Origin of the sequence: Thalassotalea sediminis, assembly GCF_030295915.1 — a bacterium.
GTDB classification, from domain to species: Bacteria; Pseudomonadota; Gammaproteobacteria; order Enterobacterales; family Alteromonadaceae; genus Thalassotalea_C; species Thalassotalea_C sediminis.
This window is the reverse complement of sequence record NZ_AP027361.1, coordinates 3,460,293-3,690,978: the sequence shown is the minus strand read 5'-3', so window position 1 is coordinate 3,690,978 and position 230,686 is coordinate 3,460,293. Positions and strand designations below refer to the sequence as shown.

Sequence of the window (230,686 nt, the reverse complement as noted above, 5' to 3'; positions counted from 1 at the left end):
TGACGACAACGATCGGCACCTCAACTAATTTGTTAGTGGTGAGTGTTGCCAGTGATATGGGCTTACCGCGTATTGGTATGTTCGATTTTAGTGCACCCGCGATTATCGCTGCTTTTATTGCGATTGCCTATTTATGGTTAGTGGCTCCCAAATTACTACCACAACGTGCCGCGTCTTTACCTGATACATCGCCACGACTTTTTAGCGCTTATTTAAATATTAATGAAGATAGCATTGCGAATGGTAAAACAGTCGCAGAAATACTCAAGTTAACCGACGATCAAATGAGTATAGAATCAATACAACGTAGCCCAGATTATCGTAGTATTCGCCCTTTTCCTGATACGGTGCTTAAAGAAGGTGACAGGCTTCATATTCAGGAACACCCAGAACAACTTAAAGAGTTTGAAGCTGTTTTACAGGCTACCTTGTTTTCTGGTGCTCACAAAGTTGATGAAGATCATCCTCTGAATGCTGAAAAGCAAAAGTTGGTGGAAATTGTAGTGATTCAAGCGTCTAATTTAGTCGGCAGAACGCTTAAAGATGTTCAATTTGCGAAACGTTATGGCATATCGGTTCTGGCGCTGCACCGGAACGGTAAAGCAATGGATATAGGTCGAAGAAGTATTGGCAACGTTATTATCCATGCTGGTGATGTATTACTCGTGCAAGGAGACGCCGACCAAGTCGCAGAATTAAAGCGTTCGCAGGGCTTTTTAATTATAGATGGGGCATCAGATTTACCTTATTCGAAAAAAGCGCCTATCGCATTATTCGTGCTATTTCTTGTTGTTGCGGTTGCTGCCGTGGGTATTTTGCCTATCGCTATCAGTTCACTGTGCGGCATATTAGTTTTGTTGATTACTAAGTGTATTGATTGGAGTGAGGTGTCATCAGCATTGAGTACGCAAGTGATTCTTATTGTTGTTGCATCATTAGCATTAGGTTCCGCGATGATGCAAACAGGTGGCGCTGAATATATTGCACAAGTGTTTGTTGCCTTTGCGGTTGATTTGCCGCCTTGGGGTATTATTGCGTCGTTAATGTTAATGCTCGCTATTTTAACAAACATCGTGTCAAATAATGCCGCAGCGGTCATCGGTACACCAATAGCGATATCCGTTGCAAATCAGTTATCGTTACCCGTTGAACCATTCATACTTGCTGTTTTGTTTGGTGCCAATCTTAGTTATGCGACGCCGATGGCTTACAAAACAAACTTACTTGTGATGAATGCCGGTGGTTATCAGTTTTCTGATTTTATTCGCGCCGGTATTCCACTTATTATTTTAATGTGGCTGTCATTGTCTTTTCTATTATATATGTTCTATTTTTAGTGGTCGTGTTGAGTCTTAAGACGCCCCCTTTTTGTGTAAAAATATCTACCGATCGATAATTAGCAATGCTGATGTAACATTGGAATGAGTCGATATTTTCCAATCTAGCGTAAATGTTAAGTAGTTTTTAACCAAACTTAATGATTATCCTTTTTAGTCGAAATGGCTTAGCAACATGAGAAATTATTGCCAATAAAGCATGGAATACAGCTTTAACTAATGCGTCATTCTTATTAATAATTGTCGTAAATTTAACTTGATCTAGATCAAAAATCATTCTAATATTTTAAACGTTCAGAAATTATTGAAAGTTTAAAATATGAAGTTGTCACCTAAAATAGAAAGTTTTGTTATGCATTGTGGTGAAATGGGCAGTCGATGGGGGTTTAATCGTACGATCGGCCAAATTATGGGCTTATTAGTGATGAGTGAGCAAGCATTGTCTGCAAATGAAATTGGTGAAACGCTAAGTATCTCGCGCGGTAATGTCAGTATGGGCATTAAAGAGTTGCAGTCTTGGCGGCTAGTCAATGTTCAGCATATTGCTGGGGATCGTAAAGATTACTATATGCCGTCTGGGAGTATTTGGGCGCTAGCAAATCGCATTTTTGAGGAGCGTAGCAAACGAGAGGTTGATCCAACACTGTCGTTATTACGGGATTCATTACTTGATGAACCGGCTAATCAGCAAGAGGCTTACGCATTAAAACAAATGGACGAAATACACGACTTGCTTGAAACCATAACTAAATGGGCGCGAGAACTACAAAGCGTTAGCCCAGAGAAACTAACCACGTTAATGAAGCTTGGCTCCGGTGTTGTGAAAATGCTCGACTTTAAAGATAAGATTGTAAAGTCTAAGTAAGCACTAAAATTTTATTAAATAAGATTATTTTTTAGACGCAATACGTTTATTGCGCCTTAGGCTAACTCACGCCAAATTCGGCAGAGGTACGTTATGTTAGACACAGAAATGTTATCGCGTATACAGTTCGCGTTAAATATTAGTTTTCATATTCTCTTCCCAACCATCACAATTGCAATGTGTTGGTTCTTAGTGTTTTTTAAAGTACGATTTGACCAGACACAGCACCCCGTTTATATGCGCGCTTATCGATTTTGGGTTAAGGTGTTTGCGCTAACTTTTGCGCTTGGTGTGGTTAGTGGTATCACAATGTCTTTCCAATTTGGCACAAACTGGCCAGGGTTTATGGAAAAAGTTGGCAATATTGCTGGGCCGCTACTGGGCTACGAAGTACTTACGGCTTTTTTCTTAGAAGCGACTTTTCTTGGCATAATGCTCTTTGGCATAAAAAAAGTACCACCGAAAATTCATACGCTTGCGACGATAGTTGTCGCATTAGGTACCACGTTGTCAGCCTTTTGGATCTTAAGTTTAAATTCATGGATGCAAACACCTACAGGGTTTGAAATACGAGACGGTATTGTTTATCCGGTAGATTGGTTTGCTGTGATCTTTAATCCGTCTTTTCCTTATCGCTTTTTTCATATGTTGTTGGCATCAGGTTTAACAGCTTCTTTCTTAATTGCCGGGTTAAGTGCTTATCGTTTATTAAAAGGTGACAATAAAAAAGCGCCCAAACTCACTTTGAAAGTCGCGGTAACTGTGGCAGCGATACTTGCACCATTACAAGCGTTGGTTGGTGACTTTCATGGCTTAAATACGCTTGCGCATCAGCCACAAAAAGTGGCTGCAATGGAAGGCGTGTGGGAAACAGAAAAAGGTGCACCGTTATTATTGTTTGCTATTCCAGATGAAGAATCTCGCAGTAACCACTTTGAAGTTGGTATACCAAACCTCGCAAGCCTAATTTTAACTCACCAAGCTGACGGTGAAATAAAAGGTTTAAATGAATTTGTAGGTCAACATCCACCCGTTAAACCCGTGTTTTTTGGCTTTCGTATTATGGTGGGGTTAGGACTACTGATGATACTTATTGCTTGGATCGCAAGGTTTCAGTTATTTCGTCATGATAGCGTATCACCATTATTTCTTAAGGTTCTATTATGGATGACTTTTTCAGGGTGGTTGGCAACATTGGCAGGTTGGTATGTCACAGAGATCGGTCGTCAACCTTATTTAGTGAGTGGCGTATTAACCATTAAAGAAGCCGTCACTGATATTGCACCAAGCAATGTTGTCACGAGTTTAATGATGTATTGCACTGTCTATATAGGTTTATTGGTTGCCTATATTCATACGATCTTTTTAATGGCTAGACGTGCTGTAAAAGTTGAAGAATATGAAAATGAGGAGTTAACAAATGTTACCTCTCCTTATCGTTCAGACTCATTGGAGAATAGTCATGTTTGATCAAGAATCACTTGCGGTAATATTTGTTGGCTTAATGGCGTTAGCAACATTGCTATACGTTGTCTTAGATGGCTACGACTTAGGCGTTGGTATGTTACTACCAATGAACAATCAAAATAACGCCAATACCATGATTGCTTCTATTGGCCCTTTTTGGGATGCTAACGAAACTTGGCTCGTATTAGCCATAGGCTTATTACTGATTGCTTTTCCAACGGCTCACAGTATGGTGCTAAAAGCGTTGTATTTGCCATGCGCGGTTATGCTGATTGGCTTAATCTTGCGAGGAGTCGCTTTTGACTTTAGAGCTAAAGCAGCTGTTTCTCATCGCAAAACATGGGACAGGTTATTTAAAGCCGGTTCTTATATTGCAGCACTTTCTCAAGGATACATGCTTGGACTTTACGTTACTGGGTTTGAACAATCGATAATGGCAACCAGTTTTGCCCTCTTCAGTGCATTGGGTGTAGCCAGTGCATATATGCTGATTGGTGCAACTTGGTTAGTAATGAAAACTAGCGGTGAATTACAGCAAAAAGCGATTAATTATGCTCGCCGCAGTGTACTCATTACCTTTATTGGCATTGTTTTAGTGTCGGCACTAAATCTCTGGCTAAATCCTGAAGTGTATTTGAAATGGTTTACTTGGCCATATGGAGTGTTTCTATTACCAATTCCGATGGTATGTTGTATCGCTTTTATACTTTGCTTTAATGTACTGAAACATTTAAGAAAGGCACCTGAACATGGCTCTGGCTTACCTTTTTTTATTACCGTCTTTATCTTTGCTTTAAGTTTCTTCGGTTTGAGTTTTAGTTTTTTCCCTTATATTGTGCCTAACAAGTTAACGATATGGGAGTCGGTAGCTGCACCCGAAGCGTTGAACTTTCTGTTATGGGGGGCAATACTCGTTGTGCCTACGATACTTGCTTATACTGCATATTCTTACCGTGTTTTTTGGGGGAAAGCCGATGAACTTAATTATTATTAAGATGAATGGCATTGCCTGAAAAGGCTATTATACGGTTTAATAATATGGTTATTGTTTATTTAGTTGAATCAATAAATTTTGTTTGTTCTATTAGATAAATCAGATCTGTTATTTCTCTTAATTTATACAGAGCATTTTCATGCTCTGTTTTTTTATCTGCTATCAACCATTAATTTATTTATCCGTTTGGATTAATATTATTTACTAAATTACTTTTGATCTCGAAAGAGTCTAAGCCCACAGCTATACTGTTTCGAATGCGAATATAAAAATAGGAAAAACTATGTCACTTAAATTAACACCCGGACAAACTTCAATAAAGTCTAAAGCTGCCGTTGCTTGGGCGGCAGGCGAACCTCTTAAAGTGGAAGAGGTTGACGTTGAGCTACCAAAGGCTGGTGAAGTTTTAGTGCGCATTATTGCTTCAGGCGTTTGCCATACTGATGCTTTTACATTATCAGGCGAAGATCCAGAGGGCGTTTTTCCGTCAATTCTCGGCCATGAAGGTGGTGGTATTGTTGAAATGGTTGGTGAAGGCGTTACAAGTGTTGAAGTGGGAGATCATGTTATTCCACTCTATACTGCAGAATGTGGCAAATGTAAGTTTTGTACCTCGGGCAAAACAAATTTATGTCAAGCTGTGCGTGAAACCCAAGGTAAAGGTGTGATGCCTGATGGTACATCAAGATTTTCTATTAATGGTGAGCCTATTTATCATTATATGGGATGTTCTACTTTTTCTGAATACACAGTATTACCAGAGATATCATTAGCCAAAGTTAATAAAGCTGCACCACTTGAAGAAGTATGCTTGCTTGGTTGTGGTGTTACTACCGGCATGGGAGCGGTGTTAAATACTGCTAAAGTACAACCAGGTGATACCGTGGCTATTTTTGGTTTAGGCGGTATCGGTTTATCAGCAATAATAGGTGCGCGAATGGCTGGCGCAGGTCGTATTATTGGTATAGATATTAATGAATCAAAATTTGGACTTGCGCAACAACTGGGTGCTACAGATGTCATCAATCCGCAAAATATCGATAAACCCATTCAAGAGTATATAGTTGATATTACTGACGGTGGCGTAGACTTCTCTTTTGAATGTATCGGCAATGTAAACGTAATGCGTCAAGCGTTAGAGTGTTGTCATAAGGGTTGGGGTGAGTCTGTTATTATTGGTGTTGCAGGTGCAGGGCAGGAAATATCTACACGTCCTTTCCAGCTTGTCACGGGACGTGTATGGCGCGGTTCAGCTTTTGGTGGCGTTAAAGGCCGCTCAGAGTTACCTGAAATTGTTAACAAATATCTTGCCGGTGAATTTGGTTTACAAGAATTCATCACCCATACAATGGGACTTGATGATATCAATCATGCGTTCGATTTAATGCATGAAGGAAAAAGTATTCGTTCCGTAATACATATGGATAAATAAGGGCGGTCAATGGAAAAAGTTAGTCATGTAAAAGTGTTCGGTGGTTACCATCAGCAGTTTACGCATTATTCAAATACATTAAACTGTACGATGCGTTTTGCCATATTTTTGCCACCTAATGCCAGTGCGAGTAAACCTGTGCCTGTTATTTATTGGTTATCAGGTTTAACCTGTACCGATGAAAACTTTATGCAAAAAGCAGGTGCCTTAAGAAAAGCCGCTGAGTTGGGTGTCGCTATTGTTGCTCCTGATACAAGTCCTAGAGGAGATGATGTTGCCAATGACGACGGATACGATTTAGGGCAAGGCGCAGGGTTTTATGTCAATGCTACGCAGGCTCCGTGGTCATCGCATTATCAAATGTATGATTATGTTGTGAAAGAATTGCCACAGCTGATAGAAAGTAACTTTCCTGTAAATGATAAACGCGCTATTACAGGGCATAGCATGGGGGGCCATGGTGCCCTTACGATAGGGTTAAATAATCAATCACGTTATCAGTCAATTTCTGCTTTTAGTCCGATAAGTAACCCTAGTGAATGCCCATGGGGAGTCAAAGCGTTTAGTCATTATTTAGGTGGTGATAAAGCGGCGTGGTTAACGTATGATGCTTGCCACTTACTGGCACGAGAAAAAGCAACGTTGCCTATTCTTGTTGATCAAGGAGATGCCGATAATTTCTTGGCAGAACAGTTAATGCCGGAGCGCCTGCAACGTGCAGCACAACAACATGGTTCTGCGCTAGAATTGAGAATGCGAGAAGGTTATGACCATAGCTATTATTTCATTGCCAGTTTTATTGATGAACATATAAGCTTTCATTACAAATGTTTGCAAAAATAAACTCAGACGCACCAAAAAGGTGCGTCTTTTGCGTTAAAAGTAGTCATTTAATCTCAACAGAAAATTAATGATACGCTTATAAACTTAAATATATACTTAAATAACAGTTATATAGCGTAAATCAATCGTGGTTTTTCGATCTGGCATAAGAGTTGTACTTAACTAAAGTAACTTTGGTTATATGTGTATGTATCAAATGCTCAGCGAATTTATTGAAAAACATCAACTACCCGATGCGTTTCGTGAAACGGCACTCCAGTATTATGTGCCGCTAGCTGACACGTTAGCAGCACAACAAAAACATTACACAAGCCCTTTCTTTGTTGGCATTAATGGTTGCCAGGGTAGTGGAAAGTCGACCATGTCTGCTTTTATTGCGGCTTACTTGGCGCAAGAATATCAACTTAATGTCATCAACCTGTCTTTAGACGATTTCTATTTATCGAAAAAAGCGCGAAAAATTTTGGCGGAACAAACTCATCCGCTTTTAGCTACGCGTGGTGTACCAGGTACGCATGACATAAAAAAACTGAAACATACGCTTGTCGCATTAAAGCATGGTGAAACAGGGATTTATTTACCAGCTTTTGATAAGGCGATGGATGATCTCAAGCATGTACTTGATTGGCCTTATGTAGAAGCTCGACCGAATATTGTATTACTTGAAGGTTGGTGCTGGGGCGTAACAGGGCAATCGAAAGCTGAATTATCGATAGACGCAAACCCGCTAGAGCAACAAAAAGATGCAGATGGCGTATGGCGAAACTATGTTAACGACCAGCTTGAAACTTATTATCAACCACTTTATGTGTTTTTTGATTATTGGGTGATGTTAGCTGCGCCATCATTTGATGCTGTGTATCAATGGCGACTAGAACAAGAAGAAAAACTTGCTGTAAACCAAGATAGTAAACAAACAAATATTATGTCTGCTCAGCAAATAAAAGACTTTATCGCGTACTTTCAGCGGCTAACGGAGCATGGATTATCTACATTACCGAGCCGTATGAATTATCAATTAGTACTCGATGATAATCGCAGCATAAAGCAAGTCATAGTAGGTGATTGATATGACAGATAAATACCTCATATTCAGTGATTTAGATGGAACGCTTCTTGATCATAATACCTATAGTTGGCAGCCAGCTCAGTCGACTATTGACGCCTTAAAAGCTGAAAGTATTCCGATTATATTTAATACCAGTAAAACTTTCGTTGAATTAATTAAACTGCAAAACGCGCTTAAACTCGATACGCCTTTTATTGTTGAAAATGGCGCGGCAATTTATATTCCTAAAGGACATTTTGATCAAAAGCCAAACGATGTTTATGACCAAGGCGATTATTGGGTTAAAACGTTTTGCCAACCGAGAGCATATTGGCTGGCATTATTACTACAGGTTGGTAAGAGCTACCAAGCATATTATACCGGTTTTTCACAACTAACCATTGACGGGCTAATGGACCTTTCAGGGTTAAATGAGCAGCAGGCAAGTGATGCATTACAGCGCGAGTATAGTGAACCGTTGCATTGGCATGGCACGCTAGAGCAGCGTAATACTTTTGCTGAACTTATGTCTGACTATGGAGCCAACGTATTGTTAGGAGGCCGTTTTTTACATATCAGTGGCGCCTGTGATAAAGGGCTTGCACAGTACTGGTTAGCAGAAAAATACCGAGATCAATACCCTACCACTGATATAACGACAATAGCGATGGGTGATAGTGATAATGATATTGCTATGTTAGAAGCGGCTGATATTGCGATTCAAATTCGTTCGCCAAAACATGATTTTCCCAAGTTACAACGACAGGCGAAAGCGATTCAAAGTGACGAATTTGGTCCGAAAGGCTGGGCTGAAACCTTAACGCAACTACTCCCTTTTATTCATCAACACGAGGTGCAAGATGGCTGATTTTTATCAAAATGGTACAGTAACAACATTACATAATTTAGGCCAACGTGACCAAGACAGCTTAGAACAAGAGTTGCTGACGTTTGCGAAAAAACGACCTCTAGGTTTAATTTTACCCTCATTATATTCTGAGCTTGAAGGTAAAGCGTTGCCAGACATTATCGAAAATATCGCTCAGGTGCCTTACTTATCAGAAATTGTTATTGGTTTAGACCGCGCTGATGAAGCGCAATATCGAGCTGCATTGAAATTTTTTGGCGCCTTACCACAACACCATAAAGTACTTTGGAATGACGGACCAAGGTTGCGGGCGCTTGATGCTAAATTAGAAGCGTTAGGTTTAGCACCGAAAGAAATGGGTAAAGGTCGAAATGTTTGGTATTGCATGGGGTATGTACTAGCGTCTGGAAGGTCTGAATCTGTGGCTTTGCATGACTGCGATATATTGACCTACGATCGTCAGTTATTAGCAAGGCTACTTTACCCCGTAGCTAATCCTTTGTTTAATTATGAATTCTGTAAAGGTTTTTATGCTCGTGTTGCCGATGGAAAAATAAATGGCCGGGTATCACGTCTATTGGTTACGCCGTTACTAAAAGCATTGAAAAAGACCGTTGGTCATCATGAATATCTAGAGTACATGGATAGCTTTTTGTATCCGCTTGCTGGGGAATTTTCTTTCCGTCGTGATGTACTTAATGATTTACGTATACCCAGTGATTGGGGCTTAGAAATTGGTGTGTTATCTGAAATGCATCGCAACTTTGCGCCTAACCGTTTGTGTCAGGTTGATATTGCACAAACTTATGATCATAAACATCAAGATTTGTCCTTAGATAATGCCAATGCTGGCTTGTCAAAAATGTCGGTAGATATCAGTAAAGCGCTTATTCGTAAGTTAGCAACGCAAGGTGAAACGTTCACTGCTGAAACCATTAGAACTCTAAAAGCGACATACTATCGCATAGCATTAGACTACGTTGAAACATACCGTAATGATGCCGTAATGAATGGATTAACACTTGATATTCATACTGAAGAGAAGGCGGTAGAAATGTTTGCCATGAACATTATGACTGCTGGGCAAGCATTTTTAGAAAACCCCATGGATACACCGTTTATTCCTTCATGGAATCGTGTTGTTAGTGCGATGCCTGACGTATTAGATCAGCTTAAGACAGCTATTGAACTTGATAACGAAGAATTTTCTCAGGGGTCGTTGCATGGTAAATGCGCTTGATAGCTTAACGCAGAAAGTATGTCAGCAGCTGGCTTTTATTTATCGAGACGTTGCACACGTTGATAACTATCAACAATTAGCGGAACAACTCATGGAAATCATGCGTTTTCCTGAAGAATTGCACGCTGTGGAGCCGTATAAAAATTTGTGGTCAGAACGAGATGTGATCATGATCACATATGGCGATAGTGTTATCGAAGAAGGAGAAAAACCGCTAAAAACACTACAGAATTTTATCAACGACTACATTGAAGACACCATTAATGGCGTTCACATATTACCATTTTTTCCGTTTAGCTCTGATGATGGTTTTTCAGTGATCGATTATTCATCAGTAAATGAGGGGTTAGGCGATTGGTGTGATATTGCCGCTATTGCAGAAAAGAAACGACTAATGTCTGACTTAGTGATCAACCATTGCTCAAGTCGAAGTTTGTGGTTTACAAGCTTTTTGAATAACGAAGGTACGGGTAAAGACTTCTTCTTTACTGCTTCGCCAGAAGATGATTTGTCTGCCGTTGTTCGTCCTCGAACATCATCACTTTTGAAGGAGGTAGACACCGTTAAAGGTAAACAATTTGTTTGGTGTACTTTTAGTCATGATCAGATAGATTTTGACTTTAGAAACCCCGAAGTATTGAAAGCGTTTGTTAGTATTATTCGACAATACTTAGATACGGGGATTGAAATATTTCGCTTAGACGCTGTGGCATTTCTATGGAAAATAGTGGGCACTAAATCTATTAACTTACCGCAAACACACGAAGTGGTGCGCTTATTACGCACATTAATAGAACATGCTAAACCCAGTGCAATAGTGATCACTGAAACCAATATTCCTAATACTCAGAATTTAACTTATTTTGGTAATGCTAACGAAGCACATGCTATTTATAATTTTTCATTACCACCATTACTCTTAAATACCTTAGTTACTGGTGATTGTTTATATTTGAAGCGTTGGTTAATGAGTATGCCGCCGGCACAAAATGGCACGACATATTTTAATTTTATTGCCTCTCATGACGGTATTGGTTTGCGCCCTGCTGAAGGATTATTGAGTGATCAAGAGCTTAATGTGCTCATTAATACCATGAAGCAATTTGGCGGCAGAATATCGTGGCGAACAAGTGATGATGGTCAGCAAAAAGCCTATGAAATAAATATCGCACTATATGACGCACTGCAGGGGACAACTGCCGGACCTGACAAATGGGGAAATGCGCGATTTATTTGTGCACATGCGATAATGTTAGCGCTAGAAGGTATACCGGGTATTTATATTCACAGCTTGTTAGCGACGAGAAATGACGAGGAAAGATTAGCGCATACCCATCATAATCGCTCTATCAACCGTCATCGATGGCAGTATGATCAGCTAAAGCAGTTATTGAACGACAATCAAAGTCATCACCATCAAGTATTTCAAGCAATGCAGGAACTTATTGCAATTCGCACTAATCAACCAGCATTTCACCCTAATGCCGTGCAGTTTACCTTGCATTTAGGGTTGCAGTTATTTGGCTTTTGGCGCCAAAGTGTCGACCGTAAACAAAGCATATTTTGTATAAGTAACATAAGTTGTGAACCACAACCATTGATGTTAAGTGAGTTAAATTTAGTCATAACAGAATCTTGGTTTGACTTGATCGCAAAACAAAAAGTGAGTGATACGCTTGAACGTATTACCTTGCAACCTTATCAAACGGTTTGGATTTGTAATCAACCAAACACGCTAGCGTAGTGAAAACTTATTATTGTTTGAGCTGTTATAAACTTGGCGATGCGGTTATGGCTATAGGCCAGCGCTGAAAAACACCGTCACTGGTTATAGATGCCATACTGTTTGACGAAATAATTTCTACAGCGATCACTGAAGAGCGATAGCGTTGCTCATGCTTATACGCTTGCCATTGTGCGAGCAGTTCTCCATCAGCAACGCGCCAAAGTTGAATCGTTTGTTTTGGTGAAGCAGATAACAACCATTTATTTTGATTGCCAAATGTACTGTCATTAAATTCGATAAACTTAATACGCGTAGCTAACGTTGCTATAGGTTTTGTATCACTTAATTGCCAGAAAAAACGATCTTTAATTGCATCAAGAGTAAACGCAAGTTTAGCGTCTTGAGAAAGTGCTACGTGGTTCACACGGGTTTGGTGAGTGTAAGTTTGTATTACCTTTCCAGTTTTGCTATGCCAAAGCGTTGCCTGTTTATCACTTGATCCTGTAAGCGCTTTCATCCCATCGCTAGAAATCGCAACAGTATTAATGTCTAAGCGATGTGGCGTAAAGGTGTTTATTCTCTTGTCATGAACTGAAACTATGCTAGCTTGACCGCTGCGAAAAGCCAGTATAATAGCGCTTTCATTCTTTGCCATCGCGATATCATTAATAATATTATCACCAGCAGACCACACACTCATTAACCTGCCGGTGGCGAGTTCATAGAGGTGAACGTTAATTCTATTTGAGGTATAAAAATAACGCTTACTATGAGAAATGCCTAATAATTCGATGAGCTTAGCATCCAGTCCTTGCAAGCAATATCGCTTAGTGTTTAAGTTATTATCCCAAAGGCAAATTTGATCATTATCGCTGAAGAGCGTTAGTTCTCCGTCATGACTAATATCTGCAGCCTTCAATACCTTGTCGCTATAAGCTTGAGTAACACTGGCCGTCGACGTATAGACTTGTTCACCAAAGCAACCACTGAGGGAAAGTGATAGTAATATCGCTATTATTGCGGTGAGCTTTAAATGTTCGCTTCGCATTAAATCCATCGCCTTACTTGTTGGCAGTAGTCAAGATAAGGTTGTCCAAAAAGATGTTTTAATATGCGCTCTTCTGGCTTTATTTGAAAGTATGTGATGTACAAGATGAATAATACAACAAATAGCAATAACAGTAGATTTGCGGTATATAAACATAACGCTATTAACCAACAACTAAAACCGAGGTACATCGGGTTTCGTGTGTATTGATATACGCCTGAGTTAACTAACCTAGCACTCGTTTCTGGCTTTGTAGGATCTACGGTTGTGTTGGCTTTCCTAAAAGCAATGACACCGGCGATACACACAAATGTACCGCTTATGAGAAAAAAAGAAGTCAATACTAGTTTAAACCATAGAGGTATTTCTATTGGTGTAGTTGCATCTTTACTTAACCATATTGCAATCATAAATATGCACATAAGTAATAATGGCGGAATGCGTAATTCAAGAAATTTCATAGTATAAATTGATTGCGTACACGTATATTAATTGACGAGTAGAAATTATTTTCTTTAAGCATACTCAATTTCTTGTATAAAGTTTAGTAATTGTAAGGTTAAACTTTGTTTAGCGATATTGGCAGGCCATAAAGCATAAAGCGGTATGCTTTCAATTTGCCAATCAGGTAACACGTGAATTAATTTACCTGATTCAATGTGATGCTTTACTAGATAACTGGGGGGCGTTGCTAAACCTGCGCCAAGTAATGCTAACTCTGTCATAGCATCGACACTGTTTACGGCGATTTTGTGACGATATTTTACCACGGCATTTGCATGTTTATGGTGAGTAAACGTACGTTCATTCTTGAGCATCGACAGCTTAATCCAACGCCAAGTCATCAGGTTTTGAGGCGCAATGGGCTTATTATGTTTGGCAAAATAATCTTCAGAGCAGACTAAGCAGCGCTCTATTTCGCCAATGCGTTTCGCTTTTAGTCCACTATCTTCAAGACGTCCAGCACGAATAGCGAGATCAATGCCTTGGGCAATAATGTTTTGTTGCTCATCTGTATAATGTAAAGAAAGATCTACTTGCGGGTGTTTGTTAGAGAAAGCGACAATTTTTTCGGTTAAAGGTGCTCGAATAAGTGCTGTGGGTAATGAAATTGTCAAACGTCCACTTAATCCGCCGAGTTCAGTGTGAATTTGATCCAATCCCATTTGCGCGGAAGATAGCATCGTCTGTACATGCTGAAAGAATTCTTCGCCTTGACTCGTTAACGATAATGAGCGTGTTGAACGATACAATAAAGCGGTATTTAATTTAGTCTCAAGTTGGCTAATATGATAACTAATTACTGAAGGCGACAATGCTAGTGATTTTGCTGCAGAACGAAAAGAGCCAAATCTAACGACTTCCGCGAAAACAGCCATACTTTTTAAGTCATCAATCATACAATTGTTCTATTTATTGGAATTATTAAATCTAACTATAGTATCTAATAAAACAAAAGCGAACGAATTATAGTAGCTATTGATAAAACAAGGAACGGATATGGCACTATATTTCACAATGATTTTATACACACTTTCGATGTCGGCTTCACCAGGGCCAGTTAATATCGTTGCACTTTCTTGCGGACTATCTGTTGGTGTTCGCAAGTCACTCGCTTTTGTTAGCGGCGCAACACTTGGGTTTATATTGTTACTCTTTACCGTAGCAAAAGGGCTCGCAAGTTTATTTAGTATTATGCCAGCATTACCTTTTTTCATTACGATATTAGCTAGTTTGCTATTGATAGCATTAAGTCTTTCAATGATTAAAACACGTGATATCGGGCTAATATTTTGTCAGGGAAAAGGTAGCAGTTTTTACTTAGGGGTTGCAATGCAATGGCTTAATCCAAAGGCATGGCTCGCGAGTGGTGTTGCGGTGACCTCTTTTCAGCTAACGCTTGATTCATCATTACTCTATATTTTCTTAATTATTTATTTTGTTGTCTGTTTTTTTTCAATATTAGCATGGTCTTATCTCGGAAGTAGGTTTGCGAAATACTTAACCGAACACCGAGTGGTGTTACTTACTAAGTTTCTTGGTTTCGCCTTATTCATTATTGCCTTTTATTTGTTGTATTCTGCAGTAACAGGCTATTAATTAAAGTAAATAAATATTTTTACCTCGCTTTATAATGTAATTATTCAAGAGTTTCGCATCAACTAAGTCTGGTATGATTCGCCAAACGACCATGTAATAAAGAGCATCATTTCTTGGCAGTTGAAGATTATAAGCATCCGCTAAAATAAACAGGGCTAACGCTAACTGCTTTTTGTTAATTATTGCTAGTTGGTTTTCGGCAATTGTTGATAACAGAAAGGTTTGTAAAATAGATTTTAGTGCGACGTAACCATATTGTTTTTTTGCAAGATCTTTTATCGATGCAGTATAAAACGCTTTTTCGTTTATCGTCCGCTCGAATTGTGTGTCTGTAGAAAATTGAAGATCTAGAATTTTATACGCGGTTTTGATTAGTGTGCCAGTGGTAGCGGCTAAGTTTTCGGCTTGTTCACTGCTAATGCTACTTTCGCGTTTGTCGATTGTTTTAATATCAAAATCATTATTAGGCCTTACTTTAGCAGGAATAATTGATAGTAGTTGGTTACGTAATTTAAAATATTGATGGAAAGTATAACTATTACATTGGGGAGAAATTGTTTGTAGTTTTCGGTCAATTGCTATTTTTACTGGGTGTTTGTTGTCGATTGTTACCGCACCACGTAAATAATGTAGCAATGTAATAGACATAGGATTATTACATATTTCTTGCTTTGTAAACGCAGTTACGTGTGAGCCTGCAATGTCAAGTAAAGACGGATTTTGATTTATTGGATACAGCTTTGCTATACGATAAACATTTGAATAATGATCTTTGTTGGATTCTACTATTAGTTTAGGTATATGCGAATTGTTTGTATATTCAAAAGACGCAAATATATTATTTGCATAACAGGGAATTGTTAATGCTACTAGATACAATGTTACAGATAATAGTTCTTTAATCATTAGCGTTCCCTGCTGTTATTTATTTTTTGATTACTTTTTCACTATATATTGTTTAAAAAGTGATTTCTACGAAAAGCTTAGTAGGTTTATTGAAAACTTTAACGTTGAGGGGATTTGTACGTGATTGAGACTATTGATCGCTGTTATTGAGAGGTGGTTACGTTCTAACGAAACATAGAGAATAGAGCGTGTAGAAAAGAGTGGGGTGGCATATGGGACTTGAACGCGCGGTAACTAAAATAACGGAATCACGATGTGATGACGTTTCAGCAAGCAAAGAAATAATAAGAAGGTAAAGAAAAGAGTGGGGTGGCATATGGGACTTGAACCCACGACAACTGGAATCACAATCCAGGGCTCTACCAACTGAGCTAATGCCACCACAGAATAGCAAGCGATTAACAATCAAGCCTTGATGTTAATCGAAGTGCGCGAATTCTATAGCACCTCGTAAACCCTGACAAGTACAAATAAGAAAATATTTGAAAATTTGTTAGAATTAAGGGCGTCTTAAATAATATTTGTATCGTTATGTCATTAGAAAAACTCGTCGAACAACTTAAGCAGCAGGAGCAAGGTTACCCGCCTGTTGAAAAGTGGGATCCACCCTATTGTGGTGAGATGGATTTAACCATAAAAGCTAATGGTGATTGGTTTTATGGTGGTGGTATTTTTAAACGTATGGCATTAGTTAAATTACTTGCTTCTGTGTTGAAGAAAGAACAGCAGCAATACTTTCTAGTGACGCCGGTCGAGAAAATAAAAATTCATGTGGAAAAACATCCTTTGGTGATCACCCAGTGGTGTTGGCTTGATGAGCATTGTACGGCGATGCAGTTAACGACTAATGTCGGTGATTCGTTTATTCTTGATGCAAATCATCCTGTAACACTAGAAGAAGATGGCAGTTTGTCTGTGATAGTTAGGCGAAATATACCTGCTACTATTCACCGTAATGTTTACTATCAATGGGTTGAATTGGCTCACGAAGCCAAAGTAAATAACAAAACGGCGATGGTATTTCACAGTGCTGATCAACGTATTAATCTCGGTTTTATTGACGAATAGGTACCAACAAATATTATGAAGTAACGCTGGGCTTTTTAGCCAACATATGTAGTTTCTTTCGCCCATTTAGTACCGTACCGATAATTGTAGAACGCACAAATAATTCATAAAGTACAAGCGAAAAAGCGATTGTTAATGTGCAAATACTTATGAGTTTTAAGAACCAGTGTAGCTCAATTTCTGAAAACGCAATTTGCAGCCAAATAACCACAGGTAAGTGAATGAGGTATAGCCAATAAGAAGCACTAGCAAGGTAACGCATAAAGCCTCGAACCTCACGGAATACTCGGCAACATAAACCGATAAAGAGCGATGTTAATAACCACATTGTTAAGGCGTACGTTAACGTGAAGCATACATGCAGTAACTCATGTTGTGGGTGTCCAGTTTGTCCTTGAAAACTCGACAACATTACCGTTAAAACAACAGCAACGAAACATAACACTATCTTAGGCCATGTAAGCTTTGCATATACTTCCATTAAACCTTCTTGTTTATTGATTAACCACCCTAAACTAAAGAAACCTAAGTATATAAACAATACAGGAAAATTAGGTATAAGACTCTTATCAGGTGTATCCATACCCCAATGAGACATAAACCATAAACTAACCGCTATTGGTACAACGACGATGCAAAGAGCGATTGGCGAATAACATATCCATGCGATTACCTTATTGATAAGTGCTGTCACTTTATGTTTAACGCTAGGGCTTATACTTATTAAACTACGTAGTATGAGAATGATCGCAGTGATGATTATTAAGTAGTATAAAAACCACAAATGGGTGCCAACAAAAAGTCCGTTAGGTAAGTCTTTTAAACTCATAATGCCTTGTATCAATCCGTCACTAACATCAGCTTCTCCTCGCATACTTTCAGCCCCGATTACCCAGCCCGATACCAACATGGGGCGTAATAGAAACCAACCGATGATAAAAGGAATAACGATTCTTATCCCTCTTGTTGCTAAAAAGGCATGAAGACCGTTTTTTTGTATTGCCATATGGCTAAAAAAGCCGGCGATAAGAAAAAACAACTCCATGCGAAATGAATGACTGATCAGCACAAAAATAGAGACTACGTTGCTCGTTGAAATATCCATTACTGCCCAACCAATGAACATAGGCAAAAAGGATAAACTCGCGTGGAATACAATACCCAATAATAATGCCAATGCTCGCGCAGCATCTAGATAGTCTAATCGCCCCTTTGTTTGCGTTGAAACAGTCATTTATATGTTCCTTAAATATTTGAGTATTGACGAGCTTAGTAAAAACTTACTTCGTCAATTTCGACATCATAAGCTGCTTTTTGCATGGCAAACGCCACGATACTGAGGCTATTAACGGTTTTCGGATTTAATGACGTTTGCTCTGACCAAGCTCTATTCATCATCTTAAAAGGCAGCTTTACTTCGTGGAATTCCCCATCGGTTGGAGTAGTAACCGGCATTGCATGGTAATCAAAATTCGTTACTTCTGTGCTATTCGCCGAAACGGAAATACTGCCTTTATCAATTTTCAGTCGTAATCGCACACCCGTATATTGGCTTAAATCTTTCGGCATTCCTTTGGGATCAAGTAATAAAACGGTACTTGCCCAACCAGGTTGTCCTCTTGGAGGAATGATATCGCCAGCTAGATGCATAACACCATCGACGATTTCGACGTTTGCTGTTGTGTTACCGCCGGCAGTTTTATCGGTGATAAATGTTCTCGTTAAGCCTAACGTGTTTTCTTTGTCATGATTAAAGTCGTCAACAAGCTTGCCTAACGTATTGCTATGAGCGGCACTTGAAAACAACAGTATTGCTGCTAGAGCTAAAGTACTGGTACTTTTATTTCTGCGCTTATTAAAATCAGTCATATTTTTTCCTATATATTGTAAAATGAGTCTTATGCGTTAAATCGTTTTAGTAACGTCAACGTCGTCTTAGCCAATAAGTACCAAAGACACCGGAAAAGGTGACAAAGAAAATGAAAATAAATTTTTAAAAAAAATACAAAAATATTAGCGTTTATTGTCACTTTTAATTTTTAGTAGGCACTTATTGGTATTAAGACGGGAAATAGACATGATGAATCTTTTTAAAAAACGCCCCCCTTTACTTGATACGAGCGATGCACATTTAGTGCTGAATTCATTGGGTGGTGACAGATATGCTTTTTGTGAAATCGTTTCACGCTATCAGAATCTACTCTGCTCATTGGCTTTTTCTTCGATTGGCGATATCAAGCAAAGCGAAGATCTTGCCCAAGAAGCCTTTATTGAAGCTTGGAAAAAACTTGATACGTTAAGAGAGCCAGAAAAGCTTAAATCATGGTTGTGTGGTATTTTGCGGTTTAAGGTCAGCCACTTTCGTCGTAAAGAAGATAATCAACCGGTAAAAAATGCGGATGAGCTTGGTGAACAGCATGACAATGCGCACCAAAATTCTGAGCTAGACGAAGCGATAATTGCTCAACAGGAGCAAGCTTTATTGTGGAAAACTTTAAACACATTGGATGAAACCTACCGAGAGCCCTTAGTCTTATTTTATCGAGAGCAACAATCTGTAGAACGTGTTGCGATAGAGCTCGACCTTACCGAAAGTACAGTAAAACAACGGTTATCTCGTGGGCGTAAACTATTGCAAAGCACTATGAATACGTTTGTTGAAGAAGCGTTAGAAAAAAGCAAACCAGGCGTTGCATTTACCACAACTATTTTCACGCTTATTAGTGATATTGCGCCGCCAGCAAAAGCCGCGGTATATAGTGCCGGTGTTGTTAAATCGGGCAGTTTATTTAAGCTCACAACCGTTTTATCATTTATTGCTATTTTCTCAGGCTTTATAAGCTCATTTTTTGGGCTAAAAGCCGGTTTAGATCAGTCACGGACAAAAAATGAGCGTCGATTAGTGATTAAGTCTGTGGTGTTATTTATTACGCTAGCACTTATATTCGTTGTGACTATGCTTGGTTTGAAACATTATGCATATGTCTCTCCAAAAAACGCTTATTTAGTAACTATGCTGTCTCAACTTGTGGTTTTCGCCTTTATTGCGAGCTATTTATTTCTTACTTTTGCGATGAATACTGCACAAAAAGCATTGCGTCAACGAGAGCGTATTTTTCACCCGGAATACTTTACTGATGAAAGTGAAAAAGTTTCAGCTAAAAAACGTGAATATATAAGTAAGTTACATTTGTTTGGCGTACCACTTGTGCATATTCAATTTGGTATACCAGAAAAAAGCGATAAAGCGGTTTTTGCATGGATTGCAGGAGGAAGCGTTGCAAAAGGTCTTTTATTTGCTTGGGGAGGTATCGCGATTGCACCTATTAGTGTTGGCATTGTTTCTGTGGGGGTATTTACCATTGGTGCTATTGGTTTTGGTTTATTAAGCATGGGGACAGTGGCAATAGGGGTTGTTGCATTCGGTGCTTCCGCCATTGGTGTTAAAGCATATTCATCGCTATCTTCTTTGGGGTGGGAAAGTGCGTTAAGTGGTGGCTTTGCTATCGCTCATGAAGGTGCGATCGGTGGATTAGCTTACGCAGAGCATGCCAATACAGAACTAGCCGCTGAAATTGTTAAACTTACATTGTTTGAGCAAAACTATCATTGGGCGTTAGGTATACTTGCTATTTTGGTGATTATACCGGCGGCATTATATGCGAAAAGTGTTAGACAACGGATGAAAGTCTAAACACACTTAACTGTATGATCTATAATAGAACGGCGGATTAGTTCCGTGTACCAAAATCTAAATGATTTCGTCTATGGGCGGTGAATGAGAGCTCTTTCATCTATATTGCTTGATGTTTATAATCATGATTTGGTAGTAAAAGGAATTCTTCCATATTTAACGTAGAGTACAGTGAGCACATTTCATGGATAAAGTCGTTAGTTCGGCCGTTCGGATCGCCTTCTATTACGCCATCTTTGCTGGCCTTTGGATTTTATTCTCAGATTTAGCGGTTGAAACCTTCATAGATAGTGCAAATTTACGCGCACTTGCACAAACTTATAAAGGGCTTGCCTTTGTTGTTGTTACCGCTATGTTATTGCTTATTCTGGTATACCAAAATAATAGAACATTGGAAAAGTCCAATGATTTAGATAGCCTTACCGGGCTTCATAGCATCAACATGTTTATTCGTACCCTCGACAAATCCATTAGAAAATTAAAGCCAAATGAACAGATTATCCTCGGTTTTCTCGATATTGATGATTTTAAAACCTTGAATGACACCATAGGGTTTGAACGTGCCGACTTATTTCTTCAAGAACTAGCCGTAGATATTACTGAAATAACACTTTCTGGTTCTGTTACTGCGCGATTACAGGCTGATCAGTTTGCTAGTTTTGCAATAATAGACACTAATGATGAATTTGATATGGACGACCATGTATTAGGTTTTCAGCGACTTTTTGCTCATCGGGCAAAGAAGCAAAACATTGATGCAACATGTTGCATTGGCGTTGCTTTATTTCCAAATGATGGCGTTACGGCGAAAGAATTGATGGTTTCAGCAACAGAAGCATTGGGTGTAGCAAAGCAGCAGAAAAATGCTATTCAATACCATGATCAAGCGCTAACTAATAAAGCCATGCAGCGACGTCAAATGGTATTAGATTTGCGGCAAGCGATACAGGAAGATAAGTTGACTATTGTTTATCAGCCTAAATATGATTTAAATACATTAACCGTCAGTGGTGTAGAAGTATTGGTGCGTTGGGTACATGATAAACACGGCTTTATTTCTCCGGCTGAGTTTATTCCTTTAGCTGAAGATAACCATTTAACAAGTGCTATTTCAATGCTTGTGGTGAGAAAAGCTGCGGAACAATTACATAATGCAAATTTATTAGGCTCAGGTTTAAAACATGTTGCTATTAACGTGTCGGCGACGGAATTTAATAACCTTGAAGAAATGCGGGCGTTAACACAGTTTATTCAAAAGCTTGATTACTTTTCACCCTATGTGCGCATTGAAATTACAGAAACAGCGACATTAACTGATATTAAAAAAAGTGTTGGTGTTATTGCGGATCTTCAAGAGAGTGGTATTACCTTCTCAATAGATGATTTCGGCACTGGCTATACATCGTTGACCATGCTGAAAGATTTGACTGTGGATGAAATTAAGATTGATCGGTCTTTTGTGTCTGAAATTGAGCATGATGAGCGTTCGAAAACCATCGTAAATGCCATCATAGCCATGGCTCAGAGTTTTGGTGTTAATATTGTTGCTGAGGGGATAGAAACAGCGAAGCAAATGAGTTTATTACAAACCATGGGCTGTCAAGAAGCACAGGGCTTTTACTTAGCTAAACCTATGCCCATTAATGAATTGGTCACCCATTTAAAAGAGAATAGAAAGCTACATTAACGTTGTGTAAAAAGAGTCCCCTCAACGGTATTGCTAAGGGGAGTTTGATGGGCTGTGCTGTTACCAAATGCGTAACGGCAATTTTATTTCACTATCGTTATACCACTTAATGGTCAGTGGTTTGCCAGCATCAGCGATAGTTTCACTACTAACATCTTTACCTGACCCCATATTTACTTGCGCATTGCGGTTTTTATTGACATTGAGCACAAGCGCTAAACGACTTCCTTTATCGAATAGTTTAGCGGTCATTCGAGCATTTATGATAGGGATAGTTGTTTTTTCATTAGGGATTAATAAGTTGCGTTTACTCATGTCAGCGGCATAACTCGCTCTACTTATATAAGTTTGTAGATGCATGCTCTTACCTGCGCTATCGATAGCAAATAAATTGTAACCAATATCTACATCTTTCTTATTAACGGCAATTGAAAATGTGCCGGTAATTTGTCCTGACAATTCCATGGCATGTTCAAATGGGTCGGTCATTAATACTATGCCATTATTAACGTCGAAAGTGTCTGACATAATTGGCCATGGAGAAACGTTATGCTCTGTTGTTCTGTCGGTCATATCGACTGTTTGCTGTATAAAGCTTAGGCTTTGCTCTTTGATTGTAGTAAATGAGTAGTGACCTTGCTCACTGGCTTTAGTGCTAAAGTAAAAAGGCTGAGCATCTTGATTCATCTGTGCAAGCGAAGGCTTATGTCGCCATTGATTGCTTCCCATCAATTGATAGTTGACTTTATCTTGTAGGAGTTTCGGTTTTGGCTTGTTTTTCAACAAATAGTCAAACCATTGAAAAACGACCTCTTCAGTGTCTTTTTCTAATGCAACGTCATCTAGCTTATAGTTACTATGGTGTGACCTGACTTTATTTTGTGCCGTATAATGATTATACGGGCCAATAAGTAAGGTGTGGTCAGCATCTGGGTTATAGGTGTAATGACGTGTTAAATAATCAATTGCTGAAATTTGTCCGCCATCGAAATAGCCTGTAATGGTTAATACTGGAATATTGATGTTTTTGTATTCTTGCTTTACAGGCACCATTGATTGGTAGTATTGATCAAAGCTTGGGTGTTTTATCCATTTTTGAAACCATGGGTTACTTTTTCCATCTATTTTGTCAATTGCTGAAATTGACTTTCCACTTTTAAATAGCTTTTCTACTAAAGAGCTTCGCTTTTCCCAGTCGGCGTAAACGCTATCGTCAAGTGTGTTATTGTTGGTAACATGAAAAGCCCATTCATAATTTGCCGTCAGCATAATGTTGTTTTCGTAAGGTAAACCTGTAATTAAGCTTGCGGCAGTATAGGGAGCGATTGCTTTAAGCGCTTTTGGCATATATTTTGTCGTTGCCCATTGTGTAAAGCCGTTATAGCTTCCTCCGTACATAACGACATCACCATCACTCCAAGGTTGTTTGCTAATCCAGTTGATGATCGCAGCAGCATCTTTACCCTCGTTTTCAAAAGGAGTGATTTCATGGCTACTCGAACGTTTTCCTCTTGAATTGGCAACAACGCCTATATAACCATGTGCAGCAGCATGCATTGCGGTTTTGATATGGCTTGCTTCATCAGCATATATGGTAAATTGCATTGCCGTTGGCATGCGTTCTAGTCTTTCCTTTGGCATAACAATGGTTGTTGCGATTTCAATGCCATCATCTGTTGTGATCAGTAGCTCTGGTTGAATGTTGAATCGCTTGTTCTGTTCTGCGGCAAGCATAGGTTGAACTACAGGTATCACGTCTGTTAATACGCGGTATAGGTGAGTATTTGTAATTAAATTAACCGCTTGGCTTATTGAAAGTGATTTGTTTTGTTGTAGATCTTTAAATATGTTGTGGGCATAGTCTTGCGCATTATCGATTGACCAACCAAGTGCTAAAGTTAGGTTGACTAATTTATCATCATCCACTGTGTTAAGCTGAGCAGCAAAAGCTTTTTTTATTTCGCGAGTAAGTGATAATGATGTATCTTTTGAAGATGCTAAGACATTAGCGCGCAACAGGTAGTGTGTATAATTAATGCCATTTGGATGTGACTTGATAAGCTCAATCGCTTTTTTGTGGTGCCCAAGCATTGACAGTAATGCAATTTTGCTAAACATACCTTGTTCATCTATAGCGGCTTTTGGAAGCTGTTTTGCTAACGAAAGTAACTGCAGATGGAAGTCGTTATTGGTTAATAATTGCAATGCTTCTTTACGTGACTTTAACGACGCTTTTTGAAGTAAACTAGGCGTAACTAGCGTTGTTGTTGCATCTGCTGCCTTTACTTGCGTGCTGACAATTGTCGTTAGCAAAAGCGAGTTTATTAATAGCCTTAAAATAGTGCTCTGTGTCGATTGAACTATGGAAGAAATAGTAGCCATCTCTTTTCCTTGTAAACGTAATGTATGGTGCACTTGTTTCTTTAAGTCGTAACAAGTAAATCTTTGTCTGTAAGTTAGTGGTTATGTACAAGGAAGTCGTGACTTATAGCTGACTTAGTAGGATTTTTTGATGACTTTTGATGACTTATCGTGACCAAATTAGTGAATTATGATAGTTTACAAATACTTAAAAAGGCGTAGAAAAAAACATGCGTTGGCAAATAGCACAATTCATTTTTTGTGATCAACAACAATCACTTACAGATAATAAGCATAGACAACAGTTAGAACCGATGACGGTTGAACTGTTACGTTACTTTTGTCAGCACCCCGATGTAATTATTAGCAAAGATGAATTAATCACTAATGTGTGGCTCGGAAGAATTGTTAGTGATAATGCTGTCAGTAAGTTGATCACAAAACTTAGAAAAGCTTTTGTTGATGATGCTAGGCGACCAAAGTTTATCGCAACGTTTCCCAAAAAAGGATACAAGTTTATTGCCTCAGTAAAGCTGCTTGACGAGAAAATTGAAGACGAAAAAGCATGCACTGAAAATCTTCAACCTGCGTCAAATGAAACTGAACTGACGATAACACCAGAGACTTCAACCTCCGTTAAACAACTATCTGAAAAAGAGAATGAAACAACAGTTACTAGGGTGGGCAACCAAAGTGTTAAATCGTCGCGAAAGTTAATTATTATTATCTGTATGATGATACTGAGCATGGTTGTTTTTAGTTGGCAGCAAAGCAATAATCAACAAATAACCACTTCAGCACAAGCACTAACGACCGATGCCGGAAACGAACTCTTTGCTGAATTTTCCCCTGATGGTACACGTGTCGCCTATTTGTCTTCGGTCGACAACAATATATACCTAAAAATAAAACGTTTAGCAGACGAGAAAGTGATCACTGTTGATGATCACAATGGTCTAGGGGTTGGACCTGCAAGCTGGAATAAAGATGGCTCTAAGTTAGCGTATTTAGTGGCTAACCCTGAACAGTGCCAATACTTTATCCGAGAGGTAGAAGGCTTAACGTTAAAAGAACCTCAATTAATACATAATTGCACAGCCGGTAGTTTCGGCAAAATTTTATTCACTCATGATGATAATCTTCTTGTGTACGCTGAAAATAATGGTGCAGGAACACCGTATACAATGTTTTCCATTGATCTCAAAACGGGTAAACAAAAGCGTTTATCTCAACCAGATATTTATTTAGGCGGTAACTATCAATTTGATTTACACCCATCAAAAAATATCTTACTGATATCCTCACCAGATCAACAACAATGGGAAGGCTTTTATCGGTTAGATCTTGATAGCGATAAACTAACCTTGCTGTTTAAGCTTAATGCTTATGTTTGTTGTGCGATATGGAGCCATGACGGAAAGCATGTCGTTATGATGGGTGAACACCCAGCTCATGATTTACTCCGTTATGATTTAACGGGTAAAAAAGCAGCGGTTATCTTTGCAGGTACAAGAGTTATTCGGGCACCTAAAAGGCATAGTAATGGACGAGATTACCTGTTTTCTGCCGGTAATAAAAATACAGATCTAGCAGTATTGTCACTGGATAGTGCACAACAATCAATGATTGCTGATAGTTCTGTAAATGAGAGTTTGGCTCGCTTTGCTAACACCTCTGACGTTATCGCATATATCTCATTAGCAACAGGCCATGAAGAGGTTTGGTTAACCTCATCGGCTAATCAGTCTCGTACTAAATTAACTCAGTTTAACGATGATAGGCATTATATAGACTTAAGGTGGTCACCGAATGATGACTATTTAATGGCATTAACATTAAATGAGATTCACCTTATTTCTGTGAAAGATGGACGTTATCAGCGCCTTAAAATACCGCAAAATGAGATGAAAGGTGTGTCATTTAAAAGTGATAATATCATTGCCTACAGTGTAAAGGTGGCCGAACGTTGGCAAGTACATTTCTATAATTTACAGACTAATTCGGTAACTAAAGCTGAACCAAAATGGCAATTTGTCCATTTTAGCGCTAGTGAAAAAGACACCCTATGGCTTGATCAACAACAACAACTGTTTGTCGGTAATACCGAACAACAGCAGGTGAAACATCACAATCTTGCACCATATTTCTTGGATGGTCGTCAATTTAATTTACACAAACAAGGCGGTCAGTGGTATTGGTTTGATTATCAAACGCGAGAAATATTAACACTTGCCGATGGGCAAAAGCAGAGTGATGCTAAACCGCTCGTTAGTTCGCGTGTAAGCGACTTTGACATTACGACCAAGCGCTTGCTCTACGGACAAGTAAAACAAGCCAATTTAGACATTTACCAAACGTTACAAGTGACTAAATAACGCGAGAAAATCGTTGCTGATTTAAATGTTGCTTCATATAGGCGTCAAAACTCATCGCGATAATGCGGATCAGTAATCGTGCGCGTTGATCAACATAAATATGCTGATCACTTAATACGACTAAACCATCATTAATAAAACATGTAAGTGATTGTAAATCTTCAGTAAAGTAATGATCAAAATCAATAGAAAATTTATTCTCAATCGCACGTTTATCGACATGCATATTGCACATCAGAGACTTAATAACCTCGCCACGAATTAGATCATCCTCAGTCAAATTCAGCCCTTTAGAGATTGCTTGTCCTTGCACGTCAATGGCACGGTAGTACTGCTTTAGATCTTTCTCGTTTTGACTGTAGCTATCGCCAATGGCGCTGATGGAAGAAACGCCTAAGCCGAGTAAATCATAATTTCCTTTGGTGGTATAACCTTGAAAGTTACGGTGCAAATGACCTTCTCGTTGTGCAATAGCGAGCTCATCGCTAGGTTTAGCGAAATGATCCATGCCTATAAATTCATAGCCATACTGACAAAACCGTTCAATGGCTAATTTCATTAACGCAAATTTCTCCTCGGTGTTTGGTAACCATTCATCACGTAACTTACGTTGAGCAGCAAAGCGACTTGGTAAATGAGCGTAGCTAAATAACGATATGCGATCTACGTCCATTTCATAGACCTTATCGATGGTCTTACTAAAGGTGGTGAGAGTTTGATGGGGTAAGCCGTAAATTAAATCAACATTTACTGAGCTAAATCCTAATTGTTTTGCGCGCGTAATGATACTGGCAATAAAGGCTGTTGATTGTTTGCGATTTATGGCTTCCTGCACCTTGCTATCAATGTCTTGCACACCAATACTTAAACGGTTAAATCCTAGGTCGTGTAGATGATCAATAAGCGATAAATCTATTTCACGCGGGTCGATTTCAATGCTCATTTCTAACTGAGGATCAAAAGAGAATGCTTGCTTTAATTGATATACGAGAAAGCTTATTTGAAGTTTAGTTAAAAAGCTCGGTGTACCTCCTCCCCAATGAAGTTGTTTAACGGTATACCCGTCAAATAATGACGCTTTTTGTTTAATTTCTTTTACTAAATAATCAAGGTAAATATCTGCTTTATCTCGATGGCGAGTGACAACTTTATTGCAGCCACAGTAGTAACATAATGAATGGCAAAACGGGATATGAACGTAGAGTGATAACTCGTTGTTTTTAGAGTTACTAACAGCACTAGCAAAGTCGGTCGCTTTGAATTGGTCATGAAATTCAAGTGCCGTTGGGTAAGAAGTGTAGCGAGGACCACTGGTGTTGTATTTAGCCAGAAGTGTTTGGTCAAAAAATAGATCAGTTTGCATTACGTTACCCTCAACGACTTATATTAACAAAGACGTGCAGAATTTAGGTTGCACGAATGAGAATATTTTAGTCGATTACGTAACGACAGTGTTTGATCAAGCGCAAGCTTTTAGAAAAACAGCATTAGGCGCTTGCTTTTACTAAGTGTTTGAGGCTGATACTCGTATACTCAGGGTAGAAATACGTTCGTTTGCATATTGGTGTAATCGTTCAATATCTTGATGAATATCACTTTGTAGCCTTGTTTCGGCTTTCATACGTTCAAGATCGAGCTTCATGCGCGCACGTTTTTCTAGCTTTTTTCGTTCTTCAAGAATTGGCATGTGCTTTATCGCATTATATAGTTCAAAAACACTCGGAAACTCCGACGCGAGTTCGCTTGACGTTTTGAGTGATTCAAGCAGTACGCTTATTCGCCAACAACCTTCTGAAAGATCGCACTGCTCTTCTTTCAATGCACGTACAATAATAACGACGCTGTCGAGTATTTTTTTATCGTGTTCCGCTAAGTGTTGTTGCTGTATTAACTGCGCTTGTGCTTGCTGTTTTTTCTGTGTGTTAAGTTGTTTTAATAACATGCCGGCATAAAAGGCAAGCGCGGCAATGATAAGTCCACCCGTTACAATTAACTCGAGCCAATATTGTTCAAACATAGTTGTCCTGTGTTATTGATAATCTGAAAAGTCTTGTTTATCAAGCGAATCCCATAATGCATCATCATCTTTGGCTTCGTTATTATCTTCTGTTACTTCATCAGATAAGCCTAGTTGTTCACTGATAACGTGATGTCTATCCATTAAACGATTAAAGTACTCTATTTCTTGCTCGCTTAACGGTAACGCCTGATCTTGTTTAACAAGAATTGCTTGTAACATTTCATCTTCTTCAATACTGATCAACTCGTCATTCAGATCAGCGGTATTATCAATGACATGGACCGGCGCTACACGAGGCGCAGAAGGCGGCTTTTGCTGAACCTTTTTGGTGGGCGCAGTCGTTGTTGTTTTACCAAGCGGGATGGGTTTTTTACTACCTAAGCGTGGATCATTATTTTTCACTGGTTGCTGTGTTGAAGTATTTTCACGCGCCACTTGCTGTCTATTACCAGGCTTTTTGCCTTTTTGCTTTTTAGGCTTTTTGTCTTTTAGCTCGGCAAGTTTTTGTTTTTCTTGCTTAGATAACCTTACTGGCGCTGCTGAGGAGGTTCTGGATTTCTTTTTACGTGTCATAAGGCTTACATTAACAATGAATTATGAAATCTATTTTACTGTAGATTTGTGTTTGAGGGTAATTATTCCGTCACTGGAAAGAAAAAACGATGGCAAAGCCATCGTTTTAGGAGAATTATTGTCAACTATTGCGACAAAATGCATGTTCCAATTTAGTGTATTCCATCACTTTGGTAACAATCCCTGTGCATTCTCTAACAGTGTTCCCGTTTATTATTACTAGCTTCCCTTGATGTTTCTACTTATCGGTCATCCTGACACTTTCTTAGGCTTTCCCTAATATCCTCCTGGACATAATTGTCATCCATCCTGATGAGGAGTAAACCATCCCTATTCTCAATATTACATACTACTTATTATTAGTATTATTAGTTTCCGTACCGTTTTATTGTTTCCGTATTCTGTCGCTATCCTCGATAGCTGCACTTACTTTACCGAATTTAAACTGTTAAGCAAGTGTTAAAATGGTTAAAAATACATCATTTTGGTGAAAAATTAGTTAAATGTATGTTTTGCATGAAGAATAAAAAAGACAATAAATTTAGGTTAAAAATTAATAGCCAATGTCTTACAAAAGGTGAGGAAATAGTATTACAGCGAGCTGTGGAGGAGTAGGTAAATCGTTCTTCATCTACTATTCAAAAAAGTAAAGGCGAGCAATGTATATAACTCGCCTTTGCCTTATCGTGAAACGATATACACTTTCAATAACGATCTATTTAGTCATGTTCGTGCAACCAAGCGGCATGTTTTGGCGCGCGCTTGGTAACTGCCCACTCATCTATCATGGCGTGAGCAACTTCATTTAACTGCTTGTATTGTTCTGGTGTGCCGATATCAGCAGCAAGTTCCAAACGATGACCACTTGGATCGAAAAAGTAAATAGATTTAAAAACACCGTGATGAACTGGTCCTAATACGTCTACGCCTTTACTTTCTAAACTCTCTTTAGCTTCCACGAGTGCATCAACATCTGCTACTTTCAATGCCAAGTGCTGTACCCACGCTGGCGTGTTTTCATCTCTGCCCATATCGTCACTATTAGGCAGCTCGAAAAACGCCAATACGTTACCCATGCCGGCGTCTAAAAATATATGCATGTAAGGATCCGGTGCTTTCGTTGAAGGTACTTCATTTTCAGCAATAGCTAAAACCAGATCCATATTAAGCTTATCTTTGTACCACTCTACAGTTTCTTTGGCATCTATACAGCGGTATGCAACGTGATGCACTTTCTCAATGTTAATCATGCTATTTGAACTCTTATTTATGAATAAGATCATCATAAACTAAAAGTAACAAATGTTACTAACTTGGTTGCAGATCTATCTATAAACGTGGTGTTCTTTTTTATTTACACATATATTGCCATCAGCGCAGAATATGCCGCCATTGTTGGCTTAGTGCTTCATTGTCAACGCTTAAACTAACACCCGTTGTAGGTGATTCAATGAAACTGATGTCTGTTTGTAACAGTTGATCATCTCTAAAAAAGTGGCAAGAAAGTGCATTGTTCGTGGGCAAATAGCTAGCAAGTTGCTGTATGCTTTTTTCATTCATTTTTAGGCCATCTATAGCGATTAATACGTCATTCACTGCTATTCCGGCTTTGGCTGCGGGGGAGTTTTCTAACACTTGTGTTATCTGTAAGCCAAGCGACAGTGTTTTATAGTGTGCTCCTAAATAAGGCGCCGACATTTGATTTTCGCTAGTATCAACACTATTAAGCTTAGTAAACTTACTATTTGTATAATTAATGCCAACTTTCTTTAACAAGGGCGCTAAATCAACGGGTGCTTTGGCATCTAGCAGGTGTGTAAATGCATCGGTGATATCTTCACCACATAATATGTTGGCAATGTTGATAAAATCTTCTTGCTCGGTACCAATACCGGGGCGACCGAAGTGTATCCATAATTCTCGCATCAACTGATCAAGTGAATAGCGACCTTTAGATTTTTCTCTGATGGTTAAATCTAGCCATAAAGCAATCAACGCACCTTTTGTGTAGTAACTGACAATATTATTAACGGCGTCTGGTCCTTGCTTATAAAATTTGGTCCAAGTAAAGAAGCTAGACTCCTTCACACTTTGTTTTAGCTGTCCATTGCCTCGGCTAACACGGGTGATCGCTTTACTGAGAATTTTTAGGTAATCTTCAAATGAAATAATGTTGGCGCGGTATAACGAAAAATCATCATAATATGAGGTGATACCCTCGTATGCCCAAAGTTGTTCAGTGTAGCTTTCCTGATTTAACTGATAAGGTACAAAGGCTTTAGGCTTAATACGACATACGTTCCAAGCATGAAAATATTCGTGCGAGCATAACGAAAGAAAGGTTTTATACTCTTCGCTGAGCTCGTCTTTTTGTTGAGGGTTTGGCAGATCAAAGCGGCTCGCCTGTAAAATAGTTGAGTTTTTATGCTCTAAACCACCAAAGCCACTTTCGAGTAAATGGGTAATAAACCAATATTCATTGAAGGGTGCTTCGCCAAATAAATCAATATGATGTTGACAAAGTTTAGCTACATCGTCTGCAATGCGCTTTCTGTCACCATAATGTTTACTGGTAAACACCATGTGATGTGTTACACCTTCTACTTGAAATTCAAAACTGTCGAAGTCACCTATGGCAACAGGGCAGTCAATGAGTTCAGCATAGTTGTCAGCAATGTAATCACCAAATTGGTATTTATCGGTATGCTTTGCTCTTCGCATGCCTGTGGCAACACGCCAATGCTCGTGAGCAGCAGGACATTCAATGAATAGTTGGCATGGACTCTCTTGTAAATTATCAACGGCTAAAAAAGTGGAGCTACCATTAAAAAATCCACGCTGAGAATCGAGATAGGCCGTTCTCACTGATAAATCGAATGCGAATACTTGATAGCTGACCGTTATTTCACCCGAACAAGCACCGAGTTGCCAACGTTGTTTATCTAACGCTGTTAACGCTATCTCTTGGTTTTGTTGATTTTGTGCAGTCAGAGAAATAAGATTTTTGGCAAAGTCTCTGATCATGTAACTGCCTGGAAGCCAAGCAGGTAAAGATAACGTGTAATTTTGGTGTTTATCTGCTGAGAAAGTTAACGAAACATCGAATAAGTGATGATTTACATCATTAGCTGCAATACGGTATTTAATAGTCATGAGAAAAATTAGCTATAAGGTTTTAGCACCGTTATACCTAAAACCTTTAAAAGATCAATAAAACCGAGGCTAATTTAAAATAACCGTTTTATCTTTGTTAAGACAAATACGCTCTTCAGCATGCATTTTTACCGCGTGGCTAAGTGCGGTTGCTTCAATATCGTGACCCGCATATACCATTTGTTCGATGGTGTAAGTGTGGTTTATCGCTTTAACTTCTTGAACAATGATAGGCCCTTCGTCAAGATCTGCAGTCACATAATGCGCTGTTGCCCCAATCACTTTTACGCCTCGCGCATGGGCTTGATGGTAAGGTCTTGCGCCTTTAAAGCTTGGTAAAAATGAGTGATGAATATTAATGGCTTTTCCACGTAACTGCGCACACATATTATCAGATAAAATTTGCATGTAACGGGCTAGTATAAGCAAATCACCTTGATACTGTTCAAACAATGCCATGAAGTTAGCTTCTTGTTGTTGTTTCTGTCCTGGCGCCATTGGCAAATAATGGAAATCTACACCATGCCAATCAACTAATGATTTGCAATCTAAATGGTTCGATATCACAGCAACGATGTTAACGGGTAAAGCGCCTGCTTTCCATTTGGTGAGCAACGAGACTAAACAATGATCATCTTTGGATACGGCGATAACGACATTGGGTATATTATGTTTTTCGCGCAGTCGATACTGTAAGTGTAATGGCTCTGCTAATTCTTCAATACCTTGTCTGAATTCATCTATACCGCCCGTCATATGTCGATCGTCAAAAGCAATTCGAGAGAAAAAAGTTTCAGTATAAGGATCACTGTACTGGGAAGTTTCAGTAATAAACGCACCATGTTCAAATAAATTTTGCGCTACTTGCGCCAGTACCCCCGTTGTATCAGGGCATTGCCATGTCAGTATGTATTCGTTAGCGTTGCTCATAAGTACCTCCTTGCCGCGTTAATTAAGCAGTTTGCCAGTTTTTAAACCGCTTGTATCAGAACTTTTTGTTGTTTCGCTAGTAAGACTCGGAATAAGAAAAGAAAATTTACTGGGCAGTTATTTATAATTATGAGTGGATTAATTTGTTTACAAATTTTAGGTTTAGCCATCTATATCAACAACCTATGTGTTGTCAAATGAAAAAAATCACATTGGACATTTGTTTAGCCAATGGTAAGGTAGAGTAGTGCTTAATAATAATAACAAGAGAGTTATTCGTGTTTCCTTTGAAATTCGCCCATAAAATTATTGCTGTTACCGTACTTTTATTAATTTTAGCGTTAGCAGTGTCTACTTCAATAAATTATTTTTCGATCAAACAGGATACTGAAGACAATTTAAATCGAGCAATCGATGAAATTGGCCATTCTGTTTCAAGTAATATTTCTAATTGGTTAAATGGTAAGTTGCGTATTGTCGAATCAATTGCGCAAACAACGCCTGCAAATCCTGAAAAAGCATTAGTGTTATCAGCGGTACAGCAAGCAGCTAAATCCGGTGAGTTCAAGAGTGCTTATGTTGGTGTTGAGAGTACCGGAGAATTTATATTAGATGATCAAACGCTAGCATTACCTGCTGGTTATGATGCAAGAAAACGTCCTTGGTATACACAAACAAAACAATCGAGAAGCCCATCTTTTACTGAACCTTATATGGATGTAACCATAGATAAGCTTGTAATTTCGCCTGTCGCACCTGTTGAGGTTAATGGCACTTTTATTGGTGTTGCCGGCGGTGATATTTTATTGGATGATATTTCAGACATTCTCAATGCGATTGATTTCTTGGATATAGGCTACGCCTATTTAGTTACCGCTAAAGGCAAAATTTTAAGTCATCCTCAGGCAAGTTTTGTTGAGAAGGACATTGCTGAACTTTTAGGCTCAAAACCAAGTTTTGATATCGCACTGAATGAAATTAACGATGAAAAGATAGTGTCATTTATTCCCATTAAAGGCATTAACTCAGTTAATTGGTATGTTGGTGTTGTGCTTGATAAAGAAAAAGCCTATCAACCGCTTATTGATGCCCGCAATAGTGCTATTGTTGTAGCATTGGTAAGCCTATTTGCAACCGTCCTATTATTGCATTTTCTCTTTAATCACTTAATGAAGCCGATATATCGCTTAAACGATGCCATTAAAGATATTTCAGAAGGGGATGGTGATTTAACACAGCGATTGTCAGTAGACAGTAGTGATGAAATTGGTGAATTATCTGCCAACTTTAATAATTTTATTGCCACCGTCCATGAGTCAATGAAGCAAGTCCAAGCGTCGGCGAGCACGTTAGAAGAACATATTGACCAAGTAAGAAAAAGTGCACACTTTGGTATAGATATGGCGCAACAGCAATTAAGTCGTGGTACTAATGTTTCTAGCGCAATTACAGAGCTAAATAGCTCAGCAGACGAAATATCTGTGAATGCAGGCAATGCATCAGAACTGGCAACAGCCATGCGTCAACAATCTCAACAAGGTATGGAAGCACTTAATGAAAATATCCGTTCCATTGAGGCGCTTTCAAGTACGATGGAAAGCTCGAGTAGCGACGTTGAAAAACTGCGTGTAGAAGCGCAGAACATTGCCAGCATTCTCGATGTTATTATGGGAGTAAGCTCGCAAACTAATTTACTGGCATTAAATGCCGCTATTGAAGCTGCGCGTGCTGGTGAAGCAGGTAGAGGTTTTGCCGTTGTGGCTGATGAGGTTAGACAGCTAGCTCAAAGAACTCAAGAAGCAGCAACGGAAATAGAAAACATGATTGAAATGTTGCAACAAGGTACCGTTTCTGTTGTAAGTTCTATGGAACAAAGTCAACAAAACAGTAGTGCAAGTGTTGAAAAGGCAAACCTTGCTGACGAAAGAATGCAAGCCATTGTCAATTCTCTTCAAAATGTAGATAACGAGAACCATGCTGTCGCTGAAGCAACTAAGCAGCAAAGCGATGTTATTAAATCTATTGATGAGGACATTTTGCAGCTCATGGACCTGAATCAACAGGGTGTTGAGAACTTATCGCAAACACATCAAGCGTGCGATAGTTTGCAGGCTGAATTTAGCAGCCTGACACAATTGGTTGGTAAATTTAAAGTTAAATAGTCGTATTGTCTTTAAGAAGGTTGAATTGTGGCTTGCCACAATTCAACCTCAACAAACAATAAATCAAGTTGACTACAAAGCGTTAATAAGGTGTCTTGAATCTCATCAACAGGACTACTTTTTATGTGTAGTTGGCCGTCAACTAATGATTGGCTAACGCTATCATGTTGTAAGTAGGCAATCTGGCTAGCGATATATTTTAAATGATGGAGCAGTGCTTTCTTATCCTTGGCATCAAATGTTGCTAATAACTGGTTTTTCTCTTGTTGCCAACAACGAGTGAAGTGCTGGCTAGCACTTAATGCTTGATAAGCATCCTGTTGAAAAGCGTTCATTAGTATATCTGGGTTAAATAATGCTCGATGATTATTGTTTTGAGACTTAATTGCTTGAAAATATCGCTGCTTTTTTTGAAGTGCGCGATATGCATGGTTCATTTTATTGGTGATTTCTTCTTGCGGGCAAGGTTTAGCCATATAGTCATCAAAGCCAGCGTTTAAACACTTTTCAGCGGCACCACTTAGTGCATCTGCTGTAACGGCGATTAACCAAACAGGCGTTGTTGCTTGCTGGTTAATTTCTTTGACTAGTTCAAAACCATCCATATTCGGCATATGACAATCTGATATGATAATGTCGTATGGATTATCAAGATGTTTTTCTAATGCTTGTTGGCCATCGTAGGCGATATCCGCTTCAACACCAAGACGCGCCAGTTGGGCACTCAATACCTTTACGTTGACTAGGTTGTCTTCTGCAATTAGCACTCGCAAAGTATTAAACCTGCCATCTGATGGCGCATTCAATCTACGGTTATTTTTACGTCTATCTTCTGTTTTACGCTCAAACTCTGCTTGTTTAAGTACTAAGGTAAAAAAGAACTCACTCCCTTCTCCTGGTACAGATTTTACTTGAATGTCTCCGTCCATTGACGTGACAATTTCTTTACAAATACTTAAGCCTAGCCCTGTACCACCAAATTTACGGGTTATATCAGTATCGGCCTGTGTAAACGGAGAAAACAAAAATTGCTGATTTTGTTCTGATATACCAATGCCGGTATCTTTAACGGATATACGTAAGGTATCATAAATATCTAACTTGTCTGCATAGTGATCGATATGCTCGATGGTAACGCTAATACTACCTTTTTCCGTAAACTTAATGGCGTTACTGATCAAGTTGTTTAACACTTGATTTAGCCGTGTTGGGTCGGTGTAATAACTGTGGGTGATTTTTTCATCAACCTTGAGCTTTAGTGATAAGTTTCGCTCTATCTCGATATGTTGGAAGCTTTTTAGCAGATTCTTCGTTAATAAATGCAAGTTAACAGGCACTGACTCAAGGGTAAGCTTTCCAGCATCCATTTTTGAAAAATCGAGTACATCGTTTAACAACGCAAGTAAATGTCTTGCAGAGCCTTCTAATGTGTCGAGCAGTTCATTTTGCTCCTTGTTAAGATGACTAAACGATAATGCTTCTGCCATGCCTAAAACACCATTCATAGGGGTGCGGATCTCATGACTCATGCGGGCGAGAAAATTAATTTTTGCTTGCGCTGAACGTTCTGCTTCTGAACGAGCGGCTTCAGCTATTGCGAGGGCATGCTCAATTTTCTTTTGTGCAATTTTACGTACTTGAAGTTGTCGGTAATAAACCCAAAATATAATGAGTGCAATTAATAAAATCGCGAAAAAAACGTAACTGGCCTGACGGTACGCGTCTGCAACCTTGCCTTGAACATCAGCGTTTGGAAAGGCTGAACGACTCCATTTATTATAAAGGGCATCTAATTCATCAGCAGATATGTTGTTTAATGCTTTGTTGAGTAAGGTTATCAAGGTTTCAAATGCTGGTGTTGTTGCAAAAGCGAGTTTGGCATTAGGATGAAAATCATGTAATGGAATTGACGTAAGATTTGCTAAACCATGTTGCTTTACTGTCGCTGCAGCGAGCAAGGAGCGACCAATAAACAGACTCGCTTCACCTCTAGCAACCGCAGCAATTGCAGCGTCTATGGTGTCATATTGAATAAAGGTTGCTTGTGGAAACTGTTTTTGTATTGCTTCTGATACTGCAAAGACTCTAACCACAGCAATCGTATGATTATTAGCATCGGATAGTTGTGTAAACTCCGAAATATTAGGGTTATAAATGCCACTATAATGTGCATCTAAAAAGTGTTGGCTGAAAATATAACGGTCTGAAAGTTTTGAATTCACCTCAAAAAATGGAAAGAGTTGTGTGTCATTGTTGTCAACGCTATTTACCACCTCACTATAAGTATCATACCTGACTGGTCTAAAGGAGATCCCTAATCGAGTAGAAATCATATTGAGTAGATCAACAGAATAACCGCGATCAGTAATATTGGTATGGTTACGTGTAATAATGAAAGGTGAAAGCCCTGTTTTAGGCACAGGCACTTTAATTACATTGTGATCAATGACAAACTGCTTTTCTGCTTCAGAAAGCTCTGCAATGTAATGCCCAAGCATCAACGAAAAATTACTATATTCAAAACTTAAATATTTCTCTTCCCATAAATGCGCTTGCGCGTGACTGACTTGTCGCATACTTTCGTTGATTATATACATTAATTCACGATCGGATTTTCGTGTTGAGAAATGTAAGGTCATTTCTGGCACTTCATTTTGATTGACGTAAAATGACTCTTGAATTTGATTATCTTTCAAGGCCTGTTGCAATAGCCAAGGGTGAATAGAATAGAGTACGTCGAAATCATTATAATCGTTGATCAGCGCGTCAACGCTATCAAAATAGGTACGTTTGACATGTTTAGGTAAGTAATCAAGCGCAGCATGGTTTGGATCGTGAATAGCGATATGTACTTTACGACCTTGCTTTTTATATTGGTTACGAAAAACACGTTGCTTAAAAGTAGCGTAAGGAATGCTGTAAAGAAATTCGGGCAGCTTAGGGGCGAGAATATTGATGGCAATAACATCGACTTCATTATTTTTCAGTTTTTTTACGGCTTCTTTACCATCAAGCATTAAAAAACGCACTTCTTGCTGATGATCTAGTGCCCAAATTTGCCAATACTCTTTAAGAAAAGAAATGAGTGCCTGCATACGTTCTTGCGCGGCGTAGTCAATACTTTCTTGTGCTGGTAATGCAATGCGAATGATCTGTTTTTCGTGGCTATTTTCTGGTGATGTTTGCGCTGTTGATTGTTGTGCTTGTGCTGAAAATATTAACAATATTAAGGTCAAAAAAAGGTTGATACGAATATTTCTCGAATATATATCCTTAATTTTGTTCACGCGGATCCTTAAAAAATATAACTAAATGATAAGTCTTGGAAAGAGTATGTTCATTAACCATATTGGATAAGCCAAATTCTAGCAAATAAAATTTTCCCTCCAGTTTTGCCGTTTGATGCATTTATAGCCATCGACGTTTAGACATTAGTCGTAAATTATAGCAATTACAGCGAATTTACCATGACTGTTGCAATTAAAGGGCTACAATACCGTTATGTATATTGAGTGAGAGATATTATGGCAACTTTTCGTATTTCAGCTGTCTTGTTTTGTTGTGTTTTATTTTTATTTTCTTGTCAACAAGACAGTAAAACAGCCAAGTTAAGTTTATCAGTAGACAGCTTAGAAAACGTTAGGTGGCAACTGCATTCTGCACAAGCCTTTACTATTCCAACCAAGGGGGAGCTCGTACCCTATATTGAATTTATAGCGCCAGATAAAGTATCAGGCTTTACTGGCTGTAATCGTTTTCAAAGTAATGTGAATATAGATAACTCAACAATACATTTTACACCGTTGGCCATGAGCAAACGTTATTGTATGGAAACGGCAGAAGTGGAGTCCGCATTTGTTAAGGCGCTAACAACTGTCGAACAGGGGCATATAACCGATAATACGTTAACGTTGTTAAATGAAAATGGCGATATGGTGTTATCGTTTAAAGGTAAACTACGGTAAAGGGTTGCGTAATCAATTATCGTAAAAGCCAGCACATGAAGCTGGCTTTTTTAATTGTCAATCTTAAACCACCTTATAAGTAGGTGGATTATTTGCTAGGCGATTAACTTACGGTTAAATACCGTATTGTGTTCGATATGCTTTAATTGCTGCCAAGCTCGTTTGTTGATCAGCTTGCTCTTCAAGGTACTGAATAAGATCACCGAGTGTAACGATTGAAACAACTTTTGTCGCAAAGTCACGTTCTACCTCTTGAATGGCGGATAACTCACCTTTACCTTTCTCTTGTCTATCTAAAGCAATTAACACGCCTGATAGCTCCGCTCCATTGGCTTTAATGATTTCCATAGATTCGCGAATAGCTGTGCCAGCAGTGATAACATCATCAACCAGCATTATCTTACCTTCCAATGGAGAGCCAACTAAGTTACCGCCCTCACCGTGGGTTTTTGCTTCTTTACGATTAAAACAATAAGGGACATCCTGATCGTGATGATCGGCCAGTGCAACCGCGGTAGTGGTGGCAATTGGAATACCTTTATAGGCGGGGCCAAACAGAACGTCGTAAGCGATATTTGCATCGACGAGTGCCGCGGCATAAAAACGGCCTAAACGTGCTAGGTCTCGACCCGTATTAAACAAGCCAGCATTAAAAAAATAAGGGCTAGTACGGCCAGACTTTAAGGTAAATTCACCAAAGCGTAACACTTTTTTTTCTAAGGCAAATTCAATAAATTCGCGTTGGTAAGCTTTCATTACAAGGCTCCTTAACTTAAAGCTGCTTTTTGTGCGTCAAATAACTCACTTGTTGCATGTTTAGCTAAGGTCATCATTTGTTGCATTTCTTCAAAAGAAAATGGCTCTTCTTCTGCAGTACCTTGCACTTCAATAAGCTTACCAGTATCAGTCATAACAACGTTCATATCAGTTTCAGCTGCAGAATCTTCAGGATAGTCAAGGTCTGCTACAGGTTCGCCTTTATAAATACCTACTGAAATAGCGGCAATCATATGTTTCAACGGGTTGGTACTGATGATTTCTTTAGCGCGCATGTAATTTAATGCATCAACTAGTGCTACACAAGCACCGGTAATTGAGGCAGTACGCGTACCACCATCGGCTTGAATTACATCACAATCAACCGTGATTGTATTTTCACCTAGGGCTTGTAGGTCAACTGCAGCACGTAATGAACGGGCAATTAAACGTGATATTTCTAACGTTCTACCACTTTGTTTACCACTTGCAGCCTCACGGCGCATGCGAGTATGTGTAGAGCGCGGTAACATGCCATATTCAGCAGTAACCCAACCTTTACCTTGGCCTTTAAGGAAACGAGGAACACCTTCATCAACAGAAGCGGTACAAATTACTTTCGTATCGCCAAACTCAATTAAAATTGAGCCTTCAGCGTGAGCAGTAAACTGGCGTGTAATCGTGACCGGTCGAATTTGGCCGAGAGTTCTTCCACTAGGGCGCATAGGTTATTTCCTGTTTGATCAAATGACGGCGCAATTATAAGCGTTACAAATGTATTTTGACACCGCTATTAGGGTAATTTTGCTAAATTTAGTCTTAAAATTGAAGTCATCGCGATATTGTTTTGCGAAAGCAAAGTTATCAAGCTAGCATCAGAGATGAAAGAAAGATAATCAAGAGAAGGTCTTAGTTGTTATTCCCGTTAACGTACAGGTCATTATGAAAACATTAATGTTCGCTATCGCTTTGATGACGGTATCGTCGTCACTTGCTATAGCCTTTGCTAAGAGCTTGAATAATTTACCCGCCTATAGTCAAGGCTATGATGAGGCAAGAAATCCGTTTGATGATGCAAGAGCTGCGATAAAGTTAGCCACTGACACTGAACGAAATATTCTGATTGAAATAGGCGGAAATTGGTGTGTATGGTGTCAGAAAATGGATGTGTTTTTAATTAAAAACCCTGATGTTTATCGTGCCTTGCACCAACAGTTTGTATTATTAAAAATAAATGTTAGTGAACACAACGATAATAACGATTTTCTGAAATCGTTGCCGCCAGTAGTAGGCTATCCTCATATCTTTGTCTCAACAGGTAAAGGTAAAGTTATGTTATCTAAAGATACTGGCGAGTTCATTGATACTAACGGTGAACATTCAAGAGCCGCTTGGTTAACGTTTATTGATAATTGGAACGTGAGCAAAAACATGGAAAACTTGAAAAGGATCACAGCCGAGTGAAGCAAAACTTTGAACAGTGTTACCGTAAAACACCTGCTTGGTTATCCAAGAAATTACATCGACGTAAATTACTGAAATCTGCCGCAGGTGCTAGTGCGGTTGTTGCATCTTTCCCTATCTCAGCAGTCAGTGAAGACTTACTTCATAAGTTTAAACGAGATCTAGTACAACGAGAATGGCAAACCTTAGATGCCGTACAACAACACTTATTGCCGAGTTCGGCGTCAGGGCCAGGTGCAAAAGAAATTAACGCTTGCTTGTATTTATATTTACTTGTCTATGAACAACCGACAGATAAAGAAGAGGTTTCGTTTATTTTTCAAGGCGTAGAATGGCTTAACGGTTATACTGAAAAACGTTTTTCTCGGACATTTGTTGCTTTAAATAACGAGGAAAAGCAGCAAGTGTTAATCGGTATTAGTCGCTCAACTGCGGGCAAGAGTTGGCTTAATATGATGATTCTCAATATCTATGAAGCGATGTTGTCTCCGCCTTCCTATGGGGGTAACCCTGAAGGAATCGGTTGGCAATGGTTGGAACATCAAATGGGTTTTCCTCTGCCAGAAAAAGGAAAGCGCTACTATGAACTGCCTGCTAGAAGTACTGTGGCGAAAACAGCGTCTGTCATTCCGACGAAAGATATTACTGCAGGCGCTAAAAAGCACAAGCCTTATTCTGGAACCGATAAAGCATGAAGTATGACATTTGTATTGTTGGCAGTGGCGCTGGCGCATCGCCGGTTGCCTACACATTAGCTAAGGCTGGCGCTAAGGTTGTTGTATTGGAAAAAGGTCCTTGGTTAACTGAGCAAGAGTTTTACAAAGATGAACTTGCTGCAAATGTGCGAGACAGTTATAACCCTGCACTGATTGATGAGCAGCATGTTATTGAAGAAGGCCACGAAGAAGATGGCGAAATGCACTGGCACAAAGAAGCTACAAGTGAATCAGGTTGGACGTTTTGGAATGGCAATGTCGTTGGTGGGTCTTCAAATTTTATGAGTGGTTATTTTCACCGCTTAAAACCGATGGACTTTACCTTAAAAACAATATTTGGCGAAATTGCAGGTGCCAATATTGTTGACTGGCCAATGAGTTATCAAGAGCTTGAGCCTTTCTATCGTCAGGTGGATAAAACCGTTGGTGTGTCGGGTAAAGTGGTTGAACATCCTTATTTAGAGCCCCATAAAAGTGACTACCCTTACCCTCCATTGACCGATCATCCGGTGGCAAAGTGGATAGATAAAGCGTCTGCATTATTAGGCTATCATGCTTTCCCGATCCCTCGCGCGATATTGTCGCAACCCGCGATGGGGAGACAAAGTTGTGAATACTCCGGCTATTGTAGCCGTTATGGTTGTTCTACTGGTGCCAAAGGAAGTGGTCGAGCTGCATTACTTAATCATGCAGTGGCGACAGGTAATTTAACCATCGTGCCCAATGCTAAAGTTTATTATCTTGAAAATGATGAGCACCATAACGTTAGTGCTGTTCATTACTATGATACTAAGGGAAAGACTAAAAAGATAACTGCAAATACCTATGTGGTTGCGTGTCAGGCAATAGAGACGAGTCGATTACTGTTAAGTTCTAAAAGTAAGCAGTTTCCACAAGGTCTAGCAAACAATAATGGTCAAGTCGGTAAAAACTTAATTTTTAGTGGCGGCGGCGGCGGCCGAGGTGATTTCTATTTTGATGATTTAACCGATGAGCAAGCACGAGAATTAAAAACGGAAGGTCCTTTTATTAATCGAGCAATACAAGATTGGTATCAGATTAATGATGCTGATTTCTCGGGCGTTAATAAGGGCGGTAAAGCGAAAGGGGGCACGTTAGATTTTCTTTTTTATCACAATCCGATAGCGCGAGCGTATGACAATGAATACGATGAAGCGGGTGATCTGATTTGGGGTGAGCAGCTAAAATCAAAGTTATACAGTGAATTTACGTCATATAAAACATTACGATTTGAAGTGTTTACTGACTGGTTGCCGAACGACGATTGTTTTGTTGCCTTGGATGAAGAGGTTACAGACCAGTGGGGAGACCCTGTCGCTAAGGTACGCATAGGTGCTCATCCGCAAGATGTTACCGTAGCAGAATATTTAGTTGAAAAAGGGGCAAAAGTGCTTGAAAAGCTCGGTGCAAAAAACATTACTACATCTGTTAGTAGTGCCCCACCAACGAATTTAATGGCTGGGGGCTGCCGTTTTGGTCACGATCCCAAAACGTCTGTTCTTAATAAATACTGCCGTGCTCATGAGGTGAAAAACCTTTACGTTACCGATGGTTCATTTATGCCAACAGGTGGCAGTGTGCCATACACCTACACGATTTATGCAAATGCATTTAGAGTTGCTGAATATATCAAGCAACAATGGCAGCAGTCGCTAAAGCTATAAGTGACAAAAAATAATGAATATGCCAGATGTTTAAAAATACCATACAATATGTTTTCAACGGCGCGATAATACTACATTAGGTAATATTGCAGTAAACGAAATCTGTGCAATTTAGCCTCTAGCAAGCCCAATAAACAGAAAATAAATAAACCCGATAGGAAGTCATGTGGAAAATGATATAAATACAAATAAAGCGAACCTTTATATTGGCATTATGTCAGGCACTAGTGTTGATGGTATAGATGTGGTGTTGGCAAAAATCGCAAATAATAAATCAGCACTTATTGGCGGATTTTCCTGCGATTTTGATGAAAGTATTAGATCGGAAGTACTGGCACTGTGTCAAAATACGCAGTGCAATTTAGAAGCGCTAGGCCAGCTTGAAGTGAAGCTTGCCAAAAGTTACGCGAAAGCCGTTCAACAGCTTTTAACCAACTACCAAATTGAACGTTCTCAAGTGAGGGCAATTGGTTGCCATGGTCAAACGGTGTTGCATAATCCGTTTGGTGATAATCCTTTTTCAATGCAATTGGTCAATGCTAATGTACTTGCAGCAGAAACAGGCATTACCTGTGTGACCGACTTTAGGGGAATGGATATTGCCTTTAAAGGACAAGGTGCACCGCTAGTACCTATGTTTCACCAAAGCTTATTTGAGTCATCTACTCACTCATCGGAATTTACAGCAAACACTGCTTTACTTAACTTAGGCGGTATCGCCAACTTAACGCTTATTAATCAAGATACCTTGACGGGCTTTGATACGGGGCCAAGTAATATTTTACTTGATAGTTGGATGCAAACTAAGTTTTCACAACCTTATGATGAAGATGGAAAAGTTTCACTTTCAGGCCAAGTAAACAAACCTTTATTGGCGACGCTGTTAGCCGATAACTATTTTTCATTACCGCACCCCAAAAGTACCGGCCGAGAATATTTTAATTTAGCTTGGCTTACTCAAAAACTTGAACAGTATTCACACTCAAGCAACATTTCAGATGCCGATATTATGGCTACTTTAGTTGAACTTACAGCGACAAGTGTTACAAATGAACTAAATAAAGCGCTAAATGTTAAGTCAAACCCAGACTTTCAGCCTTCGGGTAACCTTTTGGTCTTTGGCGGAGGCACAAAAAATACAGCTTTAATGAATGCTATAAGCCGTTTGTTACCTTTATGGCATATAAAAACGACGGATAGTATTGGCATAGAGAGCCAGTATATGGAAGCGCTTGCATTTGCATGGCTCGGTTACCGCTGTATTACTGGTCAAGTGGCAAACGCGCCCAGTGTTACCGGTGCAGAGCAAGCAACTATTTTAGGGCAAATTACGCAAGTAAGTTGCCATCAGTTAGTCTTGGGTGAATAAACGCTAAAATGGCGGCGACCTTTTAATACCATAGCGCTCCATAAAAGGGGCGCTAGTTATCTTCATTCATCCTTATCAGAAATTCAATGCGCGCAGTTTTGCATTGATATTGCGTCGTGATTAACGCGTGTTAGTACTGATATTTATATTGAGAAAATAGTGTTTGGGCTTCTAACCATACATCGCCAACCTTTCCAGAAGCGATAATGTTGTCATCTATTTTGATAACAGGAGCGATTTCTTTCGTCGAACTGGTAAGCCAAACTTCATCTGCATTTAAGACTTCATCGTATGAAATGGCTCTTTCTTCTATCGTGAATTTGCTATGTTCTTTTAACAGCGCCAATACAATATGTCGCGTAACACCAGGTAAAATTTGATTATCTAATGGCGGTGTCATAATAGTATTGTTTTTTACAATAAAGACATTACTCGCACTTGCTTCTGTCAGTTGATTTTGGTCGTTAAATAAAATTGTTTCTTTGTTGCCTTCATTAATACTATGTTGAAAGTGCATAACATTGCCTAATAACGACGTGGATTTAATTTGGCATCTTTTCCATCTTAAATCTTGTTGGCTCGAAACATTATATACTGTTGCATTTTGTTTTTCGGGCACAGGTTGCGCGGGAATGTCAAAAGTAAATGCAAAAACGGTCGGTGTTGTATTTGTTGGATATGCGTGGTTGCGCGTTGGTGAGTCACCACGGGTTACGTGAAGATAAACAGCTAAATTTTCCCCTTCGTTACGTGCAATTAATTCTTGGCATAGTTCAATCCATTTCTCGTTACTTAATGGTGATGAGATACCTAAAGATTCTAAACCATTATAAAGCCGATTTAGGTGAACTTGTAAGCCAATAAACTTACCTTCATAGCTAGGGATTACTTCATAAATACCTTCGCCAAATAAAAAGCCTCGATCCATCGGTGAAATTTTTGCTTCATTGCTGGGGATAAATTGATTGTTTAAATAAACTATATTCATGTTGTTCTCTAAAATAATCGATAAAGCTTACAAGTTCAGTCATTAGATGTTTGTTAGACTAATGCATAAATTCTTGTTCATTTATTCACAAGGGATACACTTCTAAGGCTTGGTTAAACCTTTTTCATTAACTTTCTTACTACAAACAGTACACTTGATTATCTATCGCTAGCGTGTGGTTACTCTTGAACGATAAACTACGATTGATAATAAGAGGTTATTGCTTTATCAACATGTCTTGTGCTAATACATCAGCATGAGTCGTGTAATATCAATGACGTTGTTCGCTGAACTTCGCAATTATACTTAACATAGTTGGTAGAAATACAATACGTCACTATGATAAATATACTATTCTTAATTATCAATACAATAATGATAATATATTCCGTTGTTTTTAGAGTGACTGATGTTAATCAAAATGCATTTATAGTGAGTTTAACATCTCCTTTAATATGCTTAAAACCTCTGAATGCTATGTTTAACACGGTATAGTTAAAGTAAGTTTAAGTGTGTTAATGGATAATATCATCAGTTGCGTCACTTTAATTTTCTAAGTTACAGCGGCTGGAATACTATATTCTTGATATCTTTACTTTTGAGAATAAAAGCGTTATTTTGGTGCTATCTTCAACGTAGGTTTTTTGCTATGAATCAATCCATATTTGTTCTTTTAGCGGTGTTAACGTTGTTCAACGCTCACGCCTTGCCTAATGATACAGAAAATTTCTACTTATGCGCAGGAAAAACAACAGAGAATACCTCTTGGAATTTTGGCACTGCCCCTGCTTACTGTGATATTAACCCTTTTGGTGATCCTAAGTTTGTTGATGACTATCTCGGTCAAATTATTTTTGACAGTGGACGTAACGTCACAGTAGAGCGCCGTCGTTATATGAACGAGCTCAATGCGGTAATTCAAGCTGCTGCTAAATACTATTTATCGGTACGAAAACCAGAAGCCTCTAGTGAAGAAGTTTCAGCGTGGACGTATGCGATAAAGGCTGTTGCTAATCAGGAGACATTTTGGAGTCATTACTTTCGGTCAATACTCGATAGCAAAACTAAAATGATGCGTGGTGATAGTGGCCACGGCCACGGTATGATGCAAATTGATGATCGTTGGCACTTTACGCAAATTAATGAAGGTAAAGGCTGGCAGATATTTGAAAACATGGTTTATGCCATGGAAATCTACTACGCTGAATGGCAGAACGCATCAGAAGCCTCATGCGTGTCGTCAGCCAATAATTGGCGCGAACGAACACGTGCCGCCTATTCTGCATATAACGGTGGCCCCACAAAAATTTGTCGTTGGCTAGACAACCCCGCATGGCAAGATGATGGCTTCTTAGGAAAGTTTGACGCTGAGAATTGGCAACTATACATAACGGATAACGCAATAGTGTCAGAAATAGACGTTGAGTGTTTGATGGAAGGCGTTGAGTTTTGTTTACCAAATTATCAACCGCCAGCGCCAGATAATGATTCTGATGAGCAAATCTGGCGTTATAACTTTTTAACCTTAGCCACTGGTGAAACGTGTTTATTAGCGCAAGGTGAGTATCAATGTGTAGAGCAAGAGCAAGATGCTGTTTGTTTAAGTGCGATGTTTGATCGTATCGCAAGTGCGAGTGCAATAGCGTTAACCGCTCAACAAAGCCAGCGTTACCAAAAGAAGCTTTATGATCGTCATCAATGTACAGCAAAGTTACAACATGGTTTTTCGGTTGGCGATATTATCGTTACGGCTAAGGATATTAATATTCGCCACACTGCAGCAGGTGCCGATACAAATGTTGATAGTGAAACCGGCAGTGCCTATCAGATTTTAGACGTAGTGGTGTCTTTAGCTCCCGTGCAAGAGCGCTATTATAAAATTAAACATAATTCGACGTTCGGTTACGTATTCGCTGGCGATTACGATACCTGGCAAGACTGGGCATATGAAGGTGATGCGAATGCGCTAGACGCTAACAATAAAATCATCGCAATGTCTGGTGATACGGTATATGTAACAGCTGATAATGGCTTGCCATTGCTTTCATCGACTCAAGATGATGCTGATATGCTAGCAACGATTACTAATGAGACCGAACTAACCGTTAACGATGTTACCGTGCAAGGGATTAATAATGATGTGTATTATCATGTTACTGTTAATGAACAATCTGGCGTTGTTCATGTTGGCACTTTGTTATCAGATGCCAACACATTAGCACATGTTTCTTTTACGGCACCAAACGATAGCGGCACCAACCAACCAAATAAACCAAATAATGATCAACCTTCATCGGAAAGTGGTGGCAGTTGGCATGGACTGTTGTTGGTGTTATTAGCCATTGTTATTCGTTGTAGATGGCAGTTGAAGGGGGTAAATAAGTATGCATAAGCAGCTCATTTTAGGTGTTGCATTAGTCTGTGTAGTTTTGGCTATTTACTTTCAAACACTTGAATCAAAGCAAGATACAGAAATAGCCTCAGTTTCAAGTAAAGCAACATCTATTGATAAAAATAATGCGAACACATTAGCTAGCGTTGACCAGAATATTCCCGAAACGCATCAAACGCCTGCCACAATGCAATCCGATGTAATAAAAACGTTTGTTCAACAACGACAGCAATTATTACATCAACTCAAAGACATTGAAGATTGTGAAAACAATGGTTTATGTTCAGTGAACGAACAAGATCCAAAGCAAGTTATGTTTGAGCAAGAAGCCATGTTAGTAAAAACGTTGCAACAATTACAGGCGATGCACCAAACAAAGCAGGTATTTGATACCACCTATGCAGATATTACCGGTAAGTATTTGACTAGCCCTTTAGGGCGAGTGCAAATGCAGGCCATTGATATGTTGGCACAACAACCAAAGAATGAAGCAAATGCAGAGATTCTCATTTCCGCACTTCGCGATAGTTACGATAGTAAAGTGATGACCAAAGCAATGTCAGTACTGGCGGAATATCCAGCGCAGCAACAACAATATGAAAATATGCTTATGCAAACGTTAAAGACAGGAAGCTTTTACGTCTCAAGAACGGTTGCGAAAGAAGTTCGCCATATTCTTAATGGGCAAAATATTGCTAAGTTCGAAGCTTTAGCAGCATCTCTTCCAGAAAAAACGGCAAAAGCGAAATTATTGAAAGCGTCGATAGCAGACTTTAAGCGTAGTCAAGAGTAATCAACTATGGATTTTGTTAAACGGCAAATAAAACAGTTAACATTTTTGTTGGTTAACTACCCTACGCGAAGCTTGATAATCTGCGCGGCTTTGATACTGATGATATGGGTATTATGGTCTAAAAATTATGTCTCTGCGCCAATAGAAGTTCGGCGAGAATTCAGAGCTGCTTGGATTGCTACGGTAGCAAATATCAACTGGCCGAGCGCGCCAGGACTATCTCAAACGCAGCAAAAAGAAGAAGCGATTCGTCTACTAGATGCCTTGCAAGCACATAACTTTAATGCTGTTATTCTACAAATACGCCCACAAGGAGATGCTTTATATCCTAGTGAGCTTGAGCCATGGTCATATTATTTAACAGGAAAACAGGGTTGGGCACCTAACAATTTTTACGATCCATTAGCCTTTTGGATTGAACAAGCACATGCTCGTGGCCTTGAGTTACACGCTTGGCTAAACCCTTATCGCGTCCATCATATTAATGGTGGCGATATTTCAGATCAGTCGTTAGTGAAAAAGCTGGAAGAAGCCGTCATTAAATTAGATAGCGGTTACTATTGGTTAGACCCTAGTGATGCTAATGCGGTTAATCATACCTTAAACGTTGTTGCCGATATTGTTCATCGCTACGATATTGATGGTATTCATATGGATGACTATTTCTATCCATACCCCTCCTATCATAGCGATAAAGAGTTTCCCGATAACGAGAACTATCAGCGATATCTTGCTAATGACGGTCAGTTATCACTTGGTGATTGGCGTCGTCAACACGTGAATGAATTTGTTCACGCCTTGTATCAACAGGTCAAAACGATAAAACCTCGCGTAAAACTTGGCATTAGCCCTTTTGGTATTTGGCGTCCTGGGCAACCTAAGTGGATCACTGGCTTTGATCAGTTTGATAAGTTATATGCAGATGCTCGGCTTTGGCTACAAAAAGGATGGGTTGATTACTTTTCTCCACAGCTTTATTGGAACATCAGTAAAGAAGGCCAAAGCTATCCTATGTTGCTAAATTGGTGGCAGAAACAGAATGATTTACAACGTCATATATGGCCAGGCATTCGTACGCACAATGCAAAAACAGCGAGAATGGTTGATGAAGTACAAAACCAAATTATGATAAACAGGGCGTTACTTGAAGATAATACTGGGCAAATATTCTGGCATATTGGCGGGATTATCGATAATCAGGAGATGACAGAAAGACTGAATAATTTTAGTTTTAAGCAAAATGCGTTAATTCCTGCATCTCGTTGGTTAGATGAAAAACAACCCGACGCCGCCGAAATAGACGTAAACGTTAAGCAGCAGGTAGAGATCGACATACATCATGACTCACCTGATAGTATTGGAAATTATGTGCTTTACAGCCAATATGGTGATAAATGGCAGTATCAAGTGTTGCCACGAACGTCACGTAAAGCAACGCTACCATTATTATCTATCGTTGCGCCTAACAATGATAACGATAATGTTACAACATCGATGTTGCAAAAGGTTGCGGTGTCGGCAGTCAGTAAAACGGGGATTGAAAGCTTAGTTTATATAACCGCGTTAGCGGACTAATGAATAACAGAAAACGCAATATTATCCGTTATATTTTAAAACGCTTGAACACATTCACATAACAAAAATACGTAGGAAAACAGTTTGATTCATTTCTTTTCCCGTCATGCAGACGCTGTGTTAGCTCGTTATGCTCAAAATAGATTAATAGCGCTTGATGTTTTGAGGGGCATCACAATAACGGCAATGGTGTTAGTTAATAACCCGGGAAGCTGGTCAAATATTTATCCGCCTTTAAAACATGCACAATGGCATGGGTTAACACCTACTGATCTTATCTTTCCTTTGTTTGTCTTTATGATGGGAATTTCGATTGGTATTGTCATAAATCGGGCAAAATCAACGCCTTTACAACATTCAAAAATATGGCTGCGTACCTTAAAGCTGTTTGGCTTAGGTTTATGCTTATTTCTCTTTTATATTAACTTTCAAGATCCAGGGTTTAGTTGGCTTGAAGATAGGCTTTATAACATAAGAATTTTCGGAGTGCTTCAACGGCTTGCTATTGTCTTTATTGTGACTTATTACCTTGCTTTTTATACCAGTGCAAAAGTACAGAAAGCGATATTTGTTGCGATATTAATTGCTTATTGGCTACTAAATGCATTGATGCCTTATCAAGATAACGTAGGCAATATATATGTGGGGGAATTAGCATTTGGCAATAGTTTAGTGGCATGGGTTGATGATTTTATCATTGGTAGTCAGCATTTATATTATAAAAGTGCACAACCGTTTGCGTTTGATCCAGAGGGGCTGTTAAGTACTATTCCTGCAATAGCATCTGCGCTTATTGGTGTGATTATTTCAAATACGCTAACTAACAATTTTCTCAAGAACATAGATAAAGCTAAGATCCTTGTTAAGCTTGGAATAATCATGCTGCTAGTCGGTTATGGGTTTAGTCTGATTGTGCCGATTAATAAGCAGCTGTGGACCTCGTCTTTTGTGATAGTTTCTTCAGGATGGGCATGCGCACTCCTTGCTGTTTTGATTTGGATAATTGATATTAAAGGTTATAAAAAGTGGAGTGCACCTTTTATTGTCTTTGGGGTTAATGCCATTGGATTCTTTGTTCTTTCTGGTATATTTGCGCGTATATTGATCATGGTACCTGTTGGTGAAACTAGCCTTAAGACCTTTTTATATGATCGTTATTTTAGCCAACTATTTTCACCTACCTTTGGTTCACTTAGTTTTGCACTAAGCTTTTGCGCTATTTGCTACTTAATCTTTTATAAACTGTATCAAAAACAAGTCATCTTCAAAGTATAGTGCCGACCAAGTAGATAACGCCTCAAATCATAATACTGAGGCGAGCGAGGAGTTTCGTGGCCTGTAATGTTTTACAAGTACTTATGTGTTTACGCAATTGTAGGCTTGCCACCTTATTAGCTTTTTTAATGCCTTGCATCGAGTTGTATGTAAGTTTATTGCTTTTAGGCGTCCACGCTGTAACTTGATTAACGATTTTTTATCATGACGTTATGGTGCACTCAAATAATATGCTTGTTTATTTACGTTATTCGCTACTGTTTCGTTTGACTTCTTGATTTGCATTCTCAGTATTTTTGATTTTTGTGTGATAGCAATAAACAAGGTGTCAATAATTAATGCTTGAGACGTTCTCGCCAATATAGATGATAAGCGCAGGGACGAGGGTTCGGAGACTGTGTATAGGCAAGTTTCTGAGAGTTTACGCAATTTAGATTTGCCGACACCAGTAATGGCTAACACAGCAGCTCCCTGCTTTCTCGCTTGTTGTGCCACCGCAATAACATCTGCTGTTTTGCCTGATTCACTTAAACATATCACTAAGTCGTTTTTATTAAGTGTTGCTGAGCACGCTATTTGGTTGTGGCCACTCCATTCGTACACCGCAGCAAAACCAATTTTTTGAAGCTTAAAGCACAAATCTTTACCTACTAAGCCTGATGCGCCGATACCGCTAATTAAAATTTTTTCTGCATTGAGAATCATGGATACAGCATCGGTTAATTGCGCATTATCATTGAGAAATTGCGTGTTTCTTAGCATTTCTATTTTACTTGCGAGAAGCTTGCTACTGACTTTTTCGAGGTTATCTTGTAGTGATATATCGCCGTGTAAATTGTGCTTTGATGGTTTTAGCTCAATTAAGGCAAGTTTCAAAGCAGGGTACCCTTTATAACCGAGTTTTTGCGCAAATTTTATAATGCTAGACTGACTTACGTTAACAGCTTGAGCTAATGTTTTAGAGGAGTAATTTTTGACTTCGTTGGGGTTGTTTAAAATATGATCAGCTATTCGTTTTTCAATGGCTGTCAGCATACTCGCATGCATTTTTATCTTAATTAGTACTGACATGAGAACTTACTCCTAAATATCAACAAAACGTGTGTTTTAAAAATAAGGCCAATACTGAAGACAGTATTGGCCTTTTTTAACCAACAGTGTGTAAGGGGTTATTGGTTAAAACCTGACGGAAACTCCAGCAAATATGCGTCGACCATAGTTATATTCAGCTAAACGAGCCGTATCACCTGTTTCAGATTTCACATAACTTTCTGCGTTTTCATCTGTTAAGTTGATTACTTGAAGATTCAAAGAAACATTGTCATTAATATGGTAATTCATGTTGGCATCCCACTGTCCATAGTCATCTGTATATCGGTCTATGTTTCTTGCGATGCCTGAATAATAAGCACTACGGAAGGTATAAGATAACCGAATTGAGTAATCTTCAACTTCGTAATAGCCGCTCATATTAAAGGTATCTTTAGAGTTATTAGGTAATACCGCGCCTTCTTCATCCATGTCAGCATCTTGATACGTGTAATTAGCTAACGCGCCAAAACCGTTGCTAAAATCATGCTGTAGGTTGATTTCAAAGCCCTTATTTGTACCACCACTTCCATTAACAGGAGTTCTAAGTTCCATTTCAGTAACTTCATAGGTTGCGCCATCTATGCCGAATTCATTAACTGAGTCATCAACGGGCAATAGTACTTTTGCTAAAACATTCTCTGTATCTACGTATGTTTCGATATTTTTAATGAAATATGCAAACGATAAGATAGAGGAGTCAGTAAAGTAATATTCAGCTGAAATATCGTACTGTGTTGCTTTGGTTGGGTCTAACATTGGATTACCTTGAACACCACCTGCTCGAGAATAAATTTTTCTCTGCGCAAGTAAGTCATAGTCAGGGCGTGATATCACTTTAGCAGCGGCAAAGCGTAAGATAATATCGTCTTCAAGGCTGTATGATAAATTAAGGCTTGGTAACACATCTGTATAATCGCGTTCTACGCTCACAGGAACTGCAGTATCAAATAAAACATCAGGCTTATACCAACCTGCTGGGGTAAGAATATCAACCCCAATACTTGTTTGATCCGTTTTAGCTATACGTATACCTGCGTTACCTTTTAATTTACCAGACTCAAAATTTACCTGAGCATAACCACTGGTAATTTTTTCCTCAAGCGCTAGAGAATAACCTAAATGATTGTACTCTCGTAATGTATCAACTTGATTAAATGCACTGTCTAGTTTTGAAAAGTCATAGTTAAATAAGTGAGGGTGTGTACCACCACCCATAAAGTTTTTCGCTAAACCGTTAGTCATACCACCCATATTGATAGATTGCACACCAAACCCCGGGTAGATACTTTCTAACCACGCAGAGCCACTGTATTCCTCATTATATGAAAGCCAAGGGTATTTAATTTCTAAGAAAATCTGAGAACTTTTAGTGTGGTCAATATACTTAACACCAACGTCGATTGAGGTTACAAAGTCATGATCAAATTGATAGTTCAAGTCGGTTTGGAAGTAGGTCTCTTCTTGTTCATTCTCAAACAGTTTGTCTGCCATGTAGGTACCGAAATAATCTTCCGGCTGAGGATTTGAAAGCAATTCATAAGACGGTCGACTAGCGCCTACATCATAATGAGCATCTGTTTGTGCTTCATAATCTAACGCTTGTATCGCAATATTGCCTTCAGCTTTAGTGATACCTACTTGTACCGCGAGATCAAAATTAGTGCCTTGCCAATCTAGACGTAAATCATGAACTTTGGTTTCATATTCACCCACTTCACGCGATAACGCATAACGGGATTCAAAGTAATCTTGTTTATGCTGATATTTCGGATCTGTGCCTAAATCTAACGGATCTAACACAATAGAGCCTGATGTTAAAATATCGCCAGTAAGCGTGCCTGTTAGGCCTGACTTTGCTGGATCGTTATAACCGATGTAAGCGCCATTTGATGTGCTTTTATTGGTTTTATCGACACCTGAAATCAAATTGTTAAACGTTAAAATAACGCCTTCTGTTAGCTCTAATTGCAACGCAGATGACAATGTAGTCAGCTCTTTATCTGACCTGTAACGAGACGATGTTACATCAAGTGGTGTGTATACGGCTTGTTCATTAATCATATGTGATTTTTCAAAGCCTGAAGAACTATAACCATCACGTTGAGTCGTAGTTTCTTTTACAACGGCACCAATGTTAAAACCAAATTTTTCGTCGTCATTTTTCCACGTGTAGTAACCCGAGTAGGTTGGTGAGTGCTCGCCACTTGTTTCTTGATATGAATCTTTTAATGAAAATACCGCAGTGTTAGATTTTTCTTTCAGTGGTTGGCGAGTTTTTACTATCACCGTGCCACCAACAGAGCCTTCTTGTACTTTTGCTTGTGCAGATTTGTGTACTTCCAAGGTATCAATAATTTCTGTAGGTAATAATGAATAATTAAAACCACGAGATGCTTTTAGAATTGAATGAGAAGCGGTTGCTGAAGCAACATTCTGACCGTTAAGTAGCGTTAAATTTAAATGAGGTGCTGTTCCACGAATACTGACGCGATTACTCTCACCTTCAGATTTCTCAACCTGAACACCCGTAATACGCTGTAAGGCATCTGCAACGGTTTGATCAGGAAACTTACCAATATCTTCAGCAGAAATAGCATCAACAATATTATCTGCAAACCTTTTGATGTTTAAACTTTTTTGTATTGAACCACGAAACCCTTTTACTTCAATAACTTCTGTTTCATCTTTTTTGCGTTCTTTATCACTTGCTTCTTCCGCAAATGAATTGACAGATAAAGTTGCTGTTGCAAGCAAAGCAAATTTGATTGCAAGTGCTGTTTTTTTTAGTGTTAGCGTTTCCATATACCCTCATTCTTTTTTATATATTATCAACTGGATACTAGTGCAATTTTTTATTCCTTTGTATTTATTTTTAAAGAATAAATATTTCCAATAATTAAACCTAGATAAAATATTCTTAAATGTCAAGCCTTACAGAAATAAAATATTCTGCTCGTGTAAAAAGATAAAATGATTAACTTATATCTAGTAGAGGAGGGATGTAAAAGAGATGTTATGTTTATCTAAGCTCCGTGTAATGATATGAGTAAATAATACCCTTTTAAAACAAATTTATAGTACAAACCTAGTTGTTCATTTACAGCCACTAAGCAAATAAAACTGATATTTTTTCTTCCAAGCAGGTTGTCATACTTTCGGTAGTGTTACATGAAACGTATGCCAAGTCGTATATAATTAAATACCTATAAATAAATGAATAATTAATTTTTTATGTTTTTATGTTTTAGAATAAAACTTTACTTTTTAGCAGAGGTGATGGTAATTTAACCGCATTTCTTTTTGTAAATTAATGACTTTATTATGATCACTTCCGCATTTGCTTTTTTTACTGTCTTACTTGCTGTTGCAGGGGGGTTGAAGTGTATTGAATATAAAAGTGACAGCAAGTTATTTAAAACGTTACCCGTAATCGTGATTCTATACTTTGTTATCATCCTGCTATCGACGCTAGGCTTGTGGAGTAAATCTGCGGAAATAACGAGCGCTTATAGTAGTCTAAAAACGAATATCCTACCTGCGATGATCTTTTTAATGCTACTTAAAGCGGACTTAAGACAAATTAAGAAACTTGGCGGGAAAATCGTGTTAGCGTTCTTTAGCGCCTCAGTAAGTATTGGTGTTGCATTTGTCGTTGCTTTTATGATTTTTTTACCGTCTCTAGAGCCTGACTCTTGGAAAACGTTTGCGGCGCTTAGTGGCAGTTGGATGGGAGGGATGGGCAATATGGCGGCTATTCAACTCGCATTAGATGTACCCGACAGCCGAATGGGCTACACGCTTATTATTGATTCAATTGATTACGCCTTATGGGTGATGCTTTTACTGGCATTAGTACCGCACGCCAAGTTATTTGATCGATGGGTAGGAACAAACAGTGAAAAACTCGACACGGTTGCGCAAAGTTTGTCGGAAGAACAAACTACAGAGAGTTCGAGTGAACTTACGACAGCCTTATTAATTTTACTTTCATTGTCGCTGTTGGTTTCGGTAGTTACGCAATCTATTGCGTCGATGTTACCGGCATCAACCTTCTTTAGCGAAACGACGTGGACTGTGTTGATCGTAACCGTACTTGGTGTGCTTGCGGCAATGACGCCAATAAGTAAATTGCAAGGTTCTGAAGCGATTTCAACGATCATGCTTTATATAATTATTGCCCTTATCGCATCTAGAGCAAATTTCTATGAATTAACCGAAGCACCGCTTTATATTTTCATGGGGATGGTCATTTTGTTTATTCACGGCCTATTAATGGTACTGTTTGCAAAGCTATTTAAGTTTGATTTATTCACTTGTGGTATTGCATCACTCGCCAATATTGGTGGCGTAGCATCAGCACCTATACTGGCTGCTGCCTATTCGAGAGCATTAATTCCCGTAGGCGTTTTAATGGCTCTGATTGGTTATATTGTTGGCACTGCTGGCGGGCTTTTGGTGGGAAAGATACTGTCAATGCTCGCGTAACACTGAAAATGTATTGTTGAGATATTATTTATGAAAACTCTTTGTTATTTAATCATGTTGTGTTTGTTGTCTTCTTGTTCAATAGAAAATAAAGACGACGCTTTTGTAGATGTTAAGCAAAAAATACATGATTTAGTGAATCAAACCAATAACAACACTACCGAAATATCTGGTTTGCAACTGGTGTTAATTAAAAATGGCAATATTGTTTTTGAACATGCGGAAGGCATTGCAACGATTAGTCCTACTGGCGAAAAACAACCGTTAACGCTAGACCATAAAGTACGTATTGCGTCTATTTCGAAATTCATTCTTACCATGTCGTTGATGACGTTAGTTGATGAAGGCTTAGTAAATTTAGACGAAGACATTTCTCAATACTTAGGTTTTACGCTGCGTAATCCTCATTTTCCCGACAGTAAAATTACCGTTAGGCAGGTATTAGCGCACATCTCTTCAATTCGTGATAACGGTCAGTATTTTTTGCCGCTCGGTGAAAATTACCAGCGCTTTTTTAATACAAACGAAGACGAGCATGATAAAGGTCATTTTGCTAGCCAAAAAAATCAACAACCTGGTCAGTATTTCATGTATGCAAACCTAAATTTTGGCTTGATTGCTGGCGTTATTGAAAATGTGAGTGGTTTACGTATGGATCACTTTGCCAAGCAAAGATTATTTGAGCCACTCAATTTAGATGTAAGCTTTAATGTATGTGACTTTTATTCAACACAGTATTCAAATCTTGCAACGCTGTATCGAAGAGGTAAGGGCGGCTATGTTTGGGATGCTGAAGGGCCGTGGATCCCGCAAGTTGATGGTAATAATATTTCCTGCTTTTATGGTGGCGAAAAGTACAGTCGTACTGAAAAGCCAGATCAATCAATGCTGGCTGATTACCAGCTTGGTAGTAACCCAACATTATTTTCACCGCAAGGTGGATTAAGAGCATCAGCAAAAGATTTAGCAGCCTTGATGAAACTGTTTATTGGCGAAAATAAGGCACAAGTTATTTCGAAAAAAACCTTATCTTTAATGCTCGAACCAGTATGGCAGTACGATAAAACGCTTAACAATGGTCATACTGGTGGAGAAGGTGCGTTAGATGACGCAAGCATGTTTAATCTTAAAACCAGTTATGGACTCTCGACACATATTATCGATTTAAAAGACTGGGGACTCACTCAACAGAGCCAAAAATACTACGGCCACATGGGTGAAGCGTATGGTTTGCTTGGGCAGTTTTGGTTTAATCCAGAAACAAAAGATGGTGTGATTGCCCTTATTACAGGTTTAGGGGATGACCCTGCTAAACCAAAAAGTAAAACCCCGTTATATGCGATTGAAGAAGAAGTGCTAATTATGAGCTTAAAAGCACTAGATCATTGATGAACTAGTGCTAATAAGCCTAACTGATAGCTGATTAAAGCCAATGTGGGATAATATCTTGCTCGATGACTTCTTCGTAGCTTGGTCGAGATTTAATAACCGAGTACTGGTTTTCTTTAACCATTATTTCAGGCGCACTCAGCCGAGTATTATAAGTTGAAGACATAACGCTGCCATAGGCGCCACAACTCAGGATAGCGATCAGATCGCCTGCTTGTGCTGTTGGCAGTTCTCGTTGTTTAGTAAAGGTATCGCCAGTTTCACAAACAGGGCCAACAACATCGTAAAAAGTGCTTGTGTTAGTTGTATGTTCAACGGGTTTTATTTGGTGATAGGCGTCGTACATGCTAGGTCGAATTAAATCATTCATGCCGGCATCGATAATTAAAAATTGACGCGCTTCACCTTTTTTTATGTAGACGACACTAGACACTAAAATACCTGCGTTTCCTAAAATTGAGCGCCCAGGCTCGACAATAATTTTACACCCTAAATGCCCGAGTAGCTCTTGTGCTATTTGAGCGTATTCCTCTTTGTTTGGTGGGGTTTCATTTTCGTGGTAATCGATTCCTAAACCACCGCCAATATCAATAATTGATATGTTGTGTCCGTCAGATCTCAATACCGCAACAAATTCTGCAACTTTACTAAAGGCTTGTTTGTATGGCTCGAGGTCGGTGAGTTGCGAGCCAATATGTACGTCGACTCCTTGAACTTTTATTCCCGGTAATGAGGCGGCGTATTGGTACACACTTTGTGCTTTCGCGATAGGTATACCAAACTTATTTTCTGATTTGCCTGTGGTAATTTTTGCATGAGTATTGGCGCAAACGTTGGGATTTATTCTTATTGAAATGCCGGCAACTTTATTCTGGGCAGATGCTATTTCACTAATTAATGCTAATTCAGGCTCAGACTCAACATTAAATTGTAGAATGTTGTGCACTAAGGCATAGGCTATTTCGTCGCGTGTTTTTGCAACCCCTGAAAAAACAATTTTATTGGCTGGTATACCAGCTTGTAATGCGCGTCTTATTTCGCCTTCAGAAACGACATCAGCCCCCGCGCCTAAGTTCGCTAGCGACTTTAATATGGCTTGGTTAGCATTTGCTTTTACGGCATAGCAAATTAATGTGTCTTGCTGACTAAACGTACGCTTATACGCTAAATAGTTTTCTTTGATAGCAGAATAAGAATAGCAATAAAAAGGTGTGGGAATGTCTTTGGCAATAGATGCAATGGAAACGTTTTCTACATGCATTGTATTCTCTTTATAAGAGATATGAGGTTGTATTTTCATTACTAAATAATTACTATCGTATTTGAATTTAGGAATAATATATTTGCATATTTACTTGCTTTCAAGCTTTATTCAATATTGAGTCGTTACTTTACTGTTTAACATGTAATGTAAGATAAGCTTTTGAAGGTGAAATGCCCGATACTAAAAAAGGAAAATTAATGTTGTTATCTGTTAGAAATATTTGTACGACCTTGTCGTTACTGTGGTTGATGGCATGTTCTTCTAGTGTCGAACAGCAAGCTGCTAAAAAGAATGAAAGTGCAGCGTTGGAGGTTGTTCAATGGCCTATCATCTACAATGATAAACGAGAGCAATTATCACTCGAATACTTGGATAAACGCTATGGTATCAAAGCTGAAAAAGCACATATAACGCCAAAAATGGTGGTAGTGCATTGGACGGCTATACCAACGTTGAAGGCTTCTTTTAACGCCTTTAATTCTCCTATGTTGCCTAGTGCTAGAAGTAAAATAAGTAGCGCGAGCCAATTAAATGTTTCAGCACATTATTTGATTGACCGTGATGGGACTATCTATCAACTACTGCCGAATACTACATTTGCGCGTCATGTTATTGGCTTAAATCATAGTGCTATAGGTATTGAGAATGTAGGTAACGGCAGCACGTTACCGTTAACGAGTGAACAGTTAAAGGCTAATATCGCGCTGATTAAGCAACTCAGTGAAGAATTTCCGATTGATTACGTGATTGGGCATTATGAATATAAAAATTTTGCTAATCATCCGCTTTGGAAAGAAGTTAATCCGAATTATTTAACGACAAAAACCGATCCGGGTGAAACATTTATCAATCAAATACGCGCTTCATTAACCAATTTAAACCTTAAAAAGGTGCCAGACTTGCCTCAATAAAAGCTGAAAAGAGAAAGCAAACACAAAAAGGGGCCAGTGACCCCTTTCATTCTCAATATTAAAGCGGCAGGTTTTTACATCCTGCTGATTACTTAAATTCTGTTTATTCTTGAGGCAAAGTTAATACGCCGCTGACAAAATCATATGCGCTTAGCTTATCAAAGTATCTGGCCAGCTTAGGCGTGTTTTGGTGGATAGAAAATGGTTCAGGTATAACAAACACGTAGGCAAGGATGGGTAACAATAAGGCGTCACAAAGGGTAAAGGTATCGCCGATAAAGAAACCTTGATCACCGATTTGTGCTTCGAGCTTTTGCAAGGTTTTTTGCGCAATAGGTTTATGTTCATTAACTACATCGATGCGGATATTGCCATTTTCTCCTTTTGGCATATGTATTTCTAGAAGATAGTGACGAATTAAGTCTTGATAGACATACTCGGCAATTATGTGCGCCCATGCATTTACGATTGCTTTGTCTTTTACGGACGCTGAAAAAATATCTGGCCCGCTTATATCGTTTAAATAAGCCGCAATCGCATATGATTCCGGTAAGATTAAATCACCATCAATTAACACAGGTACCTTAGTAAAAGGATGTAATTGTTGATGCAGTGTGTCTCGAAACTCGATAACTTTGCCTTCATGCTCCATTGATACTTGATAGGGAATGTTTTTAAAACGGCAAATTAATTCTATTGTTCGTACAAAGGTTGAAAATTGCGGACCTATAATGGTTATCGTTGACATGTTTGTTCCTCTTTGTTGGTGAATGAATAAATGAGTTGTATTCGATGCTATTAGAAATCAAAATATGTTCAAGAACATATTTTGGAGAGTGTAAAATGCCTTGGGATAGTAATCATAAAAACATCACTAAACAGCGGATCTTAATCGCTGCCGCTAAGTTATTTACGCAACAAAGTTTTGATGACATATCTATTGATGACGTGATGAAAGAAGCAGCATTAACGCGAGGTGCTTTTTATTCACACTTTAAGTCTAAAGCAGATTTATATCAGCAATCTATCGCAGTGGCAGCACAGCAAGCCTATCAAAATATAATGAGTGGCTGCGGCGATTCTGCAACTGAAATTCGTAATCGTTATTTACAACAAACGTTTCTTGAGAATAACGATGTTCTTTGTCCAATAGCATCGTTGGTTTCCGACATTCGTCACCGTGATCCAAAAATTCGTGATACTTACACGCAAGTATTTGGCGGGTTTGTACAAAACATGATCGGGTTTACCCAAGATGAACAAAAAGCGTTTCAACAAGCGGCTATGCTGATTGGCGCAGTAGCGCTCTCGCAAACACTTAATGACGAACAGCTAAAACAAAAGTTACTTGATGCCTGTATGCAAGAGAATACGTTAAGTGATTAAGACTATAGGCCTTTAGCACTTGGAAAAAGGTCACCGACCTCTTGACGTTACTTTGAATCAGCTTGCTCTAACAGTGAAAAGGTAAAATCGACCATCTTCTTTTGTGTTGCTAGATGATCTTCACCAAACCCGTCGGTAACACGTTCAGCTTCAACATTAATATAGCGATAGCCTTTCATTTCCGCATAGACAGAAAGTGAGCCATCGTCTTCGTTTGGATCATGAGCCACGTTAGGATTCTGCAATACAGCATTCCAACCGTTAGTTTTCATGCTGCTAAAGTCGGTTTTATCGGTAACAAAGTACAGGTCGTCTTCATCATATGTGCCACTTGCTACATCAATTAAGTATTGTGCACCAGAGGCTAGTTTGGTTTGATAACGTTCAATGGAAACATTACCTATGCCTTTTTTGCCGTCACCCATATAACCATTACTATTATTATGCATGGCAACAAATGTTTTTGGTGGCGTTTTACCACTAAGCGTTTCGAGGACAAATTCACTTAACTGTTCAGCACGTTTTTCAGCTTTGTTAAGTAATAACGATTGCTTAGCGAGGGTTGGATTTAACTTGGTTATACTGGAAATTCTGCCTACTTTGGTAAACATTCTATTGGGATCGATGACGATTTCTTTATCATCAATCTCTAAGGTAACAAGTCGATCGCCATGTTGTCGAAGTACAACAAATACCCCACCCTTTTCAACGATTTTCTTCGCGACGTAATCATTTGCTACGTTTTCATTTTCATGGGGGGCAAAAAAGGCCCAATCTTTGTCGTCATTATTATCGCCAATAACGTCGAGATAGATATTCGTTTGTTGGGGAAAGGTAAGTGCACTAGAGAGCGCTAAAGCTAAACTGAGCATATTAATCATTCCTAACTTACAGCCGTTTCGGTTAACACTAAACGTTTGTTTGTTGCATCAAGCGTTGCCATAGCACCTACGGGGATCGTAGACATGTCTTTAATGTGACCGATCATCACACCTTTTAGCACAGGAATATTTAAATCCCCTAAGCGATCTTTTATCACTTCTTCAATACTTAAAGAATCACCACTAGCGGTACAGTCGGTACATTTACCAAAAACAATGCCTGCAAGCTGGTTCAATCTTCCCGATATTTTTAAATGCGTTAACATGCCGTCAACGCGATAAGGGGCTTCTTCAACATCTTCGAGAAATAAAATTTTACCGCGATAATCGGGTTCAAAGGGGGTGCCGACAAGTTTTACCATTAATGAAAGGTTGCCACCTATCAATCGACCTTGTGCGCTGCCGCCCGTGACGAGTGTTAACCTATTTTTTTTCTCAGCTTGCCCTTCTCTTGCCTCAAATAAAGGAGGTGTGCCTAAGTCTATATTGGCTTTAGGCGTGAAAAGTATGTCTTTAAAGCCTTGTAAGGTGTATTCACTAAAATTTTGCTTGGCAATAGGGCCGTGAAAGGTTACCAAACCAGTACGCGCATAAATGGCATTTAATAACGCAGTAATATCACTATAACCAATAAATGCTTTAGGGTTAGCGGCGATCGCATCATAGTCTAGATACGGTAGTATGCGAGGAGAACCGTAGCCACCACGTAAACAAAAAATACCATCAACGTCTTTATCTTGGAACATATTATTGATGTCCCATGCACGATCTTTGTCATTCCCAGCAAGATAGCCTCTACGTTGGAAAATATACTTGCCTTGTTTCACTTTGAAGCCAAAAGATTTTAATACGTCGATAGCGAAGTGAATTTCTTCGTCTTCCCAAGTATTACTGCTCGGCGCAATTAAACCGATAGTGTCACCTGCTTTTAATCGCTTTGGCTTTATGGGTGTGTTAGCTTTTGTTGTCTTTGTTTCATCTGCATTTGCAATGTTAGGTAAAATGCTTGTGGCAATTGCAGTAGTAACTAATGCTTTAAAAAATGTGCGTCTGTCACTCATAATTATTCCTACTTTTTGTTTTAACATAACAAAATAAGGTGTTTGGGGGAACAAAAATTATTACTGTAATTTGTTTTGTTAAGAATTTAATAGTATTTTGTGCGTAATTGATGAACAAAAATTTACTTGTAGTAAACGTTTCTTTTTAACATAAAGGCTAGTCATAGATGTCAAATTTAACTGCTATTCCGCGAGTCGTTATTTCTCATGCGCCAACCGCATTGGAGCATATGCCTCAATTATCTAAAGTACTGAACAGAAACTTATATGTAAAGCGTGATGATTGTACGGGTTTAGCAGGAGGCGGGAATAAAACAAGAAAGCTAGAATACCTCGTTGCCGCCGCAATCGCGGCAAACGCCGACACTCTCATTACTGTTGGTGGCTTACAATCAAATCATGCACGACAAACTGCCGCTGCAGCCGCTAAATTCGGCTTACATTGTGAATTAGTATTGGAAGATGTAAAAGGTACACCCAAGTTAGATTATTATCAAAATGGCAATATGTTACTCGATAATATCTTAGGCGCGAAAATCCACCAAGTGCCTGATGATCTAGATAGCAACCAATATACAGATACGCTAATAAAGCAATTAATAAGCGAGGGGAAAAAGCCTTATTTAATACCTGTTGGCGGGTCAAATGAAATTGGCAGCTTAGGTTATGTGCAATGTGCACAAGAAATTGTCAGTCAAATTAAACAACAAGCTGTTGAACTAGATCATATTGTACTTGCAACCGGCAGCGCTGGAACCCAAGCGGGACTATTAGCGGGCTTAATTTTAGCTGGTATAGATATTCCCGTGCTCGGAATATGTGTCAGTAGACCTGCCGCAGAACAGGTGGCATTAGTAACAGCGTTGTTAGAGCGCACGCTAGTATTGCTAGGACTTGATAAAAACTTAGCGAAAGGAAAGGTATTCGCGAATGGTGATTATTATGGTGAAGGCTATGGCATCGCGACTCAGGCCATGATTGAGGCCGTTACGCTCTGTGCTCAACACGAAGGGCTTATTTTAGACCCCGTTTATACAGGCAAGGGCATGGCAGGAATGATAGACTTATGCCGTAATAACACTTTCCCTGAAGGCAGTAATTTACTTTTTGTTCATACTGGGGGAAGTCAGGGGTTATTTGCATATCAAGAAATATTTAACCCAAGTTAAGCTGATCTCGCATTATTTTAACTGAAACAAATAATAAAAAATTACATTTATTTTTTATTTCTTGAATATTATATTTTTATTTGTAAGTATATTTACGTTAATCTTGTTCGTACTAAGGATTGAATATGGAATGGTACTCACTGTTACCGCCAATTGTTGCTGTCATTATTGTTTTATGGAAAAAGGAAGTTATTTTAGCGTTATTGCTAGCTATTTTTACCTCTGAACTTTTACTGGCAGATAGTGGTGCAGGTGTCGTTTTTCATGGTGCTATTGCCACGCTAGAACGCATTATTGCTATTTTAGGATCACCAGGTAACACGCGTATTCTGATGTTTAGTTTGATCATCGGTGCCGTATTAGCCTTCATGCGCCATTCAGGCGGTGTAACGGCGATGGTTGAATATGTTATTTCGAAGGGCTTGGGGAAAAATAAACGCCAAGTCGCATTTATGGCCAATTTCACTGGCATGGCAATTTTTATTGAAAGTAACTTATCGGTATTAACAGCAGGTATCGTATCTAGAGGCTTGTTTGATCGCTATAAAATGAGCCGAGCAAAGTTAGCCTATATCATCGATAGTAGTGCCGCACCTATATGTATTTTAGTGCTATTGAATGGCTGGGGCGCTTTTGTACTAGGGTTACTTAGTAACTACGAATTTGAACAGAGCGCCGCTGAAATAATGTGGGGGACAATACTGTTAAATTTCTATCCTATTATCGCACTGATGATGGTTTGGTATACCGCGTTTACTGGCAACTTACATGGGCCATTAGCGCGCGCCGAATCAAGAGTAGCGCATGAGTTAGAACATAAACATGAATTTGAACCAACAAAAGCACGTTTTATGTTTGTCCCTTTGCTAACGATGGTACTAGGTATGATCGGCTTTATGCTCTGGACAGGAAACGGTAACTTGGCTGATGGAAGTGGCTCTAAGTCGGTATTATATGCCACGGTGTGTGCGTGTATCGTTGCTTATACAATGATGTTGTCAACGAAAAAATTCACGCATGGCCAGTTAGTTAAAATTGGGTTTGGCGGTATGGGCGAGTTATTGCCACTGGTTACAATTGTACTATTATCGCTAACTTTAGGTGCGAGCTTAAAAATTCTCGGTACCGGTGTTTATGTCGCTCAAATTGTTGGTGACTCACTGCCAGTATTTATGATCGCGCCAATGTTATTTTTAGCAGGTGCGTTTATTGCGTTTTCTACGGGGACTTCTTGGGGAACTTTCGCCATTTTAATCCCTATCGGTGTGCCGTTAATTCAAGCACTAGGACTTCCTCCGTCATTTATTATCGCGGCCATACTTGGGGGCGGCGTCTTTGGCGACCATTGTTCACCGATATCAGATACCACAGCAGTGTCGGCAATCGCTTCGGGATGTGAATTATTAGAACATGTTAAAACACAGCTACCTTACGCGTTATTTGGCGGTGCGTTAACACTCATTCTTTATACGTTATATGGTATCGCATTTTTATAAACGTTAATGATCTAACGCATAAATCTGTAAAGTAATTTAAGGGCTATTTTATATGAAAATTCTACCACTCATTTTTACTGTTGCTTTTTTGCCGCTAACGCACATGTCATATGCGCAAAAAACACAGTTTAATGTAGATAAAGTAGACAGATTAGTTCAAAAAACATTATCGACATTTAAAGTGCCCGGCGCAGCGGTAGGCGTTATAAAAGACGGCAAAGTTCTACTAAATAAGGGCTATGGCGTGCAAGAGGTAAATAAGCCCGAGCGCGTAGATCAGCACACACTATTTAAAATTGCTTCTACCACCAAGGCGTTCAATAGCGCAGCCCTCGCAATATTGATTGATCAAGGTAAGCTCAGTTGGGAGAGTAAAGTAGTCGATATTTTACCTAATTTTGCGCTTTATGATGACTGGGTTACCAAGGAATTTACCATTGCAGACCTTTTAACACATCGTAGTGGTTTAGCCCGTTTTGCTGGTGATTTAATGCTTTGGCCTGAACCTGCTGGCTTTAGTAGAACTGAAATTATTAATAATTTGAAGTTCTTAAAGCCTGCTTCTGGGTTTAGAAGTGAATATGCATACGATAACTTGCTTTATATCGTTGCTGGTGAAGTTGTCGCCAAAATTACCGGCATGTCATGGGAACAGTTTGTTGAACAAAACATTATGGCCCCTTTGGGGATGGAGCGTTGTTTTGCTGGCGCTGTTCCTCAGCAACAGATGACAAACATTGCGCAACCACATGGGTTGATCAATGAATCCGTTGAAGTGATTAAACGTAATCAAACCTATCATAAACAAAGTGTAATGGCTGCAGCTGGTGGAATTAAGTGCAGTGTTAACGATTTATTGACGTGGGTTGATACGCAATTGAATAGAGGTGTTTCCGCTGAGGGAGTTAAACTCTTTAGCGCCGAGCAAAGCGAAATAATGTGGACGCCTCATACAATTTTGTCTGTGTCTGAAAATGAAAAGAAATATGACAATACAAACTTTAAATCTTACGGTTTAGGTTGGGGCCTAGCTGATATGCATGGCTACAAACGTGTATCTCATACCGGCACATTATCGGGTAATTTAGCTTACATCACGTTAATTCCTGAGTTAGATCTTGGTGTTATCGTTTTGATTAATCAAAGTTCATATTATGCGCGTAGCACCCTAATGAACAGTATTGTTCAAATGTTTATGGATATAGAACAACAAGATTGGTTAGCGATTCAGGTGGCAAGGCAACAAAAAAGACGCGAAAAATTGCAGGCTGAAAATGCTTTTACTTCTGAGCCAAATACCAAGCCACAAAGAAAAAGTGTGTCCCTACCTTTAGCGTCCTATGCAGGTATTTATCAAGATCCATGGTTTGGGCAAGTAAAAATTTCCCTTGAAAATGAACAGTTGAAGTTTCAATCCTTAAAGTCAAAGAAATTGGTGGGTGAAATGCTAGAGCACAAAGATCATCAGTTCATTGTCTGGTATGACGATAGAAGTTTAGAAGGTGATGCGATGGCGCGCTTTGTGATCGATAGCAATGGCAAGGTCACAGGGTTAATGATGGAACGTTTGCATAATAACATCGACGCTAGTTTTGACTATGACGATTTGAACTTTCGTCGTATTACCGAGTAGTTAGCTATCACAATGAAATAAAATAAGTACGTTGGTCGTACTTATCATCTCGAGAGAATTCGTGAGGAAATATGTTAAATCGATTGAACAGTAAGGTATTATTAGGGCTTATTTTTGGCGTGTTTGTGGCAGTGATTGTCTGGTTTATAGGGCAAATAGAGCGAGAGGCTATTGCACAAAAAGTTGCGCAAAAAATCATGCTAGATATTCGTTATTATTGTGCCGATTTAACGGAACATGTTGAATTTACACTTGAGAACCAGTGTACAACGCCAGTAACCGAATTACCTGACGATTTAAAACACCTGATTAAAGATACCTCATTAGGTTCAATCATTTTATTTGCTGAGAACTTTACGGGTATAAAACAGACGATTCAGTTAACGGAAGATTTACAGCAAGCAGCGTTAGCCTCAAAAAGTGCGAAACCGTTATTAATATCCATTGATCAGGAAGGTGGCAGAGTTGTGCGCTTACCACGAGAAATTGCGACTTCCTTTACCGGTAATATGGCCATTGGTGCGACCTATGAAAACCATGGCAATAAATATGCAACGATTGTTGGCGAGGTTATTGGTTCAGAGTTAGCAGCGTTAGGAGTAAATGTTAATCATTCGCCGAATGTCGACGTAAATATTAATCCTAATAACCCCGTGATAAATGTGCGTTCATTTGGTGAAGCGCCAGAAGTGGTTGCTGAGTTAGGTGTAGCAATGCTTGAAGGTCTGCAAACCAAAGGTGTTATCGGCACGTTAAAGCATTTTCCAGGACATGGCGATACTGCTATTGATAGCCATACAGGTTTACCTAAAGTGAGTCATTCTTTCGAAACAGTAAAGTCAGTTGATTTATTACCGTTTCAATATGCCATTGATAATAGTGACGTTAAAATGATCATGACTGCACATATTCAATACCCAGCGTTAGATGATAGTGAGTTAATCAATCGTCATGGGGAAAGCATGTTAAAACCCGCTACTTTGTCTAAAAAAATATTAACGGATCTGTTAAGAGAACGTATGGGGTTTGATGGCATTATTATCACTGATGCCTTGGACATGGCAGGCATTGCTAACTTTTTTACTGAAGAAGAAGCTGTTATTCATACCTTTAATGCTGGCGCGGATATCGCCATGATGCCGATGAAGATCAGACAGCCATCAGATATTCCGAGGTTTAAAGCATTGATTGACCGCTTAGTCGACAAAGTGTTGTCTGAAGAAATATCGCTCGCGGAATTGGAAGATTCAGTAACAAGAATTGATCAATTAAAAGAAGAAATAACGCTTTCTAAGCAATCAGTAGCAGAAAGGTTGTTGCAAGCAAAGACTATTTTATCGTCAAAAGAACATCGAGCTAAAGAGCGCGCATTGGCGCAACAATCTATCGTCGAAATAAAAACGAACCATGTGATCCCGCAACAAATTAAATTGGCTAAAAAGATACATTTGGTGTTCCCAAAACACAGACAAGCTAATGCAATGACGTTTGCTTTGAATAATATTGCGCAACAACTCGGTCAAGCGCCATGGGAAATCACTACTTCTAGCTTAGAGGATATGGATCTCCCCGCGACTTTCGAACAAATCAATAACAGTGACTTATTGATTGTTGCGAGTGATAGCCAAGAAACTGCAGTAGAGCTTGGGCAAGCCATCGACGTTATTGCCAGCAGTGATAAGGCTAAAAACAGCAATGCTGATTTCTCACTCAACATATTAAAATATGCAGAAGAAAAACACGTCGATAGTATTTTTGTTTCGCTTAAAGCACCTTATCAATTAGATAAATTTAATCAAATTTCTGACTGGGTATTAGCAAGTTTTGATGGCAAGGTGTTTCAAGTTGCAGATACCGAAGATTACACGGGCCCAGCGTTTAATAGCTTAGCTGAAATTATTACTGGGCAAATTAAAGCGGCAGGAAAACTGCCAATATCCATTTAACTTTATTCAGGTGTAATGAGGAACGATAATGAAAATTAGCTTCTCTGCTTCAGTATTTGCTGCGCTTACGATAATAGGTATTACAGCATGTAGCGGTGTTAATGATGTAAATCAAACGAGCAAGCCATTAGCGTCTGACGTGATTGGTATTCACCAAGGGCATTTGCATTCATCGTACTGGAAAAAACCGCAAGCACAGCAATCGATAATAATGGCGCAGGCAGCGATTAAGCAATTCAATCAAAAGTTGTTTGATAACAACCCTTATGTTGTTGACCCATTATCTATGGATAATGTTTTAACTAAACAGCACGTTATAGCGCTAATCAATAAAATCAGTTCAGTGCCAACAAGCAAACGTTTTTATGCCGATGGTACATTATTAGAAAAGTCACATTTTGATCGTTATCTTAGCAACGTTAATTTGAAAAACGTTAAAGAGACACAAACAACGAAATGGGGCTTGGCGGTAAAGCGCAGCTCGTTGAGAACTTTTCCTACTCATGACCGAGTGTTTAATAGTGCCATGGATACAGATCTAGATCGCTTTCAAGAAACCGGTATTTTTCCGGGTGAAGCGGTTGCGATTATCCATGAAAGTGCCGATCAACAATGGCTATTAGTAAGAAGCTATAATTATCTTGCGTGGGTGCCTAAAGAGGCTATTGCCATTGGCTCTAAAAATGAGATTACTCGCTTTATGCAAGCCGAAGATTTTATCGTTGTTACCGGCGATAAGGTATTTACCAACTTTGTGCCAAATAATAATCGCATCTCTCAAGTACAATTAGATATGGGCGTTAAACTGCCACTTGTTAACGCTGATGATTTAGGCGGCGAATTGCACGGCCAAAACCCATTCGCTTCTCATGTTGTGCGTATGCCAGTGCGAAATGAAAAAGGAACACTAGCGTTTTCACTCGCGTTAATCGCAAAAAGTCAGGATATTAGTATTGGCTACTTACCTTTTACGAAAGAAAATATTATTAACCAAGCATTTAAGTTTTTAGGTGAACGATATGGCTGGGGTCATGATTATAATGCGCGAGATTGTACAGGCTTTGTCGGCGAAGTTTATAAAACGTTTGGCATAGTAATGCCACGTAATTCAACGTGGCAAGGAAAAAGCCAGTACGGAATTAATGTAAATTTCAATAAAGCGTCAACAATTGAAGAAAAACTATCTGCAATTAATAGTTTAGAGGTTGGCGATTTACTATATATTCCTGGACATGTTGTGATGTTTCTCGGCTACGATCAAGGTAAGCCATACGTAATTCATGATGTAAAAGGTATGTCGTATTTTGATCAAAATAACCAATACTATCGTGGCACCTTAAACGGTGTGTCTGTGACACCATTACTGCCATTACAACTGTCAAAAAACACTAGTTATATCGATAGAATATACAATATTAAGCGAATAAGAAGTCATTAAATGCCGTTAATGTGTCTATTTTGTTCAACAAGGAAGCCTAATGAAAATTACTAATATTCGTTTTGCAAAATTAGTTGTTCCATTGATTACACCCTTTAAAACGTCAATGAGAACGGTTGAAAACATCGAAGATTTAGTCGTGATTATTGAAACAGATACCGGTGACGTCGGTTACGGTTCTGCGCCATCAACGCCTGTAATAACAGGTGATACGCATGGCTCCATTATTGCGGCAATTGAGTTGGTATTTTTGCCTAAATTACGGGGAATGGACATTGAAAACCTTAATGGAATTATCTCGGTTATTCAATCTAGCATGGTGAACAATACCAGTGCCAAAGCGGCCCTAGAAATTGCCATTTATGATCTGTGGGGAAAATTGTACAAGGCACCCTTGAGCAAGTTATTGGGTGGTAGTGCCGATACATTAAAAACGGATGTTACGATTAGTGTTGATCAAATCGATAAAATGATAAACGACTCACTTGAAGCGATTGATAATGGTTTTGATATTCTAAAAATAAAAATTGGACATGATATTTTAGAAGACGTTGAGCGTGTAAAAGCGATTCATCAGGCCGTTGGCGATAAAGTGTTATTGCGCTTAGATGTAAACCAAGGGTGGAGCGCGAAACAAACCGTTTATGCTGCTAATCTTTTTGAACGTGCAGACATACAACTTGAGTTAATTGAGCAACCCGTTAAAGCAGATGATTTTGCAGGTTTAAAATACATTAGTGATCGCGTTAATACGCCGATAATGGCAGATGAGAGTGCATTTTCACCAAAGCAAGTTATTGAACTTATCACTAACCAGTGTGTTGATATTATTAATATAAAGTTAATGAAAACCGGCGGTATATCTAACGCGATAGCGATTGCAGATATCGCTAAAACATACCAAGTAGATTGCATGATCGGCTGTATGCTTGAAGGGAGTATAGCTGTAGCTGCTGCTGCTCATCTTGCTGTCGCAAAATCAGCGGTTATTACCAAGATCGATCTTGATGGTCCTGCTTTAGGACGCTTTGATCCTGTTAAGGGTGGTGTGCTATTTGATAAGTCTCTTATTAAGTTGAACAACCTACCTGGGTTAGGTATCGAATCAATTGACGGGTTGATAAACCTTAAATAGTTTAAAAAGAAGTATTTCAATCATTAAATAATTATATTTAATTACATCATTGTGCTAAGATAAGAATAAATTATTCTAATCTTGTTTTTATATTTGAATAGAGGGCTTATGACTTCTGTATACTCCGAATTAGACTGGATTGTTTTTGGTCTTTACGGCACATTGTTAATTGGCTCTGGCCTTTATTTTAATCGTAAGAAATCTATCAATACGCAAGACTACTTTCTTGGTGGTAACACGATCCCAACCTGGATGGTTGCTATCTCCGTGTTAGCAACATCACAGTCAGCAGCAACCTTTTTAGGTGGGCCCGATCAGGGCTACCAAGGTGACCTATCTTATTTAGCAACCAATATTGGTGCTGTGGTTGCGGCAGTGCTAGTTAGTATCATTTTGATCCCCAAGTTTTATCAAAATAAAGTGTTTACTGTTTATGAGTTGCTAGAAAAACGAATGGGCAGTGCAGCCAAAAAACAAGCCGGCATGATGTATTTGTTTGGCCGAATTTTTGCCAGTGGTGCTCGTTTATATATGGCCGCTTTAGCAGTATCGATGATTTTATTCGGTAATATTGATGCTAATAGCGTAATTATTTCAACAATGGTATTAACTGCAGCAGGTTTGTTATATACCGTGTTTGGCGGTATTCGTTCAGTTATCTACGGCGATGTGATTCAATGTGCCGTTTATGTCAGTGCTGCGTTTTTTGTCATTTATTTTTTATATCAAGCGATTCCAGCAAACTTTACACAAATAATTGGTGCTCTTCAGTATCCAGCGCCTGGCGCCGATTCAAAATTAACCTTGCTTAAATTTGATTGGGATTTTTCCTCTTCTGGTGTGTTTAACTTTTGGTCGGCCATTACAGGCTTTGTTTTACTTAACTTCGCTGCATTTGGTTTGGATCAAGATATGACACAGCGAATACTCACCTGTAAAAATGTAAAAGAAGCCAACAAAGCGATGTTGCTATCTGTTGCGTTAGTGATACCTGTCATGCTGTTGTTTATCATCATTGGCTTGTTGCTATTTATCTTATATCAGCGCCCTGACATTATGCATACCGCAGCAGCGAGCGATTTAGTACAAAGCTTTCAAGGTGAAAAAATCACTATTTTTATGTACTACGTATTAAATGAGATTCCTGCAGGGGTTCGAGGATTAGTAACAATAGGCATCATTGCGGCAGCACTCTCAACATTGAATTCTGGCTTGAATTCAATGTCATCGGTATTGGTTAATGACATATATCGACCTTTTAAAGAAAAGAACAAAGCAAATTTGCCTGAATCGCATTTTGTTAAAGCTGGACAGGTGGGCATGGCGTTAGTTGCCATTACCTTATGCTTGATGGCAATCCTTTGTTTTTATTGGCAACGTTACACTGATATGCCGTTATTGAAGTTTGCATTAAGTGTGATGGTTTTCTCATATAGTGGTTTATTAGGTGTGTTTTTTACTGCGCTGTTTACTCAACGTGGTAATTCAACATCGGTACTTGCTGCCTTAGTTATTGGTTTCTTGATTACTCTATGTTTTCAGCCTTATGTAATGTCCCTACTTTTACCTGAATCACTCATCTTTGATTTAGGCTTTACATGGCAATTATGTATTGGCGCTTTTGTTTCATTTTTGGTCTGTTCTTTTGGCACTAAAAAAGAGATGCCTATACCCGTTGATGCTTGTGTGGAGCGATGAGCATGAACCTCATAAAGAATGATCCAGATTATATTTTAGGTATCGACGGTGGCGGTACTAAAACGATTGCTAGATTACAACGTTTAGGCACCGAACAACAATGGCAAGTAAGGGGTGGGGCTTCGTCTTTAACAAATGATTTTGAGCTAGCCCTTAGAACTTGCGAAAGCTTAATTGAACAGCTACTAACGCTTTCTGGTGCCCGTAGAGAACAAATTTCCATTGTGATAGGTCTCGCTGGCGCAGGTAATAAAGATAAGTCAGATAAGTTTACTCATCAGTTAGCTAAAGACTTTCGCTGTTTTGAACTTTGTACTGATGCTAAAACCTCTTTGTATGGTGCTAATGCCGGCCAACCAGTGGCAATGATCTCGCTTGGTACAGGCTCTGTAGGGGCGACACTTACTGATAATGGTCATAGCGCTTTAAAAGGTGGTTGGGGGTTTACTATTGGCGATGAAGGAAGTGGCGCTAAATTGGGTGTGCTAATTATTCAGTCCATACTGGCAGAGCTTGAAGCAAATAACGAAATAGTCAGCTCATTAGGTAAAGCACTTTGCCATAAAATATCGGCGGGCAGAGATAAACTCATTCAATGGTCGACAACGGCAAAGCCTATCGACTTTGCCAGTATCGCGCCATTAGCATTTGAGTTAAATGATGAATGTCCTACTGCTAAAGCGGTATTAGCTCAACATGTAAAGAATGTTGAAAGATTAATAACAAAAACCAGAGGTGATCTTCAATTGCCTGTGGTGTTACTCGGTGGGCTTGCAGAACCTACCAAACCATACTTAACCCCTTCAATTTTAGCATTATTAATACCCCCCAAAGGCAACGCCTTGGATGGCGCCTGCTTTTTAGCGGAACAACTGATAAATAAAAAAAACAAGGAGAATACGTAGTTATGAATGGCGACGTAAATAAAGACCAGTCAAAATTGATTGAAGAGCTACAATTCATGGCTTCGGAAGGCCGTAACCCTGACACCATGGATTTGGATTTATTAGATACAACAAGTTTGTTGGTCTCTTTGAATAAAGAAGATCATAAGGTAGCTTCGATTGTAGAGCAGGCAATTCCAGAGATAACGTTAGCGGTTGAAGAAATTGTTAAGACTTTTAATAAAGGTGGTCGATTAATTTATGTCGGTGCAGGCACAAGTGGACGATTAGGCGTTTTAGATGCTGTTGAGTGTCCACCCACCTTTAGTGTTACTGATCAGCAAGTAACGGCGTTAATTGCTGGTGGAGAACGTGCGATGTATAAAGCAGTTGAAGGCGCTGAAGATGACCCAGAACTTGCGATAACTGAACTCAAACAAAAGCAATTAATGAAAGATGATATTGTTGTTGGCATAGCGGCAAGTGGTAGAACGCCTTACACCATATCAGCTTTAAAATATGCGAAAGAAGTAGGAGCGAAAGCGATAGGTGTAGCGTGTAACGCTGACTCTGACTTACTCAAAGAAGCGGATATTGCTATTTGCGCTGAAGTAGGCCCTGAAGCGTTAACTGGCTCTACCCGCCTTAAGTCTGGTACAGCACAAAAACTCATTCTCAACATGTTAACCACCGCAAGTATGATTAAAACTGGCAAAATCTATGAAAACTTAATGGTTGATGTATATGCGAGCAATGAAAAATTAAAAGCGAGAGCCATTCGAATTGTTATGCAAGCAAGTGCTTGTGATGTAAAAACGGCAACTCATGCCCTATCAAATGCAGGTAATAACGCGAAGTTAGCTATTTTACTCGTATTAACAGGTTTATCTGTCGAAGATGCCAAGTTATTGTTGAATAACAACAATGGCTTTTTAAGAAAAGCCGTTGATCAATCAGTTAACGAGTAAAAATAAAATGCAGTATTTAAAATATGCGATAAATCACCTGCTTTGTCTTACTTTATTGTTAAGTGTTAACAGTCATGCACAATCAATCGTGGTTGGTGCAGAGCAGTGGGCGTTATATCAACCCTTATTAAAAGATAAGAAAGTAGGCTTAGTGGTTAACCAAACATCAATGGTGAATGGGCAACATTTGGTTGATTTTTTACTGAGTAAAAAGGTAAAAGTAAAAGCTATTTTTGCGCCAGAACATGGCTTTAGAGGTAACCATGATGCCGGAGCGGTTGTTGATAACAACATTGATGCAAAAACGAACCTTCCTATTATTTCTATTTACGGTAAAAATAAAAAACCTTCACAAGAGGTGTTAACTGATTTAGACGTTATTCTTTTTGATATTCAAGATGTTGGCTTAAGGTTTTATACCTATCTAAGCTCTATGCACTATATGATGGAGGCGTCAGCTGACGCGAATAAAGCGTTTATCGTACTTGACCGACCTAACCCGAATATCGCGTATGTTGATGGTCCAATTTTAGAAGATAAATTTAGCTCTTTTGTTGGCATGCATCCTATTCCTATATTACACGGTATGACGTTAGCTGAATTAGCGTTGATGATTGATGGCGAAGGATGGCTAAACACGAAAAATACACTTAATTTAAACGTGATACCTGTTAAGCACTATACGCGAAGTGATCATTACTCATTACCTATAAAGCCTAGTCCTAATTTACCTAATGATCAGGCAATTCAGCTTTATCCGTCACTAACGTTTTTTGAATCAACCTACGTTAGTTTAGGCCGAGGAACCCCCTTTCCATTTCAAGTGCTAGGTCACGACAAGTACTTTATCGGTGATTTTAACTTTACACCGATTTCAATGCCCGGAAGCGCAATGAAGCCGAAATTAATGGATAAAGCCTTAACAGGTCAGGATTTGAGAACGGTGGACATTAAGGGCTTAGATTTAAGTTTGCTTATACAGTGGTATCAGAAATTCAAACAGAATGACGCCGAATTTTTCAAGTCTCCAAACTTTATGGATAAACTTGCGGGCACAGATAAAATAAGAAAAATGATAATTGCGGATAAAAGTGCCAAACAAATTAGCGAAACATGGCAAAAAGACGTAGCCGAATTTAAACGTCAAAGAAAGCCTTACCTCCTCTATCAATAATAAAACCTGTAAAGAGCTTTAGTTGAGTTAATGCCTTAACTTTCTCTAAAGCTCTTTACTGCATTATTACTTTTTTCAAGCAGCTTACGTCCTTGACTTGATGATTGTGTGATAGCAATAAATAAGATATCGATAACAAACTCTTGCGATGTTCTGGCTAGAATTGACGAAAGTCTCAACGACTCTTGTTCTGCAATTGAATAAAGTTTTACATCGGCATTTTCTGAAACCGGTGTTGAACCGTATTTTGTTAAAGAAATGACAGAACTGTTGTTGGCTTTGGCTTGTTCTGTTACCGACTTAATCTCTCTTGTTTGCCCCGATTCACTGATCGCAAACACAAGATCACCCTTTTTAAAGGTTGAAACGAAGGCTAATTGTGCGTGACCATCGGGCTCCGCATATGCTGAATAACCAAGCTTTTGTAACTTATATGAAAAGTCTTTACCTACCAGTGCAGAGCCACCTAGTCCACAAATGAGAATACGATTAGCAGAGGTAATTAATTTAACCGCTTGCTCTAAAGATTCTTGCTCTATGAGTACTTTAGTTTCAGTTAAGACCGATACTTTACTATTAAGCAGCACGTCAGATATTTGCGGCAAACTTGACTTGAGCGTAATCTCTCCGTGAAGCTTAGGATCATTCGTTTCGCTATTAAGCGCATCTATTATGGCTAACTTAAATGCGGGGTAACCCTTATAACCTAATTTTTGTGTAAATTTAATCACGCTTGACTGGCTTATGCCGATAACACTGGATAATTCCTGTGAAGACAAGTCTCTTATTGCATTAGAAGACTTTAATACGAACGACGCTATTTTAGCTTCACTTGCAGACAACGAATTTTGTATTGCTTTAATTTTTATAAGAGCTGACATCGATTAAATATTCACTTAGTAATAAATTATTTTTGGATTTATATCATGACTGCTAATAAAGATTCCAGAAAAAATATTGTGAAATACTATTTAATTTCGCTAGATATTGATTAACGAGCTCATTTTCATAAAGTTTTCGTTTGAATAAATTATTCTATTTTTAATTGATGTTTTAAATAATAACGTTAACCTATAGATTTTTACTATTCCAATACTCGTGATTGATGGAATAAAAACTAAATTATGCAACAGTGGGCTAGAAACACATGCGCGAATCAATAAAAGTAAACACATTCTCAACTTTTTTAACAGCATTAAAAGGCACACTGGACGATAGTCAAATTATTACAGATAAACTTCAACGTTATGCTTTTGGTACAGATGCAAGCTTTTATCGTTTGGTGCCCAAACTCATCATTAAAATAGATAATGAGCAACAGCTTGTTGATGTGATGAAACTGTCATATCAGCATGCAGTTCCGGTGACTTTTAGAGCAGCTGGTACAAGTTTATCTGGTCAAGCAATCACAGATTCTGTGTTGATTATTTTGTCTCATAAGTGGAATAACGTAGATATTTTAGAAAAAGGCAAAAAAATAACACTTCAGCCCGGTGTTATTGGTGCTCATGCTAATCGAGCGTTGTTAAGTTATGGTCGTAAAATTGGCCCTGATCCAGCGTCGATAAATAGTTGTAAAATTGGTGGCATAGCGGCTAATAATTCATCGGGTATGTGCTGTGGTGTCAAAAATAACAGCTACCATACAATGGCTGATATGCGTATTGTTATGGCAGATGGGACAGTATTAGACACGGCAAATTTATTATCGCGAGAACGATTTTGTCGCCAAAACCCTAAGCTAATTGGTGAAATAACCGATTTAGCCAATAAGATTAAAAATACCCCAGCGCTTGCCGCGAAAATTGCCCATAAATATCGCTTAAAAAATACCATGGGCTATGGTGTTAATGCTTTGTTGGAATACACAGACCCCATCGATATTATTAGTCACTTAATGATCGGGTCTGAGGGGACCTTAGGTTTCATCTCTAACATTACCTACAATACTATTGCTGTGGATCCGTTCTCGGCGGTAGGTTTATTTGTTTTTGACGATATCCAAGTCGCTTGCGAACTGGTGCAAAAATTAACGTCAATGTCAGTCTCCGCCATTGAGTTAATGGATGGTACGGCATTAAATTCAGTAACCGACAAATTGAAAGCGTTTATTTCAGTGCAGACGTTGTCTCCTCGCCATGCAGGATTACTGATCGAATTATCTGCTTCAACCTCAGACGGTTTAACACATAAATTAGCGCTTGTTGAGCAACATATCAAAGATTGCGATTCCCATTTGGTCGCGGCAAAAACCTTTACGCAAGATAAGCTTGATATTGAAAAGCTGTGGGCGATTCGCAAAGGCATGTTTCCAGCTGTGGGCGCAGCAAGAGCAGTAGGTACAACCGTTATTATAGAAGATGTCGCGTTACCGATAGAAGATTTGGCTAACGGCGTAAATAAATTACATCAACTCTTTGATCGTTACGGTTACCATGATGCGATAATTTTTGGTCATGCCTTAGATGGCAACTTACATTTTGTGTTTAGTCAGTCCTTTGAAGATAACGAAGAAGTAGAACGATATAGTCAATTTATGCGTGCTGTTTCAAACCTTATTGCGATTGATTTTCAAGGGTCCTTAAAAGCAGAGCATGGTACTGGCAGAAATATGGCGCCATTTGTGGAAATGGAGTGGGGAGAAGATATTTATCAGGTGATGAAGTTAATAAAAACGAGCTTTGATCCACTAAATATTCTAAACCCTGGTGTCATCATTAATGACAATGAAAATGCGCATTTATTAGATCTGAAATCACTTCCGCAATCAGACGACATTATTGATAAATGCATTGAATGTGGCTTCTGTGAACCTGTATGTCCTTCAAAAAACTATACGATAACGCCGAGACAGCGTATTGCCGTTTGGCGGCGCATAAGTGAATTAAACGCTCGAAAACAACGTGGGGTACTAACAGACTCACAACAACTAGAATACAAAGCCTTAACTCAACAGTATCAGTTTTATGGTATTGATAGCTGCGCTGCAACAGGTCTTTGTGCTCATCACTGCCCTGTGGGTATAGATACTGGCCAGTTTATACATACGCTTCGAGAAAAAAACAATCAATCTCAGCGGGTTCAGCAATTCAGTGCAAAGCATTTTGATAAAGTACTATGGGGGGCGAATAAAGCGGTTAAGTTAATTGCCAATACGTCAAAAGTGATTGGAGAAAAAAATACTAAACGGATATTTAAGTGTTTAAACACCCTAACCTTTAATAAAATACCGCTTTGGCAAAGCAGTTGGCCTAATGGCGTAGAAAGTCGTGATGAAGAACAGAAGTTACCTTCGTTAATCGATCCAACAACGCGTGAACAAAAGCCCAAAGTTGTTTTTATCTCTTCGTGTACAAACCGCGTTTTTGCAACAGACGAAAAAGCCAAAGATCAACGCTCGATAACAACCGTTTTAGCGGCTATTTTAGCCAAGGCAAACATAGAATTAATTATTCCAGAATCAATTGATAATTTGTGTTGTGGAAAGCCATGGTTGTCTAAAGGCAATAAAAACGTGGCCGAACAAAAAGCACAACAACTTATTGATACAGTTGAGGCTGCTTCTGACAATGGCCGTTGGCCGATCGTGATTGACGCTAGCCCCTGTGCTTTGACGTTAAACCAACTAAAGCACGCAAACATTTTAGAGCTTTCAGAGTACTTGCTGATGTCGGTCGTTCCTCGCCTTGCGATCTCAAAAACGTCTGAGCCTATAATGCTGCATAAAACCTGTAGCAGTATCCAACATGATGGTGCGAAGGCACTCACTACACTAGCTGGCTTGTGCAGTGATAACGTTATTATTCCAAACGATATTAATTGTTGTGGCTTTGCGGGCGATAAAGGTTTTTTCTTACCCGCATTAAACAAAAGCGCGTTAGCGCCTTTGTCAGCACAAATCCCTAAAAATTGTCAACGAGGTTTTAGTAATAGTAGAACCTGTGAAATAGGCTTGAGCCAGCACAGCGGCGTACCTTACCAATCTATTCTTTATCTATTAGATGAAGTAAGTAAATCTGCACAAGCGTAAATAAATTAATGACGTTAAATGGTCGATATTTTGGTGTAAACATAATGTTTGTTTTTTATTAACAGAATATCAACATTTTTCGTACTAAAATATTTTAATTAAATAAAATATTAATAATAAATTATTTCACATTGTCGTTTTGTGTGCTAAGTTGATTATGCTGGATAATTAATAATCACTTATGGATAACATAGCTAATAACATTTTACGGTCCAGGGTCAGATGTTCGCTAACCAAGTGGTTTATTAAATAATAATAAATTAGGAGAAGCCAAACATGAAACTTAAAAAAGTAGCCTTGTGTATAGGGTTGGGACTGGGTGCTATTTCCAGTGCTAATGCAGCTACAGATATTCGAGGTAAAGTATTGAGTGAAGCGACAGGATCTTCAGTAGAAGGTGTTGTTGTAACCGCTAAGAGTAATGTAATGCCTAAAGCTCGAACGGCTGTTACTCGCGCTGATGGTAGTTATAGCTTGCCGGCACTATTGCCTGGTAATTATGAACTTTCATTTAAAACCCAAGACGGTAAGGTGCAGACTGCACAAGTTCAAGTATTTTTAGATCAAACCTCTAAACTGAACATGGTGCTAGTAGACCCTTCTCAACCTATCGAAGTGATTTCAGTTTCTGGCTCTTATATTGTGCGTGAAGGTGACTCGGCATTAACAAATTCAATTGGCGCAAAAGCGATTGAATCGTTACCGGTAGGTCAAGATTTTCGTGACATGATGAAACTTATTCCAGGTGTGCAATACAGCGAAAATTCAACACTTGGTGTAAACGCGGGTGGTTCAGGCCGCGATAATAAATATGGTTTTGATGGTGTAGATGTATCACTACCTATGTTCGGTAACTTATCTGCCGAGCCTTCTACACATGATATTGCTCATGTATCTATGGATCGTGGTGGTGCGAAAGCTATAGGTTTTAACCGTTCTGGCGGTGTAGCGGTTAACTCTAAATCTAAATCGGGTACCAATGAATTTCACGCCAACCTAGAGTATAAAATTCAAAATAAAAACTTTGTAGCCGACAGAGATATTGAAGATAAAGAATTGGCGCAATATACCACAGATAAGTCTTGGATATCAGGTAACGTCAGTGGCCCAATTATTGAAGATGAACTGTTTTTCTACGGTTCTTTTTATCGCCCAGAAGTTACGCGAGATAATAAAGAAACCGCATACGGTCCTGCAAAAGATTATAAAAGTGTTCGTGAAGAGTATTTTGGTAAATTTACTTGGGCGCCAACGGAAGATTTACTTCTCGACTTAAGCTATCGTACTTCAGATAGAAATGGTCGAGGTCTATCTGTTGGTTCATTGGATCAAGACAGCACCTCTAACGGTGATGATGCAACGCAAGATATCTTGTTATTTGAAGGTTCATACTTAATTAATGATTCAACTACATTATCCTTTAAATACAGTGAATTTGATTATGAAACCGTTGGCGCGCCAGATACTACATTTGATGACGTAAATCCACGTATTGGTGATTCATTACCATTGGGGCAACTTGATCAAATTGGCTTGTTCAGAGTACCGGAACTTGATGAAGATTCAGATGTTTATGACAATGCCACTGCACAGATGTTGATTGACCAATACGGTTATGTTGGTGACGATGGCGCTAAACGTGGTGGCGGCTCAATTGGTGGTGATAATGAGTTTAATAACCAGAACTTCTACCGAGACAGTTTTGAAATTGCACTTGATCACACATTAGAAGTGGGTGAAGCATACCATAACTTACACTTTGGTTTTCAATTTAAAGAAAATACCGAAGTATTAAGTCGATTATCAAATGGCTGGGGCTATATAGAGTATGTTGGCGGTGAGCAATTTGATAACTACGAAGGTGACACACCTGTTTATTACGCGGCTAGCGTGCAACAAATGAGTTTGGAAACTGAAACGGGTGATGTTGTCGCGCCAATCACTTCTTCTAGTAAGTCTTATAACATTGAAGTAAATGACACTATAGAACATGGCGACTTTATTTATAATGTTGGTTTTGTCATCAGTAAAGATGTGCTTTACGGACAAGATTTAAAAGCTAACTCTTCAAATGTGTCAGGATACGAAATTGCATTGGGTCATAAATACAAAATGCATACCATTGACTTTAAAGACACTTTTCAGCCGCGTTTAGGTATTACCTGGAACTATGCTGAAGATGCAACCGTGTTTGCAAATTATGCAAGTTATAACCCAGAAGCATCGTCTTTGGCGCGTGCGGCATCTTGGGCACGTAATTCACAAAAATCGATGGATGTACTCTTTGATAAAAACGGTGATTATATTGCTGACCAACCAGCGAGTGGCTCGTCAGGTAAGTTCTTCCAAAAAGGCATTAAGCCTAAGCGTATTGATGAAATTACCATTGGTGCGACAAAGTCGGTGACTGATAGATTATATGTAAAAGGCCATGTAAGACATCGTGAACTAACACACCCTTGGGAAGATACTTGGAATGGCTCTCGCCTTTACGGCGAATATGGTCCATTTGGCGGTGTTCCAGCGCATATTGCTGAAAAAGGCCTATACATTGAGAACCTAGATGAAATGCGTGCTGAAGTGGGCGGTTCGTCTTATGTTATTGCTGAACTTGATGACGCTAAAAATACTTACTATGAAGTGAGTTTAGAAGCTGAGTATAGCGCAGACAGATACTTTGCCAGTGTTTCATATACGTGGAGTCATTACTACGGTAACTATGACCAAGATATTACCAGTGGTGCCAGTGATGGTAATTTATTTATCGGTTCATCTAACTTAGCGGATGGTATTGGTCGTCAACTTTGGGATGGTAAGTACGGTAAATTAAATGGTGATAAACCCCATGTTTTAAAAGCGTATGGTTATTACACCACTGATTGGGAAGCTAATATTGGTGCTTATTTAGTGTATCAATCAGGTGACGTATGGGAAAAATGGGATGGTGATTTGTACGGTTCTTCAAATGACACTATTAAATATGCTGAGCATGCAGGTAGTCGCCGTGAAGCGAGCCATTGGCAAATGGACTTAAACTACACGCAAAACTTTACCGTGTTTGATAACTACACCGTAAAATTCCGTGCAGATTTATTTAATGTCTTTGATAATCAAACTGGTTATAACTATAACCCATACGCCGATAGTGAAACTTTCGGTAAACCGCGTAGTTTGATCAATGCTCGCCGCTTACAGTTATCAGTAAATATTGGTTTTTAAACTACGTTTAGCCAAATTTAATTGATAAATGGATTAGAAATAAATCCCCGTACTTACGGGGATTTTTCTTAATTTTATTGTTTGGTCAATGTTCATCATGATTGACTAAACAATAACATTAAACAGGAATTTCGAACGTTACATCATGCTAGTGTCTTTTATTAAAACTAAACTATCTTCACCCACTAAAAAACCAATAACCATTACAACCTTGATGGCAACGTGTTTGCTTTTTCTTTCAAGTTGTAGCTCGCTTTCCATCGAAGAGTTACCCTCTGAAAACTATAGTAAACGTATTAAGTTTTTAGTCATGCATTACACTGCGATCAATTATGAGCGCTCGGTAACAGCATTGGTGGAAAAAGGAGGGGTGAGCTCTCATTATTTATTACCAGAAAGGTTAGATAGTACTTATGACCATAGTGATTTAAATATTTATCGACTTGTTGATGAACAAGATCGTGCTTGGCACGCTGGCTCAAGCTATTGGCAGGGAAGGCGAGATTTAAATGACCACTCTATTGGCATAGAAATAGTCAACATACCAGAATGTAAACGCACCGAAAATATGGCGCTTATTAGTAGAAGTAGTGATAGTCGAAATTGTCTATTTCCTGATTTTGACCCCGAACAAATTCAATTATTAATTGCGTTATCAAAAGACATTTTAGCTAGAAACCCTGATATTGGCCCGACGCAAGTGGTTGGTCATGCCGATATCGCGCCAACCAGAAAAACCGATCCAGGGCCAAGATTCCCATGGTACCAATTGTACAAAGCTGGAATTGGCGCTTGGTATGAAAAGTCAGATATGGATGAATACTGGCAAATTTTCCAGCGTGATTTACCTAATGTTGGTCTCGTGCAAAAAGCGCTTAACAGTTATGGCTATGGCATTACTGAAACAGGCATATTGGATAACAATACCATCGATACACTTACCGCTTTTCAAATGCACTTTATTCCTTGGCATATAAACGGTAAAGCTGATGCTAAAACCGTGGCGACACTGTTTGCGTTATTAAAAAAATATAAGGCTAATAAGCTTGAGGCGTTATGGCAACGTTATCAACTTGAACTACAACCTAAGATAGAGCCTGTATATCGCGTAAAACGCGGACAAATAGACAGAGTATTTCCTGATGCCGAGGAAATACGTAGTAAAAGAGAATTGGTAAATGACCGTGCAATATTCAAAGCGTATAAAGGGCGCGGTGAAATTATTATTGATAGCATTGACGCAACATCGGCTGATATTTTCATTAATGGTCAAAAAATTTCCATTGCTTCGACAATGACCGCAGGTAACCGTTATAAATACAGCTTAGCGCGACGTACTAAAAATGGTAATAACACCCTTAGAGTTGAAAATGTAATGCCTGAAGGTGCCTCAATTAATATTGTTATTCCTTATCCTAAGCTCGTTGATAAATCTATGGATAAAAGTGCTACAGCCCTTAAAAGCTTTTCAGCAGTAGATAAACAAATTACTGACGATATTGAGCAAGGATTTCCTGGTGCAGCTTTATTAGTGATAAAAGATGGCAACATTATTAAACATCAGGCATATGGTTATGCCAGAAAATTTGCAGATGGTGGTGAGCTTTTAGCGCAGCCGGTAAAAATGCAGAAAAATACCATTTTTGATATTGCTTCAAATACGAAAATGTTTGCGACTAATTTTGCCCTAATGACGTTGGTAGAAGAAGGACGACTCGATGTGACTAAGCCGCTTTCTTATTATTTACCTGATTATGATGGTGGCGGGCGTGAAAGCCGTTTAGTGAAAGACTTTTTAACGCATACGGCGGGTTATGCACCGCAAGTTCGATTCTTTACTAAAGAGAATAAGTTGGGGGCGAGCTTCTATTCGCAAAATCATAAAAAGACCAAGCAACTGATCTTAAATAATGTGCCCTTTGTTGTTGGACGTAACGCTAAGCACATGTACAGTGATACCGACTTTATGTTGCTTGGCATGTTAATAGAAAGAATAACGGGGCAGGCATTAGATGCTTATGTTGAGCAACATATATACCAACAACTTGGGCTAACCGACACATTATTTAACCCTTTAGATAAAGGTAAATATAAACAACAGTTTGCAGCAACCGAAGTTCATGGCACAACCAGAGGTGGTCGCGTTGATTTTAATAATGTGCGTGAATATGTGCTGCAAGGTGAAGTACACGATGAAAAGGCTTATCACTCTTTTAGTGGCGTAGCTGGGCATGCCGGTTTATTTTCAACAACGTTGGAAATTGGTGTGTTGATGCAAACGCTTCTTAATGGTGGTGGTTATGGCGATAAACATTTTTTTGATCGACGTATTTTAGATCAATTTACCAAACCAGCTGATGGTAATGGTAGCTTTGGTTTAGGTTGGCGTCGAAGTAATAACGGTGCATTGAAGTGGCATTTTGGTCCTTATGCCAGTGCCTATGCTTATGGTCACACAGGATGGACAGGAACCGTTACAGTGATAGATCCAGAGCATGATTTAGCAATAGTTTTGCTAACGAACGCACGTCATACATTAATTGAAGGTGATGATAAGCATTACAGTTTCAAAGGAAAGGAATTTGAAACTGGAAAATACGGCAGTATTATTTCATTAATTTATGAAGAAATTTTAAACACAATGTAATTAAAACTATTAAAGTTTTAGCTACATTATTTCACAATGACGCTTTTCGGTGGGCTTATTATTTAGCCCACTTTCTAATAAAACATGGCTGAATAACATCATGTCAGGCATAATCTTCCCGTTCATTCTTATAAAAGAAACTTAATAAAGTAAATAATAGGAAAGATTATGATCCACAGTATGACAGCATTTGCTCGCGTTGAAGTTAAAGAGGTGTGGGGTAACGCCATTTGGGAAATTCGCAGTGTTAACCAACGATTTTTAGAAAACTATTTTCGTTTACCTGAACAATTTCGCAGTATTGAGCCCGTATTACGAGAGCGTTTTCGTAAAGCATTAGCACGCGGTAAAGTAGAGTGTGCTTTACGTTTTAATCCAAACCCTTCAGCGAAAGGTAAACTATCACTCAATAAAGAACTTGCAGCGCAGTTGTTAGAACATGCAGGTTGGATAAACGAGCAAACACTTAATAGCCAAGTAAACCCTGTAGAAATTATGCGTTGGCCGGGCGTAATGGAAACTGAAGAAGCAGATTTAGATGTTATCCAAACCGATATATTAAAAGGTTTTGACCAAGCACTGAAAGACTTTATTGCTGCTCGTGCAAGCGAAGGCGAGAATATGAAAGAACTCATCGAACAACGCCTTGATGGCATTGTAGTGCAGGCAGAGAACGTAAAAGCGCATATGCCAGAAGTTGTACAATGGCAACGCGACCGCATTTTAGAAAAATTTAATGATGCAAACATAGAACTTGATTCACAGCGTGTAGAACAAGAGTTGGTATTACTCGCTCAAAAAATGGATGTTGACGAAGAAATTGATCGTCTGTTTAGCCATGTAAAAGAAACTAAAAATATTCTTAAAAAGGGTGGACCACAAGGCCGCCGCCTCGACTTTATGATGCAAGAGTTCAATCGAGAAGCGAATACATTAGGCTCAAAATCAATTAACGCTGATATCACCAATTCAGCTGTCGAATTAAAGGTATTGATTGAACAAATGCGTGAGCAGATCCAGAATATAGAATAATTAAAACATTCAAAGCCAGTGTAAGCTGGCTTTGAATGTTTTGGTCCTCATTATTTGTTAAATACTTTTATTCTTTATTTAATTCATCTTTAATTTCTTCGAGTAATGTTAAGGCGTTTGGGAAGTCAAAGCCGTTTACTTTGTCTGCCAGCGCGTTTAATTTGGCTAATTGCTGTGTGTCAGTGAACATTGTTGTTAGTTCTTCTACTAAGTCGATTGCGTCAGTATCGAAAGAGGAGAGTGCATCGCTAAGCTTTATTATTATTTCGTTGGCTTTTTCTGGATCATAGTTGTTAGTCGTAGCACTAGTTTGCCATGCTGCATTTTCAATACCTGTTAATAATTGTGTTAAATTCGCGATCAGTGATGCTTGTCGAGACTCAAAATCATCAGCCTGTTGCTCGAAAGCTTGTTCAAGCTCCATAGCTTCTTGATAAATCTCTTGAGCACCAATATTACCAGCGGTACCTTTAAGGGTATGAATAAGTCGCTGGGCTAATTCAGTGTCTTTGTCTTGTAAAGCTTGAGCGAGTTGTTCTGCGAAATTTTTATGGCTTTCATGAAAGCGTTTAACTAACCTTGCAAAGAGCTTTTTGTTGCCTTGCATGGTCTGCAAGCCACGTGCCTGGTCAATACCTGGTAGTTGCGGTATAAAAGTATCATCCTGTGCCGTTGGTATATCTGTAGCGTTTGTCGTTGTTACATCGCCAGTGATATATTTAGACATAACAATAAACATATCATTAACGTTAATAGGTTTAGCGATGTGGTCGTTCATGCCAGCATCAAGCACTTTTTCCTTGTCGCCAACCATAGCATTAGCCGTCATTGCGATAATAGGTAGCGACTTAAATTGTTCCATTTTACGCAGTGCCTTAGTGGCAGCGTAGCCATCCATAACCGGCATTTGGCAATCCATTAGTACCAAATCAAACTCTTCTTGTTGAATTTTTTCAATGGCTTCTTTGCCATTAACCGCTAAGGCCACGTTTATATTGTTCAGTGTTAGCAGTTCTATCGCTAGTTCTTGGTTTATTTCATTGTCTTCTACAAGTAACACTCGTGTACCTTCTAGCTTTTCTATTGCTTTTTTCGCTAGCTCTTCTGAGGTATCTATATGTTTTATCTTGGTTACTTCTTTACCCATTGCCATGAGTATGCAATCAAGCATACTTGAAGGGGTCACGGGTTTGGTTAGAAAACCACTGATCGACAAGCCATCTGCCGCATTTGCTGCTTCATCTTTACCGTATGCGGTAGCCATAATGATTGATGGTACGTTTTTTAGTTCTACGGATTGTAAAATATGCTGTGCAACCTCCACACCGTCCATTTCGTGCATTTTCCAATCTACTAGCACGAGTTGATAAGGGTCACTATTATCTGCGGCTTTTAAGGCGTTTAAGGCCTGTTGGCCTGTAGCCGCTTGATCAACTCTAAAGCCAAATTGCGTGAGCATGTTAGAAAAAATATCACGTGCAGACGCATTATCGTCAACGATTAACACATGTAACGTTCCTAGTTCTGAAATTGCAGGTTTAGGCTGTGATGTTTCCCCTTTTTGAAGGCCTACTTTAACGGTAAAACAGAACGTACTACCCTCACCAGGTTGGCTATCTACCCAAATTTTGCCATCCATCATATTGGCAAGTTTACGACAAATAGTCAGGCCTAGTCCTGTACCGCCATATTTTCGTGTAGTGGAGCTATCCGCTTGAGAAAACGGCTGAAACAGTTTATTGCGTTGCGCTTCATTCATGCCAATGCCACTATCTTTTACTGAAAATTGTAAAATGGCGTGCTCATTTGTGCTGTGTTTTTTACGCACCCGTACGACAATTTCACCACCTTCGTCGGTAAATTTAACGGCATTGTTACCTAGGTTGACCAGTATTTGTCCTAATCTAAGTGGGTCGCCAACTAGCGCTAATGGTAAGTCAGTTGCCATGTCATAATGCAATTCAATGCCTTTTTCTTCGGCTTTAATACCGACAAGATTGGTAAGATTATCCATGACATCTTCTAAACGAAATGGCACGTTTTCCATATCCATTTTACCGGCTTCAATTTTTGAAAAGTCGAGAATGTCATTTATTATGCCAAGCAATGACTCAGCACTTCGACGTACCTTTTCAATGTAATTTCGCTGTTTACGATCGAGTTCTGTTTGTAGGGCGAGATGGCTCATACCTATTACGGCATTCATCGGTGTACGTATTTCATGTGACATATTGGCGAGGAAATCTGATTTTGCCTGATTGGCGGCGTCAGCTTCTAGTTTTGATTCTTGCAATTTTTCTTCGAATTCTTTTCTTTCAGTAATATCACGAGAAATGCCTAAAATACCTGAAATTTTGTTGTGTGCTGCACGTAAAGGAATTTTATAGGTGTCTAGCAATACTTGGTGTCCATCTGGGTAGGTAACCCATTCTTCGCTTCGATAAATATCGCCTGTTTCAACCATCGCTTGATCCATTTTGCGGAAGCGTTCGGCATCTTCTTTAGGATAGATGTCAAAGTCAGTTTTACCGATAAAATACTGTTTTTTCACATCAGCGAATTTTTCGTAGGCCTTATTAGCATCGATATAGTGACCTTTAAGATCTTTTGCCGAGATTAAGTCAGGAATATTGTCAAACAGTGATTGCAATAGCGCTTGTTTTTCCTCTATTTGCGCTTTGGCATTCAGCACTGCTTGTTCCGCTGCTCGTTGACTAGTGACATCGCGAATACCAGCAATAATCAGCATTTCATTGTTTATTTCAATGGGGTTTAAATTTATTTCGACAATCAGTTCATCACCGTTTTTAGTGAGCGCCACAATATCTTTTCGTGTTGTGATATTCATTTGTTTAGGGGATTGAATATAGCGCGTAAAATGTTTAGTACTGAGTTGGTTTAATCTTTCTGGTATCAGTAATGTGATATGTTTATTAACAACATCTTGCTTTTCGTAGCCAAACACGCGACTCACTGCGTCGTTAGTTTCTATAATATTGGCGTCTTCATTTAATACAAATAATGGCTCTGGCGTTGCGTCAAGTAAGCTGCTAATACGTTTTTGACTTTTTTGTAGTTCTTGCTGGCTTGCTTTTAATTCTGAAATCTCTATCGCTGCCCCACCAATACCAACTATGTCACCTTTACTGTTATACATTGGAAACTTATGACATAAATATGATCGGCCAGCACCTTTGTCGCCTTGACCTTCATCTTCGTATACGAGTACTTCACCATTTTCAACAACCTCTTTGTCGTGAGCAATGAAGTGTTCGGATGTTTGTGCGCCAAATAATTCAGTGTCGCATTTGCCCAATACTTCAGATTCTTTTAATCCTGTTACTTCCTGCCACAGTGCGTTAACCAGTAGATATTTACCATCTATTCCCTTCAAAAAGGCAACCGCTGGTAAGTTATCAAGAAAGTCTTTCGTTTGTTTTTGTGCGTTGGTCAAGTCTTCAAGCGCTTGACGGCGTTCGGTTATGTCACGTATTGCACTTGCAACTAGCAATTTACCCTCTGATTCGATGGGACTTAAACTAATCTCTACGGGAATACTTTCTCCATGTTTTGTTAAAGCTTCAAGGGTCATATTTTGCCCCATTGCTCGGGATTCTGGAGCTTTAATATAGGATTTACGGTATTCACGATGACCTTTTCGGAGGTTATGCGGCAATAAAATTTCGATAGGTTGGCCAATAATTTCATCTGATTCGTAGCCAAAAAGCTCAATTGCACGGGTATTTATGAGTGTAATAAGCCCATCTGCATCTGAAATTATCATCGGATCGGGGGCCGATTTTATTAAATGATAAAATTGCGATTGGCTTTTACTTAGCTCAGCTGTGCGTTCACGCACTTTATCTTCTAACTCATCTTTTGCGTTAAGTAATGAGCGATTGGCTCGCTCACCAATCCACGCACCGATAGCCGTTAAGCTTAGTGAAAGGAATAAGGTGACACCGAGTACCGACGTCAGTGTATTACGTGAAATATCATAGGCTTCAAGTGCTTCTGATTTTGAAATTTCAGTAATGATGCCAATACCAAGCTGATCATCCCAAAGCCAAGCACCTAACACTGGTGTTCCTTGATAGTCATTGTAAGCGATCGTTCGAATGCCTTGCTTACCGGCTAAAACGGATCTTGCTGCAAGTGTAAGCATGCTGTCGGTTTCTACAGCATTATTTGCCACACTTACATTTAAAATACTTGTTTGCTTGTCTGCAGATAATTTTTCATGGGTGAGCGAAGGTGTGTAGCGACTCTCAGAGATCATTAAACCTTGCTGATTAATTGCATAAGTATCGCCTGAAGATCCAACGCGGCCTTTATGTAAAATACGCGAAAAGGTTTCTCGTGGGTCAACAGCAGCGACGATAATTGCAATAGCCTTACCTTGGTAATCGAGCACTGGTGCAGCAAAATATAACATCGGCATTTTTGTAACTGGGTCATTAACCGGCGGAATAAAGATGGTTTTACGATTGAGTATGGATGTTTTAAGTAATGGAAAAATGTGTGCTAACGATGGTGTGTTTTCGAAAACAGGGGTGCCGTCTGCGAGTAACATATGTAATTGCCAGTCTTCGTTGTTTAAGTCGTTTTCTCCGAGCAGGTTTTCTAGGCTTTTCTTTTGATTTTTTGGTTGTGCGCTCGTTGTTTGTTGAGTTTTTGCCATTAAGGTATTTAAGCCAGATTCATTGGCAATAATGGTTAATAATTGCTTGCGTCCTGCAATCCAATAATTGACAGAATCATGAGTTGCATCAAGTACCGTATTCAATGCTTGTCCAACTCGATGTTGGTAAACGCTTTGTTCTCGATTCAGTGAATTCCAAGCAAGTGTAAGTACAACAATGAGTACCGCTGAAATTGCTAGCATTGCGAAAACGCGAAGCCTACCCGATTGATAGAAAGTTAAAACATCACCACTTGTGCGGCTTAAATACATCACCAACAGTAGTAAAATTAGCGCGATACTTAATGTAATGACAACTAGCCTGAAAACTGGAATATCATCTTCAATTTGAATAGATTCTTGGCTTTGATTATCAAGTTCAATATCAATCCATTTGTTACGAATTTCGTTATGTTGCGCGGGTGTTATCGTTGCTAAAATTTTATTTAATATACTAACGAGCTCAGGCCAATCTTTACGCACACCTATTGTCATTTCGAAGGTAAAGTCAGTGCTAAAGTTGACTTTTAAATTGTTGAGTGAAAGCGAATTTATTCTTTCTATTGTTGAAAGTTGATTGGCAAGCATGGCATCCAATAAGCCATTTGATACCAGTTCTACGCCTTCACTAATAGAATTTACATAAACAAAGTGAACATCAGGGAATTTTTTCTGTGCCCATTCAGCATTCGCATAGCCTTGAATAACACCCAAGGTTCTAGTACCAAAATTTGCTAAACTTTCTAAGTCTTGCTCATCTTTTTGCGTCACCACAACGGTTGGTACGACTAAATAGGGATCGGTAAACAAATATAGCTTACTACGCTCAGGTGTTTTATTAATAGCTGAAATCAGGTCGATTTTGCGCTGCTCACCAAGTTTCAATACCTCCGACCATGATGGTGAAGGCTGGTAGACTAAATCGGTGGGTAATTGCGTTTCTATAAGCGCAAGGTAATCCGCAATCATACCTGATTGATTACCATCGTTATCTACAAACTCAAATGGTCTCCAGTTCGGATCGCCACTATAACGGGCTACTGAATTGTTACTTAACCATGCTTTTTCTTGAGCCGTTAATGTTAACGTTGTCTCTATTTGGTCTTTAAGATTGGTTGTTCTATTATCGGCGAATATGACGAAGCTTAAACTGACAAAAAGCGTAATCAACGCCATTTTGGTATAGGGGCTAAACAATGGGTGTTTCATTACTTAACCTCCGCTACTTTTGATATAAAACCATAAGAGTTAAGAATTTCCTGATATTTTTCTGTTTGAATAAACTCTTGTAAAGCTTGTTCAAAAACATTTACTAACGCTTTTGCTTCGGGGTATTTGTGGGAAATAGCGATATTTACTGGCAATTTGTATACAACCGGCGATATCACTTTAAACGCATTGGCTACGCCTAATTTTTGCGCATAATATAGAAAAAACTGTTGGTTGTTGATAGCGATATCATACTTTCCAGACAGCAGGCCTCTCAGCTGTTCATCTGGGTCGTTTACTAACACTTTTTGTAAATAAGGTGAGCTGTCAAAGTCATTGCCATAAGTCCAACCACTGATAGTGCCAATATAGTAATCGCTTAAGCTTGACAATTCTCCGTTGTAAGTAATGTTGCTGTCTGCTCGTACGATGAGATCTTGCGTTTCATAGACATGCGCTGTGCGTGTAAAGAATGCGAGTTTGCGTCGTTGTGGAGTTCCCGTAAGATTAATGACCATATCAACTCTGCCATGCTTTACTTCTTCAAGTAATTTTTGCATGTTGGGGTAATGATGAACCTCTATGTCGTAGTTTAAGGTTTTCGCGAGGTGTTGAGCAATTTCGTATGATGCACCTCGAATAACATTGTTTTCATCAATAAAATAAAAAGGAGGGAATTCACCAGGAAAGCCAATCTTTATGACGTTTTTACTATCTGAATCCACAGAGTACGCAGAAATTGGTATACACAGTAATAATAGCGCAATCATCGGCGCGAATAGTTTTTTAAATGTCCACATCTTAATGACAATCTACATCTTTATAGTGTTGTTGGATTTCTCTTACTTTCGCAATACATTCAATAAAAATTGGTACTAGGTTTGGATCAAAATGTTCACCGGCTTCGTCCAGTAGTAGTTGAATTGCTTTTTCTTCTGACCATGCTTTCTTATAAGGGCGTTCGCTAGTAAGCGCATCAAATACGTCAGCAATAGCAACAATACGACCTGATAAAGGAATTTCCTCACCTTTAAGACCATGTGGGTAGCCAGTACCGTTCCATTTTTCGTGATGGGTGATGGCGACTTCTTTCGCAAGTTGTAGTAAGGGGGAAGGGTGTTCGCCAATAATATCTGCACCATATTGTGCGTGTTGTTTCATGATCGCCCATTCTTCAGCATCAAGTTTGCCAGGCTTTAGTAAAACCCGATCAGGAATGCCAATTTTGCCAATATCGTGCATTGGCGCGGCGTTGTATAATAGTTCACACCATTCTTCTGGTTGGCCCATTGCTTGTGCTAAATAACGCGAGAACCAGCTCATTCGTATAACGTGCATACCGGTTTCATTATCTTTGTATTCAGCTGCTCGACCCAAACGACGGATAATTTCAACACGTGTATCGTTGAGTTCTTTAGTGCGTTCTTGTACTAAGTTTTCTAAATGCTGTGCTTGGCTATAAAGTGAGAGTTGTGACTTAACGCGTGCAAGCACCAAAGGAGGGCTTATGGGTTTAGTGATATAATCTACGGCGCCAATTTCGAAACCATGCTCTTCGTCATGCGTATCAGATTTTGCGGTAATAAATATTACTGGTATTTTAGCTGTATCTGGGTCTGATTTGAGGCGTTTACACACTTCATAACCGTCCATATCAGGCATCATTATATCGAGTAATATTATGCTGGGTTTCTCAGTACCATTAGCGATGCCTAATGCTGTTTCTCCATTTAATGCTGCCTTGACACGATAATCTTTTTTTAGAATACCCGTAAGTAATGAGATGTTGTCTGGCGTATCATCTACGACTAATATTGTTGCCTTATCGTGCTCTGTCATACTTCCCCTCGATACGTTCCCGTCAATATTAATGCGAGAGTGGGGCTAGTACCTCTCCCTGATAAATAATATAGCTAGAAACAAAATTCCATCTGTTATTGATAAAAAATTAGCCTACTAATTTAGAGATTAGCAGACTTTTAAAAATTGGTAAATTTTGCCAAGGCTGTATAAAAAGAATGTATTACGAAATTTTTCACTGCTGTACACTCACTTAGTAAGCGCTTTCTTTTTATTTATTACTGTACATTTGTCTTAATCTTGGTAGTATCGCCGCCAAACCAAGGGGTGCAATACATTTTATGTTGTCATTGCTGAGAAATATTACCCTTATTACCTGATGCGGATAATGCCGATGTAGGGATGGTTAATTGCTGATTCTTATACTGCTCGCTTTGTAGTTAATCTCAATTGCTCGTTCCTGCGTTGCCAAGTTGAGAGTGAAATGAAGTTAACACAAATATCTATTGCGATTGCCTCGCTAATCTTTGCCCCAAATGGCTACACTGCCGATGACGTAACAAACGACTCTTCTGATCTTATAATTGATGATGTTGAAGTGATCACGGTACAAGGTGATTATCGCGCAACAAATTTACAGCAAGCACCAGCCTCTCTTTCTGTGTTATCTAGCCAAGATATTGATAATCGTCATGCCCAAAACTTAGAAGATATCATTGGCGCTGTGGCGAATGTAAATTTCGCCAGTGGTTCACAACGCGCACGTTATTATCAAATTCGCGGTATTGGTGAGCGTAGTCAGTTTAAAGAGCCGATTAATCAATCTGTTGGTGTTTTAGTAGACGATATTGATCTTGCGGGAATTGCGAGTATTTCATCAACATTCGACATGGAACAAGTGGAGTTTTTTCGAGGACCACAAGGCACTAGGTTTGGTGCAAACGCACTTGCGGGCCTTATTTATATGACGTCTAAAGCGCCAAGCGACAGCTTTGAAGGTGCCGTACGCGCAAGTATTGGTAATTACGGTACCTACGGCACATCTTTCATGCTATCAGGTCCGGCAACAGACTCGGTTAATTACCGAATTGTTGCTGAAAAAAATATGAGTGATGGTTATATGGAAAACCAATACTTAAACGCCGATGATACAAATAACCGTGATGAGTTAACTTTACGTGGTAAGTTGGCGATTACTGCAACAGAAGACTTACAAATTGATTTAACATTACTATATGCAGACTTTGACAATGGCTACGATGCCTTTTCTTTAGACAATAACCGTACAACCTTGTCTGATCAACCAGGCTTTGATCAACAACAAACACGCGCGTTAAGCAGTAAATTTACCTACAGTGGCTTCGATAACACGGAGATACTAGCAATTGTTACTCATGCTGATTCTGATTTGGCTTACGGGTTTGATGAGGATTGGAGTTATGCGGATATTCATCCTTGGTCGTATGCTTCGACGGATTATTATTATCGTGAACGTCAAAATACTACCGCCGAAGTGCGTTTTGTGTCGAAAACTAATCATAAAATTTTAAAGAATACCACCGATTGGGTTATTGGTTTCTACGCTAAGAATGACCAAGAAGCATTAACCCGAGAATACACTTACTTAACGGGTGATTTTACTTCAAGTTTTGACGCCGATAATTATGCGGTATATGGACAATTAGATAGCCAATTAAATGAGCAATGGTCACTGACCTCAGGTTTACGTCTTGAACAACGCAAAACCCAATATGACAATAGTGATAACGTCTCTTTTTCTCCCAGTGACTCTATTTTAGGTGGTAAGTTAGTACTTGCTTATCAAATTGATTCGGCATCAATGGCGTATGCTTCTATTAACCGTGGCTTTAAAGCAGGTAGCGTCAACAGCGATGGTAGTTTAGCTGAACACTTGCGTAAATTTGAGCCTGAGTTTTTATGGAACTACGAACTTGGCTATAAAACGTCTTTTTTAAACGATAAGGCTTTTTTACGCACTGCTGTGTTTTATATGGATCGCGATGATATTCAAATAAGTAGTTATCATCTCGATGAGCGTAGCGATGGTAGTGCTGAATTTATTAGTTATTGGACGAACGCAGCGCAAGGAAAAAACTACGGTATTGAAACCGAGCTTTCTTGGGACGTAGCAGATACGGTAAATCTTTATGGTAGCCTTGGTTTACTTGACACTGAATACCAAGGTTTTTCATACGAAGATGGTAGCGTCGAAACTGGCAGAAAACAGGCGCATGCACCTAATTATCAGTTTAGTTTTGGCGTGAACTATTATCCAAGTGAACAGTGGCATGTAAATGTGGGTGTTGACGGCAAAGACAGTTTTTACTTTTCAGACAGCCATGATCAGCAATCAGACAGTGTTGCATTAGTGCATGGTTCAGTGAGTTATCAACAGCCTAACTGGCAAGCAAAAATTTGGGTACGTAACATGTTCGATAAAGATTATGAGACGCGTGGCTTTTATTTTGGTAATGATCCACGCGATGGTTACACGCCTAAAGCCTATTATCAACTCGGTGAACCTGCAGTATTTGGTGTAACCTTGGATTACCAATTTTAACCTAGCTAAAGCTGAGGAGTTTGCATGAACATTTCAATTGAAATTAGCCTATATCCGCTAGCACAAGAAAAGTTTAAACCTGAGATCTGGGCTTTTATTCATAAATTACGTGCCGTTGATGGTTTGAAAGTTGTTACTAATGGTATGAGTACGCAAGTGTTTGGCGAGTATGACTTAACTATGCAAGCCGTCATGCGTGAAATAAAGCATGTACACCAAACAGTCGATTCTGCGGTGTTTGTTTGTAAGTTTATTGGCGGCGATCGCTCACAAGTAGAAGCAGAGCATTAATGCAAACAACGTTCGAATACTACATGTCTTTACCTTTATGGGAAATTGTAGCGGTTATTGCTTCATTGATGTATGTCGTTTTAGCCGCACGGGAAAGTATTTGGTGTTGGCCTGCTGCATTAGTGAGTACTATCATATATGCAGTAATATTTTATGATGTTTACCTGTGGATGGACGGATTGCTGCAGGTTTATTATTTTGGTATGGCAATATATGGCTGGATGTGTTGGCGACAATCTGTAAATAAAGACACATTGGTTATTCAGCAATGGTCTTCAGTGTGGCATGTTAAAGCATTGTTTTTATTGTCGTTGGTATCTCTAGCCATTGGTTGGTTAATGGCTAATTACACGCCAACACATTTTCCATACATAGATGCAGCAACAACTGTATTCTCTGTGTTTGCAACCTATTTAGTGGCCCAAAAAGTACTCGAAAACTGGCTTTATTGGATCGTGATTGATGCGGTATCAATTTATCTATATCTTGCTAAAGACTTAACACCTACGGCGATGCTATTTGTTTTGTATGTTTTTATGGCAAGTTATGGATACTATCAATGGTTAAAACGCTATAAAGCGGATGGTAAAAACCTTATGAACGACTCGTTGCCATCTTCACGTTAATGATATTTTCCTTATGCAGCTAAGTAACTTAACTATTGTTAAAAAGATTAAACAACTTCCTTGTTTTGCGGAACAGATTTGTGAAGTTAAAACCATTGAACAAGGGTTAAGTGGACATAACTTTAAGGTAACGACCTACCAAGAAGATAAGCAAGCACCAGTAGACTATTTTGTGAAATGGTTTAATAGCCCAAGTGAACAGTCTCAAGTAGAAGTATCAACGACCCGGTTTTTTGCTCAACAAGGGTTATCTCCTCAAGTATTATATAGTTCACAAGATTGTTTGGTTTCCAGGTTTGTAGCAGGCGGTACTTTACAAACCCATTGGGAACAAGGAACATTATCTAAAGACATTTGCCTTAAGCAGACCGCACGTTTATTAGCGACATTACATAAGGTTGTTGTGGGTTCCTCACTGGAAACTTTTGATATGTCCTCGCTGCTGAACACCTTGCTTAATAATGCGACTTTACTATCAAGTGAACATGAATTACTGATACGAACGATTAATCAGCTACCTAAGCTTCAATCTGAAAAATCTCCGGTTGTATGCCATGGAGATGCTAACTTTAGTAATGTACTTAAAGAGACTCAACACCAGTTTTGGCTGATTGATTTTGAATGTTCGATATTAACGGATGCTGAATTTGATATCGCCATGAGTATTGCTATTAACTTGCTTGATGAAAGTGCCAAAGGTGTTCTTATGCAAGAGTATCAAAAGTTGTCAGCAGGATCGCTTGATGTTGATCTTGTTGATGCATATTTACCATATTGTTACTTGATCAACGCACTTTGGTTTATTGCGAAAGCTAAATGTGCTCCTCACGCAACTGGCCTTGGCTACAAAGCTAAGGAACAGTTGCTGTATTTTGATAAATGTGCAAACCTTCCCGTCTCTTTACAGCAAGCGCTTAATGCTTATCTAATATCATAAACATGTGTACTGAGTGATCCTACTCTATACTTAATGTTAATGGCTTTTTTGAGTCGTTTATTTGAGTAGTAAGATGACTAAAGTATCATTTTTCGTCAGTGTAATGTTTTTGGTATTCCACGGTACTGTGGTTAATGCCAACGGCATAGGTCAGTATGATCGAAAAGTAGAAGTGAACTACACCTTTGACGGAAAAACGTATCATTTTATTGGTGAATCACGTCTAAATGGCTTTATCTTTAATCAAAACGGAAATCAAACGGTCACTATTGCAACACTTGATTGGCCGCCCTATGTAGGTCGAGAGCTCTGTAATTTGGGATGGAGTTTACAACTTGCCGTCGCCATATTAACCGCGAAAGACTACCGTGTTGAAGTGTATTTTTATCCTTGGGTTCGCGCTGTAAAGCTCGTTGAAACAGGTAAGATTGATATCTTATTCCCTGAATACTTTATCGAAGACCATGCACCTTCTGATATTTTCTTGGATAAAAAAAGGCGTGAATTACTGGTTCAGTCTAATCAATTTATCGGGGGGAATATTTCACTGTTTAAACGTAAGAGTGACCCTTTTACGTTAGACAATGGGTTAGAATCTTTAACTGGCAAAGTAATTGGTGTGGTTAGAGGATATCAGAATACCCCCGAATTCGATGCCATGATGGATCAGGGGTTAATTTCTACTGTTGAAGCGATTGATGATGCCCAATTATTAAGGTTATTACTCGCTGGCCGTGTCGATCTTATTATTGGTGATGGTAAGGTTTTTAATTACGTTATTGATCATTCTGGTTTCGATGAGAAAACAAAGCAAGCTATCAATCAAACACTTATGCCTCTTAAACCTGTGCTTAAATATAATGCACTTTATTTTGCTATTTCGTTAAATTACCAAGGTTGGAAACCGTTATTAACGGATATTAATTTGGCCCTTATTGCGTTCGATTTATCAGGTGAAATGACCCGTATTTACGAACAGGGTAGCCAATGTGCAGGATCGAATAATAGCCATTAGCAATGACTAATAATGGCTATTATTCAGTTTGTATTTACTTACTTACCGGGGATAACTCAGCTGCCACTTTCGGCTCCCTCGCTTTACCCATTTGTAAAAGGCTTGGTAAGAAAATTAGCGTAAATACCGTACTTACACTCATCCCTCCGACAATAACTGCTGCAATGCCGCGATAAAGCTCTGCTCCAGCTCCTGGGATCATTAACAGAGGTAACATGCCACATATACTGGTCAATGTGCTCATAAGAATAGGGCGTAAACGTAACCTTACTGCTTGTTGAACGGCATCATGTCGTGTTAATCCTTCTCTTTCACCGATGCGTGTTTGATAAACGAGTAAGATCGCGTTGTTAACAACAAGCCCGAGCAAAATAACAAAGCCAATCATGGTTAATAAATCTAATGGTTGAAAAATTATCATATTGGTTATTTGTAGTAAGGCAATACCACCGACGGTTGCTAATGGAATGGTTAACACCACGAGTAAGCTATCTTTAAAAGAACGGAATAAAGCTGACATTAACAAGTACAGTATTGCTAATGCTAATAAGAAACTTTCACTCATGCTGGTTAAAGCTTCGGTCAGTGCTTCTGCAGAACCACGGTAACTTACTGCACCATTTTCAGGTAACTGTGCCATGATTGCTGGTTCAGCGTTTTCCTTAATTAAGGCGATTGCTTCTTCAAGACTAATGTTATCTGGCGGTGTTACTTGTAAGGTTATTGTACGCTTTCTATCTACACGTCTTATTGAACTTGGGCCTGCAGTACGAACAATATCAACCAACTCACCTACCGGCTGAATGCCTGCTTCTGGCGTGTATAATGGAATTGCCGCGAGCTCTTCTGGCGATTCCCAGTCAGTAGAGCGTAAAAAAACATCAAGCCGTTTTTGACCATTAAAGTAGTCGCCAACGTAAAGTCCAGTGCCTAACGCACGAGAAATGGAGGCAACCTGTTGTCGGGTCCATCCGGCTTCGGCAACACGTCGTTCATTAGGTATCATGCGTAATTCGGGTTCGGCAAGTGATAGCCCTGGAGATGGCTGCACTTGTGCACCTTGCAATGCCTGGCTAACTGCGCCGAAACCTATTCGTGCTGCCATTAACAATTGATCAACGTCGTTACCTTGAATGTCGATATCGATGCGTCGACCACCACCTAAATTGCCAAACAGCTCCTCTTGTGACGCAAAAGCTATGGTATCTGGAAAGCCTGCGAGTACTTCACCGTTTATGACATTAATGATGTCTTTAATTGTGTCAGCGTCTGCTGCGCGTCCACCCATGAAGCCAAAGTTGCCAAAGAACCCTAGCCAAGAGTGTTCGATTCTAGGTTCTTTTTCACCGGTTAAATAAGGCATTAATCGGCGGTTAATTTCATCGCTCATTTCTACACGCGCAGCAGGGTAACTTTGCCCAGGAGGCGGGAGTAAAAAAGCATTGAAGGAGTTTTGATTCCCTTTTGGTAGATAATCTACTTTTGGAAATAAAAAGTAACTGCCAGCAAAAGAAAACAACATTAGCCCGAATACCCATGCATAGCGCTTTTGTGGCGTAGAAGTAATGCTCATGATTTTCTGGGTGATGTTGTGCCACCAATGTTCATGTGGATCTTCGTTGTTTACTTCTTTTAATAATCTACGTGCCGCCGTTGGTAATACAGTAACGGCGATAAGTAAAGAGGCGACGATGGCTACCGCAATGGTAATAGCCAAATCAGCAAATAACTGTCCCGACACTTCTTCTAAAAATACGATCGGTAAGAATATGGCAACAGTCGTTGCCGTTGAAGACATTAAAGCGCCCCAAACTTGCGAGGTTCCTTTTAAAGAAGCTTTATGGGGATCTTCGCCTTTTTCTCGTAAACGTACGATGTTTTCTAACACAACTATTGCAGCATCTAACACCATACCTACGGCAAAGGCTAAACCTGCCATTGAAATGATATTGAGCGTACGGCCGGCACTATACATGATCACTAAGGTAACAATAAGTGAAATTGGAATAGAGACAGCAACAATGAGTGTTGCTCTAAACTTACGTAAAAACCACCACAAAACGATAACGGCTAAGAAAATACCAAGTAATAAGTTGTTTTTAACTAGACTCATTGAGCGACCAATATAGATGGTTTCATCGTACATTTGGATCAACTCTAAATTAGCGCGTTTTAATGGACCTTCATTAAGCTCTTTCATGGCGGCCTGTAGCCCTTCCATGACTTGAATTACGTTTACGCCTTGTTCAACTTGCGCATTCATCGCGATCGCAGGTTCACCGTCAAGCGTTAGAATACCGGTTCTATCAGCAAGGGTGAGTTCTACATGAGCGACATCTTTTAACAAAATAGGTTGGCCATCACGCCAATCGAGTATCATGTTTTGTAGTTGTTCAACGCCATATTTACCGGAAAAACGTAAGGTATACTTGCGTCGTCCTACTTCATTAAAACCACCTGAGGTGTCACTGTTGTCGGTTAAGGTTGCTGCGACGGCTGGCACATTAAGCCCTAGATTTGCAGCTTTATATGGATCAAAAGTGATACGTAGTTCAGTAGGTAAACCGCCAAAAGCGTTCGTTTGAGATATCCCTTCAACGCGCTCTAAGCGTGTTTGTATAACTTCTTCGACGTAGTCTTGGTATGAAACTATGTCTCGATTATTACCTTCAGTAGGTTTTAAAGCAAACCAAGCAATCGCCTCGAATGTACTCGCGCCACCTACAGCAATTGTCGGTTCATTGGCATCTGGTGGGTAGAACGGTACTTGGTTCAACGCATTCATAACGTCAATCAATGCGCGTTCTAGATTAACACCGGTTTTATACCTGAGTGTTATTGAACCTTGGCTTTGATTAGAACTCGATTCTAGCAATTCTAAGCCTTGCAAACCTTTTAATACATCTTCCTGGCGTTCAATAATCTCTGCTTCAATTTCTTCAGGAGCAGCAGCTCGCCAACTTGTAGAAATGACTATTTGCGGCTGGCTAATTTCAGGTGTTAGTTGAATGGGAAGTTTAAATAAACTGATTGCACCAAAAAGCGCAATCAGTAAAACAGCTACAACGACAGCGGTAGGGTTTTTAAGTGAGGCGGACGTTAAAGTCATGACTACTTCTCCGCTGCTACGTTGCCAGATACTAGCGCATGATTATTTTTCTTAATGTTTACTGCCTGCCCAGGTTGCAAACGCTCTGCACCACGTATTACCACTAAATCACCTTCGTTGATATCGCCAATAACCTCTAATAGTTCATGCTGGCTAATACCAATTTCTACATTGACTTGTTGTGCTGTATTGGTGTCGTCGACAATAAAAATAGAGGTTTGATTTCGTCTAAGTACTAACGAATCTCTTGGTACGGCTAATGTTTCTTTACTTGCCCCCGTTGCAACCGCTGCTTTGATATCCAGTCCTATTGGCCAATCTAAGTTCCTCATATCTAAACGCACTTCCATTAAATGGGAGCGTGAATCTGCAACTGGAATTATCGATTTTATCGGGGCAACGCCTTCACCTAATGGTGATTTTATTGCGAGATCAGTACTTTGCTTTAAAAAGCGGTAGGCCGTTAGCGGGGCGAATAATGACGCTTCAACATTGGCTGTCTCGACCAATCGAATAATCGCATTGCCGTTATTAACGAATTCACCTTGATTACGAAGCCTTTTGGCAACAATACCATCGAATGGTGCGCGAAGTTTAGTATAGGCTAAGTCTTGTTCAGTTTGCGCGAGCCTTGCTTGCTCTGCCGCTAAATAGGCTTTTGCTTTATTGTAATTAGCCGTTGTTTCTTCCAACAACTGTTGAGCAATTAGCTTCTGTTTTACCAGGGCTTGCTTTCTTCTAACTTCTGCTTTCTCAAATGCCAATGCTGCCTTAGCATTTTCGACATTGGCCGTTAATTCTTGTAATTGAAGCTTTAATGGTTTGTCATCAAGCTGGGCAATGATGTCTCCTTGCTTTACTTCTACGCCTAAGTCAGCAAGTTGCAACAGCCGGCCAGAAACATTGGCAGCAATTTCTGAGTTATTGCGGCTGACAACTGAGCCTGAAACCCAAGCAACGGGTGAAAGTGTTGTTTTTATCACTTCAGTAACGTTAACATTAGCGGCGCGCCCTTGGAATGCCTCGCTCGTGGCTGAAAGAAACGTTAATGGCAGTAAAAGGCCATAGGCGAAAGTTTTGGAAAAGTGAAGTATATTCATTGTAACTGGCAACTCTTACGTTATTGTGACTCACTTATTGTAAGTCAACTTCTTTAAAATTCATGTCCCTATTGAAGAAACTAGCGTTCATTTTAGTGTTACTAACGCTTTTACTTAACATTAAAAATCGGTAACGACTAGTTCCACGTATAGCGTGCTTAATCTTATCAATAATAGCAACGGCGATACGTTGGCGCACTTGATAATTAGGATAAGTGGTTGAACACTTAAATTATTTAAACAAGTATAACTCAGGCTTATTTAATAATTCGGTTAAAACCGTAACATTCTGTGTTAATTGACGAGCTAATCGCCCTGGAAAGAGCGTATTTATTTTATCTAGCTGATCAAATTTGGTATGCCACATTTTACCCCATTGTTTTTCTTCATCACGTTGGCATGCGGTTTTGTTTGTTTTGTCAAAACAGTCCCATGTTTCCTCATGCGTTGTTTGTGAATAGCCATCAAACCCGTCTTCTCCATTAATCGTGAAGTTTGTCGACTCAACATAGGCGATTGGAATGCCTGCACAAGCAAATGGTGCGTGATCAGACCATGCACCGGTGACACCTTCAGGATAACCCGGATAAGCAGGGTGTATTGTATAGTGATGTTCTTTACTTAATGTTGCCTGAGAGGCTGACAATAGCGCATCTCTCGCCAATGTGTCACTGTTAAAAGGCAAGTCGTTATCTGCGCATTTATATGGCGTTGTATGTGCGCTATGAACATAAGTAATATCTCCACCTGCAATGGTGTCGAAATTGATCATCGCTATTATGTTTTTAAGTGCTTTTGGTTGGTTGACCAATTGGGAAACATAATACTTTGAGCCCTTTAGCCCGTTTTCTTCAGCACCAAAAGCAATAAAACGAATATTTATTTTTGACGGTTTTTGGCGTTGAGCAATATTTTTTGCAATAGCAAGCATTGCGGCGACACCAGCGCCATTATCAATCGCTCCTAAAGAGCCTTTATTTGCCGCTGTAGAATCGTAATGTGCACCTAAAATAACCGTTAATGCAGCGTTTGGATTTGAATCGACAATAATATTGGCAGAGTCTTGTAGTACACCAAAGTTAAATGCTTGTGTTTTTGGTTGGTAGCCAAGAGCTTTAAAAGCGTTAACAATAAACGTAGCAGTTTGTTTTTCTTCAATAGTGCCAGCTTCTCTTGCACCAATACCATTTTGACCAACTAGCTGTTCAAGGTACTGATAAGCTGCGTCTTTTTCCATTTCCTTGGCAGTTATATTTAGTGAGGTTGTCAATATTATTGTTGTTAAAATGAGTCGAATTACCACAGTAAATTTCCATAAATAATTGAAGATACATTGATTGTACTTGATCTTTTAATGAAAAAGCATCGTAATCTACCACATTAGTTTGCAAGGTGATGTGTCATGAAAAAATTATTTGGATTATTAATTGTACTTGTATTTCATACCAATGTTTGGGCAAAAGCTGATGATGCGCCCAGTTGTCCTAATTATTTACAAACAACAAAACAAAAATTACACTCTTCTCAAACGGTTAATCTGTGTGAGTTGACACAAGGTAAACCTGTGTTGATTGTTAATACCGCGAGTAATTGTGGTTATACACCGCACTTTAAACAGCTTGAGGCGATTCACAAGAAATACCAAAAACAGGGACTTGTTGTGATAGGTTTTCCATCGGATGATTTCTTCCAAGAAGAAGATGATGAACAAGAAACCGCTAAAATCTGTTATATAAATTACGGTGTCACTTTTACTATGCTTTCAACGAGCGCAGTAAGAGGGAGTGATGCCAACGATGTTTTTCAGTATTTGTCAGATAAAGCAACGTCTCCTAAATGGAATTTTTATAAGTATTTAGTTGATGGTAAAGGCAAAACAGTACAAGCATTTAGCCCCAGAGTTTCGCCAGATAGCGACGAATTTATTCAAGCACTTGAAGCGACATTAGCAGAATCAACGTTAAGTAACGGGTAAGTTTGTTCATTGAAGAAGTACGGGTTTATTGTTCTGTTATGCACTTTTTCGGTCAATGCGCAGTTTGTGTTAGATGCACGACCTGCCATTGATAAAAAGAGTAAGGTATCAGCTAAGTCGCTTTGTCAGGTTGCAAGGAATACCCTTGCCTACATGCGACAGCATCCTGAAGATTCATTTGCCGTTCATGCAGGTGAAGCATTATTACCGCAAGCTAACTTATCGCGTGTTAAAGCGACGTTAGCGTTTGTTTGTCAGTTACAAGACAAACAACTAGATGTGGCGTTTTTAAAACAACACTTTGATTTTTATCACTGGTTACCTGATAAGAAAACGGCTAACTTGCGCGCCAAGAAAAGTACAAGCGATGTTAAAAAGCGGCTATTAATGGGTATGCCTGAACATCAGATCTTGTTGACAAAGTATTACATCAAATTACTTCATGCGAGTGAACAACCATCTAAACACTATTCACAAGCAATATACGCCTTACCATTTGATGAACAAGGCATGACAAAAAAAGAGGCACAACAACAAAAAAATACGCTCACACGATTCCGTTACACACGACAAGAAATAATTGATGGTGTATTACTTGAAAATGACCTTGCAAAGCCATTAGTTTGGCTTACTGAAGATGCCTTACACGATGTACTGTTGCAAGGTACAGGTGTAGTCGATGTTGACGGTGTAACACGCTATTTTAATGTTCACCGTAATAATGGTATTGGTTATGATTATACCTTGGGTAAACGCCAACAAGCACGATATTGGTATTTCGCTGAAGTACCCAATGTGCTGGGTTATGGTACGGAAATTACGAATAAAATTGTTATCGAAAAGGATGTTGCATTTGCCGGTAATGTTAAGCAACTCGGGTTAGGAAAACTATTTCTAATCCAAATTGAAAAAGAAAATGCTAAGGTCTTGCAACTCGGTGTGTTAGCTGATCAGGGAGGCGCTTTTGATAATAACCTCTTTCAGCTCGATTGGCTAAAAGGCAGTTATGTTGGTTGGCAAGATTATTATCAAGAAAACAAAGTGTATGCAGATTATGCTACAGCGTGGTTGTTATTGAAAAAGCAGTAAAGACCTAAGTGACGTTTCTAAACTGTGTACGGCAATTATGGTTAAAGATATGGTGACGCTGATCTTTTATGCTGATATTCGACGGTAGACATTTCAATTAAACGACTTTTAGCACGTTCAAATTCAAACAATAAAGTACCGCTGTTATACAACTTAGCTTGCGCAACGTGTGCGGTTATAACCACAGTAATATGGCGATCATAACATTCATCTATTAGGGCGATAAATCTTCTCGCAGCATCATCTAAGGGGGCTAACATGACTTCACGTTGGCCTGTCTCACTTGCTGCAATGTTAATGTTTGAGCCGTTGTCTTCAGTACCTCTGGCTTTAATCGTTTCGTTAGCAGCACCGCTCATATTCGGGACATTGAACAACAAAATAGTGTCAAATATGTTAGCGAGTTCCACGTAATCGAAGTGGCTACGTGGTCCTTGGCAAAGTGTTGAAAATTCAAAACAAATGATATTCTTTTTTCCATCTCGTAATTGAGCAATATAGTGAATATCTCGCCCCAAAATTGTGATCTTATTATTTCGATTCTCACGTTGAGGAACAGTGTTTTGCGGGGCAGTGTGCAAACCAAATTGCTTCAGCAGTGCGTTGTGAATATTGTGTTGTTGTGCTTGGTCGCAGGGTAACTCAATGTAGTTCTTAGCGTAAGTTAGCACTCGCTTTCTGTGATCTTTTTCTCCGTCTAAATGTAATATGTCAGTGTGCTGCTCTATGGCAGTAATAGCCGGTAAAAAACGCGCTCGTTGCAAGCCGTTTCGGTACAGAGCTTGTGGCGCACAATTACTCGTGCAAACGACAACTACTCCAAACTCGAAAAGGTATTTAAGTAAGTTACCTAAAAGCATGGCGTCACCAATATCGGTAACAAAAAACTCATCAAAACATAACACTCGATGTTGTTTGCTAAACTGTTGAGCGACATATTTCAGCGGTTCAGTGCGCCCTACGCAGTAATTAAGTTGCTGATGAACATCTTGCATAAAATGGTGGAAATGTTGCCGTTTACATACTTTTTTTGGCAAACTCGCAACAAATAAATCCATCAAAAATGTTTTGCCGCGACCTACTTTCCCCCATAAATAAAGCCCTTTTAGTGACCTTCTCTTGTGTTGAAACCATGCGGATTTGGCGGTAAGGGCAACATACAGTTTTTGTAGGTATTCAACCGCTTCATGCTGAGACTTGTCGACGTCAATTTCATGTGAATCGATTAATAGCTGGTATTGATTGTTTGGAGAGCGTTGAGACATTACGACAGGGGGCTATTAGTATTGTATTATTCTATCATTAACTGGCGATAGAAGATGGGTTACTCGTTGATACTTTTTCATTAGTTTCATTTTCTAATGATTCTTGCTCGGGTCTGTATTCTAGCGGGGCATTCAGGAGAATGTTGCGCAGCGCGTCAGTATCTTCTGCACGCATGGCATCATTGATTTGATTTAATAAGCGATTTACATCGGGCCAACACAAGGAGCGTTCGTTTGCTGTTAGTATCCTTTCGTGGCGTGTCGGCTGCGCATGATCATCAATTAATAGCTCTTCATACAACTTTTCACCAGGTCTAAGGCCACTGTATTTTATTTCGATGTCTCCTTGAGGATTTTGCGCATCTTTAATGGTGAGCCCCATTAGGTGGGTAATATTATAAGCCAAATCAACGATTTTAACTGGCTCACCCATATCAAGGACAAAAACATCTCCGCCTGTACCCATAGCGCCTGCTTGAATCACTAATTGTGCCGCCTCTGGAATGGTCATAAAGTAGCGAATAATATCTGGGTGAGTGATCGTGATTGGACCGCCGGCACGTATTTGCTTTTTAAACAGTGGCACGACAGAGCCAGAGGAGCCTAGTACATTGCCAAACCGAACCATGACAAAGCGCGTATTATGATCTCTAGGTGCTAACGACTGGAGTATGAGCTCAGCTAAACGTTTTGTAGCGCCCATTACATTAGCAGGACGCACAGCTTTGTCTGTTGAAATCAAAACAAATGTTTCTACCTCACAGAAAATTGCTGCCTGAGCAATTTCATAAGTGCCTAACACATTATTAGAGATACCCGCCATGACATTGTGCTCAACAAGTGGCACATGTTTATAAGCGGCGGCATGATAGATTGTTTGGACTTGTTCGCTATGGAATATGCTGCTCATCAGCATACCGTTTTGCACATTGCCGATTAAGGGCACGAGTGGAATTGTCGCATTAACTTCTTGAAGGTATTCACTCAACTCTTGATTAATTTCATATAAGAAGGCCTCACTAACATCTAACAGAACAAGCTTTTTTGGATCTTGATGAATGATTTGTCGACATAATTCTTTACCGATTGAGCCACCTGCGCCAGATACCATGACCACCTTATTTTTGATGTTAGCACTGAGTAATTCAGGGATTGGTTCGACAGGCTCTCTACCTAATAATTCGGTTATAGAAACTTCACGTAATTCATCAATTTTTTGCTTTCCTGACAGAATATCCGCCATCGGGGGAATTGCGAGTAACTCAAGCGCATGAGGCTCTATTGCGGCAACAATTTCCTGCATGCGTGTTTGACGTACTTTTGATACCGCAATGAGCACTTTAAATTGCCCATAACTTTTGAGTAATTTTTCAATATGCGTCAATGCATATATTTTAAGGCCTAGTACTTCTCTACCATGATATCGACTTTTCTCGTCGATAAACGCAATAGGTTGGTATTGGTTACCTGCTAATAGCGTATTCGCCAATTGACGACCCGTACTACCTGCACCGTAAATGATCACGGCTTCGCGTTCATCAAAGAGTTTATGATTAGTTATTAGTCCAATTACCGCGCGCGCACCGGCAATTAAACTAGCGGCTAAAACAAAAAAAACAATCGGGACTGAGCGCGGTACAAAGGCGTCAAAAAATAAACCGGATAGATAAAATATTAGCGTTGAAAGCCCTAGTATTCCGATAACCTTAAGTGTTGCACGTGAGTTAAAGTATCTAACGACGGAGCGGTAGATACCGAGAAAATAAAAGATGAGCATTGTGCCTAAACATACATGCAGAAATACCGCCCATTCCGGCCAGTCAAAGGAAATATTGGTTGCGCCTAAACGCATCAAATAGGCAAGAAAAAATGCCGCGCCTAGCGCGGTAACATCATAGGTTAATGCGAGTAGTAACTTTGCAGAGCTTGGAATTAAATCAATTTTTCTTATCATCGGGAAAACCCTGTATACCAAACATTATTAAGCTAACATTTCAGTGCAAGTTAACACGTGATGCTAATCTTAAAATGTTAACTTTTTGTTATATTAACAGGTTAAATGTTGCTGTCTGCAATTTTGTTGCAAATTTGTTCAATAACGTGGCAAGTTTTTTCTATTTCTTGTTGTGTAAGTGTTGGGTGCACTAAGAACATGAGTGTTGTTTCACCTAATTGGTGAGCATTAGCTAACGGTTTTTCTGGTCTAAAAGGCGTGTTATCAAACGCTTTTTCAAGATAAACTTCTGAGCAACTTCCAGAAAAACAAGGTATGCCTTGTTCTGATATTGCTTGGCTAATAGCGTCGCGCGACCAATTTGAGGGTAATAACGTTGGACGGACAAATACACAACATTTATAAAAAGCATGCTCAATATTGTCAGGCAATTCTGGCACACGTAAAAATGGATATTTCTGACAAGTGTTAAATATTCGTTTTGCGTATTCACTTCGAAGGGCATGCCAAGCAGGCATTCTTTTTAATTGAATGCGGCCAATGACTGATTGCATTTCGGTTAGGCGCCAATTGGTGCCAAATGACTCGTGTAGCCAGCGATAACCAGGGGGATGTGATTTTTCGTAAACCGCTGCATAAGATTTTCCATGATCTTTAAATGCCCACGCTTTTCGCCAAATAGCTTCACTATTGGTGGTTAACATGCCGCCTTCACCACCCGTGGTCATAATTTTGTCTTGGCAAAATGACCACGCACCAATATGACCTATGCTGCCAACGCTTTGGCCCTTGTATGTTGCACCGTGTGCTTGTGCACAATCTTCAATGACGAAGAGGTCATGCTCATTGGCTAAAGCCATAATAGCGTCCATATCGCATGGCCAACCAGCTAAATGCACACAGATAATGGCTTTTGTTTTTTGTGATAATACGGCACTAATTGTTTGGGCGGTAATGTTTTGTGAGTCAATATCGATATCGGCAAATACGGGCGTTGCACCGGCATTTATAATGCTGCTTACAGAAGCAATAAAGGTTCTAGACGTGACAATAACTTCATCACCTGCACCGATATTTAAACTATGCATGGCTAAATCGAGCGCTAAGGTACCATTTGCAACGGCTACAGCATATTTACTGTGTGTATACTGGGCAAACTCTTTTTCAAACGCTCGGCCTTCGTTGCCCGTCCAGTAATTAACTTTGTTAGATAATAAAACACCTGATACGGCGTCAGCTTCTTCTTGGCTGTAATGAGGCCAAGGTGATATTACGGTGTTTTGCACAAAAGTTCCTTAATCGATATCTTTAATACGTTTAGCAGGCACGCCAACATATAGACCATTTGCTTCGGTCGATTGAGTTACAGCAGCACCAGCACCAATTTGAGTATTTTCTGCTATGTCTACACATTGAACTGAGCAACTACCAACACCAAAGCAGGAGTATGTGTTGATTTTAATCCCTCCTGCTAAGTTTGCGCCCGGCGAAATGTGTACTGCATTAGCGAGATGGCAATCATGATCGACGGTTGCGCCTGTATTGATGATACAAACGTTTTCCAATGTTGTACCTGGGTTGATAACCGCATTAGCAAAAATCACATTACCTGCGCCTAACGTAACATGTTTACTGACTACAGCGCGTGGGTGAATAATATTAGGTAATCGTGCGCTTGATTTGGCTAAGGCGTGATATAGGGCTAAACGTGACTTATTATTGCCGATGGCTAATGCGAAATCATAGTCATCTTGATAACACTTCCATTGAGAAGATTTATCAATAATAGGCCAGTTTAAGTTTGTTTCTCGCTCAGGGTATGTATCGTCTAAAAATGCAATTTCCGAGTATTGTCGGCTCGCTTCTGCACAATCGGCAATGACCCTGCCATGTCCACCAGCGCCGATAATTAGTAATTTACTCATGTTGATTCCCCTTAAATTTACTCATGGTTACTTGCCCCTCAGCATGAATATCTGCTTTGGTAATAACCTTTTTTACGGTCATTAATAATATCTTTATGTCTAACCACAATGATTGATGATCCACATACCAAACATCAAGTAAAAATTTATCTTCCCATGTGATCGCGTTACGACCATTAACTTGAGCCCATCCTGTGATCCCTGGTTTTACGTTATGTCGTCTTGCTTGCTCATTGGAATATAAAGGTAAATATTCAACAAGTAGTGGCCTTGGCCCGACTAAGCTCATGTTACCTATTAAGACATTCCACAGCCCTGGCAGTTCATCTAAACTGCTCGCTCGCAGCGATTTTCCAAAAGCGGTTAAACGATCTTCATCAGCAAGCGGTACGCCATTAGTATCTGTGGCATCACGCATGGTTCTGAATTTAAGCATATTAAATACGTTACCATTTAACCCTGGTCTCGGTTGTTTAAAAAAGACTGGTCTTCCAAGGTTTTTTGCAACTCGCCACGCAATGAATAGTAGAAGTGGAGACAACAATATGAGAGCAGTCGCTGAAACGACAATATCAAAGAAGCGTTTAATCATTGTTGGCGTGCACCTGTTCAATATAGTCAACAAATTGCTGAGCGAGTTGTTGACGAGAAAACTGCTGCTTTGCTAACTTACGGGCATTTTTCCCCATTTGTTTGCATAAGGACTCTTGTGTTGATAGCTTTATTAAAGCATCGACTAACGCAGGTGTATTATCAGGCTCGACCGCTATTCCGCATTGATGTTCAGTAATAGCTTCCGCAAGCCAACCAGGGTAGTTGTTGATTACGGGAAGGCCCGCAGCGATATAGTCAAAAAATTTATTGGGCGAAGTACCATGATAAAAGGCTGGAATGTTCGCTAACACTTGTAAACCAACATCAGCACGATTGAATAGTTTCGCTAATAATGCCTTGTTAATTGGCGCTAAAAAAATGATATTAGACAGCTTTTTGTCGTTGGCAAGTCTCATTAATTCGGGCTTTAACTTTCCTTGGCCAACCAATAGAAACTTAATTTGTGGTGCCTGTTTAAGTGTCATTTCTGCGGCGTTTATGATGGCATGCAAGCCATTTGCTTGGCCGTGCGTTCCTGAAAACACTGCGACAAAATCATCGCTATTAATGCCCTCAGGTTGCCACTCATCTAGACTCTGTGCAAAGATATCGAGATCACAACCGTTTGGAATTAATGCGATATTTTTGTCCTGAGCAATATGTTGTTTTATACCCGTTACAATACCTGGCGATAACCCTATATGGCCATGTGCGGATCGATAGGCTAAACGTTCTAAACTGGACATGGCAAACAAAACTAAAGGGTTAGTGATCACTCCCATGGCTTTGGGTAATTCCGGCCAGAGATCACGCACTTCGAAAATGAAGGTTTTACGTTTTAGCCAACGCGCCGCAAGCCCAGGCAACGCTGCGGTGAGCGGTGTGGTGGTGGCAAATGCTAAATCATAATCATGCTTTAACGCTATTTTTATTGATTTGTAGGCAAATTTAGCAAACACCAACGTCCGCTTTAGCAATGATTGCGCGTTAGCATAGTCAATTTCAAATTCGATAATATCGATATTATCAACGGTTCCTCGTCGCTGACCATTAACAAATGGCATGGTCAGCCCAGTATTGCCGCCACTGTATGACCCACAAACCATGGTAACTTGATGGCCTTGTGCTGTCAGTTTTCTAGCCATTTCATAGGAGCGAATTCCCGTAGCGCCTTTTGGAGTAGAAAAGTGTTGATGAAAGTAGAGGATTCTCATACAACTTTGCTTACGGTGGTAGTGATTATTCCCGGTCTATCGATGATCAATTCAATAACAGTAATGGGTTCTTTTTTTAAATAGTAACGTGAGTACCACCCTTCAACAAGTGATAGTTTGTTAATTTTAACGGTGCTGCTTAGCGTTATTTTATAGTATTTGTTTGAAATTGTTTGGCCGCTTAACTGCCAATTGCTTGGTGAGAGGTGCCAACGTAGGCAAGCTTGCTTGGTAAAACTGTTTACGGTATCAATGATGATAGCTTGTTTGTCTTTTAGACTGACTTGTCGACAATGTTGGTGTGCTTTACTATTATATTTTGCTGATAGGGTATGACTTTGTCGTTCTATAACATAAACTTTGATCCAATCAGCGTATAAAAACCGTGAGATTTTTTTCATTTGCTCATCTTCGTCGAACATCACGGTATTTTGTGCGCGTGTGCTTGGAAAATAGTCCTGCCATTTTGGATGACAGTTGTAACTATAGGTGCCGGTTCCAATAAAAATATTGTCAGAGCCACACCATAAATCGATATGCAATGCGTCACATTGAGTCGGACGAAATTTTGCTGTTGGTGTTGATAAAAATGCCCGCCAATGCCCTCTCTTCAAGTGTTGATAGTCACTGTTGAGCGCATGGAGTGTTGGCTCATTAACTTTTAGGGGCTCGCTATTATGGAACAGTTGAGCAAGCTGCTGAAAGTCACCTTGTTGATAACGCGTTTTTTTTAAAAACAGCTGATACGCCCATTGCACACTGGGTCTAAAGTCGAGATAGTCACATGGTGTTACTGGTAGCAGTTGGGCACCATCATTAAGACCTAAAATGGGTGTTTGCCCTGTACTAGGATCTGTAATGCTGTCTAGCCATAGCGTTGCATGTTTTAATGCTTGATACCAAGCATCAGAGAATGCGGATAGTTGATATTTATCCCTAAAAAACTCAGTGAGCGAGGCGCAATCTAACATTAACCGATGGTAATTGCTGGAATGTTGACTAAAACAGCCGTCTTCTTCAATTAGCTTTTTGCAGCGATTTTCAAATGTTTTCCGCCCCAAGTTCAACCACGTTAATAATTGCGCTTTGTTATCACAAGCGGGTTGTTGCAGCAGTACTGCACTGCCAATGTAAAGCGCGGCAGCTTCACTGGTGCCGTGGTTATTATCTTGTGCAATTGCGTAGCTAACCGTTGGCGCGATGCGCTGTAAATGTGCGGTGAGTAAAAGCTTAAGCGACGAGCTCAGTTCTTTATCTTGGTGCAAAAGGTGCGCGGTGGCGGCTAAATGCATAACGCGAATAGATGCTTCTTGGCCACATTTCCAGTTAACGCCTTGATTGACCGGATTACTTTCTAACCATTGATTTAAGTGTAAGTTTAGCCGCTGCAGGTAAGCTTGTTTGCCTGTTTTTAGGTATTGCAAGGTTAACGAAAACAACCACGTAAACCTTGAAAGTTCCCAGACACCTTTAATATCACCTATGGCTAATGCAAAATCACTTATACGACTCCAATGTCGACGATTATTAGTAATATGGTGGTGATTAATTATCGAGGTTAGCCAATCGATATCTTGTTTAACGTCAACAGGCATCCAACCAAATGCTTTAGTGTCAACCGTACGTATGTTCTCGTTACCGTTATCGTTATTCATTGTGGTAAAGAACCTGTCTGGATAGCTTTGCTTATCAATGGGCATTATTTTTTCGAAATAGCCTATTTTTACCTTTACGCGATAAAACGCTACCGCCAAAACATTGGTTATGCCAAGACGATAATAGGTGACAAGCTTACTTAACATTCGTGTGATTCTGCCTTTGCAAGTAGGGCAGCAACATTAAGCGTTGCTTGTGATACTTCGAAAATTTCTTCAACAGGTATTGGACTCTTGAGGCCGTTTGCTATTGCATCGACAAAAGCTTTTGCACAGGCTTTTTGTCCTTTGTCTTGTTGCCATAAGTTCATTTTTTTGAAGTTTTTAAAACCGTAGCCGGTCATTTTTCGAAAATTATCCAGTTGAATCACTTTGTTTTCAGCAAACACTTCGATACGCTCTTTTGGAAAAGATGCTGCGCCATTTGCCAGATAATGAATTGTGCCAAAACTGCCATCTTCAAAACTCAAGGTAATGGCAACTTTATCTTCTGTAATGGCAACTTTGCCTTTACTGCCCATTTGCTGCGCCTGAATATTGCTAATTTTACTGTCAGCAAGAAAACGCATAAGGTCGATAAAATGGCACGCTTCACCGATAATACGGCCACCACCAATAGCTGGGTCTTGCGTCCAATGCGCTTTAGGAATTTCCCCAGCGTTGATTGTCATAATAAAAGATTTAGGCGCTGTGCTGCCTGCTAGCAACGCTTTCATTTTTACAATATGAGGCGCAAAACGTCGATTAAAACCAACCATAAGCAATTGATTATCTGTTGCTTGGTATTGTTTTACTACACTGTCATGTTGTTGTTGATTAATGGCGAGCGGCTTTTCAACAAAAACGTGCTTTTGATTAGCAAGTGCTTGATTAACAAACGTGGCATGGCTGTTATGTTGCGTTACTATCGCGATTGTATTGATGTTGTCATTGTTTAACATCGCATCGGTATCTGTGGTTGCTTGTAAAAAACCATTGTTTTTGCCGTGAATAACACTGCTGACTCCCGTGGAAGTCGCTATGGTATGTAAGTTTGCATGCGCGGCTTTAAACGCGGGAATAAGTACTCGAGAGGCATAATTTCCCGCGCCGACAAAGCCGATAACCACATCGTCGCTAGTTGCTTTAGCTTCATTCAAGGTTAATGTTTTAATGACAGGCGCTGGGCTTTTTGGATAAGTGAGTAATATACCGAGTGCTGACTTATTATCGGATAACTCTTGGTAAGCATTTAGTGCATCTTCAAATAAAAATCGATGACTAATTAATGGCTTAACGTTTAATTTCCCCATTGCCATCATATCTAATATCGCAATGAAATTTCGTTGTTCTGTCCAGCGCACAAAGCCAAGCGGATAATCATGTCCTTGTGTTTCATACTTGTCATCATAGCGACCAGGCCCATAAGAACATGACACTTGAAAACTCAGCTCTTTCTCATAAAATTCACTACGATTTAATTCGAGCCCCGTCACACCAACTAAGACTATGCGTCCTCGTTTACGTGACATATTTGCCGCTTGAGAAACGGGATCACTCGATGATGTAGATGCCGTGATAATGACGGCATCTACACCTTGTTGGCGACTAAAAGCGAGACCTGTTTTAATGGGATCTTCACCTTGTTTTGGATTACAAGTTTCAGCGCCAAATTGCTGTGCCAATGCTAGTTTTTGTTGATCAAAGTCTACTGCCAAAACACGGCAGCCTTGGGCAATTAGCAACTGAATTGTGAGTAAACCTATTAAGCCTGCACCTATAACAACAACCTGTTCCCCTAATGTAGGTTTGGCAAGACGAATACCTTGCAAGCCAATAGAAGCAAGTACGGTAAAGGCGGCACTTTCATCGTCGACATTATCCGGTATTTTCGCGATTAAATTTTTTGCTATTCTCACTGTATCAGCGTGAGGACCGTTGGAAACAACGCGGTCGTTAACATTGATGTCATGCACACCTGGACCAACACTTTGTACCTTACCAACATGACAATAACCTAACGGTAAAGGTTGAGCGAGTTTTGATCTTACTGCATCAACAGTGGTTAATAGACCATCGGTTTGTATTTTATCGAGCACCATTTTTACTTTTTCTGGTTGTTGGCGCGCTTTATCAATTAATGACGCTTTACCAAAATCAACCAACATACGTTCTGTGCCAACACTGATAAGGCTAACCGATGAAGTGATGACAACGTGGCCTGCTTTAACTTGTGGTGCTGGCGCTTCAACGATTGTTGTTTCACCTGTTCCCATATTTTGTAAAATTTGTTTCATTGTTGATTAGCTCTTGATTCGCCGCGTCGCGAAATAAAGTAAAATAAATGGCACGATAGAAAAGACATATCGCGCAAAAAAACCTAGGAATTCAGCATACATAAATTGTGCGGAAAACATAACGACTGAAAATAAAAAAATAAGCCGCATTATTGGTGACGAGTTGTGTTTTAGTTTTATGAGAAAAATACTAAGCATAAGGGCGATAAAAAAACTAGCGATTATCGCGCCAGTTAGGCCAAAGTTCATGATAAGTTCAGTATAAAGCCCTGTAGTGAGTGAAGAGTTACCTTTTTTACCAACGACATAAGAGCCCGGGTATATTGCGTTTTTAAGTCTAGGTCCTGCTCCGACTGGCTTTTCAGGCCAAATGGTTCTAGGTATAAAATTGGCAATGCCTGCGATATAGGTCACACCGAGCTCTAATTGTTGTTGATGTGTCATTAGCCATACAATATTTTCATGGTTACCAAATGCACCGTTGAGTGAATTGATCAAGCCATAGCTTTCTTGTGTTGTGCGATAATTTCCTGCTTCGCTACGAACTTTCCCCAATGTATGTAAGGTAAAGAACAATAACAAAACACCGATGACAACCAATACGATTTTTCTCAATTGCCGAAATGTTAAGTGCCCCGCATATTTGGGATTAAAGGACAGGCCAAAGCACATCAAAGTGATGAGTAAGAGAAACAAAGAATTTCTGTTACTGTTAATACCATAATATGCCGCAGCGAGTGTAAATGAGCTAATAAAACCGAGTAAACTTATACGCCTTATCCATTTGTAATGCTTGGCATGATAAAAAATAAAGAAAAAGAGTAAACAGGCAATGTATGTCCAGTGTGCCAGTAATAGGCTTAATCCTTTGCCAACTCCCATTGATATGCGATCAGTTATATAATTTTCATATCCAATACTGAGTATTTGATAGATGTTTTTTCCCGCATTGTATGCACCAAAGATGAAAACGATACAGGTAATTTGTAGCACTCTTTTTAGGAACACACGCGAGAGCGTAAAATGTAACAGTTCAGGTTTGTCATCAACTGAAAAATATGACAAACCAAGGATGAAAACTAAATGCAATAAAGCGACTAGTAACATCGAATAGATATAGGTGTGTACGTTGTACTCGTTACTGTACCTAAAGTATCCGACATCCCATTGCAATGTGGGCATGAGTAGGTGAATAAGGACAAAGAAAAAAGTAGATAATACAATCGGACTATTGAATATTCGCGCTATGCCTAAGTTATATATTTTTAGCATAGCAAAAAAGATAAATACGATACTTAATACAATAAATAATGTAACTATCATCTTACACCGTCAATCCGATTAAACGTTTGTAAGCAGATAGGCTAATGAAAGACGAACTATTCATTCATTGTTACCTTGGCAAAGAGGTCTTCTAATTGTTGCTCATAGGTTAAACTGCTTGTGTCAATGCGGCCTTTATCTCTACCATGAGCTAATACATTATCAATAGCTTGTCTTAATGAAGATAAGTCATGGTAAGGCGTCATGATAGTGTTGTGATATTTTTTTAGAAATTGAGCCGTAACAACTTCACTATTTACAATGATATTCGTTCCCATACATAGTGCGTCGCCCCATTTATTTGATTGTGCGAGTTTATTGATTTCAGTATTTGGGTCGTAATAAGTCAGCACATAATCGGCGCATAGATAAGATGCTAAAGCCATTGCATTAGATACTTTACCTAGGTAGGTGACATTGTTAAGCGCAACCAATTGCTTTGCTGCCTCACAATCGACTTTACCGGCGACAATAAGTTGTACTTGTTCTGCGTTATAGGATTTTGCGATGTACAGCGCAGCATCCATTCCTCTGTCTTTTCCTAACCAACCATTTACGTTGATGATTAATTTTGCAGTCGGCCAGGTGCGCTGTTGATAAAGCACTTTTGCTTTTTCAACCTCAGCTCTGCTCGGTGTATTTTTTAAAACAAAACTATTGTTAATTGCAAAATTGTACCTTTCAGTGCCAGGAACAACATGAACAAGTACTTGTTCAGAAGTATATTTTTCTAATTTTTGGATGACTTTTTTTATGAAAGCTGGAAATGGAAAAACCAGAGAAAACCTATCGGCATCATCGAAGATAATATCAAATTTTCTGAATTTAGAGGCCAGTAATGCAGGAAATGCGCTTTCAAATCCAAGTGCCCAAACAGGTGACTGATGCCTTCTAAATAGACAATAGAAAAAGACGCGAATCATCCAAATTAGATATAAAAATTTAGTTAGCTTTCCACCATAACCACCACCATTAATGAGGGCTGTTGTTTTTATGTTATCAGCTGGGAGTTCTGTTTCATTTGCTTCTGACTTGGCTCTCACCCAGGCTACATGATGAATACATGCCACTTTTTTGTCGTTAATGAGATAGCTTGCTAGCTTATAAAGCCGTGTTCGATTGGATAAAGCAGATACGGGGGCAATAATTTCCAATATGTTATTCGAACTCATGATATGACCTTTCGCTGAATAGCAAGTTTTGCATATTTATGAGAAATATATGTACGGCAACACCAATGTACCGCCGTCAATAACGCAATGCTTGCCATTTTGTTATTCGGTAAGAGAGTGGAAATTAATGTGATATATAAGCAAAGGAGGTAGAACAGCATTAACAACCAGTTTAATTTAGCGGTATAAGAAAGCTTTTTTTGAGTGGCAAATAATCCTAAACAGGATGAAGAAAGTGTATAACAGCCTCTTGCCAAACATACGATAAATAACGAACCGATAATTGTCGGTTGTAATTGTATGTTTTTATCTATGAAAATAAGTTGATATAAAAGAAAACCTATAAATATTGATACTAGAGATAAAACAAAAGAAATAAGGCCAATGTAGCGCATATATTGATGATAGTGCTCGATAGAAAATAAAGTCATATGCCTGATTTTAGGTGCTAAGTAGAAGCCGAAAAAGCCATACAAACTGAGGGCTAAAGGTGTAAAAATTACGAAATGTGCATACAGTGTATAAGCCACTTTTTGATAACCAAGAGCATTAATAATTAATTGCTCCCCGTAAATTGCTACAACGAGTGTCATGTTGTGAAAAAAGAATGAATAACCTAAGTGTCGCAAATCGTGTTGTGACGATAGTCGCTGTGTAGCTTGTTGCCTTAAAAGCTTACTGATTAAGAGTGTTAACGTTGTAATGCCTGCAAATATAAAGAGGCTGAGTAGAAACCAGTGGTCAGTTTCAAAAGTGGTAAATACAATAAAAGCTAGCGTTAATATTTTCCAACCATTGGTCGCTACTTGGGCGTAAACTAAAGCACGATTGGCGCGAAAAACTGCGGCGCTCAATGTAATGTAACTCAATAAAAATATACTGCAGACAAGTTTTTCCGCTTCAATCGTTACTGGCGATAGATATACAAAAATAGAGTAACTAACTATTCCAATACTAATACTGTTAATAAGAAATTGGTAAAGAATATTTTTACTGATATTTGGATGACGAACGATTACTTGATCAAGCCCTAGTACCGAAAAGCTGGTGAGAATAAAAAGTGCAGACTTATAAAATGCCCAATCGGTTGCTACTGTCGGTGAAAAATGCGCGACTACATACAAATCTGCAAGAAAAAACGCGAGTATACCACTCCCATAAATTGAAAAACTAAATAGTATTTTACTGTTGATCTTCATTAACGCGCCTTTTGCCAATTTTCTTGGCAGGATTCCCAGCATAAATACAATATGGTTCGGCATTTTTTGTTAGTATGGCTCCAGCAGCTATTACGGCACCTTCACCTATTTCGGTTACAGAAGGTAATATAATGGCATTTGCACTGATCCAGCAGTATTTCTCTATCTGTAAAGAGGAAAATGTTATCCCATTTTTTTGCCAATTCTTGTGTCCATCGTGAATATTATGATTGTGTGTGTATATTTTCGTACCTTCTGATATGGACACGTGATCGCTTATAGTTAATCCGCCAGAAAAGTCTATATAAACATCTTTACCAATGCGTACATCTTCACCCATTTGTAACAGACTCGATTGATTTGTATGGGCTTTCGTAATTGTGACTCTAGTGTCAACATATAATCGTTCTGCATTATAATATTGTCGATACAACCACCAACGAATATGCCGTAATCCTGGCGAAGAAAAAATAGAGAAATCTTTCGTTATTAAGATGAGCAGTTTTAATATAGAACGCATGTTAAATTATTGTTATTAGTATAAGCCCTGAACATCTTTACAGAACTTGCTAGAAAAAGAAATAACTACATTAAAATTCTAAAATTATTTCTATTGTTTCGTATCTTCACTACACTAAGAATACATTTAATTAACAATACCTAACATTATGGAAGATACTAAAACGCCTCAAGTCGATTCAACGGTAGATAAAGCTGTCGATACAGCCTCTCAAGCCTTAAATGTTGATGTAAACCAACTAGAGTCCTACGCGCAAATGTTTAGTGAAATGTCGATTCAGTTTGGTACCAAACTCCTCATGGCAATTCTCGTCTTTATCGTTATGCAATGGCTCATCAAGCGGTTGATGAAAACGATCGATATCGCGATGGAAAAAAAGGGCGTAGAAATTACCCTTAAGCAGTTTTTACACAGCATTATTTTTATCTCTTTTAAAGCCATTCAAATTGTAATTTTTGCGTCAATGATAGGTATTGAAACTGCATCATTGATTGCTGTTTTAGGTGCTGCGGGGCTAGCTATAGGCTTAGCGTTGCAGGGGAGCTTGGCGAATTTTGCCGGTGGTATTTTGATCTTATTTTTCAGACCTTTCAAAGCAGGCGATTTTATTGATGCACAAGGCTATGCTGGTAAGGTTATTGAAATCCAAATATTTAATACTATTCTGCTTACCGTAGACAACCAAAGAGTGATTATTCCTAACGGGTTGTTATCTAATGGTTGTGTGAAAAATGTTTTTTGCGAATCAACACGCCGCGTTGATATGGTTTTTGGTATTAGCTATAGCGACGATATTCAGAAAACACGGGAAATTATTTCGTCTGTGTTAATGGCTGATAGCCGAACATTAAAAGACCCTGCGCCAGATATATATGTTGCTGAACATGGTGCAAGTTCTGTGAATTTTTATGTGCGCCCATGGATAAAATCAGAGCATTATTGGGACTATCATTTTACGATTATTGAACAAGTGAAATTGGCGTTCGATCGTGAAGGCATTACTATACCGTTTCCACAAAGAGATGTTCATTTACACCAAGTTTCTTCATAGTATGCTGTTAGAAAATAAGTGGCGTTAGCCGCTTATTTTCTATACCAAGACGGCATTTTTACCCGTATAAATTTTTCTAAATTCACTAGGTTTCATCGCTTTAAATTGTAAAAAACGACGATTAAAGTTTGAAATATTATTAAAGCCGCAAGTGTCGCTGATGGTGTAAATCGGTTTGGTTGTGTTGATCAACAAAGAACAGGCTTTACTAATGCGAAGTTGATTAACAAACTCGGTAAATGTTTGTTCAGTATGATGCTTAAAAAAACGATGGAAATGATTGGTACTCATGTGCAATAACGTCGCGATATCGTTAGCGCAAATTGCGTCAGTGTAATGTTCGTGAATATATCGTACTGCTTTATCAATTTTTTCGGTTGAAGGATCAGAGGTAGTGGTTAATTTAAAGCCATCACTCGAGAGCACTTGTTTGTCTTGATCGCGATCCATAATGTGTAAAATATCCATTAACCCTATAAAGCGACTAGTTGCATCCTCTTGCTCCATTTTTGCAAATATCTTTGCTGCCTGAACGACGGCTTGTTTACTAAACTTAATGCCTCGCCGTGACAGTGTAAGTAGATTTTTAAGTGATGCCAAATCAGGCATGCCGTAGATTAAACCTTCTAGCCAAGCCTTGGGTATTTGCGCGACATAGGTATGTTGTTTTTGGCCATTAACTTCTAAAGAAGAGCACCACGTGTGCGGCATATTTGGGCCAATAAATGCCATGTCGAATTCATTGTAATTATCAATATTATCGCCAACATAGCGTTGACCTTTACTATTGAGTATTAATGCTATTTCGTATTCGGGGTGGTAGTGCCAATGAAACCCTATGTTCTCTTGTTCATAGAGCCAATAACGCCAAGAGAGGTTATCGGAAGGCAAAATTTTTTCAAAAACAAGTTTCATAAGATTGCACTTTAACTAAGGGTGATAGAAAAGTATCATTAAAGGTTAGAAAAGTATACCTATCTAGTGAACTTAGCAAGCACACTAAGGGGAGCTAATAAGGTTATTGTGTGATGCGTTAGTTTAAATCTCGATTACGCAATTCAATAACGCTGAAGAACAAGGAAAGTTAGGTGGTCTTCAGTGCTCAGTGAATATGCCACCTCTATCATAATTATATGCGTAGTGTCTGTTTCGTCACTATGGTTAGCTATTGTGCTTTGCTGACCATTTGTTTTCGCAATGGCACTATAGTTGACTAGCTAGTTAATTAATTCTGGAGAAAATAGTGCAACGTTACATTGCTCTTGATGCCTTTCGTGGACTTACGATTGCGCTAATGATTTTAGTGAATACACCTGGTTCTTGGTCTTTTGTTTACCCGCCTTTGCTCCACGCAAGTTGGCATGGCTTAACGCCAACAGATTTAGTATTTCCATTTTTTATGTTTATTGTTGGCTCAGCGATGTTTTTTGCTTTTAAAAAGCAAGATTTTCAGCTTGAACCTGCAATTGCTTTTAAAGTAGTAAAACGCGGTTTTTTAATTTTTTTAATCGGCTTTTTACTAAACATCTATCCATTTACATCAGATCCAGATACTTGGCGCGTTATGGGCGTTTTACAACGTATCGGTATTGCGTATGTATTTGCCGCTTTTATTGTTTTACTCTTTAAACAACGTGGCGTTTTCATTACTTCTGCGCTTATTCTTATAGGCTATCACATGCTGCTAATGTCGGTAGGCGATGGTGCTTATACATTAGAAAATAACTTAGTGCGTCAAGTCGACTTGGCTGTTCTGGGTGCTAACCATATTTATGGCGGTTTTGGTGTGCCGTTTGATCCTGAAGGATTACTCAGTACTATTCCCGCGATTGTCAGCGCTCTATTTGGTTTTGAAGTAACGCGTATTATCAGCCAATTAGAGGATAAACGAGCTTCAATGATCAAGTTGATCCAATTAGGCGTAATTGGACTTGTTGTTGGCTTAGTATTGGATTTTGTGATTCCAATCAATAAAGCACTATGGACTAGCTCTTACGTTATATACACAGCAGGGTATGCGTGCTTAACCTTGGCATTGTTCGTTTATTTAATTGATATTAAAAAGCTCGAAAAACCTGTTAAGCCGTTGTTAGTCTATGGAACTAACCCATTATTTATTTATGTGCTTTCTTGGATATGGGTTGCCAGTTATAACTTTTTCCCTGTTGGTGACGGCACTATTCACCACTTTATGTTTAACAGTCTCGCCGCTGTATTCCCTGAAAAATTCGCTTCATTTTTGTTCGCATTGTTACATGTCACCTTTTTCTGGTGGTGTTCTAAATGGTTATATGAGCGAAAAATATTTATAAAAATTTAATGTATAAGACACAGCGTGGCGTAATGTTAGTGAACGTTTACGCCATGTTGTGTCTTGATGTAATCGTTAACACACAAGTAAGTATTTACAAAAATGTAGGTGTAAATGAAAACTTTTCTGCTGGTGAACACTGCTTGGATAAAGTACAAAGGTTACTGGCTCAAATGAATTCGATGCCGATAACGAACTTCGTTTAGTGAATACGGAAACAATAATAAACAAATGGATATGAGTATGAAAACAAATTATACGGGGGTGGTACTGGTACTTGTTACCTTTTTTGCCATTTCTTTTATTACCAACATTTTAGGGCCTCTATTTCCATCATTGGTAGAAGACTTTAATATTAGTCTTGCCGTGGCAGGCTTCTTGCCATTTTCATTTTTTGCTGCCTACGGTGTAATGTCGATACCGTCTGGTATTTTGGTTGATAAATACGGTGAAAAATTCGTCATGCTAACCGCATTTGTTATGGCAGCTATCGGCTCACTTCTTTTCGCCATTAATCCTAGCTTTGTTATGGCAATGGGATCTTTATTTTTGATCGGTACCGGCATGGCGATGTTGCAAGTGGCTATCAACCCGTTACTTCGTGTTTCTGGCGGACAAGAGCATTTCGCGTTTTATTCTGTTATGGCCCAACTACTTTTTGGCGGCGCAGCAACCTTAAGCCCAATCGTCTACAGCAATGTTGTGCAATCAATGGCAGCTGGTGAAACGAATGGTGTTATTGGCTTTTTCAATAGTAATGTGCCAGCAAATATGAGTTGGCTCTCCATGTATTGGATTTTCGCTGCTGTTTCGATAGCCATGCTCGTTTTTATTGCCCTCATTAGATTGCCGAAAGTTGAGCTTAATGATGAAGAAGCGGTAGGTGCAGTCGGCATATACAAACAACTGTTAAAAAATAAATCTGTGATCTTATTTTTTATCGGTATTGCGGCGTACGTTGGCACCGAACAAGGTGTTGCCAATGCTATTTCGTTGTTTTTAGAACGTTATCATGGTTTAGATCCAGTTACTGTTGGTGCAGAAACAGTCAGTGAATTTTGGTTCATGCTTACTGTTGGTTGTTTACTAGGTTTAGTACTCGTGAAGTTGTTTGATAGCCGTTTGGTCTTGAAACTTTTTTCTGGTGCTGCAATGATAGCGCTGTCATTTGCATTATTTGGTCGCGCAGAGATTTCAGTTATCGCATTTCCAATGGTGGGTTTTTTCCTGTCTGTTATGTGGTCAGTTATTTTTTCACTCGCGTTAAATTCGGTTGCAGAACATCATGGCTCTTTTGCTGGCATTTTATGTACGGGCATCGTCGGTGGGGGTTTAGCGTCACCCCTTATTGGCTTAATTGCTGATATGACCGGTGATCTGCGCATAGGTATGGTGGTAGTTTATATCACCCTTGGTTATATTTTTTCAATTGGATTTTGGGCAAAACCTTTAGTGGTGAATAAAACCATAAAATTATTTAAAAAAACGTCAGTGGAAACTTCCACGTCGTAATACCCGTTTTAAACGTTGTTGCTCCTGGGAGCAGCTAAACAAAAAAAGGTAATATACTCATGAAATTATCACGAAGTTTTCTTGCTTGTAGTGCTATAGCGCTTGCCGTTGCAGGGTGCAGTCAAGAAAAAACAGTATCTCAATCAGCAGTTGAAAAAGCTGAAATTGTCAGTTTAGATCAGCAAACGCTGAATACGCTGGCAAAAACACTTGATGTTAAATATCAGGTACTAAGTAACATTGAAACTGATTGTCCTGATCGTGATGGTAAAGAGGTTAAACACTGCTTTAGCGCCCATATTAAATTTACCTCGCCGACTGATATCAATGTCAATGATTGGCAGATTTATTATTCGCAAGTTTATCCGATTTATTCGGGTAAGTCAGATACGTTATCTATTGAGTTTTACAATGGTGACATTCATCGAATAACACCTACAGAAGCGTTTACAGGTTTCAAAGCCGGTGAAACGCAATCTATTCAAGTGTATATGGCGGCGACAGCCTTAACGCATTCGCAGTTAATGCCTAACTATTGGGTGGCGGGTAATGGTTTAACACCTGCCGTTATTGATAGTACGCGCACGACAATCGATCCAGAAACTAAACTAGAATTAACGCCGTGGATTGAGCCCTATACTGATATTCCTCATCAAATTAAATCTGCGCCTAATGACATAAATCAATATGCAAATGCTGCTTGGTTATACGATCATAACGCTGATATTAAGGTAGATAACAGTGATCTCGCTACAACTGTTATTCCAACACCTAGTCAGATAACAGTTACTGATGAAGATAAAAGCTTAGATGTATCGAAAGGCTTATCAGTATCATATCTTGGTCTAGAAGCATCAGATGTAAGTGCTGCTTTTGAGCGTTTAGCTAAATTGGGTGTTAGTCAAAGTGATAATGGTATTCCCGTTAAGATCAGTATTGATAAAGGTTTGCGAAAAGCAGAAAGTTATCAGTTAACCACGTCAGATGAAGGTGTCACTATTGCAGCAGCTGATTTGGCGGGTGCTTTTTATGGTGTCCAAACGATGGCGAGTTTATTAATCACTGAAGAGTTAACGTTGCCATTTGTTAGCATTGAAGATGCACCTATGTATGGTTATCGCGGTCAGCATATGGATGTAGCACGTAATTTTCATGACAAGGCGATGATTTTTCGTTTAATTGAACAAATGGGTGCATATAAATTAAATAAACTCCATATGCATTTAGCAGAAGATGAAGGCTGGCGCATTGAATTACCAAGTTTTCCTGAATTAACAGAAATTGGTTCAAAGCGTTGCTTAGATTTATCCGACAAACATTGTATGCAACCACAATTAGGCGGCGGTGATGCTAGCGATCGAGATGGCTATTACAGTGTGCAAGATTATCTTGATATCTTAAATTATGCGAGTCGTCATCACATTCAGGTTATTCCTTCGTTGGATATGCCAGGTCACTCTCGAGTGGCAGTAAAAGCAATGGAAGCACGGTACCGTCGCTTTATGGCAGAAGAGAATGAAGTAGAAGCGACGAAGTATTTATTGTCAGATTTGGAAGATAAAACTGAGTATCGATCAATTCAAAACTATAACGACAATACAATTAATGTTTGTTTAGAATCTTCATATAGCTTTGTTGACCGTGTGTTAGAAGATCTTATCGCGATGCATAAAGAAGCAAAACATCCGTTAAACATGTATCACATTGGCGCTGACGAAACAGCAGGTGCGTGGGTTGAGTCTCCGGCATGTAAAGCGTTAGTTGCAGATAAATCGAACGATGTTAATGACATTAAGCATCTTGGCGCGCACTTTATCGAGCGTGTTTCTAATATGATCGTCAGTAAAGGTATTTCTGTGGGCGGCTGGAACGACGGTTTAGGTGAAACACACGCAGAGAATATGCCTAAAGATGTTTACTCATATATTTGGGGAGCTTTACCATGGGGCGCTCACAAAATGGTAAGTGAGCAAGCACATCGTGGTTGGAATGTTGTTCTTTCGATTCCTGATGTTTTTTATTTCGACTTCCCATATGAGGTTGATCCGAAAGAGCGAGGTTATAACTGGGCGTCACGTCGTATTGATAGCCGTAATGTTTTTAACTTTATGCCAGATAATTTACCGATTAATGCTGAGTTTCGCTTAACGACATTAGGACAGCCATTTGAGTCTGACGATACATTGACCAAAGGTGAAGATGGGAAAATTGCGCATCAACCGTTACCAAAAGGCTTCAAAGTAGCCGGTGTACAAGGGCAAATTTGGAGTGAAACAATACGCAGTGAAGAGCAGGCTGAATATATGCTTTATCCACGCTTAATTTCACTTGCTGAACGTGCTTGGCATAATGCAGATTGGTCTGTCCCGTATAACTATGAAGGTGCTAAATATAACCAAAATACCGGTGTTTTTACCGATGCGTTGAAGCAGAAACGTGACGAGAAATGGCAAAAGTTTGGTAACGCAGTGGCGCAAAAAGAACTCATTAAGCTCGACAAGTTAGGAGTGTTTTACCGTGTACCAACCGTTGGTGCGAAAATCATTGACGGGCAATTGCATATCAATAGCTCATTACCTGGTTTGCCGCTAGAATACAGCGTGGATGGCGGTAAATGGCAATCTTATACTGCACCTGTTGCCGTATCGGGTAATGTTAAAGTCAGAGCTCGAAATGCCGCAGGCGATCGTGCAGGCAGAAGTTTTAACGTTCAATAATCTTCTATCAGGTAATATGCCGGGCAAATATGCTCGGCATTTTTTTTGTGAGTTAATTAGGTTTATCAGATGCATTCCTTTTCATTAGTAACGTTAGATATCGGTGGCACTAAAGTAAATTTTGGCCGCTTTCGCAATGGTATAATTGAAACAAACAGTGAACTGCCGTTTTGTGCACAAGGCTCTTTAGCTGAAATATTACAGTTTCTTATCGATGGTATTGAAAATATGCGAATGAATGATACCTCGGCTATTACTATTGGTGTTCCTTGTATTGTAGACGTTGAAAATGGTGTGGTTTTTGATGCGGTCAATATTCCAGCATGGCAACATTATGATTTAAAAACGGCGTTAACCGATCATTTTAATTTGCCAGTTTACATTAATAACGATGTCAATTGCTTTGTCGCCGGCGAAGCAACCTATGGAAAAATCGCGAGTCAAAGTCAAAATATTGTTGGTATTTGTTTAGGGACTGGTTTTGGTTCAGGTTTTATACTCAATGGCCAACTCTATACTGGCAACAATTGTTGTGCCGGTGAGTTGGGAGGTATTCCTTATTTATCGGGAACGATTGATGATTATTGCTCGGGATCGTTTTTTAGTAAGATACATCAGGTAAACGGCGCTGAACTTGCTGAAAAAGCGCGCGCTGGTGATCTGGATGCACAGCACTTATTTAATGAGTTTGGTCAGCACTTGGCTAAAGCAATAAGTTATTTAATGTTTACTGTTGATCCCAAATTAATTGTGGTTGGTGGTTCAGTTGTGAAATCTTTTGAGTTATACATTGATGCCGTTTGGCAGGCGTTATCATTATTTCCTTATAAAAATGTGCGTGATAACTTGAATATAATGAGAAGCGAGTTAGATAACGCTGCGCTATTAGGTGCTGCAGCACTTTACCTGCAGCAAGCGAAAATATAATGCTAATTGGTTTCTGTTAAGCACTCAATGCACAATTAAGTGGGGTGTTTGCGCTATGCCCCATTAAAAATCCACTTGTAAGGCCAATCACCTCCAACATGCTTGCTGTATTTCCCTTCGTACTGTTAATGATGTCTAGTTCTAAACGGTTTTTTCTACAAAAATCGCGTAATATTAATAGCATACCTAAACCGGCAGAATCGATATAGAGGGTATTTTGAAAATCTACTTCTATACGCTCAAACTCATTATTGTTGGATTTTGTAATCGCATAAATGGTGCGATAGTGGCTAAACGTAAACGTTTTATTAGCTTTAATTGTTAATGTTTTATCATTAAACATTACTGTTGGTAGTGCGCTCATTAATAAACCTGCTAACGAACGTCCGTGTTGAGTTGTTAAGTGATGAAAAAGTGAGCGCGGATTATACTCATCTGCTCATCAGACCACAAGTGTCGGTAACACTTAATAACACTAATTATTGCAATCTTCATAAATTACATCAGAAATTCTTATGTTTTTGTTAAAAATAACTAAATATATTTATCTATACTTTAACGATACAGTCGATTAATTAGGGCTTAAGGAACGCGATCATTATGATCGATACATTACACTGTTACATTGATGGTAAGTTTGAACGTAGTGAACACTACTTTGACAATATAAACCCTGTTAATGGTGAAAAAATTGCTGACATTGGTGAAGCAAGTCAAGCGCAAGTAGACCTTGCTGTTACTGCTGCTAAGCGAGCTTTAAGTAGTAAGTGGGGAGCAATGAGTGTTCAACAACGTAGCGCGCTTCTCCACAAAGTCGCTGATCGTATCGAAGCGCGATTAGCTGAATTTATTGACGCTGAGATTGCTGATACGGGTAAATCACTTTATCAGGTTGAAACAATCGATATTCCAAGAGCCGCAGCGAATTTTCGTACCTTTGCAGATTTAGCTAAGTTTTATACAGGTGAAACATTTGTTACCGACACTGCTACTGGTGAACAGGCGTTAAATTATTCTGTAAATAAGCCCTTGGGTGTTGTGGCTATTATTTCACCTTGGAATTTACCTTTATTGTTAGCGACTTGGAAAGTGGCTCCTGCATTAGCGTGTGGAAATTGTGTTATTTTGAAACCATCAGAAGAAACATCTTCTACGGCATATCTACTCGCGCAAGTTATGGATGAAGTAGGCTTACCCGCTGGTGTCTTTAATCTCATTTTAGGTCGAGGTAAATACATTGGTGATGCACTCACTCAACATCCCAAGGTAGATGCAATCACGTTTACAGGCGCATCTGCCACCGGTAAACATATCATGAGTGCGGTCTCATCAGGGGTTAAACCTCTCTCTTTTGAATTAGGCGGTAAAAATGCTGCTATTGTTTTTCAAGACGCAGATCTTGATAAAGCGGTTGCAGGTGTCGCGCGTTCAACCTTTACCAATTGCGGCCAAGTTTGCTTGTGTACGGAAAGAGTTTTTGTGCATCGTGTTCTTTATCAAGCATTTGTCGAAAAACTCGTTAAAGCAGCTGAAGCCATAAAAATAGGTTACCCGAAAGAGTCAAATGTGCTTATCGGGCCATTAGTTTCTAAACAACATCAACAAAAAGTACTGTCCTACTACCAACAAGCAAAAAAATCAGGGGCAAAGGTTCTTACCGGGGGAGGTGTGCCTAGTTTTGGTGATGAGCGTGATAATGGTTGTTACATTGAACCAACCATTATTACTGGTTTATCGGATGAAGATCCGATAAACCAAGAGGAAATTTTTGGCCCGATTTGCCATGTCTCGGTGTTTGATGATGAGTACGAAGTTGTTGAACGGGTAAACAATACTGCCTATGGATTAGCAGCGGCGATTTGGACAGAAAATTTATCACGAGCCCATCGTGTTGCACCACAAATGGATGTTGGTCTTGTTTGGGTGAATACCTGGTTTTTACGAGATTTAAGAGCACCATTTGGCGGAGTAAAACTCTCAGGTATCGGACGAGAAGGGGGCGCACACTCTATGGCATTCTACAGTGAGCCGGTTAACATTTGTATCAATATTGATAAGCACCCATATGACAATTGAAAGTAAAGTAATCGCAGAAAAAGCCGTCCCCAGAGGTAAATTTCCGCACGTGAAACGTGCTGGGGATTTTATTTATATTTCAGGGACAAGTTCGAGACGAGCAGATAACAGTTTTGTTGGTGTTGACGTTGATGAGTTTGGCGCTACAACACTTGATATAAAAGCGCAAACGCGTGCAGTAATAGAAAATATCCGCGATATTTTACAGTCAGTAGGGGCCGAGTTATCAGATCTTATCGAGATCAGTACATATCTCGTCAATATGAATGACTTTAAAGGCTATAACGAAACATATAGCGAATATTTTGACTTTGATGGACCAACAAGAACCACGGTTGCTGTGCATCAATTGCCACATCCGCATTTATTAATTGAATGTAAAGCTGTTGCTTATAAACCCGTAGCGAAAGGTTAGAAATGACGATGAAAGCAAATTTATCTGCCTTCAATTTTAAGCAATGGATTGAAGCGCATAAACACTTGTTGAAGCCGCCTGTAGGTAACGTACAAATTTGGCAAGATACCGACATGATGGTAACGGTTGTCGGAGGTCCTAATCAGCGGACTGATTTTCATGATGACCCTGTTGAAGAGTTTTTTTATCAACTTAAAGGTGACATGGTACTCAAGGTGATTGAAGACGGGCAATGCAAAGATGTATTTATTCGAGAGGGAGATATCTTCTTTTTACCAAAGCATGTAAGGCATTCTCCGCAGCGCCCGATGGAGGGCAGTATTGGTTTGGTGATCGAGCCTAAAAGACCTGAAGGCGCTAAAGACGCATTTGAATGGTATTGTTTTGATTGCGGCGCATTAGTACATCGCACAGAAGTTACTCTAAAGTCTATTGTTGATGATCTTCCCCCTGTTTATCAGGCGTTTTATCAAGATAAACAGGCAAGAACTTGTCCTAAGTGCCACGCTATACACCCTGGTAAAGAACCACCTAAAGGCTGGGTGTCGTTAGAGGAGAAAACGTGATGCGCGTTGTTGATATTCATTCTCACTTTTTTCCAAAGACTTGGCCTAGCTTACAAGAAAAATTTGGTGGTGATAATTGGCCATGGTTAAACCACGTAAGTGACGAAAAAAACGATAAAGGGTTTGCCAAGGCGATGTTAATGAAAGGCGATAAGCCTTTTAGACCTATATATGCCGCTTGCTGGGACCCACAAGTGCGTCTTGAGGAAATGGATGCGCAAGGTGTAACGCAGCAAATTATTTCTGCAACGCCTATTTTATTTGCCTACGAAAAGCCAATTGAGCAAGCATTATACTGCGCACAGCTATTTAATGATGCCGCTTTAGATATCTGCCAACAGGGCCAAGGCCGATTATTTGCCATGGCACAGGTGCCTTTACAAGATACAGATGCAGCTTGTAAGGAAGCGAGTCGAGCGATGGCAGCTGGACATGTAGGTATTCAAATTGGTAATCACGTCGGCGAAAAAAATATGGATGATGAAGGCATTTTAACGTTTTTACAACATTGTGCCGCCGAGGGAATACCCGTTTTTGTGCATCCTTGGGATATGATGGCTGCAAATCGTACAAAAGATTACATGATGGGATGGACGGTCGGCATGCCTGCAGAAACCCAGCTTTCTATTGTGTCGATGATACTCGGTGGTGGTTTTGACCGCATCAGCCGAGACTTGAAAATTTGTTTTGCTCATGGTGGTGGTGCTTTTGCGTTTCTTCTTGGGCGATTAGACAATGCATGGCTACATCGCGATATTGCTCGTGGGAAGTCTGAATATCCGCCTAGCCATTACCTCGATCGTTTTTATCTCGATACCGCAGTTTTTGACCATGATGCGTTAGCGCTGCTGGTTAAGAAAATGACCATAGAACGATTGTTGTTTGGTACTGATTATCCATTTCCTTTGGGAGAACAAAAAATGGGGGCGTTAATCAAAACCGCGCCGCTGTTAAACGATCAGGATAAACAAAAACTATTAGCAACCAATGCTGAGCATTTTTTTAAGCTACCTACATCTTAACTGAGAATTATATGACTTTAGCGAATACCTTAGCTTGCGCTCAACAACTTGATAATGACGATCCACTAGCAGGCTATCGAGACAAGTTTTTCCATCCTGTCATTGATGGTGAACAAGTACTTTATTTCACGGGAAACTCTTTAGGCTTGCAGCCAAAAGCAGCTAAAGATTACTTACAGGTTGAATTGGATGATTGGGCAACTTGGGGAGTAGAAGGGCATTTTCATGGCCGAAACCCTTGGGTTAGTTATCATGAATTATTAACACCTGCTAGTGCTGAACTTGTTGGCGCTCAACAGTCAGAAGTGGTGTGTATGAATTCTTTGACGACAAATCTTCATTTATTATTTGTTAGTTTTTATCGCCCAACGAAACAACGCTTCAAAATTATTAGTGAAGCTAAAATGTTTCCATCTGACCGTTACTTGCTGGAAACACAGGTAAAGCATCACGGTTTTGAGCCAGACGAAGCAATCATTGAAGTGTCACCACGTGAAGGTGAGTTTACTATTCGTGAACAAGATATTTTGGCTGCGATAAATGAGCATAGCGATGAACTTGCGTTAGTGTTTTTTGGGGGGGTGAACTATTTCACGGGGCAACTTTTTGATATGAAGGCGCTCACGGCCGCCGCGCATAATGTTGGCGCTCTGGCTGGTTTTGACTTAGCGCATGCTGTTGGCAATGTTCCATTGAAACTTCATGAGTGGCAAGTCGACTTTGCTGCTTGGTGCACCTATAAATACTTGAATGGCAGTGCCGGAAATGTCGGGGGTATTTTTGTACATGACAAGCACGGTCAAGACACCTCCATTCCGCGTTTTGGTGGCTGGTGGGGACATAATAAAGAGCGGCGCTTTTTAATGGAGAATACCTTTGAGCCTATGTCGGGGGCAGAAGGGTGGCAACTCAGTAATGTGCCAATTATGGGGATGGCTGTTTTAAAGTCTTCGTTGGATATATTTCAACAAGCGGGTATTGAAGCATTACGTGAAAAAAGCGTTAAGTTAACGGCTTTTCTGCAGTTAGTTTTTAATGACGTAGTGAGAAAGTTTGACAATATACAGTTACAAATTATTACGCCGACCACACCTGAAGCGCGTGGTTGTCAATTGTCAGTTAAGTTGATAGGTACTGATAAACGTTTTTTTAATGCCCTGACAAAGGCTGGTGTGATTACTGATTTTAGAGAGCCTGATGTTGTGAGATTAGCACCTGTGCCACTATACAATTCATTTGAAGATGTTTATCAGTTTGGTCAACGTTTAACGTCTTTACTAGAGGAATTGCACGGTGAATACTAAAGCTGATATTGCGATTAACGGAGCAGGTCCAGTTGGAGCATTGCTTGCGTTGATGTTAGCTAAGCGAGGTTATGCGATAGATCTGTTTGAGTCTCGCCCAGACTCGAGAAAAACCAATATTTATCAAGGGAAGTCGATTAATTTGGCACTTTCTGATCGTGGTTGGTTGGCACTTAATGCAGTAGGCATAGGTGAAGAAATAAAAAAAAGCGCCATCCCCATGTACTGTCGTGTCATGCACGATAAAGCGGGAAACTTAACAAAACAGCCTTATGGTAAAGACAAACAAGCAATATGGTCCGTTTCGCGATCAGGTATTAATGAACAGTTGATATCATTAGCTGAGCAAGAAGAAGGTGTTCATTTACATTTTTCCCACCGCTTGATGCAGCATGATTTTGAGTCGAATACGGCGATGTACATAGATGAGCATCAACAGCAAAAGTTACACCAAACTGATTTGTTTTTTGGTGCAGATGGGGCTTTTTCAAAAGTAAGGCGTTTAATGCAAGAGCTGCCAAAACAACGTATTAGTTATAGTCTCGATTATATGCCGCAAAGCTACATTGAGTTGACAATACCTGCAGGGCAAAACGGCGAGCACGTGATGGAAAAAAACGCATTGCATATTTGGCCACGAAAAGACTTTATGTTGATCGCATTGCCTAATCCTGACGGTTCTTTTACTTGTACCTTATTTATGGACCATGAAGGAGAGGTCTCTTTTTCTGCGTTAAATGATGCGAGTCGCGTACGTGATTTTTTCCATGAAAATTTCGCTGATGCGCTGCCATTTTTGCAAAGCCCTGTTGATGAGTTTATGGCAAAATCGCCTGCACCCTTATGCTTAGTACACATTTATCCATGGTTAGTGAATAATCAAGTTGCGCTGATTGGTGATGCTGCTCATGCGATGGTGCCTTATTACGGGCAAGGCATGAATTGTGGGTTTGAAGATTGCCGTATACTTTGTGAATTACTGGATGATTTTAACGGTGACTGGCAGAGCACCCTGAGTGCTTATCAACAAGAGCGTAAAGAAAATGGCGATGCAATTATCGAATTGGCACAGCGTAACTTTGTAGAAATGAGTGATTTAGCAGGTGATGAACGCTTTTTATTACGTAAAAAAATAGAGGCATTGTTTCATCAACGTTACCCTGCATTATGGATTCCTTTGTATTCTATGGTGACATTTTCACCTCATATTCCTTATAAAACAGCACTCAAGGTTGGAGATATTCAAACAGAGATCATGGATGAGATAATGAAAGTGCCTAATATCGCGCAACGTTGGCAAGATGACGATGTGCTTAACATGATGCACCAAATGAGTGTTGAACGATTACCCGCGATTAAGCAGGAGACATAATATGAGTTGTCCATTTCATAGCTCTAAGTCAGATGAGCAACCCAGCAATTACCGTGAGATGGAGGATGGTATTCATACCGACTTTGATAACGACATGTCTTATGGCGACTACTTATGCCTAGCACAAATATTAAGTGCGCAAAAACCAGTATCTAAACAGCATGATGAAATGCTATTCATTACTATTCATCAAAGTAGTGAATTGTGGTTAAAGCTTGCCGGTCATGAACTAACCGCCGCAATAGATAATATTCATGATGCCGATTTTGGCCATGCCTTTAAAGTGATTTCACGTGTGAAGCAAATATTTAATCAACTGACGCAGTCTTGGCATATTCTTTCAACGTTAACGCCTGTTGATTATCTTAAATTTCGTGATGCGCTTGGCCATTCATCAGGTTTTCAATCATACGGCTATCGTAAACTAGAGTTTTTGTTGGGTAATAAAAATGAAGGGTTATTAGCGGTACATAAAAATAACCCTGACATATATCATTCACTAGAAAGCGTGCTTCATGCGCCTAGTTTGTATGATGAAGTACTAAAAGTATTAGCTAAAAATGGTCTCAGCATTGATAAACATGTACTGGAACGGGATTTTTCAAAACCTTATCAACAGAACGACTCGGTTTTGAAGGCTTGGTTAACGGTATATCGTAATGCTGATGAATACTTTGAGCTCTATGAGCTTGCTGAAAAACTGATTGATATTGAGGATGCATTTCAGCAATGGCGATTCAAGCATATGTATACGGTACAACGTATTATTGGCCATAAAATGGGTACAGGTGGATCATCCGGTGTAAGTTTTTTGAAAAAAGCATTGGATATTAGTTTCTTTCCTGAATTGTTTGCCTTGCGTACTCATCTGTAATACCAACGATAATAAATATTGGTCACTTAGCGAGATTTAATCGAATTGGTATAAGATTAAATATTGTTAAATATTTATTATCGTTATAGCATCAAATATTGATAAAATTTATCTATTGTTTGCGTGTGGATATTAGTAAAAGCCAGTTAACCATAAGTCATTTAAAAATGATCTGTCAGCTCGAAACGTGTGAAACGGTTAAAGAGGCTGCACAAGCATTGTTTATTACACAGCCTGCTTTAACAAACCGTATTAGAGAAGCAGAAAAGCGATTAAACACACAGCTATTTTATCGACGTGGCCGGCGCATTTATATGTCAAACGCAGGTAAGCGCCTTTTGGTGTCAGCAAAGAAAATATTACAAGAATTAGCGCGCGCTGAGCATGATATTTCTCGATTGACCCATGGCGTTGAGCAAGTACTACGAATGAGTATGCCTCATTATGCAAGTTTTGCTTGGTTACCTGAGGTGTTGAAAGGATTCGCCTTAGTTTATCCGCAAATCGAACTAGAAATTACCTCACAGCAGCCAGTTAAACCTTTACAAGCCTTATATAATCATGACGTAGATTTAGCGATTTTATCCAGTAGTAAGGACTCACTAGAGGTTGATGCAGAACAATATGTCTCGAAGTTGATCACCCAAGACGAGCTTGTTGCATGTTTGTCGATAAAGCATGAAAAATCTAGGCAAGCTTTCTTAAGCCCTGAAGATTTTACCGACCAAACATACGTGACAAACTCTACCGTTGTCGAAACTGAACGAGAATATGAACTATTTTTTAAACCTGCAGGTGTTATTCCAAGTAAAGTATTGCAAGTAGGTTTTAATGACGCGATTTTAGCATTAGTTCAGGCCAATGTTGGTGTCTCTATCTTTTCTAAACGTCAGTTAAGCCGTTACTTGCCTGATAGTTCTTTAGCAACTTGTCAGCTAGGACCTGACGGTTTACCTGTTTATTGGCATTTGGTTTATCGTAAACATGAATATATCATTGAACCGGCAGAACAGTTATTTTTGTTGCTGTGCCAACAACATAAATAACGGTGAGCTTTTTTTTACATAAAAATGTTACTAAGTAACTATTTTTTTGATATATTGATGTTATATATTAACATTTTGGCTTCTGTAGCAAGGTAAAAACATGGTAGACAATGAAAGAATATTGCAAGTAAATAAAGGATTTGGAGATTCATCTATTCTTGAAAAATCCGGTTGGAATATCTTGCAAGAAGACGTTAGTTTACCGGTTGCTGTGTTAGAAGAGCGTTCTTTGCAAAGCAATGCGCGTTGGATGCAACGATTTAGTGAGCAGGCTGGAGTGAAGTTAGCGCCACACGGCAAAACAACGATGGCGCCAGAACTTTTTTCGCAGCAATTATCGCAAGGTTGTTGGGGCATTAGTCTTGCTACTATTCCTCAAGTTGTTAGTGCTTACAAACAAGGCATTAAACGCTTTATTCTGGCAAATCAATTGATTGGTAAGTTTAATTGCCAACAACTCGTTCATATTTTAAACGATCCAGACGTAGAATTTTATTGTTTTGTTGAGTCTATCGAAAACGTACGTTATCTAGGGCAATTTTTTGAAACACATCAGGCTACCTTGAATGTGTTGATTGAAATAGGGGTAACAGGTGGACGATGTGGGTGGCGAGATCTTGATAATATAACGCCACTGGTGAATGCCATTGCTGAACAGTCAGCTTTACGTTTATCAGGGATTAGTTTTTACGAAGGTGTCATTCATGGCGATAATGCCGAAGCTGACATTATTCAGTTTATCCGTGCCATTAAACAGTTATTCACAACGCTTTATCAACAGGGCTATTTTGCTAAAAAAGAAATTATCATTACGGGGGCTGGCTCTGCATGGTATGACGTTGTCGCTAAAGAGTTAACCCATGACGAGGTTTTTCATTACACGCCGATAATTAGGCCCGGTTGCTACTTAATTCACGATACTGGGATTTATCAAGACGCCCAACAAACGATCATGCAGCGAAGTCAAATTGCGTGTGATATTGGCGGAGATTTAATTTCTAGCTTATTAGTTTGGGCATACGTATATGCTACCCCTGAACCAGGCCTTGTTATTGTCGGGCTAGGAAAAAGAGATGCTGCGTTTGATGCAGGTTTACCGACACCTGTTTTGCATTATCGTCCAGGTAATGAAAAGCCTGTTGCTACGCCGAGCAATTGGCGCGCCGTCAAAATTATGGATCAACATTTAATGCTAGAAGTTGAAACTGATGCTGACTTAAAACCCGGTGATCTTATGTGTTTCTCAACGTCTCATCCTTGTTTAACGTTTGATAAATGGCGATTTATTGGCATTGTTAATGATGAACATGTGATCACTAAGCAAGTAAAGACGTACTTTTAAATGGATATATTAACCCGTATTGCTCAGCGCTATGACCACATGCGCCCTGCAGAGCAAAAAGTAGCCGATTTAATTCGAAAGGACGTGAATTTCGCCAGTCGTTGTGGGATTCATCAGATAGCGGAACAAGCTGGCGTAAGCCATGCCAGTATTACGCGCTTAGCTAAAACATTAGATTGTCAAAATGTAAGAGACTTAAAGTTGCAACTCGCGCAAGCGGCGGCCGTAGGTGAGCGGTTTCACAATGAGCAACACGTTGAATTACAAGACATGCCAGAAGTCTTTCAATCAATTCAAGATATTTTGCAGTTAAATAATGGCTTGATCACGAAAGAGAAATGCATTGAAGCAGCTGAACTTATTCTCGCTGCAAATCATAGCCTCGTTTTTGGCGTTGGTGGTGGTAGCACAATATTTGCCCAAGAATGCCAGCACCGTTTATTTCGACTTGATGTCAAAAGTAACGCCTATTCCGATCCTATGCTAATGCGTATGACAGCGGCGAGTATTGATACTAATGATGTGGTTATTTGTTTATCGCTGAGCGGCAAAACACCGGATGTATTTGAATCGGCAAAAATTGCTAAAGATTACGGAGCAAAGATCATCGCAATTTGCCCGCAAGCAGAGCTTGCATCAATTGCTGATGTGCACCTTCCTATAACAACGCAAGAAATGGACTTTATTTATATGCCAAGTGCATCGCGTTATGTATTACTGGCAGCAATTGACATGTTAGCGAGCGAAGTAGCGATAAAAAACCAACGAAAATCACGCGAAAAATTAAGACGTATTAAATTACAGCTTGATGAACATCGGCAAAGTGCGGATAGAACGCCATTAGGTGATTAATAAAAGGATGAATGTTTTGTACGACTTGATCATTAAAGGTGCACTAGTTATCGATGGTAGTGGTGAAAAAGCTAAACAGGTAAATGTAGCAATTGCTAATAAGAAAATAGCCGCTATAGGTAATTTCGATGCCGAAGCTGAACAAATAATTAATGCTCAGGGACTCGTTTTAGCGCCAGGCTTTATTGATGTTCACACGCATGATGATTTAGAAGTCATACGTAACCCCGATATGTTGGCGAAAGTGAGTCAGGGCGTGTCGACGGTAGTGATCGGTAATTGTGGTATAAGTGCAAGCCCTTATAAACTCGATGTCGCACCGCCGGACCCTATTAATTTACTGGGTAACCAAGAAGAGTTTTCTTTTGGCTGTTTGTCAGAATATGTAGATTATTTAGCGTCTAAGCCACCCAATGTGAATGTGGTTGCATTAGTCGGACATACAACGTTAAGAGCGCAAGTTATGGATGACTTATCTCGTGCGGCAACCGATGACGAAATTGCTCAAATGCAGGTGTTGCTCCAAGGAGCACTTGAAAATGGAGCAAAGGGCCTGAGTACAGGTTTAGCCTATAAAAATGCTAAAGCATCGACAGCAAAAGAAACTGAAGCGTTAGCGCAAGCGCTAAACGCATTTGGTGCACTATACACCACACATTTACGTACAGAATTTGACGGCATAATTGATGCCTTAGATGAAGCATTTACACTAGGCAAAAAAGTACAATCGCCTGTGGTTATTTCGCATTTGAAATGTGCCGGTAAGCAAAATTGGGGAAGATCAGCGGAAATTATTAATCATGTCGAACAAGCATCAAAGCATCAGCCTATTGCATGTGACTGTTACCCTTATCACGCTAGCTCAAGTACGTTAGATCTTAATCAAGTGACTGATGATTTTGAAATATTTATTACCTGGTCGGATGCAGAACCTGATATGGCAGGTCAAACGTTAGCGGCAATTGCCAAACAATGGCAGTTAAGCTTAATGGATGCTGCTAAACGTTTAATGCCAGCAGGTGCCGTTTATCATGGTATGAACGAAAATGATGTTAAGGCATTTTTACAGTACGACAGAAGCATGGTGGGTTCTGACGGGTTACCCTGTGATCCTCACCCTCACCCCCGCCTTTGGGGTGCTTTTCCAAGAGTACTTGGCAGATATAGCCGAGACAATGCACTGTTTCCGTTAGAGAAAGCGGTACATAAGATGACAGGTAAATCTGCGAAGAACTTTAAGCTCGTTGACAGAGGTCTCATTAAAGAAGGCTATTTTGCCGACCTTGTCTTGTTTGACCCTGATAGCGTATTAGATAACGCAGATTTCACCCAGCCATTTGCTATTTCTTCTGGCATTAAAAAATTATGGGTCAATGGCCAATTAACTTATCAAGAAAATTCAGGGGTGGTAGCTTCGAATACCATCCGCCCAGGAAAATTTTTAAAACATATAAACAATGAGGAATAAATGATGACGATTACACGTTTTGGTGCTGATGGTGGTGTAGGTACAGGTGGACAACATCTACCGTTTTCAAGTGCGGTAGAAGCCGGTGGCTGGTTGTATGTGTCGGGTCAGACGCCAATGACAGATGGTGAAGTTGTTGAAGGCGGTGTTGTCGAACAATCACGATTAGCCATTGATAACTGTATCAAAATTATGACTGATGCCGGTTACGGTTTAGCCGATGTCGTGCATGTTAAGGTTATTTTAACGGATGCTCGTTATTTTCAGTCTTTTAATAAAGTATTTAAAGAGTATTTTGGCGAGCATCCGCCGGCACGTATTTGTGCGGTTGCCGATCTTGTGGTTGACGTAAAAGTAGAAGTTGACGTTACGTGCTACAAAGCACCTTAGATAGGTGAAAGGGAGTGAGCTAATGGAAGGTATTTTTTTCGTCGCGTTTGCCTTGTATGTACTGGCAATGATTGGCTTAAGTTGGTGGGTTTCACGTCGACAAAAATCGGGTGAAGATTTTTTACTTGGTGGCCGTAGTTTGCCGTTATTACTAACACTAGGTACTACAGTTGCAACTATGGTGGGTACTGGCTCGTCAATGGGGGCGGTAGGCTTTGCATACCATAATGGTTGGGCTGGTATGTTATATGGTATAGGAGGTGCTGTGGGTATTTTACTCTTAGCATGGATATTTGCTCCTGTACGTAAGTACCAATTCATGACCATGAGCGAAGAAATTGCCTTCTATGTTGGCGCTCACCCCCTCATTAAAAATTTACTTGCAGTGATTATCTATATTGCCAGTATCGGTTGGCTGGGCGCGCATATCATCGGTGGTGGTATGTATCTTTCTTGGTTAACAGGGCTTGATATTGATATAGCTAAAATGATTATTGCCATTAGTTTCGCGATTTACGTGATCATTGGTGGCTACACAGCAGTTGTTTGGACAGACTCAATACAAGCGTTAATACTCTTTGTTGGTTTTGTATTGATGGCGTATTTTTCTGTCGATTATGTAGGAGGGTGGCAAGCAATGATTGATGCCCAACCTGTGCAAAATACCTCCTGGTTTGCCATTGACAAAATTGGTGCTATTCATGCAATGTCATTAAGTCTGGCTATCTTGGTTGGCATATTAGCAACACCTTCATTTAGACAACGTATTTATTCGGGTAAAAGTGTAAGCTCAATCAGACGTTCTTTTATCTATTCTGGGGTTTTATATCTAGGCTTTTCAATTATTCCGGCAATCATTGGCATGTCAGCATATGCAATTAACCAAGATTTAGATAATGCGTCGTTCGCCTTTCCGCATATTGCGTTAAATGTTATGCCGTTAGCACTTGGGGTACTCATTATTATTGCTGGTATTTCCGCAACATTGTCTAGTGCAAGTTCCGATGCAATTGCAGCGGTAAGTGTCGCAATGCGTGATTTGTATCGTTTAATCAGTGGTAGAATGCCTAAACCAGATAAAGTGATTTGGTTATCACGCATTAGTCTCTTTTTTACCATTGCTATTGCGCTTGGCTTCGCTTTGCTCTCTGATGATATTATTTCATATATTACTAAGATGATTGCGATTTTAATGTCAGGTATGTGTGTGGCGGGATTACTTGGTAGATTCTGGCCGCGATACAATTGGCAAGGCGCCATATTGACATTAATTTGTTCTACAGGCAGCGCACTGGCAATTAGTTTAACACCAGAGTGGACAAGTTTTTGGGGTAACCCGGTAATACCTGCGATTACCGCTGGTACCATTGCAGGTATTATCGGTAGCTTATTAACACCAATATCTGAGCTAGATGAGCAGCATGCACTTGATGTTTTAGCGAAAGAACGTAAGCAAATGGAGTAAATGTTGAACAGCATTGTTTTTTTTGGTGAGTGCATGGTCGAAGATCATGAAGATGGATTGTTTCGGTTTGGCGGTGATACACTCAATACTGCTTTATATTTGGCTAGGCTAACTAATAACCATCAATTGAATGTTGCTTTTGCGACATCTGTTGGTATTGATTTAGATAGCAACCTTTTACTTGCGGCTTGGAAGAAAGAAGGGATAGATACAAAGTTTGTAACCCAGCTTGTTGATCGTCAACCTGGACGTTACCGTATAGCAACCAATAGACATGGAGAGCGTTCGTTTAAGTATCAAAGAGATAATAGCGCTGCGCGTTTTTATCTGAGTTCAGCGCCTAGTGCGTTAACTCGGTTTATGAATGGCTGTGCAGGTGATTATTTTTATTTAAGTGGTATCAGTTTAGCGATAATTTCGCGAGAAGATCGCGACTGGTTGTTTACTGCGTTGGCTGACTTTAAAGCAAATGGCGGTAAAGTAATTTTTGATAATAATTATCGACCAGTTTTATGGAATAAACATCAGGTTTTATCGAGTTATCAATCAGCGATGGCGCTCGCCGATATTGCGTTTTTAACGGATGAAGATGAATATGCGATATATCAAGATGATTCATTGACCGGCATTATAGAACGCGCTAAATACTATAAAACGCTAGAAACGATAATAAAGCGTGGTAAAGCGCCGTGTTTGGTGCTTGATAGCGAAGGTAAACAGTATGAGATCAGCAGTGAAAAGGTAGAAAACATAGTGGATACTTGTGCGGCCGGCGATGCATTTGCAGCGGGTTACTTATCAAGAAGGTTAATGAATCAAAGTATAGAAACATCCGCTAAATTTGGTCATCGTGTTGCAGGGCAAGTTATTCAGCATTCAGGTGCAATTATCGACCGTAATCAAATGGCTGATCTTTTTGAAGTAGAAGGTACAAATTAATGATAAACCGAATACTTGCTAACTTTTTTTTAGCAACAATACTTTTGTTCGCTCATCAAGTTTGGGCAAAAACAACATCACTTAACATAATGCCTTATCCGCAATCGGTTAAATTCAATGAACAGCAGTTGGCAGTTCCTGAAAAACTTTCCATTACAATAGAAGGCATGAGTCAACAGCGTTCGGGTGCATTGCGTACTCTGCTAACTTCACAAGTAAAGGCGATGGGTTGGCAAATTAGCGCGGTTGACGATAACGTGCTATCCATTGTTTTTATTGTGAATAATGGAAAGACACTCGATTATCAAATGCCGGCTTTGGGTACAGATGAAGGCTACCAACTGGATATTCGTAAGCAGCAAATTACCATAACAGCTGCAACTGATTTTGGTGCCTTACATGGGGCCGCAACATTGTCTCAACTGTTATATCAGGCAAAAAATGAACAAAGTCTTTCTGCTGTTAGCATTAAGGATGCGCCAAGATTTCCTTGGCGAGGCTTTATGCTTGATAGCGTGCGTCATTTTATGTCTATTGACACGGTCAAACGCCAACTAAGAGGTATGGCAGCTGCGAAACTTAATGTCTTTCATTGGCATTTAACTGATGACCAAGGTTGGCGAATTGCATTGGATAGTTACCCTAAATTGCATCAACTTGCGTCTGATGGTCAGTTCTATACAAAAGCAGAAATTCGTGACGTGGTAAAATACGCAAGCTCACTCGGTATTCGTGTTGTACCCGAATTTGACGTGCCTGGGCACGCATCTGCCATTGCGGTGGCTTACCCACACTTGATGAGCGAACAAAAAGATTACCAAATGGAAGATGGTTGGGGAGTATTTGAACCATTATTAGATCCTAGTAATCTAGAAGTTTATATCTTTATTGATAGCGTAGTAAAAGAGTTAACGGAGCTTTTTCCAGATCAATACTTACATATTGGTGGTGATGAAGTTGACCCTGAACAATGGAATAACAGTCTTCATATTCAAACCTTTATGCAAGAAAATGACTTAAAAGATGCGCAAGCAATTCAAGTATTTTTTAATCAAAAGGTAGAAGCAATACTCGCTAGCCATAACCGTAAAATGATGGGGTGGGATGAAGTTTTTCATCAAGATTTGCCACAAAATATAATGGTGCAGTCATGGCGTGGTATGGAGAGTCTTTCAAAAATTGCTGTAAATGGTTATCAAGGATTACTATCAACGGGCTTCTATATTGATCAACCACAAAGCAGTGCTTACCATTATAGAAACGAGTTGTTGCAGCAACGCCCCCGCAGTGCAGTTCAGCCGGCTGAGGATCAACAAGTTGTCGCTTATCAATTTGAGATGCCACGACTTAAAGGTAGTGCAGTCAAAGGTACGTTAGCAATGGTTATGAAAAATGACTATGTGTTACATGCCTATGTAAAATTAAATAACAATCACTTTAAAAAAGCCACGCTTGATAGGCATCTCGTATTGCAAACAGGTGAAGTTAATTTCTCTATAGATAGTTGGATGGGACCAACACGGGGTGAGTTTTTACTGACCGAAGATAAGCAAGAGGGGCGTATACTTATTGGTAATACGTATTACCCAGTATCTATTTCGTCTATTGATGCGTTTGATTACAGCCAAGTAGAGCTTTTACCTAATATTTCTCCTATTGCTGCACGTAATATTTTGGGTGGCGAAGCAACGCTGTGGAGTGAATTAGTTACTGATAATAATGTTGATTTAAGAGCATGGCCGCGATTATTTGTTATCGCAGAACGTTTTTGGTCTGCCAAATCACAAAAAAATATTGATAACATGTTTACGCGTTTAGTTGTTCTCGATGATTTTGCCTCTCAGATTGGTATGCAACATCGTCAGCAATATCGCTCGGGATTACAATCTTTAGTGTTTAGCAAAACAGATATATCACCATTAGTGCTGCTTGCTGAGCAGTTGGAGCCAGCAAACTATTACACCCGTCATCACATCAAATTTCAACAAGGTAAATATCATCAAAATGCGCCATTAAATCGCTTTGTCGATTATCTACCTGTAGAGAGTACAGCTCTTATTAAGATGAGACAGCAGCTCAAGGCGTATCAGCAAGGTGATAAATCAGCGCTTCAAGCGATTGTAGATCAACTACGGGTTTGGCATTTTAATTTTGATAAGGTTGTTTCTTTAATTAAGGTGGCGCCAAAATTAGATGATCTACCTTTAGTTGTTCAACAGGCTAGAGATGTGAATACACTTGCGTTAACAGTCGCACAAAGCTGTCTTAGCGACGTAAAAATACGCCGTGCAGAAGCAAAGCGGATAAAAAATACGTTACGTGAGCTGCATCGAACGAGTAAAGAAATTATTGTAGCGAGTAACTTATTTACCGAACAGCTCCTTGCTGCATGTCGAGCTTAAAAGCGAGACTCCATTTGATTTAGCACACTTTCAAAGAGTGTGCTGTTTTCATCGGACAAGTCGAGAATTACATCGAAATGGTTTTTTTCCGCGATGTTTTCTATTAAAAGCTTGTGACGGCCGAGTAAGTTTAGATGATATAGGTCGTTGGATTGACGTTTGAATTCGAGGGTTTCATTTTCACCATAGGCAATAATAAAAGACGTATCGGAACAATAGGTTAATTTTCTATTAGCAAGCAGCGGACTTAAGTTTTTAATCTCTTCTGGGGTCAATTGCAATGGCTCATTGATATAAGTGTATTGAATTGGTGTTAAATCATAAATACCACTTACGGCGCACACACCACGAACGATATTTTTGTTAAAACCAAACGCTGCTTGCCAATCTGTCATTGCTGCCATAATGGCTAATTGGGCGCCAGCAGAGCTCCCCGAAAGATATATTTCTTGAGGGTCATAACCATATTCATCTGCATGTTGATACAACCAAGCGATAGCAGTTCTTACTTGCGATAGTATTTCTGTTAACGAAGCTTTAGGCGCGAGTGTATAATTAATCGCCGCAAAATGATAACCATGGTGTTGAAAGTTAGCTGCTGCGAAACAGCTTTCGTCTTTACTAAGTTCTTGCCAATAACCGCCATGAATAAAAATATGTAGCTTCTTTTTATGTGTTGATTCACTGTCAGCGGAGTGTAGATTGTAAGGAAGAAAAAGATCTAATATTTCTTCTGCGGTATTACCGTATTGAATATTTTCTATTATAGCGTGGTTGTTACGGGCAATATCTTTGTTTTTGGCACTTTGCTCGATATATTGCGCAATGTATTTATTAATATCTTGAACACAACTACTTGGTGAATACTCTTGTTCTAACGCTGGTAATGAGAAGTTTCGGTATACGGTGTTTGTCATAAAAATGAAAACCTGCTTTTAGATGAAGATAAATATTGAACATGTTGCGCGTTAACATTTATTGCACGATTACTGTACTTATTTACCTATGATTGTCTACTTATTAGTCTTATCTTTCAAGGTAAGTAACGTTATCAGTTATGACTGTTAAAATGTAACAAAAAATAAAAATAACAGCTAATTTGCATCTTTTTTTCTTATTCTAGGTGCCTTTATGGTATAACCGAATGTATACAAAATATTGCGTTATTTTGTCACGACATTATCTAAGAATAATAAAATAAAGAGTTTTCCTCATGAAATTTACTAAATCTAATCAAGCGATAGCTGCTGCCCTTGCAGTGTCAGTTGTTGCTATCTCTGGCTGTGAAAAAAACACGGCACTAACAAAACCCGTTGTACAACAATCAACTCAGCAACCTTTTGTACGTCAACAGAGTGAATCCTTGTTTGAAGACTATGCAAAAATGCGAGCACAACAAGTAAGTGATGTAAGTTACCAATTAGAGATAACAATTGGCAATACATCAGAGACTTTTTCGGGGGTTACTTCGATTAACTTTGACCTTGCAAAAGGTAATCAAAATGATTTAACAATTGATTTTGATGAAGGTACGGTATCATCAGTAAAAGTGAATGGAAAAGAAGCCCCGTTTACTTATGAAAAATGGTTTATTACTGTACCTAAAAGTGCATTGTCAGCAGGTGAAAATATTGTAACTGTAGCTTATGAACGTCCATATTCTACCGATGGTTCAGGCTTACATCGATTTGTAGATCCGGAAAATGGCGAAGTGTATTTATATACAGATTTTGAACCATATGATGCCAATCGTTTATTTCCTCATTTTGATCAGCCAGATTTAAAAGCGACATATTCAATGCAAGTAACTGCACCTGCGCATTGGCAAGTTATTACTTCAGTAAGAGAAAATAATATAGAAGATAAAGGCGACAACAAAATATGGCACTTTCCTGAGTCAGCAAAATTTTCGTCATATATCTTTTCTCTTCACGCCGGTAACTACGCGGTATGGGAAGATCAATTTGAAGATATTCCATTGCGATTATTTGCTCGTCAAAGTTTAGCTGAATATGTCAAAACAGAGGAATGGTTCACACCGACGAAACAGAGTTTTAAATTCTTCAATGATTATTTTGGCGTACGTTATCCATTTATAAAATATGACCAAATCGTTGCCCCTGATTTTAATGCTGGTGCCATGGAAAATGTTGCTGCGGTTACGTTTAACGAGGGCTATATTTCCCGTGGTGAAAAATCAACACGTTCGAAAATGAGTCTGGCAAATGTAATTGCGCATGAAATGGCTCATATGTGGTTTGGTAATTTGGTGACCATGCGTTGGTGGAATGGCTTGTGGTTAAACGAAAGTTTTGCAACATATATGGCTAACTTGGAAGTTGCAGAGGCAAGTGATTTTGAAAATAACTGGGACGTATTTTATTCAGGCACGAAACAATGGGCATATCGCAGTGATGACTCCGTTAATACGCATGCTATTGAATTACCCGTACCGTCGACGGGAGATGCCTTAACGAATTTCGATGGTATTACCTATGGTAAAGGGGCTTCAGTGTTGAAACAACTGCCTTATTACTTGGGTGAAGAAAACTTCCGTATAGGCGTGAGCAATTATTTGAAGAAATTCTCGTATAAAAACACCGAGCTAGAAGATTTTATAGGTGAGCTTGGTAAAGCCGCTAATATGGATATGGAGCAATGGACTCAAGATTGGTTGTATAACGCAGGTTTAAATACAATTAAAGTTAACTACCAGTGTCAGGCTGACAAAATTAGTACGATGAAAATTGTACAAACGGCGCCTGACGATTATCCAACACTTCGTGAACAACGGGTTCAAGTTGGTCTTTACACGTTATCAGGCGACAGTATGTCATTAGCTAAAGCGATTCCTGTCACTTATAAAGGGGCGACAACAGAAGTCACGGATGCGATTGGTCAATCGTGTCCAGATCTTGTTTACCCTAATGAGGCTGACTGGGGCTTTGTTAAAGTTGATTTAGATGAGCAGTCATTAGCTGCCGTTGAAAAACATATTAATGCCGTAGAAAACGCAACGATGCGACTAATGTTATGGCAAAGTCTTGCAGACAGTGTGCGCGATGCAAAGTTAGCTGCAGATAAATTTGTACATTTTGCGATCGCAAATATCGAAGGTGAACAAGACTATAATGTAATTCGAAAGATCTCGGCTAGCCTATCGACTGCTATGCAGTATTTAAACACGGCAACAAGACTTGAGAAAAAAGACTACTCTTCTTTATATCAAGATGTTGAAGATTTATACCTTCGTTTATTAGAAAAAGCGCCAGCGGGATCTGATTTGCAAAAGATGTGGTATGGTCGTTATGTGTCGTTTAGTAAATCAGATCATCATTTAAAAAACCTACTGGCAATCTTACAAGGCGAATTAGGTTATGAAGGTTTAACGATTGACCAAGATAAGCGTTGGGGCATTCTTGCGCAGCTAAATCGTTACCAGTTTGGTAACTACGTTGCCTTGCTTGATACAGAAAAAGCGAAAGATAACTCTGATACTGGTGTGAAAAATGCGATCTATGCTGAAGTTTTACGCCCAGAAGAAGCCGTGAAGAAAAAATGGTTTGATGTTGTAATAAACAATCCAGAAAATTTAAAGTTATCGACGCTACGTTATATCATGTGGGGATTATTCCCATCCGAACAATCTGTGTTGGAAGCGCCATATAAGGAAAAAATATTAGCGCATATTCCAACGCTAAATGAAGGCAGTGATCTCGGTTTACTGAGTGCGTTTGCAAGTAGCATGATCCCAAGTGAATGTACGGCAGAAAGCGAAGCTGAGCTTGCCAAACTGGTTAAGCAATACAAAGACATGAAACCGCAAGTATTGAAAACCGTTAAAGCGCGTCATCAGAATGTTGGTCGTTGTATAAAGGCACTTAAGTTATTGTAATTTAATGTCGTTAGATATAATTAAAAACGCTCCTTAATGGGGCGTTTTTAATGTTAGCCGTTTATACGGAGGTACTCGTTAGAAAATTGTAATTAAATTGTTTAAATGTACAATAAAGTGAGTTTAATGGTGACATTTAAATCTAGATAAGATAAAACGTTATTATTGTTTTTTTATTTGGTTTTATGTTTTGCTGTCAATAAGAGTGTTTCGTAACTGCTTGAAAAAGTGTGGGTGTTCTGCTTTTCTATACGCTACGTCGTTTTTCGCTTATTGTGACACTATTTCTATTATTGATACCCCTTATGAAGAAAATACCAGTCATCAATATTTTGTTGATTTAGTCTCTTTCATTATTGAAAAAGCGCGTCCGGAATTTCCACATGCAGATATTGAGCTTTATTACGAAGAAAACAATACCCATGAACGAACATTAAACCTTATACGTAGTGGTATGCTTGATCTTTCTTGGGCAGGAACAACAAAAAAGTTAGAAGACACGTTAAGACCCATTCGTATTCCTTTACTAGGTGGTTTGCTAGGTTACCGAGTATCAATTATTCGTAAAGAAGATAAAGCAAAATTTATTAATGCTAATGAAGAACAGATTAAAAATATGGTGGCTTGTCAGGGGGCCGTTTGGGGTGATTCTGACATTCTCGAAGATAATGGCTTTAGCGTGATGCGTATTAGTCGCTTTGATTTGATGTTTAAAATGCTTGCGCGAGGCCGGTGTGACTATTTTCCTCGTGCTATTTTTGAAGGGTATGAGGAAGTAAAGGCAGCTAGAGTAAAATATCCCGAGCTTATCGTATTAGATGATGTTTTGCTGCACTATCGTTTTCCATTATACTTTTTTGTTGCAAATAAAAACACCACGTTAGCTGAGCAGTTAACACTAGGTTTGAACAAAGCAATTGAAGACGGCAGCTTTAGAACTTTTATCCGAGAACATCCGCTGACGAAACATGTATTTCCATTGTACAAGTGGCAGAGCAAACGTGTAATTACATTAGAAAATCGCTTCTTACCTGATGAAACACCATTATTAAAAGACGACTATTGGATAGATTTAAATTAGCGCGCTTGTTGTAATAACGTGATAATTTCTTTTTCATACTGCTGCTTTTTTATATCGTTAAATCCGACATGACGACTCACAATCTTGCCATCGCGATCAAGTAAAATACTGCTTGGCATGCCTTTAAGTTTGAATGCTTTTGCTACTTTACCTTTTGGGTCATAAAACACTGGAAATGTCGCGGGTAATAATTTTAGAAAGGCAGTCGCATTGCTTTTATCAGCATCTAAGTTGACACTCAGCACAGTAAAATTCTTAGCTTTGTACTTTGACTGAATATTATTTAACCAAGGAAATGAATCTTTGCACGGAATACACCATGAGGCCCAAAAGTCGATGAGTACAACTTTTCCTTTTAACTGCGCTACTTGACGTTCAAAATTTGCCAATGTGTGTTCAGCAAAAGCAGTGTTAATCACCAAGTAGAGTGGCAATAAAAAAATAAGGCTAATTTTACGCATCGAATAAAGGAAGTCGTTATTAATGATGATAAATCATGCAGTATTGCTCAGCTAAACACAAGCAAACATCTTTAATAGACCACATTGCAATTCAGGCCTTAACACACTATAAATAGCATGTGCTACTGACTAAAGGTGATGTTGCTCGCAAGCAATTAACAGTTCGCACACTATTGGGCGAAACTATACCTGTAACAATTTATGACCATTTAACCATTAACCGCAAAAAATAAACAATTGGTCGTATGTATAAGCTGTTATGTGTTTTAATTCTTTATGCTCATATTTCAACCAAAAAAGAGTTGGCTATTATGGATAAAATGATAATTATAAATGGTGAAAAATATCAAATTGATGTTGATACTAATATGCCGTTGTTATGGTATTTACGCGATCGACTCGAAAAAACCGGAACAAAATTTGGCTGTGGTGCAGGCTTATGTGGCGCTTGTACAGTGCATGTTGATGGAGTAGCCATTCGTGCTTGTGTTACACCCGTTGGTACTTTAGCAGGCAAAGAGATTACGACAATAGAGGGGTTGTCAAGTAACGGTGAGCATCCATTACAAAAAGCTTGGGTGGAGAATAATGTGCCACAATGTGGGTACTGCCAAGCGGGTCAAATTATGAATGCTGCCAGTTTTTTACAGCAAAACCCAACACCATCATCTGAAGAAATTGATGCTGCGATGCAAGGAAATATTTGTCGTTGTGGTACCTACCAACGCATTAAAAAAGCGATCGCAGAAGCGGCAGATGAACTGGCTAAGGAGGTGTCGTAATGACTATTGAAAATGTAAGTCGTCGAAAATTTCTCAAAGCCTCTACTGTTGCTACAGGCGGTTTAGCTATCAGTATTAGTATGCCTGGACAAGCTGCAACGCTAGGTAATACAGCGCAAGAATCAACATTTAATCCCAACGCTTTTGTTCATCTTCAAGATAATGGAGATGTGGTGATTTATTGTGGGCGTTGTGAAATGGGCCAAGGTATTAATACCGCATTACCTGCAGCAGTTGCCGATGAGATGGAAGCAGATTGGCAAAGAGTTACCGTTAAACAGGCTGATGGTAATGAGGAAAAATTTGGTCCACAGGCAACAGGGGGGTCAGCGAGTATTCGCGTGATGCTAACACCTATGCGAGAAGCTGGCGCGAGTGCTAAATTAATGCTCATTGCAGCCGCCGCTAAAGTGTGGGGCGTAGAGCCCGCAACCTGTACTGCGCAAAACCATTATGTCGTGCATAAATCTACTGGTAAAAAGTTATCTTTTGGTCAACTCGCTAGCCTGGCTGCTAATCAATCAGTACCAGAAAAGCCTGCACTTAAAGAGAAAAAAGATTTTAATTACATTGGTAAGTTTATTCCAAACCAGAATATAGAAAAGATCATAAAGGGTCAGTTAACTTATGGCGTAGATACAAAGTTACCTGGCTTAAAGTATGCCGCTATTGTTCATTGTCCCGTGCTTGGAGGAAAGCTTAAATCATTAGATGACAGCGCTGCAAAAGCAATCAAAGGTGTTAGTGATGTTGTTGTTATTGATCGTTTACCAATACCTTATGGTTCTATAGGTGGTGTTGCCGTTGTTGCTGATAATAGCTGGACAGCTCAACAAGCCGTTAAAAAACTTAACGTTGAATGGGATTTAGGTGACAACGCCCACTATGATACTAAACAATATAAAGCACAATTGGTTAAAAATGTTGAATCGCCAGCAAAATTGGTAACAGAGCGTGGCGATTTAAAAGCTGGATTAGCCAATGCGGTAAAAACACTAAAAGCAACTTATACCGGTGGGCATTTAGTACATGCACCTATGGAGCCGAATGCAAGTGTTGTCTGGGTGCAAGAGGATAGTTGTGAGGTATGGGCAGCTACGCAAAGCCCAGCTGATATTCAGAAAGTTCTTGCGCAGTATTTAAAGCGTGAAGCTAAAGATATTGATGTGCATGTAACTATGTCTGGTGGTGCTTTTGGGCGTAAATTCAAATGTGACTATGTGCAAGAAGCTGCCGCTATTTCTCAGCAAATTAAGGCGCCTGTGCAACTTACATGGACACGAGAAGAAGACACTAAAACAGGATATTATCACTCAATAAATGCTCAGCATATTGAAGCCGGTATAGATGATGAAGGTAATATCTCAGGCTGGTTGCATCGCGTCGCTTTTCCAGCGATAGGTACCTTGTTTAATCCTGCACAAGAGCGCCCAGGAGATGGCGATTTTTATGCCGTAGACAATTATCCTTATGGTATTGAAAACTTCCGTAGTGAAAGTGGCGAAGCTAAAGCGCATACTCGTATTGGCTGGTATAGAGCCGTTTATGCAATATTTTATGGGTTTTCATTCAGTACATTTACTGATGAGTTAGCTCATTTAGCAGGAAAAGATCCACTAACTTATCTTAATCAACTTTATGACAATAACGCAAACCCAGAGCAGCAAGAACAGGCATCACGCTCTAGACATGTGCTTAATTTAGCAGCTAAAAAAGCGGGTTGGTTTGAACGAGATAAGTTACCTAAAAATCAGGCCATTGGTTTAGCGGTGCATTTTAGCTTTCATAGCTATGTTGCAATGGCAGTAAGAGTTGAAGTTAATGGCGATGATATTAAAGTACTTCAAGTGGATTCTGCTATTGATTGTGGACAAGTGTTAAATGTAAATGGAGCAACCGCGCAAATGGAAGGCGCAGTGGTTATGGGGATGGGACTTGCTCTACGAACAGAAGTTACATTTAGAGATGGCGCAGTTGTTAACTCTAATTTTCACGACTACCCTGTGACACGTATACATGAAATGCCTGTGGTACATGTTCATATTGTTGACTCAACACATAAATCAACTGGTTTAGGTGAACCAGGAGTTGCACCTTTTGCTCCTGCGTTAAGTAATGCTGTATTTGCTGCTTCTGGTAAACGATATAGAGACATACCTTTTAAGCCTATGTCTATTTAGTATATTTTTATCTGCCTAATAGAAAAGCCAGTCACATCGAGACTGGCTTTTTATTTGTTAATGGCGCGATTTTAAGCGCTTGGTGGGTTAATGCTGTGTCATCGCTCGCAGCATCCACGCTGTTTTCTCGTGAACGCGCATTCGATCAGAAATCAAAGCAATAGAGGATTCATCGTCGACTTCTTGTGCTTCTCTTAAAGCATGTCGACAGGTTTTTACTAAGGTTTCATGGTTTGTTAATAGCGTTGTTAACATACCCTCAGCATCGGGCGTATCTTGTGGTTCAGTAACATTAGTTAAGGAAGCAAACGCTTTATAAGTGCCTGGAGCGGGAAATCCTAGCGTACGTATACGTTCAGCTATTTCATCTACAGCCTCAGCAAGCTCTACATAGTGCTCCTCAAACATCAAATGCAGTTCGCGAAACTTAGGGCCTGTAACATTCCAATGGAAGTTGTGACTTTGTAAATATAGAGTGTACGTATCTGCTAAAAGCGCATTTAATTGATTAGCCACTTGTTGGCGAGATTGATGTGTAATACCAATATCAATTGACATAAAGGTAACTCCTTACAGTGTTAAATGATTCATACTGATAAAGCAGGTGCTATGCCATAAGTAAAAAATCTTTAATATTCAGCTTCTTGTATTTTAAAAGTGTTCGTATGCACCAATTTTTTGAATAAAGCATGTAATATTTTTCAATACGATGGTAAAAATTACTTACCGTTTATTTGTCTTTAATTCGAAAAACATTATTGCTTTGTGTGTTTACTGTAAAATAAGCCAAAACCTATTAAAGCAGATAAGAGTGAGCCCGCTAAAATACCTAGTTTTGCATGAGCGAGTGATGCTTCTGAACCGACAAATGCAAGGTTGGCGATAAAGAGTGACATGGTAAAACCAATCCCTGCAAAACACCCCGTTGCAACGATATCTCGCCAGTACATATCACTAGGCCTGTTAGCAAGGCCAAATTTTATTGCGGCATAGGCAAAACAGAAGATCCCTAAAGGTTTACCAATAAACAACCCCAACATTGAAGCCCAAAATACGGTTGCAGTAGCCATCGAAGGAGCGTCGTCAGGTAAAACAACACCGGCATTTAAGAGCGCAAATAACGGAAGCACCAATAGACTAATGGGCTTGCTTAGTTTACTTTGCCAACGTTGTACTGGTGTTGTCGCTGTTTTCGCGATATCTTCGGCAACTTCAGCTAAATCGTGTTGCTTTTGTTGTTCTAATATTGTGGTTTTCTTATCGTCTATTTTCTTAAAGTGATTTACTAAGCGTTCCATATTTTTGGCAAACCAGTGGGTATCAGCATAAGGTTTTGCTGGAACTGTAAGTGCCGCAAGGATACCTGCAGTGGTTGCATGAACGCCTGAGTGAGAAACAAACCACCACAGTACGAGTCCTGAAAATAAGTAAAACCATACCCAGCGAACGCCAAACACGTTTGCTAGGATCATCACTGCGAGGGTGCAAGCACCGTAGCTCAATTGTAATAGTGAAACGCTATCGGTATAAAAAAGACTGATAATAAGTACAGCGCCCATATCATCTACAATAGCGAGTGCCGTAATAAGTACGAGTACTGAAGGGGGAACTCGTGTGCCAAGTAAAACAAGAAGACCAATGGCAAAGGCGGTATCTGTAGCCATGGGGATCCCCCAACCTTGCCAATGATCACCTCCCATGAATGCCATCGTTGCAAGATAAACAATAGCAGGGACAATCATGCCACCTAACGCCATAAAAATTGCCAACATAGAGCTTTTTGTTTCTTGCAATTCACCTGCCAAGACTTGGTATTTAATTTCCAGCCCGAGTAAAAAAAAGAAAAAGACAATAAGGCCTTCATTAACCCAATCAACACTAGAGTGCATGACGGTTGTATCGCCCCAAATAAAGCCAATTGGATATTCAGTTAGCCAGAGATAAGTTTCATGCCACTGAGTATTTGCCATTAATAAAGCAATGAATGTAGCAATGAGTAACAATAAGCCCGCAGATGATTGACTTAACAAGAAGTTTTGTAAAGGTGAAATAATACGCGCAAAGTTTTTCTCTAACGGCATGCGCTCACGTTCTTGTTCTTTAATATTAATTTTCATTTATTAACATACCTGAAATTGAAGTGAATTTGATGAATTTAAATATGCTAAACGGCACATTTAATAATCTTGCCAGTTATGACAGGACTAACCATCATGTTTTACTAACCTCTTTGTGTTTTAGTGATTGTTTACATTGCTTTAATTGTTGATAGGAAAGAGATAATTGATTGCTAATACCTGCCAAATTATCTTTGATCAACGTGTCTTTAGTATAGCGGCGAATATTGTTTAACAACTCGATAGTTTGCTTAGTGCTCTCAAGCATTTGTGTAATAGCTTGCGCTGGTTTGGCATTGTTTTCGTCCTTTACTTTATAATCATCGGCTGACACCGAGCAGGCTCCCTTAAAGTCTTGACGAATTTTTGGACTTTGTTCCATCATTATATGATTTAAAATAGACAGTGCGTTGAGTCGAATATCAAGTAACTCTGTAAAATCAACAGAAAGGCTCGTATTAACAAGCTGATATTGCGTTGAAAGACACTGCTCAATTTCTTCTTGGCATGTTTGTATCGCTTGTTGAACAAGCGCTAAATCTCCATATTGATGAGGTGTATCTATATATCTGGTCACGATAAACTACCTATTTAAACGACAATACATGACAACAACCAAGTTATATGCCAATCTATAAGCCCCTTGTATCAAGCCATTTGTGATGTAATGGGAAATATTTTTCAGACGAAGCTCGGTATTTTTTACAGGGCTACTTTGTAACTTTGACAATAGAACAATACACGGAAATTACGCATGGCTTATCCTTCGGCCTTAGTGAGTGTTGATAACGTAAAATATCAACAGCTTATCGCCAACTTATCTTTAGAGAAAAACGTTAAAGTTATTGAATCAGAACAAGAAAATTGGATTGATTCATTAAATCAATCGCCGGATCTCGCGATAATTGAAGTAAATAGGTTTGAACAACAACATTTCGATGCGTTACGTGAAAATCAATTTTATCCAGAGATAGATTTTATTTTTTTGAGTGAGGGAGTCCCAAACCCACTTTTAGATAAAGCCGTTGTTAGATCTGCTGCCTATCATTATCGCGCACCGTTTAACAGTGAGTACCTTGCAGATGTGCTCGATGAGATTATTTGCGAACACAAACAATCTTCAGAGACATCTAGAAAAGTTGAATCTAGCGAGTTAGATCAATTTGGCTTACTTTACGGTTCTTCTAGAGCAATGAAAAAGCTTTATCGCAGTTTACGTAAGGTTGCAACGTTTGATACTAGCATTTTAGTAGTAGGTGAAAGTGGCGTTGGTAAAGAGCTCGTCGCTCATACCGTGCATAATGCGAGTGAACGTGCAGAAAACCCATTTGTTGCTGTTAATTGCGGTGCTTTATCAAAAGACTTAGCAACAAGTGATTTGTTTGGTCATGTTAAAGGCGCATTTACGGGAGCTGTGGATGCTCGGCAAGGTTTTTTTACCGAAGCAAAAGGTGGTACGTTATTTCTTGATGAAGTGACTGAAATGCCAGAAGAGTTGCAAGTACAGTTACTAAGAGTATTGGAAACGGGTGATTATAGCCCTGTAGGCAGTAACAAGGTACTAAAAGCAGATGTTCGTATTGTCGCAGCAACCAATCGCGATTTAGCGCAATCTGTTGCTCAAGGCACGTTTCGCGAAGATCTTTATTTTCGTTTAGCGCAATTTTTATTACATGTACCCCCATTAAGAAGTCGTTCTTCGGATATAGAAGGCCTCGCAAAACATTTTTTAGCATACAAAAATGCTAGTGCAGGGTTTGGTAAGCAGTTATCGACTGAGGCAATGAACAAAATTAGTCAATACCATTGGCCAGGGAATGTCAGAGAGTTAAAGCATACTATTGAACGCGCTTACATTATGTCTATTGATGTCATTGATGCTGAACATATCATGCTTGAAGATCCGTTGCAGGACGGTGAAAACGAATTATCTGTGCCAACAGGTATTCCATTAGCAGAAGTTGAGAAACAAGCGATTTTAAATACGCTCGAACAACAACAAGGTAATAAAAGTGATACCGCTAAACTTTTAGATATTAGTGTGAAAACCTTGTACAACAAATTAGAAAAATATGAAGATGATTAATAGTTTACATATTGCACTTATAATGTTGAACAATAAAAGAGCCTTGTATTAAACAAGGCTCTTTTTCTAATTATTTATCGTTTGCTGTTAAGAAGCTGTTGCAATGCTTAATTCTTCAGAAACCGAAACGACGTCATCAAGATTTTTTGCCATTTGAATGACCAATGTTTTTTCGGATTTAGAACCGACCTCACCGGTCAAAGAAACACGGCCATCATTTACGTCGACATTAATGTTAGTACCATCAATATCCGTATCAAGCAGATAACGTGATTTCAATACCACAGCAATTTTAGTATCAACCATCGTGCTCATTGCTTGATCTGTTTGCTTTGAAATTGTTGATGTACTGTCTTTTTCTTTCAAAACTGTTAATTGGTTGTCAACAGCAGAGACACCTTCGACACCTAAAACTAATTCCTCTGCAAGTTTACGATCAACATCGGACGTGACTTGACCTGTTAACGTTACGGTAGACTTATGAACATCCGTATTAATATCGAACGAGTCTAAATTGCCATTAAATAAAAGAACCGCCTCTGCTTTTCCGTCAATCCAAGCGTCTTTAGCTTCTTTAGTCCATTCGTTTTCGTTAGCATTTACTGGCGCTAGGGTTAATGTTGTTGCGATTAATAATGCACTTGATAAATATTTCATCATTTCTCCTTGATCTCAATTAACAAATCAATCACTACCAAGCGATGAATATGCCAACCTTTAACTTATTGAAATAATTTGATTTTTATTTTGTGATTTGGTTTTTTTTGAAATTATTACAAGCAATTTTGAAAAAAATCGTTGTACGAAGCTGATGGTAGTTAGTTAGTAATTACAACTGACGTTTTTAAGAAACCCCGGAAAAGTACTAATGATATTATGATAAATAGAGTACACTTAAGGCATCAAGTAGATAGTTAGAGAGCTTAATTTGAAATTACAAAAGATGTATCTTTTCTCGTTTTGTTGTGCGATCTCTTTCGTTGTTTGTGCACAAGAATCAGCGGTTGATTATGATAAATGGCTTAAAGAAAAGTTTCAGCAGCAGCATGAAGAACTGTTACCCGTAGTTGCTGTTGCGGATATGTTTTTTGGTTGTAATAAGGCGCGTAATATTGATGCGAGTCAACCTAGTGTTAAACAATTAGTCACAGAAATGGGTAGAAATGAACTTGCTTTAAAACTCGCTGATTGTTTAAAGGGTGAATTGCCTAATTCAGATACAGCGCTTAATTTTGGTTTGATTGGATGCTTTCATGAACAGTTAAAGGGCATGCCTGAGGAAGATAGAAAAGTAAAACAAAAGTTAGTCAGGCAGGCAATTGCAAAGTTATCAAAGGCAGACAGGCAAAAATCATTTACCCATTGCGTTACGGATCAAGCGATTTCTTATCTGAAATAACGGTTTGTTTGCGCAGTTGTTGCTCACTAAACGAACTTGGTAAAATATCAACACCAACCCATTTCCCAAGTTTGATGGCAATGGGAATTGTTAATGGTGCGAAAGGCAATACTGCAAAAACGCCAATCCCTAGCCCTTTAAGTACATCTAAAAATTGCTTGTTTGCAATTTTCATTTCTTCGCTAGAAGCTTGGCGTCGCGTATATCTTTTGTAGGTAGAGAGCATTTCATGCGTTTCTTTTTTTTCTTGCGCAAGTGCGTACTTAACGAGCACCAGCTGACGCTTCAATTGCGTGGTGTGTTTTCGTCGTTTGATTGACACAACCCGACGAGGGGCTCTAAAAACATATCGCCAAACTTTCATGTTTTTATTCTACCTCGTTTTTCGTAGATAAAAAATACAAAAATTTTCGAACGCGTTTATATACGTAGCACTTAATCATGTTAATGATAGGTAAAATTGTAAAAGTTATACAGACATGAAATAAAGCAATTTAATAAGTTATAGGGTTCTGTGTTGAATGATGAAGGGTTAACAAATAGGCAAATTCTGTTTGAATCACGATAACATAGAACTATTTGTAATAAGTCTTTGCCTATATTGAAAAAAAAAGTTTAATAATTTGTAACAAATCGAGGAGATTTGACACATACTTCCTTTATCATATTTACAATGAATAGCTTATAGTAGTCGTAGTCAAAAATTATAAGAATGGTGAGGGTATGGGACAAGAAACACCGAAAGTTTTAGTCGTAGATGACGATATGCGTTTACGTGCTTTGTTAGAGCGTTATTTAGTAGAGCAAAGTTTTGTTGTTCGCAGTGCTGCAAATGCAGAACAAATGGATCGCTTATTGGAGCGAGAAAACTTTCATTTATTAGTATTAGATTTGATGCTACCGGGTGAGGATGGGTTATCAATCTGTCGTCGACTACGACAAAATAACAATGATATTCCAATTGTGATGCTTACAGCCAAAGGAGATGAGGTTGATAGAATTATCGGTTTAGAACTTGGTGCCGACGATTATATGCCTAAACCGTTTAACCCACGAGAGTTATTGGCCCGTATTAAAGCAGTATTAAGAAGACGCGTAACCGAAGCGCCTGGTGCTCCTTCACAAGAAGAGAACATTGTTGAGTTTGGCGAATATTCATTAAATTTAGCCACGAGAGAGATGAGCAAAGGTGATATCAATATGCCATTGACCAGTGGTGAATTTGCTGTATTGAAAGCATTGATCACTCACCCAAGAGAGCCGTTATCACGAGATAAGTTGATGAATTTAGCGAGGGGAAGAGACTACTCAGCGTTAGAACGTAGTATTGATGTTCAGGTTTCTCGACTACGTCGTATGCTTGAAGAAGATCCAGCAAAACCGAGATATATACAAACTGTTTGGGGTCTTGGGTATGTATTTGTGCCAGAGGGTAAAGCTGTAGCTTAGTACTTTATGAGAATTTTGCCACGTAGTGCTTTTGGGCAAACCATTTTATTGATTGGTATATTGTTACTTATTAACCAGGCTATTACGCTTGGTTCAATCATGGTTTATATTTTACAACCAAACTCAGATCAAATAGAGCAATTACTGGCTAAGCAAATTCGTGTAATTTTTATTGAAGTAGACGAACCTGTTTTAAGTGCAAGTATGGTAAAGGCCTTTCAACAAGAAACGGGTATCAACGTCTACACTGAAGAGGATGCACTTGAACAAGGGCTGAGAGGCGCTATTTATAAAGAAATTTCGTCACGTAATATGTCAAATTTACTGGGTGGACCTGCCGAAGTTAGGTTTACTCAAGAAGAAGACTTTCTATATTGGGTTAGGCCACCACAGGCGCCAGAATACTGGGTCAAAATTCCACTTAATAGCTTAGAAGAAGCGAATTATACGCCATTAGTCATCGTACTCATGATCTTAGGCGGTTTGAGTGTAATGGGGGGCTGGCTTGTTGTTAGGCAACTAAACCGCCCATTAAGGGCTCTGCAATCTGCAGCACATCAAGTTGGTAGAGGCGAATTCCCTGAACCTCTTAATGAACATGGCACGACTGAAATTGTTGCGGTAACCCAAGCCTTTAACCATATGTCTAAAGGGATTAAGCAATTAGAGGAAGATCGAAACTTGCTTATGGCGGGTATTTCACATGATTTACGTACACCACTGACACGAATTCGGCTAGCAACAGAGATGATGTCTAAAGAAGATGAATTTCTTAAAGAGGGCATTGAAGGCGATATTGATGATATGAATACCATCATTGATCAATTTATAGATTATATTCGCCATGACAGTAAAGACATGATGGAGCCTACGGACTTAAATGTGTTAATTGGCGAAGTTGTGCAGGCTGAATCAATCGTTGATAGAGCTATCACGTTTAAAGCGGGCGAAATTCCAAAGGTACCTGTGCGCTATGTTGCTATAAAACGCGTACTTTCTAATCTTATTCAAAATGCATTGCGTTATAGTGATGGTGATATTCTTATAAAATCAGGAATGGAAAAAACCAATCAACATGTGTTCTTAGCGGTTTGTGATACTGGGCCAGGAATACCTGAAGATGATATTGATCGCTTGTTTCAGCCTTTTACGCAGGGAGATAAAGCCCGAGGTACAGAGGGAAGCGGCCTGGGACTAGCGATTATTAAACGTATTGTAGATACCCATAGCGGTAAGATTGTTTTGAGAAATAGAGGTGAAGGTGGCCTATCGGCAAAAGTTATTTTGCCGATAAAACAACAATAAAAAAGCCGGTTATACCGGCTTTTTTATTGTGATTATTGCGAGGCTATTATAGCAATGGTCCAGCTTTCACCAGTGATTTACCGTTTTCAGTGTCGGTGAACTTATCAAAATTGTTAATGAATCGATTTGCTAAATCAACAGCTTTGTTGTGCCATTCGGATGGATCTTGGTAAGTATCTCTTGGGTCAAGTATGCCATCGTCTACGCCAGCAATGCCTGTTGGTACCGTTAAATTAAATAATGGTAGAACCTCTGTTTCACCATTATCAATTGAGCCATCTAATATGGCATCAATAATTGCGCGCGTTGCTTTGATTGAAATACGTTTCCCAGTGCCATTCCAACCAGTGTTTACCAAGTATGCTTCTGCGCCAACGTCTTGCATTCTTTTACGTAGCACTTCTGCGTATTTTGTAGGATGAAGACTTAAGAATGCAGCACCGAAACAACTTGAAAACGTTGGTGTTGGTTCGGTAATACCACGTTCGGTGCCCGCAAGTTTAGCGGTGAAACCTGAAAGGAAATAGTATTCTGTTTGCGCTGGCGTTAATTTGGCAACAGGTGGTAAAACACCAAAAGCATCTGCCGTTAAAAAGATCACTTTTTTAGCGTGTCCTGCGCGTGATACTGGTTTTACAATATTTTCTATATGATGAATTGGATAAGATACTCGCGTATTCTCAGTTTTTGAATTGTCGTCGTAATCAATTTTGCCATTATCATCAACAGTGACATTTTCGAGTAATGCATCGCGGCGGATAGCATTAAAAATATCAGGTTCGTTTTCTTTACTTAAATTGATTGTTTTTGCGTAACAACCGCCCTCGAAGTTAAAGACGCCGTTATCATCCCAACCATGCTCATCGTCACCAATTAGTTCTCGCTTAGGGTCTGTTGATAGTGTTGTTTTACCGGTTCCTGATAAACCAAAGAAAATAGCAACATCGCCTTCTTTACCAACGTTGGCACTACAGTGCATTGAAGCAATACCTTTAAGAGGTAAAAGGTAGTTCATCATAGAGAACATGCCTTTTTTCATTTCACCGCCGTACCATGTACCGCCAATCAGTTGCATCTTTTCTGTTAAGTTGAAAGCAACAAAATTTTCGGAATTTAATCCTTGTTCTTGCCATTTGTCGTTTGTTGTTTTTGCACCATTCATAACAACGAAATCAGGCTCGTAATCTTTCAGATCATCTTCTGAAGGTCTAATGAACATGTTTTTAACGAAATGTGCTTGCCACGCTACTTCTGTGATAAAACGTACTTTTAAACGAGTATCTTCATTAGCACCGCAATAAGTATCAACAACGAAAAGACGTTTTCCTGATAACCGTGAAGTCACTAAACCTTTTAAATGATCCCACGTTTCTTGGCTCATTGGTTTATTGTCATTCTTACCTTGATCAGACCACCAAACAGTATCTTTACTAACGTCATCACGAACAATGTATTTGTCTTTAGGTGAACGACCTGTAAAAATGCCGGTATCAACCGCTACAGCACCTGATTCTGTAACTACACCTTTATCAAATCCGCTGAGTTCTGCTTTAGTTTCTTCTGCAAATAACACTTCATACGACGGGTTGTATACCACCTCTGTTGTGTCGGTAATGCCGTATGATGATAAGTCTAGATTTTGTTGCAAAGCAGTCATAGCGAATCAGCTCCTAAAAGTATGACGTTTGAATATTAAGTATTTCAACTTATGTTGAGGGCGCAATTTTAGGCGATTATAAAATAAAACGAAAGGTTTTTTTGTTTCGAAATGAAAGTTTTCATTATAACTTTCATTTATCTTGGTTATAAATAAAGAATAAGAAATCAGTTTATCTGAATATTATTACTAGGTTCAGTATATAAAGGCAGTTGAGACAACATTGTGTTGCTAGAAAAATGTAGGAATAGAAACAAAAAAAGTGAAATTCAGAAGCTGAATTTCACTTTTTTTGGCAAAAATCTATCGAAACGAAAGAATATTCCAACAAAGCCGCTTTAAAATATTTCGCTCTCATTATTTTGATTTGTATCAAAAATTTCGTGACTGTTATCTTTAGTAACGTATTCGCTTGGTGCCGTTCCCAAAATAAAATATTCGAATGTGCTGGAACGATCTGTTTTCGTGGTTAGTTTTCCTGTTGCTTTATCTATTCTAACTGACACAATATTTTCTGGTTGAACAAATGGCTCTGCTGGAAAGACTTTTAATGCTTCCTCCATAAAGGCAATCCACGCGGGTTGCGCAGACTTAGCACCAAATTCTCTACCTGTTATCTGTGTTTTATCTAAATTATTATTATAGGTTGTGCTGCCAAGGTTTCGTGAAGGGTCATCAAACCCAATCCAAGATGTTGTCACTATACGGCGACTAAAACCTGAAAACCACGCATCTTTAGCCTCGTTCGTGGTGCCTGTTTTACCTGCAATATCTCTTCTTTTTAAGCTGCGTGCTCTAAATCCTGTTCCTTGCCAACCAGGAGTTATAGACCAATCTGCGCCCCATATCGCTTCATTCAATGCTTGCGTAATTAAAAAAGCGTTTTGTTTGCTAATAACACGCGGTGCTTTATTAATACTGACTGTTTGACCACCATCATTGAGTGGCGACTCACTAGCTAAGGTTGCTAGATTGATGGTTTCTGAAGTGTTTAATTGAGCTTGCTGTGTATATTGACTACATTCGTCACAGGCTAGTTTTGGATTTGCTTTAAAAATGATATTACCGTTTGCATCTTCTATCCGCGATACGATGTATGGTTCTATTAAAAATCCACCATTCGCGAATGTGGCGAACCCTGTCGCTACTTCAAGTGGTGTTAAAGAGGCAGAACCTAGCGCTAGAGATTCATCTTTGGGTAGTTCATCTGGCGAAAATCCAAATGATGCTAAGTGAGGGATCATTTTGTCTAAACCTACCGCACGAAATAACCTGACAGCGACAACGTTTTTTGATTGAGCCAACGCTCTTTTAACGCGGATCTCGCCACTGTACTGTTCGGGTGAGTTTTTTGGTCGCCATACAACACCGGTTCTTTGATCCCATTGGTTTATAGGTACATCATTAACAAGTGTTGCCAAGGTAAAGTTATTTTCGAGTGCAGCAGAATAAACGAAGGGTTTGATGTTTGAACCTACTTGTCTTTTCGCTTGAGTAACACGGTTAAATTGCGATTGCGAATAACTAAAACCACCAACGACAGCCTGAATTGCACCGTTATCAGGTGAAAGTGAAACAAGTGCGGAACTCGCAGAAGGAAGTTGGCTTAAACGTAATCTTTCTTGTTGTTTCGTAACATAAATTACATCACCATAGGTTAAAATATCTTTGGCTACTTGAGGCTCGTCACCTTGTTTATCGTCATTAAAAAATTCGCGCGCCCATGACATACCTTGCCAGTCGATAATCGCAATAGACATATCATCAAAGGTAATTTCAACATCATTTTCATTCACTTGAGTGACAACAGCAGGGATTAGTGGTTCATATCGGGGAATAGAGGCTATCGCATCGATTATTTCTTGTTCAGCTAAAGGTTGAACGACTGCGTTGTCGTCATCTTCATTATTAATCGGGCGTAATTGTGTTATTGGCCCGCGATAACCATGACGTTGATCATAAGCCATCAAATTATCTATAACCGCTGCTTTTGCTGCGCGTTGTAAGGTTGTAGATATTGTTGTATAAACTTTATAACCTCCGGTATAGGCTTGTTCTTTGCCAAATCGTTCTATCAATTCTTGATGAGCCATTTCAGCTGCATAAGGCGCGTCTAATTCAATTTCTGCACCATGCTTTTGTGCGGTGATAGGTGCTGAAAGTGCTTGTTGATATTCTTGTTGAGAAATGTAATTCGTGACTAACATGCGTTGTAAAACAACGGCTCTACGAGCTTTTGCTCGTTCTGGATTACTAATAGGGTTAATAGTCGATGGCGCTTTGGGTAAACCTGCCAGTACTGCCATTTGCGCTAATGTAAGATCTTTTACGTCTTTATTGTAATAAACTTGCGCGGCTGCACCAAAACCAAAAGAGCGATGCCCTAGTGGTATTTTGTTCATATACAAGGCTAATATCTCATCCTTGGACAGTAACATTTCTATGTGAAAAGCAGTAAAAATTTCTCTAATTTTGCGAATATAGGTTTGTTCTCGGGTCAAGAAAAAATTACGCGCAACTTGCATTGTAATTGTGCTCGCTCCCCCTTTATTTTGACCCATCAATTGGCCAATAATAGCTCTAGACATGCCAATAGGATCAACACCGAAATGCAAATAGAAGCGATCATCTTCGGTGGCAAGTACGGCATTAATAAGCTGTTTAGGCATTTCATCTATTGCCAGAGGTATGCGTTTTTTTTCACCAAACTGGTTCATTAGTTTACCGTCAGCACTATATATTTTCATAGGTGTTTGCCACTTAACGCTTTTAAGTGACGTAACGCTTGGTAAATCTGCACGAACATACAAATATAAAGCGACTAATGTAAAAATGCCTGCACAGCCCATATAAAATAGGACTTTTATCGTTTTTCTGAAAGATTTCAACGTAAACTGCTCAATAAAAATTTAGAAAAATTGGCTATAACTACTAGTATATCCTTTAAAACCATGTAATAAATGTATTTATATGGAAAATATATCTATATTATTATAATAAAATGATTTAGTAGGAAGTTATGCTTAGTAATCTATTGAGAAAGAAAGCTTCTCTAATTGTCGGAATTGACATTGGCTCCCACTCTGCAAAAGCTGTTTTGCTCAGTCAAACAGGCGATTCCTATAAATTAGAATCAATTGCTACTGAACCTATGCCAAGAGGTGCGTTAATCGATCGAGAGATACAGGATATCGAGGCCGTTGGTAAGGTGATAGCAAAATTACGAACGCAAATAACTTCTTCCGCAACTTATGCTGCTGCTGCCGTTTCTGGTCAAACAGTTATTACTAAAGTGATTTATATGGACGTTTCATTGAACGAGCAAGAACTTGCGAGTCAAATAGAAATAGAAGCGGACAGTTTAATTCCATATCCTTTAGATGAAGTGAGCTTAGATTTTGAGCCACTAGAAGTTAACGAATCTGATCCAACCAAAATTAATGTACTCTTGAGTGCTGCACGTACGGAGTCTGTCGAAGCGCGTGTTTCTGCACTAGAAGCGGGAGGCTTTACTACCAAAGTTATTGATGTGGAATCGTACGCGGTAAGTCGTGCATATGATTTAATTCTGCCTCAATTGCCAGATGACGCAAATGATAAACTGGTTGCGATTGTTGATGTTGGCGCAATGATGACCCTGTTTTCGGTGACACAAAATGGTGAACATTTATATAGTCGAGATCAAATGTTTGGTGGCGAGCAATATACGCGCTCTATTGTATCTTATTACAATCAAACGTTTGAAGAAGCTGAGGTGGCGAAGGTAACTAATAACCTGCCTCCTAATTATACCTTTGAAGTATTAGCTCCTTTTCACACGATATTCGTGCAACAAGTACGAAGAGCCATTCAAATGTTTTTGACATCGAGTGGTAAAGAAAAAATTGATTATCTGGTTATTTCCGGTGGTTGCGCTCAAGTAGAAGGCTTAGAGAGTTTACTGAATGAGGAGCTGGGGGTTCACACTATTATTGCGAACCCATTTGCTGATATGGAAATATCAGCTGACGTTGACCAAACACAACTTTCTCAATCCGCAAGTCAATATATGGTCGCTGCTGGACTTGCGCTAAGGAGTTTCTCTACATGGCATATATAAATTTACTTCCATGGCGTGAGGAAGCAGAAAAAGCCAAACAGCGACAGTATATGACGTTGCTTACCGCAGTTGCTCTTGTCGCTTTTGCTGTCGTCTTTCTGGTTGGTCAGTTTTATCAATTACGTATTGATGGTCAAGTTGAAAGAAACCGTTTCTTGCAAACTGAAATAGCGATTTTGGATAAGCGTATTGAAGAAATTAAAACGCTTAATGAAAAGAAACAAGAATTAGAAAAAAGAATTACCGTTATTGAACAATTACAACGAAGTCGAAATGTTGGTACACAAGTCTTAGACGAGATAGCTAAAATTGTTCCATCTGGGGTATACCTTACAAAAATGGACAAGCAAGGTAATACGATTCAATTATTAGGGAAGAGTGAATCAAATAATCACTTAGCTAATATGATACGTAATATCGAGAGTTCAGAATTGTTTACTGATGCAGTGTTGGAATCGATTACAACTAATGATGCGACCAGTAAATTACTCAGTGATTTTAAAATGCGAGTCAAAATTAAAGGCTTGCTAAGTGCTGAAGCACAGTCAGCAGAGTTACAAGGAGCGAGTAAATGAATATAGACTTCTCGCAATTTGATAACTTAGAACTTGATAATATTGGTAATTGGCCGCCATTACCCAAAGCAGTATTTGCTGGTTTCCTTGCCGTTGTAGTTATTGCTTTAGGTTATTTCACGATTGTGGCTGATAAAATTAAACGTTTAGATGCAGTGGCTGCAGAAGAAGTAACCTTAAAACAGCAATACCAAAGCAAATATTACGTTGCGGCAAATTTAGAGCTTTTTCAACAGCAAATGGTTGAAGCTGAATCTTTGTTTGCCAAGCAATTAAAAAGCTTACCAGAAAGTCATGAAACTCCTGGATTGTTAGATGATATTACTTTTGTTGGAACAACGAGCGGGTTGGATTTTGTTAAGCTAAATTGGCAGCCTGAAATTACACAAGAAATTTATATTGAGCTGCCCATCGATATTGAAGTTGTTGGTTCATACCATGAATTTGGTAGTTTTGTTAGCAAAATAGCGGGCTTACCGCGTATTGTCACGCTTCATGATTTTGATATTCAAATGGTTAAAGATACGAATGGTTTGTTAAACTTAAAGCTCCAAGCAAAAACGTATCGGTATAGGGAGACAACGCAATGATAAAAAAAGCATGGTTTCCTGTTACAATACTATTATTAAGTGGTTGTTTTAATGATAAAAGCGACCTGCATGAACATATTGAACAAGTGAAAGCAAATACGCCGAGTACCATAGAGCCTATGCCTGCAGTTCCTGTTTTTAATCACGTAGATTATAGTGCCTCAACACTCAGAAGTCCGTTTGATGCACCAAAACCTGAAGCGATTCAAGAAAAAATTCAGCAAATGTCTGGCTGTTTAAGTCCTGACCCTCGTAGACGTAAACAACCACTTGAGAAGTTTGCGATTAGCGATTTATCAATGCGTGGTACGCTTGGTGAATTAGGTATAACGTGGGCCTTGGTTCAAGCATCCGATTCGACATTACACCGTGTTGCTGTGGGTAATTATTTAGGGTTGTATAATGGTCGAGTTACCGAAGTCAGCCGAGATAGCGTAAAAGTCGTTGAGTTAATCCCTGATGGTGCTGGCTGTTGGGTTGAACGGGAAACTACTGTTGCGATGATTGAAGCTGATAGTCAAGGGCAAAGGAATTAATGATGTTGCATTTAAATAATATGAAAATGAAAAACGCAAATTGGCAACATAAGCTTGTTGTCTTGATCTTTTTGTCAATTTCCTCGGTATTCTCTATGGCGACTGAGGTCACTTCCTTACGCTATAACACCCTTCAAAACGATGAAATTGAGTTAGTTTTTACGTTGTCTGATGACATCGTTGAAATACCAAACGTTGAAACATCAATGAATCCAGCGCTTATTAGTATTACCTTTGACGCTGACTCCTTTGATCAAATGTTAGCTGAAACTAAAATAGATCATGCTGGTGTTGAAAATGTTATCTTCAAAAAAACGGCAGGCAAAATTGTCGCGAATATTCATCTCGATAAACTTGCTATTTTTGATGTTAGTTCACAAAACAATGAGTTTTCAATTTTACTGAATAAAGACGTATTGCCTAAGTCGGTTGGTCAATTATCATCGGCCGATAACCCGTATATTAATAAAATTGCCAATATTGATTTTCGTCGTAACAAAGACGAGCAAGCTCAAATTCTAGTGACGCTTGATGACAGTATGGTTGCCGTTGATGTAAGTGATCGTTTAGGCAAATTATTCATTGAATTTCATAATACTGAAATTACAGAAGACTTTTTATATCAATTAGACGTTACCGACTTTGGCACTAAGGTAAACACGATTGAAACGTTTAAAGAGGGCAATAATGCAAGACTAGTTGTCGATATTGAGGGCAGTTTTACCTTCGAACATAAACAGTTACAAAATGTTTTCTCTTTAACAGTTACAGAAGACGTAAAAGCACCTGGTTATTTGGGAGAGGCTGAAGACTTTAACGGTCGAGCGATTTCGCTTAACTTCCAAGATATTCCGGTGAGAACCGTGCTACAGATTATTGCAGATCTAAATGGTTTTAACCTTGTAACCAGTGACACTGTAGCGGGCAACATTACCTTAAGATTAGACGGTGTTCCTTGGGATCAAGCACTAGATATCATTTTAAAGGTAAAAGGGTTAGATAAGCGCATGGAAGGCAATATACTAATGGTTGCGCCAGGCGATGAATTAGCCGCTAGAGAAGCGAAAGAACTGCAAGCTCAACAACAAGTTGCTGAGCTTGCTCCACTTTACTCTGAATATATTCAGGTAAATTATGCTAAGGCGCAAGAGTTTGCAGACCTCGTTAAAAATGAAGATAACAGCATTCTTTCCCCACGAGGGAGTGTGAGTGTTGATGCAAGAACAAATACGTTATTGATCAGAGATACGGCACAAAGTATCGAAGACGTGAAGAGAATGGTCAGTGTATTAGACATTCCTGTGCGTCAAGTTGTTATTGAATCTCGAATGGTAACCGTAAAAGATAATATCAATGAAGAGCTTGGCATTCGTTGGGGGGTTACAGATACCGATGGTCAATATGGCACATCAGGATCTCTGTCAGGAGCGGGCAATGCTAATAATGGTGCTGTGCCGTCATTGAGCGAACGTTTGAATGTAAATTTACCGGCAACGTCACCTGCAGGCAGTATTGCATTTCAAGTCGCTAGGCTAGCTGATGGTACGATTTTAGATTTAGAGTTAAGTGCCCTTGAAAATGAAAACAAAGGCGAAATTATTGCTAGTCCTCGTATCACTACGGCTAATCAGAAAGAAGCATATATTGAACAAGGTGTTGAAATACCTTATCAAGAAGCGGCATCAAGTGGTGCAACGTCAACGCAATTTAAAAAGGCGGTGTTAAGCCTTAAGGTAACGCCTCAAATTACACCTGATGACCGTATTATACTTGATTTAGTGGTGACACAAGATACCGTTTCTACGGTAACTAATGGAACAGCACCAGCCATTGATACCCAAAGAATCGGCACCCAAGTTTTAGTTAACAATGGCGAAACGATAGTATTGGGTGGAATTTATCAACAATCTGTTATTAATAGCGTATCAAAAGTTCCTGTTTTAGGTGATATTCCATACTTTGGATGGATGTTCCGTAACACAAATAACTTCAATGAGAAAAAAGAGCTGTTAATTTTTGTCACTCCACGCATTGTAACTGAAAGATTTTAAAGGCTTTTTGCAAGTAAGCTGTGTTTTTGTCCATTGCTTACTTGCAATCTATGGTTAACAATTGCGATAATTACGCCCTTAAAATTTTCGAGGGAGGTTCCCTCTTACCCATAAACCCAAATTAATTAACGAGTATTAAGTTAGTCTCATGGCAGAAAAACGTAACATTTTCTTGGTGGGCCCAATGGGCGCAGGCAAAAGCACCATAGGTAGAGAGTTAGCTGATAAACTACACTTAGAGTTTTATGATTCAGATCAGGAAATCGAGCGCCGTACGGGTGCAGATATATCATGGGTTTTCGATCTTGAAGGAGAAGAAGGTTTTCGTAAGAGAGAAGAGCAGGTTATTGATGACTTAAGCCAATTGCAAGGTATTGTCCTAGCAACAGGTGGCGGCTCAGTAATCAGCAATCATGTGAGAAATCGTTTGTCAGCACGTGGTATTGTCGTTTACTTAGAAACCACAATAGATAAGCAAGTAGCGAGAACACAACGTGATCGTCGCCGTCCATTACTTCAAACATCGGAAGAACCACGTTCAGTGTTAGAGAAGTTAGCGGTAGAACGTAATCCTTTATACGAAGAAATCGCAGATGTTATTGTTCAGACCGACGATCAAAGTGCAAAGATTGTCGCGAATAAAATTGTAGAGCGCCTAGACTTCTAATATGGCCACTTTACAGCTTGATTTAGCTGAACGCAGTTATCCAATTTATATAGATAGTCACCTTTTGCAAGCAGGCGAACTGCTCTCAAAGCATATACGTGGTCAACGCGTATGTGTTGTGACTAATAATATTGTTGCCGAATTATACTTACCGGCGTTACAACAGTTATTAAGCAATTTTCAAGTTGACGAAATTATCCTTCCCGATGGTGAGGCTGAAAAAAGCTTACATAATTTTGAAAAAATTATGTCTCATCTCTTGGAAAACACTCATGGTAGAGATAGCACTCTTATTGCTTTGGGTGGTGGGGTAATTGGCGATATAACGGGTTTTGCGGCCGCATGTTATCAACGTGGTATTGATTTCATTCAAGTCCCAACAACACTATTATCTCAAGTAGATTCTTCAGTCGGTGGAAAAACAGCCGTCAATCACCCGTTAGGGAAGAATATGATTGGTGCTTTTTACCAACCTAAAGCAGTTTTAATTGATATTGATAGTCTTCAAACATTACCAGCGCGTGAATTTTCAGCGGGTATGGCAGAAGTTATTAAGTATGGTATTTTAGGCGATAGTATCTTTTTTGAATGGTTAGAACACCATATTGAAGATATTAATGCCCAAATACCAGCTGTTTTAGTTGAAATGATACAGCGTTGTTGTCAATGCAAAGCTGATATTGTTTCTGCTGATGAAACTGAAGCTGGTTGTCGCGCGTTGCTAAATTTAGGTCACACATTTGGTCATGCGATTGAAGCTGAACAAGGCTATGGCAATTGGTTACATGGCGAAGCCGTTGCTACTGGCATGGTACTTGCTGCTAAGCTTTCAGTAGCAATGAATTTGTTAGAAGCGTCAGAACTTCGTCGGATTGAATCTTTGCTTGCGGCATTTAATTTACCGTTAGATGCGCCAGATACAATGAATTTCACTTCATTTATCAAACATATGCGAAGAGACAAAAAGAATATTGGCGGTAAATTACGCCTGATCATTCCTAACGCTATCGGCGAAGCCGTGATGCGTGATGACATTAGTGAGGACATGCTTCAACAAATTCTGTAAAGAGTACAGATAGGTGGATCATGTCAGCACTGGCACAAAATAATACAACTCAACAGACACACGAAAACTCAGTAACATCAATTAGCTCTGTCGCGAGAGTTGATTATATTTTACGTTTTTCTAAACATGCTGTTATCGTGGTTGACGAAGATGCTACATGCTATTCCGCGGTTGGTAGCCAATACCTTGCGAACTTATCTAATCTTTACAATGCCGCATATTTGACAATGTCACCTCGACTTGATGATGTACAAGTGCGTTGTCGTATTATTGAGCAGCTTTTTGGCAACGTACTTTTTGATCCCGAACAATCAGTGGCTGTAAGCTTGATTAATTTAATTAAACAGCATAAGCAACCGGTCAGTATTGTTGTAGAAAATGCCCATCACTTGTCATTTCAATTACTGCATGAACTTTGTCAGTTGGCAGAGATAGCAAAAAAGGCTAGTCTCGCTGTTCAAGTTGTCTTGCTTGCATTACCTGTCGTTGGGCAGAAGTTAATTGAACACCCTATATTGTTTGCTAAAAAATTATCTATTGTTGACGCAAAAAGTGGTCAACTTATTCCTTTGAGCGATAAACAATTTAACCCTTCTAGAAGTTGGGGCGAATTTACGCAATTTAAAAAGCTTGTATTAGCAATATCCTTATTGGCATTCGCGAGTGCCTTGGTTGTTTATCAGCTATATCAAGTGGACACTTTTAATTTTAGTAAATTGCAAGCAAGCGCAGTAGAAAAAAAAGGACCTTTAGATATCGGCTCTACCACTGCTCTTGCTAATAGCAACAGCCAACCGATACAACCTGTTCAAAACAATGATAGAAAATCAAAAGCTGACACCAGCGAACAAGCGACAAGAGTGTTAGCAAGTGCCAACGAAATTGCTGCGCTATTGCTTGCCTCAGGCAATCATGCAGAGCCTAAGATTGTCGCAGCCAATAAAGAAGATGCAAGTAAAGTCATTCAAACGCCGCCATTAAAGGCAACGGCTGCCGATGTTTATTCTGCGTTACAACCTGTGAAGGTGAATACAGAACCAGTACAAATAGGTAGCGCTAATGCATCTAAAGAACAGTCAAGCCCGTTAACGGCTAAAATTAGTACAACGGTTACACCAGTCAATTACTATAAGAATAAGCAAGGAGTCGTGTTACAACTTGCCGTCATTCAACAACCAGAAACTCAGCAAGCCTTTATAGAGTCGGTTAAAGGGGTTGATGTTTATCACTATAAGCGTGCTTCAAAACAAAAAGATGTAACTGTGTTTACCTCTAAAATTTTTGCATCGCGTGAGGCTGCACTCGCTTGGCTCGGTAATGCGGCTAAGGTTATTCAGCAGCGAGAGCCCTTTATTAAGTCAGTACAAAGCATAAATGATGAAATTGATAGTTATCAGCGCTCCCAATCTTAGTGAAATCGAGTTACAATTCACGGGTTGAATAATGAAGTGGCTTGGTTGCCATATTAGGGTTTTTTAAGCTAAATGGTAAAAAAGCAACGAGCATTCCTGAAGTGGGCTGGCGGTAAATATAGTCTCACTGAAAAAATAAATAAATTATTGCCGAAAGGCGATAGGTTAATTGAACCTTTTGTTGGTGCAGGTTCAGTATTTCTAAACAGTGAATATGAGCAATATCTGCTGAATGATATCAATAAAGATTTAATTAACCTGTATCAAACTATTCAACAAGATCCTGTCAACTTTATTGAAGATGCCAAACGTTTTTTTGTTGCCGACAATAATGTTGCTGAAGCGTATTACCATTTACGCAGTGAATTTAACGCAACGGTAGATAAACATTATCGCTCATTATTGTTTCTATACTTAAACCGTCACGGTTACAATGGATTGTGCCGTTACAATAAATCTGGCGGCTACAATGTTCCTTTTGGTAAATATAAAAAACCATATTTTCCAGAAGCAGAATTAGAGTTCTTTGCTGAAAAAGCCAAAAAGGCGATTTTTATTTGTGAGGGCTATCGTCAAACCTTTGCGCGCGCAGAAGATGGTGATGTCATTTATTGTGATCCGCCATACGTACCGTTAAGCAAAACAGCTAGTTTTACTAGCTATGCGGGCAATGGATTTGGTCTGGATGAACAAGCAGACCTGGCAAATGTTGCTGAAGAAACTACATCTGCAAAGAAAGTAACTGTTCTGATAAGCAATCACGATACCATTTGGACGAGAAAAATATATCAAGGTGCAAAAGCACGAAAATCAATAAAAGTCGCACGAACCATTAGCCAGAAAGGTAGTACGCGAAAGAAAGTGTCTGAATTAATGGCGCTTTACAAATAATCGCTTATTCAATTACTAACGATACAATTGCTACTAAACTAAGTACAAAAAGAATTACAGCAATTAAGCCGACTATAACAAAGTGACTAAATTTACCTTGCGTAAAGTCTCTTTCTCGGTTTTTATTGCTTTGCACACCGAGTAAGGCGGAAGCAACACTTTTAATGGTTTCTTTTAAAGGCTGGGCATCTTTCATCGGACGGTTCTTTTACTAAGCATAAAACGAGTAAATCCACACTAGCATGAAGTGTTACTAAAAAGCAAAAAGCCCGCTATAGCGGGCTTAAAGGTATAGCTCTTTGAATGTTTAAAGATCAATATCGATAGCGTAAGACAGATACACTTTTAAATCACCGGCTCCGCCTTCTAAATCGGTTTGTGAAGCACCGAGTGTAAAACCACTTTTACTGATACTTACGCCATAATCAATTGAGTCTTCGGCTAACCAGTCGCCAGAATAAGAACCTAAATGTAGCGCAACTTCCGCCTCATTTGCTAAGGCGACACTATAGTCTGCAGATGCATAAAGCGTATCACCGGCATCAGCCCCTTCGCCATCTGCTAATACAGCAACACCTAAGGTTAAATTGCTAAAGCTTAAGCTTGCATACACTTCTGAAAAGTCTGCGTCGCCGGTTGTCTCGTCAGGGTAAGCAAAATAGATAAAGCCTACGTCGTAAGACACGGTCTCACTTATATCACCGCCAAAGCCTGCGTATAGGTCAAGCTCATAGGTCATACCTTCTGCCCAATCGGCGTTAGATACCCATGTACCAGCATAAAAACCGGAATCGCCAGCATAATCAATACCACCAGAGATAGCGGCTTTACCACCTGTTTGTTCTAGGCCACGCCACAAGTAGTTGCTTGTTACCGCAGCGTTAGCAGACCAATCCCCAGCAATTGCTGTTGTGGTGAGCATTGAAGAAGTTAAAATTGTTGAAGCAAGTGCGACTTTCATTAGTGTATTTTTCATATTTTTCTCTTAACGTTATTGTTGTTTAAGTTTTCTAATTTCTAAATTGCAAAAGCGATGCCTGTGCTATTAATTGGCAACAAAATTTAAAAATAATCAATAATTACAATGTGTTAAGGTGGTGGTTGTTTTTCGGTTGAATTATTTAAAATGTAGGTTTGCTCAACAGTGGTGCAGTATTTTAAATAAATGGTCAAAAAAAGTGCAGTTAACACTAGTCGATTAATTGGGCAATTTAGTATAAAGTAGCGCTGATTTTTCAAAGGTGTTAGATATATGTCTTCTTATTTAATTGCGCCATCTATTTTATCGGCAGACTTCGCTCGTCTAGGTGAAGATGTAGAGAATGTACTAAATGCTGGGGCTGATGTTATTCATTTTGATGTCATGGACAATCATTATGTACCGAACTTGTCGTTTGGCCCTATGGTATGTAAATCGCTACGTGATTATGGCATTACTGCGCCAATTGATGTGCACTTAATGGTAAAGCCAGTTGATTCATTAATTCCTGATTTTGCAAAAGCGGGCGCCAGCATTATCACCTTTCATCCTGAAGCGAGTGAACACGTTGATCGGAGTTTACAGTTAATCAAAGATCATGGTTGTAAAGCTGGTATCGTGTTAAATCCCGCAACATCATTGCACCTGTTGGATTTTGTTATGAATAAAGTCGATGTCATTTTGTTGATGTCGGTAAATCCAGGCTTTGGTGGACAATCTTTTATCCCTGAAACCGTGGATAAAGTTAAGTTAGTGAAAGAAAAAATTCGCCAAAGTGGCAGAGATATTCGTTTAGAAGTTGACGGTGGCGTTAATGCCGCTAACATTGCGGAAATTGCGAAAGCAGGCGCAGATATGTTTGTTGCTGGTTCTGCAATCTTTTCTAAACCAGATTATAAAGAAGCGATCGATGAAATGCGTCGAGCGCTTGCAACTGTTTGATAAAAATTTAGGTACGATAAAATGACAAAACCTGTAGTATTGAGTGGCTGTCAGCCATCAGGTGCATTAACAATAGGGAATTATTTAGGCGCTTTGAAGCAATGGGTAAATATGCAACAAAGCCATGATTGCTATTACATGTTAGTTAACCAGCATGCGATTACTGTACGTCCAGAGGCAGAAGCATTAAGAAAAGCAACCTTAGATGGTTTAGCGCTTTATCTCGCATGTGGTGTTGATCCAAAACAAAGTACTATTTTTATTCAGTCTCACGTACCAGCGCATGCGCAATTAAGTTGGGTGTTAAACTGTTATACCCAAATGGGTGAGCTTAATCGCATGACCCAATATAAAGATAAATCTCAAAAGTCAGAAGCAAATATGAACGCAGGCTTATTTACATATCCTGTATTAATGGCAGCAGATATATTGCTTTATGGTGCTAATCAAGTCCCTGTTGGTGATGATCAAAAACAACACCTAGAATTAGCACGCGATGTTGCGACTCGTTTTAATAATTTGTATGGTGAAATATTTACTGTACCTGAACCACATATTCCTGAGTTCGGAGCACGGATCATGAGTCTACAAGATCCGACCAAAAAAATGTCGAAATCAGATGCAAATCCAGGCAACTTTATTGGTTTATTAGAAGATCCTAAAAAGATTAGCAAGAAAATTAAACGTGCAGTGACTGACTCCGATGAATTAGCACGTATTTATTTTGATGTTGCTGAAAAACCAGGTGTATCAAATCTATTATCATTGTTGTCTTGTGCTACAGGACAATCAGTCGAGCAATTGGTACCGCAATATGAAGATAAAATGTATGGTCATTTGAAAGGAGATGTTGCAGAAGCTGTTGTTGCTATGCTTGAGCCAATTCAAACGCGTTTCCATGAATATCGTAATGATGAAACGTTTATGCAAAACGTTATGAAAACAGGTGCAGAGAAAGCATCTGAGCGTGCTGAACACGTGTTGAATGCAGTTTATAACGCGATAGGGTTTATTCCTAAGCCGTAATTATCACGCTATAAAGCAATCAAAGAAAGGCAGTAATTCACTGCCTTTCTTAGTTTTAGCTGTTAGCATAGTTGAATTTATTAGAGTGTTACACGTTGCGATAGCGGTGTAATGCTACCAGAAGTAGACTGCACTATGTCTGGAATTCGATATTGAGACTTATCACTGTATGGTTTGAGTTTAATTTGTGCTGCTAACGACTGATAAACGATTTGATAAAGTTCCTGCATTTGATCATTCAATGCATAGTGAAAGTGTTCCTTTTTAAGAAAAAACATTGCTCTATTTCCATGATAGTCGACTTCATCACCCACTTGTTCAAAAGGCAAGCCAAATCGTTGAAGGCGTCTATTAAGTCTTGGTTCCATCATAACTATAATGCCAAGGTGGTTACATAAACTGGCTAAGGCAATCCCCCCTAAATATAGACCTATGGCGATATTAGGAAAATTTCTTCGCTCTTCTTCATAGTACATTGTTTCTGGGTCTACACTCTCTAGTACAAACGGCTTGTTTTTTTCTTTCTCCCGTCGTCTGAAGGATGATAGCACGGCAAGCCTAGATATTTCTCCAAAGCTACCTCTTGGTAGTGCTTGTGTATCGAGTACATCAGCTCTTGCACTTTCAAGACAGTTTTTTTCAAAAGGGAGTTGAAAGTTCTTAGCGTTTTCAGGGGGAATTATTAAGCGTATACAGCCTGCGTATCGTCCTGTTCTTTTATGCTCAAGTAAACAGTGAAAAGCATGATCGTCATATTCATCCGTTTCAAAGCCATTGTCACTGCATGCCTCCCATTTCAGTTCTTCACAATATACTGCATGCCTGATTTTGTAGGCTTCTTGTTTTAATTCCTTAGTATTAGCGAGTTTGATGCTGAAATACTGATCAAAATTCCCTGCTATTGAATATCCACTCATGTCCTTGATAAAACCTTATAAACGATTAAGTGTATGTGGCATTCCATATAATATGTGATGCATGTTGACTGATTTTAGTATCACCAATGATAAAGTGATAACTTTGATACTGTTTTTGCCTGTAAAAATGAATATGGTAAGCCGCGTTTATCGCATACAAAAAAGTAAACAGCTTGTATTGTGGCATGTTAATACAAAAGCTTAATCGTTGCTATCTATTTGCTTTATATCATTAAATTAAACTTTTACGGTCTTTTTATCGCCAATTGTTAATGCCTTGACTTTGATAGGTAAGATCTTTGTTGCCGTATGGTAGCCCTTAAAATATAAAACCTCTTTCTGTGCTGGTGTCATGGTAAAATCAACGGCAGAGGATGTTCCAGTATTGACGACGACCGTATTATGCCAAAACGCTTCGTTTATATATTCTCGCGAAATCGTTGTCATAAAAGTACGAATTAATAAGCTGACATATTGTACGATAGGAAACATGCCTTTAATTTTAATGTCATCATATTCGTAATCTCCTTTTAATCGAAAGCATACGACAGGTGTACCATCATCTGCCCAATCTCTGTGCAAGGCATCTTCGGATAAAATGCTGCCATCAACCATGAGGTGATCGTTAAACTTTTTAAAGCTGAATACTAGCGGGATGGACATAGAAAACCGAACCGCTAAGGACACTTTTACATCTGGCGTACGCTCTTTGTTAAAGATAACTGGCTTACCGCGAGCAACATCGGTAGCAACGATATGTAGGTTGTACTTCATTTCTTTGAATGTCTTACCGTGTAACAAGCGGTCGACCCAACGTTCAAAGACATCTCCTGAACTGAGGCCACCATTACGCAGTAGTTTAAATAACGAAAAGCCTCTAAATGTTGAATAATCTGTATTTAGTGCAATATGTTTTACTTCAGCAATTGAAAGACCAGAAGCATATAGGCTGCTAATAATACTGCCGCCTGAAACGCCAACAATATTATCAAATGCTATATCGAACTCATCTAGCGCTTGCAAAATACCAACGTGTGCGGGTAATCGGGTACCACCACCAGCGAGAATAGGGACAATTTTTTGTGTACTCATAGTATTCACTTAAAAACTAACTTATTGTTATCAAAATAATTATGGTCAATAGCGACAATAATGCATAATAAATAGTATAGATTGTGTTAGATAAACCTATATTGTTTTGAGCGGATGGAATATAAATGATTAAATGGCTGATGTGGTGTTGCGTATTATTACCTATGATCGCGCAATCAAGTGAACTGGCAGATACGTTAGATAACATTAAACCGTCAGTTGTTGGTGTTGGGGTATATACACCAACAGGAAGGCCGAAAAATCAATTATATGGTACAGGGTTCGTTGTTGCTAATGGGCAATATATTATAACTAATCATCATGTTGTACCTGATACATTAGATTCGTCATTAAAGCAGCAGCTTGCCATCTTTGTTGGTTCAGGTAAACAAGCTGTTGTACGAAAAGCACGCTTACTTGATTCATCCGCTAAGTATGATCTCGCGTTATTACAGGTTGAAGGGCCACCATTACCCGCTATGACACTTGCCGGTGAGGACTTTATTCGAGAGGGCAGCTATGTCGCTTTTACTGGCTTTCCTATTGGCGCTGTACTAGGTCTCTACCCTGTAACTCACCGAGGAATCATTGCCAGTATTACCCCTACAATTGCCCCTGTTGCGGATGCTCGTCAAATAAACATTGCGATGTTAAAGCGATTAAGAGACCCTTATTTGGTATATCAATTAGATGCTACTGCCTATCCAGGCAATAGTGGTAGTGCACTGTATGAAATTAGTTCTGGTAAGGTAGTAGGGGTTATCAATAAAGTCTTTGTGCAAAAAACCAAAGAAGGTGTGATAACAAATCCAAGCGGTATTACCTATGCTATTCCAATAAAGCACGTATTAGCGCTTTTAAAGCGTAACAAGGTGCCGTTTTAGTTGCTATTCTTCTTCAGCGATCATTTGTGTTACAAGTCTTGGTTTTTTAGGTAAAAGCGCTGAGATTTTCACAAGGTCTATATTGTGTTTTTTGAGTTCAGGAATAAAGGATTTTAACGCTTTAATGGTTTCTGGGTGTGGATGTGCGATTGCTACTACACTTTTATTGCGCTTCGCATGATAGATAAGTTCATCAAACTGTTGCTTGATGTAAGCTTGATCTAGTTGATTATCAAGAAAAACACGACGGCTAAGGTTAGGTACAGAAAACTGTTTTGCAAGACGTCTTGCTTTCGAATTACGCGTTGTTACGCTATCTATAAAGATAAGGTCTTTTTCTTTAAGAAAACGCATTGTCCACGCCATCGGTGAGTATAAGGTGGTGAGTTTACTGCCCATATGATTATTAATGCCGACAGCAAAAGGTATTTCTTCCAATGCTAATGTCAGCGCATGGCGAATTTCAGTTTCATCCATCTGGGCGGTAAGTCCGCCTGGACCTAATTTTTTACCGGATGTTGATTCCATCGGTACATGAATAATGACATCATTTTTAGCTTGAAAAGCTAGTTGTGCGATATGCTTGCCAAAAGGTGTATGTGGTAGCACAGCATAGGTAATATTGCCTGGCAGTTCTAACGTTTGAATATCTGTTTTGCGGTAACCAATATCATCAATAATTATTGCCACTTTTGCATGTTGAGCGATGCTATGACAAGTAAAGGAAATTAAAAATAATAGGCACAGATGTTTAATCATGAATATCGTAGTTTTTTATTATTCTCTTGAGTCTAACAACTAAAACTTAATTATTCGACACTATTAGTGAATTAATCGACGTTATCGACACCAAATTTTAGGGTTTACAGCTTTGCCATTATGACGAATTTCGAAATACAATGCTGACTGATTTTGTCCACCACTTTGACCAACAAGTGCAATCGGCTCACCTGTTTCAACGCGATCGCCAACGGACTTTAGCAACGCTTGATTATGCCCATATAAACTCATGTAACCGTTACCATGATCGACTACAGTTACCAGACCGTATCCTTTTAACCAGTCTGAAAAAAGCACAACACCGTTATGAATTGTTGAAATTGTTCTTCCTAAGGGGGCAGACAGTAATACCCCTTTCCATTTCAAATAACCTTGTTTCCTTGAACCATAGCTTCTACTTAATTTGCCTTTTACCGGCCAATTAAGCTTGCCTCTTAGCTTTGATAATCCACTCAAGGCAAAATCTTGTTTACTTAATCGCGCTATACGCGCTAAGGCGGCGACTAAGTTTTCTTCTTCAGCTTCTAGTTTTTCAAGTTGCTGTTTGGCTGTCATTAACTGATTGTTTAATGCTTTGACCGTTTTTTCTCGACGACTTTTACCTTTTTCGAGCTCACGTTTTTCTTGCACTTGTTGCGTTTTTAGTTGCGCAAGTTGTTGCTGTTGGTGTTGTTGCTTTTCTTCTACTTTATTCAAACGGAGAATCGTGGCTTGAAAAGTTTCAATTTCTTCAATTCTCGCTTTGTTTAAGTACTGATAATAACTCACCGTACGTTGTACTTTACCGGGATTCTCTTGATTCAAAATGAGTTTTAAGTAGTCGTGATGCCCAGAACTATATGCAGTACGCAATTGTTTAGCCAGTAGGCTTTCTTGTTGACGCTTATCCGATAATAGTTGCTGTTTTTCAGAGGCTAGTTCCGTTAATGTTTTTTGCGTTTTTGCCAGCTGTTGAACCGTATTATTGAGTGCTTTAGCTTGTTTAGAAATCGCAAGTTCATCTTTTTTTAATTGGTCAAGTAGGCTGGCGCGCTCTTTATCAACTTGTTGTATCGTGTTTTTTTCTTTCGCAATCGCTTGCTTTACTTTATCTAATTTATCGTCAGTTGCGTCTTCTTGAGCAAAAGAAAGTGGAGAAAGTAGCATAATAGCTATTGTTAAAAAGCGAGTAAGTACTCGCTTTTTAAACGGCCATTTGTAACCTTGGCTGCATATCTTCATGCTACGGCTTATCTCGTTGAACAATGTGTATCGCGCTATTATGTAGTAAGCTCCATCAAATTTGAACCTGTCATTTCTTCAGGTTGTGGTAAATCCATTAAGGTTAAAATGGTTGGAGCAATGTCACTAAGCGCGCCTGTGGATGCTGGTACTGCGTTTCGTCCAACATAGATTAAAGGTACAGGTTCGCAGGTATGAGCGGTATGTGCTTGGCCAGTTTGATTATCCTTCATTTGTTCAGCGTTACCATGATCAGCGGTGATCAAACACTCTCCGCCGACATTTTCTAAGGCAGAAACTACTTTACCAATACATGTATCAACGGCTTCACAGGCTTTAACGGCAGCATCAAATTTACCTGTATGGCCAACCATGTCTCCGTTAGGGTAATTAACTACGATGAAGTCAAAATCACCTGACTCGATTGCTGCTACTAATTTTTCAGTGAGTAGTGGTGCATTCATTTCCGGTTGTAAATCATAGGTTGCCACCTGCGGGGAAGGCACTAGAATTCTTTCTTCACCAACAAAAGTATCTTCTTTGCCACCACTAAAGAAAAAAGTAACGTGTGCGTATTTCTCTGTTTCCGATATGCGTAATTGGGTTTTATTATGTTTTTCTAACCATTCACCCAGCACATTATTTAACGCTTCAGGTGGGAATGCGCTTGATGTCTGAATATCGGCTGCATATTCAGTTAACATAACAAAGTCTGCTAATTGAGGAATTTTTTTCTTGGTAAACCCGTTGAACTCTGGTTCTACAAATGCGCGCGTAAATTGTCTTGCTCGATCAGCCCTAAAGTTCATAAATACGATGGCATCACCGTCATCAACGGTTATCACTTCACCGTTGTTATTTGGTATCGCTGTTGCTTTAACAAACTCGTCATTTTCATCACGCTTATATGCAGCGTCAAGGCCAGATACAGCATCTGAGGCTAGATAGTCTGCTTCACCGAGCACCATGAGGTTATAGGCTGCTTCAACACGTTCCCAACGTTGATCTCTATCCATAGCATAATATCGGCCAATGATAGAGGCAACTTGGCCCGAGCCCAACGATTTGAATTTATCTTGTGCTTTTTGCAACGATTTTTTTGCGCTTCGTGGAGGAGTATCTCTTCCGTCTAGAAAGGCATGAAGATATATTTTTTTGGCACCTCTTGCGTGGGCGAGATCAATCATGGCAAAAATATGGTCTTCATGGCTATGCACGCCGCCAGGTGACATTAAACCACAGATATGGACGGCATTGTCTTTTTTTACCGCTTCATCTACTGCTGAGACAAGTGCAGGCACGTGTTTAAATGTATCATCTTCTATTGCTTTAGTGATGCGGGTAAAGTCTTGATAAACAATGCGACCAGCACCCAAATTTACGTGGCCAACTTCAGAATTACCCATTTGGCCATTAGGCAAGCCGACAGCCATGCCAGAGGTCTCGATAAGCATTTTAGGTCGCGTTGCCCAAAGGTTATCTAAAATTGGCGTTTTTGCATGTTGAATTGCGTTAGATTCTTGATTTTCACGATAACCCCAACCATCTAAAATGATTAATACCGTTGGTTTTTTCTTTGCCATACCTTTTCCTAACATAATTTTTTACAGCGAACGTAAACTGCTGTGCAGTATATCAATTGCGAGTGTAAATTGCTGCAATCGAGATAGACAAAATCGTTCTAATAAAAGCTATCAGGCTATGTAGAAAATCGTCTATTACTGAGATGACGGCATTCTTTAGCTGCTTTTATCTCAAAAATGAGTTGTTGGTGCGTTTTTATAATACGGATAATAATCGAGGAATAAACCTGTAAAAAAATCTCGTAATCTGTATACTGTCGGCAAATTTTTCGAACTTAAATATTGTAAAAGAGATGGAACAATTTATTGCGTTTTTAGGAAATCATCCTATGTTGACCGCGGCTTGGGTCGGTATTTTCTTGGCGATTATTGTCATGACTATTCGCATAAAGCTTTCTCCAATCAAACAGTTATCTCCTCAAGAATTAACATTTTTAGTTAACAGACAAGATGGTGTTGTGGTTGATATTCGTACCGAAAAAGAGTTTAAAGCTGCGAGAATTATCGACGCAAAACACTTACCAAGTGATAAAGCGAAGAAAGATGATTTTTCAACGCTTGAAAAACTTAAAGATAAACCCATTATTCTAGTATGCGCTGCGGGCGTATCCGCATCAAATGTTGCTAATAAAATGTCGAAATCAGGCTTTGGTAATGTCAGTGTGTTAAAAGGTGGCATGGGTGCTTGGACGGGAGCTGGCTTACCAGTAACCAAAAATAAATAATCATTGAGAGTTCATCATGGCTATTGAAATATATACAAAGGTTACTTGTGGCTTTTGTATGCGAGCGAAAATGTTACTTGATCAGAAGAAGGTGGCTTACCAAGAAATTAAAATAGACGGTAATGCTGCACTACGAGAAAAAATGATCGAAAGAGCTAATGGCGCCTACACGGTACCTCAGATTTTTATTCATGGGCATCATGTTGGTGGCTGTGACGAATTATATGCGCTACATGCGCGTAATGAACTTGACGCCTTATTAGCTAAAGCGTAAATATTTAAATTAAAGAATCTATGTTGAGCAATCAACATTTAACAAAGGAAATTTATTATGGCTGACGAAAATCAAAGCAGCACAGAAGGCGCCGAACAAGCACCACAATTCGCAATTCAACGTGTTTACACGAAGGATATTTCTTTTGAAACGCCGAATTCTCCGGCTATCTTTCAAAAAGAATGGAAACCTGAAATGAAGCTTGATTTGGATACGCGTTCAGCGAAACTTGCTGATGATACTTATGAAGTATGTTTAGCACTAACGGTAACTGCTACTGTTGATGGACAAACTGCCTTTTTAGCTGAAGTTCAACAAGCAGGTATTTTCACTATTGGTAATTTACCAGAAGCACAACTTGCACACACTATTGGTGCATTTTGCCCAGCAACTTTATTCCCATATGCACGTGAAGCGGTTTTTAACCTAGTGAATCGAGGTTCATTCCCACAAATTAATTTAGCGCCAGTAAATTTTGATGCCTTGTTTGCTTCATATGTACAGCAGCGCGCAGCAGAGCAAGGTGAAGCACCTGCGAGTACTGAAACTCACTAATGACTACCCAGTTGCCAGTGGATATCACTATATTAGGGGCAGGTTCTTACGGAACTGCCCTTGCTATTTGTTTTGCTCGTAATGGACACAAAACGTTATTGTGGGGCCGTGATGCCGCACAAATGTCAAAAATGGCAACAGCACGAGCCAATGAACAATATTTATCAGGCGCTAAATTTCCAGAAACATTAACGACAACAGATGATTTATCCTATGCTGTATCAGCAAGTGACAATATTCTTGTTGTTGTACCCAGTCACGCATTTGCAGGTTTACTGAAAACGATTAAACCTAATCTTACAGAAAAAGCGCGAGTCGCCTGGGCAACTAAAGGGCTTGATCCAGATACTGGCTGTTTATTGCAAGATGTAGCGAGGCAAATTCTCGGTAATGATATTGCATTAGCTGTACTTTCTGGCCCTACATTTGCGAAAGAAATGGCTGCCGGTCTACCAACCGCCATTTCTGTATCTTCAACGGATCAGCAGTTCGTTGATGACCTCTCTCATTTACTGCACTGCGAAAAAACCTTTAGAGTCTATTCAAATAGCGATTTTATTGGCGTACAACTTGGTGGTGCGGTTAAAAATGTTATCGCAATTGGTGCGGGTATGGCGGACGGAATTGGTTTTGGTGCGAATGCTCGCACTGCTTTAATTACCCGTGGCTTAGTGGAAATGACACGTCTTGGTGCGGCGCTAAATGCCGAGCCTACAACATTTATGGGGATGGCGGGGTTAGGTGATTTAGTCTTAACCTGTACTGACAATCAATCTCGTAATCGTCGTTTTGGATTGGCTCTTGGCCAAGGCGTAAGTGTTGATCAAGCAATGAAAGATATTGGACAGGTTGTGGAAGGCTATCGCAATACCAAAGAAGTACATATGCTAGCGCAGCGTTTACAGGTAGAGATGCCAATTGTGGAACAAGTCTATCAAGTGCTTTATTGTGGGAAAAATGCCAAACTAGCTGCGTCAGATTTATTATCGCGAGAACGTAAGTTCGAGTAATTAGTTATACTGAATTTTTAAAGCCTAATTGACGCCACGCTTCGTAAATTATGACAGATGTGGCGTTTGATAAATTCATACTACGGCTTCCTTCTATCATTGGAATGCGAATTTTATCTTGATCAGGAATTTGTTGCCGAACTTCTTCAGGTAACCCTGCTGTCTCAGACCCAAATAATAGATAATCGCCTTGTGTAAAAGTTACATCTCCGTAATAATTTGTCGCTTTTGTCGTTATCGCTAATATTCGATCTGGTGTTTCCTTGGTTATAAAATCTTCAAAATTTTTATAGCGCTTAATTGCGGCAAATTCATGGTAATCAAGCCCGGCACGCTTCAACTTTTTATCATCCAAATCAAACCCTAGTGGCTCGATAAGATGTAACCTAAATCCGGTGTTTGCACACAGCCTGATGATATTTCCTGTATTTGGGGGAATTTGTGGTTGGAACAATACAACATCTAACATAATGTGTTCTCATTAAAGGGCTAAAAGCGTTATTATACTCGCTAGCTGATTGATGGAAACAATGTATTTTACTTTGTGTTGATTAGGTAAGATAAAGTGAGTGTCGAAGTGATTGGAATACACCTGCTATGACAAATAAAACTGAGTATGGATTCTGGGTAAAGTTCGCGGCGTTATGTGCCGTTACATTTGCCATTTTACAAATTGTTATAAAGCTATATGCGTGGTTTGTAACTGATGCGAGTGCGATGTTGGCATCTGCAACAGACTCTTTACTTGATTTAGCCGCTTCATTTGTCAATCTAGTGATGTTATTTATTGCACTTCGTCCTGCCGACGACAATCATAAGTTCGGTCATGGTAAAGCTGAAAGTTTAACAGGGTTATTTCAATCAGCATTTATTTTGGCATCAGCAATATTGCTTATTTTGCATGGCCTTGAGCACGTCTATAATCCGCCAGTTATTCAGCAAACACATATTGGTATTTGGGTGACGGTTATTGCCTTCATGCTGACGTTATTATTAGTGACAATACAAAAGAAGGTGTTGATTAAAACTAATTCTATTGCCATTGAAGCCGACAGCTTACATTATCAATCAGATCTACTTCTTAATGGTGCTGTACTCTTATCGTTGTTAGCGACAGAATATATTTGGGCTAATGTGGATGGTATATTTACAGTATGCGTTGGTTTTTTTCTCATTTATGGTGCGTTGCAGATACTACATAAAAGTATTAAGCAATTAATGGATCACGAGTTAAATGAAGACGAACTTGCTCTTGTTAAGAGAGCGGTGAGTGAACATGCCGATACCATTGGTGTTCACGACATAAGAAGTCGTCAATCTGGTGCAACGCGCTTTATTCAGTTTCATTTAGAGCTTGATGATCATTTATCTTTATATCAAGCACATCAAGTAGGTGAAGATATACGTATTGTACTTGAGGCTAAACTAGCCCCATGTGAAATTTTTATTCATCATGACCCTACATCAACTGTTTCAAAAGATTGATAAATGTGAGCTAGCGCTTGGTCTCTTCTGGCGTCAATGTCAAACAGTAGTTCATGTTTTGCTCCTGAAATGACAATAGGGTGTGGTTGACACAGTAATGAGCTTTCATGATGCAACTGCCGACAAAAATCATTTTGTGCTTTGTTATCTACAATCTTATCGTCACTCGCTTGTAATACCGTGATGGGGTCTTTGATGTTACTCAATTCCTGCAAGATGCGTTTATTAACACGGAGAGCTTGTGCTAGCCATTGATAGGTTACACCACCTAGTTGTAGCCTTGGAACGAGTTGATATAAGTGGATAAAACGTTCAAACCTTGCTGGACAGTCCATTAATGGATTATTTTCAAATGCAGCGGGCTGATAGTTTTTATGGCCGATAAAGTACCAAGGCTTAGTGCTGAAGCATTGATTAATTGTTAAACCAATTTTAATGATTGTTTTGGCAATCCAATTTGGTATTTTTCCAAAGTTTATCGCTATCATTGGCGAGCATAATGTCGCGCGTGATACCAAGTGTGGGTATTTTTGAAGCGTGCGCAAGGCAATGGCACTACCCATCGAATGAGCGAGTAAAAACGTAGGTTTTTGATCAGCCGATTCATGGACAATGGTTCTGATAAAGGTTGCTAAATCGTCGGCATAATGATCAAAGTTCTTTACATAACCCTTGTGTGGGTTTTCAAGCAAACGTTGTGATAAACCTTGGCCGCGATGGTCATGTATAAAAATATTATAGCCGCGCTGTGCTAGATCATAGGCAAGCTCTTGATATTTTAAATACCCTTCACTGCGACCGCTAGCAATAACAATATTGGCACATGATGAAGATTGAACTATTTTCACGTAAGCTAAACGGACCTTATCTACCCCTAAAAAAGTCCCTGTTTGCGAACTCGTCCAAAAGTCGGCTATCGCTTTTTCTTTTTCTTTGTTAAGACAAGTCATCAAGTTAGTTCATCGGCTGAATATTTATAATTAAAATTTTAGCATGCTTATTTACGAATCACTTTTGGGTAATGAGATCGTAACTATTAAGCCACCCTTAGAATGATTTTTAGCTGTAATGCTTCCGTTATGCTTATCAATTGCTTGCTTGGCGATCGCGAGCCCCAATCCTGTACCTCCACTATGACGATCACGTGAATCAGACACTCGGTAGAATGGATCGAATAATTTATCTAAATGTTGTTGCTCTACACCTGGACCATGATCGATCACAGAGATCAGTATGTGATCGTGTTTGGCTTCGACTTTGACATCAACTGTCTGTTGAGCAGGGCTATACTTAATTGCATTTGATATCACATTATTAATTGCGCTAGTTAACAACTCGGCATTTGCTATTAATAGTAAATTGGACGCTACTGATAAATTGATTATAACGTCCCTTTCTTTAGCAATAAGCTGCGCATCGTCACAAATATCAGCCAAGAGATGTGACAAGTTACATTTACTAAGGGCAACAGGCTCTATGGTGTTTTCATGGCGTGATAAGGTCAAAACATTACTGATCATATCATCCAATTGCATGACTTCTTTTTCACAGCGTACGATCAGGTCGTTTTTATGTGCGGTATTAGGTAGTGATTTATCTAAAAGTCCCAACGTGATTTGCAATCGTGTTAGTGGAGAGCGCAGCTCATGAGATACGTCTGCTAGCAGACGTTGATGAGCGGAGATGTTATTTTCGAGTTTATCTGCCATTAAATTAAAACTATTGGCGAGTTGCCCTAGTTCATCTTGGCGATGACTACTTTTTTCGACACGTGCTTTGAAGTCTCCATTTCCTATGGTTAGCGCGGCTTTTTCCATGGCTCGGATTGGTCTCGTCAGGTATTTAGCAAATACCCAACAAAATACCATGCTCAAGAGGATAGGGACGAGAAAACGAAACCAGTGCGGTAGCAGTAAAATTGTTTCGTTTATATCGCTTCGCTTAACCCGCGAGGCAATATAAAGTTGATATGGCGTATTATTAATGTTTAATTGCTTTGGACCACTTAAACGAGCAAAGTGAAATAAAATACTCGTTTGAAAAGAGATTTCATTTTTACGTAAATATTCTGCAATAGGTCTGGCAAACCTTTTCGGTGAGTGAAAAATTTCGTTTGTTGCAGGGTTTTTGATAAACACCGTATGGTGAAATACTCTTTTACTGTACTTTATAACCTGTTCAGCATGTTCAAAGTTTTCATGCTCAATTTGCCTGATAATGCGTGATAGTTTAACCAGGTCCTTTGGGTTTGTTGGCAATATTACATTTTCTTGTGCTAATCGGTTTGTGAGGTAATGCGTTAGGGTTATCGATGCAATTGTGGTCAGCCAAAAAACAAAAAATAGCTTAACACCAATGGAGCTGAAAAAACGTCGTAATTGGCTCATCACTGCTCATTTCCTGCTAAAAATAAATAACCAGCACCACGAATGGTTTTAATTTTTTCGTCATCAGTAAACGGCGAAAACTTGCGGCGTATATTGCTTACGTGCATATCAATACTACGATCAAACGGACTTAATGTGCGTTGCATAACTTGCTTTGATATCGTTTCTTTACTAACAATAGTGCCGCAGTGTTCCATGAGCAGCATGAGAATTTGATATTCTGTACCTGTTAGTTCGATAGCATGGCCATGGCAGTATACTTCTCTACATGCAGGATTGAGGTTAACATTATTTATATGGTATGTGGATTGAGCATCATTATGCTCCTTAACAATATCAATGCGTCTTAAAATTGCATTGATTCGCGCAAGCAGTTCACGGTGTTGAAAAGGTTTGGCGAGATAATCATCAGCACCAAGTTCCAAACCCAGTACTTTATCAGTTTCGTCACCTTTTGCCGTCAACATGAGTATAGGCGTAGTATGTTTCCCGCCTAAGGCTTTTAATAATTCAAAACCATTTAACTTTGGCATCATCACATCAAGTAAAATGAGGCAATATTTACTATTCTTTGCTGCCGCAAGCCCGGATACACCATCATGGCAGGCGTCAAGCTCAAAGCCTTCATATGAGAGGTATTCACGTAATAATGCCGTCAATGCAGTATCATCATCAATCATTAAAATTGTACGTGTTTGCTCCATATAGTTGTTAACCTACTCCGCTATTACTTATGCATCATATTACCTGACCAACACAGGCAGCGCCTAGCCTTTACATAACTTTTACATTACTTTGCGTTTCTTTGCATTCTACGGATTAAGATAATGATGAATCTTTTTAAAGGAGAAAACGATGAAACACATTACAGTAAAAACAGTGTTTATGGTTGTTAGTTTATCTTTACCAACAGCTTTCAATGTAAATGCGTTACCTTTTGAACAAGGTAAAGGTATGCACCATAAAGAGCAATGTGGCCATAAAGGCATGCCAAAATTGGCAAAGATGGCAAAAATGTTAAATTTAGATAGTGAACAAAAGGAACAAATTAAAGCTATCTACCGTCAAGCAAAAAGTGATAAACAACAAAACCGTTCTGAAAACAGGGGTTATCGTCAGAAACTGAAAGCGCTTATCCATAGTAATAGTTTTAATGAACAAGCGTTTTTAACGCTATATAACTCAAACTATCAACATATGGCCGACGCTGCGCTTCAACGAGCAAAAGTTAAAAATGCTATATATAACATTTTGACGAGTGAGCAACAGGAAAAGTTTAAAAAACTTAAAGCGAAGCGCAAAGGTAAACGCAATCGTAATGACGGGGTGAGCGAATAAAGTATAGCGTCGATACTATTCTGTTAAACTAAACGAGAATATTTTAGACATTTGGCTTTCAATTGGCTTACCGTTAAGCTTAGCTGGTTGAAAGCGCCATTTCTCCATCGCATTGCGGATGGTGCTTTTAAAGTAGCTTACGCGACTTTTCTTTTCAAACTCTATGTTTCTAACTCGGCCAGTGTTATCAATGGTGAAATGTACCTTCACATCAAGTTCTAGTCCCTTTCGTTTTGCTGAAGAAGGATATCTAGGATCTGGAGAAACAATTATTAACGCTTTAGAGTGTGTTGGAGGTGGTGTTAAATCAGCTGCTACAGGTTGCTTTTCCGTATTTAACACTAACGCTGCTGCACGAGGCTTAGGTAATTGAAATGCTTGGGCGTCATCTTTTTCACTTAATAAATCAGGAGAGTGACTTAGCGCGGCCACTTGCTTTGAGTAAGGATTGTCAAGCCGAGATGACTTATTTGCAGAGTCTGTACGGTCAAAGGCAATTTCAGATGTTGATTTACCAACTTGAGGTAAGATGGTTTGGTTATCATCCTCTGTTTTTGTTACTTTTTCTAGCTCACTTACTATCGCAGAGGATTTTGTTAAAGTTACCTCAGGCTTATTCACGGGCTCACTAATACGACTATTTAATTTTTGTTCTTGAATAGCTATTGATTTATCAACATCGTTTTCTACTGCCTGCTTGATTGATAAATCGTTCTTTAGCGCAAGGCTGCTCTCTTGATTACTGTTCGCTTGAGGTAGTTCAACATCAGGGACAATAAGCTTCGCTTTCGTTTGGTCCTGCTGAATTAATAAATTGGCAATTGACGCTTCTGAGAGATCAGCATCATTTAACTTTGTTGAGTTTGAAGGTTCTGTAGCTGTAGCAAAAGAGATATAGCCAGAAGACAAATCAATAATTGGCATTTTTAAGTAGGGTTTTAAAGCAACTGCAAGCACAGATACAATAATAAGTACTGAAGCTAAAAACTTACCTGATTCATCAGTATTACCACAGTGGTGTTGATCAACGAGTCGTAATACACGCTTTTTCAAGTCGCCGCCTGATGCTGCCATTGCCATCGTAGGAATAGCGTGGTTTCTATGTTTATGGCACAGACTAGCGGTGTCAGCAAGCGTGTGCGCATAAGCGAATGCATCACCTGACATTGATACCGCGATATCATCGCTACAGTATTCGCGTTCATGACGCATTTGCGTTGAAATCCAACGAACTGCTGGATTAAAAAACAGTAATGTTTCTACTAAGGTTTGCAATAAATTTACAAGGTAATCGTGGCGTCTAATGTGCGCTAATTCATGTAGCATTAACATATTTAATTGCGCGGGAGTTAATCCGGTAACCATAGAAGCTGGAATTAATACGACGGGTCTTAACCAACCAATAGCCATAGGTACGTCGACCTTTAAGGCAATTAAAAGTTTGGGTTTACGTGTCAGTTTCATTCTATCGACAAGTTGATCAAAAGTGCGTGTTAGCGCATCAGATGGCGGGATCACGTCCTTCTTAGGTATTTGATTAACTTGATATAATTCAATAAACAATTTCAATGCTAAGCCACTGACGGTAATAAGCCAAAGTACCGATAGCATTGGTAGGCTACCAAGTAGGTCTTGATGCCATGAATTTTTATTTGCTGATAAAAAGGAATCTCCAGACTCCATGAGCGGAACAGCATTTTGCAAAAGGGAAGATGGGCTAATATCGGGCTGATAAATAGTTAAAAAGGTCACAATCGGCATAATTAAGCATGCAACCATCGCAAAAGTAGATAGTAAATATCGTGCATTTGCGTGTTTGTATGATGTTAATGTTAAGCCAAACTTTAACAAGAGCGCAATCAAGCCACCCTGCCACAAAAAGTGAATCAGAGTAAGAGCGATATAATAGAGTTCTGCGCTATTTTCTATGCTGTCCATGGTTCCTAAAAACACCTATCGTGCAATTATTCCTGTTTTTCAAGGTCGTTAAGTAGCTTACGAATATCAGCAATATCTTCTTTGCTGGTGCTTTCATTTAAAGCTCGCATTACCAGTTTTGAGGTAGAGCCACCAAATGCACGTGTAATGAGATCTCTAATTAATGACGATTGTGTTTGCATTTCACTGTTTGCAGCAGCATATACATGCGCTCGATTGCTTTCATCTCGAATTACTAATGATTTTTCGTGCATAATTTGTAAAATTTTAAGCACTGTCGTATACCCAGTTTTCTGAGTCTGACTTATTGTTTCATGCACTTGGCGGACGGTAGCCGGACCAATTTTCCAGAGTATGTTTAATAAAGTCAGTTCGGCTTCTGTTGGCTTAACACCATTATTTTCTTGAGCCATTGAAGTTCCTTAATGCATTCTATTGTCAATATTGTTTAGCAGTATTACATATTACATTTATATTACGAATGTAATCGTATCTCGTGTTGAATAAATGAGCAACAAAAAAATACAAAAAAATATAACGGTGTAACTTGTTGTTTAATATGTGTTTATTTTTTATATGTACAGTTAACCTTACTTAGGCGATGCAATTCTTTCGATTATATTACGGGAGATTTTTGGAAAATTGGTAAAAATGCCATCGACGGATAAAGACCAACACTGTTTAATATCTTCTTGTTTATCTACAGTATACACAAAGACTTTTTTGTGCGCCGCTTTCAATCGTGATACTAGTTGCGGTGACAAACAATCAATGGCCAAATTAATGGCAAAGAAACGTTCATCTAGTAGAGATAATCCATTATCAATTGGGTTATGTGCAATTAAAGCAGCATAGTTAAATGCAGGCATTTGCCGATAACAATCAACAAGTAATTGATGATCAAAAGCAGATATAATCAGTTGCTCGGGTTTATAATTAAATTGACATATTGCCTGTTTCAATTCGGTGTCTAGTGCCGATACAAGATTGCGTGATTGTTGAATATTTTGTGGTGTGGTTTTCAACTCAACATTTACCAGAACACGACCACTAATCGCAGACAATGCTTGCGTCAGGCTAAGTAAATATTGGCCTTTCCCCAAGGGCATTTGAGATAGCTCAGTCAAACTAAAGTGATTAATATGGCCTTGCTGAGGTGTCGTTTTATCAACAAAATGATCATGAATAACGATAAGTTTTTGACTAGGCAAGTGAAACTGAACATCTAGTTCAATTGCATCAGCACCTTGCTCAATTGCTTGCTCGAAGGCAAGTAATGAATTTTCTGGAAATTCACCACTTGCGCCTCGATGAGCAAATAAAATCACGCGTTAGCCTCAGGTTTTTCTGCTAACGTTGCGAAGTGCTCCCCAAGTCGTGTTACTGTTTCAGGGCCTGCATCGGGCGCAAAATCAATCATGTTTGGTGCGAAGGTAGCAACAACGGTTGAACCTAACTTAAACCTGCCCATTTCATCGCCTTTTTTCAAATGAATAGCGCTAGAGCCTTCTACGGGATATTGCCAACGAAAAATATCTTTGCCTGCTGGCGGAGTAATAGTGCCTGCCCATGTGGTTTCAATACTGGCTACGATGGTAGCACCAACTAATACCATGGCGAGTTTTCCATGTTCAGTATCAAAAACGGTTACAACACGTTCATTACGAGCGAATAAATCAGGTACATTTTTTGCCGTTAATGGGTTTACTGAAAATAACTCTCCTGGGATATAGATCATCTCACGGAGTGTTGCATCCATTGGCATATGTATACGGTGGTAATCCTTTGGTGCCAAATAGATACATGAAAACTTGCCATTTTCAAAAGGCTTGGCTGTTTCATCGTTTCCGCCTAATAAACTCGTTAAGCTGTAATTAAACCCTTTCGCTTGAATGAGTTGTCCATCAATAATATCGCCTTGCTGACTTATCGCACCGTCAACAGGATAACAGACTTCATGGGCATTTGGGTTTATTGGACGCGCGCCTTCTTCTAACTCACGCGTAAAAAAATCATTAAACGTTGAAAAGTCTTCAGCATTCTTAAGTTTGGCTTCGGCCATATTGATGTTATAAGCTTTAATAAACCAGCGAATAGCCTTTGTGGTTAACCAGCCTGCTTCTGCAGCAGCAAATTTTCCGACAAGTCGAGAAATAGCGTGTTTTGGCATCATATACTGCAGTGCGATCTTTATTTTATCTAGGGACACTAGGGTTTCCTTGCTTTTAATTTTAGTTAATCATTAAATCTTGAAGTTAACGTATTGGTATTTAAACTTGCTAAAATACGTTGAAAACTTGCTAATCTTTCGGGGTGTATAGCGCCTGCTTCACATGCTGCTACTAAGGCACACCCTGGATCTGTTTGGTGTTTACAGTCTCTGAATTTACAAGTACCTAAATAATCAGCAAACTCAACAAATCCATCGCAAACTTGTTCTGGCGTTAAATGCCATAAACCAAATTCACGAATACCAGGTGAGTCAATTAAGTCACCTCCATCTAAAAAGTGGTAGAGTCTCGCGACTGTGGTCGTGTGTTGACCGAGTCCTGAATTTCCAGAAACTTCTTTCGTTAAAAGGCCGAGCTCAGGCATTAGTGAGTTGGTAAGTGTCGACTTTCCAACGCCTGATTGGCCTACAAATATACTTGTATTGTTAGCGAGTTGTGCTTTAAGTATATCTATACCTTCTTTTGTCTCATTAGAGACTGCGAGAACTTGGTACCCAATATCCTGATAAATTTGCAGCTGTTCATTAATAATCTCAGTGAGTTCATCGTCTAATAAATCGATTTTATTAAGTAAAATAATAGGAGGAATACCGGTTTGCTCTGCCGCGACAAGATAACGATCGATAATATCGGCATTAAATGCGGGTAATACTGACGTTACGATAATGATCTGCGTAATATTAGCTGCAATGGGCTTAACGCCATCATAGACATCTGGACGAGAGAGTACCGATTGCCGTTCATGTACAGCTTCAATCACACCTGAAATACTATGCTGAGTCTCTTTACCTTGTCGCCATAACACCTTATCACCACACACTAAAGAACCTACCGAGCGGCGCAAGTTGCAGCGAAAAATTTCGCCTGATTGACTTTCAACATCCGCATGTTGGCCAAAGCGACTGATAACCACACCTTGTTGTGAGTCACCGAGTTCGTCGTCTTGCCATTGGATGGACTCTGATTTACGCGCTAACTTTTTATCTTGGTTAGCTTTTATACGTCTGAGTTGCCCTTTTGTTAGTTTTTTAGCTTTTGCCACAGAATTTTTTCATTATGATCGTTGTTAATATATAGTTTGAATAAGACAAATTGTTTTAATCAAGGTGAATTGTCCCGTATTATACGGATAAATTTATCATTCAGCTATTACTTGTCAGTGTTTACTATAGAGCAACTGTAAAGTCATTAAGGGAATTATATGTCTTTAAGTGAGACAAACTTAATTTGGTTAGATTTAGAAATGACCGGTCTTGAACCAGAGCACGATGTTATCTTGGAAATTGCTAGCATTGTTACAGATAGTCAGCTAAACGTCTTAGCAGAAGGGCCGGTGTTTGCTATTCACCAACCTGACGAAACGTTAAACAATATGAACCAATGGTGTATTGATACCCATGGTGCATCTGGATTAACACAGCGTTGTAGAGAGAGCAATGTCTCGCTAGCGGAGGCAGAACGCGCAACTATTGAATTTTTAACGGCATGGGTACCGTCTGGTTCATCGCCAATGTGCGGTAACAGTATTGGCCAAGATAGACGTTTTATTAATAAATATATGCCCAACTTCGAACAGTATTTTCACTATCGTAATTTAGATGTAAGTACGGTTAAAGAGTTGGCAAGGCGCTGGAAGCCGGAAGTGCTAAATCATGTTCATAAAAAAGGTGTTCATCTAGCGCTTGATGATATTCGAGAATCAATAGAAGAACTTAAAGTTTATAGAGAACATTTCTTTAAACTTTAATGTGGTAAATTGAGAAAAGCACGACAAGTGCTTTTTTCTTTGATAAAGTTTATTGGTCAGACCAGTTGACGGTGTTCATCGGAGAACTTATGCGTAATAAACTTGCAAAAATTATTGATAAAATTAATCTCATGCCAACACGTATACAGCGATTTTTGCTGACGCGAGTCTTTTGCTCAAAGGTCAAGTATGCCGGTACGACTGGTATTGAAATCGTTTCATGGACCGATTCAAAAGCAGTAGTGCAATTAAAAAATAAAAAGAAAGTACAAAATCATATTGGTACCATTCATGCGGTTGCTGCTGCAGTTTTAGCTGAATCAACAACAGGTATCGTTTTTGGCATGAATGTACCAGATCATTGTATCCCGCTGTTAAAGTCAATGAAAATTGACTATCAAAGGCGTATGCAAGGAAAGTTAACGGCAACCGCTCAGTTAACGCAAGTGCAACAAGAGATCATTTGTAGTACGGATAAGGGGGAAATATTTGTTAACGTCGAAATTACCGATGAATCAAATCAACAACCTATCATTTGTGCAATGGAGTGGGCTTGGGTACCAAAGCGAAAATAATCAAGCAATGAATAAAGCCGTTGATTATTGGCAAGAATTCCATAAACTGTCTTAATGCGTGTTGAACATGGATAGGAGGCTTCCTGAAGGTTCAACCCACTCTATGTGCCCAGTTCAATACGCTATCGTTTAATCGCTGATTTGGCGTATCAATACATTTTTGTAGGTAGTTGAACAACGCATGGATTCTAAAACAACATTTCATGGGCAAATGTCTTCTTTTTTTACCAAGGTTTCTTTGGTCTTTCTAGCGACAGTTATTTTTCTAATATATTTGATTTATGCCCGTGAAACTGAATTAGAATTTGTAAATGATTCCTCGGTTCCTACTCTGCAAAAACAAGCGCAATTACATCAACTAACTTGGCAAAGCTTAGTGTTTTTTGAACAACTTATTAACAGTTCACCCAGCGATAGCTTATCTACATCTCATCAAAATTTGATAGTCCATCTTGAACAAGTAAAGCAAATGACGCCTGCGGCTAAAAGGCAGTTAACATTATTGATTGCTCGACTAGAAAAATTGAAGCCACAAGTAAGTACGTTATCAGAACATGTTGAACGTAATGCGCTTTTGCGCAGAGCAGTTATGACACAACTACAATTAGTGCGTGATCAACTACAACAAGAAATGGCACTTAAACAGCCTGAATTAGCAGCATTGAATCAACAAATCATAGATGACAAAGTAACAGATGACGTCACGGTTTCACGGGCAAGAGCGCACTTAATATTAAATGATGAGCTGTTGCTAATAGGTAATACGTTAGATGATATTATAGAATTGCAAGTGGTATTTGAACGTTTGACCGCTCGCAGCGAATTAGCAGAATTTAATTACCGAACCAATGCGTTGGAACAATCACTTCAACAATGGAAAACAAGGTTAATCGCTGCCGATAACACCAACGCAACCACTTCGTTAGATCAGGTCCTGCAAGAATTGCAAGCATTGATGTTTGGTGAACAAAATGCTGTTGCAAAGTGGCGTGGACATATTCGTATCGCGACAGAGTATTTTGAACAAATAAAGAATGAGCGTAAATCGCTAATCGCGTTGATAACACCCATCAAAGTATCGAAAATAGCACAAACACAATTTCCAAGTGTTATTGCCAATGCAGTAAAACAATACGTGGACTACGATTACAGGACGTATCTACTATCAGTACTGGTAATCGTTATCTGCATGTATTGTTTATTTGCTGTTTGGGTTCGCACTGCTAAACGCAAAGTCAAACAGTTTGATAATCAAGTAACTACTGTTGTTTCGGATAGTATTCGTGGTGAAGAAATTGATAAAAGTTATTTATCAAATCAAACGCTCACAACAATTAATGAATATATATCACAAGCTTTTAAACCCGAACACAGTGAACAAGATTATCAGCAGTTGCATGATAGTTTGCAGGCGTTGCATGCCTTTTATGCAACGCATTTAGACGTAGCATACACTGAAATTAAAGCCGCTCAACCTGTTATACCAACGCCATTACAGCCATTACTCAATAAAAACCACGAAGGTGTTTACAGTGCTTGGCGAAAAATATTTGATAAGAAAAATTTACGAGTATTGTTAGCGACAGCGAGAGCCAGTAAAGCATCGCAAAGTTCGGCGCATTGTATTGTTGAAAATATTTGGCGGGCGAGTTTAGGTATAACGCTAGAGTATATCGATAGTACTTGGAAAGTATTAGTGCAAGACAGGCATGTTTTTATTGAGAGTCAACAGGCACTAATTGAAGAAAACAACAATGCCCAAACAACGATAAAAGCGTTAAGACAGGACCATCAACAAAAACTTTTGGAGCTGCAGTTAAATGTAACCAGAGCCTTATTACAAGGACAAAATTTCGCCAAGGGTTACGAAGAACATTATCATCAAATTTATCGTCGCCTACAAGATACAATAGTCTGGTGTCAACAAGCACTATTTTTATCGGCAAATAACGACAAACAGCAGATGTATACTGCCGACTTGGATTTTAATAACTTTATACAATCAGTTGCTCATAATATTGCCTTGCAGCAAAAATCGAAAACTAACCGCGTATTTTTGACACTAAATGGCAAAATTGAGCGACAGGTCACGTTAAATCAACCTTTTGTGAGTGATTTTTTGTTTGCTATTGGTAAGCTTGTTTTACAAGAGCAAATATCTGCATCGCTATGCCTCTCTGCAGATATTAAAGATGTTAACCCTGGCCAACAAGTATTGACTATTAGTTATGAAGTGCGCAACAAAGGTACAAAAAATAAGGTGCCTGCTATTGTAAAATTGCTAGCAAAGCATGAGAGTAATGCAATTTCGCCCCTTGTTGTTCAGTATGTAAAAGCCTTGCGAAGCGTTTTGCATATTGAAGAAATTCGTATTGAATCAAGTAAGGAGGGTTTTATACTCTCATTTGAGCTACCGTTGGCGACGCAGAGTAATACACATCATATTGATGATGAGCAACATGTAGATTTAAAACAACAGCAAATCTATGTGTTATCGAATGATGAGTTAATAAAAGAAAAAATACAACAGAGTGTTATAGCTGGTAATGGCAAGGTTGAGGTTTTCTCTACGGTAGAGCATGTTTTTGACGCTTTACATATTAAACACCTAAAGCAACATGCTATTGCTGCACTAATTATTACCCCAGACATTGGTAAAAAAGGCTACGATGCCATCAAAGCTTACTTCACTAGTATACCAAGTAAAATTGCGCCTAAGTTGTTATTTTTACATTCGTATTCCGGAGGTCAGCTTACTCAACAAGGTTTGTGTACATTAGCTGATGGAGTGCTGACTAGCAGGCAAATAGTAACCAGCATAAAGCAATTAACTCAAAGTGATGCTGATAATAATGTGCTTGTTTCAGCAGATAAGTTATCAACGTTTCGATTTAATGCGACAAAAATAGAAGCGCTAGTTGCAAGTTCGCAACTAAGCAAACAAGCTCCACTACTTACATTACTGCAATGGTTAGGACTGAAAGTAACCACTGTTAGTGAACCTCAACAGGCGATTAATCAGTGGAAAACAGGGAAATATATTTTATTGTTTACTGATTTTTTACAGTCGCCTTATATAGAGCTATCTGCAGGACGAAAATTGATTCGAGGCGTATTTCATCTTGGTGCAACGAAACTAGATTTGGCCAAACCAGAGGCTTTCCAACATTGGCATATAGACGAGCTTGCACCTATTGACCAATTAGAGCAACTTATTGAACAACTTAAACCTTGGTTGGCCGTTCAACATTATGTTAAGTCACCAAAAACGATAAATAGTGCCGTTACAAAAGCAGCGCCTGTTCAAGAGAACTCTGTTGTTGAACATAAAGGTGTTAACACAGAGGTCAGTCTAGATGAACAGGGTAATGGAGATTCGCCACCATTTGATTTGGTAAAATATGCAGCTAATCAAGGCACGCCTGAATTGGCGGTATTCATGTTGGATGATTATATTAAAGATATTTCTCAAGCGATCGTTGACATAAAATATGCTGTAAAACATAAAAACAAAACTCAATTTAAAGAACAATTCATCTTATTGACCAATCGTTGCCGAATTCTGGCAGCACATGATTTACTATTAAGCGTAGAGGCGTTAAATGACGCAATGATATCGGATAATGAACAAAGCACAGATAAGGCGCTACAAGCGGTAATCTCTCAAAAGCAGTCATTAGTTCAATTCTGTGAAGCTATTTAAAAGATGAAAATTGACAGTAAAACATTAAGCCCTTGTATTCGAAAATGTTGTTTGAATGATGTAGACATTTGCCTTGGATGTGGTCGTCATGTCGACGAAATAGTTAGTTGGAGCAAATATACCAACGAACAAAAGTACCAAGTTTTGGACAGATGTGCACAATGGGTACATAGTAATAAGAGCAACAACACACAAACGCGGAACAATTAATGGCAGCCCTCGAAAAAGATTTTTTTGTTGGTTATGAAGAACTTAAAGTATTAATAATTGACGATAATACTTTAATTCATGATACGTTGAAGAAGACTTTGTATGATATTGGCGTGCGAGAAGTAAGGTGCGCCCAAAATGCTTATTACAGTATGCGGCTTTGCAATGAATTGCAGTTTCAAGTGGTTATATGTTCTTTTAATGTAAACAGTGATAAAGATGGCTTTCATTTATTAGAAGAATTAAAGTTTAAAGGTCATGTAACAAAGCGTACCGTGCTTATTTTTCTTAGCACAGAAACAAGCGAAAGCCTCGTTAATTCGATTATAGAGTTGCAACCTGATGACTTTTGGGTCAAGCCTTTGGTACCCAAGCTTGTGAAAGAGCGATTGGCCAATACGTTAAAGGTTAAAAGTACCTTGTATAACCTTTATCAAGCAATTGATCGCCGTGAGTTTTCTAAAGTCATATATTTTGCCGATCGACATTTATTAAACAAGTCATTACGTCATCTACACCCTAATATTCTGCGTATGCGTGGTGAAGCATTACTGAGTTTGTTGGAGTTTAGTGAAGCAGAAATATTCTTTAAGGGATTATTAAAAAAATATAAGTTTGGCTGGGTTTACCTCGGATACGTTAAAGCACTGTTGAAACAAGGGCGTATTGATGAAATTCACGAACTTATTGATAAGTTAGCTGATAGGCCTGAAACTCGTTTTGCAATGCATGATTTGCTTGCCCAATACAACATTGAACAAGAAAGGTATGATGTTGCCTACGAAGAAATCAAAAAGGCAACAGCGCTAGCCCCAAGAAATATTGAGCGTAATAAAAAGTCATGGGATCTAGCACGCTTAAACCATGATCACCTTGGACAATTTCAAGCGACAAAGAATATTGTTACCAACGCAAAAAATTCGATTCATGATTCGCCTAATTTACTATTAAACGTCGTTAGGGCAGGAATCGATCTCGCAATAACGGTGACTGATGGTAGTGCTGATAAGTTATTAAAACAAATGGAAAGACATATTCAGCAAATTACTGAAGACTATCCTGAAGCAGCCGAGTTTAAAGAGCAAATTGCCGTAGCGCAGGCAAGATTATTTAGAGCACAAAATGAAGAAAAGCGTGCAGCGCGTATTGTTGAAAATCAAATATCGTTAAGACCAACGCCAGAAATAGAAGATAACTTAGATAAAGTTAAAGTCTTTCATGAATTGGGCATGCGCGAAGAAGCTATGTTGCTGCTCGAAGCAATTAAAAATCAAATATCTGGGGAGTCGTTAACGAGTCAGGTCGTCAACCGATATATAGAGCAAGAAACCCAAGAACGTGCCGATATTCATTTCACGCCTAAACAACTTCATGATATGGCAGTTGAACACTTTCAGAAAGAACGTTATTCACCAGCGTTAGAATCCGTTTTACAAGCCATTCAATTAGCGCCGAATAGTGTGAAGTTTTCCATTACGTTATTAAAAATTATGACTGCTATGAAGGAAGCAGAGCAATTAAACGAAGCAGACTACCCATTCGCCGACAAAGCAATAAAATTATTTGATAGTTCAAAATTAGAAGGTAAAAACGCTGAAGTCGTCAATGAAGTTAAAGATAAGTGGTTAAGCTTTTTCCGAAATACGCAAGAGCAAGCACCGTTAAGTGAGTAAGAGCCCGTTGACGATCAAAGCGTCCTCTTTTTACGCATCTCTTGGTAAACCTTTTTCAATTGAACGAATTAACCGTGCATTTAACCGTTGCACTTTATTTTGATCTTTGTCTTCAACGTCTGATTGATTTTGTTGCTGTAGCGCCCAACATATATGTTCAGCAACCATTGGCGTGCTGTTAGGTAGCATCTCTTGTAAGGCGTTTACCACCTCTTTTGAGTAGTCGCTATTACCAAGTGCTACAGCAATGTTTCGTTGCCAACATTCGTGACCTATTCTTCTAATGGGTGACCCTTGTAAATTGTTCATAAAAGTTGTTTCATCCCATGCAAATAATTCAAGCAACGTTGCTGTATTTAAATCTTGCCTTACTTGAAAGTCTACCTCGTTCGTTACCTGAGCATATTTGTTCCAAGGGCAGATTAATTGACAATCATCACACCCATAAATGCGATTACCAATGAGCGGCCTAAACTCTTCTGGAATCGAATCGCGTCGTTCTATGGTTAAATAGGATATACAACGCCTTGCATCTACTTGGTATGGAGCAACGATTGCTTGTGTTGGGCAAATTTTCATGCAGGCAACACATGAACCGCATAAGTCTTGTTGTTTTTTTGCAGTTGGCAATGGAATGTTGACTAATAACTCACCGAGAAAAAACCAAGAACCTGCTTGCTTATTAATAATAAGACTATGCTTGCCAACCCAGCCTAACCCAGCTTTTTCAGCAAGCGGGCGTTCTAAAATAGGGGCTGAATCAACAAATGGACGATAATCAAAATCAAGGCAATATGTTTTAATTTTTTCACCGAGAGCCTTTAATCGCTTGCGCATTAACTTATGATAATCACGACCAAGTGCGTAACGACTAATATAGGCTTTATCTTTATTTTTCAGTGTTTCTGCAAAGCGAGCATCTTTAGGTAAGTAATCCATTCTGACACTGATCACTCGGATTGTTCCTGGATGAAGTTGCTCTGGGTGAATACGCATATCACCATGATTAGTCATGTAACTCATGTCTCCATGGTATTCGTTATCTAACCATTGCTTGAATGATTCTTTATATTCGGAGAGATCAATATCACTAAAACCGACGTCAGCAAAACCAAGTTCTTTTCCCCAACACTTGATTTTTTCTGCTAACACGAGATAGTTGATAGTGGAATGATTCATTAATTGAGAACTAAACAATGCCGGTAACAAGATTGTTGACCAGTTTACCACAAAGCGCCTATTGCGCGACAGAGGTGTTGGCGAATGAACAACGTGTCGCTTCCCAACAGAGAATTGATCTGTATGCACTTATGGAAAAAGCAGGGCAAGCGGTTTTTTCCCATATTCAAGAACAATACCCGAAGGTGACTCAATTATTTGTGCTCGCAGGAAAGGGGAATAATGGTGGAGATGGCTTGGTCATTGCGAGGTTAGCTTACGAAGCTGGGCTAAATGTTACCGTTTATTTATGTGCTGAAGAAGAGCAAATAAAAGGTGATGCAGCCAAGGCATTTCAACAATTGCAACACACAAATGTTACCATTATTTATCAAAGTGAACTGCTACTGACGTCACGATTTTTTATTGATAATACTTATGATCTAATCGTTGATGCCCTGTTTGGTATTGGCTACCAAGGAGAGTTAGATGTCGCACTTGCCAATTTGATTCAGATCATTAACCAAACAGACATTGCCACGGTTAGTGTTGACGTACCTTCAGGATTAAATGCCACCACTGGTTACGTTGCAACGGCATCGATTTGTGCTACCGAAACGGTAACCTTTATTGCCGTTAAACAAGGGTTAATGACAGGGCAAGCGGCAGATTACGTTGGTGAACTTTTGCTTGCTGGGCTGTCCTTAAATGAGTGTTTTCAACAGACATGTCGTGCTAATGTTTTTATTCAAGGTTTACACGCTATTCCAAATAAGCCTGTACGTAGCAACATATGTCATAAAGGTAATGTTGGTGTATTGTTGGCCGTTGGTGGTAATCAGGGCTTACCTGGCGCGATTAGATTGGCAAGTGAAGCTGCATTGCGCGCAGGAGCTTCACTCGTAGCCGTTTCATGTCATCAGGAAAATCATCAAACGGTGCTAGCTGGTCGCCCAGAATTAATGCTTGCACCAGATAGTGTAGAGCAGCTTGCCAATAGCTTATTACTCGAAAAAGCCAAGGTTTTATTGCTAGGGCCAGGTTTAGGGCAGAATAGGTGGGCATCAACATTATTTAATTTGGTTTTACAACAGAAAAAACCGTTAGTGATAGATGCCGATGGTTTACAGTTATTGGCAAAAGAACCATTAAAAAGAAACGATTGGGTATTAACGCCTCACCCAGGTGAGGCAGCCGCTTTGTTAAGGTGTAGCATTGCAGATATTGAAAAAGATCGCTTTAAAGCGGTTAAAGCGATTGCTAGTCAATACGGTGGTGTTTGTGTGCTGAAAGGGGCGGGTTCGCTAATTTCAGATGGTTTGAATATTTGGATCAACACGTCAGGTAATTCTGGAATGGCTTCAGGTGGCATGGGAGATGTATTATCCGGTATAATCGCCGCGTTACTTATGCAATTAGATTGTCCAGTTAAAGCAACAAGATTGGCAGTATATATCCATGGTGGTGCTGCTGATATAATAGCGAACCAACAGGGTAAAATTGGCATGTTAGCAAGCGATCTATTTTTGCCGATTCAACAGTTACTCAATAAGTGAATAAACAATGGTAGTAGATAATATCAATATACGATTGATTGATGAGCAGGCGACAGTTGCTTTTGGCAATGCACTAGCGCAGGCAGTAGTAAATGAACTAAAAAGCGGTATTGTTGCTTATTTGCATGGTGACTTAGGTGCAGGCAAAACAACACTTACCAGAGGTTTTGTGCAAGGGCTTGGGCATTCAGGTAAGGTTAAGAGTCCAACTTATACCTTAGTTGAACCTTATGAACTGGGAGAATGGCAAGCCTATCATTTTGACTTGTATAGATTGTCTGATCCGGAAGAGTTAGAGTTCATGGGCATTCGAGATTATTTTAATGATAATGCTTGTTGCTTTATAGAATGGCCAGAACGTGGTGTAGGTGTGCTCCCTGAAGCAGATATTAGTATTTACTTACAATATAACGAAGAACAAAGAGATGTAGAAATCGTCGCTCACACTTCCAAAGGACGTGCACTTTTGGCAGTATTAGGGGAGTGTTATTAAAGAGGTAGAAAACATGTTGCAACGTTCGGTTGCTATAATATCGATTATAGCAAGCATTTTCATGATGATTTATGCGAATGATTCTGTTGCAAGTAACGGTATTGATAGTGTGCGGGTTTGGCCCGCACCAGAAAATACGCGCGTGGTGTTTGATCTAAAAACAACGCCCGACTACAGTTATTTTTCTCTTAAGAACCCGCAACGTTTAGTCATTGATTTTAACCATACCCAAAATTTTGCAGCGCTTAAAAATGTGCTAAATAATGATAAACGTATCAAAAAAATTCGCACATCAACCCCTAAAAATAAACATGGTACGCGATTAGTATTAGAATTAAATGACGCCTTTAAACTTGAAGTGTTTGCTTTGCCGCCCGCAGGACAATATGGTGACCGTTTAGTTGTTGATCTTTTTGACCAAAACCGTGTGGTGCAACAAGCTGCGCCAATCAATCAAGGTAAGCGAGATATTGTCGTTGCTATTGTTGCAGGCCATGGTGGTGAAGACCCAGGCTCTATTGGAGCTCGTGGCAGTTACGAAAAACATGTAACTTTGAAAATTGCCAAAAAGCTAGCCAAGTTAATAGATGCTCAGAAGGGGTTATCTGCAGTTATGATTAGAACAGGTGATTATTACGTTAATCATAACCGTAAAACCGTAATTGCCCGTAAAAATAAAGCGGATTTATTGGTGTCTATACATGCCGATGCTTTTACTTCATCACAACCTCATGGCGCTTCCGTACTCGTTCAATCAAGCCGAAGAGCTAATTCTGAATTTACCCGTTGGATAGCAAATCGCCAAAAAGAATCAGAGTTACTAGGTGGTGCCGGCGATACGATTAAAAAAACAAAAGATCACAATCTAGCGTTAACGTTAGCCGACATGAAAAAAGAATATACGATGGCAAGTAGCTATACGTTTGCAGAATATGTGTTGCATGAGCTAGGTAAAGTAACGAAATTACACAAGAAAAAACCAGAAGGGTTAAGCTTAGCGGTACTAAAATCTTCAGATATTCCCAGTGTATTAATTGAAACAGGTTTTATTTCTAATCCTGCGGAAGAGAAAAGGCTTAATTCGAGTCATCACCAACAAAAGCTGGCGCGCGCTATTTTTAGGTCTGTTGATAATTACTTTGCCGCGAATGCGCCCGATGGGACGTATTATGCCTCTGTCGGTTACCGTAAACATAAAATTTCTCGCGGTGAATCATTGTCGGTCGTTGCGCATAAATATAATGTTTCTGTTAAGCAACTTAAATCGGTGAATAAACTGACCTCAAATATTGTTCGTATAGGGCAAACGCTTAAAATTCCACGCGCAGACTGATTTATGACCATTGAAATTTTACCTGCTCAACTGGCCAACCAAATTGCTGCTGGAGAAGTTGTAGAACGTCCTGCTTCTGTAGTAAAGGAGCTTGTTGAAAATAGTTTAGATGCTGGTGCTACAGCCATTAAAATCGATATTGAAAAGGGTGGCGCTAAACGCATCCGTATTTCTGATAACGGTAGTGGTATTGCAAAAAATGAACTGACACTGGCATTGAGTAGGCACGCCACGAGTAAAATTAAGGTCTTGAATGACTTAGAAGGTATTGCTTCCTTGGGTTTTCGAGGAGAAGCACTCGCCAGTATCAGCTCCGTAGCTCGCTTATCATTAACGTCTAAACCTGCGAAACAAACTGAAGCTTGGCAAGCGCACGCTGAAGGCAGAGACATGGATGTTGTAGTGCAACCTGCAGCACATGGTAATGGAACAACCATAGACGTTGTTGATTTATTTTTTAATACACCTGCTAGACGAAAGTTTCTTCGTACTGAAAAAACAGAATTTGCGCATATCGAAGAAGTGATTAAAAGGATCGCACTGGCACGCTTTGATGTGGCGATTACACTGACGCATAATCATAAAGTTATTAAGCAATATCGTTTAGCTGATTCCGACACAAAGCGAAGTAAACGTGTTGCCCAGGTGTGCGGGCAAGCCTTTATTGACCATGCGGTTGAAATTAACTGTCAACATAACGGTTTATCGTTAATGGGTTGGTTAGCCAAACCAAGCTTTTATCGTGGACAAAATGACCTATGCTATAGTTACGTTAATGGCCGTATGATGCGAGATAAACTAATTAATCATGCAATAAGGCAAGCGTATCAAGATTTGTTACCCAACGACGCTTACCCCGCGTTTGTCTTATTTTTGTCGTTAGATGTACGTGAAGTAGATGTAAACGTTCATCCTGCAAAACATGAGGTGAGGTTTCATCAAGGTCGTTACATTCATGACTTTATTTATGCGACCTGTCATCGTACGTTAACGTCGCAAAAAACACTCCTGCCTGATGAAGAAACAGATAACACTAGCTACTATCAAGCAAACGATGCAGAGAGTGCTGTCGCTCATGCTACAGAAAAAGTACAAGAGTATGTTGCACCATTGAAGCGTTCAAGTAATACGACTGGAACTTCTTCACGAGGTGTCACACCTTTTGACCCGCATCGGGCGTCTATAACTGATAGTGCTGTACAAAACTATCACCGGCTAATGACGCCAATAGCTGAACCAGAGTCAACAAAAATTGCGTCTTCAGACTTAGCAAAGTGGCATTTTATCGCGCCGCATTATGTGCTTATACTCGAAAGTACGCAGCAGTTAACACTGTTTTGTCTAAAAAGCTTAACGAGGCAGTTAATGCGAGAAAAGATTGCACAGCAATGGCAAAAAGGCATAACAAGCCAGCCTTTACTTCTACCCATTAAACTTGCAGCAGACGCCGCTCATCAAGAACTCATATGTCAGTATGAAGAACAGCTTGTGCGCCTTGGTATTGTCGTAAAATTGCTTGATAGTAAAAATATACAGCTTCGTCAGTTTCCAGCCATACTGCGCAATGTCGATGTGAGTGCCTGTTATCATCAATTAATGACTAAGTTACTGACGCGTGATTTAACGGAAGACAGTGTTTGGCAAGACGTATTAGCTGACGTTGCTACACCCGCAGAATTTAGTGCAGAAAGTATGTTGTCTGTTTTAAACGAATTGCAGCATTTTTATCCCGATAAAAATAAACAGCAACAAGTCTTGAAATCAACACTTGTTGACCTTACATCTGCAATACAGAAGTTACAGTAGGCTTTAAGATTCGGTATGTCATCAATGACCAATGAGCTTCCGCCAGTGATTTGTTTAATGGGGCCAACAGCCTCCGGCAAAACTGCACTGGCTTTTGAGCTTTATGACGCCTTGCCATGTGAAATAATTAGTGTGGATTCAGCACTTGTCTATAAAAACATGGATATAGGAACCGCTAAGCCAACACCTGCTGAATTGGCAAAGTATCCGCATCGATTAATTGATATCAAAGATGCAAGTGAGAGCTATTCAGCTGCTGAGTTTTGTCAAGATGCACTGCGAGAAGTTGCGGAGATACGCGCCAAAGGTCGTATACCAATTTTGGTTGGTGGCACTATGATGTATTTTAAAAGCTTGATAGAAGGTATTTCTCCGTTGCCGGAAGCAAACGGTGAAATAAGAGCTAAAATTGAAGCTAAAGCGAAGGTTGAAGGTTGGCAAGCATTGCATGATGAATTGAGTAAAATTGATCCTACGTCGGCAGAGCGAATTCATCCAAATGATCCCCAGCGCTTAACGAGAGCTTTGGAAGTGTTTCGTATTACAGGTAACACTTTAACACAATTAACGGCGATAAAAGGTGAGACACTATCAGGTAATGTTCTACAGTTCGCGATTGCACCTAAAGAACGTAAAGATTTGCATGCGCGAATAGAACTTAGGTTTAGGCAGATGATTGCCCAAGCATTTGAACAAGAGGTTGTTAAATTAAAAGAACGTGGCGACCTACATGAAAATTTACCCTCTATTCGATGTGTAGGGTATCGTCAAATGTGGCAATATTTGCATGGTGAGTACAACCATGATGAAATGGTTTTTAAAGGGATATGTGCAACCAGACAATTAGCAAAACGTCAGCTAACTTGGTTACGCAATTGGCCATCTTTAACTTGGCTAGATATGGAGAATAAAAACAATCTCCAAGAAATTTTAAACGCATTAAGCAAAGTTTAAACATTGATGTATAATTAGTTTTGCAGGTAGTATTGAATAATAAAAAACAATTGACTATCGAATAAAGCGCCAAATTTTGAGTAAACGAACTCGTTGATTTTGACAACAATAACAAAAGGGGCCAAATAATGGCAAAGGGGCAATCTTTACAAGACCCATTTTTAAATGCGTTACGTCGTGATCGCATTCCAGTAGCAATATACTTAGTAAATGGCATCAAACTACAAGGACAAGTAGAATCATTTGATCAATTTGTTATTTTATTAAAAAACACGGTTAGTCAAATGGTATATAAACATGCTATTTCTACTGTTGTTCCAGCTCGTGCGGTGAATACGGCACCTCAGCCTCCTCAAGGTGGTTTTAACCAGTCTGAGGAAAATCAAGATTAATGCCTGAAAAATGTATTGTTCGGAGTCGTTCATTTGTTTGATCGTTATCAAGCAGGTGAACAGGCGATACTTGTTCATGTAGATTTTCCAGATGAAAATGCCCGCGAAGACTTACAAGAATTTGAAATGCTTGTAAGCTCCGCTGGTATTGAATCGCTTGCTGTTGTAACAGGTAAGCGTGATACGCCGCATCCGAAATATTTTGTGGGCAGCGGTAAAGCAGAAGAAATTGCAGAAGCTGTATCGCTCTATCAAGCAAATGTCGTACTGTTTAACCATAGTCTATCTCCATCTCAAGAAAAAAACATTGAAGCGTTATGTAAGTGTCGAGTTGTAGATCGAACCACATTAATTTTGGACATTTTCGCGCAGCGTGCACGTACCCACGAGGGTAAATTACAAGTTGAATTAGCACAGTTAAAGCACATTAGTACAAGATTAATTCGTGGCTGGACTCATTTAGAGCGTCAAAAAGGTGGTATAGGGCTTCGAGGTCCAGGGGAAACGCAACTTGAAACCGATCGACGTTTATTGCGAGAACGTATGACAAACATCCGTAAGCGATTAGTTAAGGTTGAAAAGCAACGTCAACAAGGTCGCAGGGCAAGAAACAGAGCGGAAATTCCTACGATATCATTAGTCGGTTATACCAATGCGGGAAAATCAACATTGTTTAACCGGATCACGCAAGCAGGCGTTTATGCAGCAGATCAACTGTTTGCAACGCTAGATCCAACACTACGTAAAATTGATGTTGAAGATGTTGGACGTGTAATTTTAGCTGATACTGTTGGCTTTATTCGTCATTTACCTCACGATTTAGTAGCGGCATTTAAAGCGACGTTAACTGAAACGCGAGAAGCAGAGTTATTGCTACATGTTATCGATATCGCTGATGAGCGACGCTCAGAAAATATTGATCAAGTTCAAGCGGTGCTTGATGAAATTGAAGCAGGTGAGGTACCACAATTATTAATTTGTAACAAAATTGATATGCTAGAAGATGGTGAACCAAGGATAGATAGAGACGAATCAGGGCTACCAATTCGTGTTTGGCTTTCTGCACAAGCAGGTTTAGGTATTGATTTAATGTTTAAGGCGTTAAGTGAGCGCATGGCGCGCCAAATAGTAAAGGTGAGTTTAAAAATTCCACCATCTTATGGCAAATTACGAGGCGCTTTGTATGAATTAAATTGTATCGAACAGGAAGAATACGATGAACAAGGTAATTGTTTATTAGCGGTTAAATTACCTGTTCAACAGTGGAATAAATTAAGAAAACAAGATGAAGCATACATAGAACGCTTTATTGAAAGTTAACAGACTGATATATTAGACCGATTCTTGACTTAATATGTCACTTATAGACATAAGTATTAATAGCGGAGAGCGTTATGGCTTGGAACGAACCAGGGAAAGATGATAAAGATCCCTGGAAAAATAAAGGCGGAAAAAACCAGGGGCCACCTGATCTTGATGACTTGATAAAAGATTTAGGTAATAAGTTTGGTGGTGTATTTGGCGGAAAGTCTAGTGGTGGTGGCGGTAAAAGCTTTTCATCAATAGGGCTTGGCTTAGCAATTATTGTCGCAGTACTCGTATACGCCTTTAGTGGTTTTTATACAATTAAAGAAGCTGAAAAGGGTATTGTTTTAAGGTTTGGACAATATGCTGGCACAGTTGAACCAGGCTTACGCTGGAAATGGACATTTGTTGAACGGGTAATACCTGTTGATATGCAGACAACTCGAGATTTACCTGCATCTGGTTTCATGTTAACGCAAGATGAAAATGTAGTACGTGTGGAAATGCAAATTCAGTACCGCGTTGTGGATCCGCGTAACTATGTTTTTAGTGTTACTAATGCTGATGACAGTTTAAGTCAATCATTAGACAGTGCACTGCGATATGTTGTTGGCCATTCTAGAATGGACGATGTTTTAACAAGTGGCCGTGAAATTGTTCGTCAATCAGTTTGGAGTGAGTTAGAAAAAATCATTACGCCATACAACCTTGGCATACTCATTGTTGATGTTAACTTTAAAGATGCTCGTCCTCCTGAAGAAGTAAAAGATGCCTTTGACGATGCTATCGCTGCTCAAGAAGATGAAGTACGATTTTTACGTGAAGCAGAGGCTTATGCAAAAGGTATAGAACCTCGTGCTCGCGGTCGTGTTAAGCGGATGGAGCAAGAAGCATTAGCTTATAAAGAACAAACGGTATTAGATGCTGAAGGTTCAGTAGCAAGATTTGAAAAATTGTTACCTGAATATCAAGCGGCACCTGAAGTGACTCGTCAACGCCTATATTTGGCGACGATGGAAAAAGTCTACAGTAATACCAGTAAAGTTATGGTTGATGTAGATGGCGGGAATAATATGATGTACTTGCCACTTGATAAGATTATTCAGCAACAAGGGACATCTCCACGTGTGGTTACACCGTCAAATCAGCCTGTGACAACAACACATAATTCAACGAATTCATCACCATCGGTTTCTGGCCGAGCTGATCGTTTCAACAATGGGAGAAATTAAGCAATGAAGAACTTTATAATTGTGCTTATTGCCGCCTTGTTGATGTTAACAATTTCCGCAGTATTTGTGGTCTTTGAAGGTCAACGCGGCATGGTATTCCAGTTTTCAAAAATCAAGCGCGATGATGCTGGCGAAATGATTGTCTATGAACCTGGATTACACTTTAAGATACCGTTCATTGAATCGGTACGTAAGATAGATGCTCGTATTCAAACATTAGATGAAGCACCAGATCGTTTTGTTACGTCTGAGAAAAAGGATTTGATGGTCGACTCTTATGCAAAATGGCGTATTGTTGATTTTTCGACATACTATTTGCGTACCTCTGGCTCGATTGAAAATGCTCGTGCGCTATTAAAACAGAAAATTAATAACGGATTGAGAACGGAATTTGGTTCACGTACTATCAAAGAAATTGTTTCTGGTGATCGTGATGAGATCATGAGTAAAGCTTTAGAAAGCTCAGCAAGTAGCCGAGAAGATTTAGGTATCGATGTAATTGACGTACGTGTAAAAGCGATTAACTTGCCGACAGAAGTAAGTAATTCTATTTATGATCGCATGCGTGCTGAACGTACTGCCGTTGCCAAGGAGCATCGTTCTAAAGGTCAAGAACAAGCTGAGATTATCCGAGCAACAATAGATGCAAAAGTAACGGTAATGCTTGCAAGTGCGCAAAAACAGGCATTTGAAATTAGAGGTGAAGGTGACGCTTTAGCTGCTAAAGTTTACGCAGACGCCTATAAAAAAGATGAAGAGTTTTATGGCTTTGTTCGTAGCTTAGAAGCTTATGAAAATAGCTTTAGTAGCAAAAATGACATAATGGTCGTGAAACCAGACAGTGATTTTTTCCGCTATTTGAAAAAGACAGATAAGGCTAAATAGTAATATTTTGTTTTATTTATAAAGGCCATGATTCATATTAATGAACATGGCCTTTTTTACTATAAGGGTTAGTATGACATTAGAGTTATTGTTGACCGCATTTGGGCTTGCACTCATTATAGAAGGGTTAGTTCCTGCGTTGTTTCCAAATAAATGGCGAAATTATGTTCTTAAGGTTGCGCAAGAGAGTCCAGGTAACATTCGCACCATGGGGATTATGGTAGTGCTTATTGGCTTAATTGTCTTATGGCTATAGCAAAGCTAAAAAGAATAACTTGTTAAGTTATTCTGATTCTTTTAAATTTTTAAATCGTATTAAAAACCACCAAATAATTCCTTGGACTAAATAAGGGATTTTGGTAGAATCCCCGCCTAATTTTCTTTCCAATATGTGAATATGGGTAAAAATGTCGTTGTTCTCGGCACCCAATGGGGTGACGAAGGTAAAGGTAAAGTAGTCGACCTACTTACTGATAAAGCTAAATATGTTGTTCGCTATCAAGGTGGGCACAATGCAGGTCACACCTTGGTGATAAACGGTGAAAAAACCGTACTTCATCTTATTCCATCGGGCGTATTACGTGAAAACGTTAAATGCTTAGTGGGTAATGGTGTAGTGCTTTGTCCAAAAGCTTTGATGACAGAAATCAACATGTTAGAAGAGCGCGGTGTTCCTGTACGCGAGCGTCTTTTAATTAGTGATGCTTGTCCTCTTATTCTGCCATATCATAATGCGCTAGATGCCGCTCGTGAAAAAGCACGTGGTAGTAAGGCTATCGGTACTACAGGCCGTGGTATTGGGCCAGCTTATGAAGATAAAGTTGCTCGTCGAGGTTTACGTGTAGGCGATTTACTAAATGCAGAAACCTTTGCAGCTAAGCTTAAAGAAATTGTTGAATATCATAACTTTACTTTGGTCAACTATTACAAGGTTGAACCGGTTGATTTTGACCAGGTACTTGCGGATGCGCTTGAAGTGGGCGAAATTATTAAAGGCATGATTGCTGATATTCCAGAATTACTTGATCAGGCACGCAAGCATGGTGAATCTATCATGTTTGAAGGTGCGCAAGGTACGTTATTAGATATTGATCACGGTACATATCCTTATGTAACGTCTTCAAATACAACGGTAGGTGGTGTTGCAACAGGTTGTGGTTTTGGTCCTCGTTATTTAGATTATGTTTTGGGTATTACAAAAGCATATACTACGCGCGTAGGTTCAGGGCCATTTCCAACAGAATTAGATGATGAAATTGGCCATCATCTAGGTACAGTAGGTCATGAGTTCGGTGCAACTACCGGTCGTGAACGTCGTTGTGGTTGGTTCGACGCTGTCGCTATGCATCGTGCTGTACAAATTAACTCTATTAGTGGTTTTTGTCTAACGAAGCTAGATGTTCTTGATGGCTTAAAAACATTGAAAATATGTACTGGCTATAAATTGGCTAATGGTGATGTTATTACTGTTCCGCCTACAGCAGCAGAAGGCTATGAGCAAGTAACGCCTGTCTATGAAGAAGTAGCTGGTTGGGATGAGTCAACTGTTGGTGTTACAAGCTATGACGCATTGCCCGCAAATGCCAAAGCTTATATTAAACGCATAGAAGAAGTAACAGGTGTGCCTGTAGATATTATTTCGACCGGCCCTGACCGTGTAGAAACAATTATTAAGGTAAATCCTTTCAAAGACTAAATTTTAGTCGAGGTAAAAAACCACCTATAAAGGTGGTTTTTTTGTCTCTTCTGTTTGTTCGCTTTGTTAGTAGATGCATAAGACAAGATTTTTGATAGTTCTTGTCTATACTTGTTTTACGATGCAAAGGGTTCATATGAAATTATTGTTTTTAATACTCGCTATTTCCATTGGTTGGGCTACATCAGCTAAGGAATACATTATAGGCGTTCAAAATACGTCATATTTTCCATTATACGATTTTCCTAATCCTAGCCATACTAAAGAGCTACTCGATGCATTTGCTAGCTATAAAGGCTATACCTTTACTTATGTTTCTTTACCGGTTAAGCGCACCAATTATTGGTATCAAGAAAACGCAATTGATTTCAAGTATCCCGATAATACGCGTTGGACTAATGGTCGAAGTGTCTATCCGTTATTAAAATTTAGTTTACCAACGGTAGAACTCTTAGCTGCTGCGATGGTGCCAATTGATAAAGTGGGCCGTAAAAGAGATGAGATAAAATTACTTGGAACGATATTTGGCTTTCATCCAACAATGTGGTTGGATTTACTTGAAACTGGTAATACTAAACTTGTGGAAAGTCCATCAACGCTAAATGTGGTTAAGCAGGCTGTACACGGTTATGTAGATGCGATTAACATTGAGCCAAACGTAGTGAATCATTATTTGCGTTTATTAAACCAAGAAGGCGCACTTGTTGTCGATAAAAGCCTCCCTTATGAAGTTTATACATACCATTTATCCACAATTAGGTATCCTGATGTATTAAAGGAATTTGACCAGTTTTTATTGAACAATCAGGCGTTTTTAGAGCAACTGAAGGCAAAATATAAAATTCTCGATGTAAGCGAGTATAAATAACTTTGTTATTTCGAAGTTTCTGGTTTCTCTACCTTATATTCTTTTATTTCCATATATAGCAAACTGTTCGTAAATCGTTATAAATACCTAGGCTAATGTTACCGTTCGTAATGTTGAAATAAAACTAGCTAACTGTCAAAAATAGCGATTAATGACGACAATAAGCTGATTGAATAGCGTCAATGTCGCTGGTTTTATGAAAACAAACACCATAATTTCTTAATAAGATAGCGATCATTTCTACTCTTTATGTGAATTTATCGTCAAAGCAGATTATCTTTACTGTTAGCGAGCAAAGATTGGTTACTGGTCAGCGTTGCTAATGACTAGTAGTATCTTTTACTATAGCCGGAAAGAATAAAAACAATAAATATCTTTAACCTTTTAATATAACGCACAAGGACACCCCTATGACGGACTTTCGCCAACAAGCCCTCGATTACCACCAGTTTCCACAACCTGGAAAAATTAGCATTGAACTAACAACGCCAGCTGAAACAAGCCAAGATTTGGCACTTGCATATAGCCCTGGTGTCGCAGAGCCGGTTAGAGAAATTTCTGAAAACCCTGAGGCAGTTTATCAGTACACAGCAAAAGGTAACACTGTTGCTGTTATCACAAATGGTACGGCGATATTAGGTTTAGGTAACTTAGGGGGAATGGCGGCAAAACCCGTAATGGAAGGTAAAGCATTATTATTTAAACGCTTTGCCAATATTGATTCGTTTGATATTGAAGTGAAACATAAGACAGTAGAAGAATTTGTCACGACAGTTGCTAATATTGCAGACAGCTTTGGTGGCATTAATCTTGAAGATATTAAAGCGCCTGAGTGCTTTGAAATTGAAAAAGCACTGATAGAACGCTGTAAGATTCCTATTTTTCATGATGATCAACACGGTACAGCGATTGTAACGGCAGCAGGGATGATTAATGCGCTTGAAATTCAAGGGAAAAAACTTCGCCATGCGAATATTGTCTGTATGGGGGCTGGCGCTGCAGCCATTGCGTGTATGGAGCTATTAATAAACTGTGGTGCACAGCGCGAAAAGATATATATGTTAGATACAAAAGGCGTCATTCATCCGCGTAGGACTGATTTAAATGAATATAAAAAGTTGTTTGCTAACAACACAGATAAAAGATCACTAGAAGATGTCATTGATGGCGCTGATGTCTTTGTAGGGGTATCGGGCCCTGATGTTCTATCTGCTGAGCATGTAAAATCTATGGCGAATAACCCAGTAATATTTGCGTGCTCTAATCCTGATCCTGAAATTAAACCTGAAGTCGCGCAAGCGGCCAGAAACGATGTAATTATTGCAACGGGTCGATCTGATTATCCAAATCAAGTGAATAATGTTTTATGTTTCCCGTTTATTTTCAGAGGTGCGTTAGATGTGCGTGCACGTACAATAAATGCTGATATGAAAGTAGCGTGTGTTCACGCTATTCGTGAACTTGCTAAAGAACCCGTACCTGAAGAGGTGTTAACAGCAAGTGGTGATAATGAACTGACTTTTGGTAAAGAATACATTATACCTAAACCAATGGATCCTAGACTTTGTCATCGCGTTGCAAAAGCCGTCGCGATAGCTGCGGTAGAGTCAGGCGTTGCTGCGTTGCCATTACCCGATAAATATTTATAGCAACTTGATTGCGCAATCATAACAATGTTTTTGTGGTGATTGCGCTCAACTTAATGATACTGGTTTAGCACAAGATAAACATGAAGACTACGGTGATAATTAATCTACTTCATCTTCATATTTACTTAAATCGGTAATGCCCTTTTCCGCTAAGGCATCTCGTACGCTTTTAGGTAGTCGATGTTCATTGTCTTTAGCAAGATCATCATCACACGGTAATGGTTGACCGGTAAATGCATGAAGAAATGCTTCACATAATAACTCACTATTTGTTGCATGACGTAAATTATTAATTTGACGACGTGTGCGCTCGTCGGTTAATACTTTTAATACACGCAGTGGAATAGAAACGGTGATTTTTTTTACTTGTTCACTTTTTTTACCGTGTTCTGCGTATGGGTTGATGTATTCGCCATTCCATTCAGCCATGAAAGACCTCTAGTTACCTATAATACTGATTAAAGTGATTTTACTGGTTGTTACATCTTAGTCAATAATGAATGTGTAGAAGTTTAGATGTCTAAAGTACTTGAACTCATATTTTAAAACGTATAGACTTTTGGACGTCCAAACATCTATTTGATTAATAAATGTAATAAAAAGGCGATTAGTGACATGAAAAATAGCAAATTAGCGACAACTGCCGTACGCGCAGGTATTAATACTGACGAACATCATGGTGCGGTGATCCCTGCTATTCACCTATCGAGTACCTATGCGTTGAAAGGATTTAATGATAAACGTCAGTTTGACTACTCTCGCACGGGTAACCCAACGAGAGCGACGTTTGCACAAGCTATTGCTGATCTTGAAGGTGGGGCTGTTGGCATTGTTACTTCTACAGGTATGTCGTCTGTTCATCTTATTTGCCAACTATTAACAACAGATGATCTTGTCGTTATTCCACATGACTGCTACGGCGGTAGTTATCGTTTATTTACTCACCTTGCTAAACGCGGGCTATTTAAATTATTAGTTGTCGACCAAAATAATCAAGAAGCGCTGAGTAATGCGCTAGCCCAACGACCTAAACTTGTATTGGTTGAAACGCCAAGTAATCCATTAATGCGCATTGTTGATATCGCCGATGTGGTGAAGCAAAGCCATGACGTTGACGCACTTGTCGCTGTAGACAATACGTTTTTATCACCAATTTTACAGCAGCCGTTATCATTAGGTGCAGACATTGTATTCCATTCAACCACTAAGTTTATCAATGGTCATAGCGATGTTGTTGGTGGTGTATTGGTAACCAAAGAGCAATCATTAGGTGAGGAACTTGCTTGGTGGGCGAATTGCATCGGTATTACGGGCTCAGCTTTTGATAGTTACCTTGCATTACGAGGGCTTAAAACTTTACCTATTCGTATGAAACAGCATCAAGAAAATGCTGACGTTGTCGCTGAGTTCTTACGTAAACACCCTGCAGTCGAGCGTGTGTATTATCCAGGTTTTAAAGATCATTCAGGTTATGAAATTGCGAAAAAGCAACAAGCTGCGTTTGGTTCGATGATGAGCTTTGAAGTTAAAGGTGGCGTAGAAGCGGTTAAAATTTTATTTGATAACCTGTCTCTTTTTACTTTAGCGCAATCTTTAGGTGGTGTAGAAAGTTTAATTAGTCACCCCTCAACGATGACACATGCTGGTATGGAAATTACTGCACAAATAGAAGCGGGTATTAGTCAATCTCTTGTGCGCATTTCGGTTGGTATTGAAGACTATCAAGATATCATCGCCGATCTAGAACAAGGTTTAAACGCTAGTCAAAAGTAATAAGTTATAGAAAGTAGAATATAGATGAATCAAGCTAATGTTGTAGAACAGTTAACCGCAGAACAAAACCAGTTGGCGAAGCATGCGACTAATGTTCATAAATTTGGCGGCAGCTCGCTGGCGTCGGTTAAGTGTATTGAGCGTGTTGTTGACATTATTCGTCAACATTGCCAACTCAATGATGTTATTGTCGTTTCAGCTAATGGTAATACGACTGATGAACTGTTCCGCATTTATCATTTAGCAATCGAAAAAGGTGCTGATCTTTCAGAAGTTATTTTAGCGCTGCAACATCAACAAGCAGCACTTATTAACAGTCTATTAAATGCGGCAAGTGCAGCAAGATTAAATACTTTACTTGCCAGTGATATACAGCAAATATCCGAGTGGATGTTAGCTGCTCCAGAACAATATGAAGCAGAACTGCTAGCGTTTGGTGAGATATGGTCGGCACGTTTACTTTCATCGGTGCTAAGCGAAACTGTTTGTCCAAGTTATGCGTTGGATTCACGTGATTTTTTGGTTGTTAATAATGCAATAGACTGTTTTGTTGAACGTGAAATAAGTTTACGCCAGTACAGGGAATGTTCTAGAACGAATCAATTGTTAGTTGTTACTGGATACATATGTAAAGATACCAAAGGTAAAAGTTGTACATTGGGAAGAAATGGTAGTGATTATTCTGCAACAATAATGGCGTCATTAACGCATGCAAATAATGTCACGTTATGGACGGATGTTGATGGTATTTATAGCGCTGATCCTCGTGTTGTACCTCAAGCTCGAAAGTTACATCGTCTACCAAATGCCGTTGCAAGAGAATTAGGGCGACTTGGCAACCCAGTGCTACATGCAAAAACATTACAACCAATTACGGCAACGAATACACATTTACATGTTGCGAGTAGTTTTGACCCAGCAGTACCTGGCACCGAAATTGGAAAGTTCGGGCAAATTGCAAAACAAGAGCTGTCGGTTACGTATACTAATGATTTAATTTTAGCTCAGTCTGAAAGTTTTATCGGCGACTCTGGCAAGCAAGCAGAAAGTGTATTTAATGCACTTGGCGCAGATACCAATGCAGGATTCATTGTTATTAGACAAGAACAACAGAAAGCTGTATCTCAATGGCTCGCTGCACATGATACTGAGGTATCATTCACGCCATGCTCTATACTCGCAGTTGTTGGTCATAATGTTGTTTCTCAAGGGCAAGTAAAGGCAAGATTTAAACGTGCTTTAAAGCATCAATCCTGCTTTTCTATTGTTAACTCGCCAAGCGGTCACAGTTTGATAGCGGTTTTAATAAACCCTTGTACGACCGAATTACTCAATAATGTTCATCGACACATGACTAAAGATGCACGTCATATAGGTGTTGTTGTTGCCGGGTTAGGCAATATAGGGCAGCGGTTTTTGGAAATGTTACCAAATCAACTCGCGTCTGTCGCTGTGTTGGAAAATGTTCACCTTGTTGGGTTAATTTCGTCGCGTAAGGCATTAATAAACACCGATGGCATAGAAGTGAATCAGGCGCTTTCTTTATTTGCAGAGCAAGCAAAAAATTATGATAACGATCTATTATTTTCTTGGCTAAGTAATCATCCTTATGATGAATTAGTGGTAGTTGATATTACGCCAAGTGAATCATTTAGTGAGCTTTATTTGCCCTTTTTTCAACGTGGTATTCATGTTATTGGCGCAAATAAATGGGCAGCTTCATCGTCGACAGAACACTACCAAGCATTAAAAAATGCTGCACAAACGCATAAAAGTATCTGGCTTGGTAATACAACGGTAGGTGCGGGTTTACCCGTGCACTATTCGATCGAAGATTTAAAGCGTAGTGGCGATCAAATTATTGATATATCGGGAATATTTTCGGGCACTTTATCTTGGTTATTTCAAACTTATGATGGTAGTGTACCGTTTTCAGTATTAATGCTGGATGCACTCGCTCAAGGTATTACTGAGCCGGATCCACGTGAAGATTTATCTGGACGTGATGTTCAACGAAAATTACTTATTTTGGCAAGAGCAGCAGGATTTACCTTGTCACTAGATGATATTGAACGACAAGACCTTGTACCAGAACCATTGCAATCATTGACGACCGAAGCGTTTTTGGATTCGGCGCAAGCGTTAGACAGCTATTTTGCAGACGCACTTTCTCATGCAAAAAGTCAGCAGGCATGTATCCGTTATATTGCAAGTTTTTCAGCCAATGGTGATGCTGTTAAAGCGTCAGTTAGATTAGCGGTACTACCAGATTCCCATGCGTTTGCTAGTTTGACACCATGCGATAATATTTTTCAAATAAAAAGTCAGTGGTATCAAGATAACCCGTTGATCATTAGAGGACCAGGCGCTGGTAGAGATGTTACAGCTGGAGGGTTACATTCAGATCTCGTTGCTTTGTGTCAGCAACTTGTTAATCGCACATCTGTTGTTAAACTTAAAAGTATCGAAGAAAATTAATCATACATTTAACGATGTTCTTGTGAATTGCAGTTAACTGTTTCATTAGATTGATTAATTTTTTAATAATGAAATAAAATTGAGCTATAATAGTATTTTTTAACCTGATCATAGCTTAACTGTGATGAAATTCGCCAGTACCTTATATGTCCAATAAAGT

General features: G+C 39.2%; 189 protein-coding genes, 1 tRNA gene and 1 riboswitch (2 of these 191 only partly in view). Of the genes, 118 read left to right on the top strand and 72 right to left on the bottom strand.

Translation table 11 applies throughout. The annotated features are described in order from the left end of the window. The 10 genes from QUE09_RS16665 to QUE09_RS16620 form a co-directional block, all read left to right on the top strand. On the top strand, positions 1-1,337 hold the 3' portion of the coding sequence (locus QUE09_RS16665) for an SLC13 family permease (RefSeq protein ID WP_286234002.1). Its footprint begins 493 nt before the window's first position; only the last 1,337 of its 1,830 coding nucleotides appear in the window; the start codon falls outside the window, past its left edge; it ends in the stop codon at positions 1,335-1,337. Between the two features lie 319 nt (positions 1,338-1,656). Beyond that, positions 1,657-2,202, top strand: a complete 546-nt coding sequence (locus QUE09_RS16660; RefSeq protein WP_286234001.1) for a GbsR/MarR family transcriptional regulator — start codon at positions 1,657-1,659, stop codon at positions 2,200-2,202. Positions 2,203-2,295: 93 nt separating this feature from the next. Further along, complete coding sequence (locus tag QUE09_RS16655; RefSeq protein ID WP_286234000.1) at positions 2,296-3,672, top strand: cytochrome ubiquinol oxidase subunit I; 1,377 nt, start codon at positions 2,296-2,298, stop codon at positions 3,670-3,672. Further along, positions 3,665-4,663: a cytochrome d ubiquinol oxidase subunit II gene (gene cydB / locus QUE09_RS16650; protein WP_286233999.1), complete on the top strand. Its 999-nt coding sequence runs from the start codon at positions 3,665-3,667 to the stop codon at positions 4,661-4,663. The genes QUE09_RS16655 and cydB overlap by 8 nt, the downstream gene beginning before the upstream one ends. 283 nt (positions 4,664-4,946) lie before the next feature. Further along, the gene (locus QUE09_RS16645; RefSeq protein WP_286233998.1) at positions 4,947-6,095 is read left to right on the top strand and encodes an S-(hydroxymethyl)glutathione dehydrogenase/class III alcohol dehydrogenase; all 1,149 of its coding nucleotides are present in this window, start codon (positions 4,947-4,949) and stop codon (positions 6,093-6,095) included. A 9-nt stretch (positions 6,096-6,104) separates the two neighbouring features. Beyond that, the gene (fghA, locus tag QUE09_RS16640; RefSeq protein WP_286233997.1) at positions 6,105-6,938 is read left to right on the top strand and encodes an S-formylglutathione hydrolase; all 834 of its coding nucleotides are present in this window, start codon (positions 6,105-6,107) and stop codon (positions 6,936-6,938) included. 187 nt (positions 6,939-7,125) lie between these two features. Next, entirely contained in the window at positions 7,126-8,007 is an 882-nt protein-coding gene (locus QUE09_RS16635) for a kinase (RefSeq protein WP_286233996.1), read from the top strand. 1 nt (position 8,008) lies between these two features. After that, complete coding sequence (locus tag QUE09_RS16630) at positions 8,009-8,854, top strand: HAD-IIB family hydrolase (RefSeq protein ID WP_286233995.1); 846 nt, start codon at positions 8,009-8,011, stop codon at positions 8,852-8,854. Then, the gene (locus QUE09_RS16625; RefSeq protein WP_286233994.1) at positions 8,847-10,094 is read left to right on the top strand and encodes a glycosyltransferase family protein; all 1,248 of its coding nucleotides are present in this window, start codon (positions 8,847-8,849) and stop codon (positions 10,092-10,094) included. The genes QUE09_RS16630 and QUE09_RS16625 overlap by 8 nt, the downstream gene beginning before the upstream one ends. Further along, positions 10,078-11,838 (top strand): sugar phosphorylase, encoded by a 1,761-nt coding sequence (locus QUE09_RS16620; RefSeq protein WP_286233993.1) that lies wholly within the window; start codon positions 10,078-10,080, stop codon positions 11,836-11,838. The genes QUE09_RS16625 and QUE09_RS16620 overlap by 17 nt, the downstream gene beginning before the upstream one ends. Positions 11,839-11,863: 25 nt before the next feature. On the opposite strand, the gene QUE09_RS16615 is transcribed toward QUE09_RS16620, so the two are convergent. The 3 genes from QUE09_RS16615 to QUE09_RS16605 form a co-directional block, all read right to left on the bottom strand. Then, on the bottom strand, positions 11,864-12,868 hold the full coding sequence (locus QUE09_RS16615; protein WP_286233992.1) for a WD40 repeat domain-containing protein: 1,005 nt from the start codon (positions 12,866-12,868) through the stop codon (positions 11,864-11,866). Beyond that, positions 12,868-13,278: a methyltransferase family protein gene (locus tag QUE09_RS16610; RefSeq protein ID WP_286233991.1), complete on the bottom strand. Its 411-nt coding sequence runs from the start codon at positions 13,276-13,278 to the stop codon at positions 12,868-12,870. Before QUE09_RS16610 ends, QUE09_RS16615 begins: the two co-directional genes overlap by 1 nt. Before the next feature lie 105 nt (positions 13,279-13,383). Continuing rightward, a complete protein-coding gene (locus tag QUE09_RS16605) occupies positions 13,384-14,268 on the bottom strand; it encodes a LysR family transcriptional regulator (protein ID WP_286233990.1) in 885 nt (294 codons plus the stop codon). A 100-nt stretch (positions 14,269-14,368) separates the two neighbouring features. On the opposite strand from QUE09_RS16605, the gene QUE09_RS16600 reads away from it, so the two are divergent. Continuing rightward, positions 14,369-14,968 carry a LysE family translocator gene (locus tag QUE09_RS16600; RefSeq protein WP_286233989.1) on the top strand — a complete coding sequence of 200 codons (600 nt, stop codon included), beginning with the start codon at positions 14,369-14,371 and terminating at the stop codon, positions 14,966-14,968. On the opposite strand, the gene QUE09_RS16595 is transcribed toward QUE09_RS16600, so the two are convergent. Together QUE09_RS16595 and QUE09_RS16590 are read right to left on the bottom strand one after the other, a co-directional pair. Next, positions 14,969-15,874, bottom strand: coding sequence for a hypothetical protein (locus tag QUE09_RS16595; protein WP_286233988.1), 906 nt, complete (start codon positions 15,872-15,874; stop codon positions 14,969-14,971). Positions 15,875-16,179: 305 nt separating this feature from the next. Continuing rightward, positions 16,180-16,255: transfer RNA gene (locus QUE09_RS16590), tRNA-His, on the bottom strand. 150 nt (positions 16,256-16,405) lie between these two features. Between QUE09_RS16590 and QUE09_RS16585 the strand changes: the two genes are divergently transcribed. After that, entirely contained in the window at positions 16,406-16,942 is a 537-nt protein-coding gene (locus QUE09_RS16585) for a DUF1285 domain-containing protein (RefSeq protein ID WP_286233987.1), read from the top strand. Between the two features lie 13 nt (positions 16,943-16,955). Here QUE09_RS16585 and QUE09_RS16580 read toward each other — a convergent pair whose 3' ends face one another. Together QUE09_RS16580 and QUE09_RS16575 are read right to left on the bottom strand one after the other, a co-directional pair. Then, on the bottom strand, positions 16,956-18,176 hold the full coding sequence (locus QUE09_RS16580) for an acyltransferase family protein (protein WP_286233986.1): 1,221 nt from the start codon (positions 18,174-18,176) through the stop codon (positions 16,956-16,958). Positions 18,177-18,211: 35 nt separating this feature from the next. Further along, positions 18,212-18,811: a CIA30 family protein gene (locus QUE09_RS16575; RefSeq protein ID WP_286233985.1), complete on the bottom strand. Its 600-nt coding sequence runs from the start codon at positions 18,809-18,811 to the stop codon at positions 18,212-18,214. A gap of 208 nt (positions 18,812-19,019) precedes the next feature. On the opposite strand from QUE09_RS16575, the gene QUE09_RS16570 reads away from it, so the two are divergent. Together QUE09_RS16570 and QUE09_RS16565 are read left to right on the top strand one after the other, a co-directional pair. Further along, positions 19,020-20,636: an RNA polymerase sigma factor gene (locus QUE09_RS16570; protein ID WP_286233984.1), complete on the top strand. Its 1,617-nt coding sequence runs from the start codon at positions 19,020-19,022 to the stop codon at positions 20,634-20,636. A 184-nt stretch (positions 20,637-20,820) separates the two neighbouring features. Beyond that, positions 20,821-22,323 carry a putative bifunctional diguanylate cyclase/phosphodiesterase gene (locus tag QUE09_RS16565; RefSeq protein WP_286233983.1) on the top strand — a complete coding sequence of 501 codons (1,503 nt, stop codon included), beginning with the start codon at positions 20,821-20,823 and terminating at the stop codon, positions 22,321-22,323. Between the two features lie 60 nt (positions 22,324-22,383). On the opposite strand, the gene QUE09_RS16560 is transcribed toward QUE09_RS16565, so the two are convergent. Further along, positions 22,384-24,705 carry a CocE/NonD family hydrolase gene (locus tag QUE09_RS16560; protein ID WP_286233982.1) on the bottom strand — a complete coding sequence of 774 codons (2,322 nt, stop codon included), beginning with the start codon at positions 24,703-24,705 and terminating at the stop codon, positions 22,384-22,386. A 209-nt stretch (positions 24,706-24,914) separates the two neighbouring features. On the opposite strand from QUE09_RS16560, the gene QUE09_RS16555 reads away from it, so the two are divergent. Continuing rightward, entirely contained in the window at positions 24,915-27,059 is a 2,145-nt protein-coding gene (locus tag QUE09_RS16555; protein WP_286233981.1) for a winged helix-turn-helix domain-containing protein, read from the top strand. Here QUE09_RS16555 and hemN read toward each other — a convergent pair. The 6 genes from hemN to purU form a co-directional block, all read right to left on the bottom strand. Next, positions 27,052-28,422, bottom strand: coding sequence for an oxygen-independent coproporphyrinogen III oxidase (gene hemN, locus QUE09_RS16550; protein ID WP_286233980.1), 1,371 nt, complete (start codon positions 28,420-28,422; stop codon positions 27,052-27,054). The two genes, QUE09_RS16555 and hemN, sit on opposite strands and share 8 nt — an antisense overlap. Before the next feature lie 141 nt (positions 28,423-28,563). Then, entirely contained in the window at positions 28,564-29,076 is a 513-nt protein-coding gene (locus QUE09_RS16545; protein ID WP_286233979.1) for a DUF2489 domain-containing protein, read from the bottom strand. 12 nt (positions 29,077-29,088) lie between these two features. Then, positions 29,089-29,652 carry a Der GTPase-activating protein YihI gene (gene yihI, locus QUE09_RS16540; RefSeq protein WP_286233978.1) on the bottom strand — a complete coding sequence of 188 codons (564 nt, stop codon included), beginning with the start codon at positions 29,650-29,652 and terminating at the stop codon, positions 29,089-29,091. A 719-nt stretch (positions 29,653-30,371) separates the two neighbouring features. Continuing rightward, the gene (locus QUE09_RS16535) at positions 30,372-30,902 is read right to left on the bottom strand and encodes a VOC family protein (protein WP_286233977.1); all 531 of its coding nucleotides are present in this window, start codon (positions 30,900-30,902) and stop codon (positions 30,372-30,374) included. 121 nt (positions 30,903-31,023) lie between these two features. Beyond that, entirely contained in the window at positions 31,024-32,805 is a 1,782-nt protein-coding gene (locus QUE09_RS16530) for a M61 family metallopeptidase (RefSeq protein WP_286233976.1), read from the bottom strand. 69 nt (positions 32,806-32,874) lie between these two features. After that, entirely contained in the window at positions 32,875-33,735 is an 861-nt protein-coding gene (gene purU, locus QUE09_RS16525) for a formyltetrahydrofolate deformylase (protein WP_286233975.1), read from the bottom strand. Between the two features lie 278 nt (positions 33,736-34,013). Between purU and QUE09_RS16520 the strand changes: the two genes are divergently transcribed. Next, a complete protein-coding gene (locus tag QUE09_RS16520) occupies positions 34,014-35,897 on the top strand; it encodes a methyl-accepting chemotaxis protein (RefSeq protein ID WP_286233974.1) in 1,884 nt (627 codons plus the stop codon). An 11-nt stretch (positions 35,898-35,908) separates the two neighbouring features. Here the strand turns inward: QUE09_RS16520 and QUE09_RS16515 are convergent, their stop codons facing one another. Then, positions 35,909-39,184: an ATP-binding protein gene (locus tag QUE09_RS16515; RefSeq protein WP_286233973.1), complete on the bottom strand. Its 3,276-nt coding sequence runs from the start codon at positions 39,182-39,184 to the stop codon at positions 35,909-35,911. A 237-nt stretch (positions 39,185-39,421) separates the two neighbouring features. Here QUE09_RS16515 and QUE09_RS16510 point away from each other — a divergent pair, with 237 nt between their 5' ends. After that, entirely contained in the window at positions 39,422-39,862 is a 441-nt protein-coding gene (locus QUE09_RS16510) for an META domain-containing protein (protein ID WP_286233972.1), read from the top strand. Positions 39,863-39,976: 114 nt separating this feature from the next. Here QUE09_RS16510 and pyrE read toward each other — a convergent pair whose 3' ends face one another. Both pyrE and rph read right to left on the bottom strand, forming a co-directional pair. Beyond that, on the bottom strand, positions 39,977-40,618 hold the full coding sequence (gene pyrE / locus QUE09_RS16505) for an orotate phosphoribosyltransferase (protein WP_286233971.1): 642 nt from the start codon (positions 40,616-40,618) through the stop codon (positions 39,977-39,979). Between the two features lie 11 nt (positions 40,619-40,629). Then, positions 40,630-41,343 carry a ribonuclease PH gene (gene rph / locus QUE09_RS16500; RefSeq protein WP_286233970.1) on the bottom strand — a complete coding sequence of 238 codons (714 nt, stop codon included), beginning with the start codon at positions 41,341-41,343 and terminating at the stop codon, positions 40,630-40,632. A gap of 217 nt (positions 41,344-41,560) precedes the next feature. Here rph and QUE09_RS16495 point away from each other — a divergent pair, with 217 nt between their 5' ends. The 4 genes from QUE09_RS16495 to QUE09_RS16480 all read left to right on the top strand — a co-directional run bounded on the left by QUE09_RS16495 (position 41,561) and on the right by QUE09_RS16480 (position 45,852). Beyond that, positions 41,561-42,082 (top strand): thioredoxin family protein, encoded by a 522-nt coding sequence (locus QUE09_RS16495; protein WP_286233969.1) that lies wholly within the window; start codon positions 41,561-41,563, stop codon positions 42,080-42,082. Then, positions 42,079-42,777, top strand: coding sequence for a gluconate 2-dehydrogenase subunit 3 family protein (locus QUE09_RS16490; protein WP_286233968.1), 699 nt, complete (start codon positions 42,079-42,081; stop codon positions 42,775-42,777). Before QUE09_RS16495 ends, QUE09_RS16490 begins: the two co-directional genes overlap by 4 nt. After that, positions 42,774-44,483, top strand: a complete 1,710-nt coding sequence (locus QUE09_RS16485; RefSeq protein WP_286233967.1) for a GMC family oxidoreductase — start codon at positions 42,774-42,776, stop codon at positions 44,481-44,483. The genes QUE09_RS16490 and QUE09_RS16485 overlap by 4 nt, the downstream gene beginning before the upstream one ends. Before the next feature lie 166 nt (positions 44,484-44,649). After that, positions 44,650-45,852: an anhydro-N-acetylmuramic acid kinase gene (locus tag QUE09_RS16480; protein WP_286233966.1), complete on the top strand. Its 1,203-nt coding sequence runs from the start codon at positions 44,650-44,652 to the stop codon at positions 45,850-45,852. Positions 45,853-45,982: 130 nt separating this feature from the next. Here QUE09_RS16480 and QUE09_RS16475 read toward each other — a convergent pair whose 3' ends face one another. Continuing rightward, positions 45,983-46,840 carry a D-amino acid aminotransferase gene (locus tag QUE09_RS16475; RefSeq protein ID WP_286233965.1) on the bottom strand — a complete coding sequence of 286 codons (858 nt, stop codon included), beginning with the start codon at positions 46,838-46,840 and terminating at the stop codon, positions 45,983-45,985. Positions 46,841-47,489: 649 nt separating this feature from the next. Between QUE09_RS16475 and QUE09_RS16470 the strand changes: the two genes are divergently transcribed. The 4 genes from QUE09_RS16470 (at position 47,490) to QUE09_RS16455 (ending at position 52,875) form a co-directional block, all read left to right on the top strand. Continuing rightward, on the top strand, positions 47,490-49,232 hold the full coding sequence (locus QUE09_RS16470) for a lysozyme family protein (RefSeq protein ID WP_286233964.1): 1,743 nt from the start codon (positions 47,490-47,492) through the stop codon (positions 49,230-49,232). Continuing rightward, on the top strand, positions 49,225-50,025 hold the full coding sequence (locus QUE09_RS16465; protein ID WP_286233963.1) for a hypothetical protein: 801 nt from the start codon (positions 49,225-49,227) through the stop codon (positions 50,023-50,025). Before QUE09_RS16470 ends, QUE09_RS16465 begins: the two co-directional genes overlap by 8 nt. Positions 50,026-50,031: 6 nt before the next feature. Continuing rightward, positions 50,032-51,600 (top strand): glycoside hydrolase family 10-like protein, encoded by a 1,569-nt coding sequence (locus QUE09_RS16460; RefSeq protein WP_286233962.1) that lies wholly within the window; start codon positions 50,032-50,034, stop codon positions 51,598-51,600. Positions 51,601-51,684: 84 nt separating this feature from the next. Further along, the gene (locus QUE09_RS16455; protein ID WP_286233961.1) at positions 51,685-52,875 is read left to right on the top strand and encodes an acyltransferase family protein; all 1,191 of its coding nucleotides are present in this window, start codon (positions 51,685-51,687) and stop codon (positions 52,873-52,875) included. Positions 52,876-53,085: 210 nt separating this feature from the next. Here the strand turns inward: QUE09_RS16455 and QUE09_RS16450 are convergent, their stop codons facing one another. Continuing rightward, positions 53,086-53,946 carry a MurR/RpiR family transcriptional regulator gene (locus tag QUE09_RS16450; protein WP_286233960.1) on the bottom strand — a complete coding sequence of 287 codons (861 nt, stop codon included), beginning with the start codon at positions 53,944-53,946 and terminating at the stop codon, positions 53,086-53,088. Positions 53,947-54,051: 105 nt separating this feature from the next. Further along, positions 54,052-56,769: a TonB-dependent receptor gene (locus QUE09_RS16445; RefSeq protein WP_286233959.1), complete on the bottom strand. Its 2,718-nt coding sequence runs from the start codon at positions 56,767-56,769 to the stop codon at positions 54,052-54,054. Between the two features lie 519 nt (positions 56,770-57,288). Here QUE09_RS16445 and QUE09_RS16440 point away from each other — a divergent pair. Beyond that, positions 57,289-58,452, top strand: coding sequence for a DUF819 family protein (locus QUE09_RS16440; protein WP_286233958.1), 1,164 nt, complete (start codon positions 57,289-57,291; stop codon positions 58,450-58,452). Between the two features lie 30 nt (positions 58,453-58,482). Next, entirely contained in the window at positions 58,483-59,841 is a 1,359-nt protein-coding gene (locus QUE09_RS16435) for a serine hydrolase domain-containing protein (protein WP_286233957.1), read from the top strand. Positions 59,842-59,875: 34 nt separating this feature from the next. Here the strand turns inward: QUE09_RS16435 and lysA are convergent, their stop codons facing one another. After that, a complete protein-coding gene (gene lysA / locus QUE09_RS16430) occupies positions 59,876-61,102 on the bottom strand; it encodes a diaminopimelate decarboxylase (RefSeq protein ID WP_286233956.1) in 1,227 nt (408 codons plus the stop codon). A 200-nt stretch (positions 61,103-61,302) separates the two neighbouring features. Between lysA and QUE09_RS16425 the strand changes: the two genes are divergently transcribed. Then, entirely contained in the window at positions 61,303-62,016 is a 714-nt protein-coding gene (locus QUE09_RS16425) for an N-acetylmuramoyl-L-alanine amidase (protein ID WP_286233955.1), read from the top strand. A 103-nt stretch (positions 62,017-62,119) separates the two neighbouring features. Here QUE09_RS16425 and QUE09_RS16420 read toward each other — a convergent pair whose 3' ends face one another. Beyond that, the gene (locus QUE09_RS16420; protein WP_286233954.1) at positions 62,120-62,764 is read right to left on the bottom strand and encodes a glutathione S-transferase family protein; all 645 of its coding nucleotides are present in this window, start codon (positions 62,762-62,764) and stop codon (positions 62,120-62,122) included. Positions 62,765-62,859: 95 nt separating this feature from the next. Between QUE09_RS16420 and QUE09_RS16415 the strand changes: the two genes are divergently transcribed. Next, on the top strand, positions 62,860-63,402 hold the full coding sequence (locus QUE09_RS16415) for a TetR/AcrR family transcriptional regulator (RefSeq protein WP_286233953.1): 543 nt from the start codon (positions 62,860-62,862) through the stop codon (positions 63,400-63,402). Between the two features lie 47 nt (positions 63,403-63,449). Here the strand turns inward: QUE09_RS16415 and QUE09_RS16410 are convergent, their stop codons facing one another. Both QUE09_RS16410 and QUE09_RS16405 read right to left on the bottom strand, forming a co-directional pair. After that, a complete protein-coding gene (locus tag QUE09_RS16410) occupies positions 63,450-64,274 on the bottom strand; it encodes a hypothetical protein (RefSeq protein ID WP_286233952.1) in 825 nt (274 codons plus the stop codon). An 11-nt stretch (positions 64,275-64,285) separates the two neighbouring features. Continuing rightward, positions 64,286-65,344, bottom strand: a complete 1,059-nt coding sequence (locus tag QUE09_RS16405; RefSeq protein ID WP_286233951.1) for a S66 peptidase family protein — start codon at positions 65,342-65,344, stop codon at positions 64,286-64,288. A gap of 167 nt (positions 65,345-65,511) precedes the next feature. On the opposite strand from QUE09_RS16405, the gene QUE09_RS16400 reads away from it, so the two are divergent. The 10 genes from QUE09_RS16400 (at position 65,512) to QUE09_RS16355 (ending at position 78,885) form a co-directional block, all read left to right on the top strand. Continuing rightward, on the top strand, positions 65,512-66,513 hold the full coding sequence (locus QUE09_RS16400; protein ID WP_286233950.1) for a D-cysteine desulfhydrase family protein: 1,002 nt from the start codon (positions 65,512-65,514) through the stop codon (positions 66,511-66,513). 125 nt (positions 66,514-66,638) lie between these two features. Then, entirely contained in the window at positions 66,639-68,009 is a 1,371-nt protein-coding gene (locus tag QUE09_RS16395) for a Na+/H+ antiporter NhaC family protein (protein WP_286233949.1), read from the top strand. Positions 68,010-68,061: 52 nt separating this feature from the next. Further along, the gene (locus tag QUE09_RS16390) at positions 68,062-69,642 is read left to right on the top strand and encodes a serine hydrolase (RefSeq protein WP_286233948.1); all 1,581 of its coding nucleotides are present in this window, start codon (positions 68,062-68,064) and stop codon (positions 69,640-69,642) included. 71 nt (positions 69,643-69,713) lie between these two features. After that, positions 69,714-71,588 (top strand): glycoside hydrolase family 3 protein, encoded by a 1,875-nt coding sequence (locus QUE09_RS16385; RefSeq protein ID WP_286233947.1) that lies wholly within the window; start codon positions 69,714-69,716, stop codon positions 71,586-71,588. Between the two features lie 28 nt (positions 71,589-71,616). Continuing rightward, positions 71,617-73,026 carry a C40 family peptidase gene (locus QUE09_RS16380; protein WP_286233946.1) on the top strand — a complete coding sequence of 470 codons (1,410 nt, stop codon included), beginning with the start codon at positions 71,617-71,619 and terminating at the stop codon, positions 73,024-73,026. 40 nt (positions 73,027-73,066) lie between these two features. After that, positions 73,067-74,161 carry a dipeptide epimerase gene (locus tag QUE09_RS16375; protein ID WP_286233945.1) on the top strand — a complete coding sequence of 365 codons (1,095 nt, stop codon included), beginning with the start codon at positions 73,067-73,069 and terminating at the stop codon, positions 74,159-74,161. A 108-nt stretch (positions 74,162-74,269) separates the two neighbouring features. After that, complete coding sequence (locus QUE09_RS16370) at positions 74,270-75,859, top strand: sodium:solute symporter (protein ID WP_286233944.1); 1,590 nt, start codon at positions 74,270-74,272, stop codon at positions 75,857-75,859. A 2-nt stretch (positions 75,860-75,861) separates the two neighbouring features. Continuing rightward, positions 75,862-76,764 (top strand): glucosamine kinase nucleotide-binding domain-containing protein, encoded by a 903-nt coding sequence (locus QUE09_RS16365; RefSeq protein ID WP_286233943.1) that lies wholly within the window; start codon positions 75,862-75,864, stop codon positions 76,762-76,764. Positions 76,765-76,766: 2 nt separating this feature from the next. After that, a complete protein-coding gene (murQ, locus tag QUE09_RS16360) occupies positions 76,767-77,711 on the top strand; it encodes an N-acetylmuramic acid 6-phosphate etherase (protein ID WP_286233942.1) in 945 nt (314 codons plus the stop codon). A 7-nt stretch (positions 77,712-77,718) separates the two neighbouring features. Beyond that, positions 77,719-78,885: an exo-beta-N-acetylmuramidase NamZ family protein gene (locus tag QUE09_RS16355; RefSeq protein ID WP_286233941.1), complete on the top strand. Its 1,167-nt coding sequence runs from the start codon at positions 77,719-77,721 to the stop codon at positions 78,883-78,885. A 35-nt stretch (positions 78,886-78,920) separates the two neighbouring features. Here the strand turns inward: QUE09_RS16355 and QUE09_RS16350 are convergent, their stop codons facing one another. Further along, positions 78,921-79,766: a MurR/RpiR family transcriptional regulator gene (locus tag QUE09_RS16350; protein WP_286233940.1), complete on the bottom strand. Its 846-nt coding sequence runs from the start codon at positions 79,764-79,766 to the stop codon at positions 78,921-78,923. A 266-nt stretch (positions 79,767-80,032) separates the two neighbouring features. Between QUE09_RS16350 and QUE09_RS16345 the strand changes: the two genes are divergently transcribed. The 4 genes from QUE09_RS16345 (at position 80,033) to QUE09_RS16330 (ending at position 89,813) form a co-directional block, all read left to right on the top strand. Further along, entirely contained in the window at positions 80,033-82,915 is a 2,883-nt protein-coding gene (locus QUE09_RS16345; protein ID WP_286233939.1) for an FAD-binding and (Fe-S)-binding domain-containing protein, read from the top strand. 276 nt (positions 82,916-83,191) lie between these two features. Continuing rightward, entirely contained in the window at positions 83,192-86,134 is a 2,943-nt protein-coding gene (locus tag QUE09_RS16340) for a TonB-dependent receptor (protein ID WP_286233938.1), read from the top strand. A gap of 145 nt (positions 86,135-86,279) precedes the next feature. Next, positions 86,280-88,781, top strand: a complete 2,502-nt coding sequence (gene pbp4b, locus QUE09_RS16335) for a penicillin binding protein PBP4B (RefSeq protein WP_434017233.1) — start codon at positions 86,280-86,282, stop codon at positions 88,779-88,781. 168 nt (positions 88,782-88,949) lie between these two features. Further along, complete coding sequence (locus tag QUE09_RS16330; RefSeq protein ID WP_286233937.1) at positions 88,950-89,813, top strand: YicC/YloC family endoribonuclease; 864 nt, start codon at positions 88,950-88,952, stop codon at positions 89,811-89,813. Between the two features lie 67 nt (positions 89,814-89,880). On the opposite strand, the gene QUE09_RS16325 is transcribed toward QUE09_RS16330, so the two are convergent. The 3 genes from QUE09_RS16325 to QUE09_RS16315 are packed head-to-tail and all read right to left on the bottom strand — an operon-like array spanning position 89,881 to position 97,542. After that, on the bottom strand, positions 89,881-95,703 hold the full coding sequence (locus tag QUE09_RS16325; RefSeq protein ID WP_286233936.1) for a PAS domain S-box protein: 5,823 nt from the start codon (positions 95,701-95,703) through the stop codon (positions 89,881-89,883). Beyond that, a complete protein-coding gene (locus QUE09_RS16320) occupies positions 95,703-96,503 on the bottom strand; it encodes a substrate-binding periplasmic protein (protein ID WP_286233935.1) in 801 nt (266 codons plus the stop codon). Before QUE09_RS16320 ends, QUE09_RS16325 begins: the two co-directional genes overlap by 1 nt. Before the next feature lies 1 nt (position 96,504). Continuing rightward, entirely contained in the window at positions 96,505-97,542 is a 1,038-nt protein-coding gene (locus QUE09_RS16315; protein WP_286233934.1) for a response regulator, read from the bottom strand. A gap of 274 nt (positions 97,543-97,816) precedes the next feature. Further along, positions 97,817-97,923: riboswitch (TPP riboswitch) on the top strand. A 64-nt stretch (positions 97,924-97,987) separates the two neighbouring features. Here QUE09_RS16315 and QUE09_RS16310 point away from each other — a divergent pair. The 5 genes from QUE09_RS16310 to QUE09_RS16290 all read left to right on the top strand — a co-directional run bounded on the left by QUE09_RS16310 (position 97,988) and on the right by QUE09_RS16290 (position 102,953). After that, the gene (locus tag QUE09_RS16310; RefSeq protein ID WP_286233933.1) at positions 97,988-100,084 is read left to right on the top strand and encodes a TonB-dependent receptor; all 2,097 of its coding nucleotides are present in this window, start codon (positions 97,988-97,990) and stop codon (positions 100,082-100,084) included. Between the two features lie 24 nt (positions 100,085-100,108). Continuing rightward, positions 100,109-100,375: a hypothetical protein gene (locus tag QUE09_RS16305; protein WP_286233932.1), complete on the top strand. Its 267-nt coding sequence runs from the start codon at positions 100,109-100,111 to the stop codon at positions 100,373-100,375. Beyond that, a complete protein-coding gene (gene pnuC / locus QUE09_RS16300) occupies positions 100,375-101,001 on the top strand; it encodes a nicotinamide riboside transporter PnuC (protein WP_286233931.1) in 627 nt (208 codons plus the stop codon). The genes QUE09_RS16305 and pnuC overlap by 1 nt, the downstream gene beginning before the upstream one ends. A 13-nt stretch (positions 101,002-101,014) precedes the next feature. Further along, on the top strand, positions 101,015-101,938 hold the full coding sequence (locus tag QUE09_RS16295) for a phosphotransferase (protein WP_286233930.1): 924 nt from the start codon (positions 101,015-101,017) through the stop codon (positions 101,936-101,938). A 73-nt stretch (positions 101,939-102,011) separates the two neighbouring features. After that, positions 102,012-102,953, top strand: coding sequence for a substrate-binding periplasmic protein (locus QUE09_RS16290; protein ID WP_286233929.1), 942 nt, complete (start codon positions 102,012-102,014; stop codon positions 102,951-102,953). A gap of 34 nt (positions 102,954-102,987) precedes the next feature. On the opposite strand, the gene QUE09_RS16285 is transcribed toward QUE09_RS16290, so the two are convergent. From QUE09_RS16285 to QUE09_RS16275, 3 genes are all read right to left on the bottom strand, one after another. After that, positions 102,988-106,062 carry an efflux RND transporter permease subunit gene (locus tag QUE09_RS16285; protein WP_286233928.1) on the bottom strand — a complete coding sequence of 1,025 codons (3,075 nt, stop codon included), beginning with the start codon at positions 106,060-106,062 and terminating at the stop codon, positions 102,988-102,990. 2 nt (positions 106,063-106,064) lie between these two features. Continuing rightward, positions 106,065-107,162: an efflux RND transporter periplasmic adaptor subunit gene (locus tag QUE09_RS16280; protein WP_286233927.1), complete on the bottom strand. Its 1,098-nt coding sequence runs from the start codon at positions 107,160-107,162 to the stop codon at positions 106,065-106,067. 232 nt (positions 107,163-107,394) lie between these two features. Continuing rightward, a complete protein-coding gene (locus QUE09_RS16275) occupies positions 107,395-108,399 on the bottom strand; it encodes a M28 family metallopeptidase (RefSeq protein WP_286233926.1) in 1,005 nt (334 codons plus the stop codon). Positions 108,400-108,564: 165 nt separating this feature from the next. Between QUE09_RS16275 and QUE09_RS16270 the strand changes: the two genes are divergently transcribed. Together QUE09_RS16270 and QUE09_RS16265 are read left to right on the top strand one after the other, a co-directional pair. After that, a complete protein-coding gene (locus tag QUE09_RS16270) occupies positions 108,565-109,137 on the top strand; it encodes a glutathione peroxidase (protein WP_286233925.1) in 573 nt (190 codons plus the stop codon). Positions 109,138-109,203: 66 nt separating this feature from the next. Continuing rightward, positions 109,204-110,226, top strand: a complete 1,023-nt coding sequence (locus QUE09_RS16265; protein ID WP_286233924.1) for an MltA domain-containing protein — start codon at positions 109,204-109,206, stop codon at positions 110,224-110,226. Positions 110,227-110,267: 41 nt separating this feature from the next. On the opposite strand, the gene zapE is transcribed toward QUE09_RS16265, so the two are convergent. From zapE to QUE09_RS16205, 12 genes are all read right to left on the bottom strand, one after another. Next, positions 110,268-111,491, bottom strand: a complete 1,224-nt coding sequence (zapE, locus tag QUE09_RS16260; protein WP_286233923.1) for a cell division protein ZapE — start codon at positions 111,489-111,491, stop codon at positions 110,268-110,270. Between the two features lie 37 nt (positions 111,492-111,528). Beyond that, on the bottom strand, positions 111,529-113,445 hold the full coding sequence (locus QUE09_RS16255) for a nucleoside-diphosphate sugar epimerase/dehydratase (protein ID WP_286233922.1): 1,917 nt from the start codon (positions 113,443-113,445) through the stop codon (positions 111,529-111,531). A 101-nt stretch (positions 113,446-113,546) separates the two neighbouring features. Beyond that, positions 113,547-114,731: a DegT/DnrJ/EryC1/StrS family aminotransferase gene (locus QUE09_RS16250; RefSeq protein ID WP_286233921.1), complete on the bottom strand. Its 1,185-nt coding sequence runs from the start codon at positions 114,729-114,731 to the stop codon at positions 113,547-113,549. A gap of 9 nt (positions 114,732-114,740) precedes the next feature. Next, positions 114,741-115,370 carry an acetyltransferase gene (locus QUE09_RS16245; RefSeq protein ID WP_286233920.1) on the bottom strand — a complete coding sequence of 210 codons (630 nt, stop codon included), beginning with the start codon at positions 115,368-115,370 and terminating at the stop codon, positions 114,741-114,743. Next, positions 115,363-115,962 carry a sugar transferase gene (locus QUE09_RS16240; protein WP_286233919.1) on the bottom strand — a complete coding sequence of 200 codons (600 nt, stop codon included), beginning with the start codon at positions 115,960-115,962 and terminating at the stop codon, positions 115,363-115,365. Before QUE09_RS16240 ends, QUE09_RS16245 begins: the two co-directional genes overlap by 8 nt. Next, positions 115,955-117,178, bottom strand: a complete 1,224-nt coding sequence (locus tag QUE09_RS16235; protein ID WP_286233918.1) for a glycosyltransferase family 4 protein — start codon at positions 117,176-117,178, stop codon at positions 115,955-115,957. Before QUE09_RS16235 ends, QUE09_RS16240 begins: the two co-directional genes overlap by 8 nt. Beyond that, positions 117,175-118,980, bottom strand: coding sequence for a heparinase II/III domain-containing protein (locus QUE09_RS16230; protein ID WP_286233917.1), 1,806 nt, complete (start codon positions 118,978-118,980; stop codon positions 117,175-117,177). Before QUE09_RS16230 ends, QUE09_RS16235 begins: the two co-directional genes overlap by 4 nt. Next, on the bottom strand, positions 118,974-121,109 hold the full coding sequence (locus QUE09_RS16225; RefSeq protein WP_286233916.1) for a bi-domain-containing oxidoreductase: 2,136 nt from the start codon (positions 121,107-121,109) through the stop codon (positions 118,974-118,976). Before QUE09_RS16225 ends, QUE09_RS16230 begins: the two co-directional genes overlap by 7 nt. Before the next feature lie 6 nt (positions 121,110-121,115). After that, on the bottom strand, positions 121,116-122,432 hold the full coding sequence (locus tag QUE09_RS16220) for an oligosaccharide repeat unit polymerase (RefSeq protein ID WP_286233915.1): 1,317 nt from the start codon (positions 122,430-122,432) through the stop codon (positions 121,116-121,118). Positions 122,433-122,488: 56 nt separating this feature from the next. Then, positions 122,489-123,604: a glycosyltransferase family protein gene (locus tag QUE09_RS16215; RefSeq protein ID WP_286233914.1), complete on the bottom strand. Its 1,116-nt coding sequence runs from the start codon at positions 123,602-123,604 to the stop codon at positions 122,489-122,491. Further along, positions 123,601-124,803, bottom strand: coding sequence for a hypothetical protein (locus QUE09_RS16210; RefSeq protein ID WP_286233913.1), 1,203 nt, complete (start codon positions 124,801-124,803; stop codon positions 123,601-123,603). Before QUE09_RS16210 ends, QUE09_RS16215 begins: the two co-directional genes overlap by 4 nt. After that, the gene (locus tag QUE09_RS16205; protein ID WP_286233912.1) at positions 124,787-125,323 is read right to left on the bottom strand and encodes an acyltransferase; all 537 of its coding nucleotides are present in this window, start codon (positions 125,321-125,323) and stop codon (positions 124,787-124,789) included. Before QUE09_RS16205 ends, QUE09_RS16210 begins: the two co-directional genes overlap by 17 nt. A 148-nt stretch (positions 125,324-125,471) precedes the next feature. Between QUE09_RS16205 and QUE09_RS16200 the strand changes: the two genes are divergently transcribed. Further along, complete coding sequence (locus tag QUE09_RS16200) at positions 125,472-126,374, top strand: mechanosensitive ion channel family protein (RefSeq protein ID WP_286233911.1); 903 nt, start codon at positions 125,472-125,474, stop codon at positions 126,372-126,374. 39 nt (positions 126,375-126,413) lie between these two features. Here QUE09_RS16200 and QUE09_RS16195 read toward each other — a convergent pair whose 3' ends face one another. Beyond that, the gene (locus tag QUE09_RS16195) at positions 126,414-127,289 is read right to left on the bottom strand and encodes an AraC family transcriptional regulator (RefSeq protein WP_286233910.1); all 876 of its coding nucleotides are present in this window, start codon (positions 127,287-127,289) and stop codon (positions 126,414-126,416) included. A 328-nt stretch (positions 127,290-127,617) separates the two neighbouring features. On the opposite strand from QUE09_RS16195, the gene QUE09_RS16190 reads away from it, so the two are divergent. The 5 genes from QUE09_RS16190 (at position 127,618) to QUE09_RS16170 (ending at position 133,841) form a co-directional block, all read left to right on the top strand. Beyond that, positions 127,618-128,694, top strand: a complete 1,077-nt coding sequence (locus QUE09_RS16190; protein ID WP_286233909.1) for an acyltransferase family protein — start codon at positions 127,618-127,620, stop codon at positions 128,692-128,694. Between the two features lie 23 nt (positions 128,695-128,717). Then, a complete protein-coding gene (locus tag QUE09_RS16185) occupies positions 128,718-128,891 on the top strand; it encodes a hypothetical protein (RefSeq protein WP_286233908.1) in 174 nt (57 codons plus the stop codon). A 37-nt stretch (positions 128,892-128,928) separates the two neighbouring features. Beyond that, entirely contained in the window at positions 128,929-130,197 is a 1,269-nt protein-coding gene (locus QUE09_RS16180; protein WP_286233907.1) for an MFS transporter, read from the top strand. A gap of 59 nt (positions 130,198-130,256) precedes the next feature. After that, entirely contained in the window at positions 130,257-132,914 is a 2,658-nt protein-coding gene (locus QUE09_RS16175; RefSeq protein WP_286233906.1) for a beta-N-acetylhexosaminidase, read from the top strand. A 69-nt stretch (positions 132,915-132,983) separates the two neighbouring features. After that, positions 132,984-133,841 (top strand): ROK family protein, encoded by an 858-nt coding sequence (locus tag QUE09_RS16170; RefSeq protein WP_286233905.1) that lies wholly within the window; start codon positions 132,984-132,986, stop codon positions 133,839-133,841. A 16-nt stretch (positions 133,842-133,857) separates the two neighbouring features. Here the strand turns inward: QUE09_RS16170 and QUE09_RS16165 are convergent, their stop codons facing one another. Continuing rightward, the gene (locus QUE09_RS16165; RefSeq protein WP_286233904.1) at positions 133,858-134,205 is read right to left on the bottom strand and encodes an STAS domain-containing protein; all 348 of its coding nucleotides are present in this window, start codon (positions 134,203-134,205) and stop codon (positions 133,858-133,860) included. A 236-nt stretch (positions 134,206-134,441) separates the two neighbouring features. Between QUE09_RS16165 and QUE09_RS16160 the strand changes: the two genes are divergently transcribed. From QUE09_RS16160 to QUE09_RS16090, 15 genes are all read left to right on the top strand, one after another. Then, complete coding sequence (locus QUE09_RS16160) at positions 134,442-135,917, top strand: 2-hydroxymuconic semialdehyde dehydrogenase (protein WP_286233903.1); 1,476 nt, start codon at positions 134,442-134,444, stop codon at positions 135,915-135,917. Next, positions 135,907-136,332, top strand: coding sequence for a RidA family protein (locus QUE09_RS16155; RefSeq protein WP_286233902.1), 426 nt, complete (start codon positions 135,907-135,909; stop codon positions 136,330-136,332). The genes QUE09_RS16160 and QUE09_RS16155 overlap by 11 nt, the downstream gene beginning before the upstream one ends. A 2-nt stretch (positions 136,333-136,334) precedes the next feature. After that, on the top strand, positions 136,335-136,898 hold the full coding sequence (locus QUE09_RS16150; RefSeq protein WP_286233901.1) for a 3-hydroxyanthranilate 3,4-dioxygenase: 564 nt from the start codon (positions 136,335-136,337) through the stop codon (positions 136,896-136,898). Beyond that, complete coding sequence (locus tag QUE09_RS16145) at positions 136,898-137,920, top strand: amidohydrolase family protein (protein ID WP_286233900.1); 1,023 nt, start codon at positions 136,898-136,900, stop codon at positions 137,918-137,920. Before QUE09_RS16150 ends, QUE09_RS16145 begins: the two co-directional genes overlap by 1 nt. Positions 137,921-137,931: 11 nt before the next feature. Beyond that, a complete protein-coding gene (gene kynU, locus QUE09_RS16140; protein ID WP_286233899.1) occupies positions 137,932-139,224 on the top strand; it encodes a kynureninase in 1,293 nt (430 codons plus the stop codon). Beyond that, positions 139,214-140,596, top strand: a complete 1,383-nt coding sequence (locus QUE09_RS16135) for an FAD-dependent oxidoreductase (protein ID WP_286233898.1) — start codon at positions 139,214-139,216, stop codon at positions 140,594-140,596. The genes kynU and QUE09_RS16135 overlap by 11 nt, the downstream gene beginning before the upstream one ends. Position 140,597: 1 nt before the next feature. Continuing rightward, positions 140,598-141,470: a tryptophan 2,3-dioxygenase gene (gene kynA / locus QUE09_RS16130; RefSeq protein WP_286233897.1), complete on the top strand. Its 873-nt coding sequence runs from the start codon at positions 140,598-140,600 to the stop codon at positions 141,468-141,470. Between the two features lie 125 nt (positions 141,471-141,595). Beyond that, positions 141,596-142,516, top strand: coding sequence for a LysR family transcriptional regulator (locus QUE09_RS16125; protein WP_286233896.1), 921 nt, complete (start codon positions 141,596-141,598; stop codon positions 142,514-142,516). 100 nt (positions 142,517-142,616) lie between these two features. Further along, positions 142,617-143,858 carry an amino acid deaminase gene (locus tag QUE09_RS16120; protein WP_286233895.1) on the top strand — a complete coding sequence of 414 codons (1,242 nt, stop codon included), beginning with the start codon at positions 142,617-142,619 and terminating at the stop codon, positions 143,856-143,858. Then, positions 143,859-144,710 carry a MurR/RpiR family transcriptional regulator gene (locus QUE09_RS16115; RefSeq protein WP_286233894.1) on the top strand — a complete coding sequence of 284 codons (852 nt, stop codon included), beginning with the start codon at positions 143,859-143,861 and terminating at the stop codon, positions 144,708-144,710. A 7-nt stretch (positions 144,711-144,717) separates the two neighbouring features. Next, positions 144,718-146,178 carry an N-acyl-D-amino-acid deacylase family protein gene (locus QUE09_RS16110; protein ID WP_286233893.1) on the top strand — a complete coding sequence of 487 codons (1,461 nt, stop codon included), beginning with the start codon at positions 144,718-144,720 and terminating at the stop codon, positions 146,176-146,178. A gap of 3 nt (positions 146,179-146,181) precedes the next feature. After that, positions 146,182-146,568, top strand: a complete 387-nt coding sequence (locus QUE09_RS16105; RefSeq protein WP_303475876.1) for a RidA family protein — start codon at positions 146,182-146,184, stop codon at positions 146,566-146,568. Positions 146,569-146,590: 22 nt separating this feature from the next. Further along, positions 146,591-148,033: a sodium:solute symporter family protein gene (locus QUE09_RS16100; protein ID WP_286233891.1), complete on the top strand. Its 1,443-nt coding sequence runs from the start codon at positions 146,591-146,593 to the stop codon at positions 148,031-148,033. 33 nt (positions 148,034-148,066) lie between these two features. Then, positions 148,067-148,972 carry a sugar kinase gene (locus tag QUE09_RS16095; RefSeq protein ID WP_286233890.1) on the top strand — a complete coding sequence of 302 codons (906 nt, stop codon included), beginning with the start codon at positions 148,067-148,069 and terminating at the stop codon, positions 148,970-148,972. After that, complete coding sequence (locus QUE09_RS16090) at positions 148,972-151,374, top strand: beta-N-acetylhexosaminidase (RefSeq protein WP_286233889.1); 2,403 nt, start codon at positions 148,972-148,974, stop codon at positions 151,372-151,374. Before QUE09_RS16095 ends, QUE09_RS16090 begins: the two co-directional genes overlap by 1 nt. Here QUE09_RS16090 and QUE09_RS16085 read toward each other — a convergent pair. Continuing rightward, on the bottom strand, positions 151,371-152,291 hold the full coding sequence (locus tag QUE09_RS16085) for an alpha/beta hydrolase (RefSeq protein WP_286233888.1): 921 nt from the start codon (positions 152,289-152,291) through the stop codon (positions 151,371-151,373). The genes QUE09_RS16090 and QUE09_RS16085 overlap by 4 nt on opposite strands. 296 nt (positions 152,292-152,587) lie before the next feature. On the opposite strand from QUE09_RS16085, the gene pepN reads away from it, so the two are divergent. Both pepN and QUE09_RS16075 read left to right on the top strand, forming a co-directional pair. Next, entirely contained in the window at positions 152,588-155,269 is a 2,682-nt protein-coding gene (gene pepN, locus QUE09_RS16080) for an aminopeptidase N (protein ID WP_286233887.1), read from the top strand. A gap of 220 nt (positions 155,270-155,489) precedes the next feature. Continuing rightward, positions 155,490-156,350: a hypothetical protein gene (locus tag QUE09_RS16075; protein WP_286233886.1), complete on the top strand. Its 861-nt coding sequence runs from the start codon at positions 155,490-155,492 to the stop codon at positions 156,348-156,350. Here the strand turns inward: QUE09_RS16075 and QUE09_RS16070 are convergent. Beyond that, positions 156,347-156,811: a TlpA family protein disulfide reductase gene (locus QUE09_RS16070; protein ID WP_286233885.1), complete on the bottom strand. Its 465-nt coding sequence runs from the start codon at positions 156,809-156,811 to the stop codon at positions 156,347-156,349. The two genes, QUE09_RS16075 and QUE09_RS16070, sit on opposite strands and share 4 nt — an antisense overlap. A gap of 311 nt (positions 156,812-157,122) precedes the next feature. On the opposite strand from QUE09_RS16070, the gene QUE09_RS16065 reads away from it, so the two are divergent. Both QUE09_RS16065 and QUE09_RS16060 read left to right on the top strand, forming a co-directional pair. After that, positions 157,123-157,593: a (2Fe-2S)-binding protein gene (locus QUE09_RS16065; protein ID WP_434017229.1), complete on the top strand. Its 471-nt coding sequence runs from the start codon at positions 157,123-157,125 to the stop codon at positions 157,591-157,593. Continuing rightward, positions 157,593-159,773 (top strand): xanthine dehydrogenase family protein molybdopterin-binding subunit, encoded by a 2,181-nt coding sequence (locus QUE09_RS16060; RefSeq protein ID WP_286233884.1) that lies wholly within the window; start codon positions 157,593-157,595, stop codon positions 159,771-159,773. The genes QUE09_RS16065 and QUE09_RS16060 overlap by 1 nt, the downstream gene beginning before the upstream one ends. 87 nt (positions 159,774-159,860) lie before the next feature. Here the strand turns inward: QUE09_RS16060 and QUE09_RS16055 are convergent, their stop codons facing one another. From QUE09_RS16055 to QUE09_RS16045, 3 genes are all read right to left on the bottom strand, one after another. Continuing rightward, positions 159,861-160,331, bottom strand: a complete 471-nt coding sequence (locus tag QUE09_RS16055; RefSeq protein ID WP_286233883.1) for a Dps family protein — start codon at positions 160,329-160,331, stop codon at positions 159,861-159,863. A 197-nt stretch (positions 160,332-160,528) separates the two neighbouring features. Further along, the gene (nhaA, locus tag QUE09_RS16050) at positions 160,529-161,890 is read right to left on the bottom strand and encodes a Na+/H+ antiporter NhaA (RefSeq protein ID WP_286233882.1); all 1,362 of its coding nucleotides are present in this window, start codon (positions 161,888-161,890) and stop codon (positions 160,529-160,531) included. Positions 161,891-161,984: 94 nt separating this feature from the next. Further along, on the bottom strand, positions 161,985-162,467 hold the full coding sequence (locus tag QUE09_RS16045) for a hypothetical protein (protein WP_286233881.1): 483 nt from the start codon (positions 162,465-162,467) through the stop codon (positions 161,985-161,987). 177 nt (positions 162,468-162,644) lie between these two features. Between QUE09_RS16045 and QUE09_RS16040 the strand changes: the two genes are divergently transcribed. Continuing rightward, the gene (locus tag QUE09_RS16040; RefSeq protein WP_286233880.1) at positions 162,645-163,976 is read left to right on the top strand and encodes a sigma-54 interaction domain-containing protein; all 1,332 of its coding nucleotides are present in this window, start codon (positions 162,645-162,647) and stop codon (positions 163,974-163,976) included. Positions 163,977-164,063: 87 nt separating this feature from the next. Here the strand turns inward: QUE09_RS16040 and QUE09_RS16035 are convergent, their stop codons facing one another. Continuing rightward, positions 164,064-164,636 carry a BON domain-containing protein gene (locus tag QUE09_RS16035; RefSeq protein ID WP_434017227.1) on the bottom strand — a complete coding sequence of 191 codons (573 nt, stop codon included), beginning with the start codon at positions 164,634-164,636 and terminating at the stop codon, positions 164,064-164,066. A gap of 268 nt (positions 164,637-164,904) precedes the next feature. Here QUE09_RS16035 and QUE09_RS16030 point away from each other — a divergent pair, with 268 nt between their 5' ends. Then, entirely contained in the window at positions 164,905-165,375 is a 471-nt protein-coding gene (locus QUE09_RS16030) for a hypothetical protein (protein ID WP_286233879.1), read from the top strand. Here QUE09_RS16030 and QUE09_RS16025 read toward each other — a convergent pair. Continuing rightward, entirely contained in the window at positions 165,344-165,739 is a 396-nt protein-coding gene (locus tag QUE09_RS16025) for a hypothetical protein (RefSeq protein WP_286233878.1), read from the bottom strand. The two genes, QUE09_RS16030 and QUE09_RS16025, sit on opposite strands and share 32 nt — an antisense overlap. 359 nt (positions 165,740-166,098) lie before the next feature. On the opposite strand from QUE09_RS16025, the gene ompR reads away from it, so the two are divergent. Then, positions 166,099-166,824, top strand: a complete 726-nt coding sequence (ompR, locus tag QUE09_RS16020; protein ID WP_286233877.1) for an osmolarity response regulator transcription factor OmpR — start codon at positions 166,099-166,101, stop codon at positions 166,822-166,824. A 6-nt stretch (positions 166,825-166,830) separates the two neighbouring features. After that, positions 166,831-168,129 (top strand): two-component system sensor histidine kinase EnvZ, encoded by a 1,299-nt coding sequence (gene envZ / locus QUE09_RS16015; protein ID WP_286233876.1) that lies wholly within the window; start codon positions 166,831-166,833, stop codon positions 168,127-168,129. 46 nt (positions 168,130-168,175) lie between these two features. On the opposite strand, the gene pckA is transcribed toward envZ, so the two are convergent. Next, a complete protein-coding gene (gene pckA / locus QUE09_RS16010; RefSeq protein ID WP_286233875.1) occupies positions 168,176-169,786 on the bottom strand; it encodes a phosphoenolpyruvate carboxykinase (ATP) in 1,611 nt (536 codons plus the stop codon). A 338-nt stretch (positions 169,787-170,124) separates the two neighbouring features. Continuing rightward, complete coding sequence (locus QUE09_RS16005) at positions 170,125-172,674, bottom strand: penicillin-binding protein 1A (protein WP_434017225.1); 2,550 nt, start codon at positions 172,672-172,674, stop codon at positions 170,125-170,127. Positions 172,675-172,805: 131 nt separating this feature from the next. Here QUE09_RS16005 and QUE09_RS16000 point away from each other — a divergent pair, with 131 nt between their 5' ends. From QUE09_RS16000 to QUE09_RS15960, 9 genes are all read left to right on the top strand, one after another. Continuing rightward, the gene (locus tag QUE09_RS16000) at positions 172,806-173,885 is read left to right on the top strand and encodes a pilus assembly protein PilM (protein ID WP_286233874.1); all 1,080 of its coding nucleotides are present in this window, start codon (positions 172,806-172,808) and stop codon (positions 173,883-173,885) included. Then, complete coding sequence (locus tag QUE09_RS15995) at positions 173,873-174,460, top strand: PilN domain-containing protein (protein WP_286233873.1); 588 nt, start codon at positions 173,873-173,875, stop codon at positions 174,458-174,460. Before QUE09_RS16000 ends, QUE09_RS15995 begins: the two co-directional genes overlap by 13 nt. Beyond that, the gene (locus tag QUE09_RS15990; protein WP_286233872.1) at positions 174,457-175,050 is read left to right on the top strand and encodes a type IV pilus inner membrane component PilO; all 594 of its coding nucleotides are present in this window, start codon (positions 174,457-174,459) and stop codon (positions 175,048-175,050) included. Before QUE09_RS15995 ends, QUE09_RS15990 begins: the two co-directional genes overlap by 4 nt. Then, positions 175,047-175,586 (top strand): pilus assembly protein PilP, encoded by a 540-nt coding sequence (locus tag QUE09_RS15985; protein WP_286233871.1) that lies wholly within the window; start codon positions 175,047-175,049, stop codon positions 175,584-175,586. Before QUE09_RS15990 ends, QUE09_RS15985 begins: the two co-directional genes overlap by 4 nt. 2 nt (positions 175,587-175,588) lie before the next feature. Beyond that, positions 175,589-177,637, top strand: a complete 2,049-nt coding sequence (locus QUE09_RS15980; RefSeq protein ID WP_286233870.1) for a type IV pilus secretin PilQ — start codon at positions 175,589-175,591, stop codon at positions 177,635-177,637. A gap of 148 nt (positions 177,638-177,785) precedes the next feature. After that, positions 177,786-178,304 carry a shikimate kinase AroK gene (aroK, locus tag QUE09_RS15975; RefSeq protein WP_286233869.1) on the top strand — a complete coding sequence of 173 codons (519 nt, stop codon included), beginning with the start codon at positions 177,786-177,788 and terminating at the stop codon, positions 178,302-178,304. A 1-nt stretch (position 178,305) separates the two neighbouring features. Beyond that, positions 178,306-179,370, top strand: coding sequence for a 3-dehydroquinate synthase (aroB, locus tag QUE09_RS15970; RefSeq protein ID WP_286233868.1), 1,065 nt, complete (start codon positions 178,306-178,308; stop codon positions 179,368-179,370). Between the two features lie 20 nt (positions 179,371-179,390). Next, positions 179,391-180,782: a hypothetical protein gene (locus tag QUE09_RS15965; protein WP_286233867.1), complete on the top strand. Its 1,392-nt coding sequence runs from the start codon at positions 179,391-179,393 to the stop codon at positions 180,780-180,782. A 72-nt stretch (positions 180,783-180,854) separates the two neighbouring features. Continuing rightward, the gene (locus QUE09_RS15960; RefSeq protein WP_286233866.1) at positions 180,855-181,673 is read left to right on the top strand and encodes a Dam family site-specific DNA-(adenine-N6)-methyltransferase; all 819 of its coding nucleotides are present in this window, start codon (positions 180,855-180,857) and stop codon (positions 181,671-181,673) included. Positions 181,674-181,677: 4 nt separating this feature from the next. Here QUE09_RS15960 and QUE09_RS15955 read toward each other — a convergent pair whose 3' ends face one another. Continuing rightward, a complete protein-coding gene (locus tag QUE09_RS15955; RefSeq protein ID WP_286233865.1) occupies positions 181,678-181,869 on the bottom strand; it encodes a DUF2970 domain-containing protein in 192 nt (63 codons plus the stop codon). A 111-nt stretch (positions 181,870-181,980) separates the two neighbouring features. Then, a complete protein-coding gene (locus tag QUE09_RS15950; RefSeq protein ID WP_286233864.1) occupies positions 181,981-182,649 on the bottom strand; it encodes a TorF family putative porin in 669 nt (222 codons plus the stop codon). Positions 182,650-182,925: 276 nt separating this feature from the next. On the opposite strand from QUE09_RS15950, the gene rpe reads away from it, so the two are divergent. Together rpe and trpS are read left to right on the top strand one after the other, a co-directional pair. Further along, the gene (gene rpe, locus QUE09_RS15945; RefSeq protein ID WP_286233863.1) at positions 182,926-183,594 is read left to right on the top strand and encodes a ribulose-phosphate 3-epimerase; all 669 of its coding nucleotides are present in this window, start codon (positions 182,926-182,928) and stop codon (positions 183,592-183,594) included. 21 nt (positions 183,595-183,615) lie between these two features. After that, a complete protein-coding gene (trpS, locus tag QUE09_RS15940) occupies positions 183,616-184,620 on the top strand; it encodes a tryptophan--tRNA ligase (protein WP_286233862.1) in 1,005 nt (334 codons plus the stop codon). Positions 184,621-184,700: 80 nt separating this feature from the next. On the opposite strand, the gene QUE09_RS15935 is transcribed toward trpS, so the two are convergent. Together QUE09_RS15935 and QUE09_RS15930 are read right to left on the bottom strand one after the other, a co-directional pair. Next, the gene (locus QUE09_RS15935; RefSeq protein WP_286233861.1) at positions 184,701-185,537 is read right to left on the bottom strand and encodes a PEP-CTERM/exosortase system-associated acyltransferase; all 837 of its coding nucleotides are present in this window, start codon (positions 185,535-185,537) and stop codon (positions 184,701-184,703) included. A 237-nt stretch (positions 185,538-185,774) separates the two neighbouring features. Continuing rightward, positions 185,775-186,629: a patatin-like phospholipase family protein gene (locus tag QUE09_RS15930; protein ID WP_286233860.1), complete on the bottom strand. Its 855-nt coding sequence runs from the start codon at positions 186,627-186,629 to the stop codon at positions 185,775-185,777. A gap of 125 nt (positions 186,630-186,754) precedes the next feature. On the opposite strand from QUE09_RS15930, the gene QUE09_RS15925 reads away from it, so the two are divergent. Continuing rightward, on the top strand, positions 186,755-187,513 hold the full coding sequence (locus tag QUE09_RS15925; protein ID WP_286233859.1) for a S1 family peptidase: 759 nt from the start codon (positions 186,755-186,757) through the stop codon (positions 187,511-187,513). A 3-nt stretch (positions 187,514-187,516) separates the two neighbouring features. On the opposite strand, the gene QUE09_RS15920 is transcribed toward QUE09_RS15925, so the two are convergent. From QUE09_RS15920 to gpmM, 3 genes are all read right to left on the bottom strand, one after another. After that, the gene (locus QUE09_RS15920; RefSeq protein WP_286233858.1) at positions 187,517-188,272 is read right to left on the bottom strand and encodes a divergent polysaccharide deacetylase family protein; all 756 of its coding nucleotides are present in this window, start codon (positions 188,270-188,272) and stop codon (positions 187,517-187,519) included. An 81-nt stretch (positions 188,273-188,353) separates the two neighbouring features. Beyond that, complete coding sequence (locus tag QUE09_RS15915) at positions 188,354-189,514, bottom strand: murein hydrolase activator EnvC family protein (protein WP_286233857.1); 1,161 nt, start codon at positions 189,512-189,514, stop codon at positions 188,354-188,356. A gap of 38 nt (positions 189,515-189,552) precedes the next feature. Beyond that, positions 189,553-191,097, bottom strand: a complete 1,545-nt coding sequence (gene gpmM, locus QUE09_RS15910; RefSeq protein ID WP_286233856.1) for a 2,3-bisphosphoglycerate-independent phosphoglycerate mutase — start codon at positions 191,095-191,097, stop codon at positions 189,553-189,555. Between the two features lie 293 nt (positions 191,098-191,390). Between gpmM and QUE09_RS15905 the strand changes: the two genes are divergently transcribed. The 4 genes from QUE09_RS15905 to gpsA are packed head-to-tail and all read left to right on the top strand — an operon-like array spanning position 191,391 to position 193,661. Next, the gene (locus QUE09_RS15905; RefSeq protein WP_286233855.1) at positions 191,391-191,822 is read left to right on the top strand and encodes a rhodanese-like domain-containing protein; all 432 of its coding nucleotides are present in this window, start codon (positions 191,391-191,393) and stop codon (positions 191,820-191,822) included. 16 nt (positions 191,823-191,838) lie between these two features. Further along, positions 191,839-192,096, top strand: a complete 258-nt coding sequence (gene grxC, locus QUE09_RS15900; RefSeq protein WP_434017224.1) for a glutaredoxin 3 — start codon at positions 191,839-191,841, stop codon at positions 192,094-192,096. 57 nt (positions 192,097-192,153) lie between these two features. After that, positions 192,154-192,651 carry a protein-export chaperone SecB gene (gene secB / locus QUE09_RS15895; protein ID WP_286233854.1) on the top strand — a complete coding sequence of 166 codons (498 nt, stop codon included), beginning with the start codon at positions 192,154-192,156 and terminating at the stop codon, positions 192,649-192,651. Next, entirely contained in the window at positions 192,651-193,661 is a 1,011-nt protein-coding gene (gpsA, locus tag QUE09_RS15890) for an NAD(P)H-dependent glycerol-3-phosphate dehydrogenase (protein WP_286233853.1), read from the top strand. The genes secB and gpsA overlap by 1 nt, the downstream gene beginning before the upstream one ends. A 4-nt stretch (positions 193,662-193,665) precedes the next feature. On the opposite strand, the gene trmL is transcribed toward gpsA, so the two are convergent. Continuing rightward, positions 193,666-194,130 carry a tRNA (uridine(34)/cytosine(34)/5-carboxymethylaminomethyluridine(34)-2'-O)-methyltransferase TrmL gene (trmL, locus tag QUE09_RS15885; protein WP_286233852.1) on the bottom strand — a complete coding sequence of 155 codons (465 nt, stop codon included), beginning with the start codon at positions 194,128-194,130 and terminating at the stop codon, positions 193,666-193,668. Positions 194,131-194,258: 128 nt separating this feature from the next. Here trmL and QUE09_RS15880 point away from each other — a divergent pair, with 128 nt between their 5' ends. Then, the gene (locus QUE09_RS15880; RefSeq protein WP_286233851.1) at positions 194,259-195,146 is read left to right on the top strand and encodes a cation diffusion facilitator family transporter; all 888 of its coding nucleotides are present in this window, start codon (positions 194,259-194,261) and stop codon (positions 195,144-195,146) included. Here QUE09_RS15880 and QUE09_RS15875 read toward each other — a convergent pair. The 3 genes from QUE09_RS15875 to QUE09_RS15865 are packed head-to-tail and all read right to left on the bottom strand — an operon-like array spanning position 195,113 to position 198,237. Then, positions 195,113-196,096 (bottom strand): alpha/beta fold hydrolase, encoded by a 984-nt coding sequence (locus QUE09_RS15875; RefSeq protein ID WP_286233850.1) that lies wholly within the window; start codon positions 196,094-196,096, stop codon positions 195,113-195,115. The genes QUE09_RS15880 and QUE09_RS15875 overlap by 34 nt on opposite strands. A 51-nt stretch (positions 196,097-196,147) precedes the next feature. Then, a complete protein-coding gene (locus QUE09_RS15870; protein WP_286233849.1) occupies positions 196,148-197,533 on the bottom strand; it encodes an ATP-binding protein in 1,386 nt (461 codons plus the stop codon). After that, complete coding sequence (locus QUE09_RS15865; RefSeq protein WP_286233848.1) at positions 197,533-198,237, bottom strand: response regulator; 705 nt, start codon at positions 198,235-198,237, stop codon at positions 197,533-197,535. Before QUE09_RS15865 ends, QUE09_RS15870 begins: the two co-directional genes overlap by 1 nt. 151 nt (positions 198,238-198,388) lie before the next feature. Here QUE09_RS15865 and QUE09_RS15860 point away from each other — a divergent pair, with 151 nt between their 5' ends. Further along, the gene (locus QUE09_RS15860) at positions 198,389-198,871 is read left to right on the top strand and encodes a Spy/CpxP family protein refolding chaperone (protein ID WP_286233847.1); all 483 of its coding nucleotides are present in this window, start codon (positions 198,389-198,391) and stop codon (positions 198,869-198,871) included. Between the two features lie 15 nt (positions 198,872-198,886). Here QUE09_RS15860 and QUE09_RS15855 read toward each other — a convergent pair whose 3' ends face one another. The 5 genes from QUE09_RS15855 to rsgA form a co-directional block, all read right to left on the bottom strand. Further along, positions 198,887-200,809, bottom strand: coding sequence for a M56 family metallopeptidase (locus QUE09_RS15855; protein WP_286233846.1), 1,923 nt, complete (start codon positions 200,807-200,809; stop codon positions 198,887-198,889). A 26-nt stretch (positions 200,810-200,835) separates the two neighbouring features. Next, on the bottom strand, positions 200,836-201,222 hold the full coding sequence (locus QUE09_RS15850; RefSeq protein WP_286233845.1) for a BlaI/MecI/CopY family transcriptional regulator: 387 nt from the start codon (positions 201,220-201,222) through the stop codon (positions 200,836-200,838). 177 nt (positions 201,223-201,399) lie between these two features. Beyond that, complete coding sequence (locus QUE09_RS15845) at positions 201,400-202,137, bottom strand: glycerophosphodiester phosphodiesterase (RefSeq protein WP_286233844.1); 738 nt, start codon at positions 202,135-202,137, stop codon at positions 201,400-201,402. Continuing rightward, on the bottom strand, positions 202,134-203,018 hold the full coding sequence (gene asd, locus QUE09_RS15840; RefSeq protein ID WP_491590188.1) for an archaetidylserine decarboxylase: 885 nt from the start codon (positions 203,016-203,018) through the stop codon (positions 202,134-202,136). Before asd ends, QUE09_RS15845 begins: the two co-directional genes overlap by 4 nt. Before the next feature lie 26 nt (positions 203,019-203,044). Continuing rightward, positions 203,045-204,082, bottom strand: coding sequence for a small ribosomal subunit biogenesis GTPase RsgA (gene rsgA, locus QUE09_RS15835; protein WP_286233843.1), 1,038 nt, complete (start codon positions 204,080-204,082; stop codon positions 203,045-203,047). 159 nt (positions 204,083-204,241) lie between these two features. Here rsgA and orn point away from each other — a divergent pair, with 159 nt between their 5' ends. The 5 genes from orn (at position 204,242) to QUE09_RS15810 (ending at position 210,948) form a co-directional block, all read left to right on the top strand. Continuing rightward, positions 204,242-204,787 (top strand): oligoribonuclease, encoded by a 546-nt coding sequence (gene orn / locus QUE09_RS15830; protein ID WP_286233842.1) that lies wholly within the window; start codon positions 204,242-204,244, stop codon positions 204,785-204,787. A gap of 89 nt (positions 204,788-204,876) precedes the next feature. Next, positions 204,877-205,362 (top strand): DUF4442 domain-containing protein, encoded by a 486-nt coding sequence (locus QUE09_RS15825; RefSeq protein WP_286233841.1) that lies wholly within the window; start codon positions 204,877-204,879, stop codon positions 205,360-205,362. Positions 205,363-205,543: 181 nt separating this feature from the next. Then, positions 205,544-209,065 carry a hypothetical protein gene (locus QUE09_RS15820; RefSeq protein WP_286233840.1) on the top strand — a complete coding sequence of 1,174 codons (3,522 nt, stop codon included), beginning with the start codon at positions 205,544-205,546 and terminating at the stop codon, positions 209,063-209,065. Between the two features lie 3 nt (positions 209,066-209,068). After that, positions 209,069-209,275, top strand: a complete 207-nt coding sequence (locus tag QUE09_RS15815; RefSeq protein ID WP_286233839.1) for a DUF1289 domain-containing protein — start codon at positions 209,069-209,071, stop codon at positions 209,273-209,275. Next, positions 209,275-210,948: a response regulator gene (locus QUE09_RS15810; protein WP_286233838.1), complete on the top strand. Its 1,674-nt coding sequence runs from the start codon at positions 209,275-209,277 to the stop codon at positions 210,946-210,948. The genes QUE09_RS15815 and QUE09_RS15810 overlap by 1 nt, the downstream gene beginning before the upstream one ends. A gap of 30 nt (positions 210,949-210,978) precedes the next feature. Here QUE09_RS15810 and queG read toward each other — a convergent pair whose 3' ends face one another. Then, on the bottom strand, positions 210,979-212,127 hold the full coding sequence (queG, locus tag QUE09_RS15805; RefSeq protein ID WP_286235953.1) for a tRNA epoxyqueuosine(34) reductase QueG: 1,149 nt from the start codon (positions 212,125-212,127) through the stop codon (positions 210,979-210,981). A gap of 17 nt (positions 212,128-212,144) precedes the next feature. Here queG and QUE09_RS15800 point away from each other — a divergent pair, with 17 nt between their 5' ends. The 13 genes from QUE09_RS15800 (at position 212,145) to QUE09_RS15740 (ending at position 226,275) form a co-directional block, all read left to right on the top strand. After that, the gene (locus QUE09_RS15800; protein ID WP_286233837.1) at positions 212,145-213,662 is read left to right on the top strand and encodes an NAD(P)H-hydrate dehydratase; all 1,518 of its coding nucleotides are present in this window, start codon (positions 212,145-212,147) and stop codon (positions 213,660-213,662) included. A gap of 7 nt (positions 213,663-213,669) precedes the next feature. Beyond that, positions 213,670-214,155 carry a tRNA (adenosine(37)-N6)-threonylcarbamoyltransferase complex ATPase subunit type 1 TsaE gene (gene tsaE, locus QUE09_RS15795; protein WP_286233836.1) on the top strand — a complete coding sequence of 162 codons (486 nt, stop codon included), beginning with the start codon at positions 213,670-213,672 and terminating at the stop codon, positions 214,153-214,155. A gap of 13 nt (positions 214,156-214,168) precedes the next feature. Then, on the top strand, positions 214,169-215,488 hold the full coding sequence (locus tag QUE09_RS15790) for an N-acetylmuramoyl-L-alanine amidase (RefSeq protein WP_286233835.1): 1,320 nt from the start codon (positions 214,169-214,171) through the stop codon (positions 215,486-215,488). Between the two features lie 3 nt (positions 215,489-215,491). Continuing rightward, positions 215,492-217,294 (top strand): DNA mismatch repair endonuclease MutL, encoded by a 1,803-nt coding sequence (gene mutL, locus QUE09_RS15785; RefSeq protein WP_286233834.1) that lies wholly within the window; start codon positions 215,492-215,494, stop codon positions 217,292-217,294. 24 nt (positions 217,295-217,318) lie between these two features. Continuing rightward, positions 217,319-218,248, top strand: coding sequence for a tRNA (adenosine(37)-N6)-dimethylallyltransferase MiaA (miaA, locus tag QUE09_RS15780; protein WP_286235952.1), 930 nt, complete (start codon positions 217,319-217,321; stop codon positions 218,246-218,248). A 128-nt stretch (positions 218,249-218,376) separates the two neighbouring features. Continuing rightward, on the top strand, positions 218,377-218,640 hold the full coding sequence (gene hfq / locus QUE09_RS15775) for an RNA chaperone Hfq (RefSeq protein ID WP_286233833.1): 264 nt from the start codon (positions 218,377-218,379) through the stop codon (positions 218,638-218,640). Between the two features lie 33 nt (positions 218,641-218,673). After that, positions 218,674-219,960 carry a ribosome rescue GTPase HflX gene (hflX, locus tag QUE09_RS15770; RefSeq protein WP_286233832.1) on the top strand — a complete coding sequence of 429 codons (1,287 nt, stop codon included), beginning with the start codon at positions 218,674-218,676 and terminating at the stop codon, positions 219,958-219,960. A 74-nt stretch (positions 219,961-220,034) separates the two neighbouring features. Further along, a complete protein-coding gene (gene hflK, locus QUE09_RS15765; protein ID WP_286233831.1) occupies positions 220,035-221,177 on the top strand; it encodes an FtsH protease activity modulator HflK in 1,143 nt (380 codons plus the stop codon). A gap of 3 nt (positions 221,178-221,180) precedes the next feature. Further along, entirely contained in the window at positions 221,181-222,062 is an 882-nt protein-coding gene (hflC, locus tag QUE09_RS15760; RefSeq protein WP_286233830.1) for a protease modulator HflC, read from the top strand. Between the two features lie 73 nt (positions 222,063-222,135). After that, the gene (locus QUE09_RS15755) at positions 222,136-222,318 is read left to right on the top strand and encodes a DUF2065 domain-containing protein (RefSeq protein ID WP_286233829.1); all 183 of its coding nucleotides are present in this window, start codon (positions 222,136-222,138) and stop codon (positions 222,316-222,318) included. A gap of 141 nt (positions 222,319-222,459) precedes the next feature. After that, positions 222,460-223,758 carry an adenylosuccinate synthase gene (locus QUE09_RS15750; protein WP_286233828.1) on the top strand — a complete coding sequence of 433 codons (1,299 nt, stop codon included), beginning with the start codon at positions 222,460-222,462 and terminating at the stop codon, positions 223,756-223,758. 136 nt (positions 223,759-223,894) lie between these two features. Next, a complete protein-coding gene (locus QUE09_RS15745) occupies positions 223,895-224,626 on the top strand; it encodes a hypothetical protein (RefSeq protein ID WP_286233827.1) in 732 nt (243 codons plus the stop codon). A 410-nt stretch (positions 224,627-225,036) separates the two neighbouring features. Beyond that, on the top strand, positions 225,037-226,275 hold the full coding sequence (locus tag QUE09_RS15740) for a malic enzyme-like NAD(P)-binding protein (RefSeq protein ID WP_286233826.1): 1,239 nt from the start codon (positions 225,037-225,039) through the stop codon (positions 226,273-226,275). A gap of 99 nt (positions 226,276-226,374) precedes the next feature. Here QUE09_RS15740 and metJ read toward each other — a convergent pair whose 3' ends face one another. Beyond that, a complete protein-coding gene (gene metJ, locus QUE09_RS15735; RefSeq protein WP_286233825.1) occupies positions 226,375-226,704 on the bottom strand; it encodes a met regulon transcriptional regulator MetJ in 330 nt (109 codons plus the stop codon). A 186-nt stretch (positions 226,705-226,890) separates the two neighbouring features. On the opposite strand from metJ, the gene metB reads away from it, so the two are divergent. The 3 genes from metB to QUE09_RS15720 form a co-directional block, all read left to right on the top strand. Further along, a complete protein-coding gene (gene metB / locus QUE09_RS15730; RefSeq protein WP_286233824.1) occupies positions 226,891-228,048 on the top strand; it encodes a cystathionine gamma-synthase in 1,158 nt (385 codons plus the stop codon). A gap of 24 nt (positions 228,049-228,072) precedes the next feature. Beyond that, positions 228,073-230,526 carry a bifunctional aspartate kinase/homoserine dehydrogenase II gene (metL, locus tag QUE09_RS15725; protein WP_286233823.1) on the top strand — a complete coding sequence of 818 codons (2,454 nt, stop codon included), beginning with the start codon at positions 228,073-228,075 and terminating at the stop codon, positions 230,524-230,526. A 146-nt stretch (positions 230,527-230,672) separates the two neighbouring features. Next, on the top strand, positions 230,673-230,686 hold the start of the coding sequence (locus QUE09_RS15720; protein ID WP_286233822.1) for a hypothetical protein. The gene runs 1,444 nt beyond the window's last position; only the first 14 of its 1,458 coding nucleotides appear in the window; it begins with the start codon at positions 230,673-230,675; its stop codon lies beyond the right edge, outside the window.

Coding starts and splice junctions, on each gene's coding strand:
- QUE09_RS16350 (WP_286233940.1), bottom strand. CDS start 79,766: ATGTCAGCTCTTATAAAAATTAAAGCAATACAAAATTCGTTGTCTGCA.
- QUE09_RS16570 (WP_286233984.1), top strand. CDS start 19,020: ATGATGAATCTTTTTAAAAAACGCCCCCCTTTACTTGATACGAGCGAT.
- QUE09_RS16235 (WP_286233918.1), bottom strand. CDS start 117,178: ATGAGAATCCTCTACTTTCATCAACACTTTTCTACTCCAAAAGGCGCT.
- QUE09_RS16485 (WP_286233967.1), top strand. CDS start 42,774: ATGAAGTATGACATTTGTATTGTTGGCAGTGGCGCTGGCGCATCGCCG.
- QUE09_RS15920 (WP_286233858.1), bottom strand. CDS start 188,272: ATGATTAAACATCTGTGCCTATTATTTTTAATTTCCTTTACTTGTCAT.
- QUE09_RS15995 (WP_286233873.1), top strand. CDS start 173,873: ATGGCATATATAAATTTACTTCCATGGCGTGAGGAAGCAGAAAAAGCC.
- QUE09_RS15815 (WP_286233839.1), top strand. CDS start 209,069: ATGAAAATTGACAGTAAAACATTAAGCCCTTGTATTCGAAAATGTTGT.
- QUE09_RS16240 (WP_286233919.1), bottom strand. CDS start 115,962: ATGATTAAACGCTTCTTTGATATTGTCGTTTCAGCGACTGCTCTCATA.
- QUE09_RS16220 (WP_286233915.1), bottom strand. CDS start 122,432: ATGATAGTTACATTATTTATTGTATTAAGTATCGTATTTATCTTTTTT.
- QUE09_RS15800 (WP_286233837.1), top strand. CDS start 212,145: ATGCCGGTAACAAGATTGTTGACCAGTTTACCACAAAGCGCCTATTGC.
- QUE09_RS16040 (WP_286233880.1), top strand. CDS start 162,645: ATGGCTTATCCTTCGGCCTTAGTGAGTGTTGATAACGTAAAATATCAA.
- QUE09_RS15960 (WP_286233866.1), top strand. CDS start 180,855: ATGGTAAAAAAGCAACGAGCATTCCTGAAGTGGGCTGGCGGTAAATAT.
- QUE09_RS16245 (WP_286233920.1), bottom strand. CDS start 115,370: ATGAGTAAATTACTAATTATCGGCGCTGGTGGACATGGCAGGGTCATT.
- QUE09_RS16575 (WP_286233985.1), bottom strand. CDS start 18,811: ATGACTGATTTTAATAAGCGCAGAAATAAAAGTACCAGTACTTTAGCT.
- zapE (WP_286233923.1), bottom strand. CDS start 111,491: ATGTCTCAACGCTCTCCAAACAATCAATACCAGCTATTAATCGATTCA.
- QUE09_RS16175 (WP_286233906.1), top strand. CDS start 130,257: ATGAAATTATCACGAAGTTTTCTTGCTTGTAGTGCTATAGCGCTTGCC.
- trpS (WP_286233862.1), top strand. CDS start 183,616: ATGACAAAACCTGTAGTATTGAGTGGCTGTCAGCCATCAGGTGCATTA.
- QUE09_RS16215 (WP_286233914.1), bottom strand. CDS start 123,604: ATGAGTTCGAATAACATATTGGAAATTATTGCCCCCGTATCTGCTTTA.
- QUE09_RS16385 (WP_286233947.1), top strand. CDS start 69,714: ATGTTAAATCGATTGAACAGTAAGGTATTATTAGGGCTTATTTTTGGC.
- QUE09_RS16095 (WP_286233890.1), top strand. CDS start 148,067: ATGGTCGAAGATCATGAAGATGGATTGTTTCGGTTTGGCGGTGATACA.
- QUE09_RS15745 (WP_286233827.1), top strand. CDS start 223,895: ATGAAATTATTGTTTTTAATACTCGCTATTTCCATTGGTTGGGCTACA.
- hflC (WP_286233830.1), top strand. CDS start 221,181: ATGAAGAACTTTATAATTGTGCTTATTGCCGCCTTGTTGATGTTAACA.
- QUE09_RS16325 (WP_286233936.1), bottom strand. CDS start 95,703: ATGAAACACCCATTGTTTAGCCCCTATACCAAAATGGCGTTGATTACG.
- QUE09_RS16280 (WP_286233927.1), bottom strand. CDS start 107,162: ATGAATATACTTCACTTTTCCAAAACTTTCGCCTATGGCCTTTTACTG.
- QUE09_RS16205 (WP_286233912.1), bottom strand. CDS start 125,323: ATGCGTTCTATATTAAAACTGCTCATCTTAATAACGAAAGATTTCTCT.
- envZ (WP_286233876.1), top strand. CDS start 166,831: ATGAGAATTTTGCCACGTAGTGCTTTTGGGCAAACCATTTTATTGATT.
- QUE09_RS16645 (WP_286233998.1), top strand. CDS start 4,947: ATGTCACTTAAATTAACACCCGGACAAACTTCAATAAAGTCTAAAGCT.
- QUE09_RS15820 (WP_286233840.1), top strand. CDS start 205,544: ATGGATTCTAAAACAACATTTCATGGGCAAATGTCTTCTTTTTTTACC.
- QUE09_RS16495 (WP_286233969.1), top strand. CDS start 41,561: ATGAAAACATTAATGTTCGCTATCGCTTTGATGACGGTATCGTCGTCA.
- QUE09_RS15865 (WP_286233848.1), bottom strand. CDS start 198,237: ATGGAGCAAACACGTACAATTTTAATGATTGATGATGATACTGCATTG.
- QUE09_RS16160 (WP_286233903.1), top strand. CDS start 134,442: ATGATCGATACATTACACTGTTACATTGATGGTAAGTTTGAACGTAGT.
- cydB (WP_286233999.1), top strand. CDS start 3,665: ATGTTTGATCAAGAATCACTTGCGGTAATATTTGTTGGCTTAATGGCG.
- QUE09_RS16555 (WP_286233981.1), top strand. CDS start 24,915: ATGCGTTGGCAAATAGCACAATTCATTTTTTGTGATCAACAACAATCA.
- QUE09_RS16445 (WP_286233959.1), bottom strand. CDS start 56,769: ATGGAAACGCTAACACTAAAAAAAACAGCACTTGCAATCAAATTTGCT.
- QUE09_RS16415 (WP_286233953.1), top strand. CDS start 62,860: ATGCCTTGGGATAGTAATCATAAAAACATCACTAAACAGCGGATCTTA.
- QUE09_RS16060 (WP_286233884.1), top strand. CDS start 157,593: ATGACTATTGAAAATGTAAGTCGTCGAAAATTTCTCAAAGCCTCTACT.
- QUE09_RS16375 (WP_286233945.1), top strand. CDS start 73,067: ATGAAAATTACTAATATTCGTTTTGCAAAATTAGTTGTTCCATTGATT.
- QUE09_RS16310 (WP_286233933.1), top strand. CDS start 97,988: ATGAAGTTAACACAAATATCTATTGCGATTGCCTCGCTAATCTTTGCC.
- QUE09_RS16655 (WP_286234000.1), top strand. CDS start 2,296: ATGTTAGACACAGAAATGTTATCGCGTATACAGTTCGCGTTAAATATT.
- QUE09_RS16585 (WP_286233987.1), top strand. CDS start 16,406: ATGTCATTAGAAAAACTCGTCGAACAACTTAAGCAGCAGGAGCAAGGT.
- rph (WP_286233970.1), bottom strand. CDS start 41,343: ATGCGCCCTAGTGGAAGAACTCTCGGCCAAATTCGACCGGTCACGATT.
- QUE09_RS16185 (WP_286233908.1), top strand. CDS start 128,718: ATGTTAGTGAACGTTTACGCCATGTTGTGTCTTGATGTAATCGTTAAC.
- QUE09_RS15875 (WP_286233850.1), bottom strand. CDS start 196,096: ATGACTTGTCTTAACAAAGAAAAAGAAAAAGCGATAGCCGACTTTTGG.
- QUE09_RS15810 (WP_286233838.1), top strand. CDS start 209,275: ATGGCAGCCCTCGAAAAAGATTTTTTTGTTGGTTATGAAGAACTTAAA.
- QUE09_RS16395 (WP_286233949.1), top strand. CDS start 66,639: ATGGAATGGTACTCACTGTTACCGCCAATTGTTGCTGTCATTATTGTT.
- QUE09_RS16295 (WP_286233930.1), top strand. CDS start 101,015: ATGCAGCTAAGTAACTTAACTATTGTTAAAAAGATTAAACAACTTCCT.
- QUE09_RS16545 (WP_286233979.1), bottom strand. CDS start 29,076: ATGTTTGAACAATATTGGCTCGAGTTAATTGTAACGGGTGGACTTATC.
- aroB (WP_286233868.1), top strand. CDS start 178,306: ATGGCCACTTTACAGCTTGATTTAGCTGAACGCAGTTATCCAATTTAT.
- QUE09_RS16270 (WP_286233925.1), top strand. CDS start 108,565: ATGAAAAAATTATTTGGATTATTAATTGTACTTGTATTTCATACCAAT.
- QUE09_RS16380 (WP_286233946.1), top strand. CDS start 71,617: ATGAAAATTAGCTTCTCTGCTTCAGTATTTGCTGCGCTTACGATAATA.
- QUE09_RS15870 (WP_286233849.1), bottom strand. CDS start 197,533: ATGAGCCAATTACGACGTTTTTTCAGCTCCATTGGTGTTAAGCTATTT.
- metJ (WP_286233825.1), bottom strand. CDS start 226,704: ATGGCTGAATGGAATGGCGAATACATCAACCCATACGCAGAACACGGT.
- yihI (WP_286233978.1), bottom strand. CDS start 29,652: ATGACACGTAAAAAGAAATCCAGAACCTCCTCAGCAGCGCCAGTAAGG.
- QUE09_RS16405 (WP_286233951.1), bottom strand. CDS start 65,344: ATGAGTGACAGACGCACATTTTTTAAAGCATTAGTTACTACTGCAATT.
- QUE09_RS16290 (WP_286233929.1), top strand. CDS start 102,012: ATGACTAAAGTATCATTTTTCGTCAGTGTAATGTTTTTGGTATTCCAC.
- QUE09_RS16340 (WP_286233938.1), top strand. CDS start 83,192: ATGAAACTTAAAAAAGTAGCCTTGTGTATAGGGTTGGGACTGGGTGCT.
- QUE09_RS16255 (WP_286233922.1), bottom strand. CDS start 113,445: ATGATAAGAAAAATTGATTTAATTCCAAGCTCTGCAAAGTTACTACTC.
- QUE09_RS15740 (WP_286233826.1), top strand. CDS start 225,037: ATGACGGACTTTCGCCAACAAGCCCTCGATTACCACCAGTTTCCACAA.
- nhaA (WP_286233882.1), bottom strand. CDS start 161,890: ATGAAAATTAATATTAAAGAACAAGAACGTGAGCGCATGCCGTTAGAG.
- QUE09_RS16115 (WP_286233894.1), top strand. CDS start 143,859: ATGGATATATTAACCCGTATTGCTCAGCGCTATGACCACATGCGCCCT.
- QUE09_RS16100 (WP_286233891.1), top strand. CDS start 146,591: ATGGAAGGTATTTTTTTCGTCGCGTTTGCCTTGTATGTACTGGCAATG.
- miaA (WP_286235952.1), top strand. CDS start 217,319: ATGACCAATGAGCTTCCGCCAGTGATTTGTTTAATGGGGCCAACAGCC.
- QUE09_RS16210 (WP_286233913.1), bottom strand. CDS start 124,803: ATGAAGATCAACAGTAAAATACTATTTAGTTTTTCAATTTATGGGAGT.
- kynU (WP_286233899.1), top strand. CDS start 137,932: ATGACTTTAGCGAATACCTTAGCTTGCGCTCAACAACTTGATAATGAC.
- QUE09_RS15990 (WP_286233872.1), top strand. CDS start 174,457: ATGAATATAGACTTCTCGCAATTTGATAACTTAGAACTTGATAATATT.
- QUE09_RS16630 (WP_286233995.1), top strand. CDS start 8,009: ATGACAGATAAATACCTCATATTCAGTGATTTAGATGGAACGCTTCTT.
- QUE09_RS16230 (WP_286233917.1), bottom strand. CDS start 118,980: ATGTTAAGTAAGCTTGTCACCTATTATCGTCTTGGCATAACCAATGTT.
- rpe (WP_286233863.1), top strand. CDS start 182,926: ATGTCTTCTTATTTAATTGCGCCATCTATTTTATCGGCAGACTTCGCT.
- pckA (WP_286233875.1), bottom strand. CDS start 169,786: ATGACTGCTTTGCAACAAAATCTAGACTTATCATCATACGGCATTACC.
- QUE09_RS16470 (WP_286233964.1), top strand. CDS start 47,490: ATGAATCAATCCATATTTGTTCTTTTAGCGGTGTTAACGTTGTTCAAC.
- trmL (WP_286233852.1), bottom strand. CDS start 194,130: ATGTTAGATGTTGTATTGTTCCAACCACAAATTCCCCCAAATACAGGA.
- hflK (WP_286233831.1), top strand. CDS start 220,035: ATGGCTTGGAACGAACCAGGGAAAGATGATAAAGATCCCTGGAAAAAT.
- QUE09_RS16565 (WP_286233983.1), top strand. CDS start 20,821: ATGGATAAAGTCGTTAGTTCGGCCGTTCGGATCGCCTTCTATTACGCC.
- QUE09_RS16200 (WP_286233911.1), top strand. CDS start 125,472: ATGGAAGATACTAAAACGCCTCAAGTCGATTCAACGGTAGATAAAGCT.
- QUE09_RS15985 (WP_286233871.1), top strand. CDS start 175,047: ATGATAAAAAAAGCATGGTTTCCTGTTACAATACTATTATTAAGTGGT.
- pnuC (WP_286233931.1), top strand. CDS start 100,375: ATGCAAACAACGTTCGAATACTACATGTCTTTACCTTTATGGGAAATT.
- QUE09_RS16025 (WP_286233878.1), bottom strand. CDS start 165,739: ATGAAAGTTTGGCGATATGTTTTTAGAGCCCCTCGTCGGGTTGTGTCA.
- QUE09_RS16425 (WP_286233955.1), top strand. CDS start 61,303: ATGTTGTTATCTGTTAGAAATATTTGTACGACCTTGTCGTTACTGTGG.
- kynA (WP_286233897.1), top strand. CDS start 140,598: ATGAGTTGTCCATTTCATAGCTCTAAGTCAGATGAGCAACCCAGCAAT.
- QUE09_RS16110 (WP_286233893.1), top strand. CDS start 144,718: ATGAATGTTTTGTACGACTTGATCATTAAAGGTGCACTAGTTATCGAT.
- QUE09_RS15950 (WP_286233864.1), bottom strand. CDS start 182,649: ATGAAAAATACACTAATGAAAGTCGCACTTGCTTCAACAATTTTAACT.
- murQ (WP_286233942.1), top strand. CDS start 76,767: ATGAATGGCGACGTAAATAAAGACCAGTCAAAATTGATTGAAGAGCTA.
- secB (WP_286233854.1), top strand. CDS start 192,154: ATGGCTGACGAAAATCAAAGCAGCACAGAAGGCGCCGAACAAGCACCA.
- QUE09_RS15755 (WP_286233829.1), top strand. CDS start 222,136: ATGACATTAGAGTTATTGTTGACCGCATTTGGGCTTGCACTCATTATA.
- queG (WP_286235953.1), bottom strand. CDS start 212,127: ATGAATCATTCCACTATCAACTATCTCGTGTTAGCAGAAAAAATCAAG.
- QUE09_RS16330 (WP_286233937.1), top strand. CDS start 88,950: ATGATCCACAGTATGACAGCATTTGCTCGCGTTGAAGTTAAAGAGGTG.
- lysA (WP_286233956.1), bottom strand. CDS start 61,102: ATGCATGTAGAAAACGTTTCCATTGCATCTATTGCCAAAGACATTCCC.
- QUE09_RS16105 (WP_303475876.1), top strand. CDS start 146,182: ATGACGATTACACGTTTTGGTGCTGATGGTGGTGTAGGTACAGGTGGA.
- QUE09_RS16600 (WP_286233989.1), top strand. CDS start 14,369: ATGGCACTATATTTCACAATGATTTTATACACACTTTCGATGTCGGCT.
- QUE09_RS15790 (WP_286233835.1), top strand. CDS start 214,169: ATGTTGCAACGTTCGGTTGCTATAATATCGATTATAGCAAGCATTTTC.
- QUE09_RS16365 (WP_286233943.1), top strand. CDS start 75,862: ATGAACCTCATAAAGAATGATCCAGATTATATTTTAGGTATCGACGGT.
- QUE09_RS16085 (WP_286233888.1), bottom strand. CDS start 152,291: ATGACAAACACCGTATACCGAAACTTCTCATTACCAGCGTTAGAACAA.
- QUE09_RS16150 (WP_286233901.1), top strand. CDS start 136,335: ATGACGATGAAAGCAAATTTATCTGCCTTCAATTTTAAGCAATGGATT.
- QUE09_RS15980 (WP_286233870.1), top strand. CDS start 175,589: ATGTTGCATTTAAATAATATGAAAATGAAAAACGCAAATTGGCAACAT.
- ompR (WP_286233877.1), top strand. CDS start 166,099: ATGGGACAAGAAACACCGAAAGTTTTAGTCGTAGATGACGATATGCGT.
- QUE09_RS16605 (WP_286233990.1), bottom strand. CDS start 14,268: ATGATTGATGACTTAAAAAGTATGGCTGTTTTCGCGGAAGTCGTTAGA.
- aroK (WP_286233869.1), top strand. CDS start 177,786: ATGGCAGAAAAACGTAACATTTTCTTGGTGGGCCCAATGGGCGCAGGC.
- QUE09_RS16180 (WP_286233907.1), top strand. CDS start 128,929: ATGAAAACAAATTATACGGGGGTGGTACTGGTACTTGTTACCTTTTTT.
- QUE09_RS16440 (WP_286233958.1), top strand. CDS start 57,289: ATGATCACTTCCGCATTTGCTTTTTTTACTGTCTTACTTGCTGTTGCA.
- QUE09_RS16355 (WP_286233941.1), top strand. CDS start 77,719: ATGCAGTATTTAAAATATGCGATAAATCACCTGCTTTGTCTTACTTTA.
- pyrE (WP_286233971.1), bottom strand. CDS start 40,618: ATGAAAGCTTACCAACGCGAATTTATTGAATTTGCCTTAGAAAAAAAA.
- QUE09_RS15930 (WP_286233860.1), bottom strand. CDS start 186,629: ATGAGTACACAAAAAATTGTCCCTATTCTCGCTGGTGGTGGTACCCGA.
- QUE09_RS16305 (WP_286233932.1), top strand. CDS start 100,109: ATGAACATTTCAATTGAAATTAGCCTATATCCGCTAGCACAAGAAAAG.
- QUE09_RS16120 (WP_286233895.1), top strand. CDS start 142,617: ATGGTAGACAATGAAAGAATATTGCAAGTAAATAAAGGATTTGGAGAT.
- QUE09_RS16370 (WP_286233944.1), top strand. CDS start 74,270: ATGACTTCTGTATACTCCGAATTAGACTGGATTGTTTTTGGTCTTTAC.
- gpsA (WP_286233853.1), top strand. CDS start 192,651: ATGACTACCCAGTTGCCAGTGGATATCACTATATTAGGGGCAGGTTCT.
- orn (WP_286233842.1), top strand. CDS start 204,242: ATGTCTTTAAGTGAGACAAACTTAATTTGGTTAGATTTAGAAATGACC.
- QUE09_RS16465 (WP_286233963.1), top strand. CDS start 49,225: ATGCATAAGCAGCTCATTTTAGGTGTTGCATTAGTCTGTGTAGTTTTG.
- QUE09_RS16620 (WP_286233993.1), top strand. CDS start 10,078: ATGGTAAATGCGCTTGATAGCTTAACGCAGAAAGTATGTCAGCAGCTG.
- QUE09_RS16560 (WP_286233982.1), bottom strand. CDS start 24,705: ATGGCTACTATTTCTTCCATAGTTCAATCGACACAGAGCACTATTTTA.
- gpmM (WP_286233856.1), bottom strand. CDS start 191,097: ATGGCAAAGAAAAAACCAACGGTATTAATCATTTTAGATGGTTGGGGT.
- QUE09_RS15880 (WP_286233851.1), top strand. CDS start 194,259: ATGACAAATAAAACTGAGTATGGATTCTGGGTAAAGTTCGCGGCGTTA.
- QUE09_RS15965 (WP_286233867.1), top strand. CDS start 179,391: ATGTCAGCACTGGCACAAAATAATACAACTCAACAGACACACGAAAAC.
- QUE09_RS16535 (WP_286233977.1), bottom strand. CDS start 30,902: ATGATTAACATTGAGAAAGTGCATCACGTTGCATACCGCTGTATAGAT.
- QUE09_RS16625 (WP_286233994.1), top strand. CDS start 8,847: ATGGCTGATTTTTATCAAAATGGTACAGTAACAACATTACATAATTTA.
- metB (WP_286233824.1), top strand. CDS start 226,891: ATGAAAAATAGCAAATTAGCGACAACTGCCGTACGCGCAGGTATTAAT.
- QUE09_RS16510 (WP_286233972.1), top strand. CDS start 39,422: ATGGCAACTTTTCGTATTTCAGCTGTCTTGTTTTGTTGTGTTTTATTT.
- QUE09_RS15935 (WP_286233861.1), bottom strand. CDS start 185,537: ATGAGTGGATATTCAATAGCAGGGAATTTTGATCAGTATTTCAGCATC.
- QUE09_RS15905 (WP_286233855.1), top strand. CDS start 191,391: ATGGAACAATTTATTGCGTTTTTAGGAAATCATCCTATGTTGACCGCG.
- QUE09_RS16320 (WP_286233935.1), bottom strand. CDS start 96,503: ATGTGGACATTTAAAAAACTATTCGCGCCGATGATTGCGCTATTATTA.
- QUE09_RS15750 (WP_286233828.1), top strand. CDS start 222,460: ATGGGTAAAAATGTCGTTGTTCTCGGCACCCAATGGGGTGACGAAGGT.
- QUE09_RS16065 (WP_434017229.1), top strand. CDS start 157,123: ATGGATAAAATGATAATTATAAATGGTGAAAAATATCAAATTGATGTT.
- QUE09_RS16615 (WP_286233992.1), bottom strand. CDS start 12,868: ATGCGAAGCGAACATTTAAAGCTCACCGCAATAATAGCGATATTACTA.
- QUE09_RS16285 (WP_286233928.1), bottom strand. CDS start 106,062: ATGACTTTAACGTCCGCCTCACTTAAAAACCCTACCGCTGTCGTTGTA.
- tsaE (WP_286233836.1), top strand. CDS start 213,670: ATGGTAGTAGATAATATCAATATACGATTGATTGATGAGCAGGCGACA.
- QUE09_RS16070 (WP_286233885.1), bottom strand. CDS start 156,811: ATGCGTAAAATTAGCCTTATTTTTTTATTGCCACTCTACTTGGTGATT.
- QUE09_RS16450 (WP_286233960.1), bottom strand. CDS start 53,946: ATGTCAGTACTAATTAAGATAAAAATGCATGCGAGTATGCTGACAGCC.
- QUE09_RS16580 (WP_286233986.1), bottom strand. CDS start 18,176: ATGACTGTTTCAACGCAAACAAAGGGGCGATTAGACTATCTAGATGCT.
- QUE09_RS16635 (WP_286233996.1), top strand. CDS start 7,126: ATGTATCAAATGCTCAGCGAATTTATTGAAAAACATCAACTACCCGAT.
- QUE09_RS16035 (WP_434017227.1), bottom strand. CDS start 164,636: ATGATGAAATATTTATCAAGTGCATTATTAATCGCAACAACATTAACC.
- mutL (WP_286233834.1), top strand. CDS start 215,492: ATGACCATTGAAATTTTACCTGCTCAACTGGCCAACCAAATTGCTGCT.
- QUE09_RS16275 (WP_286233926.1), bottom strand. CDS start 108,399: ATGGAAAAAGACGCAGCTTATCAGTACCTTGAACAGCTAGTTGGTCAA.
- QUE09_RS16660 (WP_286234001.1), top strand. CDS start 1,657: ATGAAGTTGTCACCTAAAATAGAAAGTTTTGTTATGCATTGTGGTGAA.
- QUE09_RS16610 (WP_286233991.1), bottom strand. CDS start 13,278: ATGATTGCAATATGGTTAAGTAAAGATGCAACTACACCAATAGAAATA.
- QUE09_RS16435 (WP_286233957.1), top strand. CDS start 58,483: ATGAAAACTCTTTGTTATTTAATCATGTTGTGTTTGTTGTCTTCTTGT.
- QUE09_RS15825 (WP_286233841.1), top strand. CDS start 204,877: ATGCGTAATAAACTTGCAAAAATTATTGATAAAATTAATCTCATGCCA.
- QUE09_RS16420 (WP_286233954.1), bottom strand. CDS start 62,764: ATGTCAACGATAACCATTATAGGTCCGCAATTTTCAACCTTTGTACGA.
- QUE09_RS16055 (WP_286233883.1), bottom strand. CDS start 160,331: ATGTCAATTGATATTGGTATTACACATCAATCTCGCCAACAAGTGGCT.
- QUE09_RS15955 (WP_286233865.1), bottom strand. CDS start 181,869: ATGAAAGATGCCCAGCCTTTAAAAGAAACCATTAAAAGTGTTGCTTCC.
- QUE09_RS15915 (WP_286233857.1), bottom strand. CDS start 189,514: ATGAAGATATGCAGCCAAGGTTACAAATGGCCGTTTAAAAAGCGAGTA.
- QUE09_RS15850 (WP_286233845.1), bottom strand. CDS start 201,222: ATGGCTCAAGAAAATAATGGTGTTAAGCCAACAGAAGCCGAACTGACT.
- QUE09_RS15855 (WP_286233846.1), bottom strand. CDS start 200,809: ATGGACAGCATAGAAAATAGCGCAGAACTCTATTATATCGCTCTTACT.
- hemN (WP_286233980.1), bottom strand. CDS start 28,422: ATGCAAACTGATCTATTTTTTGACCAAACACTTCTGGCTAAATACAAC.
- QUE09_RS15860 (WP_286233847.1), top strand. CDS start 198,389: ATGAAACACATTACAGTAAAAACAGTGTTTATGGTTGTTAGTTTATCT.
- QUE09_RS15925 (WP_286233859.1), top strand. CDS start 186,755: ATGATTAAATGGCTGATGTGGTGTTGCGTATTATTACCTATGATCGCG.
- metL (WP_286233823.1), top strand. CDS start 228,073: ATGAATCAAGCTAATGTTGTAGAACAGTTAACCGCAGAACAAAACCAG.
- QUE09_RS16400 (WP_286233950.1), top strand. CDS start 65,512: ATGTCAAATTTAACTGCTATTCCGCGAGTCGTTATTTCTCATGCGCCA.
- QUE09_RS16595 (WP_286233988.1), bottom strand. CDS start 15,874: ATGATTAAAGAACTATTATCTGTAACATTGTATCTAGTAGCATTAACA.
- hfq (WP_286233833.1), top strand. CDS start 218,377: ATGGCAAAGGGGCAATCTTTACAAGACCCATTTTTAAATGCGTTACGT.
- QUE09_RS16530 (WP_286233976.1), bottom strand. CDS start 32,805: ATGACTATTAAATACCGTATTGCAGCTAATGATGTAAATCATCACTTA.
- QUE09_RS16225 (WP_286233916.1), bottom strand. CDS start 121,109: ATGAAACAAATTTTACAAAATATGGGAACAGGTGAAACAACAATCGTT.
- QUE09_RS16090 (WP_286233889.1), top strand. CDS start 148,972: ATGATAAACCGAATACTTGCTAACTTTTTTTTAGCAACAATACTTTTG.
- QUE09_RS16195 (WP_286233910.1), bottom strand. CDS start 127,289: ATGAAACTTGTTTTTGAAAAAATTTTGCCTTCCGATAACCTCTCTTGG.
- QUE09_RS16155 (WP_286233902.1), top strand. CDS start 135,907: ATGACAATTGAAAGTAAAGTAATCGCAGAAAAAGCCGTCCCCAGAGGT.
- QUE09_RS16390 (WP_286233948.1), top strand. CDS start 68,062: ATGAAAATTCTACCACTCATTTTTACTGTTGCTTTTTTGCCGCTAACG.
- QUE09_RS16460 (WP_286233962.1), top strand. CDS start 50,032: ATGGATTTTGTTAAACGGCAAATAAAACAGTTAACATTTTTGTTGGTT.
- QUE09_RS16165 (WP_286233904.1), bottom strand. CDS start 134,205: ATGAGCGCACTACCAACAGTAATGTTTAATGATAAAACATTAACAATT.
- QUE09_RS16000 (WP_286233874.1), top strand. CDS start 172,806: ATGCTTAGTAATCTATTGAGAAAGAAAGCTTCTCTAATTGTCGGAATT.
- QUE09_RS16475 (WP_286233965.1), bottom strand. CDS start 46,840: ATGAATATAGTTTATTTAAACAATCAATTTATCCCCAGCAATGAAGCA.
- grxC (WP_434017224.1), top strand. CDS start 191,839: ATGGCTATTGAAATATATACAAAGGTTACTTGTGGCTTTTGTATGCGA.
- QUE09_RS16345 (WP_286233939.1), top strand. CDS start 80,033: ATGCGCGAATCAATAAAAGTAAACACATTCTCAACTTTTTTAACAGCA.
- pbp4b (WP_434017233.1), top strand. CDS start 86,280: ATGCTAGTGTCTTTTATTAAAACTAAACTATCTTCACCCACTAAAAAA.
- QUE09_RS16170 (WP_286233905.1), top strand. CDS start 132,984: ATGCATTCCTTTTCATTAGTAACGTTAGATATCGGTGGCACTAAAGTA.
- QUE09_RS16410 (WP_286233952.1), bottom strand. CDS start 64,274: ATGCTCAGTTTAGCTTTAGCGCTCTCTAGTGCACTTACCTTTCCCCAA.
- QUE09_RS16315 (WP_286233934.1), bottom strand. CDS start 97,542: ATGACAGAGCACGATAAGGCAACAATATTAGTCGTAGATGATACGCCA.
- fghA (WP_286233997.1), top strand. CDS start 6,105: ATGGAAAAAGTTAGTCATGTAAAAGTGTTCGGTGGTTACCATCAGCAG.
- pepN (WP_286233887.1), top strand. CDS start 152,588: ATGAAATTTACTAAATCTAATCAAGCGATAGCTGCTGCCCTTGCAGTG.
- QUE09_RS16145 (WP_286233900.1), top strand. CDS start 136,898: ATGCGCGTTGTTGATATTCATTCTCACTTTTTTCCAAAGACTTGGCCT.
- purU (WP_286233975.1), bottom strand. CDS start 33,735: ATGAGCAACGCTAACGAATACATACTGACATGGCAATGCCCTGATACA.